Origin of the sequence: Arthrobacter sp. RT-1 (assembly GCF_003367205.1) — a bacterium.
Classification (GTDB): Bacteria; Actinomycetota; Actinomycetes; order Actinomycetales; family Micrococcaceae; genus Arthrobacter.
Genome location: NZ_QRGQ01000007.1, coordinates 115,343 through 314,820 on the forward strand (window position 1 = coordinate 115,343; position 199,478 = coordinate 314,820).

A 199,478-nucleotide genomic window follows, 5' to 3' on the forward strand; every position below is an offset into this window, starting at 1 on the left:
GTTCTGCGTGGCGACGCCCACGGGGCAGGTGTCCAGGTGGCAGACGCGCATCATGATGCAGCCTTCCACCACCAGCGGAGCGGTGGCGAAGCCGAACTCCTCGCCGCCCAGCAGCGCAGCGATCACAACGTCGCGGCCGGTCTTGAGCTGGCCGTCCACCTGCACCACCACGCGGTCGCGCAGGCCGTTGAGCATCAGCGTCTGCTGGGTCTCGGCCAGGCCGAGCTCCCACGGGACACCGGCGTGCTTGAGCGAGTTCAGCGGCGAGGCGCCCGTTCCGCCGTCATGGCCGGAGACCAGTACGACGTCGGCCTTCGCCTTGGTCACGCCGGACGCCACAGTGCCGATCCCCACTTCGGACACCAGCTTGACGTGGACACGGGCCGAGGGGTTTGCGCGCTTCGCATCGTAGATGAGCTGCGCGAGGTCCTCGATCGAGTAGATGTCGTGGTGCGGGGGCGGTGAAATGAGTCCGACGCCGGGGGTCGAGTGCCGCGTGCGGGCCACCCACGGGTAGACCTTCTGCGCCATCAGCTGGCCGCCCTCGCCGGGCTTTGCGCCCTGCGCCATCTTGATCTGGATGTCGTCGGCATTGGTCAGGTAGAGGCTGGTCACGCCGAAACGTCCGGACGCGATCTGCTTGACCGCAGAACGGCGCTTCGGGTCCAGGAGCCGGTCCACGTCCTCGCCGCCTTCGCCGGTGTTGGACTTGCCGCCCAGCTGGTTCATGGCGATGGCCAGCGTCTCGTGGGCTTCCTGCGAGATGGAGCCATAGCTCATGGCGCCGGTGGAGAACCGCTTGACGATGCTGGAGACGGGCTCCACTTCCTCGAGCGGAACAGCCGGGCGCTCATTCTTGAACTTGAGCAGGCCGCGCAGGGTCATCAGGTTGGTGGACTGGTCGTCCACGCCCTTGGTGTACGCCTTGAAGATGTCGTAGCGGCGTTCACGGGTTGCGTGCTGCAGCCGGAAGACAGTCTCCGGATTGAACAGGTGCGGTTCGCCGTCGCGGCGCCACTGGTACTCGCCGCCGCCCAGCAGCGGGCGGTGGGGCTGCTCGATGCCGCCCTCCGGGTACGCCATCTGGTGGCGGGCCGAGACCTCGGCCGCGATGACATCCAGGCCCACGCCGCCGAGCTGGGAGTGGGTTCCGGCGAAGAATTCGTCCACCAGTTCCTGGCCCAGGCCCAGGGCCTCGAACGTCTGGGCGCCGGTGTAGGAAGCGACCGTGGAGATGCCCATCTTGGACATGATCTTCAGGACGCCCTTGCCAAGGCCCTTGATGAGGTTGTAGACGCCGTCCTGCGGGGTGACGCCGGTGACGTCGCCGGCGGCGATCAGCTGCTCCACGGATTCCATGGCCAGGTACGGGTTGACGGCCGAGGCGCCGTAGCCGATGAGCACGGCAACGTGGTGCGTCTCGCGGACGTCGCCGGCCTCGACCACCAGGGCGGTCTTGGTGCGGTTGGCGCTGCGGAGCAGGTGGTGGTGCACGGCGGAGACCAGCAGCAGCGACGGGATGGGTGCCCACTGCGCGTTGGAGTCACGGTCCGACAGCACGATGTACTGGACACCGCGGTTGATGGCACCGGAAACCTGTTCGCAGATCTCGGTGAGCCGTGCGCGCAGGGCGTTCTCGCCGCCTTCGGGGCGGTACAGGCCGCGGACCTTCATGGCCACGCGGTTGCCGTCGGCGTCCTCGATGTTGGCGATCTTGGCAAGCTGGTCGTTGTTGATCACCGGGAAGGGCAGCTGGACCTGGGGCTGGCGGACCTGCTTGGTGTCCAGGAGGTTGCCGTTGGGGCCGATGGCGCACGTCAAAGACGTAACCAGCTCTTCGCGGATGGCATCCAGCGGCGGGTTGGTGACCTGCGCGAAGGACTGCACGAAGTAGTCGAACAGCAGGCGGGGGCGCTTGGACAGCACGGCCACCGGGGTATCGGATCCCATGGCGCCCAGCGGCTCGGCGCCGGTGCGGGCCATGGGGCCCAGCAGGATCTTCAGTTCCTCGGTGGTGTAGCCGAAGGTGCGCTGGCGGATGTTCACGGACGCAGCCGTGTGCACCACGTGCTCGCGCTCGGGAAGGTCGTTCAGGTCGATCAGGTTGTCCTTGACCCACTCCGCCCACGGGTTGGCGGCGGCAACTTCTGCCTTGACCTCTTCGTCGTCGATGATGCGGCCGGACTCGGTGTCCACCAGGAACATCTTGCCCGGGGACACACGGCCCTTCTTGACTACCTTGGAGGGTTCGACGTCGATGACGCCCACTTCGGAGGCGAAGACGATCAGGCCGTCCTCGGTGATCCAGAAGCGTCCGGGGCGCAGGCCGTTGCGGTCCAGGGTTGCGCCCACCAGGTTGCCGTCGGTGAAGGAAACGGCGGCGGGGCCGTCCCAGGGCTCCATCAGCAGGGAGTGGTACTCGTAGAAGGCACGGCGGGCCGGATCCATCGTTGCGTGGTTTTCCCACGCCTCGGGGATCATCATCATGATCGAGTGCGTGATGGGCCGCCCGGACAGCCAGAGGAGTTCGGCCACCTCGTCGAAGGACGCGGAGTCGGACGCACCGGGGGTGCAGATGGGGTACAGCTCTTCGGGCGAATCGCCGAGCAGCGGGTTGGCGAGCTGGGACTGGCGCGCGCGCATCCAGTTGCGGTTGCCCTTGACCGTGTTGATTTCGCCGTTGTGCGCGATGGTCCGGAACGGCTGCGCGAGCGGCCAGGACGGGAAGGTGTTGGTGGAGAACCGGGAGTGGACAATCGCCAGCTTGGTCTTGAACCGCTTGTCTGAGAGGTCCGGGTAGAACGGCTCCAGCTGGGCGGTGGTGAGCATGCCCTTGTACACGATGGTGCGCGAGGACAGCGACGGGAAGTACACGCCGAACTTGTTCTGGGCGCGCTTGCGGATACGCCAGGCGCGCGAGTCGAGTTCGTTGCGGTCCAGCTCCTCGCCCGTGGCGGACGCGAGGAAGGGCTGGGAGAAGTAGGGCATGCAGGCGCGGGCCATGGCGCCGACGAGGTCGGCGACGACGGGCACCTCGCGCCAGCCGAGGACCTTGAGTCCTTCATCGGCGGCGAGGCCCTCGATGCCTGCCTTCGCTGCGTCAGCTTCGCGCTGCTCGGCGGGCAGGAACGCGGTGCCGGCCACGTACTGGCCGGGCGCGGGCAGTTCGAACTCGGTGACGGCCCGGAAGAACTCGTCCGGGATCTGCATCAGGAGGCCGGCGCCGTCACCAGTGCCCTCGTCGGCGCCCACGGCTCCGCGGTGCTCGAGGTTGCGCAGGGCGGTGAGGGCGGCGTCGACGATGTCGTACCCGGGTTCGCCGCGGAGCGTTGCGATGATCGCAAGACCGCAGGCGTCCTTCTCCTGCTCGGGGTTGTAGAGCCCGGCGGCCTCCGGAAGGGCTGCGAAGCGCTTGAACGGCGACATGGCAGCCTCAGGCTGATCCGGTTCGGACCAGCTGGGAGTGTGAAGAGTTTGGGTCATGGGAGACGTCCTTCCTCCTGATCGTGCGTATGGAAGGGACACCATTGGCCCCACTCGTCGGGCACCGCTCACATGGGCACAACAAAGTGTTACTTACTGGAAATTGTAGGTCAGCCCGGCCTGCTGAACTAACGGTTACGCAGGCCCCTGCCCAGGGCTTCGTCCGGCAGCAGCTCTATGCTGACCAGATTGGGCCCCATGCCACGACGTTGTGGTTTCGGGAGCTCCGAGCGGTGGCTCTGCTGCCCTGCGTGGCCGGCGGCTACTTGCTGGTGCCGGCCTCGGGTGCGGTTCCTGTTGTGGCTGTGCTGCCGGAGTGTCCGGAAGCCGTTGCATCCGTGCCGGGCTTGGTGCCCGCCGGTGCCGCCGTGGCCTCTTCCGTGGGGGCGGAAGTGGGCCTGGAACCGCTTTGGTTATCAGGGAGATTATCACGCGCTTCACTATCTGAGACAACGGGGTCCGGATCACGGACCTCATCGCCGGTGTTTACGGCAGCATTTCCGGCGACCGTTTTCGCCGGTTCACGGCCGGGCAAGAACACGCTGTCCGGTTCCGGACGGCCCTTCCTGCCCAACAGGATAAAGGCAACCAGGGCCACGGAAAAGACCAGGATGCTTGTCCAGACGTTAAGCCTCGTGGTGATACCGAAGAGGGAGATCTGTTCGGCATCGTCAATGCGCATCGCTTCGATCCAGACCCGGCCCAGGGTGTAATACATGGCGTACAGCCAGAAGAGCCTGCTCCGGCGGAAATTGAATTTCCGGTCCAGGGCGAGCAGGATCAGGACGCCCGCCACGTTCCACAGGGACTCGTAGAGGAACGTGGGGTGGAACAGGGTGTCGGCAGGCACGCCTGCCGGGAAGTTGGCGTTGTCGGCGTCGATCTGCAGGCCCCACGGGAGCGTGGTGGGGCTGCCGAAGAGTTCCTGGTTGAAGTAGTTGCCCCAGCGGCCTACTGCCTGGGCAAGCAGGAGGCCCGGTGCGGCGGCGTCCAGGAAAGCGGTGAGCTTGACGCCGCTGCGGCGGCAGCCGATCCAGGCGCCCACGACGCCGAGCACCACGGCGCCCCAGATTCCGAGGCCGCCGCGCTGGATCTGCGGGATCAGCGAGAGGTCGCCGGTGCCGTCAAAGCCCGGCCCGAAGTAGGCGTCCGGCGACGAGAACACGTGATACAGCCGGCCGCCGATGATGCCGAACGGGATGGCCCAGACCACGATGTCCCAGACGCTTCCTTCAGGCGCGCCGCGCTTTGCCCAGCGGGCGGAGGTCAGCCAGAGGCCCACCACGATGCCGGCCAGGATGCACAGCGCGTAGGCGTGGATGCGCAGCGTTCCCCACGGCAGGGGAATGTCGAATCCGGACCAGTCCGGGCTCGGAATGCTGGCGGGCACCAGGGCGGGGACCATGGCGGCCGCCTGAAGGATGGTCTGCATCGGGTTAGGCTTCTTCCCGTGTCAGGCCGGAGCTCAGGTCCTTGGTGAGGGCAGCGACGGCGTCAACGCCGCCGTCACGGACTGCTGCCACCAGGGCCGTGCCCACGATGACACCTTCCGCGTACGCGGCGATCTCGCGCACCTGGTCTGCGGTGGAAACACCCAGTCCCACGCACACGCGCTCAGCACCGGCGGCATGAGCCGCAGCCACAACGTCCTTCGCGGCGGTGCTGACGGAGGAACGGGCTCCGGTGACGCCCATGATGGACACGGCGTATACGAAGCCGCGGCTCGCATCCACGGTGCGCTGCATGCGCTCGGCGGTGGACGACGGCGCCACCAGGAACACCCGGTCAAGGCCGTACTTGTCGGAGGCTGCCATCCATTCCGCGGCCTCGTCGGGGATGAGGTCGGGGGTGATCAGGCCTGCTCCCCCGGCTTCGGAGAGGCGGCGGGAGAACTCGTCCACGCCCATCCGGACCACCGGGTTCCAGTAGGTCATGACCAGGACGGCGGCGTCGGTCCTGCTGGTGATGCCGGCCACCACATCGAACACCTGGCTGACGCGGAAGCCGTTGGCCAGCGCCTCGGTGGTGGCGGCCTGGATGACCTGGCCGTCCATGACGGGGTCAGAGTAGGGAATGCCGATCTCGATCAGGTCGGCACCGTTTTCGGCCAGTGCGATGCCGGCGGCGATGGTCGCTTCCACGCTGGGGTAGCCCGCGGGCAGGTAACCGATGAGGGCGGCACGGCCTTCGGCGCGTGCCTTGTCGATGGCTGCCGCCGATTTGCTGGTCGTCTGTGCCTTGCCGGCCATCTGTGCGCTGCTCACAGCTGCTCCCCCTCTTTGCCGATTTCCGATTCCGCGGATTCCTTGTCCAGCAGGTCAAACCATTCGGCCGCCGTGGCCACGTCCTTGTCGCCGCGTCCCGAAAGGTTCACGATCACGATCTTGTCCGCTGCGGCAGCTGCGTCTTCGGCGGCAAGCCGCTGGCCCACCTTGATGGCACCGGCCAGGGCGTGCGAGGACTCGATGGCGGGGATGATGCCCTCGGTGCGGCACAGGAGCCGGAAGGCATCCATGGCTTCGCTGTCCGTGATGGGTTCGTAGCTGACCCGGCCGATGTCCGCGAGGTAGGAGTGTTCCGGTCCCACGCCGGGGTAGTCGAGCCCTGCCGAGATGGAGTGGGACTCGATGGTCTGGCCGTCATCGTCCTGCATGAGGTAGGAACGGGCGCCGTGCAGGACGCCCGGCTTGCCCAGCGTGATGGTGGCGGCGTGGCGTCCGGTGTCCACGCCGTCGCCGCCGGCTTCGAAGCCGTAGATCTTGACCGACGGATCATCAAGGAAGCCGTGGAAGATGCCGATGGCGTTGGACCCGCCGCCGATGCAGGCACAGACGGCGTCCGGCAGGCGTCCTTCCTGGTCCAGGATCTGGGCGCGGGCTTCCTCACCGATGACCTCATGGAAGTAGCGGACCATCGCGGGGAACGGGTGAGCGCCGGCGGCCGTACCCAGCAGGTAGTGGGTGTTGTCCACGTTGGCCACCCAGTCCCGGAGGGCGTCATTAATGGCGTCCTTGAGGGTCTGCGAGCCGCTCGTGACGGGAATGACGGTGGCGCCCAGAAGCTCCATGCGGGCGACGTTCAGCGCCTGGCGGCGGCAGTCCTCGGCACCCATATAGACCACGCATTCGAGGCCCATGAGGGCCGCGGCGGTGGCACTGGCAACGCCGTGCTGGCCGGCGCCGGTCTCGGCGATGACCCGGGTTTTGCCCATGCGCTTGGCGAGCAGCGCCTGGCCCAGCACGTTGTTGATCTTGTGCGAGCCGGTGTGGTTAAGGTCCTCGCGCTTGAGGAATACCCGGACTCCCCCGGCATGCTGGGAAAACCGCTTGGCTTCGGTCAGCAGCGAGGGACGGCCGGAGTAGTTCTTGTTCAGGTCCGCGATCTGGGCACGGAACTCGGGATCGTCCTTGGCCTTGTCGAACGTTTCCTCGAGTTCGTCCAGGGCGGCGATGAGGGATTCGGGCATCCAGCGTCCGCCGTAGTTTCCGAAGTACGGCCCGGGGGCGTGCCGGAGCGAGCCGCCCTGCAGGAATGCTTCCGCGGCGTTGTTGTCAGCGTTGCCTGAAGGTGCGTCGGCCATCAGTCCCGTCCTGTTCAAGTTGATCGGTCAAAAGTATGGCCCGGCCGAAGCCGGGAGTTATGCCGGGCACCATTGCTCTTCGCGCGGCACCCCTGCCGCGCGTCGTACAGGGCGGCCGGTCAGCCGCGTGCGGCGATGGCGGCGGCGCCGGCGGCAGTGAACTCCGCGATCCGCTCCCGGGGGGTGGAGTGGCTCACCAGGGCTTCGCCCACCAGCACGGCGTTGGCGCCGCTGGCGGCGTAGTGCGTGACGTCGTCGACGTCCCGTACGCCCGACTCGGCAACCACGAGGGCCCCGGCCGGGATCTGCCCCGCCAGTGCCGCGAACACGGAACGGTCGACGTCGAGCGTTTTCAGGTTCCGCACGTTGACGCCGATGATGCGCGCGTCCGCCGCGGCCGCCCGTTCAATTTCCTCTTCGGTGTGCGTCTCCACCAGGACGCTCATGCCAAGTTCGGAGCTGAGGGCACTGAATTCGGCAAGCTGGGCGTCGGAAAGGGCGGCGACGATCAGGAGGATCAGGTCCGCGCCGTGGGCGCGGGCTTCCCAGATCTGGTATTCGTCAAGCGTGAAGTCCTTGCGCAGCAGGGGGACGTCGACGGCGGCGCGTACCGCGTCGAGGTCCGCCAGGGACCCGTTGAAGCGGCGCTGCTCGGTGAGGACGCTGATGACGGAAGCCCCGCCGTCGGCGTACTGCCTGGCCAGCGAGGCGGGATCGCCGATGCTGGCGAGGTCGCCTTTGGAGGGACTGCGCCGCTTGATTTCCGCGATGACCTTGAGCTGGTCGCGGGACGCCGAGGGGCCGCCGAGGGCTGCCCAGGCGTCGCGGGCAGGTGCAGCGCCCTGCGCCAGGTCTTTCAGTTCAGCCAGGGAAACGAGCCGTTTCCTGGCCTCCATATCCTCCCGGACACCGGCATTGATGTCGTCGAGAACAGTTGCCATCAGTGGCCGGAGTTCTTCAGCTTGCTGCCTTCGACGCCGTAGCCTGCCTTGCGCATGATGTAGCCGAGGATCAGGCCGACCACCATCACGCCGCCGCCGGCGATGAAGATGGGGGTGTTGGCGATGACGAAGGCGATCGACATGATCAGCGCGCCGACCAGCATGACAATGACGCAGGTCCAGGCTGCCGGGCTGTTGCCGTGGCCCAGTTCCTGGCTGTGGTCGATGGCGCCGGGGGCTACCGTGCGGGTGCCGGACTTGGAAACGGACGCAGGTGCTTTGCTCATGGAAAATCTCCTCAGGATGAATACTGCTTACATTCTGCCATTTTTTGGCCCGCGACCGGTCATCGGCCGGCCGCGTCCGCTGCCCGGTGAAGGCCAGTGCGGGGGTCAGGTGGGATCGTCACCGCGTGACAGCCGGTCCCAGCTGTCGATTTCGTCAACGGGACCTGCTGTTGCTGTGCTGCCCGCCGCTGTGGGCGCGTCATATTTGGTCCTGGTTTTCCAGTACCGGCCTGCCGGGATGATGAGCAGGGCGGCAAGGGCGAGCAGGCAGCCGGCGACGACGGCCAGCGTGGGGAACGCGGTCACCGCCACCTGCGCCTGGGCGCCGGTGACGCCGGTGGCGGCGGCGATGGATCCCTGCGCCGCGGCGAGCGGGTCGGCCAGGACGGTGGCCGCCGCGGCGACGATGCCGGCCGAGGCAAGGACGATGATGGCGGTGATGATCCAGCGCGCGATCCTGCCGGCGATGGCGGCCGCGAGCCCGCCCGCGAGGGCCACCAGAGCAAGGGCGGTCACGGCGGTGGCAGCCTTGCTGCCCTGAACCTCGAGCGCCTCCTGCGCAGCCCCGGCCTGGCCCACCTGGTCGGGGTTCACGGTGACGGACATCCAGGTTTGCGTGGTGGCCCCGAAGACGGCCAGTGCCAGCACAGCGATCAGCAGCACCAGTGAAGACTTGCGGGCCCAGGCGGGTGCCGCCTTTGCCGCGGCAGCCGCCTGTCCTGCTGCCTGTCCCGCGTTGGGCATCAGGCGTCCGTCCCGCCGGGGAGGGATTCCGCCGAGATGTTCTGCAGGGAGCCGGCAGTGTGGACAGCCCGCAGCGGCGCGGCGGCCTTGTTCACGGTTTCGAGTGCTTCGGTGGGGTTGACGGAGTCTGCCACGATGCCGCCGCCGGCCTGGACGTACGCGCGTCCCTCCCTGATCAGGGCAGAGCGGATGGCAATGGCCATATCCATGTCGCCGGCGAAATCGAGGTAGCCCACCACGCCGCCGTAGATGCCGCGGCGGTGCGGTTCCAGCTCGTCCAGCAGCCGCAGCGCCCGTGGCTTGGGTGCGCCGGAGAGGGTGCCGGCCGGGAACGTGGCCTTCAGGACGTCATAGGCCTTCGCGTGCGGCGCGAGCTCCCCCACCACGGTGGACACCAGGTGCATGATGTGGCTGAAGCGCTCCACTTCCATGAACTGGGTGACGTCCACGGTTCCCGCGACGCAGACCTTGGACAGATCGTTGCGTGACAGGTCCACGAGCATGAGGTGCTCGGCACGTTCCTTCTGGTCGGCCAGGAGCTCCTCGGCGAGGGCTTTGTCCGCCTCGACGGTTTTGCCGCGCGGCCGGGAGCCGGCGATGGGGTGCGTGATGACCTCTTCACCGGTGACGGTGACCAGTGCCTCGGGTGAGGACCCCACGATGGAGTATTCCCGGCCGTCGGCGTCCTCGAGGCTGAAGATGTACATGTACGGACTTGGATTGGTGTTCCGCAAAACCCGGTAGACGTCCAGTGCCGAAGCGCTGCACTCCATTTCGAAGCGCCGCGAGATGACCACCTGGAACACCTCGCCGTCCACGATGGCTTCCTTGCCGCGGTCCAGGGCGGCCAGGTACTCGGCTTCGTCCCAGCGTTCCTGGACGCTGGAGGCGAAGTCCAGGGCAGCGGGTGCAAGGACCGAGACAGGCTGCGCCACCGGGGTGCTGACCTGGGCCAGGAGTGCCTTGACCCGGGCCACGGCGTCGTGCCAGGCCTCGTCCACGCGCTCGGAGCTGTTGTCGAAGTTGATGGCGTTGGCGATGAGCAGCACGGTGCCGTCCACATTGTCGTGGACCGCCATGTCGGTCACCAGGTTCAGCGCCATTTCCGGCAGCTGCAGGTCGTCCTCGGGCGGGCTCACCAGCCGCTCCCAGTGCCGGACCGTTTCCCAGCCAAGGAAACCCACCAGGCCGGAGGTGAAGGGCGGCAGGCCGTCGAACCGGTCGGTGCGCAGGGCGTCGATGGTGTCGCGGATGGCGTCCACCGGGCTGCCGTCCAGCGGCACTCCCACCGGCGGCTCCCCCAGCCAGTGTGCGTTTCCGTCCTTGGTGGTCAAGGTAGCCCGTGACTTCGCACCGATAAAGGAGTAGCGGGACCAGGCACCGCCCACTGCTGCGGACTCCATCAGGAATGTCCCGGGCTGGCCCTGCGCCAGCTTCCGGTACAGGCCGATGGGAGTTTCGGCGTCCGCGAGCACCTTAAGCCTGACGGGAATGACACGGCTGTGGCCGGCCAGTTCCCGGAATTCCTCCAGGCTCGGGCTGATGATTCCAAGGTCCTGCATGGCTATGCTTTCCGCCTGTTCTTGTGAGGGCCGGCCTGGCCGGACGCCTTGAATGTTCTTGCAGAAGGCCGGGCTGCTGCTGCGACGGCAGCGGATGCCCGCGCGGCTACTGCTCCGGTTTCAGCCCGCCTGGGCCGTGGTGACGTTCAGCTCCCGGCCGTCGAAGCAGGTCCGGGTGCCGGTGTGGCAGGCGGCACCCACCTGATCGACGCGCACCAGCAGAGCATCGCCGTCGCAGTCCATGGCAACGGACTTTACCCACTGGACGTGGCCGGAGGTGTCCCCCTTGCGCCAGTACTCCTGCCGGGAACGTGAGTAGAACGTCACGCGGCCGGTGGTCATGGTCCGGTGGAGGGCTTCGTCGTCCATCCAGCCGAGCATAAGGACCTCATTGGTGTCGAACTGCTGCACGACGGCGGCCACCAGGCCTGCGCTGTCGCGCTTCAGGGCGGCGGCCAGCGCGGAAGGCAACGGGCTTTCAGTAAGGGCCGCTGCAGGGGCGCCGGAGGGGGCTCCGGGCACGGCGGAACCGGGGGTTTGGACGGGGGCGGGCTGCTCAGACATCAGGTCAAGTCTAGTGCCTTCGGCGGACCCGGATCGGATGTGAACAAAGGCACGCCAGCAGCCGCAGGTACGCTGCCCAACTTCCGGCCTCTCGTGCTAGTTTCACAAGTGATGCATTACGTCGAACCGTCCCGAGAAGTCCTGGCCGAGACCCTGCTTGCGGCCGGTCCCGATGCGCCCACGCTGTGCAAGGGCTGGCGTACCAGGGATCTTGCCGCGCACCTGTACCTGCGAGAGCGCAAGGCTGCCGTGGGACTGGGCCTGATCATCAAACGCCTGGCCAAAGCATCGGACCAGGCGACCGCCAGGCTGGCCGCGAAGCTGACCACGGCGGAGGACTATGCCGGGCTGGTGAACACCTTCCGCGCCGGGCCGCCGGCCCTTTCCCCGATGAACATCAAGGCGCTGGACGAAAGCTCCAACCTCATCGAGTACTTTGTGCACACTGAGGACGTCCGCCGTGCCGTGGACCGCTGGGCGCCGCGCGCCCTGGACGAGGCCTACTCCGACGCCCTGTGGGACGAACTCGTGAAGCGCGCCGCCATCCTGTACCGCGGCGTCGACCTTGGCATCGTGCTCGTGCGCCCGTCGGGTCCCCGCCACGTCGCCAAGCGCGCACCGGTCTCGGTGGCCATTGTCGGCGAGCCGGGTGAACTGCTGATGCACGCCCACGGCCGCACCCGCCACGCCCTCGTCACGTTCGAAGGCCAGCCGGACGCCGTCGCACTCCTCCAGTCAGCCGAAGTAGGGCTCTAGGTTTCGACAGGCTCAACCACCGAATCGTTAGCGGACTTCGAAGCCTGCTGCCCTGATGGCGTCCTTGACCTGGTGCATCATGTCGTTCGGACCCCAGTGGAAAATCGATGCAGCCAGCACGGCGTCGGCACCTGCCGCCACCGCGGGCGGGAAGTGGGCCGGTTCCCCGGCGCCGCCCGAGGCGATGAGCGGAACCTTGACGGCAGCCCGGACCATGCGGATCATTTCCAGGTCGAAGCCGTCCTTGGTGCCGTCGGCGTCGATGGAGTTGAGCAGGATCTCCCCCACGCCACGGTCGGCGGCTTCCTTGGCCCACTCGATGGCGTCGATTCCGGTGCCGGTGCGCCCGCCGTGGGTGGTCACCTCGAAGCCCGACGGCGTGGGCTTGGATCCGGGGCGGGTGCGGCGGGCATCGACGGACAGGACGAGGACCTGGGAACCGAAGTGCCGGGTGATTTCGTCGATGACGTCCGGGCGGGCGACGGCGGCAGTGTTGATGGCCGCCTTGTCCGCACCGAAGCGCAGCAGCTTGTCCACCTCGGCGACGCCGCGGACGCCGCCGCCCACGCACAGCGGAATGAACACTTCCTCCGCGGTGCGGCGGACCACGTCGAAGGTGGTCTCGCGGTTGCCGGATGACGCCGTCACGTCAAGGAACGTCAATTCGTCGGCCCCGGCATTGTCGTAGCGGTGCGCCAGCTCAACGGGATCCCCCGCGTCGCGGAGGCCTTCGAAGTTAACGCCCTTGACGACGCGCCCGGCGTCCACGTCAAGGCAGGGAATGACGCGTACTGCTACTGCCATGGGAACTCCTGGAATGTTGCGGTTGGTACTGCTGCGCGTGTTACTGCTGCGCGGGCCGGCTCAGATGCGGCAGGCGTGGATGCTGCTGACCAGGATGGCGCGGGCGCCGAGGTCGTAGAGCTCGTCCATGATCCGGTTGGTTTCCTTCTTGGGCACCATGGACCGGACGGCAACCCAGTCGGAGTCCCGCAGCGGGGAGACGGTGGGCGATTCCAGGCCGGGGGTCAGGGCGGCGGCCTGTTCCACAAGCTCCTTGCGGATGTCGTAGTCCATCAGGACGTACTGCCGCGCCACCAGGACGCCCTGCAGGCGCCGGATGAGGACGTCGATTTCCCGGGCGGTGCCGTTGGCGGCGCCGCCTGCGCCGGTACGGCGGATCAGGACTGCCTCGGACTTGAGGATCGGATCGCCGAAGATTTCCATGCCGGCGGCCTTGAGCGTGTTGCCGGTCTCCACAACGTCGGCGATGGCGTCGGCCACGCCCAGCCGGACCGAGGATTCCACGGCGCCGTCCAGGCGGACCACCTTGGCGTTGATGCCGCGTTCGGCCAGGTAGGTGCGGAGGAGTCCGTCGTAGCTGGTGGCCAGGCGCTTGCCCTCAAGCTCCTCAACCTTCCCGAAATCCCCTACCGGGCCGGCGAAGCGGAACGTGGAGGCGGCGAATCCCAGCGGAAGCAGCTCCTCGGCTTCCACCTCTGCGTCCAGCAGCAGGTCGCGTCCGGTGATGCCGACGTCGAGCGTTCCCTGGCCGACGTACACGGCGATGTCGCGCGGGCGCAGGAAGAAGAACTCGATGTCATTGTCCGGGTCCACCATGACCAGTTCGCGGGTGTCGCGGCGCTGGCGGTATCCGGCTTCGGACAGCATGGCGGAGGCGGCTTCGGACAGGGATCCCTTGTTGGGGACGGCTACTCGCAGCATGGGAAATCTTTCTGGATTGGGAGGTCTAGGTGTTCAGGCAATGCAGGCCACAGCGGGCACGGCGGCTCGAGGCGCGCCGGACCGGTGGCTACAGATGCTTGTAGACGTCTTCCAGGGTCAGGCCTTTGGCGAGCATCAGAACCTGCAGGTGGTACAGCAGCTGGGAGATTTCCTCTGCCGCGGCTTCATCGGATTCATATTCGGCAGCCATCCAAACCTCGGCTGCTTCCTCAACGACTTTTTTGCCGATGCCGTGAACACCGGACTCCAATTCAGCGACGGTGCGGGAGCCTTCCGGGCGGGTGGCTGCCTTCTCGCTGAGCTCAGCGAACAGCGTCTCGAAATTCTTCACGCCCTCCAGCCTACTTGCTGCGGCCCGAAGGGCGCTTCCCGGGCCGTTGCATGACGGGCGCGATGTGAGCGAATACACACCGCGCCCCTCGCATGCTAGGAGTACTGCTTGAGGACGACGGCGGTGGCCAGCGCCGCCGTGACGGCCTCGTGTCCCTTGTCTTCCTTGGAGCCGGGGAGGCCGGCGCGGTCCAGGCCCTGCTGTTCGGTGTCGCAGGTGAGGACGCCGAAGCCCACGGGTACGCCGGTGGCCACACTGACGTCGGTGAGTCCCGACGTCGCGGCCTGGCAGACGTAGTCGAAGTGCGGCGTGCCGCCGCGGATGACGACGCCGAGGGCCACGACGGCGTCGAAGTGCGGCGCCAGCCGCGCGGCAGCGACCGGCAGTTCGAAGCTGCCGGGGACGCGCAGGACGGTGGGCTCGGCGATGCCGGCATCCTTCGCCGCGCGCAGGGCTCCGTCGAGGAGTCCGTCCATGATCTGGGTGTGCCAGCTGGCCGCCACGATCGCCAGCCGCAGCTGCGACGTTTCGGCGGGGTTGAGGGTGCTGAGGTCGATGTCGGGGGCGCCGTGTCCGCTCATAGGTTCGTTTGTTCCGTTCAGTCTTGTTCGTGGATAAAAGTATCGGGGGTGGTCACGGGCACAGCTGCCACGTGGTTGTCCAGGATCAGGCGGTGCTCCATCCGGTCCTTCTTGGTCTGCAGGTAGCGGATGTTCTGGTCCCGGGACGGCACTTCGGTGGGGACCATCTCCACTACCTTGACGCCGGCACGTGCCAGCCTGTTCTGCTTGTCCGGATTGTTGCTCAGCAGCCGGACCTCGTGGAGGCCCATCTCGGCAAGCACCTGGGCTGCGGCGTTGTACGAGCGCGCATCCACCGGGAGTCCCAACTGCTCATTGGCCTCCACCGTGTCGAAGCCGGCCTCCTGCAGCGCGTAGGCCTTGATCTTGTTGGCGAGGCCGATGCCGCGGCCTTCCTGGCCGCGCAGGTACAGCAGTGTGCCGCCGTGCTCGTGGATCACTTCAAGCGCATAGGCCAGCTGCTCGCCGCAGTCACACCGGTACGAGCCGAACACGTCACCCGTGAGGCATTCGGAGTGCAGGCGGACCAGGGGGGCCTTGCCGTCGCGGGGAGGGTTGGGGGAACTGACAGCCAGGTGTTCAACGCCGGTCACAAGGTCTGTCCATGCCTGCGCCACGAAATCGCCGAAAGCGGTGGGCAGCTGCACGATGGGGCCGCCGCTGACCGGATGGGGCACAACACCGCTGCCGGTGCGTCCCGTCCGGTGGCCATCCTGGTGCATGCCGTCGCTGGCTGCGGACGCCGTCATCTTGTCTCCTTCTTCCCGCCCGGAACCTCCCGGGCGCTGTCGTGGGGAACACCCGGCCCTGCTGCGAGGTAGGCCGCCAGGTCCTCAATGGAGACCAGGGGGCAGCCATGCTCTGCCGCAAAGGCGCGGAGCCCGTCCAAACGCATCATCTCGCCGTCGTCGTACACCACTTCTGCAATGACGCCCACCGGCTCAAGGCCGGCCAGGCGGCACAGGTCCACCGCGGCCTCCGTGTGGCCCGGGCGTTCCCGCACACCTCCGTCAACTGCACGAAGCGGGAATATATGCCCCGGCCGGGTGACTGACGCGGGCACGGCCTGCGGATCCGCCAGCACCCGGGCCGTGAGGGCCCGGTCCGTGGCCGAGATCCCGGTGCTGACACCCACGGCCGCATCGCAGGAGACAGTGTAGGCGGTTCCCTTGGCATCTTCATTGACTGCCACCATGGGCGGCAGTGCCAGGGCATCCGCGCGGTCGCCGGAGAGCGGGACGCAGATGACGCCGGAGCTGTACCGGATGGTCCATCCCATCAGTGCCGGGGTGGCGTGCTGGGCGGCGAAGATGATGTCGCCTTCGTTTTCCCGGTCCTCGTTGTCCACCACCAGCACGGGCCGGCCGGCGGCGATCGCCCGTACTGCTTCCTCGATGGAATCAAGTGCACGGCCAGGTTCCGCCTGGGCGTTGCCGGCCAGGGCACTGCCGGCACCGGAACCGGCCGCGGCGGCGCCGGCTACTTCGGGCTGGAGCCGGAGGGCCGCGTTCATCGTGCGCCTCCTTCGGCAGCGGCGGGGCGGGACGTATTGAACGCCAGCAGGCGTTCGGTGTACTTGGCCAGGACGTCCACCTCGAGGTTGACCCGGCTGCCCGTACGTTTGGCGCCCAGGCCGGTCTCCGCCAGGGTGGTGGGAATCAGACCCACTTCGAACCATGGCTCGGGTTCGGTGGCGGCACTGACGGCCGTGACGGTGAGGGATACGCCGTCGATGGCGATGGACCCTTTTTCGGCGATGTAGCGGGCCAGGTTGGCGGGCACACCGAAGCGGAGCCGTTCCCAGTTGCCCAGCGGCTCCCGCTCCAGCAGGACTCCCACCCCGTCCACATGGCCCTGCACCACATGGCCGTCCAGCCGTCCGCCGGCCGGGACGCAGCGTTCCAGGTTCACGGAGTCGCCCGCTGCGAGTTCGCCGATGGTGCTGCGGACCAGGGTCTCCCCCATGACGTCCACGCTGAACTCCTTGCCGTCAATTTCCGTGGCCGTCAGGCAGACACCGTTGACTGCGATCGAGCCACCCAGGGCAAGGCCCTGCGTGGTGCTTGGTGCCTGGAGCCGCACTGTGGCGCTGGTGTCGCCGTCACGGTCCACGGACAGGACGTGTCCCTGTTCGGCAATAATTCCGGTAAACATCAGTAGCCTCCCTGGGCTTGCTCCGCGCTGCCGCGGGACGGTTGTGGGTTGAGTGCTGGTTGTGGATCGAGGGCAACAGTCCGTTGCGGTCTCAGGTGAAGTCTCAGGTCGCGGCCCAGCGTACGCACCGCACCGCCGTCGGACGCGTCCCACTCCCACTGCTGGGCGTCCGGAAGGCTGGTGATGCCCAGGCCGTTCAGGGCCGGGGTTCCGGACCCCAGCAAGGTGGGGGCGAGGTACACGATGAGTTCATCGACCAGCCCGGCGGTGAGGAATGCGCTGAGGATGCGCGAGCCTCCCTCCACCATGATGTGGCGGGCGCCGGATGCGTAGAGCGTGGACAGGGCCTCCCGGGGTTCCCGGGTGGGAAGGTGCACGGCCAGGCCGTCGTCACCGCGGATGGCGGCCCCGGCCGGGATATCGCGGAGTCCCATGACGGCACGCACCGGCTGCTTTGCAGCGGGTGCTCCCTGGGGATCACGGGCTGTCAGCCTCGGATTGTCCACCAGCACAGTCTGCGTGCCCACCAGGATGGCGTCGATGCGGGTGCGGATGGCGTGATTGTCGATCAGGGATTCCGGGCTTGAGATCCACTGGCTGGTGCCGTCCTCGGCGGCGATGCGGCCGTCGAGGGTCTGCGCGATATGCAGCGTGACGAAGGGACGCCGGGCAGCCACCGCCTCGAACCAGCGGCGGTTCAGGTCCAAAGATTCGGCGGCGCCGAGTCCGCTGCGGACCCGGACCCCCGCGGAACGGAGCGTTGCGGCTCCGCCGGCGGCGGGGTCATGGGGATCATCCACGGCGTACACCACGTCGGTGATACCGGCGGCGATGATGGCCTCGGCGCAGGGGCCGGTACGGCCCACGTGGTTGCACGGCTCCAGCGTCACCACCATGGTGCATCCGGCCAGGTCCAGCCCTGCGGCGTTGGCCTGCTCGATCGCGTCAGCCTCCGCGTGGGCAGTTCCCGCGCCGCGGTGGAATCCGGTGACGAGGGTGCGGCCTTTGGGATCGACGACGACGGCGCCCACCAGCGGGTTCGCTCCGCGCGGCCCCTGCAGGGCTGCTTGGAGGGCAGCCTCCATGGCAGCGGTTTCAGTGGCGCTGAAGGCTGTGACGATTCCGGCGGCGGAACTCAGTCCCGGGTGTCCGGATGGCAGGGTTCCAGTGGCGTCCTGACGGAGGTTTTGGCTTTGCGCCGTAACCGGCGGGTTGCTGACCGTCATGCGGCTGCCACCACAGTGGGGGTGGCTGCCATCGAAGCAGCGGTGTTATCGGCATCAAAGAGCCATCGCTTGGGGTTCATTCCTGTGTCGTTCCTTCCCTCTCGAACCGCGATGGCTCCGGGGGTATACGACAGCAGAACGCTGCGGAGCCCGACGGCCCCGCAGATACAGCTGTACGTGCTTCTCTCATCCAGACTTTAACTGTCGGTACCGGAATTTCACCGGTTCAACCGTCTGCCGGGATTCTCCGAAGAAAACCACCGGCTCGCGGGTCGCGGACTGTCACCGCCGGTTCGGACTTACACCGACCCCGGAGCACGTATGTGTTTTGTTATTGTGCCACAACCAGAACCTACTCCCGGTTATTCCGACGCTGCGCGTAACGTCCGCGCGCCTTCCTGCCGCAGCCGGTCGATTGCAGCGGCAGGATCATCGGCGCCGTAGACAGCAGAGCCGGCGACAAAGACGTTGGCGCCCGCTTCCGCAGCGCGGGTGATTGTCTCTTCGGTGATTCCGCCGTCCACCTGGATGGCTACGCCGATTCCCGAGCCGTCGATCGCCGCCCTCGCGCGGCGGATCTTGGGCAGTGTCACGTCCAGGAAAGCCTGGCCGCCGAAGCCCGGTTCCACGGTCATGATCAACAGCATGTCCAGTTCCTGCAGCATGTCCAGGTAGGGCTCCACCGCAGTAGCGGGCCGCAGGGCCATCCCGGCCTTGGAGCCCCTGCTCCGCAGTTCACGGGCCAGCTTCACGGGGGCGATGGACGCCTCGGCGTGGAACGTCACCGAGGCCAGGCCGGCGTCGGCGAAACCGGGTGCCCAGCGGTCGGCGTCGGAAATCATCAGGTGCGCGTCAAGCGGGACGGGGCTAACGGCCTGGATTCGCTGCACCACGGGCAGCCCGATGGTCAGGTTGGGCACGAAGTGGTTGTCCATAACGTCCACGTGCACGGCGTCGGCATTGCTGATGCGCTGCAGTTCAGCCTCAAGGTTGACGAAGTCGGCGGAGAGGATGCTCGGGTTGATGCAGCATTGCGTCACGGGGTTGCCTTTCACTGTTTCTGCTTCTTCCTGATGAGGGCGAGGAACATGGCGTCGGTGCTGTGGACATGTGGCCAGAGCTGCGCGGTGGACTCGTGCCCGGCACCCAGGCTCCCCGTCAGGCTGACGGCGTCCAGGGCCGCACCGGCGTCGAGGAGTTCGAGGTCGTCGCGCTTGCGGAGGGCATCAGCCACCACGGCCTTGGTTTCGGCCGGATGCGGCGAGCAGGTGACATAGGCCACCACTCCCCCTGGCCGGACGGCGGCCAGCGCCGAAGCAAGGAGCTCCCGCTGCAGGGGACCAAGGTCCGTCAGGTCCTTTGGCGAACGGCGCCAGCGGGACTCCGGACGGCGGCGGAGGGCTCCCAGTCCGCTGCACGGTACGTCTACCAGTACGCGGTGGTATGACTCCGGCTGTTCTATGCCGACCTCGCGGCCGTCACCGGTACGGACCTGCCAGGTGTCGCGGGGAACGGCAGAGAGCGCCTGGCTGACGAGCTTGGCGCGGTGCGGCGCCGGTTCATTGGCCAGCAGGGTGGCCTGCCGTTCCCTGGCAAGGGCGCCGAGCAGCGCCGCCTTCCCGCCGGGGCCGGCGCACAGGTCCAGCCAGGCTTCAGCATTTCCGTCACGGGCGCCGCCAGGGCCGAGGTCCACCGCCGCCATGGCGCGGGCCACAAGCTGGGAGCCGACATCCTGGACGCGTGTGGTGCCTTCGCGGACGGAGGAAAGCCGGCCCAGGTCCCCGCCGCTGGACAGCGCCGACCCTTCCACCAGTTCCCCCGGGGTTGCGCCGTTTTCCAGCGCCTCGTCCAGGCTCCCCAGCCCCGGGAGTGCCACCAGGTTGACCACGGGTGCGGCGTTGTCTGCTTCCAGGAGTTCGTTGATCTCGGCCACCGGACGTCCGTGTGCCACCAGGGACTGGCGCATCGCGCGGACAATCCACTCCGGGTGGGCATGGCGGAGGGAAGCGATCCTGGTTTCATCGGTTTCGCCGTCCACCAGGAGGTCGAGCCATTCGTCGAGGCTGTGTGCTGTGACTTTGCGAAGCACGGCGTTGATCAGCGCTGACGGCCCTGCACCGATAACGGCGCGGGCCAGGCCCACGGTCTGGTCCAGGGCAGCATGGGCCGGGACCCGCATGGCGAGCAGCTGATGGGTTCCGATGCGCAGGGCATCCAGGATGGCCGGGTCAAGCTGGTCCAGCGGCCGGTCCACGCAGCGTGCCAGGATGGCGTCGTAGGTGCCCTGGCCACGGAGGGCCCCGTAACTGAGTTCAGTGGCGAAGCCGGCATCGCGCTTGTCCAGTCCGTGGTGGCGGATCCGGGTTGGCAGGACCAGGTTGGCGTAAGCGTCCTCGGCCGCTACGGCGCGCAGCACCTCGAACGCCACAAGGCGTGCGGGATCCGCCCGACGGGTGCGCTGGGACGGGGCGTTCCCGGTGAAGTTCCGCTGCGGGCCGCGATTGCGTTCGCGGCCCTGGGCGTTGCGCCGGCTGTCGTCCCGCGGGCCGCCCTTGCCGCGGCCGCCTTGACCGGCGCCACGTCCGCCCGCGTTTCCCTGCCCCCCTGAATTGCCGCCGGACCCGCTCATTCGAACACCACGCTTTCCAGTGAACCTAAACCGCGTGCCCAGTCGGCAGCGGACATCATCTTTTTGCCGGCGGGCTGGATCCGGGTCAGTTCCACAGCGTGGGAGCCGGTGCCCACCAGGACGCTTTTGCCTTCTACTGCCATCGAGCCGGGCGCCAGCCCGGAGACATCGGGGCGGAGCCGGAGTGGTTCCAGTTTGACGCGTTGCCCGTGAAGCATCGTCCAGGCACCCGGCTCAGGAGTGACCCCCCGTGCCTGCCGTCCCAGGGCCAGGGCGGGATGGCCCCAGTTGAGGCGGCCGTCCTCAAGCGTGAGTTTCGGCGCCAGTGATACGTCGCCGGACTGGGGCTGAGGCGAGGCCTTCCCTGCTTCGATTGCCGAGAGCGTCTGCGCCAGGAGGACCGCGCCGCTGTGGGAAAGCCGTTCGAGCAGCTCACCGGCGGTGTCATCCGGACCCACCGTCTCGGTAAGGGTGCCATAAACAGGACCCGTGTCCAGGCCTTCCTCCAGCCGGAACGTCACGGCGCCGGTCACGTCGTCGCCCGCCATCACTGAACGCTGCACGGGCGCCGCTCCGCGCCAGGCGGGCAGCAGCGAAAAGTGCAGGTTGACCCAGCCGTGGCGGGGTATGGCAAGGGCCGCGGGCGGGACCAGTCCGCCATAAGCCACGATGGCCGCAACATCGGGATTGACCGCTGCGATGCTGGCAGTGGCTTCGGCATCAACGCGGGCTGCACGGATGACCTCTATCCCGAGTTCGGCGGCACGGGCGGCAACGGGCGACGGCGTGAGCACGCGTTTGCGCCCAATGGGGGCGTCCGGGCGCGTCAGGACGGCAACAACGTCAAAGCCTGCCTCGATGAGGGCATTCAGGGACGGGACGGCGACGGTTGGCGTGCCTGCGAAGAGGACCCTCACCCGTTGATACCAGCCGCGCCGGCACCAAAGCTGGAGCCGCCGAAACTTGACCCTACTGTCTTGGCGCGTTTCGCCGTCGTGCGTTCCGTGACTGCCTCGTAGTTGGCGTTCCGGATGGAACGCAGGGCGGCCTTCCGGTCCTCCCCTTCCAGGCGGTCCGTGTAGAGGATGCCGTCCAGGTGGTCATTCTCGTGCTGGAAGCAGCGTGCCAGCATCCCCTCAGCCTCGACGGACACGGGGTTCCCGTTGACATCCACGCCGGTGACGCGGGTGGCGCGGAAGCGCTTTACAGGAAAGCCCAGGCCGGGGATGGAAAGGCAGCCTTCCACCTCATCGGGCTGGTAATCCTCGCTGTTGTCCAGCACAGGATTGATGATGTGTCCCTCGACGCCGTTGATGCGGTAGGTAAAGACGCGCTTGCTGACGCCCACCTGGGGCGCGGCGAGGCCTGCACCCTCCACGTCCTCCATGGTTTCGGTCATGTCCGCGACCAGTTTTGCAAGCTCAGGCCCGAAATCCGTCACGGGATCGGCGACTGTGCGCAGCACAGGATCGCCAATGATGCGGATATTCAGAATAGCCATGCGCTGTTTTTCCTTAAGGTTGCGGCAAAGGGGACCAATCCAGTTTAGGTGCTGTGACCGTTCCTATGCGGTGCGCACCTGTGCCAGCGGCGGCGGGGCAATGGGCAGCAGCGCAGTGCCTGCGCTGATGGTGTCCGCGGAGAGCTCCCACACCCGCCGCAGCGCGCAGAACTTCCACCAGTGGTGCTTCAGGACCTCAGGGTTGGCGCGCACCGGCCGCACTTCCGTTTCGCCGATGGCGACCGCCAGCAGCACGGGGTTTTCGCCGTACTTCCAGGGTTCCCAGGTTCCCGCCACCGGATCAACCAGGCTTTCCTCGGCCTTCATTCCGGCCACCAGCTGCATGACCACCTTGTCATCCAGCGGCTTGACCAGGCCGTCACGGGTGGTGCCCTTGGTCTTGTAATCGATCAGGCAGACGCGGCCGTTGATGCGCGCCACCAGGTCCAGGGTGCCGGCATAGCCGACAGAGTGGTTCCACACGGTAATTTCCGGAGCGATGGGCTCCACCCGGTACAGCTCCCACCATTCGTCGAACCGGACGGCAAAGGCTTCCTCGCCGTTGGCCGCCAGGGCCTCCCGGGTCTCCTTCATGGCATGCGGCCGGCCGAGCGCGCGGAGTGCCACCTGTTCGCAGTAGTTATGGACCCGGTCTCCCCTTTTGGCTGCCTCGTCCCGGTAAGTCTCGGCAGCCTTGGCGGCACGGTTAACGGCCTGCTTGATTTTGGCGGGGCTTCCCAGGCAGTCGGCCAACAGGGGATCCTTGGCCAGGCTGCTGGCACCCATGTATCCGAACCAGCCGTCCAGCCCGTGCGGCTGCTGGCCGATCACCGTAGTGATGGACGGTACCGAGAACTGCTCGGATGTGGACCGCGCGTACATCCGGCCGTACTCGGTGGCGTGGGCGAGAAGTGGATCAGTCATACAAAAGACTCTTTCACAGGGGGCCGACAAAAACTCCGGGCTCAGGTCCGGGCACAAAAAAGGTCCGTTTCCACTGCTAATGAGCGGAAACGGACCAATTTTTGGTGGGCGATACTGGGTTCGAACCAGTGACCTCTTCGGTGTGAACGAAGCGCGCTACCACTGCGCCAATCGCCCTGATGCATTTGAATGCTAGCCCACCATCCGGCCATTTCAAAAATCGGCATCCAGCGGCAGTCGCCCGCGAGTAAACGATCCCTGGAATGCCCTGTCGAAGCTGCCCCTATAAGTGCCACGTATAAGTGCCACGTAACGTCCCGCCGTCGGGAATTACACGCCTGTAACTCTCCGGGAACCGCGCCATTACAGGGAAGCGGGCGCATTGCCGGCCCCGGCGCAGCACCCGATTTGGAGAATCCCGGAACCTCCTATATTGTTTTTACTCGTTGGAACGCGAGGAAATGCCGGGAACGGCAGCGAATCACCTCTCCAAAATGCGGACGTAGCTCAGCTGGTAGAGCACCACCTTGCCAAGGTGGATGTCGCGAGTTCGAATCTCGTCGTCCGCTCGCAGGACACTGTCACGGCAGGATTCCCCGGAATCACGCTTACACGGTGGGTTGGCCGAGAGGCGAGGCAGCGGCCTGCAAAGCCGTATACACGGGTTCGAATCCCGTACCCACCTCGGTGAAAACCATGGTTTCCGGAGAAAATCCGGATGCAATGGGCGATTGGCGCAGCGGTAGCGCGCTTCCCTGACACGGAAGAGGTCACTGGTTCGATCCCAGTATCGCCCACTGGGCAAGGAAACTTGCCTTACGCAGTCCGGCTCCGGCCGGAAAATACTGCACACGCGGACGTAGCTCAGCTGGTAGAGCACCACCTTGCCAAGGTGGATGTCGCGAGTTCGAATCTCGTCGTCCGCTCTCTTACTTCTTGTACAATCCCATAAGCCGGGCTTCCGGTTCCGGGCGATTGGCGCAGCGGTAGCGCGCTTCCCTGACACGGAAGAGGTCACTGGTTCGATCCCAGTATCGCCCACACTTTTCAAGCAGCTCTCCGGAGCTGCTTTTTTCGTTTCCCCGGATGCCCCATCAGGTCCAGATGCCAAGACCGGGCAATAGGAACCACAACTGATGGGGCAAGGTGGGGCATCCGCTCCGGGCGAACACCGAAAGCTCCCAATTTCCTTGGCAGCCTTCCCTGGCAGGGCTAGGATCGAAGGCGCGAGGAGCGACCTGGCTCCGCGATTGAAGGGAGGTGCTCGTGGGACTAATTGACGATCTAAAGGGCAAGGCTCAGGGTCTCATCCATGGCAACGAGCAGGCCATCAAGAACGGCATCAGCAAGGCCGGCGATTTCGTCGACACCAAGACCGGAGGCAAGTACTCCGGCCACGTCGACAAGATCCAGAATGGCGCTTCCAAGCTCATTGACAAGAACGGAACCCCGGGCCAGGCACCTGCCGCCGAGCAGGTTCCCCCGGTTACTCCCGTCAACCCGGTTCCGCCGGCTGACAGGACTCCGTAAAGGATTTGGCCAGGGCCTTGCCCTAGCACGTCAAGGGGGCGCGGGTCCCGCCGGGAGGCGGCACCCGCGCCTTTGGCGTTTAAAACAGCAGGTGCCGCTTCCGATTGCCTGTTCGAGCGGGGGCGCCGGTAACCTGCGGGTATGGCGAAGTCCTCCCCACTGAAATCCCACCAGGCCGGCCAGCCCTCCGGATTCGATTCCCGGCCCGTTGTTGCAGGCATCGTCACCGCCCTGGTGGGCTTCACCTCATCCTTCGCCGTGGTGCTGGCCGGCCTCAAGGCGGTGGGCGCCGACCCGGCCCAGGCGGCGTCCGGCTTGCTGGCCCTGACCCTGGCTGTCGGCGTCGGCGTGCTCCTGCTGACCTGGCGCTCCAAAGTCCCCGTGACACTTGCCTGGTCCACGCCCGGCGCAGCGCTCCTTGCCGCATCCGGAACGGCCGACGGCGGGTGGCCGGCCGCCGTCGGGGCCTTTATCGCCACCGGCATCCTGATAGCCCTGACGGGCCTGGTTCCTTCACTTGGCCGGCTGATGTCCAGGATTCCCACCACCCTGGCGCAGGCCATGCTTGCCGGAGTCCTCCTGCAGCTCTGCCTGGCCCCGTTCAAAGCCCTGGGAAGCGTCCCGCTGTTTGTGGCCCCGGTGATCGTCTGCTGGCTGCTGATGATGAAATTCGCGCCGCGCTGGGCAATTCCGGCTGCCCTGCTGGTGGCGCTTGGCGTCATTGGCATATCGATTGCGGCCGGCGGGAGCGGGCTGGGCGCCGGAAGCTTCCTGCCGGCTCCAGTCTGGACCACGCCCACGTTCAGCCTGCAGGCCATGGCGGGAATTGCCCTTCCACTGTTCGTGGTGACCATGGCCTCGCAGAACGTCCCCGGCGTGGCTGTCCTCCGGTCCTTTGGCTTCGAAACCCCGTGGCGCCCTTCCATGCTGGTGACTGGCGCCGGCACCGTCCTCGGTGCACCATTCGGCGGGCACGCAATAAATCTTGCTGCCCTCAGCGCGGCCCTTGCCGCCAGCGAAGAGGCCGGCAGCGACCGGAGCAGGCGCTGGGTGGCAGGTTTCACCTCGGGGTTGGCCTACCTGGTACTGGCTGCCTTCTCCGCCGCCCTGGTAACGGTGGTTAACGCCGCACCCGCCGGGATGCTGGAGGCGGTGGCGGGACTGGCGCTGCTGGGAACCCTGGCCGCGGCGGTCTCGTCCGCACTGGCGGACGCAGAGGACCGGATCGCCCCGTCCGTCACTTTCCTGATGGCGGCTTCCGGGCTCGCCTTCGCGGGGATCGGCTCGGCCTTTTGGGCCCTTCTTGCCGGCCTGGCGGTGCGGTCACTGCTCGTTCAGCGCGGTGACCGGTCCCCGGCGGACGAGAAGCCCGTCAGGACGGTTCGTGGTTCTGGCCCTCGCGGGCCAGTGCGGTGAGGCGGGAGACGGCGCGGAAGTACTTCTTCATGTAGCCGCCCGTCATCATCTCCTCGGTGAAGAGCTTGTCGAACGGGACGCCGCTGGCAAGGATGGGAACGTCCTTGTCATAGAGGCGGTCGGCGAGGACCACGAACCGCAGCGCCACTGCCTGCTCGGTGATGGTTTCCACGTTGCGCCACACCACTCCGTCGATGCCGTCGATCAGCTGCCGGTAGCGGCTGGGGTGCACGCCCGCGAGGTGGTGGATCAGCGTGGCGAACTCGTCCTGGGCCACAGTCTTGCCGTCGAACTCCGCCTTCATGTGGGACGAGAGTTCGCTGTTCTTCAGCGGTGCCGGGGCGGCGGGCAGTCCGCGGTGGCGGAAGTCCTCGCCGTCGATCCGGATCACGTCGAACTGGTCGGCCAGGACCTGGATTTCGCGCTGGAAGTCCACGGCGGCGAACCGGCCGTCGCCCAGGGAGCCCGGGAGGGTGTTGGATGTGGCGGCAAGCTTGACGCCGGCGTCGGCCAGTTCGCGCATGAGCCGCGACATCAGGACGGTGTCGCCCGGATCGTCGAGTTCAAATTCGTCGATGCAGACAAGTTTGTAGCTGCTCAGCGCATCCACGGTTTTGCGGAAGGACAGGGCACCCACCAGGTTGGTGTATTCCACGAAAGTGCCGAAGGCCTTGGGGCCCGGCGCCGCATGCCAGAGGGACGCAAGCAGGTGGGTCTTGCCCACGCCGAAGCCGCCATCCAGGTAGATCCCGGCACGGGAGGTGTCCTTCTTGCCGAACAGCTTCTTGAACAGGCCGCCGCCGTCACCCGATCCCACGCCCTCGGCAAAGCCCTGAAGGGCGCGGACTGCTGCGGCCTGGCTGGGCTGTTTGGGATCCGGCCGGTAGCTGGCAAAGGAGACCTGGCCGAATCGCGGCGATGGAAAGAATCCCTTGAGGAGTTCATCCACCGAAACTGCCGGAGTGCGGGCGGCAAGCTGTTCGATCTGTACCAAGGTGGTCCGTTCTGCTGGTAGGAGGTCCCCAGAAAGGATACCGGCAACAGGCTGCAGCCCCGGGCTTCATCCGCCCCGGCAGCCGGATGCGTGATGAAGGCAACATTTCGTCCTGTTAACGGAATACGGACATCGCGTGGGGCGCTGGCTAGTGTGGGACCAGGTCCCAACACCGGCGCCCTTCCACATTCAGCTGTCCCGTGTTCTCAATGAAAGGCCAACGCTATGCCCTACCCCGTTGAACAGAACGAGAAATTCGCTGCCTACGCCCACCCCGAGCGGCTGGTCTCCACCGAATGGCTTGCCGCGGCCATCGAAAGCGGCGCGGTAGCCAACGGTGAACTGGTTGTTGTCGAATCCGATGAGGACGTCCTCCTTTACGAAACCGGGCACATTCCGGGTGCCGTGAAGATCGACTGGCACACCGACCTGAACGACGAGGTGACCCGGGACTACGTGGACGGCGCCGCCTTTGCCGAGCTCGCGGCGTCAAAAGGCATCTCCCGCGACAGCACCGTGGTCATCTACGGTGACAAGTCCAACTGGTGGGCCGCCTACGCCCTGTGGGTCTTCACCCTTTTCGGCCACCAGGACGTCCGCCTGCTGGACGGCGGCCGCGACAAGTGGATTGCCGAAGGCCGTGAGCTGACCAAGGAGAAGCCGGCCCCCGCACGCGGCAGCTACCCGGAGGTCGAGCGCAATGACGCTCCCATCCGCGCGTTCAAGGAGGATGTCCTGGCGCACCTGGGCAAGCCCCTCATCGACGTCCGCTCCCCCGAGGAATACACCGGCCAGCGCACCCACATGCCTGCCTACCCGGAGGAGGGCGCGCTGCGCGGCGGCCACATCCCCACCGCCGCTTCCATTCCGTGGGCACGCGCCGCCGCCGCTGACGGCACCTACCGCAGCCGTGAGGAACTTGAGGCCCTGTACCTTGGCGAAGCAGGCCTGGCTGAAGGGGACGACGTCGTGGCCTACTGCCGCATCGGCGAGCGTTCCAGCCACACCTGGTTCGCCCTTAAGTACCTCCTGGGCTTCGAGTCCGTCCGGAACTACGACGGTTCCTGGACCGAGTGGGGCAACGCCGTCCGCGTCCCCATCGTCAAGGGCGCCGAGCGCGGTTCCTTTCCCGTCCCGGCAGGAGTCTGACGGGAGTTCCTCCCGCGTAGAATTGGACTGATGACTACTCAAGCCCTGCCTTCCGCCCTGGCGGCGATCGTGGACGACTTCCAGGCCCTGACCGAACCCGAGAGGCTCCAGCTGCTGCTGGAATTCTCGGAGGGACTGCCCGAGCTTCCGGACCGGCTCAAGGACCACCCTGAGCTGCTGGAGCAGGTTGTGGAGTGCCAGTCCCCGCTGTTCCTCACCATCGAGACGGAGAAGAACGACGACGGCCCGGCAGCTGCCGCCGTGCGGCTGTTCTTCAAGGCCCCGGCCGAGGCTCCCACCACGCGTGGTTTCGCCGGCGTGCTGCATGAGGGCCTGGACGGGCTGACCGCCGGTGAGATCCTGTCAGTGCCGGACGACATGCCCGAACTGCTCGGCCTCACCCGGGCCATCACGCCGCTCCGGATGCGGGGCATGACGGCAATGCTCGGGCGGATCAAACGCAAGGTGGCCGCCACGTCCGGCGTCCGCGCCTAGAGCGTATGGCACGCAAAAGCACCGCACAGGGAACTCCGGCCACAGCGGCATTGACCGCAGCCGGAGTTCCCTTTGTGCTGCACCCCTATACCCATGATCCTTCCGCTGCCAGTTATGGCGCGGAGGCTGCGGAAGTCCTCGGCATCGACCCGGCCCGGGTCTTCAAGACCCTGATGGTGGAGGTCGAGGGCAAGCTGGCGGTCGGCATCGTGCCCGTCAGCGGAACGCTTGACCTCAAGGCCTTCGCCGCCGCGCTGGGTTCCAAGAAGGCTGCCATGGCGGATCCCGCTGCTGCCCAGCGGCGGACCGGCTACGTCCTCGGCGGTATCTCTCCGTTGGGCCAGCGGCTCCCCTCCCCTGCCGTGCTGGATTCCAGTGCGCTGGCGCTGGATACCGTGCTGGTTTCGGGAGGCAGACGCGGCCTGGACATCGAGCTCGCGCCCGCCGACCTGGTACGGCTGACCGACGCCGTGACAGCGTCCATCAGCTCGCTGGCACAGGGCCACGGGCACGAGTGAGCGAAGAGCAGGCCCTGTCCGGCGGCAACGCTGCGGATTTTGTTGTGCGGGTCGGCAATACCGTGCGGAAGCCCTGGGAAACCTCCACCCCGGATGTGCATCACTTTCTTTCCGTCCTGGCGGCTGCGGGGCTGGATGTTCCGCGGGCCGCGGGACAGGACAACGAGGGCCGCCAGGTAATCGAGTACGTCGAAGGAACCCTGGCCATCGACCGGGGGCAGCTGGAAACGGCCGATCTCCACAAGGTGGGCGGCATGATCCGGGCCATCCACGACAACAGCCCGTTGTGCACCCCGGAGGATGTCAGCCGATGGAAGGTGCTCATCCCCGCACCGGAAGCCGAGCTGATCTGCCACAACGACCTCGCCCCGTGGAACCTCGTGACGGGTGGCCGCTGGGTGTTCATTGACTGGGATGGCGCCGGCCCCAGTTCACGGCTCTGGGATCTTGCCTACGCTGCACAGTCCTTCGCCGGATTGTGGGAAGGTGCGGACCCCCATGAGGCAGGCGTCCGCCTTCGCGCATTCAGGGACGGCTACCGCGCGGATGAAGGGCAGCGGCGGGCGCTTCCGCAGACGCTCGTCCACCGCGTGCAGGCAATGTACGGCCTCTTGCAGGAAGCGAAGGATTCGGGGCGCCAGCCATGGGCGCGCATGTACGACGACGGCCACGGGGAACACTGGAAAGCTTCGGCGGAGTACGTCGCACGGCACATTGACGTGTGGCGGAGCGCGCTCCTCAGCTGACGGCGGCCCCTACTGGCCAGGGCGCGGGGATCCGGCCGCAGTCGCAGCACCGGGGTTCAGCCGCGGGGCCAGCTGTTGCCGCAGCCACGCCTTCACCAGCCTCTCCCACCGCTCCGGATCAACGTTCCACTCTTTCGTGTGCCGTGCACGGCTGAAGGTCTCAAACGTGACCATCTCCGGGTTACGTTCGGCCAGCAGGGCTGACGGTTTGTACGGCACGTACTCGTCGTCCACGCTGTGCAGGATCAGCGTGGGAGTCCGCAGCTCCACGGCGCGCGACACCCAGTCCATCGCTTTGAGGTCAACCGGGGCAGCGAGGCCGGTGAGCCGGCGGCCGAGCGGGTGCCCCAGCATCAGCTGCCCGTAGCGGCCCACCAGCGACGGGATGCGGTTCAGCTGTGCGTGGTGGGCCAGGACGTTCACCCAGTCGATCACCGGCGCATCGAGCACCATGGCGCGGATCAGGTGGCGGTAGCGGGACAGATCGGCGGCCTGGAGACAGATGGCGCCGCCCATCGACCAGCCGAACAGCACGATCTCCTCGGCTCCCTTGCCCAGCGCATACTCGATGGCAGCCTCGACATCCCGCCACTCGGTGGAACCCAGGCCATACCGGCCGTCGTCCGCCGACGGCGCCAGCCCGTCGTTCCGGTAGGACACCACCAGGCTGGTGAGTCCAAGCTCCAGGGCCGGCCCCACTGCGCGCAGCGCCTCCTGCCGGGTGGCGCCGCGCCCGTGCACCATCACCGCCCAGGTCCGGGCGGTACCTCCGGCGCGTACCAGCCAGGCCGGCGCTTCGCCGCGGTCCACCGGGATCATCACGTCCTCCGCAGGAATTCCGACGGCGGCCGGGTCCGGGTAGGTGGCACCGCTCCACCAGCCCCAGCGCGCCGTGGAGAGGTCACCGGAATACACGGCCTCCACCTCGCGCAGGACCGTCCTTTCAGCCGGCGAATAGGAGACGATGCGGCCGATGCGCGCATGCCCCTTGCCGCCGTCGAAAAAGAATCCGTACACCCCCTCCATCGTGGTGTCGTCAGTGGCTGCCAGGATCACCTGCTGCTGCCGGCCGTCCCGGATGACGGCCAGCACTTCCTGGTCGGCCGTCCTCTGCCGGGACGGCGTGATGACCCGGCGCGCAAAGTAGACGGCGAGCGCAGACGAACCCGTGGCGAGGAGCCCGGCCAGGGAAACCCCACCGATGGCCCCGCCGATGGCCCACTTGGTCCCCAGGGACATTCCGCCGTCCTCGGGGGTGCGGACAACAGGGGCAGGGCTGGTGCGCTGGAAAAGAGCCATGGCACTATTCTTACCGCCTCGAAACGGAAGCCCACATTCCGCACCGCGGTGGCGGCCGCGGGCGGAGCCGAAGATTGAGTGCGGCGCCCCATGCACAGGGCTAGGCTAAGGCCATGAGTGATCCCATCGTCATCCTGACCGAAGAACCCCTGGGGGCGGACGACCGCCTGAACATAGAACGGCTCGTGGACGGATCGGATTCCAGCCTGCTGGTGCTGGTGCCGGCAAACACCGAGCGGCACCTGCTGGTGGACTTCCTGGAGAACCTGTCCATGCTGGACATCGCCAAAGCCTTCCGCGAGCTCACGTCCCACACCCCGGACCCCACCACCGAGCGGGCGCAGGCATCGGAAACCCTTGCCGTGTCGCTGGCTGCGCTGGAAGGACTGGGCAGCGGCGTCACCGGTGAAGTTGTGGACGGCGGCGCGGTCAACGGGCTGGTATCCAGGGTCCGCGAAACGGGCGCCTCACAGGCAGTGGTGATTACCCGGCCGCACGCCGTGGCCGATACTTTCCATACCGACTGGGCCAACAAGGCCCAGGACCAGCTGGGCGTCCCCGTGCTGCACCTGTACGCGGGCTCGGGATTTATCGGCGACTCCTAAGCGTTGGCATTCATATGAGCATCTTCGGAAACAGCATTTTCGGTAACAAGGCCACCGACGCGGTGGCAGATCCAACGGCGGCACCGGGTGAGCCCGCCGCAGCGAAGGCCACCGTCCAGAAAAGCGACGCCGAGTGGCGGGAAGAACTCACGCCCGAGGAGTACCACGTCCTGCGCCAGGCCGGTACCGAGCGCCCCTACACGGGAGAGTACTGGGATACCCACACCCCGGGGGTCTACCAGTGCCGGGCGTGCGGGGCGGAACTGTTCACCAGCAACGAGAAATTCGATTCGCATTGCGGCTGGCCGTCGTTCTGGGCTCCCCTGGCTGAGGGCACCGTCCGGTACATCCATGACCGCACGCTGGGCATGGAGCGCGTGGAGGTCCGCTGCGCCACCTGTGATTCCCACCTGGGCCATGTCTTTGAAGGCGAGGGCTACGGCACCCCCACCGACCAGCGCTACTGCATCAACTCGGTGTCCCTGAAACTGGTTTCGAACGAAAAGCCGCAGGTCAGCGACGGTAACCCGGGAAACTGATTCCCCAGCGGCGGTCATGTCTCGCCCAGTTGATCCCGTCCTCTAGCCACAGCATTTCTTAGGCTAGGGTGCTTTTCAGATTAGTTCTGCTGGTTGCTTGCTACGCTCGGCACTAGTTAGCAAGCAACCAGAAAGGCAGCCGACGATGACTGAAACCCTGACCGCCGCCGTCACCGGGATTTCCGCAAACAACCAGGACTGGCTCCGGCTTAAGGCAGCAGCCACCGCCCTCCAGGCCCTCCAGGTCCAGGACGGGTCCATCCCGGACACTGCCGCGCACAGTGAAGCCTCCGCCCAGACCAAGGTGATCATTGACGCCGTCAGTGCACTCTCCCCTGCCTTCCCGCACGACTCTGCGTACCTGGAGGCCGTCTGCGCAGACTTTTCCGCCTGGGCAGCCGGTGGATTCGGTGTTCCCGACTTCCTCTCCTCGCTGCTCGCTTTCCAGCCGCAGGAGCAGCGCCGGGACGGACTGCAGCACCTGGTGGTTTTTCCCATGTACACCCAGAACGGCAGCAGCAGCCGCCTGGTGGAGGCTGTCCTGATCGAGGTCATCTGGCCCGAGTTCATTGCCGGCCTGGAAGGCGGCGACTACTCCAACAAGCTGTTCGTCCCCATCCGCTTCCTGGACTTCACCGCCGGCTACGACACCAACTCGGCGGTGCTCTTCCCCGAGACCGTCGCCGTGCGCGAAACCCCCACGTTCACGTGGGGTGCCATCTTCGCTGACCGCGAGGCGGCCCGCTTCCGCCGGGTGCTCAAGGCCGCCGCCGAAACCACCAGTCTGGAACTGCCGGAGGGCGCTGCCGAAATGCTGGCCGACCAGGACCTCACGGAAGCCGCCTTCGTGATGTGGGACCTCATCCACGACCGGACGCACATGCGCGGCGACCTGCCGTTTGATCCCTTTATGATCAAGCAGCGCATGCCGTTCTTCCTGTACTCCCTGGAGGAACTGCGCTGCGACCTCACCGCCTTCCGCGAGTCCGTCCGCATCGAGAAGGACGACGACGCCGACCCGGAGGCACGCCGGCACGCCAAGCTGGTGCAGTACGCCATCATCTTCGACCGTATCTTCCGTTTCGCCATCACCGGAAGCCGCGTCCGGAACTACGACGGCCTGGGCGGACAGCTACTCTTTGCCTGGCTCCACCAGCAGCATGTCCTGCACTGGACCGACACCCGGCTCACCATCGACTGGGACGAAGTGGCCGACGCCGTCATTGCGCTGGGGGCAAAGATCGATGACCTGTACTGGCGTTCCATCGACCGGCCCAAGACCGCGCACTGGCTCGCCGCGTACGAACTGGTTTCGGAAACCGTCACCCCCCACCCGGCGTCCGTTTGGGCGAAGGGTCCGGCTGCCCTTCCCCTGTCCGGCGCCCCGCGCGGCCTGACCGACCAGGTGCTGGATGATGAATTCCCGCTGTCCATGTTCTACGAGGCATTGGAGAAGAAAATGCGCCCGGTCATCGAATCCACCGCCGGAATCACGGGCAGTTCCGCCCTATGAGCGGGCCCCAGGGCGCGGAACCGCTGAAACTCACCGTCCTGGTCACGGGCGGCAGCGGAGCCTCCGGGGTGGCAGTAGCCCGCGCGCTGCGGGACGCCGGGCACCGGGTGGTCACCGCGGGGTCCGACCAGGCGCGGATTGAGGCTGCTGCACGCCAGGCGGGCGACGGCGTCACACCCCTCGTATGCGACCTCGCCAGGCTCGACGACGTCCGGCAGCTGCGCAACGAAGCCTCCGCCGTTGCCGGGCCCGTGGACGGCGTCATCCACCTGGTGGGTGGCTGGCGGGGAGCGAAGGGCATCCCGGACCAGTCGGACGAGGACTGGGACTTCCTTCACCAGGCCGCCGTCACCACGCTGCGCAACGTCTCCCGGGTCTTCTTCGACGACATCGCCGCCTCCCGCCACGGCAGGTTCGCCATGGTGTCTTCCACCGCCCTCGACAAACCAGGGGCGGCAGTGGCCAGCTACGTCGCCGCCAAGGCGGCCGCCGAAGCGTGGACCATGGCCATGGCGGACGGCTTCCGCAAGGCAGCAACTGCCGACGGCGGCGGGCAGGCTGCCGCCGTCGTGCTGGTGGTGAAGGCCCTGGTGGACGATGGACTGCGCCGCAGCCATCCCGAAAGGTCCTTCCCCGGCGCGACGGACGTCAAGGACCTGGCCACCGCCGTCGTGGGACTCTTCAGTTCCCCGGCAGACGACGTAAACGGCACCCGCCTCCGGCTGGCGCCGTAGGCGGACCAGCACCGTACGGCTCCTGACGTCACGGTGCCTGACTGTACGGTGCAGTGAAGATACATAGACTGAAAGCGTGAGCAAAGGCATGACAACAACAGCAGAAACAGGCACGGCCGTGCGGCTGCACGACCCCACCGTGCGGGGCTTCGCGTCGGACAACTACTCCGGCGTCCACCCCGAAGTCCTGGCCGCACTCGCGGCAGCCAACGACGGCCACCAGGTCTCCTACGGGGAGGACGACTACACCGCGCGGCTGCACGAGCTGATGATGGAGCATTTCGGGCCGGGCATCGAGTGCTTCCCCGTATTCAACGGGACCGGCGCCAACGTGCTGTCCCTTCAGTCGCTGCTCCCCCGCTGGGGTGCCGTGGTATGTGCCTCCACCGCCCACATCAACATGGATGAGAACGGCGCCCCGGAACGCATCGGCGGCATCAAGCTGCTGCACGTCCCCACGCCGGACGGCAAGCTCACGCCCGAGCTGATCGACCGGGAGGCCTGGGGCTGGGGCGACGAGCACCGCGCCCAGCCGCTGGCCGTGTCCATTACGCAGACCACCGAGCTTGGCACCTGCTATACACCCGAGGAGGTTCGGGTCATCGCCGACCACGCCCACGCCAGGGGCATGAAGCTGCACATGGACGGCGCACGGCTGGCCAACGCCGCAGCCCACCTCCAGGTACCGCTGCGTGCCTTCACGCGCGACGCCGGCGTGGACATCCTTTCCTTCGGCGGCACCAAGAACGGCCTGCTGTTCGGTGAAGTGGTGGTGGCACTCAATCCCGAGGCCGCGCACGGCCTGGTCTACCTGCGGAAAATGAACATGCAGCTGGCCTCGAAGATGCGGTTCATGTCGGCCCAGTTCATTGCCCTGCTCGAGGGCGACCTCTGGCTGCGGTCCGCGTCGCATGCCAACGCCATGGCGGCCCGGCTCCGCGCCGCCGTCGACACCATCGACGGCGTCCAGCCGACGCAGAAAACCGAATCCAACGGCGTCTTCGCCATCCTGCCCCCGGGCGTGGCAGACAAGCTGCGCACCTCCTTCCGCTTCTACGACTGGAATGAGGCAGCCGGCGAAGTGCGCTGGATGTGTTCCTTCGACACCACCGAGGAGGATATCGATGCCTTCGCCGCAGCGATCCGCCATGAACTCCGCGATCACCGGAACGGGCAGTCCGGCTAAGCCGCCGGCGGCGAGCCTTCCCGCCCTGCCCCTTCCCGTTGCGTAACCTGCGAAGGTGAACGCACTTGACCAGGTTCCCCCGGACTTTCTCCACGCGTTGGGAACCCTCAGGAAAGCCCAGTGCCGCAGGGAACTCCGCCTCGCGGAGATCCCCGCGCCGGCACGCCTGGCACCTTTCGCCGTCGCGCTGGGTGCGGAAGTCATGGCACCGGGCACCGGAACCGCCACTCCCCTGCACGGCCCCGCCGCCATGGCCCTCGCCTCCGCGGCGGGGACAGTGGACGACGACGAAACGGAGCTGGCTACCGGCCGTTTCATCCTGCTCCATGACCCCGACGGCTCGGCAGTCTGGGACGGCGAGTTCCGGATTGTCACGTACATCCGGGCCGAACTGGAACCGGACATGGGCAACGACGAGATGCTCGGAACAGTCGCCTGGACCTGGCTGGTGGAGGCGCTGGAGAACCACAAGGCGCAGTACCGGGCCGCCGGCGGAACTGCCACCCGGGTCCTCTCCGAGAGCTTCGGCACCCTTGCGGAACGGCCCGGCTCCATCGACATCGAGCTCCGCGCCTCGTGGACCCCGGCATCCCCGGACGTCACGGCACACCTCGAGGCCTGGTCCGACATGGTCTGCACTTTCGCCGGCCTGCCGCCGCTTCCGGACGGCGTGACGCCCCTGCCGCACCGGCGGCGGAACTAGGCATGGCCCTGCCGCCACCCGTCCGCGGCCTGCCGGCCGGTAAACTGGGGGCATCATGACCCCTAATATTCCGGAAAACACCACGGCCGGCGTTCCGGCTGCTGATACCGCACCCCACATCACGGTGGAAGGCTTCGACAGCCCCATCCCCGAAATCATCGAACTTGCCGCGCCCCGGGACGGCGTACCGCTGGTCATCGAAACGCAGGCCGGCCTGGAGCGCTGCGCCGCCGCCATCGCCGCCGGAACAGGCCCGGCAGGAGTCGACGCCGAACGCGCTTCCGGATTCCGGTACGGGCAGCGGGCTTTCCTGGTCCAGATCCGCCGCGAAGGGGCCGGGACCTGGCTCATCGACCCCGAACCCTTCGAGAACCTGGACATCATCAACGATGCCCTCCGCGGCGTCGAATGGATCCTGCATGCCGCCAGCCAGGACCTGCCCTGCCTCTCAGAGCTCGGCATGTGGCCGGACAAACTCTTCGACACCGAACTGGCCGCCCGCCTGGCCGGACTGCCCCGGGTTGGCCTGGCCGCGGTGATCGAACAGCTGCTGGGGTTCGGCCTCGCCAAGGAGCACTCGGCCGCCGACTGGTCCACCCGGCCCCTGCCCGAGCCGTGGCTGCGCTACGCGGCCCTCGACGTCGAGGTCCTTACCGAACTGCGCGAAGAACTCGTGGAACTTCTCGAGGCGGACGGAAAACTCGACTACGCCGAGCAGGAATTTGCTGCCATCCTCGCAGCGGGCGTGGCCCCGCCCCGGGTCGACCCCTGGCGGAAGACCTCCGGCCTGCACCAGATCAGGGACCGCCGGCAGCTTGCCGCCGTCCGGGAACTGTGGCTGGAGCGCGATTCGCTGGCGCAGAAAAGGGATGTGGCACCGGGCCGGCTGATCCCGGATTCCGCCCTGGTGGCAGCGGCCAAGGCCATGCCCGCCACGGTGCCGCAACTGCTGGGCACCAAGGGCTTCCATGGCCGGGCGGCGCAGCGGGAAGCCCCGCGCTGGCTGCGCTGCATCGCCACCGCGCGCGACCTGGAAGAACTTCCGCCGCTGCACCTGGCCACCAACGCCCCGCCGCCGCCGCGCGTCTGGGCAGACCGCGACCCCGAAGCGGCCGCACGGCTGGCCACTGCCCGGCCCCTGCTGCAGGAGAAAGCCGACCAGCTGAACCTGCCGCTGGAAAACCTGCTGACTCCGGATTACCTGCGGCGCGTGGCATGGCGTCCTCCAGCGGAAATCAGCGAAGCATCGGTGGCCGCTGAACTGCGCACCCTGGGGGCACGCGAGTGGCAGGTCGGACTGGCGGCACCCCTGATCACCCACGCTTTCCTCAATCCACAGCCCCTGCCGCCCAAGGAGCCCAAGCCGGCTGCCGCCGTACCGGCGGAACAGTAGCCCCTCCCGGTAGTTCGGCTCCGCGCCGGCCGCCCCCGCCGGAAGGCACGGGCTCTCCTCTTGCGGGCTAAGTTACTGACGAGTAACATCGGGTTCACTGCCGTCATGATGCTGCCGTAGTCCGGCATGCATTCAGGCGCCTACGTCTCGATGAGGAGTTAAACGTGAGCCACCACGGAAGCGGCGCATCCCAGCGCACTGTCCGCGACATCGTCTTTGTTGACGGCGTCCGCACACCATTCGGCCGGGCCGGCGAGAAAGGCATCTACGCCGGAACCCGCGCCGACGACCTGATCGTGAAATGCATCCGCGAACTGCTTCGCCGGAACCCGTCCCTGCCGCCGGAGCGCGTGGATGAAGTGGCCATCGCAGCCACCACCCAGACCGGTGACCAGGGCCTCACCCTTGGCAGGACTGCAGCCCTGCTGGCCGGCCTGCCGCGGACCGTCCCCGGGTTCGCCATTGACCGGATGTGCGCGGGCGCCATGACCGCCGTGACATCGACTGCCGGAGGCATCGGATTCGGCGCCTACGACGTTGTCATTGCCGGCGGGGTGGAGCACATGGGCAACCACCCGATGGGCTCCGGCGCCGATCCCAACCCCCGTTTCATGTCGGAGCGGCTGGTGGACCCGGCGGCACTGAACATGGGCAACACCGCCGAAAATCTGCACGACCGCTTTCCGGCCATCACCAAGCAACGTGCCGATACCTACGCCGTCGCGTCCCAGGCCAAACTTGCCGCCGCCTACGGAATGGGCCTGATCCAGCCGGACCTGGTTCCGGTGGCTGCCCGGAAGCCGGGTGAGGGGTGGACTGTCCACAGCGTTGACGAACCGCCGCGGCCCGGCACCACCATGGCGGACCTGGACGCCCTGCGGACACCTTTCCGGCCGCACGGCCGGGTCACCGCCGGAAACTCCGCCGGCCTGAATGACGGCGCCACCGCTGCGGTGTTGGCCTCCGCAGAGGCCGCCGCGGAGCTCGGCCTGCCGGTGAAGATGCGCCTGGTCAGCTATGCCTACGCCGGGGTGGAGCCCGAGGTGATGGGCATCGGCCCCGTTCCGGCCACCGAGAAGGCACTGGACAATGCCGGGCTCACCATTGGGGACATCGGCCTGTTCGAAATCAACGAAGCCTTCGCTGTGCAGGTCCTCAGCTTCCTGGACCATTTCGGAATTCCCGACGACGACCCCCGCGTCAACCGCTACGGCGGCGCGATCGCCGTCGGGCATCCCCTTGCTTCCTCAGGCGTCCGGTTGATGACCCAGCTCGCCCGCCAGTTCGAGGAGGATTCCTCCGTCCGCTTCGGCATCACGGCCATGTGTGTGGGCCTGGGCATGGGCGGCACCGTAATCTGGGAAAACCCCCACCATCCCGACTACAGCGGAAGCACAGCCGCAGCGTCGGCAACTGAAGGAGCCACGGCATGAGCGCCGCAGATTTCATCGGGTTCGCCGCCCTGTTCCCCGACGAAACCGTCACCCACGCGCTCGTCCGGGACATCGAACTGCCGGCCGCCGCCGGCAAGCCAAGCCCGGGAACCTTCGCCCTCATCACCCTCGACAACGGCCTGGACCACTCCAAGCCCACCACGCTGGGACCCAGGACCCTCGTGGAACTCGGCAAAGTACTCGAAGGCCTCCGGGAGCGGGCCGCCCGCGGCGAGATCGCCGGCGTCGGCGTGACGGGGAAGCCCTACTACCTGGTGGCGGGCGCAGACCTTTCAGCGGTGAAGGCACTTGAGAAGCGGGAACACGGGCTGTGGATGGCGCAGCTGGGGCACGACGTCTACCGCACGCTCGCCAACCTGGGGGTTCCCAGCTTCGCGTTCATCAACGGCGCGGCCCTGGGCGGCGGGCTGGAAATCGCCCTGCAGTCCACCTACCGCACCGTGTCCACGGGCGCGGGGGCCCTGGCACTGCCGGAAGCCTTCCTTGGCCTGGTACCCGGCTGGGGCGGGGTTTACATCCTGCCGCGCCTGATCGGCCCGGAAAACGCCGTGAAGGTGATGATCGAAAACCCGCTCAGCAACAACCGGACACTGACCGGACCCCAGGCCTTCGAACTCGGCATCGCCGATGCCGTCTTTGAGCCGGCGGACTTCCTTGAGCAGTCCCTGGCATGGGCCGCGGAAGTCATCTCCGGCGGTCTGGTGCCGGAACGTGCCAACGCCGTCGACCCCGCCGCGCCGGATACCGCAACCAGGTGGGCTGCCGCAGTGGCAGCAGGACGCCGGTTCGTGGAGGCAAAGACCTCACATGCCGCACCCGCCCCGGGAAAGGTCCTTGACGTCCTGGAGGCCAACCGCACCATGACCCAGGCGGAGTCTGCAGAGCTGGAATGCGAAACACTTGCAGAACTCATGCAGACCGACGAGTTCCGCGCCACGGTGTACGCCTTCCTTGACCTGGTCCAGAAACGCTCCAAGCGTCCCGCCGGCGCACCCGACCGCAACCTGGCCCGTCCGGTCACCAAGGTAGGCGTGGTGGGTGCCGGCCTGATGGCCAGCCAGCTGGCGCTGCTCTTCGCCCGCCAGCTCAAGGTCCCCGTGGTGATGACGGACATCGACCAGGGCCGCGTGGACAAGGGAGTGGGCTACGTCCACGCCGAAGTGGACAAGCTCCTGGGCAAACAGCGGATCAGCCAGGACGCCGCCAACCGCACCAAAGCGCTGGTGACGGGATCCGTGTCCAAGGACGTGTTCGCCGACGCCGACTTCGTCATCGAAGCCGTCTTCGAAGAACTGAACGTCAAGAAGCAGGTGTTCGCCGAGCTCGAAGCCATCGTCAGCCCTGACTGCATCCTGGCCACCAACACCTCCTCGCTGTCCGTGACCGCCATGGCCGAGGACCTCCAGCATCCGGAACGGCTGGTGGGGTTCCACTTCTTCAACCCCGTGGCCGTGATGCCGCTGCTGGAAATCGTCAGGGCCCCGCGGACCGATGACGCCGTCCTCGCCACCGCCTTTGAACTGGCCAAGGCGCTCAAGAAGACCGGGGTACTGGTCAAGGATGCACCCGCGTTTGTGGTCAACCGCATCCTGCTGCGCCTGATGGGCGAAGTCACCGCCGCCTTCGACGAGGGCACCCCGGCAGACGTGGCGGACAATGCCCTGCGGCCCATGGGCCTGCCGATGACCCCCTTCACGCTGCTGGCCATGGTGGGGCTGCCGGTGGCCCAGCACGTCCAGGAATCGCTTAACGCCGCTTTCGGTGACCGCTTCCCGGTGTCCGCCAACCTGCAAAAACTCATCGACAACGGAGTGAAGGCTCTCTGGGAAACCGCCCCGGACGGCACGCAGGAAATCCCGCAGTCCACGCTGTCGCTGATGTCCTTCGGCACCAGCCCCTCCACCGGCGAAGACGTCCTGCGCCGTACCCAGGACGCCCTGGCCCAGGAGATCGGACTGATGCTGGACGAAGGCGTGGTGGCAGGCCCCGAAGACATCGACCTCTGCATGATCCTCGGCGCGGGCTGGCCCATGTTCCTCGGCGGCATCACCCCGTACCTGGACCGGGTGGGGGCCTCGGAACGCGTCAACGGCAAGCCCTTCCTGCCGCCGGGCAGGGCGTCCCGCCCGGCCGCGGGATAACCGGACCGGTTCAGGCTTCCGCTAGCCGGCCGGCGCCGAGCGCAATGGTGCGGTGCGCCGCCGATCGTGCGTAACCCAGGTCATGGGTGACCAGCACGACGGCGGCTCCCTCCGCCGCCGCGGACCGGACCGCCGCATCCAGGACGGCAAGCCCATCGCCGTCGAGGGCGACGGTCGGCTCATCCAGCGCGAGGACGGCGGGTTTGCGGGCCAGAACTGTCGCCAGGGCCAGCAGCCGCTGGCGGGACGCGGGCAGCTCCGCGGGGTGTTCCTGGGCTGCCGCTGAGAGACCGACGGCCGCCAGTGCCGCCGCGGCCCTTTCCCCTGCCTCATCCTGCCCAAACAACCGGTCCAGGCCGAACCGGACCTCCCGCAGGGCGGTGCGTTCGAACAGCTGCTCGCGCGGGTGCTGGAACAGCAGGCCCACCGCGGCTGCCGTGGAACCGACCGGTCTTCCGGAAATGTCCTCCCCCTGCACCAGGACGGTTCCGGTGGTGGGCCTCAGCAGGCCGTTGAAGTGCCTCAGGAGCGTTGATTTTCCCGCCCCATTGGGCCCGGTGACGGCCACGATCTCGCCGGGATGGACCGCAAGGTCGACTCCCTGCAGCACCGTCGATTGGTTGTCAGTGGTACGGGAGCCCTGACGGCGTTGCCACGTGAAGCCCTGCCTGGCGGGACGGCCGTCCTTCCGGTACCCGAAGGAAACCCCGCGGAGCTCCAGGGCCGGGGCGGAATGTCCGGCATGGCGGGGAGCCGGCGCAGCGCCGCCGGTTGCCCGCTCGTCGTGGATGCGCCGGATAGCCGCCAACACCGTGGGTGGCCCTGCCTTCAGCGCGGCGGGTGTTCCGCTTGCCTTGACCGTGCCGTCCGCCAGGACCAACCAGTGATCGGCTTCCCGGAGCAGCCCGTCCACCATCTGGCTAAGGATGACGACGGCGGTGCCGGCCTTCACGAGGCCGCGCACCAGGTCACCCAGTTCGCGGGCGCCCGCAGCGTCAAGGGAGGCGAAGGGCTCATCCATGATGAGCACCGGCGGGCGGGTAATGATGGCGCAGCCGATGGACAGGCGTCGAAGCTGGCCGCCCGAGAGCCGGGCCGGATGGCGACCCAGCAGGTTGCGAAGTCCCAGCAGGCCCGCCGTCTGCTCAACGGCTGCCACCATGGCGGTACGGTCCATGGCGGAGCTTTCGAGGCCGAACGCGAGTTCCTCCGCCACGGTGGCCCGGACCGTGGACAGGACGGCACCAGCATCCTGGGGAACAAAGCCCACCTGCCGGCCCCACTGCGCGGGGTCAATCCGGGGGTCCCCGGCGTCGCCGTTGAACTGAAGCCGGGTGCCGGTGAGCTCCAGGAACCCGGTGAGGTTCCCGCCGGGTCCCGGGGGCAGCCAACCGGCAAGGAGCCTTCCCAAGGTTGTTTTGCCGCTTCCGGAGGTGCCCAGGACGGCCGTCAGGGTCCCGGGGACGACGGCGACGTCCACGCGCTGGAGGACCGGCCCGCCGCCGTCATGGAAGGTGAAGTCCCGGATGCCGGCCGCCATAACCGGCTCTGCGGAATACGGCACGCCTAGCCCCCGGCCCCGGCCGGCCATAACCGCCAGGCAACGGCAACCGCAGCCGCCCCGACCAGGAGCATGCGCAGGAGGCGCTGGATAACGGAGTCGGGGACCTCCCGGTAGCTGGTACGCGGCCCTGGACTGCTGAAACCGCGGGCTTCCAGGGCCGCGGCGCGGGTTCCGGCGTCCTCCACCAGGGAGAGGACCAGCGGGATGGCCTGCAGCCGGAACGCCGCCACTTTGTGCAGCAGACCGCGCCGGATGACCAGCCCACGGGACTCCTGGGCCTGCCGGATCCGTCCCGCCTGCGCAGTAATGGCGGGCAGCAGGGTCAGGGTGGAAGCCAGCACAAAGCCGAACCTGCCGTGGACGCCGCGCGACGACAACGCGGCCACCAGGTCCGGAACGTTGACGCTGAAGGAAAACACCAGCAGGGCCAGGACGGCGGCTGACAGTTGGGCCGCCCGTTCCCCGGCGAAGGCCAGGCCTTCGGCGGTTACCCGGGCCGGGCCGAACTGGGCCAGGACCGTCCGGCCCTCGGGAAAGGACAGCCCGTGCACGATCAGCAGGGACAGGCCCAGCGGCACCAGCACGGCCGCGGCCGCAGGCACCAGCCGCCGGGCGGTGCCACCGGCAGCGGACAGGCCCAGTGCACCCGCGCCCACGGCGAGGGAAACGGGCCAACTCGCTGCCGCCGTCGTGATAACCGCCGTGCTGCCGGCAAAGGCCAGGGAAGTCAGCGGGTGGAGGCGCATGGGCTGGTGGTTCCTGTTCAGGAGGTCTGTTCAGGAAGTCTGTGTGGAGCCCTGCGCTGCTGCCGGTTCGTTCGTGGTTCCGCCAAGGACACGGTGCCTGCGGACAAACGGGAACTGCAGCCGGGTCCGCCGCGGCAGCGCATAGACCAGGACGGCCACCACTGTGAAGACGATGGCCTTGTCCATGGGGTCGGAAATGAGCGCCTGCTTGGTGATGGCTGCCAGGAGGGTGTCGCCCATGGAGCGGAAGGCGCTGACGATCGCACCCGTGGCCACACCGGACGTGCCGCCGAAGACGAAGGCTGCTACCGGGGCGGACACCACACCGCCAATGATGCCCGTGGCAAACCCTGCTACGGGGGCGAGATAGAAACGGCGGAACAGGCCGCAGCGCGCGGCCAGGCCGGCGAGGCAGCCGATCAGTGCGGCGCCGGCGGCGAACGGCAGCACGGTGGGGTTGAAGAAGGACCAGACGATGCTGCTGAGGGCTCCCGTGGCGGCACCCGCTGCGGGTCCTGCCAGCACAGCGATCAGCACCGTGCCGATCGCGTCAAGGTAGAACGGGACCAGGGTGCTGCCCACGAACTGGCCCAGCACGATGTTCAGGACAAGGGCCACCGGGATCAGCACGAGGGTGGAGGCAGGAAGCGTGGGCAGGACCGCCACGATGAGCAGGATGGCCCCCACCAGGAAACCTGAAAGGGCAATCAGGGCCGAGGCGCTGCCGGGTCCGCCGGTGATGTCCGCGGGCTGGTTCAGGACCAGGTAGATGTAGGTCCCGGCAATGGCCAGGGCGCCAAGGATTTCCAGCAGCCGGCGCCTGCGGGCAGCAGCGGGCGCCGGGGACGGCAACGTCAGGGAGGGCGATGACATGGGGTTCCTTCTGAGTGCTGGCATGGGAGCCCGGAGATCCCGGGCGGAACGGAACGCCACCTATGTCACCTCGGTGGCAGCCGCCGGATTCTGCAGCGACATACTGCAACCGGCGGGCCGCGGACCATTCTACCGGGACGTTGTGCGGCATGGCTGCTGCCGGGCGGACGGTGCCCTAGACTCCCCCTTATGCCCCACTACGACCTTGCCATCATCGGCTCCGGCTCCGGCAATTCGCTGATCACCCCGTTCTGGGACGGCAAGCGCGTGGCGTTGATCGACGGCGGGGTGTTCGGCGGCACGTGCCTGAACGTGGGCTGCATCCCAACGAAGATGTTCGTGTACCCGTCGGCGCTGGCGGCAGTGCCCGCCGAGGCCGGCCGCCTGGGCGTTGACCTGACCCTGGACAAGGTGCACTGGAACGACATCCGGGACAGGATTTTTGGCCGGATAGATCCGATATCCGCAGCCGGCCGCCGGTACCGGGCGGACGAGCTGGACCACGTGGACCTGTATGAGGAGTACGCCCGCTTTACAGGACCCCGGGCGCTCCGCACCGCCTCCGGTGTGGACATCACGGCGGACCAGGTAGTGGTGGCGGCGGGCTCGCGGGCGGTTCTTCCGGACGTGCCGGGAGCCAACCTTCCCCAGGTCCACACGTCAGATACCGTCATGCGGATCGACGGGGCACCGGAGAAGGTGGTGGTGGTTGGCGGCGGGTACATCGCCGCGGAGTTCGCTGCCGTTTTCCACGGTTTCGGCGCGGACGTCACCCAGGTGAACCGGTCCGGGCGCCTGTTGCGCGGCAATGACGCCGAAATTTCGCGTCGCTTCGCCGCGGCCGCCGCAAGCCGCTGGAAGCTGGAGCTTGGCTGCCACCTGCAGTCCGTGGAGGACAACGGCGACGACCGGGCCACCGCAGTGTTCCTGGACGACGCCGGCCGCAGCCTGAGCGTGGTGGCGGACCTTGTCCTGATGGCCACCGGCCGGGTGCCCAACACGGACCGGCTGGACGTGGAAGCCGCAGGCTTCGACCTGGACGACGACGGCACGCTGGCCGTCGATGAAAACCTCCGGATTCTTTCGGGCGGGCAGCCACTGGCGGGCGTGTACGCGCTGGGCGACGTCGCGAATTCCTACCAGCTCAAGCATGTGGCCAACCGGGAAGCCCGGGTGGTGGCCCACAACCTGGAGCACCCGGGCCGGCTCCGGCCCATGGACTACACAGCGGTGCCGGCTGCTGTTTTCTCCAATCCGCAGGTGGCCTCGGTCGGCCTGACAGAGGATGAGGCCCGGGCGCAGGCTGCACCGGGGACGGAGATTGTCACCGCAATCCAGGAGTACGCGTCCACGGCGTACGGCTGGGCAATGGAGGACGAAGAAGGCGTGGTCAAGCTCATCGCGGAGCGCGGTACGGGCCGCCTCCTCGGAGCGCACATCCTGGGCCACGAAGCGTCGCTGCTCATCCAGCCGCTGGTCCAGGCGATGGCCACGTCAGTGCCGGTGCACCAGCTGGCGCGGGGTCCTTTCTGGATCCACCCTGCGCTGATGGAAGTGGTGGAGAACGCCCTGCTGGCGCTGGATGTGGACCTGCCGGAGGATGCCCCGCTGTAGGGTCCTCAACCCACCCGGGCCGCGAGGCTCCCCACCGCGGACACCAGTTCGCTGAAGGCCTGCGCCGGGTTGCTGCCGGACACCACCCTGGCGTTGGGCGGGACGCCCCACAGCCCGCGGAAATCGGCCACGGTGGTTCCGACCAGCAGCGGGGACACCGTTTCGACGTCCACCGTTGCCGGCCGGGCGCTGTATTCCAGGGTGCCGGCCGCCACCCCGGCGGCGAAGAAGTCGTGGACGTGGGCCAGGTAGCCCTGGTCGTACAGACGGTGGAACTCGAAATAGAAGCGCAGGGCATCGGACAGGTGCCTGACCAGCGCATTGTCCGAGGTACTGCGCTGCCCCTCGGGCTGGTCCGGGAGCACGAGCTCGGGGACCATGGCCCCCGCCGCTTCCGCCAGTTGCCGAACGTGCTCCGGGTGCATCTCCATCCGCTCCGTCGTGTCCAGCGAACAAACGATGGGCAGCTTGTCGAAGGGCCGGCCCCGGTAGGCGGCGTACACCTCCTTGGCCGCATGGGGGTCAACGTGGGTGTTCCATTCCGCGGTGGGAGTGGTGTTGCCCTGGTAATAGAAGCAGCCGCCCATGATCACGACGTTGGCCAGCAGGTCAGGCAGTGCCGGCTCCTTGCGGAGTGCCAGGGCGAAGTTGGTCAGCGGCGCCGTGATCAAGGCCGTGAGCTCCCCCGGCCGGGACCGGGCATGCTCGATCCAGAGGTCCACCGCGTCCCGCTCCGACACCTGACCTGACGGTTCCGGCAGGACGGCGTGGCCTATCCCCTGGGGCCCGTGCGTTTCAGGTGTTGTCAGCAGCGGTATGGACAGCGGACGGCGGGCGCCGATGGCCACTTCCACGCCGGGCCGGCCGCACAGTTCCAGCAGGGCCAGGGTGTTGCGGGCCACCTGGTCGGCATCGACGTTTCCCGGTGTTGCCGTGACCGACACGAACTCCGTGTCCGGGAGTGCGGCGAGGTAGGCCAGCGCCAGGGCGTCGTCGATGCCGGTGTCGACGTCGAGGAGGTAGGCGGTCACGGCGGCCTAGAAGAGCGCGATCTTGGGCGCCGCGGGGAAGATGCTGCCCAGCTCGGCGAGGTCCGCATCCGACGGCACCCAGTCTGCCGCTGCGGCGTTTTGCCGGACCTGCTCAGGCCTGGTGGCACCGGCAATAACGCTGGCCACGGACTTTTGGGCCGCCAGCCAGGAAAATGCGACCTCGATTTCGGTCAGGCCGCGCTGCTCGGCGAACCGGCTGAACGCGCCCAGCTGTTCCCAGTCGGCGTCGTGCACCATGTTCGTGCGGGTATGGCTGAGCCGGGACCCCTCCGGTGCGTGGCCGGGCGCGTACTTGCCCGTCAGCAGCCCGTTGGCCAGCGGGAAGTACGGGAGGACCCCCAGCCCGAATTCCTCTGCTGCGGGAGTCACCTCGAGTTCCGCGCGCCGGTCCAGGAGGTTGTAATGGTTTTGGGTGGAGATGAAGCGGGCTCCACCCAGCTGCCGCGCCACGTACTCAGCCTGGGCGATCTGCCACCCGGCCCGGTTGGAGTGGCCGATGTAGCGGACTTTTCCGCTGCTGACGAGCGCGTCGAGCGCGGCGAGGGTCTCCTCGATGGGCGTCAGCGGGTCCGGCGTATGGAACTGGTACAGGTCGATCCAGTCCGTGCCCAGCCGGCGCAGCGAGGCTTCCACCGCCTGGAGGATGTAGCGCCGTGATCCGCGGGCACCGAAGTCGAGGCCGCTGGCACCCTTCATGTCCATCCCGAATTTGGTCGCCAGGACCACGTCCGCGCGCCTATTGCCCAGGGCCTTTCCCAGCATGGTTTCGCTCAGCCCGGGTTCGCGGCCGTACGTGTCGGCGACGTCGAACAGGGTGATCCCGGCATCGAGGGCCGCGGAGACCACGGCGTTGGTGGCCTCCTGGGATTCGGTGGCGGTGTTGGCGCGGCCAAGGTTGTTGCAGCCCAGGCCCACCGTGGAGACGGTCAGGCCGGATTTTCCAACGCGGCGGTACGTGGTCACGGACGGCTCCTAGAGGCTGAAGCCGGTGGCGGGCTTGGCGGAGTGCTTGAGTTTGAAGTTGGCCGGCTCATTGAAGGGCGCGGCTCCGATGCTGAGCTTGGTGAAGTCCAGGTCCTCGCCGCGGGCGCAGATCTTGATGGCGTTGACGGCCTTGTTCACGTCCGGGCAAAGGCAGAAGATGTTCAGCTTGTAGTCGGTGAATTCGGAGCGCTCCACGGTACCGAGCCCCCGCCATGCGAGGTGGCTGATGAGGGCGTCCTTCGCCTTTTCCTCCAGGTAGCGGTCCCGGTCGGTGCCTTCCTTGGTCTTCAGGGCGAACTGGGCCACCACCCAGAACTGTTCCCCCTCCGGGATCTCCGCGTAGCCGTCCTCGGCGCACTGCACGGCGAAGGCGTCCAGGAGGCCCTCGGCGGCATCGGGGTCGGCGACGTCCGTCTCTTCCGTTGTGCTCTGGTGTCCCACGACGCCGAAGTTCATCACGAACTGGGCGTAGTCCTCGTCGAACCAGGCCTCCCTGAAGTGGAGGGTTCCCTCGTCGTCGCGCTTGTAGACCCTGACTATTCCGCTCATCCACGTCCCTTTGTGAACCATTCGACGTCGGTACCGTCGAAAGGTGCCTGCTGTGCCTTGACGGCCTGGTAAAGCTTTTCTGCGGAGGCCTGGAGGGACTCTGCCAGCGCTGTGGGGTAGTCCATCGCCACCCGGTGTTCAGCGAATTCGTCCTCGTCGTCAATAAAGACACCGCGGCTGGCCGTCCGGACCACGTCCAGGTCCATGTCGATGACGTGGAACTCAGTGACTTTCGGGCGGATGGAGTTCCACTCGTGCGCGACGGCCAGGTCGATGTAGATCCGCACCCCGCCGGGGTGGGCGTCATCGTAGAAGGTGGCAACCCAGTCGCCGTCGCGGGGTACCAGGAGCACGGCGTCGGACTTGGTGTAAAAGGCGGCACCGGGCCGGGAACAGAATTCGTTGGTGCCCTGGAAAATCCACCAGCCGTGCCGGTCCTCGCCCAGGTAGCGGCCCGGCACCACCCAGTGGGCTTTGCCGTTCCACTTGCGGTTGCGCGCCACCACCAGCTGTCCGGGCTCCAGGCCTTCCGGAACACGGGTCCCCGCGGGGTGGTCCTCCGCCGCCGGCTCCCGCAGGACCCCCGGATACTTCAGCTCAACTTCTCCCCTCACAGGATGGGAAGGCTGCCGGTGGTGGGGTGCTGCTGCCCGGGCAGGGGACGCGCGAACGGAACCTTTGTTCCCAGAACCTGCGCGACGACGTCGTGCGCTATCTGCTGGGCGGTCAGCCCGACGCGTTCCAGGACCTGCTTGCGGGTGCCGTGGTCCAGGAACTCAACCGGCAGGCCCACCTCGTTCAGGGCAGTATCCACGCCTGCCGCGCGCATTTCCTGCCGGATCCGCGAGCCCACGCCGCCGGCCCGCACGCCGTCCTCAATGCAGATCACCAGCCGGTGGTGCGAGGCCAGCGCAATGATGGAACGGCGGACCGGAAGCACCCAGCGCGGGTCCACGACGGTGGTGCTGATGCCCTGCGCGCCCAGCCGGTTGGCGACGTCCAGGGCAAGCTCTGACATGGCACCGACGCTGATGATCAGGACATCGTTTTCGGTGGACCCGGAAGGACGGCGGGCCAATACGTCCACGCCGTCACTGAGGCGTTCCAGCGCTTCAATTTCGGCGCCGACGGACCCCTTGGAGAAGCGGACCACGCTGGGGGCGTCGCTGATGGCAACGGCCTCCCGGAGCTCCTCACGGAGCCGGGTGGCGTCGCGGGGCGCGGCCAGGTGGAGTCCCGGAACGATCTGGACCATGGACATGTCCCACATGCCGTGGTGGCTGGCGCCGTCGGGTCCGGTGACCCCGGCACGGTCCAGGACGATGGTGACGCCTGCCTTGTGCAAGGCAACGTCCATGAGCAGCTGGTCGAAGGCGCGGTTGAGGAAGGTGGCGTAGACCGCCACCACCGGGTGCAGGCCCCCGAAGGCCATTCCCGCAGCAGCGGTGAGTGCATGCTGTTCGGCGATGCCGACGTCGATGACCCGCTCCGGGTGCCTGGCAGCGAACTTGTGCAGCCCCACGGGAATCAGCATGGCGCCGGTGATGCCTACGACGTCGTCACGCTCGTCGGCGATGGCCGCGATTTCGTTGGCGAACACGGAGGTCCAGGACTGGGCACCCGCGGTGCCGGTGGGCTCGCCCGTTTCCGGATCAATGATGCCCACGGCGTGGAACTGGTCGGCCTCGTGGGCACGCGCGGGGGCGTAACCGTGACCCTTCTCGGTCATGGCGTGCACAATGACGGGCCCGTTGTAGTGCTTGGCCGTGGCGAGGGCATGCTCCATGGCCTGGAGGTTGTGCCCGTCAACCGGTCCGATGTACTTCATGCCCAGGTCCTCGAACATGCCCTGGGGAGCCCACCAGTCCTTAATGCCCTTCTTCATGGCATGCAGGCTCTTGTAGGTGAACTGGCCCGCCGGGCCGCCGTTCTGGAGCTTCTTCTTCCACCAGTCCAGCGCCACCTCGTACGCGGGGGCCGCGCGGAACGAATCGATGGTGGGGCGCAGCGAGGCGAGGTAGTCCGCGAAACCGCCAACGGTGGGCGCGTAGGACCTGCCGTTGTCGTTGACCACGATGACGACGCGGCGCCGCCTGTCGGCGGCAATGTTGTTGATGGCTTCCCAGGCCATGCCGCCGGTCAGGGCGCCATCACCGACGACGGCGACGACGTGCCGGTCGCCCTGGCCGGTCAGCTGCCGGGCACGCGAGATGCCGTCGGCCCAGGACAGCGAGGAGGAAGCGTGCGAGCTTTCCACGATGTCGTGCTCTGACTCCGCCCGGGACGGATAACCGGAGAGGCCGCCTTCCTGGCGGAGGGTGCTGAAATCCTGGCGGCCGGTCAGCAGCTTGTGGACGTACGACTGGTGGCCCGTGTCGAAGACGATGCTGTCACGCGGCGATTCGAAGATGCGGTGCACGGCGAGCGTCAGTTCCACCACGCCAAGGTTAGGGCCGAGGTGTCCGCCCGTCTGGGAGACGTTCGTGATCAGGAAATCCCTGATCTCCGAAGCCAGCTGCTTGAGCTGTTCTTCGGTTAACTCGTTCAGGTCCTGCGGATTCCGGATGGTGTCCAAGATTCCCAATGACCCCTCCTTCGGGTGGTAGACGTGCCGTTTAACTCTAACGCCTTGGTACAAATGCAAAGCCGAAGCCCCGGCTGGTCGGTGACCGGCCGGGGCTTCGGGATGGTGGTGCCTGCTGGGCAGTTACCGCTAGTTCGCGGAGATCTGGCGCAGCACGTACTGCAGGATGCCGCCGTTGCGGTAGTAATCCGCTTCACCCGGGGTATCGATGCGCAGGACCGCGTCGAAGGACTTTGTGGATCCGTCTTCGGCGGTTGCGGTGACCTTGAGGGTCTTGGGCGTGGTGCCCTCGTTCAGGGCGGTGACGCCCTCAACGGAGAACGTCTCCGTGCCTGCCAGGCCGAGCGTCGCGGCGGACTCGCCGGCCGGGAACTGCAGCGGCAGGACGCCCATGCCGATGAGGTTGGAGCGGTGGATACGCTCGTAGCTCTCGGCGATGACGGCCTTGACGCCCAGCAGGGCCGTGCCCTTCGCGGCCCAGTCACGGGACGAGCCGGAACCGTATTCCTTGCCCGCCAGGACCACGAGCGGGGTGCCGGCTGCCTGGTAGTTCTGCGCGGCGTCGTACACGTACGCCTGCGGGCCACCCTCCTGGGTGAAGTCGCGGGTGAAGCCACCTTCGACGCCGTCCAGGATCTGGTTCTTGATGCGGATGTTTGCGAACGTTCCGCGGATCATGACCTCGTGGTTGCCACGGCGGGAGCCGTAGGAGTTGAAGTCCTTGCGCTCCACGCCGTTGGCCAGCAGGTACTGGCCGGCAGGGGTGTCGGACTTGAACGAACCGGCCGGGGAGATGTGGTCGGTGGTGACCGAATCGCCCAGCTTGAGGAGCACGCGGGCACCGGTGATGTCCTTGACCGGCTCCGGCTGCGCCTGCATGCCCTCGAAGTACGGGGGCTTCCGGACGTAGGTGGAGTTCGGGTCCCAGGCGAAGGTGTCACCGGCGGGGGTGTCGAGCGCCTTCCAGCGCGCGTCGCCGTCGAAGACGCCTTCGTAGCCCTTGGCGAACATCTCCTTGTCGATCGAGGAATCGATGACCTGCTGGACCTCAACCGGGTTCGGCCAGATGTCCTTCAGGAAGACGTCGTTGCCGGCCTCGTCCTTGCCCAGGGCATCGGTTTCGAAGTCGAAGTCCATGGAACCGGCCAGGGCGTACGCGATGACCAGCGGCGGGGAGGCCAGGTAGTTCATCTTGACGTCAGGGTTGATGCGGCCTTCGAAGTTGCGGTTGCCCGAGAGGACAGCAGCGACGGCGAGGTCGTTGGCCTGGATTGCCTCGGAGACTTCGGCTTCCAGCGGGCCGGAGTTGCCGATGCAGGTGGCGCAGCCGTAGCCCACGATGTAGAAGCCCAGCTTCTCCAGGTAAGGGGTCAGGCCGGACTTTTCGTAGTAGTCCGTGACGACCTTCGAGCCGGGGGCGACGGAGGTCTTGACCCACGGCTTGGCGGTGAGGCCCTTTTCGACGGCGTTGCGGGCCAGCACGGCGGCGGCGAGCATGACCGAAGGGTTGGACGTGTTGGTGCAGGATGTGATGGAGGCGATGGTCACCGCTCCGTGGTCCAGCTCAAACTCGCGTCCGTCGGCCATCTTGACCGGAACCGGGCTGGAGATGCGGCCGGCGCCGCCGTGCGCTGCCGAGTACTTCGGCGGTTCGCGGTCGGTGTCGGAGATGTGCGTGGCTCCGGCGGTGAAGGAGGGCGAGTCCGAGGCCGGGAAGGTCTCCTCGAGCGACTCGTCCAGGGTGCCGGCGTCGGCGTCGTGGGAGACGTAGTTCTTGAGGTCGTGGCGGAACTCGTCCTTGGCCTCGGTCAGCTCGATGCGGTCCTGCGGGCGCTTGGGGCCTGCGATGGACGGCACAACCGTGGACAGGTCCAGTTCCAGGTACTCCGAGAACTTGATGTCGCGGGACGGATCGTGCCAGAGTCCCTGTTCCTTGGCGTAGGACTCCACGAGTGCCACGTTCTGGTCCGAGCGGCCGGTGAGGCGCAGGTAGTCCAGCGTGACGTCGTCGATGGGGAACATGGCGGCGGTGGAACCGAATTCCGGGCTCATGTTGCCGATGGTGGCGCGGTTGGCGAGCGGCACTGCGGCCACGCCTTCGCCGTAGAACTCGACGAACTTGCCCACTACACCGTGCTTGCGGAGCATCTCGGTGATGGTCAGCACAACGTCGGTGGCGGTGGCGCCTGCGGGGATGCTGCCGCTCAGCTTGAAGCCGACCACGCGCGGGATGAGCATGGAGACGGGCTGGCCGAGCATGGCTGCCTCGGCTTCAATGCCGCCGACGCCCCAGCCGAGCACGCCCAGGCCGTTGACCATGGTGGTGTGCGAGTCGGTGCCGACGCAGGTGTCCGGGTAGGCGCGGAGGGTGCCGTCAACCTCGCGGGTCATGACGGTGCGTGCCAGGTATTCGATGTTGACCTGGTGCACGATGCCGGTTCCCGGGGGAACCACCTTGAAGTCATCGAATGCGGTCTGGCCCCAGCGCAGGAACTGGTAACGCTCACCATTGCGCTGGTATTCGATCTCCATGTTGCGCTCCAGCGCGCCGGAGTTGCCGAATGCATCGATCTGGACCGAGTGGTCAATGACCATCTCGGCAGGTGCCAGCGGGTTGACCCGCTTGGGGTCGCCGCCCAGTTCCTTGACGGCTTCACGCATCGTCGCCAGGTCCACCACGCAGGGGACGCCGGTGAAGTCCTGCATGATCACGCGTGCCGGCGTGAACTGGATTTCTGTATCGGGCTGGGCGTTGGGATCCCAGCCGGCCAAGGCGCGAACGTGATCGGCAGTGATGTTCGCGCCGTCCTCGGTCCTCAGCAGGTTTTCAAGCAATACCTTGAGGCTGAACGGAAGGTTTTCTGCACCTTCAACGGAGTTCAACCGGAAAATTTCGTATTCGGTTCCGGCTACATTAAGTTTGCCTTTTGAACCGAAGCTGTCCACAGTGCTCATCGCAGGACTCCTCTCGCAACAGTTTCATCTTTGTCGCGCGGTTGACCGCCTGCTAGTTAGGACGCCCTAATTAGTTCCGGGCCCGAAAATTGCACACGGCCGGCCGTGATTACGGAGCGCGACGTGGGACTACTACGCCCCATAGTAGTGGCATCATCCGCCGGGAGTCAGTAGGGCAACGGTCTCCATGTGGTGGGTATGGGGGTAGAGGTCGAAGGCCCTGAGCCCCGCCAGGTCCCAGCCGGACTGCCGGAAGTAACCTACATCACGGGCGAACGACGCCGGATCGCAGGACACGTAGGCAATGGCGCGCGGCTGCGACGCCACGAGCTGGCCCACCACCGCCTTGCCGGCGCCGGCCCTGGGCGGGTCCAGGATCAGGGCGTCGAAATTCCGCGGTTTTTGGCGGAGGATCCGCTCCACGCGGCCCTGGACGATCTCCACCTGCGGCGCTGCGTGCAGGTTCTTGCGCGCGTCCCAGCTGGTTCCGGGAGCACCTTCCACGGACAGCACGGAGCCCGTCTCCCCCACTGCGTCGGCCAGGACGGCCGTGAAAAGGCCGGCACCGGCATAGAGGTCTGCCACCACGGCGCCGGCATGCAGGAATCCGCCGCTGTGCAGGAATTCTGTGACAGCCCCCACAAGTGCCCCGGGCGCGTCGCGGTGGATCTGCCAGAACCCGGCACCGGTGACGCGGTAGTCGTGCCCCGCCGCCGATTCCTGCACCCACATGCGGCCCCGGACCTGCCGGACGTCTTCCGTGGCCGGGTCGAAGGAGGCAACCGAGACGTCCTCCGGCAGAGCGGCCGCGATGGCGTTGAGCCGCTTGGCTTTTGTCCCGGGGGCCGGGGCGAGCAGCACCAGCGGCCGGGAACCGTTGCCCGGGGCAGCCACCTCCACCCGTTCGATGCCCTGCAGGTCGATGTCCCACAGCCGCAGGTTGTTGATTGCGTCGGTGGCCAGCGGCATCTCCCGCACGGGAACGATGTGCCCGGACCGGTGGGCGTGCATGCCAAGTTTGCCGCCGGGGGTGACCGAAAAGCTGGCGCGCGTCCGCCACCCCAGCCCGCTGCCGCCGTCGGACGCTTCCCCCACGGACTCCACCGCGTTGGCGTCCAGCCCCGGCGGCAGGTGCTCGACGCCGGCCAGCCGGCTGAGCTGCTCGGCCAGCACCTCGGCCTTCAGGCTCCGCTGCCGCGCGAGGGCAATGTGCCCGAATTCGGCACCGCCCACGGGCGGATGGCCGTGCCCCCACGCGCGGCGGGCATCGGCCGGGCGCCAGAAGTGCTCCACGCGGTCCGGTGAGGCGTCCAGCACTTCGACGACGTCGGCGCGCCAGAACTTGGCCTTGTCCTCGGCGTCCGTCAGCCGTACCCGGACCTTTTCGCCGGGGATGCCGTGCCGGACAAAGATGACGCGTCCCTCGTGCCGGGCGACGGTGTGGCCGCCGTGGGCAATCGGCCCAAGGTCGAGGACCGCTTCTTCGCCGGCGTGCCCGCCGGCGTCCGGCGTCAGGGCTGGTGTGGTGGATGTTCTGGCAATCATTGGACGTCCTGGAGGTTCTTTGCTTCTTCGGATGATTTGAGCTGCCACGGGACACTGGCCACCATGACCCCTGGTTCGAAATGCAGCCGTGTCTTGATGCGGAGCGCGGTCTGGTTGTGCACCAGCTGCTCCCACCACTTGCCCACGACATATTCGGGGATGTACACCACGATGAGGTCGCGCGGTGAATCAAGCCTCATCTGCTTGATGTACTCCATGATGGGGTTGACCGTTTCCCGGTAGGGGCTTGCCAGCACTGTCAGCGGCACGGGGATTTCGAGCTTGTCCCAGTCGGCTACCGTCTGGGCTGTCTCCTCCGTGTCGATGTCCACGGTGATTGCGTCCAGCCGCGAAGGCCGGGACGCGCGGGCGTAGGCCAGGGCCCGCAGCACGGGCTTGCGGACGTGGGATACCAGCAGGACCGCGTGGACCCTGGTGGGCAAAGCGCGCGGCGATGAGTCCTCGTCCACTGCCAGCTCCTTGGCCACGTTGTCGTAGTGCGCCCGGATGCTCCACATAATCAGGAAAAGCACGAACATGGCGAGCAGCGCGATCCACGCGCCCTGCTCGAACTTGGTGATCAGGACGATCACCAGGACCAGCGCCGTCATGCCGAAACCGATGCTGTTGATGGTGCGGGACTTGAGCATGCGGCGCCGCACCGCTTTGTCCTTGGCCAGTTTCAGCTCCCGGCCCCAGTGCCGGATCATGCCCAGCTGGCTGGCGGTGAAGGAGATGAAGACGCCCACGATGTAGAGCTGGATGAGTTTGGTCACGTCCGCGTTGAACGCGATGATCAGCACCAGCGCACCGGCTGCGAGGGCAAGGACGCCATTGCTGAAGGCGAGCCGGTCGCCGCGGGTCCGCAGCTGCCGGGGAAGGTAGCCGTCCTGGGCCAGGATGGAACCCAGGACCGGGAAGCCGTTGAAGGCGGTGTTGGCCGCAAACACGAGGATGACCCCCGTGGCCGCCACCACGATGTAGAACGGAATGGACCCGGACCCGAAGATGGTCTGCGCGATCTGGCTGATGGCGGGGTTCTGGATGTAGCCCTCGGGCAGCGGACTGCCGTTCAGCAGGAACTCGGTGGCGGGGTCCAGGACGATGTGGACCTTGGTGGCGTTGGCCAGGTAGATGATGCCGGCCAGCATCGCGGCGCCGATCACGCCCAGGAGCAGCAGGGTAGTGGCGGCGTTTTTGCTCTTGGGCGGGCGGAAGTTGGGCACGCCGTTGCTGATCGCTTCGACCCCGGTGAGTGCGGCGGCACCCGAGGAGAAGGCCCGCAGCAGGAGGAAAGCGCCGGCCAGTCCCACCAGCCCCTCGTCAAAGCCGGGGGCGGGCACGATGGTAAAGGCGGCCGACGGGGCCTCCCCCAGTCGGCCGGTGGCCGCCTGGAAGATTCCCACCGCCGTCATGCCGAGGATCGAGGCCATGAAGATGTACGTCGGGACGGCGAAGACGCTCCCGGCTTCCTTGACGCCGCGCAGGTTCACGAGGGCAAGGACGACGACGCCGATGGTCGCGATGACTGCCTGCTGCCCGTGCAGCGACGGGATGGCAGTGGTGACGTAGGCTGCGGCTGAGGACATGGACACGGCCACGGTGAGGACGTAGTCCACCAGCAGCGCCGACGCCACGGTGAGGCCGGCGTACTTTCCCAGGTTCTCGCCGGCGATTTCGTAGTCGCCGCCGCCGGACGGGTAGGCGTGGACATTCTGCCGATAGGAGGCCACCACCGTCAGGAGCACCACCATCACGGCCAGCCCCACCCAGGGCGAGAACGCCACCGCGCTGACACCGGCCAGGGCCAGGGTGAGGAGGATTTCATCCGGCGCGTAGGCTACGGATGAGAGGGCGTCGGACGCGAAAACCGGCAGTGCGATCTTTTTGGGAAGCAGCGTATGGGCGAGGCGGTCGTTCCGGAATGGCCTGCCCACCAGCACGCGTTTGACGGCGTTCAATATTGTCAGCACTCCACAAAGCTAGTCGGATTCCCGGGTGATGTCATGACGGCATCGAGGCGGCAGGAACCTGCCGGGCTGCCGGTAGAGTTCTAGCTGCACAACCTGGACGGAATTACAGAGGAGATACGGTGGCGCATTTCGTGATCATGGGATGTGGCCGGGTGGGGGCGACGCTGGCGCACACGCTGGAGGATGCCGGGCATTCCGTAGCCATCATCGACCAGGACGACCGCGCCTTCCGCCGGCTCCGCCAGGGTTTCACCGGCCGCAAGGTCACCGGCGTCGGCTTTGACCGCGACACCCTCAAGCAGGCAGGCGTGGATGAGGCCTATGCCTTCGCCGCGGTGTCCAGCGGTGACAACTCCAACATCCTGGCCACCCGGGTGGCCCGCGAAACCTTCCACGTCCCCCACGTCGTCGCCCGGATCTACGATCCCGGCCGCGCCGAAATCTACCAGCGCCTTGGCATTCCCACCGTCGCGGCGGTGCGCTGGAGCGCAGACCAGGTGCTGCGCCGCATCCTTCCCGAGCAGCACCTCGCAGGTGACTTCCGTGAACCATCGGGACGCCTGGTCCTCGCCGAACTTGACCTCGACGCCGGCTGGATCGGCCACCGGATCACCAGCATCGAGAAGGCGGCCGATGTCCGCGTGGCCTACCTCACCCGCTTCGGTGAAGGACTGCTGCCTGACGCCGGAACCGCCTACCAGGACGGCGACACCGTGCACGCCATGCTGCAGGTTGACCGCAGCTCGCAGGTCGCCCAGATCCTGGCCAAAGCCCCCGCCAAGGAGATGCAGTGAAAGTCGTTATCGTCGGCGCAGGCAGCGTCGGATCGTCCATCGCCAGGGAACTGCTGGCGCACAAGCATGAGATCCTGCTGATCGACCTCAAGCCGGAAGTAATCGGGCGCAGCGGCCTTCGGGGCGCGCACTGGCTGGTGGGCGATGCCTGCGAGTTGAGTACGCTCCAGGGCGCGAAGGTGGAGGAAGCGGATGTGGTGGTGTCCGCCACCGGCGACGACAAGGTCAACCTGGTGGTGTCCTTGCTGGCGAAGACCGAGTTTGGCGTCGGCCGCACGGTGGGCCGCGTGAACAACCCCAAGAACGACTGGATGTTCAACGATTCCTGGGGCGTAGACGTCGCCGTGAACACCCCGCAGCTGATGACCGCGCTGGTGGAGGAAGCCGTGGAGATCGGCGACCTGGTCCGGCTCCTCACCCTCCAGACCGGCGTTTCCGCGCTGGTCGAATTTACCGTCCCCCATGATTCGCACGTGATTGGCCAGACCGTGGGAGAGATCCGCTGGCCGGAGGATTCCACCCTGGTGGCAATCCTGCGGGACCACGCCCCCATCACTCCCAGCCGTGATGACGTCATCGACGGGGGCGACGAGCTGTTTTTCGTCACCACCATCGCGGCGGAGGACGATCTGCGCGCCCTGCTTTCCGCCGATGCCGCGGAAACGGCCGGTGCCGCGCGTCCAGGTGCCGAAGAGCCGGCAGTTGCCGCGCCCGCCGAGCAGCAGGCGCCCGAGGACGACGGCTTCGACGGCTAAGGGGCGTCACGCTTTCGCTGCCGGCCCCTCGCTTGCAGGGTCGACGGCCGGCGCCGGCCGGGTGACCAGCCAGGCGATCCAGACGCCCAGGATGTACAGCGGCGCGCCCATCAAAAGCCGGGTGGTGGCAAGTGCGGCAAGGCCGTCCTGGCCCATCAGGTACAGCGGGACCTGGACGATGAGCCGCAGTGCCAGGACAGCCACGATGATCCACGTCCCCAGCTGATAGGCCCTGAGCCGGTCCGGTTCCTTGCGCCAGTCAAGGCCTTCGTTGCGGATGAAGCCAAAGAGCAGGCCGGCCACGGGCCACTTGATGAAGACCGAGACCGCCATCGCCAGGATGTAGCCCGCGTTGGTGAAGAAGCCGAGGAGGTAGAAGTCCTCGGCCTTCCCGGTGGTGTTGGCCAGCCAGGCGGAAATTCCGACGCCGACAACACCCGCAAGTGCCTGGGTGAGGGGCCGCCGCTGGATCAGCCGTACGACCGTAAACACCGCTGCCGCGGCCAGCGCGGCAATGAGGGACAGCGTAAGTTCCTGGGTGATGGTGAAGGTCACCAGGAAGACCAGGCCCGGCATGATGCTTTCGGCGATGCCCTGGACTCCACCGGCGCTGCGCAGGACATCGACCCGGCCGTCGTGGGTACGGTGCAGGCCGGCCTTGGCAGCGTAGTCGGCGGCGAGGCCGGCAACGGGCGAGGGCTCCTGGGGCGTCCGCGGATCCCTTTCCTGGCCGCTGCCCTCGGACTGGGACGGGTCGGGCTGGGGCGCGGTCATTCGTTCTCCTGATGGGACAGTATTTCGTAGCGGGGGTTGAACATGGTGGGCATGCCCTCACTGCGGGACAGCATGCCTTCAAGCCGGAGTTCGGTTCCCGCTTCAATCCCCGGCACGCGCCTGCGTCCGAGCCACACCACGCGGAGCCTGGCACGCCGGCCCTGCGCAACTCCAGCCCGTTCGGGTTCGGCGTCGGAAACGATGGCGCTGAAGGCGGCCGTCCGGTCGGCCGGGACGTAGGTGATGGATTCGATGCGTCCCTGGCAGAGCACGCGGCCCTTGGGCGGCAGCTGGCTGAGGGGGGTGATCCCGGCGTCGCCGCGTGATGTTCCCCCTGGCACGGGATCAGCCAATTGCTGTGGTTTCGGGCCCACGCTCTGGTTCCTGCAGGTTGGGGGCAGCCGGCGGCGGCGTGGTGGTTGCGTCCTTGGGCAGCCGCAGCTGGAGCAGGTCACGGGGCGGCATGGGGCTGTCGCCGCGGATCACCACCACCTGCCGGAACAGGGCTTCGAGCGGTTCTGCTGCCTCGCGTTCCAGAGCCGCTGCACCGCCGAGGACACCGCGGAGGAACCAGCGGGGACCGTCGACGCCGATGAAGCGGGCCACACGGTAGCCCTGGCTGCCGTCGGGGAGGCCTGCGGGAAGCTTGGCCACGAGTTCGGTTCCGAACGTGCCCTCGATTTCCTCGACCTGGCCGCCCTGGGCGCCCACGGATTGCCCGATCTGGCCGCGGATCTCGTCCCACAGCTCCTCCGTCTTCGGGGCGGCGAACGCCTGCAGCTGGAGGCTGGACCCGTTGAGGTCCAGGGTGACCGCGACAACGCGCTGGGTGGCTTCCTCCACCTCGAGGCGCAGCTGGAGGCCCTCGCTGGGGGTGATCAGGAGCGCGCCAAGGTCAACGTAGCCGTCGCGGCTGCTGATCTCGGATTCATCGAACGGCCCGCTGGTGCGGCGTCCGATGCCGTCCGCAACGGCCTCTGCGGCGTCCGCGGCCGTCAGCGGCTCGTCCGGTTCGGCTGCCTGTTCCTTCTTGGCTTTCCTGCCGAGCCCAAAGACCATGAGGGGTGTCTCCTTTAATTATGAAAGTTCCGGTCCGGCCCAAGGCGGCCCCGCCGTCGTTCTGTGCTGTCCCCGGCCGGCCAGCTGCCGGGGCAATGAATCAGGCTCAGGGCAGGTTGAAGCCGCCGGTTGACCCGAAGCCTCCCGTGCCGCGCACGGAGTCGCTCAATTCGTTGACGGGGATGAACTGCGCATGCTCGACGCGCTGGATGACCATCTGCGCAATTCTATCGCCGCGCCGGAGTTCTATGGCCTGGCTGGCATCGGTGTTCAGCAGCGTGACGGAAATTTCACCGCGGTAGCCTGCATCCACTGTTCCGGGGGCGTTCACGATGGTGAGGCCGTGCTTGGTGGCCAGGCCGGACCGGGGGTGGATCAGGGCCACGAAGCCGTGTGGAAGCGCAATGGCCACCCCGGTGGGGACAAGCCTGCGCTCCCCCGGCTGCAGGACAACGTCTTCCCTGGCACGGAGGTCGGCGCCGGCGTCGCCCGGGTGCGCGTAGGAGGGCGCTTCGAGGCCGGGGTCCAGCATCTTCAGCTGGACTTCGAGGGTGGGAGCCGGAGCGCCGGCGGCCAGGCCGGCGGGCGCGTCGCCGGAAACAGTGTCAAGTGTGGCGGGTTGGTCAGTCACAGTCACTCACTCTAACCCGCGCGCCCGTATCCGTCCTAGGGCGGGCCCTCCATCTCCAGGACGCGCTCCTGCGGACGCTGCCAGGACGTCCTGTGCGGCCGGGCGCCAAGATGAAATAGCCAGGCAAAGGTGGAAAGCTTGGCGCATGCCCGAATCAAGCTCCCCTGCGCCCGTTCCCCACCAGCCGTCCACGGGAGCGCCGGTGATCTACAAAGAGAAGCTCTGGCCCAATGCCTGGATGTGGATCATCGCGGCCGGCGTCTCCGGGGCCGGGATCCTGGTGTTCGCCCCCATCAGTGCGGCCGCCGGCTACACCGCCGCAGCGGTGCTTTTTGCCATCATTGCCGTCCTCCTGGTTCTGTCCACCCCCAGCATCGTGGTGACCGATGACGCCCTGACCGTGGGGCGGGCAACCATCGAGCGCAAGTTCGTGGGAGCGGTCCAGCAGTTCCGCGGCGAGGAAGCAACGGCGGAACGCGGGACGCGGCTCAACGGTCTGGCATACCTCTGCATCCGGGGCTGGATCGATCCGGTAGTGAAGGTGGACATCACCGACCCGGCGGACCGGACACCGTACTGGCTGGCCTCCACCAGGAATCCTGACCAACTCACGGCAGCCCTGACCCGCAGGTAGCGCCCGGCCCGGGCTTCGGGCCTGGCCCTTCGCAACCCTTGCAGCGGGACTCGCCGCCCCGTTACCTGCCCCTACCTCCCCCGGACGTACCCGGATCCTGCGGAAAATCGCGGCGCGCCCTGCCCCTTGAGCCAAAACAGGTGCAGCGGGTGGCAGAGTTTCGGTTGATAGTAATGCCAGGGTGGAGGATTTGTATGCAGGATCTACGGCTTGTAGGCGTGCACGACGACGGGACGCACCTCCTGTTGAGCAGTGCCGGCGGCGAGATGTTCCAGCTGCCGATCGACGAAGCGCTGAGGACGGCGAGCCGGACAACGGGAAAGCGGTCGGCCGAGCGGCCTGCCATTCCCATGTCCCCTCGGGATATCCAGGCACGGATCCGTGCCGGTGCCACGGCAGCCGATGTTGCTGAACTGTCCGGCCTGCCGCTCGCTAAGGTTGAACGCTACGAGGGCCCTGTCCTGGCGGAACGGGAGTACGTGGCGCAGCAGGCACGCAAAGTGGAGGTTGCCACGCCCTCCCCCGGCCACGACGCCTACCGTTCAGCCTTCGGTGACAACCCGGCAACCCTGGCCGAGATGGTGGCCCATCGGCTGTCCGCCCACGGCATCGACCCCTCAACAGTTGAGTGGGATTCCTGGCGCCGGCAGGACGGTACCTGGACAGTTTCGGCCAGTTTTGAGCCGAAAACCGACGGCACGGCGGGCATCGGCGAGGAGCCGCCGGCACTGTGGACTTTCAGCCCTGCGCGCAGGTCCCTGCACAATGCCAACCGCTGGGCGCAGCAGCTCAGTGAACTTGAACCTCTCGACGGCCCCGTCCCCGCCCGGCGCCTCGCGGCCGTGTCAGACCGCCCCTTCGACTTTGAGACCGATGCGGACACCGCACGCACTGGCCCCGCCAGCCACACCGCGCCTGTCCAGTCTCCCGGCAAGGAGTCGGACGGCCTGCTGGACATGCTCCGGTCACGCCGGGGACAGCGGCTGGGCGTGGACGAGGATTCCGACGACGCCCTCGCAATGCTGCTGACGCACGGCGTGCCGGCCGCCCATCCGCGGCCCTCGGAAGTCATTCCGGAAGCGGAAGAGCAGGACCCGGAGCCGCAGGAAAAGAACGACGACGCTCCCGCCGCCAAGGGCGATTCCTTCATCCGCCGGCGCGACACCCGACCCTCGATGCTGTCCAGGCTCAGCCTCATTCCGCCGCACCATGATCCCACCGAAGAGGCCTTGCGGCTGCACGACGGCGTCAGCACCGAGACGCGCGAAATCACCATCGTTGCGTCCCCCACGCGTCCGTCCGTGGCCACGCCTCCTGCTGAGGGAGATGGCGTGCCTGCACTCGGTACTGGCGCGGGAACGGGCACATCCCCGTCGTCCGGTGCCGGACTCGACGAACTGCTGGGTGGAAATGTCCGGCGCAGGGCATCACGCCACGACGAAGGCTCTCCTGCAACAGGCCAGTTGCCCGAGACGGATGCCCCGGAACGCCAGCCGTCCAGGCCCAAGCGTTCCAGTGTGCCGTCCTGGGATGAGATCGTCTTCGGCACCCGCGGCGACTAGCACGGTCCACCAGCCACCGAAGTTCCATCGCCCACCAGCGGCCCATCAGTTACGGTGGCACCCGCAAAGAGCTATGGGGCGCCTTGTCCGGTGCTGGATCCGCCCGCGCCGCGCCACAGGCAGGCGTCCACCTCGAAGGGCAGCAACTGGTCCTGTTCGGCCATGAGATTGGCGCCGTGCGCGGTGACGCGCCTCATGTAGTGACGGCGGCACAGCGTCTCGTAGCCCACTACCGGAGCGCTGCCGGCACCGGCGGAAGCGGTCGTTTCCAGTGCCATGTCCACGTCGCCCACCACCACCTGCGCGCCCTCGGTGACCATCACGCCGTCGACCGTCCTGGCGTTGTGCGTGGCACGGCGGCCGCACCAGCACAGCGCCTCCACCTGCAGCACCTGCACCCGGTCCGCCAATTCGATGAGCCGCTGCGATCCCGGAAACAGCCGGGTGCGGAAATCGGCGGTGATGCCAAAGGCGAAAACGTCCACGTCAATCTCGTCAACCACTTTGGCGAGCTGTTCCACCTGCTCGGGCGAGTAGAACTGGGCTTCGTCACAGATGAGGTAGTCCACGCGCTGTCCCTGGGTGCGCCGCCGCATGACTTCCTCCCAGAAGTCAGTACCGTCGCCCACCTCCACGGCGTCCTTTTCCAAGCCGAGCCGGCTGGAGATCCGGGATTCACCGGCGCGGTCGTTCCGGCTGAACCGTACCCCGCCCCGTCCCCGCGCGCGGTGGTTGTGGTCCATCTGCAGTGCCAGCGTCGATTTCCCGCAGTCCATGGTGCCGGAGAAAAACACGAGTTCAGCCACGGCGTGGGCCCTTGCCGCCGGCCTGGAAAAACAGCAGCGGAACCTCCCGCTCGGCTTTCGTCAGCGAGCCGTGCTGGCCCACCACCTCCATGGCGGTTGGACGGCTGCGCCGGGTGTCGTACAGGGCAAGGCTGTCCCGCGCCGCGATCATGATGTCACCGATCCTGCCTTCGACGGCGGGACGGACGTCGCCGAACAAACCGGCGGCCAGCGCTTCTTCCCGCGTGAAGGCCCAGACCCGTCCGCCGAACCGTGCGCGCCACGCGGCGAGCAGGCGGTCCCGGTCGCGGCCCTCCTCCAGGTACAGGTGCACCATCCTGGGCTCGCCGGCAGTGTGCCGGACGCCATCCACCAGGGCGGGGTCGGCGGAGAAGTCGATCCGGTGCTGCTCGGGCACGTCCAGCATGCCGTGGTCGGCCGTGAGAAGGATGCTGGTGCCGGCCGGAAGCGAGGCGTGAAGCCGCTTCATGGTGGCATCGAGCTCCTCAAGCTGGTGCTCCCATTGCTCCGACTGGCAGCCGTAGCGGTGTCCGGCCTTGTCCAGGTCGTTCAGGTAGAAATACATCAGTGACGGGCCGGAACCGGCCATGGCTTCGGCGGCGGCAGCCGTCCGGGCGTGGGCCGTGGTGGCAGGCAGGAACCGGCCGCCGCGGAGGGCGGCCCGGGTCATGGGCGAGTCGCCGAACTGGGGCAGGCTGATGGTGGTGACGTCCACCTGCCCGGCAGCGCGCTCCAGCACGGTGGGGAAAGGCTGCCACTGCTCCGGGTCCACACCCGGATCCCAGTTCCCCAGCAGGTTGACCACCTTGTCCTGCTCCGGGTCGAGCACGTCGTAGCCCACCATGCCGTGCTGCCCGGGAGGCAGGCCCGTCCCAAAGCTTGCCAGCGCGGCTGCGGTGGTGGAAGGGAACGCCGAGTCGAGCCAGACCGGAATGTCACCCTGCCCGGCCTGGATGACCGACCGCAGGAACGGTGTGTGCGCGGTTTTCTGCTTCAGCAGGTTCCGGCCAAGGCCATCGGCGAGGACCACGCACACCCGTGAGGCGGCGGGCAGTCCCAGCGTGTTGGCGAAACCGTCAATACCGAGGCTTGCCGCCGCGCTGGTGAGCACGTCGGCGACAGACCGCCGGCCGTAGGCCGGTGCCGGTGGGAGGCCGGAAGCCTGGCCGGCCGGGGCGGAGGGGACGCTGGGGGCGGGGTGGCGTTCTTCCGGCATCTCAGCGCTGCTGGTGGCCGCGGCTCAGGCGCGTACCGAATACACCGGCGCGGGGCCTTGGCGGCAGTGACTGCACGTGCGGAACCGGGCTGCTGGAACCCGTGTTCACCGCGCGCAGCGCGCGGGCAAACAGCTTGGCGTCCTGGACCGCCTGCAGGCCGTCCGCCTCCGCGCTGATGCGCAGGACGATGTCCTCCTGGGCGATGGTGCCCGTGTAGCCGTGGTCCGCCTCGCACTGCGGGTCACCGCAGCTGGCGGGACCCATATCCAGCCGCTGCCCGCCGGACCAGGCGATGGACAGTGTCAGTTCGCGGACCGGATCGGAGGGCTTGTAGTCCTGCGGCTGGGCATACATGTAGCTGAGCACAACCGAACGGATCTGGGAGACAGGCACGGATTCGGTGGAGATCTGCGCGACGATCTGTTCGCCGGCTTCGTCCAGCTGCTGGTCGTCAACGTGCGTGATAACCAGCATGTCCGCGGTGAGCACCAGCACCGTAATGTGGCGGCGGACTTCGGCGCGGTCAAAGTGGGTTTCCAGGTGCACCAGGTGGGCGACGCAGTCGCGGCCGTCCAGGGCGTCGTCCACGACATCTGCCACGAGGCGGGGGTAGAAACCTGCCTTCTGCAGCGCGCCATCCAGGCTCTGGCCCTGGGAACTGTGGCTGTGTGAGCTGTGGTGACGGACTGCCTGGTTGTCATTGCCGGGCGTTTCGGGCGCCGACGCGGGAGGCTGTGAGCTCATTACCCTATTTTCACAGATGGTCCGGTCACTTTGCTAACCGCCTCAGCCCAGCATGGCCCGCCGGGCGCTGTCCGTCCGCTGGGCGGCGTTACCGATCCGGACGTCCGCGGCCAGGATGGTGGCCCCTGCCGTTCCGCACAGCACCGGGTTGAATTCCACCAGGGCGATCTCCGGGTGGTTGTCCTTCATCCAGGCCAGCCTGCCGGCAAGGTCCTCGAGTGCCTGCACATCAACGGCCGGCAGTCCCTGGTAGGCGAACAGTTTCCGGGCAGCCCGCGGCGCGCGGATGAAATCGTGCACGTCCGCGGCGGACAACGGCGGCACCCGGTGGGACCAGTCATCCAGCAGGCTGGTGGCGTCCCCGGCCAGCCCGAACGAAATCACCGGACCCAGCAGCGGGTCCTCGATGGCCCGGAACGTGCAGGCCTGGCCCACGGGCGCCATGGACTGCACTTCCAGCGACGGGTCGCCGTAGGCGGCGAGCGCCCGGCGCATCTGCAGGACGTTTTGGCGCAGGGACTCCGGGTCCTGGATATCCAGGCGGACGCCGCCCAGGTCCAGCCGGTGCCGGAGGGCGGGATCGGTGGTCTTCAGCGCCACCGGCCAGCCCAGGGATTCGGCCGCCTCAACGGCCTGGTCCGGCGTGTCGAAGCCCACCGACGGGAGGACTGTGATGCCGTAGTGGCCCAGCAGGGACGCGGCCGCCGCCGGGTCAAGCTGTTTGAGCTGTTCCCCCCTGACGTCCCGGAGCAGGACCCCGAGCTCGGCCTGAGCGCGCCGCGGGTCGCAGCCGTCGGGCTCCACGAAATGTCCCTGGTCGCGGGACGCCCACTCCGAATACCTGACCACGGCCGCGAGTGCTGCCACTGCGGCGCCGGGGTTGGAGAAGCAGGGAACGGTCTGCTCCAGGGATCCCACCATGCCTTCCACGTAGACCGAGGAGTCCAGGATTCCGGTGAACGCCGCCACCACCGGCTTTCCGGCCACCGCGGAGCATTCGGCGAGGACCTCGGCGATGCTGTCCACGGTGAGGCCGCGGGCCGGGAGCAGTGCGGCGACGGCCGCGTGCACGGTGTCCGATTCCAGGGTCTTGAGGACTGCGCTGCGCAGGGCCGGCAGGGCGACCGAGCGGCCGGCGTCGAGGTCCACGCCCGTCACCAGCTCTGTGACACTGAGCCCGTGGTCGGCGGCGCTGTCGGCCACCACCTTGCCCAGCGCCTGGGAGTTGCTGAAGATCGCCAGGCCGGGCCCGGCCGGAAGCGGCTGGCCTGAAACAATCTGCGCCACGTCCACCAGCTGCTCAACGGTCTCCACCCGGATCACGCCGGACTGGCGCAGCATGGCGTCCAGCGCCCCTGCCGGAGCCTGGGTGGTGCGGACTGCATGGCCCGGGGGCAGGCGCAGGCCCATGGTGTCGGACTTGGCCACGATCACCGGCTTGGTGCGTGCCAGCCGGCGGGCCAGGCGGGAGAACTTGCGGGGGTTGCCGATCGATTCCAGGTACAGGCCCACGGCGGCGGTGTCGGCGTCGTCCTCCCAGTACTGCATCATGTCGTTGCCCGAGACGTCCGCGCGGTTTCCCGCCGAGAGGAACGTGGACAGGCCCAGCCGACGCCGGCTGGAAGCGGCGTACAGCGAGACGCCGATCGCTGCGGACTGGCTGAACAGGCCCAGGCCTCCGCGCAGGGGCAGGGTGGGTGCCATCGAGGCGTTGAGCGAGACGTCCGGGTGCGTGTTCACGATGCCCAGCGAGGCAGGGCCGATGACGCGCATGCCGTTCGCCCTGGCCTGCCGCACCAGGTCCCGCTGGCGCAGGAGGCCGCGTTCGCCGTCGTCCGCGAAGCCTGCCGAGGCCACCACCAAGCCCTTCACGCCCGCCGCCGCGCACTCCGCCACCACACGAGGAACTTCCTCGTAGGGAACGGCGATCACGGCCAGCTGCACCGGGTCCGGCACTTCGGACAGGCTGCCATAGGACATCATGCCGGCCAGTTCCAGCGCCTCGGGGTTGATCGCGTAGACCGGACCGGGGAACCCGCCTTCGATGATGTGTTCGAGGAGTTGGTAGCCGACCGTCCCCCACTTGCGGCTGGCCCCGATGACGGCAACGGACGACGGCGTCAGCAGGTCGCGGACGCTCCTCGCCTCCGCACGGTGCTCGCGGGATTCCATCACGGCCCGGGATTTCTCGGTGGGGTCGATGTTGAACTCGAGGCTGACGACGCCGTCGTCGAAGTGGCGCTTCACGTCATAGCCGGCGTCGGAAAACACCATCAGCATCTTGCGGTTCTCCGGCAGCACCTCGGCGCTGAACCGCCGGATCCCGTTTTCATGCGCTGCAGCGGCCAGGTGTTCGAGCAGGATGGAGCCCAGTCCCCGCCCCTGGTGGGCGTCGGCGATGTTGAACGCCACCTCCGCCTCGGCGGGGTCATCCAGCCGGTCGTAGCGGCCGATCCCGATGATCTCGTCCCGGCTGGTGATGACGAAGGCCACCCGGTCCTTGTAGTCCACCTCCGTGAAGCGCTTGAGCTCCTTGCTGGACAGCCTGGCCTTGAAGGCGAAGAACCGCATGTAGATTGAATCCTGCGACTGGCCCATGTGGAAGGCCTGGACCGCGTCGGCGTCCGAGGGATGAATGGGGCGCAAATGCGCGGTCCCGCCGTCACGCAAGACGACATCGGCTTCCCAATGTTCCGGATATTCGCCGTCCCCGGGCTGATCCACCATAGGCTTAGCCTAGCCAAAAACTTCCGCAGCACCCCCGAACGCTGCACAGTAACCCCCAGAAGGATTTACCCGCCCCATGGCACGCCGCCAAAGTTCAGCCCCTCCCGTGGACAACACCCCCTACACGGAGAACATCGTGGATATCGATGTCACCTCCGAAATGGAGGGCTCCTTCCTGGAGTACGCCTATTCCGTGATTTACTCACGGGCGCTTCCGGATGCCCGCGACGGGCTGAAGCCGGTGCAGCGCCGCATCCTGTACATGATGAGCGACATGGGCCTGCGCCCGGACCGCGGCCACGTCAAAAGCGCGCGCGTGGTGGGCGAAGTCATGGGCAAGCTGCACCCGCACGGCGACACCGCCATCTACGACGCCATGGTGCGCATGGCGCAGGACTTCTCGCTGCGCCTGCCGCTGATCGACGGCCACGGCAACTTCGGCTCGCTCGACGACGGCCCCGCGGCTCCGCGGTACACGGAGGCCAGGCTGGCCGCCGCGGCCCTCACGCTCACCGACCACCTCGACGAAGACGTGGTGGACTTCGTCCCCAACTACGACAACCAGCTGACCCAGCCGGATGTCCTGCCCGCCGCGTTCCCCAACCTCCTGGTCAACGGCGCCACCGGCATCGCCGTCGGCATGGCCACCAACATGGCCCCGCACAACCTGGTGGAGGTGATCTCGGCCGCCCGGCACCTGATCGCCAACCCCGATGCCACGCTGGATGACATCATGCGCTTCGTGCCGGGCCCGGACCTGCCCAGCGGCGGGCGGATCGTGGGCCTGGACGGGATCCGTGACGCGTACGCCACCGGCCGGGGCTCCTTCAAGACCCGGGCCAAGGTGGAGGTGGAGCAGCTGACCGCCCGCCGCACCGGCCTGGTGGTCACCGAGCTGCCGTACATGGTGGGCCCGGAGAAGGTGATCGAAAAGATCAAGGACGCCGTCAACGCCAAGAAACTGACCGGCATCAGCGACATCGTTGACCTGACGGACCGCAAGCACGGCCTGCGCCTGGTGATTGAGCTCAAGAACGGCTTCAACCCCAACGCCGTGCTCCAGCAGCTGTACCGCTACTCGCCGATGGAGGACTCCTTCGGCATCAACAACGTCACGCTGGTGGACGGCCAGCCCCAGACGCTGGGCCTGGTGCAGCTCCTGACCGTCTACGTGAACCACCGGATCGACGTGGTGCGCCGCCGCACTGTCTTCCGGCTGGGCAAGAAGAAGGACCGCCTGCACCTGGTGGAGGGCCTCCTCATTGCCATCGTGGACATCGACGAGGTCATCCAGATCATCCGGTCCTCGGACGAGGCCTCCGCTGCCCGCGCCCGCCTGATGTCCATCTACGACCTCACGGAGATCCAGGCCAACTACATCCTGGAGCTCCGGCTGCGGCAGCTCACCAAGTACTCCCGCATCGAGCTGGAGAAGGAGCAGGACGAGCTGCGCCGCGAGATCGCGGAACTGGAAGCCATCCTGGGTTCGGAGGAACGGCTCCGCACCCTGGTCTCGGACGAGCTCGGCGAGATCGCGGAGCAGCACGGCACCCCGCGCCGGACAGTGCTCCTGGAATCCGAAGCGGTCTCCCCCACCGTTGCTGCGGACATGGCCGCCGTGGCGGGTAAGAAGGGCAAAGCCGTGCCGCTGGCCCTGGAAATCGCGGATGACCCCTGCTGGGCGATCCTGACGGCGTCCGGCCAGGTGGCCCGCACCAGCAACCAGGAGCCGCTGGCCGAGGCCGGCCCCCGCAGCAAGCACGACGTGTTCACCTCCGTGGTGAAGACGTCGGCGCGCGGGGAGATCGCCGCGGTCACCTCCCAGGGCCGCATGCTCCGCCTCCAGGTCATGGACATGCCGGTCCTCCCGCCGATGTCGGGGCTGCCCAACCTCGCCGGCGGGGTCCCGGCCCGGGAATTCATCACCCTGCTGAAGGGCGAGACGCTGGTGGCGTTCGCGCCGCTGGATGAGGTGCTGGCCATCGGCACCGCCCAGGGCGTGGTGAAGCGCGTCCAGCCGGACTATCCCCTGAACCGCGAAGACTGGGAAGTCATCGCCCTGAAGGACAAGGATTACGTCGTGGGCGTTGCGCCGGCAGGAGCGGATGACGCGGAGCTGGTGTTCCTCACCAGCCAGGCGCAGCTGCTCAAGTTCGGGGCGGCCGCCGTACGGCCGCAGGGCCGCACCGCGGGCGGCATGGCCGGCATCAAACTCGCCGCAGACGACCGCGTGCTGTTCTTCGGTGCCGTCCAGCCCAAGGACGAGGCCGCCGTCGTGGTCACCATAGCCGGCACCACCAGCGCCCTTCCCGGCACCGCCCCCGGTACGGCAAAAGTGACCGCCTTCTCGGAGTACCCCGCCAAGGGACGCGCCACCGCAGGAGTCCGGGCGCACCGGTTCCTGCGCGGCGAGGACACGCTGCTGCTGGCCTGGGCGGGGCATGGCCCGGCCAAGGCATCCTCGGCCGCCGGCGTTGCACGGTCCCTGCCGCAGGAGCACGGCCGGCGTGACGGGTCTGGCGTCCCGCTGTCCCAGCCGGTGGAGGCGGTGGGTCCCGCGATGGCCTGGCCGGATCCCGCTTAGACTGCTTGCATGCCTATCGTTCCTGATGAGAAGGACTGGACCTGGGTCCTGACCCGTCCCTGCCCGGAATGCTCGTTCGACGCCTCCACCGTCACCCCGTCCACCGTCCCGGGGAGCATCGAGAACATGCTTCCCCGGTGGCGGGCCGTGCTCCGCCGGCCGGATGTGGCGGAACGCCCGGACGACCAGACCTGGTCAGCGCTGGAGTATGCCTGCCATGTGCGCGATGTCTTCAGCCTCTTCGACCAGCGGCTCAACCTGATGCTGGATTCAGACGACGCCCGGTTCGAGAACTGGGACCAGGACCAGACGGCCATCGACAAGGACTACGGCAGCGCCGACCCCGCGGTTGTCAGCGCCGAGCTCACGGCTGAGGGGAAGCAGGTGGCGGAGTCCTTCGCCGGCGTCCGCGAGGCGGAGTGGGAACGCACGGGGCTGCGCAGCAACGGCTCCAGGTTCACTGTCCTGACGCTCGCCCAGTACTTCCTGCACGACGTCGTCCACCACCTCCACGACGTGGACGGCTAAGCGTCCCGCACGGTTGTCCCCGCCCGGGAGGCCACCAGGCCTTTCCCGGCCGTCTCATCCTTCGGTTCCGCGCCGGCCAGGACCAGCCGGGCATCCTCCGGATCAATGTCCGCCGGGTTGTGCGTCACCAGCACCACGGTGCGGTGGCTCAGCCCGGTCCGCAGGTCGGCCAGCATGGCCCGGGCTGATTCTGCGTCCAGATGCGCTGTGGGCTCGTCCAGCAGGATGACCTCCGCCCCCGTCATCAGCGTGCGGGCAACGGCCAGGCGCTGGCGCTCCCCACCGCTCAGGAAGGCTCCGCCGGGGCCGATCCGCGTGTCCAGGCCGTCGGGCAGCCGCTCCATCAGGCCGGTGAGCCCCACGGCAGCGACGACGGCTTCCATGTCCGCGTCCCCGCGGGTTCCGTCACTGGAGCCGTTGCCGCTTCCGGCGGGGCTGCCCAGCAAAAGGTTGCCGCGGATGGTCGAGTCGAAAAGGTGCGCCTCCTGGGGGCACCAGGCTGCCTGCCCTGTGACCCGCGCCTGTCCGGCGGCGGCGGGCAGGAAACCGAGCAGGACCGAGAGCAGCGTCGATTTGCCGGAACCGGACGGCCCCGTGACGGCCAGCCAGCGCCCCGGCTCCGCCACGGCGTCCAGGCCGGTGAACACGGGTGCGCCGCCGGGCCAGGCCGCCGCCAGGTTTTCCAGTTCGACGCCGGGCCGGTTGCCGCTGCGCGCGGGTACCGGCTGCAGCCCGTCGGCATTGTCTCCGGCGGTGCCGGCCGCGTCCAGTGCGCCGGACTCCCCTACCCGCCGGAGGACTGTCCGCAGCGCCGGATACTGGCGCACCGCCGTCGTCATGGCTGCGTAGGGTTCCACGAGCGCGAGGAGCAGCAGGACCACCACTGCTGCGGTGGCCGGGGCAATCCGGCTGTCCAGCACTGCCGGGGCTGCCAGCCAGGCGGCGGCGAGCGCCGCGGCGCCGCAGCAGGCGGTGGTGATGGCGTGGCCCAGCCCGTCCGCCCAGGCAGAGCGCTGGGAGGCCCGGGTGGCACTTCGGTCCCTGGCCTGCAGCCTGCCAAGGACCAGGGGCGCCACACCGTTGGCATGGAGTTCGGCGCGCGCGTCAAGCGCTGCCGAGACCTGGCGCAGGACGCCCGAACGCAGCACCTGCTCCGCGGTAGCGGATTTCCGGTCGCCCCAGAGCGCAGCGGCCGGTGCCAGCACCAGGCTTGCGATGCCGGCGCCGACGGCGGCGGGCAGCGCGGGCGGCACCAGCTGCCACGTGGTGACCACGGCGAGCACCGACACGGCCACGGCGGTGACGGGCGGCAGGACCACGCGGGGCAGGAGGTCGCGGACGGTGTCGACGTCGTCAATCACCGTTCCCAGCACGTTGCCGCCCTGGAGCAGGCGGCGCAGCGCAAGGGCGCGGCGGCTCAGCGACTCCCAGAGCCGGCCGCGGAGCCGGGTAAGGGCGGCGAAGACGGCGTCATGGAGCAGGAGCCGTTCCCAATACCGGAGCACGGCGCGTCCGATGCCAAAGAAGCGTACGCCCACAATGGCGGTCAGCAGGTACAGGATGGGCGGCTGTTCGCTGGCGCGGATGATGAGCCAGCCGGACAGGCCGGACAGGCCGACGGCGAAGACCGCCGCCAGGGTGCCCACGAGGGCGGCGGCGGCGAACTTGCCCTGCACGGGTGCCAGGAGTGCTGCCAGGAGCCGGACCGGGCGGTCGGTCCGGGCTTGTGAAGCCCCGCCGGCGGCCGCGACCGTGTCTGGAACAGCAGCGGTGGTCCCGGGGACGGCGCCACCAGCTTGCGCTGCTGCGGCGGGAGCGGCAGGGACCGGCAGGGCCGCGGCGTGCACAGGCCGGTCCGTGCCGGGGTCGCGGCCGGCGCCCGTGTCAGCGGGCGAAACCGGCACCAGGTGGTCGGCGAGGTTCCGGGTGCGTTCGCTGTGCGCCACCAGGATCACCGTGACCTGTCCGCGCAGCCTGCGGATGGCGTCTTCCACCAGCATCGCCGAAACATCGTCCAGGTGCGCGGTGGGCTCATCAAGCAGGAGGACGTTTGCCCCGGCTTCGATCCTGGCGAGCCCCCGGGCGAGGGCCACCCGCCGCAGTTCGCCGGGGCTCAGCTCGGCCGGGTGTTTGCCGGCCAGGTGCCCTGCGGCGGCCTTCACAAGGCAGGACCGGGCAGCGGCCTCCGTGCGGGCACGGTCGCGGGAGTTGCGGGCATTCGCCGAGAGGTAGAGCACCACCTCGTCGAGGACCGTTTCCGCCACCATCACCGGGTGCTGCGGCACCCAGGCAACTGCGCCGCGGTCGAGGCCCTTGACGGAGCCGGTGATGGTGGTTCCGCCACCGTCCCCGATGGTGCCGGCCAGGACGCCCAGGACGGTGCTCTTTCCCGCTCCGCTGGGTCCGTCAAGGGCTGTGATCCTGCTTTGCGGCGCGTCGAAGCTGAGGGGGCCGACGGCGGCCCGGGACCTTCCGCTGTAGGTGACCGTGAGTCCGGTGACAGTGATGGGGGCGCCGGGCCGGCCTGCGGGGACGGCAAAGAGCGGCTGCGGTTCGGGCGCGCCGGTCACCGCCGTCACCTCGGCAAGGGCCACCCGGCCGTCGTCGCTGGCGTGGTGGGCGGTGCCGAGCTCGCGCAGGGGAAGGTAGCAGTCCGGGGCGAGGATGAGCGCCAGGAGCCCGGCTTCGAGCGGCATGTCGCCGTGCACCAGCCGCACGCCGATGAACACTGCCACCACGGCGACGGAAATAGTGGCGATCAGCTCCAGTGCCAGGGCGGACATGAACGCCGTGCGGAGGGTGCCCATGGTGCGGGAGCGGTATTCCTCGGAAATCTCTTCCAGTGCCTTGCGCTGGGCGGTGGCGCGGCCCAGCCCCACCAGCACCGGCAGGCCCTTCGCGAGTTCCAGCATGTGCGCGGACAGCCGGGCCAGCGAGGACTGTGCCTCGCGCACCTTGTCCTCGGTGTACCGGCCGATCAACACCATGAACAGCGGCACCAGCGGCACGGTCAGGACGATCACCACGGCGCTGACCCAGTCGGCGAAAAGGATCCGTGCGCCCAGCAGCAGCGGGATGGTGGCGCAGTTCACCAGGGCGGGCAAGAACTGGGTGTAGTAGCTGTCCAGGGCGTCCAGGCCCCGGGTGGCCAGCACCGCCAGGCCGCCGTCGGCCGGGCCGGTTCCCCTGGCGCCGTTCCGCAGTGCGCGTTCCAGGAGCCCCGAGCGCAGCTCCTCCTTGATGCCCAGGGCAGCCCGGCGGGCGACGACGGCCTGCCCCCAGACGGCGAGCGACCGGAGGACGACGCCGGCCAGTCCCGGCACGATCTGTCCGGCCAGGACGTCTGCGGTCAAGTCCGGCTCCCCGCCGGCCAGCCCCGCCAAAACGGAGGCCACGGCCTGGCCGATGAGGACCAGCGACAGCGCCTTGAGCGCCGCCATCAGGCCGAGCCAGTACAGGGCGGAACGGGTTGCCGGACCGGAGGGGAACGTTGGCCGCACGTCAGCCCTTTGTGGTGAACGCCTTGGCGGCGACTGCGGGCAGGAAGCTGTGGGCTTCCGGTATGGAAGCGGCGCTCACCCTGCGGCGGAACACCCAGTAGGTCCAGGCCTGGTAGGCGATCACCAGGGGCAGGCCGAACGCGGCGACGATGCTCATAAGGCCCAGAGTGTAGTCCGAGGAGGAAGCGTTTGAAATGGTGAGGTCAAAGGCCCCGTCCAGGGTGGACGGCAGCACCACGGGGTAGACCGCTCCGAAGATGGACACCGTGCCGAGCACCAGGAAGGCGCCCAGCGCCAGGAACGCTTTGCCTTCGGCGCCGGTGCGGGCCTGTGCCCAGGCAACCGCTGCCGCGGCAACGGCGAGCACCACCGCGGCCCACGTCCATGGCTTGCCCTCCATGAACTGGATGCTGAGCGCCCAGGCGGCGATGGGCAGCAGCAGGACCGGAAGCAGCCGGACGAACCATTGGCGGGCACGGTGCCGGATGTCGCCGTCGGTCTTCAGTGCCAGGAAGGCCAGGGCGTGGACCAGCGAGAAACCCACGACGGCGAGCCCGCCCAGCACTGCGTAGCCGCTGAACCATGCCATGGGCCCGCCCTCGCGGTCGCCGTTGGCATTCAGGGGCAGGCCGGTGGTGGTGAGGGCAAGGGCAGCGCCAATGCCAAAGGCTGCGAAGAACGATCCCAGGGCGATGGCCCAGTCCCAGCGGGCGCGCCAGCGGTCGGTGTCCACCTTGCCGCGGTACTCGAAGGCCACGGCACGGAAGATCAGGGCGACCAGGACCACCAGCAGGGGCAGGTAGAGCGCGGAGAACAACGAGGCGTACCAAAGCGGGAAGGCAGCGAACGTGGCGCCGCCGGCCGTGAGGAGCCACACTTCGTTGCCGTCCCAGACGGGACCGATGGTGTTCAGCAGCACGCGGCGTTCGGTGTTGTTGCGGGCAAAGGTCTTCATCAGCATTCCGACGCCCAGGTCGAAGCCCTCAAGGAAGAGGTACCCGGTCCACAGCACCGCAATGGCGATGAACCAGATGGTTGGCAGCAGTTCCATTCTTCGTTTCCTCTTGCTCTTCCGGTGCGCGGATCAGTAGGCGAAGGCGAGGACGTCGTCGGCGGGCGTTCCGCCGCCCTGTCCTCCCGGCCCGGGGGTGGCGTCCTCGTTTTCGTCCGCGGGGACGTGGGCGAGTTCGGGCATCGCCGAGACCACACCGCCGCGGATGTACTTCACCAGCAGCTTCACCTCCACCACCAGCAGGACGGCGTACACCGCGGTCAGGGTGACAAGCGATGCCAGCAGTTCCCCGGCCGAGACCCCCGGGGAGACGGCGGCTGCGGTGAACATGAACACCTGGTCGATGCCGTTGGGGTCCGGGTTGGGTGCCACCACGAACGGCTGGCGGCCCATCTCGGTGAAGATCCAGCCGGCGGCGTTGGCACCGAACGGGGCCATGATGCCCAGGACGGCCAGGCGCATGAGCCACGGCGACCGGGGAACGGTGCCGCTCCGGGTGAGCCACAGCGCCACGAGGGCGGCAAGGGCGGCAAGCCCGCCGAAACCGATCATCATGCGGAAGCCCCAGTAGGTGACCTCCATAACGGGCAGGTAGTCGATTTCCTGGCCGGCGCGTTCGCCGTAGATGGGGTTGTCCGGCAGGTTGGTCCCGTACTTTTCCTGGTACTCGGGCAGCAGGGTGTTGACGCCCTTGACCTCGGTGGTGAAGTCGCCCTTGGCCAGGTAGGAGAGGATGCCGGGGACTTCAATCAGGGCCACGATGTCATCGCAGTTCTGCGAACCCAGGTTGCCGATGCTGAGGACGGAGAAGCCGGTGCCGTCATGGCAGGCTGCTTCCGCCGCTGCCATCTTCATGGGCTGCTGCTCGAACATCAGCTTGCCCTGGAGGTCGCCGGTGAGGGCGGTGCCGGCGAAGGAGATCATGGCCACCACGGCACCGATCCGCAGGGACCGGATCCAGACGGTGTGGTCTGCCTTGTCACGGCCGGGAATGCTTGCGGACTCGCCCGGGACCACCTTGCCGTCGGCGCCCAGGGTGTCCACGCCGTCGCGGCGCCTGCGCCAGAGGTGGTACCAGGCGATGCCCAGCAGGAAGCCGCCTGCCACGGCCAGCGCACCGAACAGGGTGTGCGGCACGGCAACCAGCGCGGTGTTGTTCGTGAAGACCGCCCAGGCGTCCGTCATGACCGGCCTGCCGTCCACCATCTCCACGCCCACGGGGTGCTGCATCCAGCTGTTGGCCACGATGATGAAGTAGGCAGAGAAGACCGAGCCGATGACCGCCACCCACAGGCACGCGAGGTGGATGCCGGGCTTGAGCTGCTTCCAGCCGAAGATCCACAGGCCCAGGAAGGTGGACTCCACGAAGAACGCCAGGAGGGCTTCAAGGGCGAGCGGAGCGCCGAAGACATCACCGACGAAGCGGCTGTACTCGCTCCAGGCCATGCCGAACTGGAATTCCTGCACGATGCCGGTGGCCACGCCCATGATGAAGTTGATGAGGAACAGCTTTCCCCAAAACTTGGTCATACGGAGGTACTCGGGCTTGCCCGTGCGGTGCCAGGCTGTCTGGATGAGGGCCACCACCAGGCCAAGGCCGATGGTCAGCGGCACCATCATGAAGTGGTAAACGGTGGTGATACCGAATTGCCAGCGTGCGATTTCCAAGGCGTCCAAGGCAGTCCCTACTGTTAGCCAACGCAGTTTTCTACGTTTCGTAGAACTTCAACTTCTACAAAGTGTAGAACAACTGCCGTGACGGTGTAAACCGACCTTTCCTTTGCAGTACGCCGGCAGGGGGTGCGGCGCGCCCCATGTTCTACCCAACGTAGAAAGTACGGCGGATTCGGGGTAAATTTGATTCCGTAGTTGAAATCGCGTGAAGTCACCGACGCCGCCAGGCGCACGGTGCGGGGAAACAAAGGAAAAGTGCAATGGCTAGTCTTGGTGAACTGGAACGGGCAGTGATGGACCTGCTCTGGGCGGGCCAGGAAGCGGCCACCGCGAACACCTTGCGGGACCGGCTCGCGCAGACGTCAGCAGGACAGGGCGGAGCAGCCGGCCACGAAGGCAAGGAACTCGCCGTCACCACCGTCCTCACGGTGCTGTCCCGGCTGGAAAAGAAGGGGCTCGTGGAGCGCGAACGCGGCATGCGGCCGCACCGCTACCAGGCCGTGTCCAGCCGCGAGGAGCACACGGCTGAGCTCATGCATGAAGTCCTGGGGTCAGCGCCGGACCGTGAAGCCGTCCTGGCGCGCTTCATTGGATCGGTCTCCGAAGGTGAAGCCGAAACGCTGCGCAAACTGCTTGGCCACCTCTAGCAAACCATGTTCTGGGCCTCATACCTGCTGGCGGTCCTGGCGATAATACTGGCGTGGCCAGTGCCCATCCTCCTCTCGCGCGCCCAGTGGCCCGCGCGCTCGCCGTTTACCGCCATGCTCCTGTGGCAGGCCATCGCCCTCGCCGGCGGGCTGTCCATGATCGGCGCCATGCTGGTGTACGGCCTGGAACCCATCGGGGACAACCTGATCGCCGGCCTGCGCGCGCTGGCGGGCATGGTGCTGTTCAACGCCCCCACCACAGCCCTGGGCTTCTGGCATATCTTCGCATTGTCTGCAGCAGCGCTGCTCACCGCGCACCTTGTCTTCACCCTCCTGCTGACCTATTACAAGATTGAACGCCAGCGGCGGCGCCACCGCGAGCTGCTGGCCCTGCTGGCATCGCCGTCGGGGCAGGACGCCGCAACCCTGGTGATCAGCCACGACTCCCCCGTCGCCTACTGCCTGCCCGGCGGAGCCCGCTCGGTGACGGTTTTATCGGACGGCCTGATGGCGGCCCTTGAACCGGCGGAACTGCGCGCCGTCCTGATCCACGAGAACGCCCACCTCAGCCAGCGGCACCACCTGCTCCTGTGGGCCTTCGCGGCGTGGCGGCAGGCGCTGCCGTGGCTTCCCACCACCCGGCTGGCCCAGGAATCCGTCAACTCGCTGATCGAAATGCTGGCGGACGACGTCGCGCTCAAGACCGAGAGCAAAGCCACCCTCATCAAGGCGATCGCCATTGTGGCCAGCGGGTCAGCCCCGGCCGCCGGCAGCCCCGAGATGCAACCGGCCACTTCCGGTCTCGCCCTGTCCGGGCTTGAGGCCGGGATGGGCGGCTCCGACTCGGCCCGCACCACGGCTTCCCGCGTCAGCCGCCTGCTGTCGCCGCAGCCGCAACTCCCGGGCGCAGTCCGCAACCTGGTCCTGGCCGGCTGCATCCTTTTGCTGGCGCTGCCCACGGCCCTGCTGGTGGTTCCCGGCCTGCTGGGCTGAACCTCCCGCCGTCGTACGTCCTGCCCTTAGGCGTCGATGCGCTCCCGGTCGAGGCTGGCGGCGCCGGCGATAATGAAGTCCTTGCGCGGCGACACGTCCGAGCCCATCAGCAGGTCGAAAATCTCCTCCGCCTGCTTGGCGTTCTCGATGCCCACCTTGCGGAGCGTGCGGTGCCGCGGGTCCATGGTGGTCTCGGCCAGCTGTTCGGCGTCCATCTCCCCCAGCCCCTTATAGCGCTGGATGGGCTCCTTGTACCGCTTGCCCTCCTTGGCCAGCCGTGCCAGCAGCACGTGCAGCTCGGCCTCGGAGTAGGTGTAGATCATCTCGTTGGCCTTCTGGCCCGCGTTGATCACTTCCACGCGGTGCAGCGGAGGCACCGCGGCAAAAACCCGGCCTTCGTCGATCATCGGCCGCATGTACCGGAAGAAGAGGGTCAGCAGGAGTGTCCGGATGTGCGCGCCGTCCACGTCGGCGTCGGTCATCAGGATGACTTTGCCGTAGCGGGCGGCGCTGATGTCGAAGCTGCGGCCCGAGCCGGCGCCCACCACCTGGATGAGTGCAGCGCACTCCGCGTTGGACAGCATGTCCCCCACCGAGGCTTTCTGGACGTTCAAAATCTTGCCGCGGATGGGCAGGAGCGCCTGGAAGTCGGAGGACCTGGCGAGTTTGGCGGTTCCCAGCGCCGAGTCGCCTTCCACGATGAAGAGTTCGGAACGGTCGACGTCGTCCGTGCGGCAGTCAGCCAGCTTGGTGGGCATCGACGACGTTTCCAGCGCGTTCTTGCGCCGCTGCGTTTCCTTGTGCACGCGGGCCGAGATGCGTGACTTCATCTCGTTGACGATCTTCTCAAGCAGCAGCGCGGACTGTGCCTTGTCGTTCTTGTTGGAAGAGGTGAGCTTTGCCGAGATTTCGCGCTCCACCACCCTGGCCACGATGGCGCGCACAGCGGAGGTGCCCAGGATCTCCTTGGTCTGGCCCTCGAACTGCGGCTCCGCGAGACGGACGGTCAGGACCGCCGTCAGGCCGGCGAAGATGTCGTCCTTTTCGATTTTGTCGTTGCCGGCCTTGAGCTTGCGGGCGTTGGTCTCCACGGCTTTGCGGAAGGTCTTCACCAGGGCCTGCTCGAAACCCGACTGGTGGGTTCCGCCCTTGGGGGTGGAGATGATGTTGACGAAACTGCGTACCGTGCTCTCATAGCCGATGCCCCAGCGCAGTGCCACGTCCACCTCGCAGTCCCGTTCCACTTCGGCAAGCTGGCTGTGGCCGCGCTCGTCCAGCACGGGCACGGTCTCCTTGAACTTCCCTGAGCCGTGCAGCCGCCACACGTCGGTGACAGCGGGGTCGGCGGCCAGGAAGTCGACGAACTCCGAGATGCCGCCGTCGTGGTGGAACACCTCTTCGTGCGGGCCGGCCTCGCCGGGCGTGCCGGCGATCCTCCGCTCGTCCCGGACGGTGAGCTTGAGGCCGGGGACCAGGAAGGAGGTCTGCCGGGCGCGGGCTGCGAGTTCTTCATAGGAGAACTTCGCGTCCGGGGTGAAGATTTGGCGGTCGGCCCAATAGCGGATGCGGGTACCGGTGACGCCGCGCTTGGCCTTTCCCACGACGTCGAGGACGGAGTCGTCCACGAATGGGGTGAAGGGTGCAGCAGGATCGGTCCGGGAGCCCGTGTCCTGGAAGCGCCCGGGCTCGCCGCGGCGGAAGGACATCTTGTAGGTCTTCCCCCCGCGGTCCACCTCCACGTCAAGGCGGGCGGACAGGGCGTTGACCACGGAAGCGCCGACGCCGTGCAGGCCGCCGGAGGCGGTATAGGAGCCACCGCCGAACTTGCCGCCCGCGTGAAGCTTGGTGAAGACCACCTCAACGCCGGTGAGCCCGGTCTTCGGTTCTTTGTCGATCGGGATGCCGCGGCCGTCGTCGTGGATTTCCACGGAGTTGTCCGCGTGGAGGATGATCTTGATGTCGTGGCCGAACCCGGCCAGTGCTTCGTCCACTGAGTTGTCGATGATTTCCCAGAGGCAGTGCATGAGGCCTCGGGAATCGGTGGAACCGATGTACATGCCCGGGCGCTTGCGGACGGCTTCAAGGCCCTCCAGCACAGACAGGTGCCGGGCAGTGTAATCAGAACTTGGTGCCACTGGTGTTGAACTCCTTCAGGGACGGATGAAACAGGCGCCGAAAGCGCTCCCTCTAGGGTAGTCGGCCCCGGCGCGGACAGCCGCCTGCCACACCTGGCGGCCAGTGTGGACCCCGCCACTCGTGCTTTCCGGCGGCCCTCCGGGAAAAACTTGACCCAACCTTGCGGATACGCGCACAGCGAACTTGCCCCATCCTTGCGATGGTTTTGTTACGAATACTGGTTATATAGATGTACTGATCTACTAAGGAGGCCGACATGACAACAGCAGTGGCAGACCGCACACTCAATGCACTCGACCGGTGCGATCGTTGCGGAGCTCAGGCATATGTGCGGGTTGTACTCGAGTCCTCCGGCGGTGAGCTGCTGTTCTGCGGCCACCATGCGCGTGCAGTCGAGGCGACGCTCAAGCCGATGAGCTCCGACTGGCACGATGAGACGGGCAAGCTTCACGAAAAGGCTGCCGTCGAAATCGACTAGGTGCACCAGGACCAACACAAGGATGGGATTCCTCCACTCGGAGGGATCCCATCCTTCGTTTAACCCCTGCCTGTCCAGCCGGTGGCCCCTTAACGCAGCAACGCGGGGTGATTCGCGCCGTCATCCGTGGATGACAGGGCGCGAATGACCCCGCGTTGCTTGGACCCGATTTAGTCCAGGTAGTCCCGCAGCACTTGCGACCGTGAGGGGTGGCGGAGCTTGGACATGGTCTTCGATTCGATCTGGCGGATGCGCTCACGCGTGACGCCGTAGACCTTGCCGATTTCGTCTAAAGTCTTCGGCTGGCCGTCGGTCAGGCCGAAGCGCATGGCCACGACGCCGGCTTCGCGTTCGGACAGGGTGTCCAGGACCGAGTGCAGCTGCTCCTGGAGCAGCGTGAAGCTCACGGCGTCTGCCGGAACCACGGCCTCGGAGTCCTCAATCAGGTCGCCGAACTCGGAGTCGCCGTCCTCGCCCAGCGGCGTGTGGAGCGAGATGGGTTCGCGGCCGTACTTCTGGACCTCAACAACCTTCTCGGGGGTCATGTCCAGTTCCAGCGCCAGCTCTTCGGGCGTGGGTTCGCGGCCGAGGTCCTGGAGCATCTGGCGCTGGACACGGGCCAGCTTGTTGATGACTTCAACCATGTGCACCGGGATACGGATGGTGCGCGCCTGGTCGGCCATGGCACGGGTGATCGCCTGGCGGATCCACCAGGTGGCGTAGGTGGAGAACTTGAAGCCCTTGGTGTAGTCGAACTTCTCCACAGCGCGGATCAGGCCCAGGTTGCCTTCCTGGATGAGGTCCAGGAACAGCATGCCGCGGCCGGTGTAGCGCTTTGCCAGCGAGACGACCAGGCGGAGGTTGGCCTCCAGCAGGTGGTTCTTGGCGCGCTTGCCGTCATGGATGATGAATTCAAGCTCGCGCTTGTACTTCGGGTCCATGGAGCCGTCGTCAGCGGCGATCTTCTCTTCGGCGAACAGGCCGGCTTCGATCCGGAGCGCAAGGTCCACTTCCTGCTCGGCGTTGAGCAGTGCGACCTTTCCGATCTGCTTCAGGTAGTCCTTGACGGGGTCGGCCGTGGCGCCGGCGGACATGACCTGCTGCACCGGGGCGTCATCATCGTCGGCGTCGGAGTAGACGAAGCCCTTGCCGCTGCCGGCGACAGCCTTGGCGGGATCAGCCTCGGCGTCGTCAACCACGTCGGGTCCTTCGAGGATGATGTCGTCGAGGTCCTCCTCGACGTCTGCTTCGTCGGCGTCAACGTCACCGGAGGCCTTGTTGGCGGCCTCGGCAGCTGCCTTGGCACCAGGCTTGGGGCCGCGCTTCTTCGGCCCGGGCTTGCCGTCAGCCGCACCGTCACCGGCGGAAGCCTTGTTGGCTGCCCGCGTAGCTGCCCGCTTGGCGTTGGTCGCAGCCTGCTTCTCGTCTGCGGACAAGTCGTCCTGGGCGGCGGGGTCCTTCTTCGTGGAAGACGGGGTCACAGAAAACCTTTCTAGCGGTGGTCTGTGGAATCGCCATACGGGCAACACCACTATGACCCTGTCAAGTCCGTGGTGGAAACCAAGCGCCACCACGGCCGGCAGAGTCTCTTAGGACAACTGCCGGAGCGGCCGTATTGTTCCCCGAAGGGCTCAACCACAAGCACTCGATACACGGACCCAACCGGGTCTCGGCATCCATTGTCTCATGTTTTCGCCGAATCGGACCTCCCGCCCTTCAGGCATGGTTAAGGACACGCCCTGCCCGCAGCCGGGTGCAACAGAGGCCTACCTCCCACCGCCGGGGTCCGTCCCGGCGGAAGCATCATCCGGGCCGAATTTCTGCCAGGCAGCGTCCTTCCGTGCTGCCCAGCCGCAGATTGCTCCGCGCCCCACCAACTCCAGCAGCAGTTCGGCGAGCCGGTAACCCGGTTCGGTTTCCAGCGCTTCCGCCAAGTACGCGGCAGCGTAGGATCCCCGCCCACGGCACCACGCGATCCAGCCGCGGATTGTCAGTGACGCCGCCGCGGCCGGCCCGCCCAGCACAACGAGCTGTTCGAGGATCCGGTCCAGTGCCTCAAGGCGGGCCCAGTCCGGCACCGCGGGTACGACGCCCATCAGCACGTCGGCATATCCGGCGCTGGTGCAGCCGGAGGCACTCCGCTCCGCCGGAATGCCGCGGGTTGACCCGGGATCCGGGTCCGGCCACTGTACGGGAGGGGACACCGGGTCCGGCTGGGCTGCGTCATCGAGGATGCCGAACTGGTCTGCACCGGCCTCGGCAGCAGCTTTCCCCGCAACGGTCATGACCAGGATGGCGTCCCGCCACGCCGGAAACATCAGGGACGCACGCAAAAACCCGTCGCGCTCCGCCTCGGGGAGCCACGGCACCCCATCGCGCGGGGCCAGCAGGGCATCCCAGACGTCAAGGACGGCACGGAACTGTGCCCTGCTTCTGCGGCGGAGATCCAGCTCCGGGGCCCACGCTGCCTGCGCCTCCAGGACGGCGGCCTGGTGCAGGCTGGGAACAGGGCGGACGGCGGACGGTCGCCGCTCCGGCGCCGGGCCGATGCTGCTGCCCCGGTAGACCATCTCGGCATTCAGCGCGCTGTCCCGGATGTCCTGCACCGGCCGGCCCGGCAGCGGGCAGCACGAAACATCCATGCACCAGGCCTCCCGCCAGTAGTCATTCCCGACGTACCACGCTTCCCGGACGGGCATTCCGGCCCGTTCGAGAACGGAGTCCAGGCCAGCGAGCAAACTGTCGTACCGGGACGGTGACAACGCGCCGCCGTTGCTGGTGAAGACCGCCAGCAACGTGCCGTCGGCGTCTTTGTCCGCCTCAAGGTAGCGCCGGACGGCCCGCAGGTACTTGGCAGGTGAGGCCAGGACCTCCGGACCCGGCAGGTCCAGCCGCAGCGTGGCCCCAAGCCTCTTGCCGTGCAGAGTCATGGCAACAAGGCTGGCGTCCGGCCAGTAGCCCAGCGAGTGGGGAATGAACCCGAGGATGTCTTCCGGCCGTGAAATTTTGAGTTGCTCTGGAGCTGTCATGGCTCCAGCATTCGCCCTCCCGGCCGTACCGGTCCGCACAAATTTTGGCTATGTGAAGATCCGGCCGGGGTGGAGGACTAGTCGCTTTCGCGGTCCGTCGGCGACGTCTGCCGCCGCCGGGCGAGGTTTTCGCGGCGCTGCCGGGCAAGTGCGGCGCGGAGGGGCGGCACCACAACCCCCTGCGCGGCCATCTGGCGCCGTACCTTCCGCCGGCACACCACCAGGGCTGCGGCACCGGAACCGAGCAGCAGGAACTGGACGCTCAGGGCGATGCGGAACGGGTCCAGCCCGTAGAGGTTCCCGTTGGAGAATCCGCTGGCGTACAGCACGTCCAGCACCAGCCCGATGAGGAAGATCGCAATGAGGGCAGCGATGAATCCGCCCACGTTCACAATGCCGGTGGCCGTACCGATGCGGTGCGCCGGGTTGAAAGTCCGGGCGAAATCAAAGCCGATCATGGAACCCGGCCCGCCGATGGCAAGCGCTACCACCAGTCCCGCCAGCAGCCACAGCGGTGCCCGCCCGGGAGTCAGCAGGACGGCAGCCCAGGCCGCGGCCGTGACGCCGGCGATCAGCAGCACCATGGTGGAGCGACGCAGCGGATGCCGCGAGACAAAGCGCCCGATAAAGGGCCCCACGGCCATGCCGGCCGCCACATACAGCCCCATCAGCGCCGCTACCGTCCCGGCGTCCAGGCCCTGGCCGGAGATCAGGAAAGGATAGCCCCAGGTCATGGCAAAAACGGTGCCGCTGAACTGGATGGTGAAGTGGCTCCACATGCCCAGCCGCGTACCCGGCTGGCGCCAGGCCCGGGCCAGGGAGACTCCGGTGGCTTTCAGTCCCTGGTGGGACTGCGGACGCTCGGTGCCCGGCGGGACGTCCTTCAGGAGGAGCACCACCAGCACGGCGGCCACTGCCGACATCCCCGCCAGCATCAGGAACGCCGGAGTCCAGCCGGCGGCATGGAGGACGAACGCAAAGGGGATGACGCTCACCAGTTGGCCCAGCTGGCCGGTCATGCCTGTCAGCTGGGTGACCAGGGGCACCCGGGCAGGCGCGAACCACAATGGAATCAGGCGGATCACCGAGATGAACGTCATGGCGTCCCCCGCACCCACCAGGACCCGGCCCAGGATGCCGCCGGGAATGCTGTCCGCGAACGCGAGCTGAAGCTGGCCCAGCCCCATCAGGATGGCGCCGCCGGCGATCATGGCACGTGAGCCGAACCGGTCCACCAGGAGCCCCACGGGAATCTGGAGCCCGGCGTAGACCAGGAGCTGCAGGACCGTAAAGAACGAGATGGCCGACGCGCTGGCGTTGAACCGCTCCGTGGCCTCGAGACCCACCACGCCAAACGACGTGCGCTGCGACACGGCCACCAGGTACCCGAAGATTCCGATGGTCCAGATCAGCCAGGCGCGGGGTGCAGTCACGTCTTCATTATGCCCTCATGCCCGTCGGGGGCCCCTGCAGTTGCGCGCCGCCTCCGGCACAGGCTTACTGCGTGGGGTTCTCCCGCGCCAGGTAGGCCTCCACGGCGGCACCCAGGACATCGCCGTCAGGGAGCTCGTCATTCTCGTCGGCAAGGAGCGAACGCCTGACGATGCCGTCGGCCTTTTCGTCGTAGCGGGTCTCCAGCCGGGACACCACCTGCTGGACATCCTCGGAAGCGTCGATCTGCTCGGCGATCTGGCGGCTGACCTCACGCCCCGCTTCCCGGAGCCGGTCCGTGGGCAGCATGAGCGAGGTTGCAGCGCCCAGGTACTCCAGGCCGGCAACGGCGGCAGTTGGGTATTCCGCTTCCGCAAGGTAGTGCGGGACGTGGATGACGTAGCCGGCAACGTTCCGTCCGGCCTCCACCAGCCGGAGTTCCAGGATGTGGCCTACCGCGGCGGGGACCTCCACCGTTGGCTTCCAGACCGAGATTCCTTCGATCAGTTCCGGCCTGTTGCCGTGCACCGTGACGCCCACGGGCCGGGTGTGCGGCACCGGCATGGGAATGGAATGGATCCAGGTGACCAGGTTAACGTCGAGCTTCTCCACGATGCCCACCACGGCACGGGCGAACCGCTCCCACTGGAGGTCCGGCTCGAAGCCTGCCAGCAGCAGGAAGGGGTTGCCCAGGCCGTCAACCAGCCGGTACAGCGCCAGCCGGGGCTCCTGGTAATCCTGCAGATGGTCCTCGACAAAGGTGAGGTGCGGCCGCCGTGACCGGTAATCGATCAGCTGGTCGGCGTCGAACACGGCCACGGGCTGGGCGTCGAGGGTGTCCAGCAGCTCGGCATTGATCTGCTTCACCACCTGCCCGGCGTCGGCGAATCCGGTGAAGCCCATCACCAGATTCAGCCCGCGGAGATCGGGGCTGTGGAACAGCTCAATGTTGCTCGCATAGAGCGCATCAGGGTCCAGCAGGGAGCCGGAGATCCGTTCAAGCACGGCATGTTCCTTTCATAGGTGCGGGTGGACATCAATTACAACGCAGGCAGGCAGCCCGGCATTCCGCCGTCCGGTGTGGCGCACATCTCAGAAGATTCTGCCGCCGGGGCGCCAAAGGACTACGATCGGAACTGGCCTGCCGGACGGGCCTGCATATCTTCGGATGGCGTCCCGAACGGCTGCATCCGGGCATCAATGGCAGAGCGCCTAACATGCATCCCTGCCCGTACCATCTTTCGAGAATTGAGGACTCATCCCTGTGGTCAAGAATACTGAAATCAACCTTAGTACCCTCTCCCGCGACCTTAAGAAGAGCCCCAGCGACGCAGTGGTGATCGGCGTAGGGCAGGGAACCGACGGGCCGGTCCTGCTGGACAACCCGCTGACGGCCAAGTCCGCCGAAGCCCTCACCGACTCCCTTAAAGCACTGGGCGTGACCGGCGCAGCAGACCAGCTGGTGCGCCTGCCCGGCCTTCCCGAAACCGGCGCGGGCATCCTGGTCCTTGCCGGCGTGGGCAAGGTGGCCGCCGGCGCTCCGCTGGCTGCTGAGGCGCTCCGCCGGGCAGCAGGTTCCGCCGTCCGCCAGCTGGCCGGCCTCCCCACCGTCGCCCTGGCATTCCCGACGGCGTCCGTCGCCGATGTTGCCGCGGTCGCCGAAGGCGCCGCCCTGGGCGCTTATTCGTTCACCGAGTTCCGGTCGTCCAGGGATGGGCTGAAGGACCCGGTCCGCAACGCCGTGATCTTCACCGACGTGGCCGACCAGCAGCAGCTCGCCGCAGCCCTGAAGCGGGCCGGCCTGATTGGCAAGGCCGTCAACGCCACCCGGACACTGGTCAACCAGCCGCCCAGCCACCTCTACCCCGAAACGTTTGCCGAGGCGGCGAAGGAACTGGCGAAGGGCCTGTCCGTCAAGGTGACGGTCTGGGACGAGAAGCGGCTGGAGAAGGAGGGCTTCGGCGGCATCATGGGCGTGGGCAAGGGCTCCGCCCGGCAGCCCCGCCTGGTCAAGGTTGAGTACTCCCCCGCCAGGGCGACGTCCAAAATCGCCCTGGTCGGCAAGGGAATCACGTTCGATACCGGCGGAATCTCGATCAAGCCGGCCCTCGGCATGGGCGACATGAAGAGCGACATGGCGGGCGCCGCCGTCGTGCTTAACACTGTCCTTGCACTGGCCGGCCTCGGCCTGCCGGTCAAGGCGACCGCCTGGCTCTGCATCGCCGAAAACATGCCGTCGGGCGCCGCCTCGCGGCCCGCCGATGTCCTCACCATGTTTGGCGGCAAGACCGTTGAGGTCCTGAACACAGACGCCGAAGGCCGCCTGGTGATGGCCGACGGCATCGTCGCGGCAAGCCGCGAGTACCCGGACGCCATCATCGACGTCGCCACGCTCACCGGCGCGCAGCTGATCGCCCTGGGCAACCGGACCGCAGGCGTCATGGGATCCGACACCGTGACGGCCGCCCTCAAGGCCGCGGCCGACCGCGCAGGTGAACTCGTCTGGCCGATGCCGCTCCCCGAGGAACTGCGCCCCAGCCTGGACTCCCAGGTGGCGGACCTGGCCAACATCGGCGAACGCCACGGCGGCATGATGACCGCCGCCGTCTTCCTCCGGGAGTTCGTCGGCAAGGACAAGGACGGCGGCCAGATCCCCTGGGCGCACATCGACATCGCCGGGCCGTCCTTTAACAACGGAAGCCCCTACGGCTACACCCACAAGCAGGGAACCGGCTGCACCGTCCGCACCCTGGTGGCCTACGTGGAGGACATCCTGGCCGCTGCCGCCTGACGGGGGCCCGGCCGGCGTGCCACGCGGCTTTGTGGCACGGGGCTGATCCCTCCGCCACAAAGCCGCGTGACACTCGACACAAGCGCTCCACAAACACTGTGCCAAGGTGGAGCATGGATAAGTGGTTCGCTAAGGTGAACCACGGTAGTCACAAATGCAAGAGAGTTGCCCTGCTGACATAATCACGGCAGTGCAAGTTCCAAGACCAGATGATGCGCAGGATCGCGTCATCGTTCACGCGAGGGAGCGTTTAAGTGGCCGATCAGGCAACTGCGCAAGAATTCGACATCCTGGTACTCGGTGGCGGCAGCGGCGGATACGCCGCCGCACTGCGGGCCGTACAGCTTGGCCTCACCGTCGGCCTCGTGGAGAAGGCAAAGCTGGGCGGCACCTGCCTCCACAACGGCTGCATCCCCACCAAGGCCCTCCTGCACTCTGCGGAGCTGGCCGACCACGCCCGTGACTCCGCCAAGTACGGCGTGAACGTCACCCTGGACAGCATCGACATCAACGCCGTCAACGCGTACAAGGACGGCATCATCGCCGGCAAGTACAAGGGCCTGCAGGGACTCATCAAGTCCAAGGGCATCACCGTCATCGAGGGTGAAGGCAAGCTCCAGGGCACCGACACCGTCGTGGTAAACGGCACCGCCTACAAGGGCAAGAACATCATCCTGGCCACGGGTTCCTACTCCCGCACCCTTCCGGGCCTGGAAATCGGCGGCAAGGTCATCACCTCTGACCAGGCCCTGACCATGGACTACATCCCCAAGAGCGCCATCATCCTGGGCGGCGGCGTCATCGGCGTCGAGTTCGCATCGGTCTGGAAGTCCTTCGGCGTGGACGTCACCATCGTGGAGGGCCTGCCCTCACTGGTTCCCAACGAGGACACCACCATCGTCAAGAACTTCGAGCGCGCCTTCAAGAAGCGCGGCATCAAGTTCTCCACCGGCGTCTTCTTCCAGGGCGTTGAGCAGAACAACGACGGCGTCAAGGTCACCCTGGTGGACGGCAAGACGTTCGAGGCGGACCTCCTCCTGGTCGCCGTGGGCCGTGGCCCCGTCACCGCCAACCTGGGCTACGAGGAAGCCGGCATCACCATCGACCGCGGCTTCGTCATCACCAACGAGCGCCTGCACACCGGTGTTGGCAACATCTACGCAGTGGGCGACATCGTCCCCGGCGTCCAGCTTGCACACCGCGGCTACCAGCAGGGCATCTTCGTGGCCGAGGAAATCGCCGGCCTGAAGCCCGTGATCGTCGAGGACATCAACATCCCCAAGGTCACCTACTCCGAGCCCGAGATCGCCACCGTGGGCTACACCGAAAAGGCCGCCAAGGAGAAGTTCGGCGAAGACCAGGTGCAGACCCAGGAATACAACCTCGCCGGCAACGGCAAGAGCTCCATCCTGGGCACGTCCGGCCTGGTGAAGCTGGTCCGCCAGAAGGACGGCCCCGTCGTGGGCGTCCACATGATCGGTGCCCGCATGGGCGAGCAGGTGGGCGAAGCCCAGCTGATCGTGAACTGGGAAGCCTACCCGGAGGATGTGGCCCAGCTGCTGCACGCCCACCCCACCCAGAACGAGTCCCTGGGCGAAGCCCACCTGGCACTCGCAGGCAAGCCGCTTCACGGCTAGTTTTCCCCAGCACTATCGAGCCTGTGCACCCGGCACCAAAAACCGGGTGCACAGGCTCACAACAGGCAGCATTCAATCGCACTAAAGATCAATAAGGAGAACGGGGACGTTATGTCTGAATCCGTTAACTTGCCCGCCCTCGGTGAGAGCGTCACCGAAGGAACCGTCACCCGCTGGCTCAAGCAGGTAGGTGACCGGGTAGAGGTGGACGAGCCGCTGCTCGAAGTCTCCACCGACAAAGTAGACACTGAAATCCCCTCTCCTGTAGCTGGCGTGATTGAGGAAATCCTGGTCGCTGAAGACGAGACGGCCGAGGTGGGCGCACCCCTGGTCCGCATCGGCGACGGATCGGGCAACGGCTCTGCCGCCCCGGCCGCAGAAGCTCCCGCCGCCGCCCCTGCTGAAGAAGCCGCGGCACCGCAGGCCCCCGCAGCACCGGCTGAAGAGGCTCCCGCCCCCGCAGCGCCCGCCCAGGAGGCCCCTGCGGCCGGCGGCGGCGAAGGCCACGAGGTCACCCTCCCCGCCCTGGGCGAGAGCGTCACCGAAGGCACCGTCACCCGCTGGCTCAAGGCCGTGGGAGACACCGTTGAGGTTGACGAGCCCCTGCTGGAAGTTTCCACCGACAAGGTGGACACCGAAATCCCGTCGCCGGTAGCCGGTACGCTCCAGGAAATCCGCGTCAGCGAGGACGAGACCGCCGAGGTTGGCTCCGTCCTGGCCGTTATCGGATCCGGCGCCGCCGCTGCACCCGCCGAGGCACCCAAGGCCGCCCCCGCCCCGGAGGCACCTGCACAGGAAGCTCCCAAGGCCGAGGCGCCGAAGGCCGAAGCACCCGCAGCCGCACCGCAGGCAGCGCCCGCACCGGCAGCAGCACCGGCAGCAGCCGAGGCCGCACCGGCAAACGGTGGATCCGAGTCCGGCTACGTGACTCCCCTGGTCCGCAAGCTGGCCAACCAGCACGGCGTGGACATTGCGTCCCTCTCCGGCACCGGCGTCGGCGGCCGCATCCGCAAGCAGGACGTCATGGCCGCTGCCGAAGCCAAGGCTGCCCCCGCGGCGGCACCGGCTGCAGCACCTGCCGCGTCCGCTCCTGCAGCGTCCAACGCCGCTGTCTCCTCGCTGCGCGGCACCAGCCAGAAGGCCCCGCGCATCCGCCAGGTCATCGCCCGCCGCATGCGCGAATCGCTGGAGATCTCCACCCAGCTGACCCAGGTCCACGAAGTGGACATGACCAAGGTTGCCAAGCTCCGCGCCCGCGCCAAGAACTCGTTCCAGGCCCAGAACGGCGTGAAGCTCACCTTCCTGCCGTTCATCGCCAAGGCTGTTGCCGAGGCCCTCAAGCAGCACCCCAAGCTCAACGCTGCGTACGACGAGGACAAGCAGGAAATCACGTACCACAACGCCGAGCACCTGGCGATCGCCGTCGACACTGACAAGGGCCTGCTGGTTCCGGTCATCTCCGACGCCGGCAACCTGAACCTCGCCGGCCTGGCCGGCAAGATCGCTGACGTCGCCTCCCGTACCCGCGACGGCAAGATCGGGCCGGACGAGCTGTCGGGCGGCACGTTCAGCATCACCAATATCGGCTCGGTGGGCGCCCTGTTCGACACCCCGATCATCAACCAGCCGCAGGTGGGTATCCTCGGCACCGGCGCCATCGTCAAGCGCGCCGTTGTGGTTGCTGACGAAAACGGTGACGATTCGATCGCCATCCGATCCATGATGTACCTCTCGCTGACGTACGACCACCGCCTGGTGGACGGCGCGGACGCGGGCCGTTTCCTCCAGACCCTGAAGGCACGCCTTGAAGAAGGCGCCTTCGAAGCGGATCTGGGGCTGTAACAAGCAACGACGAACGGCGGCGGTGCGGGCAGCGGTGGGAAACCACCGCACGGCCCGTGCCGCCGTCGTTGTTTAAGCGTCCAGGCGCCACCGCGCCGCGAGGCAGGCGCTCCTACTACCGGCTGTAGAACAACTGGTTACACTGGTCCCATGAACATCGTCTATAACATTGTGGTTTTCCTGCATATCGTCGGCGCAGCCATGATCGTGGGCATCTGGATCGGCCAGATGAAGAAGCCCACCGTCCACCCCCGCCAGTTCGACGGCGCCATGCTGCAGCTTCTCACCGGCGTCGCCCTGATGGGACTCATCCCGGCCCTGGACATGGACGCGAACTACGCCAAGCTGGGCATCAAGTTCGTTATCGCCCTCGCCGTCGGTGTCCTGGCCTTCATCGGACGCCGGAAGTACAAGAAGGGCGAAGCGGTCAGCCCGGGCCTGGCGCACGCTGTGGGTGGACTCGCGCTGCTCAACATCGCCATCGCCACCATCTGGAACTGACCCTTTTACAGGCGCCGTTCCTGGTCCCGGAGTCATAATCCACCAGCAGCGGACACCGGGTGCACCCTCCCGGTGAAGTCCCTAGGATGGGAAGCGGCGGGGTCCAGGCGCCTGCCTGCCCCGGTATGAATCAACTTGAGGAGTGAACATGGCAGCAACACGTTCAGCAAACGCAGTATGGAACGGCAACCTGACGGAGGGCTCCGGAACCACCAGCCTGGCCACGTCAGGCCTTGGCACCTTCGATGTCACCTGGAAGGCCCGCACTGAAGCGGCCAACGGCAAAACCAGCCCGGAGGAGCTCATCGCGGCGGCCCACGCCGCCTGCTTCTCCATGGCTTTCAGCAATGAACTTGCGAAGGCCGGCCACACTCCGGAAGAAGTCCGCACGAAGGCCGATGTGACCTTCGTTCCCGGCACGGGCATCACGGGCAGCCACCTGACCATGTCAGCGCGGGTTCCCGGCATCTCCGAGGATGAATTCCAGAAGATCGCCGCCGAAGCAAAGGTGGGTTGCCCGGTTTCCGGTGCCCTTGCCAGCATCGACATCACCCTGGACGCCACCCTGGAGTCCTGATCTGACGCAGGCCAGACAAGAAAGGCCCTGCCTGTCCGGAATGTTCCGGCAGGCAGGGCCTTTCGTTTGAGTGTCTGAAGCCCCGGGCTCCTAGCTGTACTGAGTCAGGACGTTGGTTACAGGCGTGAATAGGTGAAGACCTCTTAGGTTGGTGGTTACCACACACAGCCAACGACTAAGAGGTCTTCATGATCCACCGTAATGCCCGTCTGACCCCGACCGGTAGACGGATCCTCGTCGAACGTGTCATGAGTGGCCGTCCGGTTGCCCATGTAGCCAAGGAAATGGGCGTCTCCCGGACCTGTGCCCACCGCTGGATCAGCCGGTTCCGGGTCCACGGCTTGGACGGCCTTCAGGACCGCAGCTCCAGACCGAAGTCATGCCCGCATGCCACGCCGGTGGAAGTCGTTGCCGATGTCCTGACCCAGCGGGTGGAGCACCGCGAGGGTCCGACGGAGCTGGCCTTGCGCTGTGGCACCAGTCCCCGGACGGTCTCCCGAATTCTGGCCCGCGCCGGGATGCCCAGGTTGTGGGACCTGGACCCCGTGAGCGGGGCACGGATCCGGGCTTCCCGCGCCACCGACCGTCGCTATGAACGCGACGCACCAGGGGACTTGATCCATGTTGATGTCAAGAAACTAGGCAGGATCCCTGACGGCGGAGGATGGCGGGCGGACCCTGCACAGAGCCCGGCCAACCACCGCTCCTCGGGCAGGAACCTGGGCTTTGACTACGTCCACGTCGCCGTCGATGACTACACGCGCTTCGCTTACGCCGAGGTCCTGCCGGACGAGAAAGGCCCGACCTGCGCAGGGTTTCTCACCCGGGCGGCAGCGGCCATGGCAGCGAACGGTGCACCGGTCAAACGCGTCATGACCGACAACGCCTTCGCCTACCGGCTCTCCCGGGATTTTCAGGACGCACTGGCCGCACTGGGCGCGAAACATATCCTGATCAAACCCCGCCATCCTTGGCAGAATGGCAAAGCAGAACGCTTCAATCGCACCCTCCAGGAAGGCTGGGCCTACCGGCGACCCTTCACATCGAATCAGGCGCGCACCGAGGCGCTGCAGCCATGGCTAGACTTTTACAACAACCACCGGCCACACGGCAGCCTCGGAGGCAAACCACCCATCAGCAGGTGCAACCAACCTACTGGCTGAGTACACCTAGCTCCCTTGCCGCCGGGCAGGCAGCGGGGCGGGACGGAGCCGGCGGTAGCCTTCCCGTGCCGGCGGCCGATCCGTGGGCAGTTCCTGGATCATTTCCTTCAGCGCGCCGATGCCGTACTCCAGTTGCGGGTCGCGGCCGGCCGCATATGCGTGCGGCGGGAAGACCACCTCAATATCCGGGTCCACTCCATGGTTCTCGACGCTCCAGCCCACGCCGTCGCCGAACCAGGTGGCATAACGGGGCTGGGTGACACCCGTGCCGTCGGCCAGGGCAAACCTGTTGTCGATTCCCACCACGCCGCCCCAGGTGCGGGTTCCGATGACCGGACCGATTCCCCGCAGCTTGGACACCTGGGTGATGATGTCGCCGTCGGACCCTGCAAATTCATCCGCCAGGACGATCACCGGACCGCGCGGTGCGTGGTGTGGGTAGGTGCGCGGCTTTTCGCCCCGGGGCATGCTCCAGCCGGTGACCTTGCGGCCGATCAGTTCAGCTACGAGCTGGGACGTGTGGCCGCCCCGGTTCCGCCGGACGTCCACGATGAGGCCGTCCAGCGCGGTTTCCGTGTCCAGGTCACGGTGCAGCTGCGCCCACCCGTTGGCCATCATGTCGGGAACGTGCAGGTAGCCAAAGGTGCCGTCCGATGCTTCCCGGACCGTCCGGCGGTTGGATGCCACCCATTCCTGGTACCGCAGGCGTTCTTCGTCCTTGACGGGAACGACGGCGACGCGCCGCTGGGTGCCGGCGGCACCGCCGTGCCCCGCACCGTTGAGGAGGGTCAGCTCCACTGCACGGCCGGCCGCACCCACCAGTTGCATGGCAGGCGTGACGGCCGCGGTCAGCGGAACGCCGTCGATGGCGAGCAGGATGTCGCCGGCCTTTGCGTCCACGCCCGGCCTGGCCAAGGGCGAGGTGGCCAATGGATCGGAGGATTCACCGGCGAGGATGCGGGTGATTTCCCAGCCCGCCGGCGTGTGCGCGAGGTCGACACCAAGCCGGCCCTGCCCCTGGCTGCCGTTTTCGGTGACCGGGGCCGACCGGACGTACGCGTGGGAGGTACCCAGTTCGCCGTGCAGCTCCCACAGCAGGTCCACCAGGTCGTCGTGCGAGCCCAGCCGGTCCACCAGCGGCCGGTAACGGCGGTGGACGCCTTCCCAGTCCTGGCCCGCCATGTCTTCCGCCCAGAAGAAGTCGCGCTGCAGCCGCCAGGCTTCATCGAAGGCCTGGCCCCACACGCTGAGCGGATCCATCATGACGCGGATGCGGCCGAGGTCCACCTTGACCAGTTTTCCGGACTCCTCATCGGCCTTGGCGTCGGAAGGAACAACCTGCACCTGCTTGTCGGAGACCAGCACCACCTTGGTCCGGTCCCCGGACATCCGGAAGCTGTCCAGCGATTCCACCAGCGTGGACTGCTTCTTCCGGTCCAGGTCGAACCGCACCAGGCTGGGGCGGGCATCCTTGTCTTCCTGGCTGGCTTTGCCGTCGCCGGTGACGCCTGAGAGCGCCCAGTCCAGCCACAGCAGCGCTCCGTCGGGGGCCGCGAGGGAGGTGTAGTTGCCCTGCGGCACGGGCACGCCGATTACCCGGTGGGCCAGCCCTTCCGCGTCCACCAGGACCTCCGGCACGCCGGAGGGCTCAGCTGACGTCCCCTTCGGCGTTTCGACAGGTACTGTCTCACCATCCGGGGCGACGGCCGGCCCGAATGGCGACGGCGTCCCGGCCGCGAGTGCCACCAGGTAGGGCTTGATGGGGCTGGGGAATGACAGGTCGAAGGAGTGGCCGTCGTAGACCGGGTCGAAACTCCGGTTGGACAGGAACGCAAGGTACTTGCCGTCAGGGGTGAAGACGGGCGATTTGTCGCCGAAGCGGCCGTCAGTGACGTCCACCGGGCCGGCGTCGGGATGCTCAGGATCTGCCAGCCGGAGCCGGCTGCGGGCACCAAAGGACGTGACGGGCTCTGACCAGGCCAGCCACCGCGAGTCCGCGGACCATGCCAGGTCCGCTATTGTCCCCTCCCCGATGCTGGCCATCAGCGACATAGCGCCGGTCCGGGTGTCCACCACGTACACCTCGCCAAAGGAGGTGCCCAGTGCTATCCAGCGGCCATCGGGGCTGGCCTCCAGCGAGCCGGCGCGGGACGGTAGGGGTATCGCGAAACGTGCAGCGTCGGTACCGGCGGCCGTTGCCTGCGCCTCTGCCCCTGCCCCGCCGCCCTCCGGGGCGACGTCTGCCTGCTGCGCGTCGGCCTGCAGTGCATCTGCCTGCCGGCTGTCGTCGGACTGCCCGCCGCCGGCCTCCCGGCCGCCGGGGGCAGGGGCGAAGGTGCTGCCTTCAGCAAGGACAGCAGCTCCTGCCGCGGGCACGGGCCGGGGCAACGGCGTGGCTTCCTCCGCACCGGGAGCCGCCTCCGCCGCGTCGACGCCGGTCTGGGGTTCGACGGCGGCCGGGGCGGGCGCGGATACGGACCCGGAAGTGTGGGGCACCGCCGCCACAATGGCCTTGATGTGCAGTGCCTCCACGCCGTCGTGGTCAGCGATGTAGGCAATCCGTCCATCACCGAGGGGCCTGGGCAGGCGGCCCCGGACGCCGGGCGTGGCTTCGATAATGCGTGACGGGCCATCCTTGTGCCGCAGCCAGTGGATGGTGCCGTGGGCCTCCACGGCGCTTGCCGCGCCGGTGGTGTCCGGCACCACGGCGCCCAGGTGCTTGGCCGTCTTAAGAAGGGCAGGGCGCCTGGACTGCGAAGCGGAGCCCAGGGTGATGTCCAGGCGCACGGCGTCCGAGCCAAGATCGGGCAGGACCCACAGCTCACCGGCCGACTCGAAGATCACGCGCTGTCCGTCGGTGGCTGCGTGCCGGACGTAGAAGTCCTCATGGTCGGTGTGCCGGCGCAGGTCTTTTCCGCTGGGAAGGACGGAATAGAGGTTGCCGTAGCCCTCGTGGTCGGACAGGAACGCGATGCGTCCGCCCACCCACATCGGATCGGCGAGGTTGCCGTTCAGTTCCGGCACAAGCCGCTCAAACTCGCCGTTTCCGTCCGTGTCTATCCACAGCTTTCCGGCCGTGCCGCCCCGGTAGCGCTTCCACCAGGCCGGTTCGCGGGACAGTACGCTGCCCACCACCACCGGACGTTCGTCGCCCACTTCCGGGCCGAAGGCCACGGACTCCACCGGACCGAAAGGCAGCTCCTCGGCCCAGCCACCTTCCAAGGGAAGGCTGTAGGCGTACGTGTGCCGGCTTTCGGCCTGGCGGAAAGCACTGGTGACCACCACGGATCCGCCGGCGGTGAACCCCTTCACCCTGGTGGTGCTGTGCCCAAAATAGGTCAGCTGCCGGTAGCCTCCGCCGTCGACGTCCGCGGACACTACCTCCGGCGCCGTTCCCTGCACCACCGTCCACACCAGCTTCTTCCCGTCCGGGGTGAAACGGGGGTTGCGGGCGGGCAGCTGAAGCGCGGAGACACGCCAGGCACGCCCACCGCCCAAGGGCGCGATCCACACGTCGTCCTCGGCCACGAAAGTGACCAGATCACCGTGTAGATGCGGGAAACGGAAGTAGCTGGAAGAAGTCATCGTTCGATCATAGTCAACCCTCCGCCGCCCCTGCGGGACGTGCCAAAGCCCGTCGCCGTGGTGAGATGGAGCATGCGCATCGTCATCGCAGGAGCCTCAGGGCTGCTCGGCACCTCCATGTCCGCAACCTTCCGTGACGCCGGCCATGACGTCGTCACCCTCGTCAGGCGGGAACCCGCCTCAGCCGCCGAAATCCGCTGGGACCCCGCCGCCGGCCAGCTCAACCCTTCAGCGCTGGCCGGGGCAGACGCGGTGGTGAACCTTGCCGGGGCCGGTATCGGAGACAGACCCTGGACGCGCAAGCGGGTGGACGAGCTGTTCAGTTCCCGGGTTGGGGCAACCCAGACGCTCACGCAGGCGATGCGGCAACTGGATGTTCCGCCGGCCACGTTCATCAGCCAGTCCGGTTCCAATTACTACGGCGATGCCGGAAACACGGTTCTTCGGGAGTCCGCGCCACCGGGAGAGGGCACCCTGGCACGGATCTGCGCTGAGTGGGAAGCCGCGGCGGCCACCGCCCCGGCAGGGGTCCGCGTGGTCATTCCACGGACCGGCGTGGTCTTTAGCCGGACCGGCGGTGCCTTGGGCCGCATGCTCCCATTGCTGCGCCTCGGCATTGGCGGGCCCTTCGGCAACGGCAGGCAGTTCTGGCCCTGGGTCACACTGCCGGACGTGTCCGCAGCCTTCCTCTTCCTGCTCGAGTCGCAGATCCGCGGGCCGGTCAACCTGTGCGCGCCGGAGGACGCCGACGTCAACGCCATCGTGGCGGCACTTGCCGCTGCCCTGCACCGGCCAGCCGTGCTGCGGGTCCCCTCCTTTGCGCTGCGGCTTGTGATGCGCAACCTCGCGGAAGAGCTGCTGCTATCCAGCATGCGTATGGAGCCTGCAGTCCTGCAGGACGCCGGTTTCCGGTGGCAGCATCCGGCGCTGGACCAGGCCGCGCAATGGGTGGCCGGCAAGGAGGGTGCGGGGGCCAGGGGCTAGCCGGCTCCCGTTCCCTCAGCAAGTCATCAGGATCCCGGCAGGATCTCGCTGATCCGCCATGCGCCGTCCACTGAGACCAGTACCAGCCGAAGGGGCTGGCCGGTGCTGGCGTCGCCTGCTGCAAGGACCGAGCCTTGGGCATCCTGCTCCTGATAGGCGGAGGTAGCGGACGTGGCACGAACCACGGCATGCGCATCCGTGGCCCCGTTTTCCGTCGCCACACCGGACAGCGAAGTGGCAAACCCGGCCAGGACAAGACCCGAGCTTCGAAGCCTGCCGGCCGTCCGGCTGTCTGCCGCCGCCGCGGGGGAACCGTCAGCGTTGACCTCGCCCAGCAGCTCCAGGTTGCCGCGGCTGAAGGCATGGTCCCGCAGTGCCGCCAGGCCAACCAGCGCCTGCGCGGGGTCGGCGGCCGCTGCCTGTTGCCTGGCAGCCCCGGCAGGATCGACGGCCTCGCCGGGGTGTTGGCTCTTCGCGGGTGACCCCGGATCCGCAGTGGCTCCGGGTGCAGCGTCACCGGGCGGAAAGACGGAACTGCCACCAGCTACCGACCAACCGCCCGCGATGGCCAGGACGGCGACGGCGGGCAGGGCCACCCTCAACATCCACCGGCGGATCGGCGGGGCATCACGCAAGCGGCCGGCGTGTTTTCCCCTGCCGGCCGCGGGCTGCCGGGTATCCGGAAATGGCAGCCTGTGGGACCTTATCCCTTTTCCCGTCCATGGAGATGTCCCCACCCGCCGGCGCACGCCCTCGAACTGCTCCTTGATCCGGTTCGGCGAGGACGACGGCGGGACGTGCCTGCGCGTCAGCAGTTCCGGAATCACCGTGGGATGGACCGCGGCCGCCAAATCCAGGGGCCGGGGTGAGGCACTGCGGTAGACGGCGGTGGCCAGGGCGGACGCCGTGGGGCGAAGCCGGCGGTCCTCATTCAGCCCGGACTCCAGGGCAGCAGCCAGTTCCCTGGGCACCCCCGGGACGAGGAGGGACAGCGGCGGACGGTCAGCGGTCCGCGCGGGTGCCTCCCCGGTCAGGCAGTACCAGCCCAGGGCCGCCGCGGAGTAGACGTCGCGTTCGGGCTGCAAGCCTGCACGGACGGCATCGACGGGCGCGGGGTCCATAAAACCGGGAGTTCCGGGGCTTCCTGCACGGCCGGGATCACCGAGCATCCGGGCAATGCCGACGTCGGACAGCAGGGGTTTGCCCTGGCCGGTGAACAGCACGTTGCCGGGCGAAACGTCTGAATGCGTGAACCCGTTGGCGTGCAGGTAGCCCAGGGCCTGGGCTATGGGCGTCACCACCGTGACCGTTTCCCCGACGCTGAGGCTGCCGCGGCTGCCCACCAATTGGGCAAGCGAACCGCCGGAGGCATAGTCCATCACCAGGGCTGCGCCGGCCCCCGGGGCCCCTTCCACCCGGACGGCGTCGTGGGCTTTGACGAGGTGCTGGTGATCGAGGACGGAGAGGATACGGATTTCGCGTTTTACGGCATCTTCCGTCAGGCCTTCCCCGGTCCGCACCCCGCGCGAAGGCGGGCGGAAGCACTTCAGGGCATAGTCGCGGCCCGTCAGCTTTTCCGTAGCCAACCACACCGAAGCGCTGCCACCCTGGCCCAGCAGCCGGCCCACTGCGTAGCCAGGAACACTTGGAGCCTGCACATCATCCATCCCCCATGTTTAGCCCAATCCACCGTTGCCTGCAGAAGTTATCCACAGTCACAGTCCCTTGCCCGGCACATCCGGGGGCGATGGTGAGGTTAGACACTAAACCGGGATCGCCGGGTTCCGGGGTCTAAGCTGGATGCCATGACTCTTGAGTTTTCACAGCTGGGTCTTGCCCCCGACTTCGTCGATTACCAGCAAGCCTGGGACATCCAGCGCGAACTCCATGACGAAGTAGTCGCCGGCGAAACGCCCAGCACCGTCCTGTTGCTGGAACATGCCGCCGTCTATACGGCAGGCAAGCTCACCGAAGACCACGAGCGGCCCTTCGACGGAACGCCCGTGGTGGCTGTGGACCGTGGCGGGAAGCTCACCTGGCATGGCCCGGGGCAGTTGATCGCCTACCCCATCCTCAAGTTGAAGAACCGCGCCGGAATCCGTGACTACGTGGAGCGGCTGGAAGCCATCATGATCGCCGTCATGGACGAGTACGGCATCAAGGCCGAACGGATCAAGGGGCGCGCCGGGGTGTGGGTCAAGGCAGACGCCAAGGGCCCGGACCGCAAGATCGCCGCCATCGGAATCCGCGTCCTTAACGGGGTCACCATGCATGGCATCGCCATCAACTGCAGCAATGACCTCGCACCGTATTCGCAGATCATCGCCTGCGGCATCACCGACGCCGGTGTAACCACCATGTCGCAGGAGGCCGGGAGGGACATCCGCCCGGCCCACATCGTTGACCGCATTGTGGAAGAATTCCGCAAGCACCAAGAAGCACTCGTTTTAAGCCCCGAAGGAGCTCTACTGTGACACTGGCACCTGAAGGCCGGAAGATGCTGCGGATCGAGCAGCGCAATGCGGCCACCCCGGTGGAGCGCAAGCCGGACTGGATCAAGGCCAAGGTCCAGATGGGCCCGGAGTTCGTCGGGCTGAAAAACCTGGTGAAAAAGGAAGGCCTGCACACCGTCTGCGAAGAGGCCGGCTGCCCCAACATCTTCGAATGCTGGGAAGACAAGGAAGCCACCTTCCTGATCGGCGGCTCCGAATGCACCCGCCGCTGCGACTTCTGCCAGATCGACACCGGCAAACCTTCCCCGGTGGACCGGTTCGAACCCACCAAGGTGGCCCGCTCCGTCCAGGCCATGCAGCTGCGCTACGCCACCGTCACCGGCGTGGCCCGCGATGACCTCGAAGACGAAGGCGTCTGGCTCTACGCCGAAACCGTCCGCAAAATCCACGAACTGAACCCCGGCACCGGCGTCGAACTGCTCATCCCGGACTTCTCCGGCAAACCAGAGCACATCGCCGCGATCTGCGACTCCAAGCCCGAAGTGTTCGCGCATAACGTCGAAACCGTGCCCCGGATCTTCAAGCGGATCCGCCCGGCGTTCCGCTACGACCGGTCCCTGGACGTCATCACCCAGGGCCGGAACCTGGGCATGGTCACCAAGTCCAACCTGATCCTGGGCATGGGCGAAACCCGCGAGGAAATCTCCGAAGCCCTCCGCGACCTGCACGCCGCCGGCTGCGACCTGATCACCATCACCCAGTACCTGCGCCCCTCCGAACGCCACCTGCCCGTGGACCGCTGGGTCAAGCCCCAGGAATTCGTGGACCTGCAGCAGGAAGCGGACGAGATCGGCTTCCTCGGCGTCATGTCCGGGCCGCTGGTCCGCTCCTCCTACCGTGCCGGCCGGCTCTGGGCTACCGCGATGCGCAAAAAAGGCCGCGACATCCCCGCCAACCTCGCCCACATCGCCGACGGCATCCAGGACTCCGGCACCACACGCCAGGAAGCCAGCTCACTCCTGGCAGCGCATTCCTGACCCAGGCTCCCGCCACTGCACATAGCGTCCCCAAGGGCCGGCACCGGAAGATTCCGGCGTCCGGCCTTTGGGCTTAAGTCACGTAGAATTGAGGCACTATGGCGAAATCCCCTGACTCCAGCAACTCCACTCCGGCGGGCTCCAGCGCGGTGAAGCGCGGCCTCTTCTCGCGCAAGCCGAAAGAAGCCAAGGTTAAGAAGCCCAGCCGGCTCAAGCAGATCGGCGAAGTCTTCAACATGACCCGCCGGCATGACCCCATGGTGCCGTGGCTGATGCTGCTGGTCTTCCTTGGCGTTGTGGCTGTGAGCTTCCTGGTGGGCTTCTGGCTGGAAAACTGGATTACCGGCCTGATCATCGGCATTCCGCTCGGCCTGCTGGGCGCCACGCTGATCCTCTCGCGCCGTGCTGAACGTGCCGCCTTCGCGCAAATCGAAAACCAGCCGGGTGCCTCCGGCGCCGCCCTCGGGACCCTTCGCCGCGGCTGGATCACCGAGGAACAGCCGGTGGCCGTTAACCCCCGCACGCAGGACGCCGTGTTCCGTGCCATCGGCCGTCCCGGCGTCGTGCTCGTCAGTGAAGGCCCCACACACCGCGTGAAGCCGCTGCTGGATGCGGAGCGCAAGCGCCTCGCCCGGATCCTGCCCAACGTTACGGTCCACGTCATCGAGAGCGGCCGCGGTGAAGGCCAGGTGCCGCTCAGCCAGGTTGCCAAGAAGATGGGCAAGCTGAAGAAAGAACTGACCAAGCTTGAGGTCAACGCCGTCTCAAAGCGGATCGCATCGCTGGGGAACAAGCTTCCCATCCCCAAGGGCATCGATCCCTACAAGGCCCGTCCCAACCGCGGACGCTAGACCTGACAGCGCCCCGGTACCGGCCTCCCGCCGGACGCCGGGGCGTTTTTCTTGCCCCCAGACCTCCGTCACGTTAAACACCTCCCAGGACAGGACTTCCCCATGCCCCTCAAGAACGTAGTAATCCGCGCTTTCCGGATCCTCGCGGTCGCCGAAGCGTTCAGCTGGGCTGCCCTGCTCATCGGCATGTACTTCAAGTGGATTGCCGGCAACACTGAAATCGGTGTCCAGGTGGCCGGCCCCATCCACGGTGCGCTGTTCGTGGGCTACGGCATCGCGGCGCTGGCTCTGTGGCGCCTGCAGCGCTGGCCATTCCTGGTGGCCCTGTTCGCCGGGGTATCAGCCGTCTTCCCCTTCGCCACCATCCTGTTCGAACGCTGGGCGGGCAAGCGCGGACACCTCAACCCCGGCCCGGCCTCCGAGACCGACGCCGTCTCCGCCAGGGAGTCGAGCCGCGTCTAGCAGGCTTTCCGGCGTCGCTGCGGAACGCGCTACCGGCGGATGAGCAGCGTGTTCATCGCCTTGTCATGGAGTCCGCGCTGGTCAGGATCGAAAATCACGGCGGGGACCACGAGGCAGAGCAGCACCGCCCTCACCACCGCAGCCAGCGGCCCGGGAACCCCGCCGCCTGGCCTCACCACCGAAATGCCCATGGCCCGGTGGCCGATGCTGTAGCCGAGGGTCCCCACCAAGAGGGTCTGTTCGACGGCGAACACGGCCAGGGTTGCCCAGGAATTTCCACCGAACGCAAAGTTGCTGATCAGCAGCGCGATGCCCCAGTCGATCATGATCGCCGCAATCCGCCGTCCCGCCCGCGCGATGGAGCCGGGACCGGATTCCGGCAGGCCCAGCCGCTCACCGGGATACTTCGAGATACCGGACGTATCCGGTCCGCTGAGCCAGGAGCCAATGTCTTTGCGATCTACCACCGTCCAAGTTTACCGGCCTCACCTTCACCGCCACGCCCGGATGGTGGATGGAGTTAGACCACAGTGTGGACTGCGGATAGCGTTGCGTTATCAGGGCATTCTGTAACCTGCCCGAAACAATGTGGACACGGACGGGAAATGCCGCGTCCATAGGCTGTTAGCAGTTTCAAGCAATACCTAAAGCAGGGAAAACTTTGAGTTCTCCCTGCTTTCGGATTGCGCTGGATCAGATGGCTTGCACGCCAGATATTTACATATGCGTTAGGAGCATAGATGTTCAAGACTGCGGACGAAGTCCTCAAGTTCATCAAGGACGAAGATATTAAATTCGTCGATATCCGCTTCACCGATCTTCCGGGCGTCCAGCAGCACTTTAACGTTCCCGCCAAGAGTGTTGACGCCGACTTCTTCATCAACGGCCAGCTCTTCGACGGCTCCTCCATCCGCGGCTTCCAGGGCATCGCCGAATCCGACATGCAGCTGATCCCGGACGTCACCACCGCGTTCCTGGACACCTTCCGCATGGAGAAGACCCTCGCGCTGAACTTCTCCATCGTCAACCCCCGCACCGGTGACCCGTACCACCGCGACCCGCGCGGCGTGGCTGAGAAGGCCGAGGCGTACCTGGCCTCCACCGGCATCGCCGACACCGCGTTCTTCGCTCCCGAGGCCGAGTTCTTCGTGTTCGACAATGTCCAGTACCAGTCCTCCCCGCAGGGCAGCTTCTACAAGATCGACTCCGAGGAAGCCCACTGGAACACCGGCCGCGAGGAAGAGGGCGGAAACCTCGGCTACAAGACCCCCGTCAAGGGCGGTTACTTCCCGGTCTCCCCCACGGACAAGCAGGCTGACCTGCGCGACGCCATGTGCGTGGCGCTGGATGAAGCCGGCCTTGAGGTCGAGCGCAGCCACCACGAAGTCGGCTCCGCCGGCCAGGCTGAGATCAACTACAAGTTCACCACCCTGACCCACGCTGCCGATGACCTGCAGAAGTTCAAGTACGTCATCAAGAACACCGCAGACGCCTGGGGCAAGTCCGTAACCTTCATGCCGAAGCCCGTCTTCGGTGACAACGGCTCGGGCATGCACTGCCACCAGTCGCTGTGGAACGGCGGCCAGCCGCTGTTCTACGACGAGAAGGGCTACGCCGGCCTGTCCGACACCGCCCGCTGGTACATCGGCGGCCTGCTGAAGCACGCTTCGGCCGTACTGGCGTTCACGAACCCCACCGTGAACTCCTACCGCCGCCTGGTCAAGGGCTTCGAGGCCCCGGTCAACATGGTGTACTCGCAGGGCAACCGCTCCGCCGGTATCCGTATCCCGATCACGGGCACCAACCCGAAGGCCAAGCGCATCGAGTTCCGCGCTCCGGACCCCTCCTCCAACCCGTACCTGGCATTCGCTGCCCAGCTGATGGCCGGCATCGACGGCATCCGCAACCGCATCGAACCGCCGGCTCCGATCGACAAGGACCTCTACGAGCTCCCCGCCGAGGAAGCCAAGGACATCCCCAAGGCTCCGGGCACGCTTGAGGAAGCCCTTGAGGCCCTCCGCGAGGACAACGAGTTCCTGCAGGCCGGTGGCGTGTTCACCCAGGACCTCATCGACACCTGGATCGAGTACAAGTACGAGAACGAGATCCGCCCGCTGTCCCTGCGCCCGAACCCCTACGAGTTCGAGCTCTACTACGGCGTCTAGTCAGATCATGCGGCTGGAGCGGGCATAGTCCGCACACCGTCCGCAAGAATCTGCAGACAGAAAAGGCCGGCCCCAGGTTAACCCCTGGGACCGGCCTTTTTGCTGCCCGGACGTGGCAAGGCCAGCTGCTCACTCCGCGAACTGCGCTGCTCCCCCAACACACGTGAGACCCGGCTAACTGCCATAACGAAACGTAGCTTCGGCGGACGCATCCACATCTGCATGAATGCAGGCCAACCCTGCGAAAATGCATGTTGATGAATCTTCTACTTGCCAGTAGCTTTGTCGAGGCGACTTCCCATTTCCCCCATTTGGGCGGACGCCAAAGAGAGGCTCCGCGGCTACCCCCAATGCCGCGGGGCCTTTCGCATACCTACTGCTCCCCCGGTCGCCCCTGCTTAACAGAGGCTCGCAGGGCATGACGCTGTGCCCGTAGCTACACAATCACGGCTACGGGCACAGCGTTCCTGAAGATCCAAGAGGTAGCTGACCTGTTCAGCATCAGTCGCTCAACCGCGTTCCGAATGATGCAACAACAGGGATGGCCAAGGCACCAGTTCGGCGGAGAGACAAGGTTCAGTGACGAAGCTGCCCGGGCGGACACGCTGCCGGCACCGGGTGCACAGAAGGTGGAGGCCCGGCTCCAGACGTGCTGAGACCGGGAGCCGGACCTCCTGACGAATGCCCCCCGAGACGAAGACTGTTCGAGCCTTCCCCCCAACAAGGTTGAAGAACACCGCCACCCACATACTCGACGAAACACCTGCAGAGTGCAATGCCGCGCCGCTGCCGTTACCTCATCGTGGTATCCGCAAAGCCCCGGAACATAATCCTTTGCGGCCCTGCCGCGCCTCCGTTGTATTGGCCCTGGTCCACGAATCCGGCGCGGCGGTAGGCGGCCAGGCCCGCCGGGTTCGCTTCGTTGACGGACAGCACGACGCCGGTTTCCCCCGTCCGGTGCCGGGCCGTCAGCTTTTCGGCAGTGGCCACGGCAGCGGCGGCGGCTTTCTGCCCAAGGCCCCTGCCCTGGTGCCGCCGGTCGATCAGGAAGCCCCTCAGCAGCCAGGCGCTGTGGTCGTCCGGCCAGCCGGCCAGGCGCGCTGCACCGCTCTGCAGGGTGAGCACACCGACGGCACGGCCATCGGATTCAATCACATAGGGCCGCCGCGAATCCTCCGCCAGTCCTGCCAGGGCCATACGCAGGGGGTCGCCCACGAACCTTTCCTGGCCTTGACTGAGCTGCAGTTCCGCTGCCGCACCGAGCTGGATGGCGCAGGCGTCAGCGTCCAGGTCCCGCAGCGAAATAAGCCAGACGCTGCTCAACGTAACACCCCCTCCGACGACACGGAACAGCCCCGGCCCTTCCGGCACCGTCACTGCCCGTAGAAAACCCGTTCGAAGACCGCACGGGCGCGCCGACTGACACGCAGGTAGTCCTCTTCCAGAGCGGCGGCATTGCCTGGTTCGTAGCCGCACCACCTGGCCACCGCTTCCAGGTCGCGGCGGGACGACGGCAGGAGGTCCGAGGCCTTGCCGTTCCAGATGACGTTCGCGGACCTGATCCTGCTGGCCAGCCGCCATGCCTGGGCCAGGAGGTCAGCATCGTCCTGCGTGAGCAGGCCCGCACGGGCAGCGGCTTCCAGGGCCGGCACGGTGGAGGTGGTCCGCAGTTCCGGCTGTTTGCCGGCGTGCTGGAGCTGGAGCAGCTGGACCAGCCACTCGACGTCGCTCAGGCCGCCGCGGCCCAGCTTAAGGTGCCGTGCGGGATCGGCACCCCGGGGCAGCCGTTCGGATTCCACCCGGGCCTTGATCCGGCGAATTTCGCGGACGTCCTGTTCCGACACCGATTCCGGGTACCGGATGGGGTCGATGAGCTGCAGGAAATCGCGGGCCAGTCCGTCGTCCCCTGCCATGGGGCGTGCACGCAGCAGCGCCTGGGCCTCCCAAATGAGCGACCAGCGGCGGTAGTACTCGGCGAAGGAGTCCAGGGACCGAACCATGGCCCCGCTCTTTCCCTCCGGGCGCAGGTCCGCGTCCATTTGCAGGACCCGTTCGGCCATGATGGCCGGTTTCAGCGGCTGGGTCAGCAGGCTGGAGATCTTGGCGACAATCCGGGACGCCTGTTCCTGCGCCTCTTCCTCGGAGTAGCCGGGCAGCGCCCGGTGCACGTACATCACATCGGCGTCGGAGCCGTAGCCGATCTCGCGGCCGCCCTGCCGTCCCATCGCTACCACCAACACGGCGGTCTTCAGCGGCCCGTTGGCGGAGACAATGCCTTCCGCCACCCGGAGGGCACCCAGGACTGCTGCCCTGTCGGTGTCGGCAAGGGCGGCACCCACCTGGTCCTGGTCCAGCAGCCCGGCAGAGTCCGCGACCGCAATCCGCAGGGTTTCACGCCGACGGATCAGCCGGATGAGGCGCATGGCACTTTCCGGATCGGCGTGCCTGGACATTTTGGAGGTGATCTCCTGCCACTGCGCCTCAAACGACACCGGCACCAGGTCCTTGTCCTGGCCCAGCCAGGCTACCGATTCGGGCGACACCTCCAGCAGGTCCGCTATGAGCCGTGAATTCGAGAGCATGTGGCACAACCGCTCCGCGGCCGCGTTGGAGTCCCGGAGCATCCCCAGGTACCAGTGGGTGGTGCCCAGCGCCTCGCTGACCCGGCGGAAGGCGAGCAGCCCGGCGTCGGGGTCCACTCCTTCGGCCAGCCAGTCCAGGAGGATGGGCAGCAGTTGCCGCTGCAGCGCGGCACGCCGGCTGACTCCCGCCGTCAGTGCTTCGATGTGCCGCATGGCGCCCTGGGGGTCGCGGTAGCCGAGGGCCGCGAGCCGGCCCTGCGCGGCTTCCGGCGACAGCCTGGCGTCCTCGCTGCTGAGCTTGGCGGCCGTGTTCAGCAGCGGCCGGTAGAAGATCCGCTCATGCAGTTCGCGGACGGACCGCTTGGTCTTCTGCCAGGCCGCCATCAGCGCGTCAGGGTGGGGCCGCTCGTTCGAGAAGGGGCCCAAAACCGCTTTGGCCAACGAGCGCAGTGCGGGTTCCGCGACGGGCATGAGGTGCGTCCTGCGCAGCTGGAACAGCTGGATCCGGTGCTCCAACAGCCGCAGGTAGCGGTAGGCGTTGTCGAATGCGGCGGCGTCCGAGCGGCCGATGTAGCCGCCCGCGGACAGGGCAGCGATCGCGGAGGTGGTGTCCCGCCGCCGCAATGTCTCATCCGCCCTGCCATGGACCAGCTGCAGCAGCTGGACCGTGAACTCAACATCCCGCAGCCCGCCGCGCCCCAACTTGATCTGCCGCTGCTCCTCCGCCGGCGGGATGTGTTCGGTCACCCGGCGCCGCATCGCCTGTACGGACTCCACAAAGCCGTCCCGGCTTGCCGAACTCCAGATCAGCGGCGCCACTGCATCCTCGTAGCGCCGCCCAAGGTCGGCGTCCCCGGCGATGGTGCGGGCTTTGAGCAGGGCCTGGAATTCCCAGCTTTCGGCCCACCGCGCGTAGTACGTCTCATGCGAGGCAAGGGTCCTCACCAGGGGCCCGGACTTGCCCTCCGGCCGCAAGTTCGCGTCCACCTCCCACAGGCCAGGTTCGCGTGCCACGGAGGAAATGGCGCGGGAAATCCCACTCGCCAGGGCCGTGCCAATGGTGTTGGCCTGCGCATCGTCAAGGCTTCCGCCGTCCACGACGTAGATGACGTCGACGTCGGAAATGTAGTTCAGCTCGCGCGCCCCGCATTTGCCCATGCCAATGACGGCCAGCCCGACGTCGGCCACTTCGGCGACGCTGTACTGGTCCGCCGCTTCGGCCCGCGAGACGGCGAGGGCGGCCTCGATAGCTGCGCCGGCGAGGTCTGCGAGTTCGCCGCCCACAGCGGGCAGGAAGTCGAGCGGATCGGCGGCACACAGGTCTTTGACCGCGAGGTCCACCACTCCCCTGCGGTAGGCCGTGCGCAGCGCGGCATAGGCCTCCGCCCCGGTAGCTGCTGCCACGGGACGGGCGGCGCGCGGATCGGCGCCTACTGCCTGCAGAAGGGTTGCGCGCAGCGCAGCAGGATCCGCGGGCAGGGGCTCCGGGCTGGCGCGGACCTTGAAGGCGTCAAGGTGCTCGGGGTGCCGGATGAGGAACTCGCCCAGCGCTTCGGACGCACCCAGCACCCTGTACAGCGGTTCGCTCGTTTCCGGGTCCGCGGCCGCCAGCGTCCGCAGGTCCGGATGTTTTTCGATCAGCCGGACCAGGGACTGCAGGGCGGTGTCCGGGCTGGCCGCCATCTGCAGTCCGGTGAACAGCGTGTCCTGGTCCAGCCCCTCCAGTTCCCGGGCAGCGAGGAACCGCTCGCCCTTCTCCAGGTCGCTGAAACCGGCCGCAATAAGGCGGCGTGCCAGGCTCACGCCCGCCGCCTAGAGAATGCCGAGGTTGCGCTGCAGCTCGTAGGGCGTCACCTGCAGCCGGTAGTCCTGCCACTCTGCGCGCTTGTTGCGCAGGAAGTGCTCGAAGACCTGCTCGCCCAGGATCTGCGGCATCAGCTCCGAATCCTCCATGGAACGGATTGCATCGTGCAGGCTGGCCGGAAGCGGGTCGTGGCCCATGGCGCGGCGCTCAGCCGAGCTCAGCGACCAGACGTCGTCCTCGGCAGCAGCGGGCAGGTCGTAGCCTTCCTCGATACCCTTGAGCCCGGCGCCCAGCAGCACCGCGTAGGCGAGGTACGGGTTGGCGGCCGAGTCGATGCCACGGTACTCGATCCGGGCGGACTGGCCCTTCCCCGGCTTGTACAGCGGAACACGGACCAGCGCGGAGCGGTTGTTGTGGCCCCAGCTCAGGTAGCTCGGCGCCTCGCCGCCGCCCCAGAGCCGCTTGTAGGAGTTCACGAACTGGTTGGTGACGGCCGTGAATTCGGGCGCGTGCTTGAGGATGCCGGCAATGAACTGGCGGGCGGTCTTGGACAGCTGGAACTCTGCGCCGGCCTCGTAGAAGGCGTTGGTGTCGCCCTCGAACAGGGAGAAGTGGGTGTGCATGCCGGAACCCGGGTGCGCGGTGAATGGCTTGGGCATAAAGGTGGCGTAGGTGCCCTGCTGCAGTGCCACTTCCTTGATGACGGTACGGAACGTCATGATGTTGTCCGCCGTCTGCAGGGCGTCGGCGTAGCGCAGGTCGATCTCGTTCTGGCCGGGTCCGCCCTCATGGTGGCTGAACTCCACGGAAATGCCCACGGACTCCAGCATGGTCACAGCGGTGCGGCGGAAGTCCTGGGCAACGCCGCCCGGGACGTGGTCGAAGTAGCCGCCCTCGTCCACCGGTACCGGTGCGCCATCGGGACCAAGGTCCTGCGACTTGAGCAGGTAGAACTCGATTTCCGGGTGGGTGTAGCACGTGAAGCCCATGTCGGCGGCCTTGGCGAGCGTCCGCTTGAGGACGTTCCGCGGGTCCGCGGCGGAGGGCTCGCCGTCGGGCGTCAGGATGTCGCAGAACATGCGCGACGTCTGCTCCGTCTCGCCGCGCCACGGCAGGATCTGGAAGGTGGACGGATCCGGCTGCGCCAGCATGTCCGACTCGAAGACACGGGCCAGGCCCTCGATGGCAGATCCGTCGAAACCGAGCCCTTCCTCGAAGGCGCCTTCAACCTCGGCGGGCGCCAGGGCCACAGACTTGAGCGAACCCACGACGTCGGTGAACCACAGGCGCACGAAACGTACGTCGCGCTCTTCGATTGTGCGCAGGACAAACTCTTGCTGGCGGTCCATGATGGCCTCTTCTCCGGTCAACGTGCATGCTCCGGGGTCCGCAGGATGGGGGATGCCGGCAGCAGTTCACAAACACTGTACTAAGCATTCGACGCCGATGCTGGAGCCTGGGCCGCGCGTAACACAGCGTTAACACCCCAGACGCGCTTTGAGGGCCGCGCGTCCGGTGATCCCGGCCTCCCGCAGCGGCCGCCGGAGGCCTCTGTATGACGCTTATCACCCGTACGTCAGGCTTTCGGCGGTAGCTAGGACGGCGGGTACCGCATTACGCTCATGCCATGGCCTCAAGCAGCAGTTCTGACTCAAGCGTGTCCGCCGACGTCCCCGCCCCCTACGGCAGCGGGCCCGGGCAGGCCGCACCCGCTTCAGGACCGAAGCCGGGCAAGGTGCGCATCCACCACCTGCAGCAGGCCAAGAAGGACGGCACGAAGTTCGCGATGCTGACGGCCTACGAGCAGTACACGGCCGAGATTTTCGACGCCGCCGGCATCGAGGTGCTCCTGGTGGGAGATTCCGCCTCCAACAATGTGTTCGGCAACGAGACCAGCCTGCCGGTCACCGTGGACGAGCTGCTCCCCCTGTGCCGCGCCGTCGCCCGGTCCGCCAAACGGGCCCTGGTGGTGGCCGACCTGCCCTTCGGCAGCTACGAGGTCTCCGCGGAGCAGGCGGTCTCCGCCGGTGTCCGCTTCCTCAAGGAAGGCCTGGCCCACGCCGTCAAGATCGAAGGCGGCGCGTACTACGCACCCACAGTCCGCGCCATGGTGCAGGCCGGTATCCCGGTCATGGCCCACATCGGCTTCACCCCGCAAAGCGAGCACGCCCTGGGCGGTTATCGGGTGCAGGGGCGCGGCGATGACGCCCAGCGCCTGATTGACGATGCCGTTGCACTGGCAGACGCCGGCGCGTTTTGTGTGTTGATGGAAATGGTGCCCGCGGACACGGCAGCCGCGGTGGACGCGGCCGTCGGCGTTCCCACGGTGGGCATCGGCGCCGGCAAGGAAACCACCGGCCAGGTGCTTGTCTGGCAGGACATGGCCGGCCTCCGCGGCGGCCGGATGGCCAAGTTCGTCAAACAGTACGCAGACCTTCGCAGCACCCTCCTGGACGCTGCCACAGCCTACGGCGACGACGTCCGGTCGGGGCAGTTCCCCGGGCCCGAGCACTCTTTCTAGCCCGCACGCCCGGCCGCCACCGGTCGGCCTGCTACCCCGGCCCGCACCCGAGGCGGGGCGGGACGCGTACCTCAGTCGTCGTCGTCGTTCTTCTCCCAGGCCTCATTGCGGGCCCGGACCTTCTCGAGGGCGTGTTCGGCTTCTTCCCTGGTTTTGTAGGGGCCGATCAGCTGGCTCCAGTCCGAGAGCCGGTCCTCTTCCACCTCGTGGGTTTTGATGTTGTACCAGTACTCAGTCATCGTTGCTCCCGTTCCGGCAGGCAGGGAAGCCGCAGCGTGACGCGCGTAACTTAAAGCCCTACGCAGGTCCTCCGCGGCTTCCGGTTGTTAGGCGTTCTGTGGTGCCTTATATGATCAATCTATGCCTTCCCTTGCCTCGACTGCACCCATCGGCACCCTCACCCCCGGTACTATCGGCCCGCAGCGTCCCGTCCCGGCCTCCATCCCACGCCCGGAGTACGTCGGCAAGCCCGCCCCCGCCAAGTTCACGGGGTCCGAGGTCAAGTCCGCCGAGACCATCGAGAAGATCAGGATCGCGGGAAAGATCGCGGCCCAGGCCATCGTGGAGGTGGGCAAGCACATCCAGCCGGGCGTCACCACGGACCAGCTGGACAAGGTGGGCCACGAATTCCTGCTTGACCACAAGGCGTACCCGTCCACCCTCGGCTACCGGGGCTTCCCGAAATCACTGTGCTCCTCCCTGAACGAGGTCATCTGCCACGGCATCCCGGACAGCACGGTGGTGCAGGACGGCGACATCATCAACATCGACATCACTGCCTTCATCAACGGCGTCCACGGCGACACCAACTACACCTTCCTGGTGGGCGACGTGGACGAGGAATCCCGCCTGCTGGTGGAACGGACGCAGGAGTCGCTGAACCGCGCCATCAAGGCTGTGGCCCCCGGCCGGGAGATCAACGTCATCGGCCGCGCCATCCAGTCCTACGCCAAGCGGTTCGGCTACGGCGTGGTCCGCGACTTCACCGGACACGGCGTGGGCGAAGCCTTCCACACGGGCCTGATCATCCCCCACTACGACGCCGCCCCGGCCTACAACACGGTCATCGAGGCGGGCATGGTGTTCACCATCGAGCCGATGCTCACCCTGGGCACCGTGGAGTGGGACATGTGGGCGGACGACTGGACCGTGGTCACCAAGGACCGCCGGCGCACCGCGCAGTTCGAGCACACGCTGCTCGTGACCGAATCCGGCGCCGAGATCCTCACCCTGCCCTAGCCTGATGCACTAACCAGCTTTTCCGGTTCTTGACCGGACACCCATCCGGGCCGGCCACCGGCCGCCCTTCCCTGCCCGCCCCTGCCACGAACGGAAACCAATTGGCCAAGAAGGACGAGAAGTCGCACAAGAACGCCCCGCTGATCGGCATCGACATCGGAGGCACGGGAATCAAGGGCGGCATCGTCGACCTCAAAAAGGGCAAGCTCCTGGGCGAACGCTTCCGGGTGCCCACCCCGCAGCCGGCCACGCCCGAGTCCGTGGCGGAGGCCGTGGCACTGGTGGTGGCCGAACTCTCGGCCCGCCCCGAAGCGCCCGAAGCGGGTTCACCCGTCGGCGTCACCTTCCCCGGCATCATCCAGCACGGCGTGGTGCACTCCGCAGCCAACGTGGACAAGGCCTGGCTGGACACCAACATTGACGCCCTTCTCACCGAGCGCCTCGGGCGGCCGGTCGAGGTCATCAACGACGCCGACGCCGCGGGCCTGGCGGAGGCGCGCTACGGCGCCGGCGCCGGCGTTGCCGGCACAGTCCTGGTGATCACCCTGGGAACCGGCATCGGCTCTGCCTTTATCTTTGACGGCAAACTCGTGCCCAACGCCGAACTGGGCCACCTGGAAATCGACGGCCACGATGCGGAAACCAAAGCCTCAGCAGTGGCCCGTGAGCGCGACGGCCTGACCTGGGACGAATACAGCGTGCTGCTGCAGCGCTACTTCTCCCACGTGGAGTTCCTGTTTTCCCCCGAGCTGTTCATCGTGGGCGGCGGAATCTCCAAGCGGGCCGACGAATACCTGCCCAACCTGAAGCTGCGCACCCCGATCGTGCCGGCCGTCCTGCGCAACGAGGCAGGCATCGTGGGCGCCGCCATCGAGATTGCCCTGAAGCACAAGCTCGCAAAGTAATCCAGGAGCCGTCAGTTAAGACAGGACGCCCCCTTCCGGTACCGGAAGGGGGCGTCCTGTCTTTTGGTGCCGGTGGCGGCTGCGGCTTCCCCTCCACCGCCGCCACCGGAGATTAGAGGCGGCTTTTCTCTGAACCCTTGGCGCTCTTGGCCGCTGTCCCCTTGGCGTCTTCCTCCGCCTCGTGGCGCAACAGGGAGATGGCCGTTTCAAAGTCTTCAAGGGACTCAAAGGCCTGGTAAACACTCGCGAAGCGCAGGTATGCCACCTTGTCCAGTTTCTGCAGCGGCCCGAGGATAACGAGCCCTACCTCGTGGGCGTCGATTTCCGCTGCGCCTGAGGCGCGGATCTGCTCTTCGACTTCCTGCGCCAGCAGCGCAAGGTCATCCTCGCTGACGGGGCGGCCCTGGCAGGCCTTCCGCACACCGTTGATCACTTTGCTGCGGCTGAAAGGCTCGCCGACGCCCGAACGCTTGATGACGGACAGGCTGGTGGTTTCAACGGTGGTGAACCGGCGGCCGCACTCGGGGCACTGCCGGCGCCGGCGGATGGCTGAACCGTCGTCCGCCATGCGGCTGTCAACGACGCGTGAATCAGGATTGCGGCAGAACGGACAGTACATGGCGTCCCTCTCTCGCACGGTCCCGGTGCCGGGACTTCCCAATTGGCGGCGCAGTGGTGCCGCGCCGTAGCGTCTTCCAGTTTACGGGCACATCTAGCGTAATAACAAGCCTGTAATTACTACATGTAGTGCTTAGGAGCCGGGGAAACGGGCGGTCACGGCATCGCCGTGCGCGGGCAGATCCTCCGCACGGGACAGGTTCACGATGTGGCTGCTGACTTCCTCCAGCGCGGCCCTGCTGTAGTTGACCACCTGGATGGCCCGCAGGAAGGTGTTGACGTTGAGACCGGAGGAGAAGGCCGCCGTACCGCTGGTGGGGAGCACGTGGTTTGACCCGGCGCAGTAGTCACCCAGGCTGACGGGGCTGTAGTCCCCGACGAAGATGGCACCGGCGTTCCGGATCCGCGCCGCGACGGCAGCAGCGTCCCTGGTCATGATTTCCAGGTGTTCCGCCGCGTAGGCGTCACAGGCGGCGATGCCCTGGTCCAGGTCCTCCACAAGCACCACGCCGGACTGCGGCCCGGACAGGGCTTCCTTGACCCGGGCGGAGTGCTTGGTGGACGCCGCCTGGCGGTCCAGCTCCGCGCGGACAGCGGCTGCAAGGTCTTCGGAATCCGTTATAAGCACCGACGCCGCCTGGGGGTCGTGTTCGGCCTGGCTGATCAGGTCCGCCGCCACCAGCGCGGGCTGGGCGGAGGAATCGGCAAGGATGGCGATTTCGGTGGTGCCGGCCTCGGAGTCGATGCCCACCACGCCTTTGACCAGGCGTTTGGCGGTGGCCACGAAGATGTTGCCGGGGCCTGTGACGACGTCCACGGGCTCCAGCACGGGCCCGGCCTGGGTTCCGGCCACGCCGTAGGCAAAGGCGGCGATGGCCTGGGCGCCGCCGATCGCGTACACCTCCGTGATTCCCAGGAGTGCTGCCGCGGCCAGGATGGTGGGGTGCGGCAGACCGCCGAATTCCTTTTGCGGAGGCGATGCCAGGGCGATGGACTCCACCCCGGCTGCCAGTGCCGGAACCACATTCATGATCACCGAGGACGGGTACACGGCCAGGCCGCCCGGCACGTAGAGGCCCACGCGCGCCACCGGGACCCAGTTCTGGCTGACCACCGCGCCGTCGCCAAGTTCCACGTCGAGGTTCCGGGGGCGCTGCCCGTCGGCAAACTTCCGCGCGCGGCTGATTGACTCCTCCAGCGCCCGCCGGACCGCCGGGTCCAGCTGGTCCAGTGCAGCGGCGAGGGCTTCCTGTGGAACGAGCGGGTGGTCCTGGGTGACGCCGTCGAACCGCAGTGCCAGTTCGGCGAGGGCCTCAAAGCCCCGCTTGCGGACGTCCGAGATGATGTCGAGGACCTTTTCTTCGGCGTTGGCTACCGTCTGGCCCTGTGCCCGCGGCACGGCGGCACGCAGGCCCGCGAGCGTGAGGCTTTGCCCCCGCACGTCGACGGTGCGAAAGTTCACGGCGGCGGTGGCGGGCGTGGCAGGAAACTCCGGAGTAATGGTCACCGGACTATTTTACGTGGCTGAACCGTGCCTCTTCCGAACCGGCACCCCCGTCCGGCTTCTTCCGCAGCAGGTTCAGCAGTTCCAGCACGAAGACCGCCACCGCCGTGGCAGCCGGCCACAGCAGCAGTACCGGCAGGGCGCGCAGCGAGAATTCGATGCTGGCGTTGGCGGTCGCGTCCACCGCCGGTCCCCACAGCCGGGCGGACAGCATGCCCGCCTGCCAGGCGAGGAGGTTGCCCACCAGCGCGCCGGCGAGGCCCATGAGCAGTGCAGCCTGCGGATCCGCGCGTTTTTTGTCGGTGAGGAACACCGCCAGCAGGCAGCCGGCGAAGAGCATGAGCCCGGCAAGGGTCAGGTCACGCGGCAGCCAGACTACGGGGTTGCCCCCGCTGCCCAGGTCCGGATCCCTGGTGACCAGGTTCAGGCCGCCCGGGGCAAGGAGCCACCAGAGGATACCCGCAGGCACCCCTGCCACCGCCGGAACCGCCAGCATTGCCCACGGCAGCCGCGACGGGGTACGGCGGAAGAGTTTCATCATGCAACAAACCTTAACAAATGTTCCTGCCCGGCCATCCGGTGACGCGGTGTGTCAGGAGTTACCCGGCGCGGCCCGGGGACCATACGCTTGAAGGAAGCACCAAGCCATCCAGCTGTCAGGAGTTCCGGTGACCGACAATAGCGCGCCCTTCGAGCGGACGTTCAGGGAGATGTTCCGCCGGCATGCCGCCGGGGTTGCCATCATCACGGTGAACTATGAGGACAAGCCCTTCGGGTTCACGGCAACCTCCGTGGCCTCACTCTCCGCCAAACCTCCACGCTTCACCTTCAACATGGCCCGCAGCTCCAGGTCCTGGCCTGCGGTGGCCAACACCACCTACCTGGGCGTCCACATGCTCGGGCTCGAAAACCAGGAACTGGCCGAGCGTTTCGCCGGCACCAGCAACCGCTTCGAGGGCGACCACTGGGAGGTGGGCCCGCACGGCGTGCCTGTCCTGAAGGATGTGGCAGGGTGGCTCATCGGCGAGGTGCAGATGCGGCTGTCCTTTGAGAACAACGCCGTGGTGGTGGTGCAGGTGGTTGACGGGCAGGTGGGCGGGGACGCTTCTCCCCTGCTGTACCACGGCGGGGGCTACAGCCAGCCTGTCCCCCTCGACTACGAAATCTGACCCCCGGCAAACAGCCGACGACGGCGGGACTGGCTCCCGCCGTCGTCGGCCGTTAAGTGCCCCTCCCCTGCGCCCGTTCAGGCGTCCAGGCAGGCCGGGCCAAGCAGGACCTTCAGGTCGCCGAACAAGGATGGGCTGGGATTCACGCGAAGGTGGACCGGCAGTCCCATGATCTCCGTGCGCGTATCACCCTGCAGGTGCAGGCGGACTTCCGAGTTCCCGCGGTGGGTCCGGAGCACGTCACCAAGTTCGGTCACCACAGCCTCGGTGGCCTTGTGCGTGGGCATGGTGATCACCAGCGGGCCGCCCAGGCCTTCGCTGAGGTCCGGAACGGACAGTTCCATGCAGTTGAGGGTGATCGCACCGTCGTCGCGCTTCTGCAGGCGCCCCTTGACCACCACAATCAGGTCCTCGGCGAGGACCGAGGCAATGGGTCCGTAGACCTGGCCAAAGAACATGACTTCCATCGACGCTCCGAGGTCCTCCACCTCGGCCCGGGCGTAGGCGTTGCCGCTGGCCTTGGCGATGCGCCGGCTCAGGGACGTGATCATTCCGGCGATGGTGATGATGGCGCCGTCCTGCGGCCCGTCCTCGCCCAGCACGGACGTGATGCTCATTTCGGCGTGCTGGCTCAGGACCCCTTCGAGGCCCTGCAGCGGGTGGTCGGAAACATACAGGCCGAGCATGTCCCGTTCGAAGGAGAGCTTGTCCTTCTTCTCCCACTCCGGCAGGTCGGGGATCTCGATGCTCAGCGACGATTCGGATTCGGCTTCCTCGAAGCCGGCGAAAAGGTCGAACTGGCCAATCGCCTCATTCCGCTTCAGCGTGATGACGGAGTCGATGGCTTCTTCGTGGACCATGGCAAGGGCACGCCGGTGGTGTCCCAGCGAGTCGAAGGCACCCGATTTGATGAGCGATTCGATGGTCCGTTTGTTGCAGACCACGGCCGGGACCTTCATGAGGTAGTCCTTGAAGGACGTGAAGGCGCCCTCGCTTTCGCGCGCTGCCACCATCGCTTCAACAGCGTTGACGCCCACGTTGCGGATGGCTCCCATGCCGAAGCGGATGTCGTTGCCAACAGGCGTGAAGTTCAACGCTGACTCATTGACGTCCGGCGGGAGCACGGTGATGCCCATGCGCCGGCATTCGTTCAGGTAGATGGCCGACTTGTCCTTGTCGTCGCCCACCGACGTCAGAAGCGCGGCCATGTACTCCGGCGCGTAGTGCGCCTTGAGGTACGCGGTCCAGTAGGAAATCACGCCGTACGCGGCGGAGTGGGCCTTGTTGAAGGCGTAGTCGGAGAACGGGAGCAGGATGTCCCAGAGGGTCTTGACGGCTTCCATCGAGTAGCCGTTGTCCTGCATGCCCTGGGAGAAGCCCGCGAACTGCTTGTCCAGCTCCGACTTCTTCTTCTTGCCCATGGCCCGGCGTAGGATGTCTGCCTGGCCCAGCGAGTAGCCGGCCAGCTTCTGGGCCACGGCCATCACCTGTTCCTGGTACACGATCAGGCCGTACGTTCCGCCGAGGATTTCGGCGAGTGGTTCCTTCAGCTCCGGGTGGATGGGGATGACTTCCTGGATCCCGTTCTTGCGAAGGGCGTAGTCGGTATGGGCGTTGGCGCCCATGGGCCCCGGCCGGTACAGCGCCAGGACGGCGGAGATGTCTTCAAAGTTGTCGGGCTTCATCAGCTTGAGCAGCGACCGCATGGGGCCGCCGTCGAGCTGGAAAACACCGAGTGTGTCGCCGCGTGCCAGCAGCTCATAGGATGCCGCATCGTCGAGCTCGAGGTTTTCGAGGTCGAGGTCGATGCCGCGGTTCATCTTGATGTTCTCAAGGGCATCCGAAATGATCGTCAGGTTCCGGAGGCCCAGGAAGTCCATCTTGATCAGGCCAAGGCCCTCGGACGTCGGGTAGTCGAACTGGGTGATGACCTGGCCGTCCTGGAAACGGCGCATGATGGGGATGACGTCGATGATGGGGTCCGAGGACATGATCACACCGGCGGCGTGCACGCCCCACTGGCGCTTCAGCCCCTCGATGCCGAGGGCGGTCTCGAATACCTTGGCAGCTTCCGGATCCGTGCTGATCAGCTGCCGGAAGTCGCCGGCCTCGCTGTAGCGCTTGGCGTCCGGGTTCTGGATGTCCGCCAGCGGAATGTCCTTGGCCATGACCGCGGGGGGCAACGCCTTGGTGAGCTGCTCGCCCATGCTGAAGGGGTACCCGAGCACGCGGGAGGAGTCCTTGAGCGCCTGCTTGGTCTTGATGGTGCCGTAGGTGACGATCATCGCCACTCGCTCGTCACCGTACTTTTTGGTGACGTAGTCGATGACCTCGGAGCGGCGACGGTCATCGAAGTCGACGTCGAAGTCGGGCATGGAGACGCGGTCGGGGTTGAGGAAGCGTTCGAAGATCAGGCCGTGCCGCAGCGGATCGAGGTCGGTGATGCGCATGGCGTACGCCACCATGGAGCCTGCACCGGAACCACGGCCCGGACCCACCCGGATGCCGTTGTTCTTGGCCCAGTTGATGAAGTCGGCCACCACCAGGAAGTAGCCCGGGAAGCCCATCGAGGTGATGACACCCAGCTCATAGTCGGCCTGCTTGCGGACCTCGTCCGGGATCCCCGCGGGGTAACGGTACTGGAGCCCCTTGTCGACCTCTTTAACGAGCCAGGACGTTTCGTCCTCACCCGGCGGGCAGGGGAAGCGCGGCATGTAGTTGGCGTCCGTGTTGAAGGACACCTCGCAGCGCTCGGCGATGAGCAGTGTGTTGTCACAGGCGTCCGGGTGGTCGCGGAACAGTTCCCGCATTTCCCGCGGAGACTTCAGGTAGTAGCCGCTGCCGGAGAACGCAAAGCGCGAGCCGCCGTTGTCATAGGTGGGTTCCAGCAGCGTGGAACCGGACTGGATGGCCAGCAGGGCCTCATGGGCCTTGGCGTCATGTTCGTGGGTGTAGTGCAGGTCGTTGGTGGCCACCAGCGGAAGGTTCAGGTCCTTGGCAAGACGCAGCAGGTCGCCCGTGACCCGGCGCTCGATGTCCAGGCCGTGGTCCATCAGTTCACAGAAGTAGTTCTCGGCACCGAAAATGTCGCGGAACTCGGCCGCCGCTTCGAGGGCTTCCCGGTACTGGCCCAGCCGAAGGCGGGTCTGGACCTCCCCCGACGGGCATCCGGTGGTGGCGATAAGGCCCTCGGAATAGGTGTTGAGCAGCTCCCGGTCCAGCCGCGGCCACTTGCCGAAGACCGAGTCCAGGGACGCGATGGAGGACGCCCGGAACAGGTTCCGCATGCCCACGTTGTTGTAGCTCAGGAGCGTCATGTGGGTGTACGAGCCACCGCCGGAGACGTCGTCCTTGCGCTGGGATTCATCGCCCCAGCGCACGCGTTCCTTGTCCGTGCGGGCGGTGCCGGGTGTCACATAGGCTTCGACGCCGATGATCGGCTTGATGCCCTTGTCCGTGGCTTTGCGCCAGAAGTCGAAGGCGCCGAACAGGTAGCCATGGTCCGTGGTGGCGAGGGCGGGCATGCCCAGGCGCTCGGTTTCATCGAACAGCTCCCCCAGGCGGGCTGCTCCATCCAGCATGGAGTATTCGGTGTGGGTGTGCAGGTGGACAAACGAATCATTGCTGGAAGTCACCGCACTATTCTATGCGCTGGCCACGGGCGGACTGCGTCAGGCCCGGCCCGATCCGAGCACTTCCAGCGCGAACGCCAGATCCTGCGGGTAGTGGCTGGTGACCCGCACGCGCTCCCCCGTGACCGGGTGGTCGAACCCGAGTTCGCGGGCGTGCAGCCACTGCCGGGTCAGTCCCAGGGTGGCGGCCAGGCGGGGATCCGCGCCGTAGGTCAGGTCGCCGGCGCAGGGGTGGCGGAGGGCGGAGAAATGGACCCTGATCTGGTGGGTCCGGCCGGTTTCGAGGTGCACTTCCACAAGGCTGGCCTTGCCGAATGCCTCGAGGACTTCGTAATGGGTGACCGACGGCCGGCCGTCCTCGATGACGGCGAAGCGCCAGTCGTGGCCGGGGTGGCGGCCGATGGGTGCGTCGATGGTTCCGGTCAGCGGATCGGGCAGCCCCTGGACCACTGCATGGTAGACCTTGTCCACGGTCCGTTCCTTGAACGCCCGCTTCAGGGCGGTGTAGGCCCGCTCGGATTTCGCCACCACCATCACACCCGACGTGCCGACGTCGAGCCGGTGGACGATCCCCGCCCGCTCGGGCGAGCCGGACGTGGAGATGCGGTACCCGGCGCCGGCCAGGCCGCCCACCACCGTGGGTCCCACCCAGCCCGGGGAGGGGTGCGCGGCAACGCCCACGGGTTTGTCGACGACGACGAAATCATCGTCGTCCAGCAGGATCTTCAGGCCTTCCACAACTTCCTCCACGACTTCCAGCGGGTCCCGCCGCTCCGGCATGCTGACCTGCAGGACGTCACCGGCCACCAGTTTGGCTGATTTGCCCAGGGCTTTGCCCCTGCTCACGACGTTGCCCTCGGCTATGAGGGTGGCCGCGAGGGAACGCGAAATTCCCAGTATGCCGGCCAGCCCGGCATCTGCGCGGGCGCCGGCGTACTCGTCGGCGACGACATACTTTTCAGGCATCGCCGGACTTTTCCCTGGCTTCTGCTGTCTGCCTGCTGCCATCCAGGGCGATGCCGCGCAGCGTGAGGATGCAGATGATGGCCACAGCGGATACGACGGCTGAATCGGCGATGTTGAAAATGGCAAAGTTGGGGAGCTGGATGAAGTCCACAACGTGGCCCATTCCGAACGACGGCTGACGGAACAGCCTGTCGGTGAGGTTGCCCAGCGCTCCGCCAAGCAGCAGGCCCAGCGACAGGGACCACCACATGGAGCCCAGCTTGCGGACCTGGAAGAGGATGGCCACGGCCACCGCTGCCATGATGATGGAGAACACCCAGGTGACATTCTCGCCGATGGAGAACGCCGCACCCGAGTTACGGATGAAGTACCAGTGCAGCAAAGGCGGAAATACCGGGATCCGTTCGCCTTCCACCATGGTGGACGTGACCCAGTATTTGGTCAGCTGGTCCAGCCCGTAGGCAAAAACCGCAAAACCGGCAAAGAGGGACAGCAGCACGGCCCTGCGGGGGCGCGGTGAAGGCGGGACAGGGCGTGCAGCGCCTGCGGCAAGTTCGTCAGTCATGGTGCTTTCATTCGTTATACCGGTGTCAATGCCAAAAGCCGGTGGCCGAGGAATCCTCAGCCACCGGCTTTCAGAATACGTGCTTGACGGACTAGTTGGCTTCGCTCACTTCAGGCGTAGCAACCGAACCGCGGGCATCGAGGTCGCGCAGCTGGCCCTCGATGTAGGCCTTCAGGCGTGAGCGGTAATCGCGCTCGAAACCGCGAAGCTGCTCCACCTTGCGCTCCAGGACGGACCGCTGCTGCTCGAGTGCACCGAGGATCTTGCGGGACTTCTCCTGGGCGTCGTTGACCAGGCTGCTGGCTTCAATCTGCGCCTCGGCGATGATCTTGTCCTTCTGCGCCTGGCCGTCGGCAACGTGGCGGTCGTGCATCTGCTGTGCCATGGCCAGCAGGCCCGCGGCTGACTCTGCAGAAGCAGTGGGGACGGCGGCCTGGCTGGGAGCAGCGGGGGCTGCGGCAACCGGAGCGGACGGCTGGACGTCCTTCTTCTTCGCTTCGGCAGCCTTGGCTTCAGCCTCTGCCTTCTCGCGGGCCTCGTCCTTGTCGGACTTGACCGGCGCGGGGACCTTCTCCACCACGGGGGCGGCAGCGGCGCTGGCGGGAACGCTGGATCCTGCTTCGGCAAGCTTCTTCCGAAGCTCGTCGTTCTCCTGGTTCAGGCGGCGGAGTTCAACGACGATTTCGTCCAGGAAGTCATCAACTTCGTCCTGGTCGTAGCCCTCGCGGAACTTGGTCGGCTGAAAGCGCTTGTTGACAACGTCTTCTGGCGTCAAAGCCATCTGGTCACCTCACTGGTCTGGTTAGTCAGTAGGCCTTCCGGCCGTCAAAACTACGGTACCTAAATTTGGTCTGCTTACTCTAATTCAACACTGCGGTGTCAAACGCGAGTTTCTTCGCTTCACAGTAACTGTTCCCGGAGGTCCAGGCTGCGCTGCTAGGTCTTATTTGGTGAATCAGGCGAGTCCCCGGGTGATTCCCATCGCGATGCTGACGGCGATGAAGAGAATCAGGAATCCAAGATCGAGGGAGATGCCGCCCAGCCGAAGCGGCGGAATCAGGCGGCGCAGCACTTTCAGGGGCGGATCCGTGATGGAGTACACGGCATGCGCTGCCACCAGTGCGGCGCCCCGCGGACGCCATTCCCTGGCGAACATCTGGACCCAGTCGAACACCAGGCGAATGATGAGTGCTACGAAAAAGAACAGGAGCGCGAGATAGACAAGTCCGAAAACAATTCCCATGACTTAACTCATATCTCCATGTCCATTGTGGATACCGCGGTGTCCTGCCGATGTTTCTTGTCTATTTCAGCACAGATGCCAGACAGGTGTCCCTGCCTGGCATCCAAATCCTGCCTGATGGTCAGCTTTGGTTGAAGAAGCTGGCCTGGGTGTCACTGGCCTTCTTGTCATCGCCGATGACCTCAACGTACGACGGCGACAGCAGGAATACCTTGTTGGTCACCCGCTCAATGCTGCCCCGCAGCCCGAAAACCAGCCCGGCGGAAAAGTCCACCAGGCGTTTCGCATCGGCCTCGCCCATGTCCGTGACATTCATGATGACCGGAATGCCGTCCCGGAAGCTCTCGCCGATAAGCTTGGCGTCGTTGTAGGACCGCGGATGGATTGTGGTGATCTGGCGGAGTCCGGTGGTCTCTTCGCGGCTTGAGGCCGCACGCTTGATGGGGGTCACTGGGGCGCGGTATTCCTCTTCGGGGGTGTAGGACGCTTCGCGGCTGACCTCGCGGACGGGTGCGGGTGCACGGCGCTCCTCGCGGTCAGCTTCCATCGTTTCGTCCTCATCCTTGGGTGTGGTCTGTTGCTCGGACTCGTAATGCTCATCGCCGTCGGCGAGCCCAAGATAGATCATTGTCTTGCGCAGAGCGCCGGCCATGGTCGACTCCTAATCGTGTCCCGTAAGCGGGCCGCCCAATGACTTGACAGCACTGGAGTCCCCCGCCCATCACTTCCAACAGGACCGACGCTACCCCACGGCGGGACGTGATCCGAGAATATCGGAACCGATTCGCAGGTGTGTCGCCCCGAACATGATGGCCGCTTCAAGGTCCTGGCTCATGCCGGCGGAAATGGCGGTGGCGGCCGGGTGGGCGGCAACCAGGCGTGCCGATACTCCGGCGAGCTTTTCGAAGGCCGGCTCCGGCGGTGCACCCAAAGGGGCAACGGCCATCACACCCGCCAGCCGGAGGCCCTCGGCGGATGCTATCCGGTCCGCCAGCAGCGGCACGTCGGCGGGACCGGCCCCGCCGCGGTGCGTGCCGGCGTCGTCCTCCAGGCTGACCTGGATGAAGCAGTCCAGGGGCGCCAGCCCCGCGTCCTTCCGCTCAGCGGCCGCGGCCTTTGCCAATGCGTCCACCAGCTGCGGCCGGTCCACGGAATGGACGGCTGCGGCATAGCGGGCCACCGACTTGGCCTTCTTGGTCTGCAGCTGGCCCACGAAGTGCCACGTCAACCCGCAGTCAGCCAGTTCGGCAGCCTTATTGGCAGCTTCCTGGTCCCTGTTCTCGCCGACGTCCGTCACTCCAAGTGCCGCAAGCCGCCGGATGTCTTCGGCAGGATGGAACTTGGTGACCACGATCAGCGTGGGCAGCCGGTCGGCGCGGCCGGCTGATTCTGCCGCGGAAGCTATCCGCCAGTGGACGGCGGCGAGCCTGTCAGCGAGTTCCGCGGCGCGCGGGTCTCCCCCGGCTGATCGGCCGTCAGTCATGGCACCACACCAGCCCGGCAAAGCGCCCGGTGTCCCGGTTACGCCGGTAGGAGTAGAGGGATTCCGTCTCCAGGGTGCAGACCCCGCTGTATGCCACCTCCACACCGGCGTCCTCCAACTGGCTCCGCGCACCGGCGGGGAGATCGAGACCGGGCGTGCCCCACGAGGTGGTGCTCCGGGTGGCGGGCACCCGCAGGGCCACCTCGTCCTGCAGGGCGGCGGGCACCTCGTAGCAGTTTCCGCAGATGGAGGGTCCCATGGCGGCCTTGATGCCGGAGGCGCCGAGGGACATCATCCTGTCCACGGCTGCAGGAATCACGCCGTTGGCGATGCCGGGGCGTCCTGCATGCACGGCAGCAAGGACGGGACCGTCCGCGGACTCCCCGGCGAGCAGCACGGGAATGCAGTCCGCCACCATGACGGCCAGCGGAAGCCGGCGGGACACCATTGCGTCCGCTTCAGGAGCCCCGCTGTCCTGGTCAATCACCGCCACGGTGACGCCGTGGACCTGGTTCATGAACCGCAGGCCGTGGGGCGCCATGCCCAGGCGCTGCTCCAGCTCCTCACGGCGGCGCTTCACCTGGCCGGGATCGTCCCCCACGTGAAGGGCCAGGTTTCCGGCGCCGGTGTCAGTGAATGCGGCCGACACCCCGGGAAGGATGTCGGCGCGCCAGTGGAACAAGCCGGTGCCTACTTCAGGAAGTCGGGGACATCCAGGTCATCCGAGTGGTTGCCGGTCAGGTCCGGCTCGACGACGGACGGCAGGTCCACGTCGAATCCGGAGTCAGCGGGAATGGCGGAGGGGCGCTGCTGGCCCCAGTTGCTGAGCCCTGCCGCGCCCACGCCGGCGTGGACCGGCTGGACGTTCGACTGGTGGTTCCCTGCAGAAGGCGCCTGCGCCGGAGCGGGGGCGGCTGTAGGAGCGGCGGGCCGCTGCGGGGCCGACAGCGGCTGGGACTGGTCCATGGAGGGCGAGGTGGCCTTGACGTCGTCGAACCCGGCGGCAATGACGGTGACGCGGGCTTCGTCGCCGAGGGCGTCGTCGATGACGGCGCCGAAGATGATGTTCGCCTCGGGGTGGGCCACTTCCTGCACGAGCCGGGCTGCCTCATTGATCTCGAAGAGGCCGAGGTCGGACCCGCCCTGGATGGACAGCAGCACGCCGTGCGCGCCGTCAATGGAGGCCTCCAGCAGAGGGGATGCGATGGCCAGCTCGGCGGCCTTGACGGCACGGTCCTCGCCACGGGCGGAGCCGATGCCCATGAGGGCGGAGCCTGCGCCCTGCATGACCGACTTCACGTCGGCGAAGTCGAGGTTAATGAGGCCGGGCGTGGTGATGAGGTCCGTGATGCCCTGGACACCGGAGAGCAGCACCTGGTCGGCGGAGCGGAAGGCGTCCAGGACCGAGACGTTGCGGTCGCTGATGGACAGCAGGCGGTCGTTGGGGATCACGATCAGGGTATCGACTTCGTCACGGAGGGCGTCGATGCCGGCCTCTGCGGAGCCGGCGCGGCGGCGGCCTTCGAACGTGAACGGGCGGGTCACCACGCCGATGGTGAGGGCACCGAGGGAGCGTGCAATACGGGCGACGACGGGGGCCCCGCCGGTCCCGGTACCGCCGCCTTCGCCGGCGGTCACGAACACCATGTCAGCGCCGCGAAGCACTTCTTCGATCTCGTCCGCGTGGTCTTCGGCCGCCTGCTTGCCCACCTCGGGGTTGGCACCGGCTCCCAGGCCGCGGGTCAGCTCGCGCCCGACATCGAGCTTGACGTCGGCATCGCTCATCAGAAGCGCCTGGGCATCCGTGTTGATGGCGATGAATTCAACGCCCCGGAGGCCCACCTCGATCATGCGGTTGACTGCGTTCACGCCACCGCCGCCGATGCCGACGACTTTGATGACGGCCAAGTAATTCTGCGGAGCTGCCACGTTACGTGTCCCTTGTTCGTGTCTTATTGCGAAAACTGATGGTGAGCTTGAAGCCTGCAACCTTAACCTTCGGGTTGAAGGTTATAGTTATGTCAAGTAACTCTTGTCTGTGACGGTATTTCCTCTGCTTCCCACATGCAATAACCGGGTCCGCGTGTCGGATTAATACCGGTAAAGATTGGGGTTCAGCGCGTCACAGGATGCCGCGGCACGCTCACGTCGTACACCCTGACGGGATTCTTCGGATCGGCCGGAACCTTCAGGAGTGCCTCCAGAACTTTAGCCTTAAGTTCCCTCTCCGAGGCATTGCCCCAAATGATGGTCTGGCCGTCCACGAGCTTCAGCTCCACGGCATCCACGGACTGCGCGGACGCGTTGGACAGCTTGGCCAGCACGTCGGCGGGCAGGGCGCCCAGGACCGCGGCAGTGGCGCGGAACAGGTCCTGGCCGATGGCTCCGGCACCGCCGTCGATCACGGGCAGCGACACTGACGCCGGATCGTCCGTAGCGGCCAGCTGCACCCCGTCCACATCCACCAGCTGGTACTGCTCCCCCTGCTTGACCAGCGCCACCGGGACGCGCTCCCGCACGGCAACAGCGAGGCCCGACGGCGGCCGGGCCTCAGCGGAGACCGCCTTGACCTGGACCAGCGGCTGGAGGAGCCGGCCCACTTCCTCGTCCGTGATTTGGGGCAGCGGCTTGCCGCGCAGGGGTTCCAGCGCGGCCTGCACCTGGGCAGGAGTCAGGAGCCGCGTGCCGGAAACGGAAATGGTGTCCACGGCGAGCACGGGTGAATAGACCGCCCCGGCCAACAGGCCGGCCACGACGGCGGCCACGGCGGCGAGAACCATCAGCAGGTTCCTCTTGCGGCGCTTGCCCTTGGGCTCCGGGAAGGTCAGAACGTTCGCGGCGGACTCGGCTGACGGCTCCGCCTGTTTGTCCTTGCTGCGCCCGGCGAACCGGGGTTTCCGCGGGGCTGCAGTCTTTGTGGACCTTGCAGTCTTCGGCGGCCTGGCCTGTTGTGCCTGCGCTGCATCGGGAACGCTGCGTGAAGCGGAAATAACGTCGTCGCTGCCCGTGGAGGTGCGGCCGGACGGCGGCGCCGTTCCGTTGCCCGCACCGGTTGCCGAACTCCCGCTGCGGCCGGCCGGCCGGTAGGTGGGACGGCGGGTGCTAGCCATGCAGGGCCTCAACGATCAGCGGCCCGTAGGCCGTGACATCCCCCGCGCCGGCGGTCAGCACGATGTCGCCGTCGGACGCGGCAGCCGCCAGGGCTGCCACGGCCTCTGCCGCCGGTATCAACCGTCCGCCTTCACCCAGGTGGTCGGCAATGAGCTGGCTGGTAACCCCCGGAATCGGATCCTCGCGTGCCGGGTAGATGTCCAGCACCAGGGCCGTATCGGCGAGGTTCAGCGCCTCCGCGAAATCCCGTGCGAATTCGCGTGTCCGGGAAAACAGGTGTGGCTGGAAGAGCACGTGCACCTTGTGGCCTCCTGCCACCGACCGGGCGGCAGTAAGGGCTGCCCGCACTTCGGTGGGGTGGTGGGCATAGTCATCGAAAACCCGCACTCCCCTGGCCTCGCCCTTCAGCTCGAAGCGCCGCGAAGCGCCCGAAAAATGGGCCAGGGCAGCGGCGGCGTCCGCGGGTTCGACGCCCAGTTCAAGGGCCACCGCAAATGCGGCTGCGGCGTTCAGGGCGTTGTGCCGGCCCGGGACCTGCAGGGAAAGCCCAAAGCGGCCCGCCGGTCCGGACACCGCCACCTGGCCCGGGCCGCCGTCGTGCAGGACCAGCCCTGCCTCCTCACTGGTTCCGTAGAGGACCACGCGTGTGTTGCCGCGCGCCCGCGTCCGCTCCGCCAGTGTCAGGGCCCCGGCGTCGTCAGCGCAGGCAATCAGCACCCCGTCAGCGGGAAGCAGCGCCGTGAACCGGTCGAAGGACTCATACACTGCCTCGGCCGTGCCGTAGTGGTCCAGGTGGTCCGGCTCCACATTGGTGACCACGGCTATCTGCGGCCGGTAGTTGAGGAATGATCCGTCCGATTCATCCGCTTCTGCCACGAAGACGCCGGAACTCCCGTGCGCGGCATTGACGCCCAGTGATGGAACGTTGGCTCCAATGGCAAATGAGGGGTCCAGGCCCGCCCCCTGCAGCAGGACGGTTACCATCGAGGTTGTGGTGGATTTTCCATGGGTTCCCGCCACGGTCACCACCAGGTCCTCCCCCATGGTGGCTGCCAACGCCTCGGACCGGTGCAGGACCGGCAGCCCTGCCTGCTTCGCGGCGGCCAGCTCCGGGTTGTCCGACCGGATGGCCGAGCCGGCCACCACTGTCCGGGCATCACCCAGGTTGGCGGCGTCGTAGCCCACCGCGATGCGGGCGCCTGCTGCCGCCAGGTCCGCCATCACCGGCAGGTCCTTGGCGTCGGAACCGCTCACAGGGACGCCCCGGGCCACCATGATCCTTGCCACGGCGGACATCCCGACACCCCCGACGCCGATGAAGTGGACCTTGCCCAGGGATTCCAGGGCGGCGGAGTTACGGGGGGTCATGCGGATACCGCTTCCAGGACAAGACCAGCCATGCGCTGGTCAGCGTTTCGAATGCCAAGCCGGTAGGAGTTGGCTTCCATGGTCGCCAGCCGGGCCTTGTCGGTGACCAGCGGAATGAGTTCCGCTGCCACCCATCCCGGGGTGAAATCCCTGTCGGCTACGAGCAACGCGCCGCCTCCTGCCACGAGTCCGGCAGCGTTCAGGGCCTGTTCCCCGTTGCCGATGGGCAGCGGCACCAGGACGGCGGGGACTCCGACGGCGGCAACCTCACAGACCGTCGCGGCACCGGCACGGGCCAGCAGCACATCGGCAGCCGCGTAGGCCAGCTCCATGCCGTCAACGAATTCAACCTGCCGGTAACCTTCGGCATCGAGGGGCTGGCCGGCGTCGTCCAGAACGGTTTTGCCGCGCCCGGTGATGTGCAGCGTCTGGATACCGGCGGCGGCCAGTTGCCCCACGGCAGCGGCCACCGTCCGGTTGATGCTCTGCGCGCCCAGGGAGCCACCCGTGACGATCAGTGTGGGCTTTTCGGGGTCCAGTCCCAGCGCCTGGCGGGCGGAAGTCCGGGCTGTTGCCCGGTCAAGTCCCGAAATTGCGGTACGCATGGGCATGCCCACGTGCACCGCATTCCGGAGCGGGGTGCCTTCGAAGGCAACTGCCACGCGCTTGGTCAGCCCGGCCCCCACCCTGTTCGCCAATCCGGGCCGGGCGTTGGCTTCGTGGATCACGATGGGGATGCGCCGTTTGCGGGCGGCCAGGTACATCGGCGTACAGACATAGCCGCCAACGCCTACCAGCACGTCAGCTCCTGCCTCATCCAGGATGGCGCCGGACTGCCGGATGGCTCCCGCCAGCCGTGCGGGCAGCCGGACCAGGTCAGCGGATGGCTTCCGGGGGAACGGCACGCGGTCGATCGTGGCCAGTTCAACACCGGCAGCCGGGACCAGCCGGGTTTCCATTCCGTTGGGTGTTCCGACGGCGAGGAGCGCCGCGTCCGGGGATGCTGTGCGCAGGGCTGCGGCGATGGCGAGGAGCGGGCTGATGTGGCCGGCTGTTCCGCCACCCGCCAGGACGATGGAGGGGTTGTTCGGGGTCATGTCGGGTCAGGCACGCTTTCTTGCAGTCTTTTTCTTCGGGGCCGTTCCGCGGCCCTTGGCCTTGAACTTCAGCATCTTCTTCGGCCGGATGGCCGGGGCCATCTGTTCCCGGGCGAGCGACAGCACAACGCCGATGGCGCAGAGCGACATCAGCAGCGCGGAGCCGCCGTAGGAAATGAAGGGCAGCGGCACGCCGATGACGGGCATCAGGCCCGTCACCACGGACATGTTGACCGTGGCCTGGCCGAGCAGCCACACCATGATGGTTCCGGCCAGGACCCGGTGGAACATGTCCTCCTGCGCCACCACCACGCGGTAGATCGCAGCGCCGAGGATGGCAAAGAGGATGAGGACGACGACGGTCCCCACCAGGCCGAGCTCCTCGCCGATGATGGCGAAGATGAAGTCGTTGTGCGCTTCCGGGATCCAGCTGTACTTCTGCCGGCTCTGGCCCAGCCCGACACCAAACCAGCCGCCCGATGCCAGCCCATAGAGGCCGTTGGTTGCCTGGTAGTTGGCGTCGATGCCGTCGGCGCAGGATTCCCCGGTCCACCATGAGGTGATGCGGCACATCCGGTTGGAACTGGTGACCGCCATGACAGCTGTCCCGGCCACTGCCACGAGCCCGGCAATGCCGAAAAGGTAGAGGGGCGCCCCGGCAAAGAAGAGCGCGGCAGCGGTAATCATCATGATGATCATGGCCGTTCCCAGGTCATTTCCGACCAGGACCAGCACAACGATGATGATCGCCATGGGCACGGCAGGGACCGCCACGTGCTGCCAGCGGCTGAGCAGCCTGCCCTTCCTGGCCAGCACCGTGGCCATCCAGAGCGCGAGGGCCAGCTTTGACGCCTCCGACGGCTGGAAGGTGATGCCGCCGATGTCGATCCAGTTCTTGTTGCCGTTGACCTCCGCGCCCACAAGCTGCACCAGGCCCAGGAGGACCACGGCGGCAATGATGGCGAGCCACGCGAGCCGCTTCAGCCACACCACGTTGATGCGCGACAGCGCGAACATGGTGAAGATGCCGATGCCGGCAAACATCCCCTGCTTCAGTGCGTCCCCGTAAGGCGATTTGCCGGCCGCGATGGATTCCACGCTGGATGCGGAGAGCACCATCATGATGCCAATGGCTGTCAGGGCAAGGGTGGATCCGAGGATCAGGTAGTACGTGGAGCCGTTCCTGGAGGTTCCGTTGCCCTCGAGGGCGGACCAGAACCGGCGGTACATGGTCCGCAGCCTTGCGGGAAGCGTCGCCGGCGGCCGGACGGACGTGGCCGTGGACCCGGGGCCTTGTTTGCGGGCCTGCTGTTTTTCTGGCTGGGGCCGGGTGGGCGTACTGACCATTGTTACTCCTCGCCGGTCTGGGCCTGCCCTTCCACCAGCTCGCGGACAGCTTCGATGAAAGTGTCGCCACGGTGAGCATAGGAAGAGAACTGATCCATGGACGCAGCTGCCGGAGCCATCAGCACAGTGTCGCCGGGTTCGGCCACCTGGGCTGCTGACGCTACGGCCAGGGACATCACCCGTTCTCCGGATATGGAAGAACCGGCATCGACGGCGCCAGGACCTGCAGCAGTCTGCACCCCTTCAGTGTCACCCGGCAGCGCCGTGATGACCGGGACATCCGGCGCGTGTCGCTGGAGGGCACCGGCGAGCACCCCCGGGTCAGTGCCGATCAGCACGACGGCCTTGAGCCGGTGGGCGTGCTCCCGCACCAGGTCGTCGTAGGTGACGCCCTTGGACAGTCCCCCGGCAATCCAGACCACATTGGTGAAGGCGGCCAGGGAGGCGGCCGCTGCATGCGGGTTGGTTGCCTTTGAGTCGTTGACCCAGAGCACGCTGTTGTGGCGCGCCACGGGCTGGATGCGGTGGTCGCCGGGAATGTAGTCCCGGATGCCCTGCCGGACCGCGGAGGCCTCCACGCCGTAGGCCCGGACCAGTCCGGCAGCAGCGAGGGCGTTCGCCACCATATGGCGTGGAGCAAAGGCGCCGAGGTCGTTCATGGCGGCGAGTTCGGCCGCGCTGTCCCTGCGCTCTTCGATGAACGCGCGGTCAACGAGGAGCCCCTCCACCACACCGAGCATGCTGATGGCGGGAGTCACCGTGGTGAACCCGACCGCACGGCATCCTTCCACGACGTCGGCGTTTTCCACCATGCGCTCGGTTTCAAACTGCTCCGCATTGTAAATGCAGGCCTTTTGGGTGCGTTCGTAGACCTTGGCCTTGTCCGCGAGATACGACTCATAGGAGCCGTGCCAGTCAACGTGGTCCTCCGCGACGTTCAGGCAGACACTCGCCACCGGTGACAGGGATTCCGCCCAGTGCAGCTGGAAGCTGGAGAGCTCCACCGCGAAGACGTCGTACTCCACGGGATCCCGGATCGCATCCAGAATCGGCGTGCCCACGTTTCCAACCGCGATGGCTTTCAGGCCGGCAGCGCGGAGCATGGATTCGGTGAGGCCCACGGTAGTGGTTTTTCCGTTAGTGCCGGTGATGGCCAGCCAATCGGCGGTTTTCCGGCCTTCCCTGGTGCGCACCCGCCACGCCAGTTCCACATCGCCCCACACCGGGATGTGGGCACGGGCGGCGGCGGCGAGGAGTGCCTGATCGGGGCGCCAGCCGGGGGACGTGACGATCAGATCCGGCAGTTCGCCGTCGATCCGGGGTATCCGGGCCACGGCCTCCTCCCCCAGCAGGACGTCTGCGGCGCCCACGATCTTCAGCGTGTCCGCGTGCGCCCTCGCGGTGTCGCTGGCGGCGGCGTCGACGACCACCACGCGCGCACCCAGTTCGATCAGAGTGTCTGCCGCGGCGAAGCCGGACACGCCGATGCCGGTGACTGCCACACGCAGCCCTGCCCAGTCGGAGTCCCAGGAGACAAGGTTCTTGAGGCGGGGGGAAACGGTCACAGCAGCACAACCCATTCAGCGTAGAAAATGCCCAGGCCCACGGCCACGAAAAGTCCGCCCAGGATCCAGAACCGGACCACCACGGTGACTTCAGCCCAGCCCTTCAGTTCAAAGTGGTGCTGCAGCGGCGCCATCTTGAAGACGCGTTTGCCGCCGGTGACCTTGAAGTAGCCCACCTGGATGATGACGGACAGGGTGATCAGGACAAAGAGGCCGCCGATGATTCCAAGCAGCAGTTCGGTCCTGGACAGGATGGCGAAACCGGCGATGGCACCACCGATGGCGAGGGATCCGGTGTCTCCCATGAAGATCTTGGCCGGTGAAGTGTTCCACCAGAGGAAACCCACCAGTGCGGCGCTCATGATGGCGGCCAGCAGGGCAAGGTCCAGGGGATCCCGGACGGAGTAGCAGCCGCTGCCGGCTTCCCGTGGTGACCCGCAGGCCTGGTTGCTCTGCCAGATTCCCATGAGGGTGTATGCGCCGAAAACCATCACCGAGGCGCCGGCGGCGAGGCCGTCGAGGCCGTCCGTCAGGTTCACGCCGTTGGTGGCTGCAGTCACGATGAGGTTGGACCAGATGACGAACAGGATGGCGCCAAGGACGGTTCCGCCGAAGGCCAGGTCCAGCCACGGCAGGTCGCGGACCAGGGATATTTTGTAGGAGGCAGGCGTGACGCCGTCCTCGTTGGGGAAGTTCAGGGCCAGCACGGCAAAGATGATGCCCACGGCCGCCTGCAGGATGAGCTTCGCCTTGGCGTCGAGCCCCAGGCTGCGCTGCCGTGAAATCTTGATGAAGTCGTCCAGGAAGCCAACAAGCCCCATGCCCACCATCAGGAACAGCAGGATGAGCGCGGACGCGGAAGGCCCGGGCGAATCCGGGTTCATCATCAGCATGATGAGGTGCGTCAGGCCGTAGCTCAGGAGCACGGCCCCCACCACCACGGTCCCGCCCATGGTTGGCGTGCCGCGTTTGGTGTGGTGGGAGGTGGGACCATCGTCCCGGATGAACTGGCCGTAGCCGCGGCGGACCAGGAGCCGGATGAAAAGCGGGGTGCCCACCAGGGCGCACAGGAGTGCCAGCCCGGCGCCGATCAAAAGTGCAATCACAGCAGAGTGCTCCTTTCATCGGCGGGTTGCGGGGTTTGTGGGGGTAATGCTATCCGATCACCCAAATGCCGAAGTCCCACGCTGTTGGAGGACTTGAACAGCACCAGGTCTCCGGGCTGGAGTTCGGCATTGAGAAGTTCGTAAGCCTCATCGGCGGTTTCCGTGAAGATGCATTCGTCTCCCCAGGACCCTTCCTGGACGGCCGAGACGTAGAGGGCTCGGGCCTCCCGGCCTACCACCACCAGCCGGGAAATGTTGAGGCGGACCACCTGCGTGCCCACCGCCGTGTGTTCGCGGATGGAATCTTCGCCGAGTTCCAGCATGGCGCCCAGTACGGCCCAAGTGCGCCGGCCGCGCCCCAGGTCCGCCAGGGTCCGAAGTGCGGCCCTCATGGATTCCGGGTTGGCGTTGTACGCGTCGTTGATGATGGTGACACCGTCGGCGCGCTCGGTCCGCTCCATCCGCCAGCGGCTGGCAGCTGCCTGGCGGCCCAGGGCGGCGGCGATGTCGGCGCCGGGAACCCCGGCAGCGAAGGCGGCTGCTGCCGCCGCGAGCAGGTTGCCGGTGTGGTGGGCGCCTATGAGGCGGCTGCGGACGTGGTGGGGCCCATCCCCGCCAGGCAGCAGGAGGTCGAATTCAGGGTTTCCTTCGCCGTTGGTGTCGGCGTTGAGCGCCTGCACCGCCGCGTCGCCGCGTCCCTCCGCAGAGAATCCGAGGACCGCTGCTGTGGTGCTGCCGCGCATGGCAGCCACCCTGTCGTCGTCGAGGTTAATGATGGCTGTTCCTGTGGCGGCCAGGCCTTCCACAAGTTCACCCTTGGCCCGGGCGATGTTTTCCACTCCCCCGAATTCGCCTGCATGGGCTGTGCCGACGGCGAGGACCACCCCAATGTCCGGTTTGACCATGTCGGCCAGGTACTTGATGTGTCCCACACCGGTGGCACCCATCTCGATCACCAGGTAACGCGTCTCCGCGTCCGCCAGGAAGACCGTGAGGGGCACCCCGACTTCGCCGTTGTACGAACCCTGCGGGGCCACGGTCTTGCCCTGGGTGGAAAATATTCCTGCCAGCAGGTCCTTGGTGGTGGTCTTGCCGGCTGAACCGGTGATGCCTACCACGGTGAGTTCCCCGCCGGCTTCTGCCCGGGCGTCACGGATCCGGCGCACTGCCTCGGCAGCCAGCGCACCCATGGCCAGGACGGCATCAGGTACCAGGACGGACGGGTACGGCGTTCCGTCAGGTGCTGCCACCGGCCGCTCCACCAGGGCCAGGACAGCCCCGGCCGCGAAGGCAGCAGCAATGAAGTCGTGGCCGTCCGCGTGCTCGCCCGGTTTTGCGACGTAGAGCGAGCCCGGTGTGGCTTCGCGTGAATCCGTTACCACCGAAAGGGGCGTGATTCCGGGATCGGCGTCCAGGCGCCCGCTGGTGATTTCGGCGATTTCCGCCGCAGTAAGTGCAATCATCTCGGTCTAGGACTCTATCCGGTCGGCTTGGAGAACGTTGAATCCCCTGGCTGTCAAGGCGCTGCGCAGTTCCACCCTGTCATCGAGGGCAAGGTTGACCCCCTTCACTTCCTGCCAGACCTCGTGCCCCCGGCCTGCCACGAGGATGGTGTCCTTGGGCTGCGCCAGTTCCACGGCGCGGCGGATCGCTTCATCCCGGGGGAACACCTCCAGCACGTCGCACGGAAGGGCATCCTTGTCCCGGGCTTCCTGCGCACCGGCCAGGACGTCGGCACGGATGGCGGCCGCATCCTCATCGTGGGGATCGTCGTCGGTGATGATGACGGTGTCGGCAAGGCGGGCTGCGATGGCGCCCATGGCCGGCCGTTTGCCCTGGTCGCGCTGGCCCGTGGCACCAAAAACCACGATCAGCCGGGAGCCGACTTCGGGGGAACGGACAGCCTCCAGCGCCCGGGCGAGGGCGTCGGTGTTGTGGGCGAAGTCCACCACCGCCGCGGGCTGCTCTGATACCAGTTGCATGCGTCCCGGCACGGCAACCGTGAAGGGGTCGGCGGCGTCGAGTGCCGCCTGCAGGGTTGCAGCATCCACGCCGGAAACGAGCACCATGATGACTGCCAGGGCAGCATTGGCCACGTTGAAGCTGCCGGGGAGGCCGGTATGGACGTTGAGTACAGTGCCGCCAGGCCCCGTGAGCGTAAACTCCGTACCCAGCCCGCGCGGCGCCGTTGCCGTCACTGTCCAGTCAGCGGACGTTCCCGGAGCAGTGCCGAGGGTGGTGACCGGCACGCTGCCGCTGTCGGCAAGCTTGCGGCCCCACTCGTCGTCGACCGTTACCACTGCCTTGCGCGCGCGGCCTGGCGTGAAAAGCTCGGCCTTCGTGGCGAAGTATTCGTCCATGGTGTGGTGCAGGTCAAGGTGGTCCTGGGTGAGGTTGGTGAAGCCGGCGACGTCGAACATCACCCCGTCCACGCGCTGGAACGAGATGGCGTGGGAGGACACCTCCATGGCCGCCGCAGCCAGTCCCCTCTCCTTCATCAGCGCGAGCAGTCCGTGGACGTCAGGAGACTCCGGGGTGGTGAGCACGCTCGGAATGGGCTCGCCGCCGGCGAGGATTTCTATCGTGCCAATCAGTCCGGCCGGCTTGCCCAAGGCCCTCAGCAGGGAGTTGATGAAGTAAGTGGTGGTGGTTTTGCCGTTGGTGCCGGTGACCCCAAACATTTGGAGTGCACCGGCACCGCTGCCGTAGACCATGGCAGACAGCGGACCCACCACGTTCCGCGGAGATTCCACAACGAGCACCGGCACGGAGGTGTCGGCCGACAATGCCAGCAGGCGGGCGCCGGCGTCGTCCGTCAAAACCGCAACTGCGCCGGCCCCGATCGCCTGCGCAGCAAAATCGGCGCCGTGCCGGACGGCGCCGGGAAGGGCGACATACAGATCCCCGGGCTCCACCGCGCGGGAATTCAAGGAGACCCCGGTGACCAACGCGTCCGCAGCCGCCCCGGGGACAGCGACGCCGATTGCGTCGCCAATGCTGTCCAGGCGGACCGCTTTGACGGCAGAGGGCCTGAACCGGACCTTGCTGGCAGGAGCCGCGGGCGCGGTACTGCTCTCGGACGCGTTGAATTCTGACAAGGGATCTCCGATGGTGCTAGTGAATCGTGCCCGGCATGGATAAGCGGTAACAGCAGTAGCTGTTACGCCGTTGGTGCCGGGGTGTTACTTGGCGAACTGGGGCAGCCTGGCCGGTTCGCCGGTGGACGGCTGGACGTTGTAGGTCCGCAGTGCCTGGCTCATGACCGACCGGAAGACCGGCCCCTGGGTAATCCCGTAGATGCTGCCCTTGGGCCGCTGGAGTACCACCTCCACAATAAACCGCGGATCATCCATCGGTGCCATGCCCACGATGGAGGCGGTGTACCCGCAGAAGCCTGCGCCGTCGTCGCACGGGGACTCCGAGGTGCCCGTCTTGGCGCCCACCCGGTACCCGTCAATGGCCGCGTCCTTGATCTGGCCTTCGGTGACGGCGCTTTCCAGGACGTCCTGGACCTGTTGGGCTGTGCTGTCCGAAACAACCTGCCGGGACGGTGCGGCCGGAACCTTCTCCTCGGTCCCGTCAGCGGAAATATAGGAATCGATCAGGCGCGGCTGGAGCATCACGCCGTTGTTGGCGATGGACTGGAACGCCCGCACGGTCTGGAGGGTGGACTGCGAGACGCCCTGGCCGAACAGGACCGTGTATTCCTGCCGCCCGTCCCACTGCTCCCAGGGCGTGAGAATGCCGGACGCGGTGGCCGGCAGTCCGATGTCAGGGGCCTCGCCGATGCCGAATTTCTTCAGCCACTCGTAGCGCTGTTCCTTGCTCAGCCGCTGCCCGGCCATCACCGTGCCCGTGTTCATCGAATATCCCAGGATGCCGGCGAGGGTCCGCTCCTCCGTCCCGTGCGCGAACGAGTCACTGAAGGTCTGGCCGTCCACCGTGTAGGAAGGCCCGAGCGTGAAGGTATCGAGGGGACCTGCTTTGCCCTCTTCGATCAGGGCGGCCACTGTCATCATCTTCTGAACGGAGCCGGGCTCGTAGGCGGCGGTAACGGCACGGACGCCGCGGTCCTTGGCTGCCACCCGGCCGGGATCGTTGGGGTCCGGTGAGTTGGTGTCTGCCATGGCCACGAGGTCGCCGGTCTTGGCATCCATGACAATGATCACGCCCCACTCGGCCCCCAGCTTGTCCGACTGGCTTTGGATGGCCTGCTGCGCAAAGTATTGAAGGTCGGAGTTGATGGTGAGTTTGACGTCCTTGCCGTCTTCCGGCGGGGTCAGCTCGTCCACACCCACGGGAATCCTCAGGCCGTCGGCGCCGATCTCGAACAGCCGTTCGCCGTCCTTGCCCTTCAGGAGTTCGTCCTGCGTTTGTTCGATGCCTGCCTGGCCGGTGGCGCCGTCCTTCAGGAAGCCGATGATACCCCCGGCTACGGACCCGTTCGGGTAGACACGTTTGCTGACGCCCTCCGTGACGATGCCGGGAATCTGAAGCTTCGAAATCCGGTCCTCAACATCGGGCTTTACGTCCTTGGCCACGATGTAATAGCGCGAGTCACCCGTGACGGCGTCAACGATGGCGTCCTTATCCATGCCCAGAACCGCTGCCAGCTCCGTGAGCCCCTGGTCGCGGGAAACGTCCACCAGTTTCTCTTTGGCCTCGTCCAGGCGCTTGAACGTTTCCGTCTTGGTGTTGAGCCTCTGGTCCACCACCACGTTGTAGCGGATCACACTGTTGGCCAGGACTGTACCGCTGGAGTCAAGGATGCTGCCGCGTTCGGCGGGCAGGACTGTCTGGGTCATACGCTTGTCCAGCGCAGCTGCCGCCATTCCTCCGACGTCCAGGCCCTGGACAAGGAACAGTTTGCCGCCCACCACCAGCAGGAGCGTGAGCATAATGCCCAGCCCCAGGCGCAACCGCTTCGTGGCGTTGGGTACCCTGCTGTTTACTGCCTTGCCGGTCCTTTGCGCCACCGTGGAATTCCTTGCTGTTCGACCCTGTTGCCTGCCAGACCTGCCTCTTACTGCCCCGGCACCTTCTGCTGGGGCACGGGAACGGTGCCGCCGTGAAGTTCAGCCGCCGGCACGTCTGCTGGAGGAGCGGCGGGTGCTGCGGCTGCCGGGGTACCGCCGGCAGGAGTGTCAGCGGCGGGAGCTCCAGCCGCCGGCACGTCTGCTGGAGGAGCGGCGGGTGCGTCCTGCGCAGGCTTGCGGTTTTCGAGCGGTTCGCCCTTACTTGCAGGCGGGACCACGATCAGCTGCCCGGCCACCGCCGGGGCAGGGATGACCGCGCCCTCGGAGCCGCCCTTAACCGCCGGCGTCGCCTTGCCAGTGACGGAAAGGGTGGACAGGTCGATCTGGCCTTTAACCGTCGATGCCACCATTCCCAGGTCCTTGGCCTTCGCGGCCAGGTTCTGCGGCGCCTCGAAGTTCTGGACCTGCTGGGTAAGGTCCTGGTTCTGCTTGGTCAAGGTGCTCTGCCGGGCGCGCAGTTCCACCAGCTGGTACTGCGCGGTGGAGACCGAGATGTTCAAGACGAGCACAGCGATCAGGGCCAGCGCCAGCATGGCGAAGCAGAGGACAACGAAGGGCGCGCGCCGCTTCTGCGGAACGCTGCGTACCACCGAGAGCGGTGTGCGGCTTTTCCGGCCTTCACCTGGTGCACCGGCAGGGAGAGTCCTGCCGGCCGCCGAACTGCCTGCAGCGAGGGGAAAGGTCTTGACGGCAGCGGTGCTCATGCAGCTCTCCTGGCTCTGATTCGTTCTGCCGCACGCAGCCTGGCTGACGCTGCGCGCGGGTTTTCGGCGATTTCGACGGCGGTGGGCACCTCGGTGCCTTTGGTCAGCGTTTTGAGTTCCGCCTTATGTTCCTCCAGCTCCACCGGGAAGCCGAGCGGGGCTGAGGACTTCGAACGGGCCTGCAGAACGCTCTTGACGATTTTGTCTTCCAGCGAGTGGTAGGACATCACCACGATGCGGCCGCCGAGTGCCATGGAGTCCACGGCTGCAGGTACTGCCCGTTCCAGCACGTCGAGTTCTTCGTTGACCTCGATCCGCAACGCCTGGAAGGTCCTCTTGGCCGGATGCCCGCCGGACTTGGCTGCTCCGGCCGGTACCACGGATCGGATCTGTTCCACCAGCTCGCCGGTGGTGGTGAAGGGCTTGACGGCCCTGGTGGCGACGATCCTGTTCGCGATGCGTCCGGCGAACTTTTCCTCGCCCCACTTGCGGATGATCCTGACCAGTTCCTCTTCGCTGTAGTTGTTCACCACGTCAGCGGCGGTCTGGCCGCGGCTGGTGTCCATGCGCATGTCAAGGGGCGCATCGAAGGAGTAGGCGAAGCCGCGTCCGCGTTCATCCAGCTGGAGCGAGGAGACACCAAGGTCCATCAGGATTCCGTGGACCTCCGGCACGCCGAGATCGGCGAGGACATCCTCGATTTCGTCGTAGACGGCGTGGACCAGGTCGGTACGGGCACGAAAGGGCGCCAGACGTTCTCCGGCCAGCGCCAGGGCTTCCTCATCCCGGTCTATGCCGATGAGATGGAGGTCGGGGAATCGCTGGAGCATTGCTTCAGAGTGTCCGCCCATTCCCAGGGTTGCATCGATTGCCACCGGAGTTTCGCCGCGGAGCCTTGCCGCCTCGAATCCGGGGGCCAACAAATTAATGCACCGGTCCCTAAGAACCGGCACATGGCGTTCGGACGTGGGCTTTGGTTGTTCGTTCACGCCTCGTCCTTTCTCGCCGTCGTGGTGTACCTTGCATGCTTCTGGGACCAGATCCCCATCCGCGCCTATCGTCCCGCCCGCCTGGCTCCGGGGAAGTGAGCCAGGTTGGCCAGCCGATGGGCCGGCTGGAGATCTCGTCCAAGAAGCTTCCTGTTGGCCGTTCCGGCATTCAGAGAATGCCCGGAATGGGGTCATCAGTTTCCGAGAAGGCTGTTTCCTTCTCAGCAAGGTATTCCGTCCAAGCCTGGGCATCCCAGATCTCGGCCCGGGATCCTGCACCGATCACGGCCAGCTCCCTGCCGAGGCCTGCGTACTCCCGGAGCGCCGGTGGAATGGTCACGCGCCCCTGCTTGTCAGGTACCTCATCAGAGGCTCCAGAGAGAAATACGCGGATGTAGTCACGTGCCTGCTTGGAGGATATTGGTGCCTCCCGCATTTGCTCATGGACCCGTGCAAATTCCTTCTCGCTGAAGACGTAGATGCAACGTTCCTGGCCCCTCGTGAGTACCAGCCCGCTGGCAAGCTCCTCGCGGAACTTCGCGGGGAGAATGATCCGTCCCTTTTCATCCAGACGTGGCGAGTGAGTGCCCAGGAACACTGGTCCACCGCCTGTCCGCCGTCAGGAACTGCACATCCCCTAATGTTGCAACCACCCTCTTATGTCCTCCACATTACTCCACTTTCCCCCACAGTCAACGCAAAAGGCTCCTTTCCAGCGGATGACTGTGGGTGGAAATGCCTGAAAAGCCGCGGAATTGCGCTTGTGGTGGGAAGTGGAGGAGTTTGCCATGATTGGGCTCCCCGAAATCCGAATATCGCTACGCAACCAAAATGCGGCATGTTCCCGGAAGGGGTATTGCGGCAGGGCGGGGAGGAAAGTGGAGATTAAATGCGAAAAGACCCGCCGCAGCGGGTCTTTTCGTCGCGCTCCCCCATCAGGGGTGCAAAGTGGAGGGGCGGTAATGCCGCCGGGCCGTTACGGCTCGCCCCGGCGCCTCTCGTCCCAGCGCTCCTCCAGGCTGCTCATGAATGAGCTTCGCTGCTTGCCGGGCTTGCCGTTGCCGCCCTTGGCGCCAGGTTTTGACGCCGCCGAACTGCGCATCGTTGCAAAGTAGACTCCGCCACCCATCACGATGAACCCGAGTACCCCAACGAAGATGTTTTGCAGCGTCACACCAACCAATAACAGGAAGACACCCGCCAAGGCGCAGAGGACACCGATCACCACATGCCGCGTGGACCATGAACGTCCGGGATCGGACCCCATGGAATTCGCGAACTTCGGGTCGTCCTCGTGAAGCTGCTTCTCCAGCTGCTCAAGCAGCTTCTGTTCGTGCTCCGACAGCGGCATCACGACCTCCTTTTATAGGCCAACGTCCGGGCTGATTCCCAGCCACAACTTCTGCACCGTTAACGACCGTTATGCCTAAGAGGTTCCCGCCTCGCCAGCATTGGCAAAAGCTGAAACCTGGCATGCAGTCGCCGGAGCGGGAGCATGTCCAAGAGGGTCCGGCAGTAAGTCCAGTCACTCGAAACTATGTACCTCTAAGGATAGTTTGTTCAGGGCCGTTCTGAAAGACGGCAATCACGTTCGAAGAAGCCTCCAGGCCTTATGTTTTAGGGCTTACCCGGCGCCGCTTCCGGGTTCCATGAGCCGTGCCGGCAGGACGGACTTATTACCGAATTTGCGCGTGACTTCATCAAGCGCCTGCTCTGCCGCACGCCAGTTGTCGTCGCGCCTGTCGATGCTTAATTGGAGTGAGGTCCGGGCAGCGTCCTCGAGTTGCTCTGCCCTGACCCCTACCAGGCGCACCGGCATGGCACGGGCGCCCACCGAATCCAGCAACTGGAGGACCACCGCATAGATGAGCTGGGCGCTGTCCACCGGAGTCTGGACAGTCCGGCTTCGCGTGATGGTGGAAAAATCGGCAAAGCGCAGCTTCAGGGCAATGGTCCGCGCCACCATTCCCGAACTGCGCAGCCGTGTGGCCGTCCGGTGCGAGAGACGAAGCAATTCCCGGTGCAACAGGGCGTCGTCCGCCGTATCCACGGCGAAGGTCTCTTCAGCCCCGATGCTCTTCTCCAGCCGCACGGGGGTCACCGGACGCGGGTCAATGCCCCAGGAGAGCTGGTGAACGTGCTCTCCGGTAGCGCCAAGCATTTTCCGGAGGGCTGAGACCGGTGTTGCCGCTACGTCCGCCACCGTCCTGATGCCCATCTTCGCCAGGGCCTCTGCCGTTTTCGCACCGACGCCCCAGAGCGCCCCCACCGGCAGGCTGTGAAGGTAAGGCACGGTCTGGTCGGGCCCGATCATGAGCAGGCCGTCGGGCTTGCAGCGGGTGGACGCGATCTTCGCCACGAACTTCGTCTCAGCGATGCCCACAGATGCCGTGATGCCCAGTTCCGAAGCAACCCGCCGGCGGATCAGTTCACCGATTCCCCTGGGCGGACCCAGCCTCCGGATGGCGCCGCTGACGTCCAGGAACGCTTCGTCCACGCTCAGCGGTTCGACGAGTTCGGTGATCGATTCGAAAATGGCCATCAGCTGGCCGGACACCTCGTAATACAGTGAATGGCGCGGTTCGATAATGACGGCCTGGGGGCACATCCGGGTGGCAACCGCCATGGGCATAGCGGATTTGACGCCAAAAGCCCTGGCTTCGTAGGACGCGGACAACACTACGGAACGCTCTGCCGGGAACCCGACAATCACCGGTTTGCCGTGGAGTTCAGGACGCGTCCGCAGCTCCACTGAAACGAAAAAGGCATCCATGTCCACATGCATGATGCACTTGCGCCGGCGGCCCGGAAGGCGCGCTGCGGCTGGCTGGTTCGTACCGTCGGGCCCCACGGCTGCAATCCTATCCGTTGGTACTGACTAAACTGGAGGCTGAATCCGGCATCAACACCAGGAGGAAAGTCCCTGTGACGGTCTTTGGAAACCTTAAGCCTGCAGGCTTGGCCACTCTCGCTGCCGGTGCAGCCCTGGCCCTGGCTGCCTGCAGCCCCACCCCGTCACAGGCGCCCCAATCCAGCTCTTCGGCTTCCACCCCGGCAACGTCGCAGGCCACCATAACCGCGTCGGCCAGCCCCTCCGCCTCACCCAATACGTCCGCCACTGTCGGTGCCGTGGTGGAAGGCTTCCCCCAGCAGCTGCTGCCCCTCATGCCGGGAGCCACCGTAGTTTCGAGCAGCTTCGACAAAGCATCGGCGCCGGCAACGGCCGCCCTGGTGGCCACCGTGACGGCGCCCACCGCAGCCGTTGTCGATTTCTACACCGCGTCGCTTGAAGCCCAGGGGTTCAAGGCGGTTCCCGGTGAGGCGGTGGGAGCGGTGGCGTCGAAGGACTTCGTGCGGGGCGACAACGAGACAGTCAACCTCTCCGTTGTGGAAGCCGCGGGCGTGGCCACGTTCACCATCGGAGCCAACGTGGCAGCTGAGTCTGCAAAGTGACCGCCGCCGAGCAACTGAGGCACGAACAGGCAGACTTTGTGGCGGCAGTGGCCGGCGAACTGACCGGCTTCCTGACCTCACGGCAGTCCGTGATGTCTGCCATCTCCCCCGACATCGACCCCATCATGGGCTCCATCTCAAACCTTGTAACCGGAGGCAAGCGCCTCCGGGCGCTCATGTGCTACTGGGGCTGGCGCGGGGCCGGCGGCGAGCCCACGGCCACGGAGGTGGTGACTGCCGGTGCCGCCCTCGAGCTGTTCCAGGCGGCAGCCCTGATCCATGACGACATCATTGACCGCTCCGACACCAGGCGCGGAGGACCGAGCGTCCATCGCCGTTTCAGCCAGCTGCACGGTGCACAGGGCTGGGCGCTGGACAGCGAGCGGTTCGGCCAGGCGGCAGCAATCCTCGCCGGCGACCTCTGCCTGTCCTTCAGCGAAGAGGCGTTCACGGACATTGGGGAACGTGCAGCATCCGGCAGCAGGGCGCGGCTGATCTTCAACCTCATGCGGGCCGAGGTCATGGCAGGTCAATACCTGGACATCCTTGAGGAAGTCGCGGGCCCGGTCCGTGACCGGGCGGGCGCCGTCAGCCGCGCCCAGTCGATCATCCGGTTCAAAAGCGCCAAGTACTCCACCGAGCACCCGCTGGCCTTGGGCGGAGCACTGGCGGGCGCTTCGAACGAGCTCCTGCGCGGCTACTCAGCGTTCGCGCTCCCGTTGGGCGAGGCTTTCCAGCTTCGCGACGACGTGCTGGGCGTTTTCGGCGACCCGCTCACCACGGGCAAGCCTGCAGGGGACGATTTACGCGAAGGCAAGAGGACGGTATTGGTCGCCCTTGCACTGGACCAGGCCTCAGCCCCTGAATCCGCATTTATTGATTCCCGGCTGGGAAGCCCGGACCTTTCGGACGAAGACATCCTTGAGATCCGGCGGATCATTGAGGAATCCGGCGCCCTGCAGGCCACGGAGGTCCTTATTAACGGGTTCGGTTCGGCGGCCTACGAAGCCCTCGAGGCCCTTCCGCTCGATGAATTGCCAAAAACCGCCCTCCGGAGGCTGGCTGAGGCCACCGTCAGCCGAGCCTCCTAGAAGCGGCTACCAGGCCAGGGTCTGCGCCCGGCGCCGGATCTCGGTTTTGCGGCCCTCGCGCAGCGCGTCGATGGGGCGGCCGCGTAAGGATTCGTCTGCCGTAAACAGCCAGACGATAAGGTCCTCATCCGAATACCCTGCGTCCGACAGCACCACGATGGTGCCCTTAAGGCTGTCCACTACCTGGCCATCCTGAATGAATTCCGCGGGAACGGACCTGATGTTCCGCTCCCCTACCCGCAATGCCGCCAGGGCCCGTTCATCCAAAAGGCTATGAACCTTGGTGATGGAAACATCCAGGAGGCGGGCGACGTCGGGCAGGGGCAACCACTCGCCCACGAGGTTTTCTACGTTATTACTCACGGATCAAGGTTGCCATGGGGTGCGCCCCGCCGCCTAGTCGATGCAATCCCTGTGCGCAGTTGACCTGCAAACACTCCGTAAATCTTTCTTTGCCGGGAATCCCGGAATTCTTGTGCTAATCCCGAATTCGTGAGAGATTCACATTGTTCACGCTCGTAACAGTAATAACTTGAGTAACAGTAGTATCAGGAATATCAGCGGCATCCCCGTCCGCGCCCGCAGTTGAGAAGAGGATTCTTTCCATGACGATGTCCCGCTCGCCCAAGCAGCCCCCCAGGCCGAGTCTGCCGGTGCTTGCCGCCACAACCGCCGCGCTGCCGGCGGTCGTGTTGTCATCCTTGGCCCTCGCCCAGCCTGCTGCCGCAGAACAGCCGGCCCGGTCCATTCCTGCAACCCTGGCTGCGGCCATGAAGGCACAGGCTGCACAAGCGGCTCCGGCTGTCATCCCTGCATCGTCGGTATCCACCACCATTCCTGCTGCCTTCAAGCCTGCCCAGCCTTCCGCTCCCGCGGAGTACACCATCGCCCGCGGCGACACCATCAGCGGCATTGCCGGGAAGTTTGGCCTGAAGACCTCTGAAGTCCTCAAGCTGAACAACCTCCAGCCGAACACCCTCATTTATCCCGGGCAGAAGATCAAACTTTCCGGTGCCCCTGCCGCGGCGCCCGCGGCCGCACCAGCACCGGCGGCAGCACCTGCGCCTGCCGAGGGTGCAACCTACACCGTGAAGGCCGGCGACACCCTTGGAGCCATCGCGGCGCGGCACAACGTGAGCCTTGCCGATGTGTTCAGCTGGAACAACCTCTCCATGCGCTCCATCATTTATCCCGGGCAGAAGATCAAGGTGGGCGGAGGACAGGCCGCACCGGCTGCGGCGCCGGCCCCCGCACCAGCCCCTGCACTGGCCAACACCTCTGCCACCCCCGCACCGGCTACCGGTTCCTACACTGTCAAGGCCGGCGACACACTCTCCGCCATTGCCTCGCGCCACGGGGTCAAGCTCTCCGAGCTGCTCTCCGCCAACCGGATGAGCATGACCACGGTCATCTTCCCGGGCAACAAGCTGGTTATTCCCGGTGGCTCGGGCCAGCCGGCAGCCCCGCAGCCGGCCGCGTCCGTCACTCCCCTTGTGCCGAGTTCATTCCTCGGGTTCAGCTACCCTGCGGCCGTAGTCAGTTCCGCGAACGAGAACAAGGCCCTCCTGAACGCTGCGCCGGTTCCCTCCCGTGCAGAAATGCGGAATATCGTGGCGGACACGGCACGCCGGATGGGAGTGGATCCCTCGCTTGCCCTCGCCTTTGCCCACCAGGAGTCCGGTTTCGACCAGCGCGCGGTCTCGCCGGCGAACGCCATCGGCACCATGCAGGTCATCCCGAGCTCGGGACAGTGGGCCTCGGATCTTGTGGGCCGCAAGCTGAACCTGCTGGATCCGTATGACAACGCAACCGCGGGCGTGGCCATCATCCGCCAGCTCCTGGCCACCAGCAAGGACGAGGAAACTGCGATCGCCGGCTACTACCAGGGCCAATACTCGGTGAGCAAGTACGGCATGTACGACGACACCAAGGCCTACGTTGCGGCCATCAAGGCACACCAGAAGAACTTCGGCTAGTCGCTGCGCCCTGGCTGACCGGGGCTGTGGGAACAGTTCAGAACGGGTCCGAGCCGGCTACAGGTTCGGACCCGTTTCGTTGCGGGACTAGGATCGAAGGGTGCAGGAACACGTGTCTGACCCTTTTGTAGGAACGCTGGTGGACAACCGGTATGCCGTCCGCTCCCGGCTGGCACGCGGTGGCATGTCCACTGTCTACCTGGCGGTGGACCAGCGGCTGGAACGGGACGTCGCGCTGAAAGTGCTTCACCCGCACCTCTCGACCGATGAAAGTTTTATCGCCAGGCTGGGGCGCGAAGCGAAAGCCGCTGCACGGCTGTCCCATCCGCACGTCGTGGGCGTCCTGGACCAGGGCAATGACGGCACCACGGCTTACCTGGTCATGGAATACATCAAGGGCCACACCCTCCGTGATGTCATCAACAGCAAAGGTGCCCTGCCGCCGCGTCTGGCACTTGCCCTCATTGACCCCGTTGTCGAGGGCCTTGCCGCGGCCCACGCCGCCGGCTTCATCCACCGGGACGTCAAGCCCGAAAATGTCCTGATTTCGGATGACGGCAGGATCAAGATCGGCGACTTTGGACTGGCGAGGGCGGTCACGACGTCCACGAGCTCCGGAACCCTCATGGGAACGGTCGCCTACGTCTCTCCGGAGCTGGTCCTGGGAAAACCGGCGGACGCCCGGAGCGACGTCTACTCCGTGGGCATCATGCTGTTCGAGATGCTCACCGGACAACAGCCGTTCGACGGTGAGGTCCCCATCCAGGTCGCCTACCAGCATGTGAACGGAACAGTGGGCCCGCCCTCGGCCCTGGTGCCGGGTTTGGCAGGCGAAGTGGACGAGCTGGTGCAATGGTGCACTGCCAACGATCCGGAGAACCGGCCGGTGGACGGAAATGCACTGCTGCACGAGCTGCGCCACATCCGGACCCACCTGACAGACGCCGAGCTGGATCTGCAGCCGCCGGCGGCCCCGGACCCTGCCGGCTCCCCTCACCGGACCGAGTTCATCGCGCGGACCAGCAATCCAACAAGCATCCTGCCCTCGGGCCGGCCGGCCCCGCCGCCCTACGTTCCGCTGCAGGGGCAGGAATCATCGGACCGAAACCCCGGCCATGCAGCCCATGGGAGCCACATCCTTACGCCACCCGGCGAAGATGCCGAAGAGGCCTGGGCTCCCCCGACGCCGTTGCCCAGCAAGCGGGCACAGCGTAAAGCGGAGAAGGAAGAGGAGAAGGCCCGCGCCCGCGCTGCGGCCACCCCGGCCAGGACGCTGCGCGAAGGCAATCCCCGCCGGCGTGGGGTGCTCTGGGTGGTTGTCCTGGTCCTGGCCGCCTTGCTGGCCACGGGAGCAGGATGGTTCTTTGGCATGGGACCGGGGGCCGCTGCCACTATTCCCGAGGTGGCAAACAAGACCGTCGCCCAGGCCCAGCAGGTGCTCAGCGATGCCGGCTTCAGGTCCACCACCAGCGACGTTTTCGACGAGAACGTCCCCACCGGCCTGGTGGTGGGCAGCGAGCCGGGGGCAGGGACGGAGATCCGTAAATTCCAGCCGGTATCCCTGTTCGTCTCGAAGGGACCCCAGCTCTTCCCCCTGCCGCAACTGACCGGCGGGACGCTGGACGAAGCCAAGAACGCACTTAATGCTGCCGGCATGGCACTGGGCACGGTCACGGAAGAGTTCAACGAGGAGGCGCCGGCCGGCGTCGTCCTCTCCCAGGACCCGGCGTCCGGCACGCCCGTCCGGCGCGGGACTCCGGTGGGCATGGCGGTCTCCAAGGGACCTGAGCCCATTCCCGTCCCCTCGGTGGTGGGCCAGGACGAGAAGGATGCCGAAGACGCCATCGAGGCGGCCGGCCTGCGCGCCGAGGTGGCACGCGAAGAGGTGTTCGACAGGAACATTCCCGAGGGCGCGGTTGTCAGCCAGTCACCGGCCAGCGGCACGCTGACCCGTGGCGGCACGGTCACCCTGACCATCTCGAAGGGCCCGAGGATGGTGGAAGTGCCCAGCTACATCGGCCGGCAGGCCACCGAGGCCCGTCGGGCACTGGAGGCCCTGGGCTTCCAGGTGCGGGTCAACGAGGTGCTGGGCGGGTTCTTTGGAACCGTCCGCGACCAGGATCCAGTGGATACCGAGGTTCCCGAAGGTTCCGTGATCACCCTGACGGTGGTGTAGGCGCAAAACCCGCCCACACCACCGTCAGGATCAGTGCTTGGCGAGGGCGCCGGCCACCAGGAAGGCCATTTCCAGGGACTGCATGTGGTTCAGCCGCGGATCGCAGACTGATTCGTAGCGGTCAAGGAAGGCGTCCTGGTCGATTGGATCGGCGCCTCCAAGGCATTCGGCGACGTCGTCACCGGTCATTTCGACGTGCAGGCCGCCGGGGACCGTTCCCAGGGCGTGGTGCACCTCGAAGAAGCCGCGCACCTCGTCGATGACGTCGTCGAAGTTCCGTGTCTTGTAGCCGTTGGGGGACGTGACGGTGTTGCCGTGCATGGGGTCCGTAACCCAGAGCACCTGGGCGCCGGAAGCGGTGACTTTCTCGACGACGGCGGGCAGCTTCTCACGAATGTTGCCGGCACCCATGCGGGTGATGAAGGTCAGGCGGCCGGGTTCGCGCTCCGGGTCCAGCCGGTCGATCAGGCGCAGGGCATCATCACCGGTGGTGGACGGGCCCAGCTTGACCCCGATGGGGTTCCTGACGCGGGACAGGAAGTCCACGTGGGCGTGGTCAAGTTCCCTGGTCCGCTCCCCGATCCACAGGAAGTGGGCGGAGGTGTCGTACGGGAAGCCGGTGCGGGAGTCGATCCGCGTCAGCGCCCGCTCGTAATCCAGCAGCAGGGCTTCATGGCTGGCGAAGAATTCAACGCGCTTGAGGGCCTCGAAGTCTGCGCCGCAGGAAGCCATGAACTTGATGGCGCGGTCGATGTCCCGGGCCAGCGACTCGTAGCGGGCGTGGGCGGGGTTCTCGGTGAAGCCCTTGTTCCACTGGTGCACAGAGCGCAGGTCGGCGAACCCGCCCTGGGTAAAGGCCCGGATCAGGTTCAGGGTGGAAGCGGAGGTGTGGTACGCGCGGAGCATGCGCGCGGCGTCGTGGCCGCGGGACTCCGGCGTGAAGTCGTACCCGTTGACGATGTCGCCGCGGTAGGCGGGAAGGGTGACGCCGTCCCGGGTTTCGTCATTGGACGACCGCGGCTTGGCGAACTGCCCGGCCATCCGGCCCATCTTGATGACGGGCATGGCGGCACCGTACGTGAGCACCACCGCCATCTGGAGGATGGTCTTCACCCGGGCGCTGATCTTGTCCGCCGTGGCGGCCTCGAAGGTTTCGGCGCAGTCGCCGCCCTGCAGGAGGAATGCCTTGCCCTGGGCTGCTGCCGCGAGCCGCTCACGCAGCACGTCCACCTCGCCGGCGAACACCAGCGGGGGAAGCGCGGAAAGTTCCTTCACCGAGGCGTCGAAGACTTCCCTGTCCTGCCAGCTGGGCTGCTGGGAGATGGGAAGGTCCCGCCAGTCGTCAAGTCCTGGATAGTTGGCCGCGCCGCTCTGGGCGGTGCTGGACAGCGAAAAGGCGGGTTTTGCAGATAGCTCAGTCACCCTCTAAGACTAACGGCAGCGCAGGTTTGCTGGACACCACACCGTCACGGTGACTGAAGCGGGCGTCACAACAGCCGCGCGGCGAAGGCTGCTCCGGTTATCCGGCAGCGGCAGCGCCGCCGTCGTCCTTCCTGGCGCGTTCACCGGTGGCGCCGGAATCCGCGGCCCCCTCCGCTGGCTCCGGCGAAGCCAGGGGTTCGGCGGCTGCCGCCGGTTCCACCGGTTTGCCGGCCAGCCGAAGCTTCACGACGGCCGCGTACTCGTCCACGTATTCCTGCCCGGAGAGCCGCATGAGTTCGAACATGATCTGGTCCGTGACTTTCCGTTGGACGTCACGGTCCTCGGCCTGGTCCCGGTAGCTGCTGAAGTCCAGCGGTTCACCAAAGATCATGCCGATCCGGCGGATGTTGGGCAGCCGTTTCCCGATGGGCTGGACCTTGTCGGTGCCGATCATGGCCACCGGGATGACCGGGACTCCGGCCTGCAGCGCCAGCCGGGCCACGCCAACCTTGCCCCGGTACAGCCTGGAATCCGGGCTGCGCGTGCCTTCAGGGTAGATGCCCAGCAGCCCGCCGTGGTTCAGGACGTCCATGCCGGCGCTGAGGGAGGCGGCGGACGCGGCACCACCGGAGCGGTCCATGGGCAGCTGGTTGGTCAGGCGGAAGAACATGGCCGTCAGCCTGCCCTTGATCCCGGTGCCCGTGAAGTACTCGGACTTGGCCAGGAAGACCACGGGACGGCGGACCATCAGCGGCATAAAGATCGAGTCGGAAAACGACAGGTGGTTGGAAGCGATGATCGCTGCCCCCTGCGCCGGGATGTTGTCCAGCCCCTTGACCCAGGGACGGAAAAGAAGCTTCAGTACCGGCCCCAGGAAGATCCTTTTCATGACCCAATAGAACACGTGGTGAACCTCTCCGGAAGGCGGCCCTCAGGCTCCGCGCCGGGCCTGGTCAGCAGTCCAATGCAACCCTACTCTAGTGAGATTTGTCCGGAACAGTGACACGATGGAGTCATGACTGAAAGCAGCATCCCGCCCCGTCCTGCCGCTTTCAGCTATCCGGGCCATGGGGCGAACGCACGGATTGGCGTCGCCATCTGCCACGGCTTCACGGGCAGTCCACTCAGCGTGATGCCCTGGGCGGAGCACCTTGCGGGGCAGGGTTACGCCGTGACCGTCCCGCTGTTGCCCGGGCACGGAACCGACTGGCGCCAGCTCGCCCGCACGCGCTGGACCGAGTGGTACCGCAGCTACGAAACCGCCTTCCTGGAACTCCAGTCGCAGACCGACACGTGTTTCGTGGCGGGGCTGTCCATGGGCGGGGCGGTGGCCCTGCTGACCGCGTCCCGGCACAGCGTGGCAGGGGTCTCAGTGGTCAACCCCGGCCTGAGTTTCTATGACCGCCGGGTCCGGGTTATCGGGGTCCTCAAATACTTTCAACGGACCACCATCCCCCTCCAGGAAGAACAGACGACGGCGCCGGCCACCGAGGATGGTGACTACACCCGCACTCCGCTCTCGGCAGTGCATGAGCTCAAGAAGCTCTTCGGGGCGGCCATCCGTGGCCTGCCGGGCGTCACGGCACCGGTGCAGGTGTTCAAATCGCTGACTGACGCCGTGGTTCCGCCAACCTCCCTTGAGATGCTTCGACAACGGCTTCCTGCGGGGCTTGAAGAAGTGGTTGGCCTTGATAGCAGCGGCCATGTGGCTACGCTGGACGTTGACGCGCCGGAGATCTTTGCCAGGTCCAGCGCATTCATCCGCGCCCATTCCCGCCAGACCAGCACTTCGGAGACGCCATGACCTCCAGCCCGGACCACAGTCCCTTCAGCAGCATGTCCAGCGGTGAAGGGCCGCGGACGGGCGTGGTCCTTTCGCACGGTTTCACCGGAAGCCCCCATGGACTCCGTGCATGGGCCCATGCCTTTGCCGCGGCCGGTTTCGCGGTCCGGATGCCGCTGCTGCCCGGCCACGGGACCAGCTGGCAGGACCTCTCCCGCACACGGTGGCAGCAGTGGCACGGCGCCCTGGACGACGCGTACCTCGAACTCGAGGCTGAATGCGACCACGTCTTCGCCGCCGGGTTGAGCATGGGCGGTGCGCTGGCGTTGCGGATTGCGGCCACCAGGCCGGTCAGCGGCGTGGTGCTGGTAAACCCCGGGCTGGTCATCGACGATCCCCGCGCCCCGCTGGCCGGGATCCTGAAGCTGGTCATGAAGACCACCCCTGCCATCGCAAACGACATCCTCAAAGCGGGAATGGACGAAGGCGCGTACCTGCGCACGCCGGTGGCCGCCGCCCACGAGCTGAATAAGATGTTCAAGGACACTGTGCGGCTTCTCCCCCGGGTTACCGCTCCCGTCCAGGTGTACCGGTCCACGGTGGACCACGTTGTCTCCGATACGAGCATCGCTGCGCTGCGGCGCGGGTTGACGCATGCGCCCCTGGAACTGGTGAGGCTCAACAACAGCTACCACGTGGCCACGATGGACAACGACGCCGACCAGATTTTCCAGGGCTCGGTGGACTTCATCCGCCGCGTGCTTCCTGCCGCCGAACCCTCCGGGACAACAACGCCGGCAGCGGCAGGCCAGGAGGCCCGGCATGACCAGGCATGACTCCGGATCCCCCGATTCCCAGGACCAGGGCGCGAACCAGGACGATGCCGTCTGGCTGGACCTGGTGGCGCGCCTGGAAGCAGACTCCCCCTCCCCTGGCCCGCGCCATTCAGCACCTGATTCACGCCCCGGAACAACGGACGCCGGCGCGCCGGCCGGACCGGGCAGCCCCGCCGACCCTCCGGGAAGGGCTTCGTTCCGGGACTTCGATCCCCTGGGCCTGGCCCGGGCAGCGCCGGCCGAACTGTCCGCAGCGGAACGTGAGGCGTCCCGCGCCGGGACAGGCGAGGACGGCGCCGATGCACCCGAAGCTCCGGCGGGTCCGCGGGATTACGGGGTGGACGACGACGAGGGCGCCTTCGTCCCCGAGGAACCTCCCAGCCTGTCAGGCACGGATCCGCTGACCATGCTCGCCTGGCTGGCTGCCGTGGGCGGGCCGGTGGCACTGCTGCTCTCGGCTATGTTTTGGCGTTCCGCGCCGCTGCTGGCCGTCGTGGGAATCGTGGCTGCGTTTGTGCTGGGAACGGTGTACCTGATCATGAAGCTTCCCCAGGAAAAAGACGAGGACGACGACGGCGCCAGGGTTTAGCGTCGCCAAACGGACCGGGCATGCTCCTCTGCCCGGCGCCGCCGGCAAGCGGACCGTTGCGTCAGCTACGGACCCTGCTGCTGACCCGTGACAGGTCGGCGGCACCAATCAGTCCGGCGTTCGGTCCGAGGGCGGCAAGCTGGATTCCCGCGGCCGGGCGGAAGCCGCGTCCGGTCAGGTTCCGGGCGAACGCCTTTTGCGCCGGTTCCACCAGCAGGTCTCCGGCCGAGCACAATCCGCCGCCAATAACGAACAGCCCAGGGTCGAGCGCTGCGGCCAGGTTGGCGAGTCCGAGGCCAAGCCATTCCCCCACTTCCTCAATAAGCTCCCGCGAGGCGGCGTCACCAGCCAACGCCAGTTCGGTCACGATGGCACCGGTGATGGTCTCGGCGCGCCCGCCCACTGCTCCCAGCAGGTCCTGGGCCATCGGGGAGTTGCTGCGGGCCAGGATCCTCGCTTCGCGGCCCAGTGCGTTGCCCGATGCGTACTGCTCCCAGCACCCGCGGTTGCCGCACTCGCAGCGGTGCCCGCCGGGCATGATGACCTGGTGTCCGAACTCGCCGGCTACCCCAAACCGCCCGCGCTCCACCCTGCCGTCCATGACCATCGCGCCGCCGATTCCCGTGCCCAGCGTGATGCAGACCAGCCGGTCTTCGCCCTGCCCTGCCCCGAAACGCCACTCTGCCCAGGCGGCTGCGTCGGCGTCGTTGGCCAGCAGCACGGGGCGCCGCAGGAGGTGTTGCAGGTTTGCCCTCAGGGGCTCATTGCGCCAGGCCAGGTGCGGGCTGAAAAGCACCGTGCCGCCGTCGAGGTCCATCCAGCCGGCGGCGCCAATGCCCACCGAGCGGATCCGGTGCCCGCTGCCCAGCTCCTCCACCAGGTCCACGATGACGCGCTCCACTGCCCGCGGGTCGGTGCCCGGCGTGGAGCGGCGCGCCTCGCTCAGGATCGTGCCGGCGGCATCCACCACTCCCGCCGCCACCTTGGTACCGCCGATATCGATCCCGATCGCAAGGCCCTTCCGGCCAAGGCGCATCTGTTCACGAAAGCCGTCACCCTGCCTCCTTCCGGCCCGGTAGGAGGCAGACCGCCGCCTCCACGCTGCGGGCCTGCTGAGGGGACCGGCCTGCTCGCCGGAGGATTGTGCGTACATAGTTCCCAATTCTAGGTTTTCCGCCGCCCCTGCGCCGGGACCCCCGCCGCGGTTGCGGCCGGAGGGCGATTGACGGCAAAGTTACCCGCCAGTAACTTTAGATACTGCACGGTCCCGCGGCGGCGTACTAGTCTTTAGGCATACCCCCTGAGCGGGACTTCGGATATCAAAGGAGCTATAGTGCGCGAATTCAGTGTTCCGCCTCTTGTTGTCGTTCCACCGGAAACCAATATCACCGACCTGGTGCTGCGGCAGGCGGACAAGGCCAGCAACCCGGCCCTGTTCTCGCGGCTGGACGCAAACGGCGCCTGGCAGGACATCTCCGCCACCGAATTCCTTGCCGATGTCAAAGCCCTGGCAAAAGGCCTCATCGCCAGCGGCGTCGGTGCCGGCGACCGCGTGGGCATCATGTCCCGCACGCGCTACGAATGGGCGTTGGTGGACTTCGCCATCTGGTTCGCCGGCGGCGTCTCCGTCCCCATCTACGAAACCTCTTCGCCCTCTCAGGTGGCCTGGAATCTTGGCGACTCAGGCGCCGTTGCCGCCTTCGGCGAGGCAGCCCACCACGAAAATGTCATCCGGCAGGCCGTGACGGCCGAAGGCCTCACCGCACTCCAGCATGTCTGGCAGTTGGAGGGCGGCGGACTTGACGCCCTGCGGGAAGCCGGGAGCGGCGTCAGCGATGACGATCTGGAAACCCGCCGCACCTCGGCGAAGCTGGCAGATATCGCCACCATCATCTACACGTCCGGAACCACGGGCCGGCCCAAGGGCTGCGAACTGACCCACGGCAACTTCGTGGAGCTTTCGGACAATGCACTCGCGATCATCGGCGAAATCGTCCATGAGAACGCCAAGACCATCATGTTCCTGCCCCTGGCACACGTCTTCGCCCGGTTCATCTCCGTCCTGGCCATGGCAGCCGGAACCACCGTGGCGCACACGCCTGATATCAAGAACCTGCTCTCCGACCTGCAGAGCTACGAGCCCACCTTCATCCTTGCCGTGCCGCGGGTGTTCGAGAAGGTGTACAACTCGGCACTGACCAAGGCCGAGGACGGCGGCAAGGGCGCCATCTTCCACAAGGCGGCCGATACCGCCATCGCCTTCTCCAAGGCGCGGCAGGCCGGCCATGTGGGGCTGGGACTGAAGCTGCGCCATGCCCTGTTCGACAAGCTGGTCTACGGCAAACTGCGGGCCGCTATGGGCGGCCACGTTGCCCACGCGGTCTCCGGCGGCGGTCCCCTTGGTGAACGGCTGGGCCACTTTTTCCAGGGCATCGGGCTCCAGGTGCTGGAAGGCTACGGCCTGACCGAAACCACGGCTCCCATCTCGGTCAACACGCCGTCCCGGATCAAGATTGGTTCGGTTGGCAAGCCTTTGCCCGGCAATGCCGTCAGGATTGCCGAAGACGGCGAGATCCTGGCCAAGGGCGCGTGCGTCATGCGCGGCTACTACAAGCGTGAGGACCTGACGGCGGAGACATTCTCCGACGGCTGGTTCCGCACCGGGGATATTGGCCGGCTGGATGACGACGGCTTCCTGTGGATCACCGGCCGCAAGAAGGAGATCATCGTCACCGCCGGCGGCAAGAACGTGATCCCGGCGCTGCTGGAGGACCAGATCCGTGCCGATGCGCTGGTGTCGCAGGTCCTGGTGGTTGGCGACAACCGGCCGTTCATCGGCGCACTGGTCACGCTGGACCAGGAGGCCCTGCCGGGCTGGCTCCAGCGGCACAACCTGCCGGCCGACACCTCCCTGGCCGACGCTGCGGCAAACCCGGTGGTCAAGGCAGCAGTGCAGGACCTGATCACCGCCGCCAACAACTCCGTCTCCCAGGCCGAGGCCATCAAGTCGTTCCGGATCGTGGCGGCCGACTTCACCGAAGCATCCGGGCACCTGACCCCCTCCATGAAGGTGAAGCGCGCACAGGTGATGAAGGACTTCGAGACCGTCATCGAGGAGATGTACGGGGCACCCCGCTCCTGATCCGCAAACGATGAAAGGGTCCTCCTGGCGGAGGACCCTTTCATTGTTTTGACTGGTTCATCGTCTTGACTGGCTTTTGGCTATTGCTCCACGACCAGCAGCAGGTCTCCGCCCTGCACCTGCTCCACCGCGGAGATGGCGAGGCGGGAAACCCTGCCGCCCACCGGCGTCGTGATGGATGCCTCCATCTTCATCGCCTCGATGGTGGCCACCGTGTCGCCGGCGTTGACGGTGTCACCGGTCTTGACCGTGACGGTGACGGCGCCGGCGAACGGTGCAGCCACGTGGCCCGGCTGCGCCGGATCTGCCTTCTCTGCGGCCTTGACGTTGCTCACCACGGAACGGTCGCGCACCACTACGGGCCGGGACTGGCCGTTGAGGGTACACATCACGGTCCGCATGCCCTTTTCGTCCGGCTCGGAGACCGCCTCCAGGGAAGCGATCAGCCGCACGCCACGCTCCAGCGTGATCTCGTGCTCCTGGCCCCGCTGGAGCCCGTACAGGTAGTCACGGGTATCCAGAACCGAGATGTTGCCGTAGGTTTCGACACTCTTGAGGTAGTCCTTGGTGGGGCCCTCGAACAGCAGCCGGTTCAGCGTGTGCTGGCGGGTCTTGGAGTCGGACTTCAGCGCAGCGCTGTCTTCGGCACTGAGCTCGACGTCGCGGACCTTCACGCTCCTGCCCTGCAGGGCCTTGGTGCGGAAGGGTTCCGGCCAGCCTCCGGGAGGGTCGCCCAGCTCGCCGGACAGGAACCCGATCACGGAATCGGGGATGTCGTAGTTCTGCGGGTTCTCGTTGAAGTCCGCCGGGTCCGCATTCAGGCCCACCAGGTGCAGGGCAAGGTCGCCCACCACCTTGGAGGACGGTGTCACCTTCACCAGGCGCCCAAGGATCCGGTCAGCGGCCGTGTACATGTCCTCGATGGCCTCGAAGCGCTCCCCCAGCCCCAGCGCCATGGCCTGCTGGCGCAGGTTGGACAGCTGGCCGCCCGGGATCTCGTGCTGGTAGACCCGGCCGGTGGGGCCCGGAAGGCCCGACTCGAACGGCGCGTAGACGCGGCGGACAGCCTCCCAGTACGGTTCCAGCGAGCTGACCGCAGCCAGGCTGAGGCCGGTGTCCCGTGGCGTGTGTTCCAGCGCTGCGACCAACGCCGACGCCGAGACCTGGCTGGTGGTTCCGGCCAGGGAAGCGGAGGCAACATCCACGGCGTCCACACCGGCGTCCACGGCAGCCAGCAAGGTGGCCAGCTGGCCGCCCGCGGTGTCGTGGGTGTGCAGGTGGACCGGCAGGTCGAAGCGGTCCCGAAGTGCGGCAACGAGCTTGGCTGCGGCAGCGGGCCGCAGCAGGCCTGCCATGTCCTTGATGGCAAGGATGTGCGCGCCGGCGTCGACGATCTTCTGCGCGAGCTCGAGGTAGTAGTCCAGCGTGTAGAGCGTCTCGTTGGGGTCCAGCATGTCGCCTGTGTAGCAGAGCGCCACTTCGGCGACGGCGGTGCCCGTTGCCCGGACAGCCCGGATGGCCGGCGCCATCTGGCTGACATCGTTGAGCGCGTCGAAGATGCGGAAGATATCGATGCCGGTTGCGGCGGCCTCATTGACGAAGGCCTCGGTGACCTCTTCCGGGTACGGCGTGTAGCCCACGGTGTTGCGGCCGCGGAGCAGCATCTGCAGGCACACGTTCGGAAGTGCGGTGCGCAGCGCCGCCAAGCGGTCCCACGGGTCTTCGCCCAGGAAGCGCAGCGCGACGTCGTAGGTGGCGCCGCCCCATGCCTCGACGGACAAGAGTTCCGGCAGGAGCGCGGTGACAGCAGGGCCTGCGGCCACAAGGTCGCGGGTACGGACACGGGTGGCCAGGAGCGACTGGTGCGCGTCCCGGAAAGTGGTGTCGGTAACCGCGACGGCGTTCTGCTCACGAAGAGCCCTGGCGAAGCCTTCCGGCCCCAGCTCCAGGAGCCGCTGCCGGGAACCGGGCGCGGCCTGCTTCCCCTTGACGGACGGAAGCTTGTCGGCCGGGTTGGAGTGGACCGTCAGTTCGCCGTTGGGCTTGTTGACGGTGACCTCGGCCAGCCAGGTGAGGAGCTTGGTACCGCGGTCCGCGGAAACCCTCGCCTTCAGCAGCTGCGGGCGTTCGTCGATGAAGTTGGTGGCGACGTCGCCTGCGATGAAATCGGCATCGTCCAGCACCGCCTGCAGGAAGGAGATGTTGGTGGACACACCGCGGATACGGAACTCTGCAAGGGCGCGGCGTGCCCGTGCCACGGCGGCCGGGTAGTCCCGGCCGCGGCAGGTCAGCTTGACCAACATGGAGTCGAAGTGGGGGCTGATCTCGGCACCCGAGTAAACCGTGCCGCCGTCGAGCCGTACGCCAGCACCGCCGGCGGACCGGTAGCCGGTGATCTTTCCAACGTCGGGGCGGAAGCCGTTCGCGGGGTCCTCGGTGGTGATGCGGCTCTGCAGCGCGGCGCCGCGCAGCTTGACCGTGTCCTGGGAGAGCCCAAGGTCCGCCAGCGTTTCACCGGCGGCGATCCTCATCTGTGCCTGCACCAGGTCAACGTCCGTAACCTCTTCGGTGACGGTGTGCTCCACCTGGATGCGCGGGTTCATTTCAATGAACACGTGCTGGCCTGCCCGCTCACCCACGGTATCCACGAGGAACTCGACGGTGCCCGCGTTAACGTAGTTCAGCGCCTGGGCGAACTTAACGGCGTCCCGGTAGAGGGCCTGCCGGATGTTCTCGTCCAGGTTCGGGGCGGGGGCGATCTCGATGACCTTCTGGTGCCGCCGCTGGATGGAGCAGTCCCGCTCGAACAGGTGCATGACGTTGCCCTCGGCATCGGCCAGGATCTGCACCTCGATGTGGCGGGGGCGCAGGACAGCCTGCTCCAGGAACATGGTGGGATCGCCAAACGCAGCATCCGCTTCACGCATGGCGGACTTCAGTGCCTCGGGGAGCGCTTCGCGGGTATCAACCCGGCGCATGCCGCGGCCACCGCCGCCGGCCACTGCCTTGGCGAAAATGGGGAAACCGATCTCGTCCGCCGCTGCCAGCAGCTCGTCGAGGTCCTTCGACGGCGCACTGGACTTCAGGACGGGAACACCCGCGTCACGGGCAGCCTTAAGGGCCGCCACCTTGTTGCCGGCAAGCTCCAGCACCTCAGCAGGAGGGCCGACGAAGGTAATGCCGGCTTCCTTGGCCGCACGTGCCAGATCGGGGTTTTCCGAAAGGAAACCGTAGCCGGGGTAGATGGCGTCCGCGCCGGACTCCTTGGCCACGCGGATCACCTCGGCAACGTCCAGGTATGCCCGGACGGGATGCCCTTCCTCGCCAATCAGGTAGGCCTCGTCCGCCTTCTGGCGGTGGATAGAGTTCCTGTCCTCATTTGGAAAAACGGCAACGGTCTTGGCGCCCAGCTCGTAGCCGGCGCGGAAGGCCCTGATCGCGATTTCGCCGCGGTTGGCCACCAGAACTTTGGAAAACATACTTCTCCTGCATCATTGCGGGTGGATCGGTGAGTGGTCACAGTGTCTAGGACCTCCAAGGACAAACACAAATCTTTGTGGCCACCATCACAGATTTCCCCGTCATGTCCCGATCGCTTTCCCCAGGCCCGGCGGAAAGCGCCCCGGCAGCACAGCCGATGCCATGCCGACTCCCCGTAAAGCAGGATTCGCCGACGCATCCACATATGATGAGTAGGGCGGCAGGACCGTCCGGCTTCGGCTCTGCCGGAGCAAACATTACTCCCAACACGGCATCCGGCGTTAGGTTTTGGTCTCTCAAGTGCAAGTAGTCAGCATCAGCAGCCTTAAGGGTGGAGTCGGCAAGACTTCCGTCACCACAGGATTGGCGTCTGCGGCGCTGGCCGCGGGCGTCCGCACACTGGTGGTGGACCTCGACCCCCATGCGGACGCAACCACCGCCCTGGGCGTCCAGCCGGGCGACCAGCTGGACATCGGCAGGATGCTGAAAAGCCCCCGCCGCGCCAAGCTGGCCGACAACGTGGTAGGCAGCAGCTGGACAGTGCGGGCCCACACCAACGGTTCCGGACCCGCCGTCCTGGACGTCGCCGTCGGCTCCGCCTACACGGGAATCTACGACCGCCCCGACCTCGGCCGCCGTGACCTGCGGCGCCTCTCCACCGTCCTGGCGGGTGCGGACAACTACGACCTCGTCCTGATCGACTGCCCGCCGTCACTCAACGGGCTGACCCGCATGGCGTGGTCCGCCAGCGACAAAGTGGCGCTCGTGGCCGAGCCGGGACTCTTCTCCGTGGCCGGAACGGAACGCACCATGCGCGCCATACAGCTGTTCCGCCAGGAGTTCGCCCCCAACCTCTCCCCTGCCGGCATCGTGGCCAACCGGGTCCGGACGGGTTCCTCCGAGCACACGTACCGGCTCGCCGAGATGGAGTCCATGTTTGGCGAACTCCTCCTGAGCCCCCGCATCCCGGAGCAGGCGAACTGGCAGCAGATCCAGGGGGCTGCCCATCCGGTGCACCATTGGCCGGGCGACTCCGCCAAGTCTGCGGCGGCACTCTTTGACGAGCTGCTGGCCAACATGATGGCTGTGGGCAGCGGGTTGCGCAGCCGCACGCGGTAGGAAGTCCAGACTTAACGGCAGAAGCCGCCCTCCGGAGGGAGAGCGGCTTCTGCCGTATATACGGTCAGCTGATCTTGCGTGCTGCCCGCCGCTTGCTCAATTCGTCGTCCGGAAAGGACTGCTCCGCGGCGTGTTCGCTGGGCAGTGAGGCGAGGCTGCCTTCAACTTCGCGCCACACCCGGCCCACGGCGATGCCGAAGACTCCTTGTCCGCCCTGGACGAGGTCGATGACCTCATCGGCCGAGGTGCACTCGTAGACACTCGCGCCGTCGCTCATCAGGGTGATCTGCGCGAGGTCCTCCACACCGCGTTCGCGCAGGTGCTCAACGGCCGTGCGGATCTGCTGAAGGGAAACGCCAGTGTCCAGGAGGCGCTTGACCACCTTGAGGACAAGGATGTCGCGGAAGCCGTACAGCCGCTGCGATCCGGAACCGGCGGCGCCGCGCACAGCGGGTTCCACGAGTCCGGTACGTGCCCAGTAGTCCAGCTGCCGGTAGGTGATGCCTGCCGCCTTGCAGGCAGTGGGTCCGCGGTAGCCGGCGTCCTCATCCAGTACCGGGAGGTCCTCGGTAAACAGGAGGCCCTGGGCACCACTCGCGGGCACAGCAACACCAGCCGTGGGCTGTTTAAGCCCGCCTGCTTCGCCTTTGGGACTCACCTGGATCCTCCTTGTCGTACGCTCCCGGGGAACACCTGCAGCAGCCTTGGCATGAAGACCATGCATGTAATTTTCGCGGGGCGCACTTTCCAGTGTGACTTGCGCGGCTGCCGTAAGCAATGGGAACTTGATACTTCGACGTTAGGCCCGGCAGGTCCCAAGGTCAAAGACCCCGGGGCCTTTGGCAGGGCGTGTCGAAACTTTCACCCTCAACTTTAACCTTAACGTGACCTCAGCCATCGAAGTCCTCGGGCTCCACGTCGTCCAGGAACTCGCGGAAGCGGCGCAGCTCGCGTTCTTCGTCCACCGTGGGGCCCGGCTCGGTGTCCTCACCCTCGTCGTGCTCGGTGATCCGCACCCCGGCCTCTTCCATCACTGAATCGGCGCACCAGATCCGGCACTTCGCGCGGAGGGCTATCGCCAGCGCATCGGAAGCCCTGGAGCTCACGGTGGTGCCGTTTTCAAACTGCAGCTGCCCATAAAAGATGTTGTCTTCGACAGCCACGATGTTGACGCTGACCACGGAGTGGCCCAGGGATTCCACCACATCCACCAGGAGGTCATGGGTCATGGGGCGGGGCGGGACAACGCCCTGCTGCGCCAGCGCAATGGCGCTGGCTTCCGGAGTGCCGATCCAAATGGGGACATGGCGTTCCCCGTGCATCTCCCGCAGCAGGACCAGCGGCTGGTTGGAAGGCAGTTCGATCCGAACGCCTACAATCTCGACTTCAATCATCAGATGTCCATGCGTGAGATGTGGTCCTGCACCAGAGCCCGGTGCAGGGTGAGGCAGAGGTCGCTGATTTCACGGGCGGCCTCGGCGGCCCGTGCCTGGGAGGCAGAGTCCTTGCGGGAAGCAAGCGGCGCCACCGCGCGTTCCACCAGGCCGAATTCCCGTTCCGCCGCGGCCTGGAAAGGCCGCAGGTGGCGGGGTTCCAGCCCATGGCCCTCAAGCTGTACACAGGCGCGCGCCACCTGGAGGGCATGTTCGTCGAACTGGCCGTTGCTGTGGCTGATCAGTCCGAAGTCCAGGAGCGCCTGCAGCAGGGGCACACTGGCGCCGGACTCCGTGCGCAGCTGCTCCTCCGTGAGCCTGCGCCCGCGGTTCTGCAGCTCGGCCGCCAGTTCGTCGGAGACGATGCGCGGGGACACCACGACGCCGGGCGGAAGGTTTTCCGGCCGCTCTCCCCTGTCGATGGCGTCAAGGTAGTCCTTGATGACTTTCAGGGGGAGGTACTGGTCCCGCTGCAGGGCCAGCACGAAGCGCAGCCGTTCCACGTCGCCGTCGGAATACTGCCGGTAACCCGCAGGCGTACGCCGCGGGTTAATCAGCCCCTTTTCTTCGAGGAAGCGGATCTTGGACGCAGTCATGCCCGGGAAGTCGCCGCTGAGCTGCGCGAGGACTTCGCCGATGTTGAGAACCTGCGGTCCCCGGCGTTCCGGTTGTGCCATTGCCACAGGCAGCGGTCCCCGGTTCAGCCGCGGCCTGCAGCACTGGCAGGGCTCAGGTAGAAGGTGAGGCGGAACTTGCCGATCTGGACTTCGCTGCCGTTCTTGAGCTCAACACTGTCAACGCGGTCGTGGTTGACGTAGGTGCCGTTCAGGCTGTTCTTGTCCACCACTTCAAAGCTCCGGGCAGTCCGGCGGAACTCCACATGCCGGCGGGATACCGTGACGTCATCGAGGAAGATATCGGCGTCCGGGTGGCGGCCGGCCGTGGTGACGTCGGAGTCGAGCAGGAAGCGGGCGCCGGCGTTCGGCCCGCTGTGCGCAACGAGAAGGGCAGATCCGGCCGGCAGTGCCTCAACGGAGCTGCGCTCATCGGAGGAAAGCTTGGGGGCGATGGTGGGTTCATCGGTGACCGGAGTGAGATGGATGGAGGTGGTCTCCGACGCCTTAGCCGCACCCGAGCCGTATTCCCCATCGGCAGGGTTCTGTCTGTGGCCAGCCATGGATTCCTCCTCTTCCCGCTGCAGCCCCTGGGCCTGCAGCCAACGTTTACCCTCCGGCCCGCTCAGCAGGTCCGGCGCCGGCTCCCCATCCGGCCGCTGACGTGCGAAGACGTCCTGCCTGCGACGCGGGGCCGGACCGGATGTACCGGTTAGCTTTAGCCTACCTGTTGTTCGTACTCGGATGCACTGAGCAACGAGTCAACGGCGTCAGCTTCGGCGAGTTTGACCTCAATCAACCAGCCGTCGCCGTACGGATCAGTGTTGATCAGGGCCGAATCAGTGTCCAGGGACTCGTTGCGGGCCACTACTTCGCCGGAAACCGGGGCGTAGATATCGCTGACGCTCTTGGTGGACTCGACTTCACCCACCACTTCGTTTGCCGTAATCTTGGTGCCGATTTCCGGCATCTGGGCGTAAACAACATCTCCAAGCGCGTCCTGGGCGAAGTCGGTAATGCCCACGCGGACCACGCCGTCGGCATTGGGGGCAGTTACCCACTCATGTTCAGCAGTGTAGGACAGGTCTTCGGGAATGTTGCTCATCGGGGGCCTTTCATCGGGTCAAACACCTGGGTCACTGGGGCCCGGGAACAGGCCGCCGCTGAAAGTATAGGCACATCTGCCGGGGCGTTCAGCGGGGATTCTGACAAGATGGGTCGCATGAGCGCGCGCATTGATGCCGGATGCCCGGGGCCAGGCAGGTAAGCCATGCCGGAACTTCCCGAAGTGGCCGGTCTGGCCGGGTTTTTGAACGAACAACTGCAGGGCTGTGTCGTGGCCAAACTGCAGATTGCATCCTTCGCCGTGCTCAAGACGGCTGATCCGCCCTTCACGGCGATGGAGGGCCGCACCGTGACCGGCGTGCAGCGGTTTGGAAAGTTCATCAGCATTGACACCGGTGGCATCTCGTTTGTGTTCCATCTGGCCAAGGCAGGGTGGATCCGCTTCACGGACTCCCCCGCGGCCGGACAGTTGAAGATGGGCAACGGCCACATCGCGGCCCGGCTCGTTTTCGCGGGGGCGGAAGGTGACCGGGGTTTTGACCTTACGGAAGCCGGGACGAAAAAGAGCCTGGCCATTTATGTGGTGCGGGACCCGCAGGAAGTTCCGGGCATCGCCACGCTGGGGCCGGACCCCTTCGCTGAAGCGTTCGACGTCGGCATGCTGGCGGAGATCCTCGGCGGCAGTTCGCAGCAGATCAAGGGGCTCCTGCGGAGCCAGAGCGTGATCGCCGGAATCGGCAACGCCTACAGCGACGAGATCCTGCATGCGGCCCGGATTTCGCCCTTCGCCCCGGCCAAGTCCCTGGACCGGGAGACGGTGCAGGTCCTGTACGACGCCATCCATGACATCCTCGGCACTGCGCTGGCCGAAGCCAGCGGCAAGCCGCCCAAGGACCTCAAGGACGTGAAGCGAAGCCACATGCGCGTCCATGCCAGGACCGGCCAGCCTTGTCCGGTATGCGGGGACACGGTCCGGGAGGTCTCCTTTGCCGACACGGCGCTGCAGTACTGCCCCACGTGCCAGACCAAGGGCAAGATCCTCGCGGACCGCCGGACCTCGAAGTTCCTGAAATAGAAACAACACCCCCCTTTTTTTGCCGGAGCCTCCCCTATTACAGTCAGAGGTCTTCACACCCGGGGTACGCCTCACTATCGTGGAAAACACGACGCCCCAGCACATCAAACGGGCGGACGGAGCTGATTACGTGAGGGTCCAGAAACCGGCGCTCATTCCTCACACAGAGTGCCTATCTGGGCCTTTTGCATGTGTTCAGTCATCACCACAGCGCCCCGCAGCGATGCACCGGGGGAAGTATCAGGTGCACTCTGACGCCGGCGCTGGCACCCTCAAGCATGGTGCTGCTCTTGGAGCGCCGATCGGGCTTGGGACAAAACCGTAGACAGGCGAGTCAACAACGGAGTGGACCGCGCCTAACCAAAGCCATGCCCACTCTGCCGGCTCACCCGTTCCTGCGGTATCGATCATGCGATCACCTAAGGAAATGCAATGAACAAAGTATCCCGCCTTCTCGGCTCAACTGTCCTCGCCACAGGCCTGGCCTTTGGTGGAGCGGCTGTGGCAGCAGGTCCCGCTCTAGCCAACGGCGACAATGACCGTCATGGGTCTTATCAGGACAGGGACCGGAGGGATAACGACCGCGACCGCGACCGCGACCGTGACCGTGACCGGAAGTGTCACAACCACGATGCCCGCCATCATCACAATCATTACTCACATCAGCGTGATGGCCGGTATGACAGGGACTGCGACCACCGCCACCAGCGCGTGTACTACAAGGATCATCGCGGAGACTGGAAGTACGTTGTGATCGTAGTATTCGTCAACCGCTGATTGCCAAGCGTTGGGGGTGTATCGCGCGACTCGCCCAACAACGGCTGAAATGCCAAAAGCCGCTTTCCGGTAATACCGGAAAGCGGCTTTTTGGTCGGGCTGACAGGATTTGAACCTGCGACCCCTTGACCCCCAGTCAAGTGCGCTACCAAGCTGCGCTACAGCCCGTTAGTTCCGCCGTTCTCCGCTGTGCTTCATCCAAGGATTCCCCCGAGGATTTCCACCAGCAGTCCGGCCGAACCACCTAGAAGAGCTTACACGATCCAAGAGGGTGCCTGTGACACTTTCCGGGATTCTGGGCCCTGGTGTGTCGCAATTAACGCTTCTTGCCCCGCTTTTCCCGCACACGCATGCTGACTTCGATGGGTGTGCCCTCGAAGCCAAAGGTTTCCCGCAGCCGGCGGGTGATGAACCGGCGGTAGCCTGGGTCCAGGAAACCGGTGGTGAACAGCACGAACTTGGGCGGACGGCTCGAGGCCTGGGTGCCGAAGAGGATGCGGGGCTGCTTTCCGCCGCGGACCGGGTGCGGGTGCGCGGCCACCAACTCGCCCAGGAAGGCGTTCAGGCGGCCGGTGGCAATGCGCTTGTCCCAGTTCTCCAGGGCCAGGTCCAGCGCCGGCACCAGGCGGTCCTTGTGCCAGCCGGTCTTTGCCGAAATGTTGACGCGCGGCGCCCACTCCACGTGCGCCAGGTCCTGCTCAATTTCGCGCTCGAGGTAGCGGCGGCGTTCGTCGTCGAGCAGGTCCCACTTGTTGAACGCCAGGACCATGGCACGGCCGGACTCGATGGCCAGTTGGAGGATCCGGACGTCCTGCTCGCTGAGGACCTCATCAACGGCGAGAAGCACGACGGCGACCTCCGCCTTTTCGAGCGCGGCCTGCGTCCGCAGCGAGGCGTAGTAGTCAGCGCCCTGCGCCATATGCTGGCGGCGGCGGATGCCGGCGGTGTCCACGAAGCGCCAGGTGCGGCCACCCAGTTCGATGAATTCGTCCACGGGGTCGCGGGTGGTTCCGGCAGTGTTGTCCACCACCACGCGCTCAGTCCCGGCCAGCTTGTTCAGCAGCGAGGACTTGCCCACGTTCGGGCGGCCGATGAGTGCGATGCGGCGCGGACCGCCGGAGCGTTCCAGCCCCTCAATGGTCGAGAATTCGGGCAGCACGTCCATGACGTGGTCCAGCAGGTCCGCCACCCCGCGGCCATGGAGCGCCGAGACCGGGTACGGCTCGCCGAAGCCCAGGCCCCACAGAGCCGCGGAGTCCGCCTCCTGCGCGAAGTCGTCCACCTTGTTGGCCACCATGATGACCGGCTTCTTGCTGCGGCGCAGCATCTTCATCACGCCTTCATCGGTAGCCGTGGCACCGACGGCCGAGTCGACGACGAAGAGGACGGCGTCAGCGAGTTCAACGGCCATCTCGGCCTGCTCGGCGACCCGGGCGTGGATACCGCGGGCATCGTGCTCCCAGCCGCCGGTATCCACCAGGGTGAAGTTGCGGCCGTTCCAGCTCGCCGAGTACATGACGCGGTCGCGGGTCACGCCGGGAGTGTCCTCCACCACGGCTTCGCGGCGGCCCAGGATGCGGTTGACCAGGGTGGACTTGCCCACGTTGGGGCGCCCGATGATGGCCAGCACAGGATCGAGCTTGACGGGGCCGTCGAAGTCCTCGTCGCCGTATTCCCCGCTGAGCAGCGCGGCGTCGTCCTCGTCGAGGTCGTAGTCCTCCAGGCCTGCCCGGAGGGAGGCCGCGCGGAGCTCAGCCTCGTCGTCGTCAATGGCCGCCAGCCGTTCGGCAACCTGGTCGGTGCCCGTGGGCGTGTATTCGTCTTCGCCGGCGCCGGAATGGCCGGGGGTTTGAGTCGTATCGCTCATTGCACTGTCCTTAGTGGTCATCTGCCGGCGTCCCGGCTACTGCTGTTAAGTCTTTGGAGGTTTCAGCGAAAGGCAGGGGCTGCCCGCTGAGTTGGATGGCATCCCGGACGTGCCCGGCCAGCGCTGCGCGGATCTCCTGCGCCGCCCTGTCCATTGAAGCACGGCCGCTTTCCCCGGCCCGGCGGCCCAATGTAAGGGCGGTTCCGAAGCTGACATGGAACCGCCTGCCGGGCCGCGGCACAAAGTCAAGGTGCTCGTCCCCGGCCCGGGTCCCCAGGATGGCCACGGGTACTACCGGCGCTCCGGAATTCAGGGCAAGCCAGGCTACCCCGCCGTTGATATCGGAGGCTTCACCGCTCCCCCGGGTTCCTTCAGGGAGGATTCCGACGCAACGGCCGGCGGCGAGGAGGTCCTTGCTGCGCTGCAGCGCAGCCCGGTCACCCTGCCGGTCCACGGGCAGCTGCCCGGAAGCGGTCAGCACCCTGCCCAGGAATCCCTTGAACATCTCCTGCTTGACCAGGATGTGCATGGGCCGCGGCGAGGCGCCGAACATTATGGGCCCGTCCAGGAAGCTGATGTGGTTGCCGGCGAAGATCACCGGTCCCCCGGTGGGGACGTTGGCCTTTCCGGTCACCGATGTCCGGTAGACGAGATGGTCCAGGGCCCAGCCCACAGGCCGGCTCCAGGCCATGGTCCAGCCGGAAGGCACGCCGGGCCTGCCGTCAGTCACGGTTGAGGACCTTGGTGACAATGACGAGGGCAGCGTCCACGGTCTGCTCGAAGTCAAGGTCCGAGGAGTCGAGCGTTACGACGCCGTCGGCAGCCTGCGTGAAGTTCACAACCGTGGAGTCCTTGGCGTCGCGGTGCGTCACCTGGGCAGCCAGCTGCTCCGCATCCTGCGTGCCGCCAAGCTGGATGCCGCGCCGGCGCAGCCGGGCTTCTTCGCTGGCGGTCAGCAGCATCCGCACTTCGGCTCCGGGCGCGACGACCGTGGTAATGTCCCTGCCTTCCACCACCATGCGGCGGTGGTGCTTTTCGATCAGCGCCCGTTGCCGGCGGATGAGCTCAGTCCGTGCGCCCAGGGTGGTGGCGACGGCGCTGACCGCCGAGGAGATGGCAGGCTCGCGGATGGCGTCGGTAACGTCAACACCGTCCACGCGGACAAATTCCTCCCGCGGGCTGGTGCTGAGGTCCAGCACCAGGTCCCGGGAAGCCTGCTCAACGGCGGCGGCATCGTCCAGGTCGATGCCGTTCGTGACGCAATACCAGGTCAGGGCCCGGTACATTGCCCCGGTGTCCAGGTAGGCGATCCGGAGCCGCCGGGCCACTTCCTTGCTGACGCTGGACTTGCCGGAACCCGAAGGTCCGTCGATGGCAACAACCAGCGGCCTGCCGACGCGCAGGGCGGGCATGGTGTCGAGGAGTTCTTGTGTCATTACTGAAGTACCCGCCATCCGCGGTCGTTTAATGCTTCGATCAGGTGGTCGTGCTTGTTCGGCAACACTGACAATTCCACCATGCCCACGTTCTGTCCGGATGAATGGTCGAGCCGCAGGTCTTCAACGTTCACCCCGACTTCACCAATTTCGGTCAGCAGCCGTGCAATCTGGCCGGGCCTGTCGTCCACCAGCACAGTGAGCCAGGAATACGCCTGCGGCGGACCGCCGTGCTTGCCCGGAATACGGGCCTGGCCCGCGTTGCCCTCGCTGATGAGCTGGGCAAGGTCCAGCCTGGCGCCCGGAGCGGTGGGCTGTTCCAGGGTTCCGATGAGGCGGTTCAGGTCCTCGCGCACGCCGTAGAGGATCTCCACCACCTTGGAGGCGTTCCCGCCGAGGATCTGCACCCATAAGGTGGGGTCGCTGGCCGCGATCCGTGTGACATCCCGCAGCCCGTTGCCCGCGAGGGACAACGCATGCAAGGGTGTTCCCTGAAGCCTGCTGGCCAGCAGCGAAGACATCACCTGGGGCAGGTGGGAGACCAGCGCGACGGCTTCGTCGTGTTCGTCGGCCGTGAACTGGGACACCACTGCGCCCAGGTCGTTGCCCAGCGACCGGGCCGTCTGAAGGGCGGCAGCCGAGGTTTCCTCAGACGGGCAGACCACCCATGGCATGGAGGTGAACAGCTCACCGCGGGCGGCAACCGGGCCGGACTTTTCCCGCCCTGCCATCGGATGCGTTCCAACGTAGCGCGAGAGGTCCACGCCACTGCCGCGGAGCCGGGCCAGGATATCTGCCTTGACGCTGGCAATATCCACCACCACCGAGTCCGGATAGTCAGCCAGTGCCTCCCGGACGACGTCGGCTGTGACGTCCGGCGGCGCGGCGACGACCACCAGCTGCGGCCGGCTGCTGCCCAGTTCCCGCAGCGGCCGTCCTGCGCCGATGTCAACAGCTACCGCCTGGTTTGTGGGCGAAGGGTCGGAGAGGAACACCGGCACACCGCGCCCCCGCAGGCCCAGCCCGATGCTGGTCCCGAGGAGCCCGGTACCGATGACCACCACCGGACCATCCAGGTGGCCGCGGCCCTGGCTTTTGAAGGCGGACATGTCTTAGAGCCCTACGGATGCCAGCAGGTGGCCGACTTCCTGCTTGCCGAGGTTGCGGATGCTGCCCTGGCGCTGGTCACCCAGGCCAATCGGCCCCACCTTGACGCGGACCAGGCGCAGGACCGGGAAGCCGACGGCGTCGAACAGGCGGCGGACGATGCGGTTCTTGCCGGAGTGCAGCACTACCTCGATCAGGACGTGGCCCGGAGTGGAGTCGACAAGCCGGAAGGAGTCAACAGACGCAAAACCGTCCTCCAGCTCCACACCCTCCTTGAGCTGCGCCCCGATTCCCTGCGGGAACGGCCCACGGACCTGGACCAGGTAGGTCTTGGGGACTTCGTAGGAAGGGTGCGTCAGGCGGTTGGCCAGTTCGCCGTCGTTCGTCAGCAGCAAAAGCCCTTCGGTGGCGACGTCCAGGCGGCCCACGTGGAAGAGCCGTTCGCCCTTGTTCTTGTTGTTCTTCAGGAAGTCGCTGATGCAGGGACGCCCCTCGGGATCCTCCATGGTGGAAACAACGCCCTTCGGCTTGTTGAACACCATGTAGACGAGGTTCTCGTCCAGCTGGATCCGCAGCCCGTCAACGTGGATGACAGCCGTCTTGGGGTCCACGCGGACACCGAGCTCAGTGACCACCTGTCCGTCCACTTCCACGCGGCCTTCGGCAATCATCTCTTCGCAGACGCGGCGGGACGCAACTCCGGCCGAGGCCATCACCTTTTGCAGGCGCACGCCGTCGGCGTCATGGAGTTCCGACTGGGGCACGTCGCCACGGGGTCCCTTCTTCCGGGACGGCCTGCGGACGGGGCCAAGGTTCTGGCCGAAGCGTTCGCTGCCGAAGGCACGGGAAGCGGCCGCTCCGGGAGCGCCGGTGCGGGGCTTCGGCTTGAGGGCGCCCGGAGTACCCGGGGCTTTCTTGGCTCCCGGCTTTCGGGCTGCCGGCTTCCGGGATGAGGGCTTGGCCGCCCTGGCATCCGCACCGCGGCCCTGCTGGGGCCCATCCGACGCCAAATCCGGATCGATAAAGCGCTCCTCGCGCGGCTTGGGTGCGCGTTGCGGCCCGCCGCTGCCGAACCCACCGGCCCGCTTGGGGGCACCGCTGCGGAACCCGCCCGCTGAATTGCCACCCTGGGAAGTGTTGCGTTGGGAATTGTTGCGTCCCGAACTGTTACGTGGTGAACCCTGGCGTCCCGCCTGTGTCATGACCCGTCCTTCAATGTTTTGGCTGTCAAAGGTTGTCACAGACAACCCTAGCCAGCCGTGCAGAATTACTCTGCCCTGATAAATATTTGCGTGCACGCCGGAAGTTCCGGCTTACATCCTGTCGGCGTCGTAGAACTCTGCGATGCCTTCCAGCCCCGGCAGATGCGGGGACAGGTGAGGCAAGTCCGCCACTGAGCTGATTCCCATCCGTTCCAGGAAGTATGACGTGGTCCGGTAAAGGATGGCGCCTGACTCGGGATCGGTTCCCGCGTCCTCAATCAGCCCGCGTTGGGCAAGTGTCCGTACGACAGAGTCAACGTTGACCCCGCGAATCGCAGACACCCGTGCCCGGGAAACCGGCTGCCGGTACGCAATGACCGCGAGCGTTTCCAATGCTGCCTGGGTGAGCCTGGCCGTCTGCCCCTCAAGCACATACTTACCCACAATGTCGGCAAAGTCTGCACGGGAGTAGATGCGCCAGCCACCGGCGATGTTCCGCAATTCAAAACCCCGGGGGGTGGAGCCGAAACCAGCAACGCTGGCCGATTCCACATCCGGGGCTTTAACAGTATAGCCGCTATACTCGCGCTCCAGTTCTGCGAGCAGTGCCCTGACCGCATCAACGGTCAGGTCAAGCCCCGCAGCCAGCTCCTCCTCCGTGGCCGGCTGGTCCAGGACCATCAGCACCGCCTCAAGGGCAGCCTTCGCCCCGCCCGGCAGGCTGTGGACATCCGTTGCGCCGTCCGGCAATTGCCCGTTCACAGGTGCTCCTCGTATTCCTCACTCAGGTTGTCCGCCGACCAGTCCCCGGTTCCCGCAGTCCAATGCACGGCCAGGTCCGCCAGCGGCGAGAGCTGGTCGAAGGAGACCGCCTTGTCCCGGAACAGTTCCAGGAGCGCCAGGAACCGGGCCACCACCACCAGGGTGGAATCGGCGTCGGAAATCAGCGCCCGGAAAGTCAGCGGGGATTCCTGCTGCAGGCGCAGTCCCATAATTTCCGCCTGTTCCTTGACGCTCACGTTGCTGCCGTGCAGGTGGGTCAGCCCCACCGCGGTGGGCTGCGGAGCCTTCGGCCTCAGCGCCGCCTCTGCCAGGGCGGCAAACTGTTCCGGGGTGTGCTTCCAGACGAGTTCGGGCAGCATCGCGGCGAAGTGTTCCTCCAGCGCCACCTGGCGGGGAAAGCGGCGGCCTTCCTGGTGGAGGGTTTCGCCCAGGAGGCCGGCCACGTGCTTGAAGGCTTTGTACTGGAGAAGCCGCGCGAACAGGAGGTCCCGGGCCTCGAGCAGTGCGATATCCTCGTCGTCCTCCACTTCGCCGGCCGGAAGCAGGCGGGCAGCCTTGAGGTCCAACAGCGTCGCGGCGATGACCAGGAACTCGCTGGCCTCGTCCAGTGCCCATTCCTCACCGAGCTTTTGCAGCTTGCGGATGTACTTGATGAACTCGTCCGTGACGGTGGCGATCGCCACCTCAGTGATGTCCAGCTGGTGCTTGGCGATCAGTCCCAGCAGGAGGTCGAACGGACCGGTGAAGTTGGCCAGCCGCACCTCGAAGCCGGGCTTGGTTTCGGCCACGGCGTGGCTAGGGTGCGCCGCCGCGCGAGATCAGCTCTTTGGCCAGCCGGCGGTATGCGTCGGCGCCCACGTGGTTTCCGGCGTAGCTGGTGATGGGCTCAGCAGCCACGGTGGCGTCGGCAAACTTGATGGACCGTTTGATGACGGTTTCGAAGACCTTGTCCCCGAAAGCCTCCACCAGGCGGGTGATGACTTCGCGGCTGTGGAGCGTCCGCGCGTCATACATGGTGGCGAGGACACCGTCCACCTGCAGCCGCGGGTTGAGGCGGTCCTGCACCTTGTCGATGGTTTCCACGAGCAACGCCACCGCGCGCAGGGCGAAGAATTCGCAAATCAGCGGAATGATCACGCCGTGCGCCGCGGTGAGGGCGTTGACGGTCAGGAGGCCCAGGGACGGCTGGCAGTCGATGAGGACAACGTCGTAGTCGTCTTCGACCTTCTTCAGCGCCCGGTCCAGCACCTGCTCGCGGGCTACTTCATTGACCAGCTGCACTTCCGCGGCGGAGAGGTCGATGTTGGCCGGCAGGAGGTCCACGTTCTCCACGCCGGTCTGGTGGATGGCATCGCGGATGTCCACCTTGCGGTCCATCAGCACGTTGTAGACGGTGAGGTCGAGCTCGTGGGGGTTGACGCCCAGGCCGGCCGAGAGGGCACCCTGCGGATCGAAGTCCACCAGCAGCACGCGGCGGCCGTATTCGGCCAGTGCAGCGGCAAGGTTGATGGTGGAGGTGGTTTTTCCGACGCCGCCCTTTTGGTTCACCATGGCAATGACGCGGGCCGGACCGTGGGAGGACAGCGGCGCGGGTTCCGGGAACTCGCGGTATGGGCGCCCCGTGGGACCCATCACCGCGTTTTCCAGGTCGAATTCCGTGCCCTCCAGAGTTGCTGAACCCTGTTCGCTGCTCACGTATCTATCCACACTTTCGATGACGGTGATTTCCTGCCGCTGGATGGCCAGCGCCGTTCGTTCTTGATCCCAAGGTTACAGCGACCGACACGGTATTCAACGGAACTTGACTTTTCGCGGATGTTGAGCCTTGACCTTCTAGTTGAGGTCGAAGGTTTCCTGTCCGGGTACAGAAAACCGCCCCCGCGGCGTTGGCTGCGGGGGCGGTTTCCAGAAGGCGGGCCAAGAGGTCAGGCGTTGACCGGAACGGTGCGGGCTTCGGCTTGCTCGGGAGCGGCTTCACCGTGGTGGTGGGCCAGCATGGTTGCTTCGTCGAAGGGCTCCTCGCCGGAGAGGACGCTGTTGACCTGGTCGCCGTCGATCTCCTTGACCCAGGTGCCGATCAGGATGGTGGCGACGGCGTTGCCGGTGAAGTTGGTCAGGGCACGTGCTTCGGACATGAACCGGTCGATGCCGACAATCATGCCCACGCCGCCCAGCAGTTCGGGCTTGTGGGCCTGCAGGCCTGCCGCAAGGGTGGCCAGGCCGGCGCCGGTGACGCCTGCAGCGCCCTTGGAAGCGATGATCATGAAGATCAGCAGGGAGATCTGTGCGCCGAGGTCCAGCGGTGTACCCATGGCGTTGGCCACGAAGAGGGACGCCATGGTCAGGTAGATGGCGGTGCCGTCAAGGTTGAAGGAGTAGCCGGTGGGTACGGTCACGCCGACGACGGGCTTGGAGACGCCGAGGTGTTCCATCTTGGCGATCAGGCGGGGCAGGGCGGCTTCGGAGGATGAGGTGGAGAAAATGAGGAGGTATTCCCGGCCCAGGTACTTCATGAGCTTGAAGATGTTGACGCCGGTGACCACCTTAAGCAGGCCGCCGAGGATGATCACGATGAACAGTGCGCAGGTGATGTAGAAGGCGGCCATCAGCGTGAACATGCTGACGATGGCCTGGAAGCCGGTAGCTCCCACGACGGCGGCGATGGCACCGAAGGCACCCACCGGGGCAAGCCACATGATCATGATCAGGATGCGGAAGACGAGGACCTGGCCATGGCCGATGGCCTTGAGGATGGGGGCGCCCTGCGGGCCCATCTTCTGGAGGGCAAACCCTACGAGGATGGCAGCAAACAACGTGGGGAGGACCGGAATGTCGCCCGGGATGATTCCGAGCAGGAAGGCGACGGTGCTGTCTACTTCCGCCTTCTTGTTGGGATCGTAAGGGGCAAGCTTCAGGCCTTCACCGGGGTGGATCAGGTTGCCGACAACCAGGCCAATGCCGAGCGCGAACGTGGACATGAGGACGAAGTAACCCAGGGCCAGGCCGCCCACCTTGCCCACGGTTGCCGCCTTGGCGATGGAGCCGATGCCCAGGACGATGGTGCAGAAAATGACCGGGGCGATCATCATCTTGATGAGCTTGATGAACCCGTCGCCGAGCGGCTTGAGGGACTTGCCAACCTCAGGGAACATCAGCCCCACCAGGGCGCCCAGGATGACGGCGGCGATGACGGCGATGTACAGGTAATGCGATTTGTCGATGCCCTTGCGCCGCGTCTTCACGGTGTCGAGCGACTCTCCTCGTTGAGAAGCCATGATGTTGTCTCCTTATGGATAATCTGGTAGACGCTGCGGGCACATTCTCTGGGCTCAACACGTCCTGCGGTGTGATAACCATCATTGGGCACGCCGTGACCCAGCTCACCGTTGCGTTCATATTGGTCGTGGCGCAGATAACAGTCATGGAAGATGCGCGGGAAGGTACAGATGATCCACCGCTGGAGTATCGCCCGACGGCTCTTCGTGGCGAACCTGCTGATCGTGGTGGTGTTTATCGCGATCGTCGGATCCGCCACCTATGTCGACGCCCGTGACCGCACCTACGACGAGGCCGGTTTGCGGATGGCAGGAATTGCGGACGCAATTGCTGCCAGCCCCTTCGTGCTGCAGGCGGCGGATTCCGACGATCCTTCGTCCCTCCTGCAGCCCTATGCCATGGACGTCATGGCACGTGCCGACGTCGACTTCATCACCATCATGGCTCCGGACCGGACGCGGTGGACCCATCCCCGGAGTGAGGAGCTCGGCCGCCCCTATATCGGTTCCATTGACGCCGCACTGCGCGGCGATGAATTCACCGAGGTCACCGCGGGCACCCTCGGCCCGTCCGTGCGGACCATCGTTCCGGTCAAGGACGCCGGCGGTGCAGTCAGGGCGCTGGTGGCAGTGGGCGTCACGGTGGGGACGGTGGACGTCGCCTTCGCCGCACGCCTGCCTGCCCTGCTGGCCATCGGGCTTGCCCTGCTGGTGGGCGGGTCCCTGGCGTCCTGGCTGCTGGGCAGGTACCTTCGCCGGGTCACCCGGGGCTGGGGGCCGGAGCAGCTGTCGCAGCTCTTCGCCTACTACGAGTCCGTGCTGCATTCAGTCCGCGAAGGGCTGATCCTTATCGACACCAAAGGCAAAGTGGTGATGTACAACGACCAGGCCGCCGAGCTGCTGGGCCTGGATGAGACGGGCAGCAAGGACCCCACCCGTCCGCCGTCGCTCGCAGAACTGCCCCTCGACGAGGAGCTCCGCTACCTGTTTGAATCCGGCCGCGGCGCAAAGGACGAAATAGTCCTCTCCGGATCCCGGGTCCTGGTGGTGAACCAGGGGCCGGCGAAGGGGCCGGAGACAGCAGGCAGCCGGGGCAGGACCCCGGTGTACGGCACAGTGGCCACCCTTCGGGACCGCACCGAAATCGAGGCCCTGGGCAACGAGCTGGAAACGATGCGGACCCTTTCCGACGCCCTGCGGGCGCAGACCCACGAACACGCAAACCGGCTCCACACCATGGTTTCGCTTCTGGAGCTGGGCCGCACCCGGGAGGCCCTGGATTTTGCCACCAAGGACCTGGAGCTCAGCCAGCAGCTGACGGACAACATGGTCAGCTCGGTGGACGAGCCGGTATTGGGTGCGCTGGTCATGGGGAAGGTGGCGGAGGCCCATGAACGGGGAGTCCAGCTGGATGTCGCCACCCTGGGATCGGGCACTGTGGAGGGCATCGCCGTGCAGGACCTGGTGACCATCCTCGGAAACCTGCTGGACAACGCCATCGACGCCGCCGCGGAGGGAACGCCTCCCCGGCGGGTGGAGCTGACGGTGGAATCCGACGAGGAAGGCCTCGACATCGCCGTCCACGATTCCGGCGCACCGATTGATCCAGGCTCGGTGGAGAACATCCTCCGGCACGGATACAGTACAAAGCCCGCCGGGCCGGGCGGGCGGGGCATCGGGCTTGCCCTGGTCCGCCAGGCTGTACAGCGGCTGGGAGGTACATTGACCATCAACGGACGGCGCGGCGCCAAGTTCGAAGTGTTCCTGCCCGCAGCATTGCCCCCAGAGGCACCATTGTCCCCAGAGAAGGAGCATGGAGCGTGAGTGACATAAGGGTCCTCGTCGTTGAGGACGAGGCCATCGCGTCCGCCGCGCACGCAGCCTACGTGGGGCGTGTTCCGGGTTTCGAGCTCGCCGGGACCGCCCCGGACGGCCAGTCCGCGCTTCGGCTGCTGAACGAGTTTTCGGCAGCAGGCAAACCCGTGGAGCTGGTCCTGCTGGACATGAACCTGCCCGATCTCCACGGGCTGGACATTGCCCGGCGGATGCGCTCGGCCGGCATTCTTGCCGACATCATCGCCATCACCGCCGTCAGGGAGCTGGCCATTGTACGCAGTGCCGTGGCTATCGGAGTGGTGCAGTACCTCATCAAGCCGTTCACGTTCGCCACCTTTGCGGACAAGCTGGAAAGCTACCGGCAGTTCCGCCAGCAACTTGCGGACCCGGGCACAGCGTCCGGAAAGTCCGCCACATCCCAGAGCGAAGTGGACCAGGCGTTCGCCAGCCTGCGGGCCCCCTCCGAACTTCCCCTGCCCAAGGGGCTCTCGGGCTCCACGCTGGGCTCGGTCCAGGACTTCGTGAGGCAGCAGCACAACGCCGTGTCCGCCACCGAGGTGATGGATGCGCTGGGGATGTCCCGGGTGACCGCACGCCGGTACCTCGAGTATCTTGCCGACGCCGGCACCGTGTCGCGGACTGCGCGATACGGGACGCCGGGCAGGCCGGAAAACGAATACCGCTGGAGCGGGCGGTAGCCGACAAACTGTATACATCGACCGCCGGACTTGTGCCCTTTTCGCTTCCAGGGCTTCCTTTTCTTCATTGCTTGTATACAGTGAGGTGGAAAGCCGAGGGATTGGAGCTGCAGTGCGGGCAAGCGAACGCGCCTACAGGGCACTGCGCGACGACATCGTGGAGTGGCGGCTTCCGCCCGGCACACTGCTGGCCGAAGTGGAACAGTCAGGGCGCCTCGGGGTTTCACGCACGCCGCTCCGGGAAGCGCTGGGCCGCCTCACGGCAGAAGGCCTGACGACGGCGGGCGGGCGCGGCGTGATGGTCACCGCCATCTCCCTGGCTGACATCGATGAACTCTTCGAACTCCGGGAGACACTGGAAGGGAGGGCGGCGGCGCTTGCCGCAGAGCGCGGCGAACCTGCCACATTCCGGCGGCTGCAGGCCGCCCTGTTGGTGGCCCCGGCGCTCGTCACCGGCGACACACCCGCCGTCGATGACTACTACGGCCTGGTCAGTGACCTGGATGCGGCCATAGACTCGGCGATCTCCAACTCCTACCTCGTGCAGGCCATGCGGAGTTTGAGGGTGCATCTGGTCCGCATTCGACGCATGGCAGCTGACAACGCAGCCCGGCTGACGGCCGCGGCAGCCGAACACGCGGCCATCGCCGAGGCCATTGCTGACCGCAACCCCCGGCTCGCGCAGGCCGCCACCACACTGCATCTGCATCGCAGCCTTTCCCACATCAAAGCCACCTCCACTTCCCTGCACAACACGTCCACATCCCCCTAAAGGAGCACCATGGTTCAGGAACACCACGTCCGCGTGTACAAGAGCGAGGAAAACCTTCCCCGTGAGGACCAGCTGGCCCACAAGATCGCCGTGGTCGCCGCCGACCCCGTGGAGGTCACCGCCGAGGTGACCGACATGGTGATCAACCGGATCATCGATAACGCCTCGGTGGCCATCGCATCCCTGAACCGTGCACCGATCGTGGCCGCACGGGCCCAGGCGCTGTCCCACGCACCCAGCACGGGCGGCAAGGGCGCCAAGATATTCGGCATCGGCGAACGGGTCTCTCCGGAGTGGGCCGCATGGGCCAACGGCGTGGCCGTTCGGGAACTGGACTACCACGACACCTTCCTCGCCGCCGACTACTCGCACCCGGGCGACAACGTCCCGCCGATCCTGGCCGTCGCGCAGCACGTGGGTTCCAGCGGCCTCGACCTGCTGCGTGGGATCGCCACCGGGTATGAGATCCAGGTGAACCTGGTCAAGGCGATCTGCCTGCACAAGCACAAGATCGACCACGTCGCCCACCTGGGCCCCTCCGCTGCGGCAGGCATCGGCACACTGCTGGGCCTCGACGTCGAGACCATCTTCCAGTCCGTGGGCCAGGCGCTGCACACCACCACCGCCACCCGGCAGTCCCGCAAGGGCGAGATCTCCACCTGGAAGGCCCACGCCCCCGCGTTCGCCGGGAAGATGGCCGTCGAAGCCGCGGACCGTGCCATGCGCGGCCAGACCTCCCCCGTGCCGATCTATGAAGGCGAAGACGGCGTGATCGCCTGGCTGCTGGACGGCCCCGACGCCGCCTACCATGTCCCGCTCCCCACTCCCGGTGAGGCCAAGCGTGCCATCCTGGACACCTACACCAAGGAACACTCCGCCGAGTACCAGGCCCAGGCCTGGATCGACCTGGCACGGAAGCTTCACCGCGAACACCCCGAAGCCACGGACCCTGCCAACGTGAAGTCGGTGCTGATCAAAACCAGCCACCACACCCATTACGTCATTGGCTCCGGCGCCAACGATCCCCAGAAGTACTCCCCCACCGCCTCACGGGAGACGCTGGACCACTCCATCCCCTACATCTTCACTGTCGCGCTGCAGGACGGGGCCTGGCACCACGTTGACTCCTACTCCCCCGAACGCGCCGCCCGCCCAGACACGGTGGACCTGTGGCAAAAGGTGTCCACCGAGGAAGACCCGGAATGGACCCGCCGCTACCACTCCCTGGACATCAACGAAAAAGCCTTTGGCGGCTCCGTGGAAATCACCCTCACCGACGGCACCGTCATCACTGATGAGATCGCCGTGGCTGACGCCCATCCGCTCGGCGCCCGGCCGTTCGGCCGGGAGCAGTACATCACCAAGTTCCGCACCCTCGCCGCAGGGCTCGTGGAGGAAACCGAAATTAATCGGTTCCTCGCCGCCGTCGAACGCCTCCCCGAACTCGCCGCCGGGGAACTGGACCAGCTGAACATCACCGCAGCCCCCGGGATCATCGACCTGGGCGCCGCACCGAAGGGGCTGTTCTAATGCTGTACTCCACCACCACGCCGGAACAGAAGCGCGTACGGTTCCGCGAGCTACTCGCCTCCGGGACCATCGCCCAGTTTCCAGGGGCGTTCAACCCGCTCTCGGCCCGCCTGATCCAGGAGAAAGGGTTCGCGGGGGTCTACATCTCCGGCGCCGTCCTGGCCAACGACCTTGGCCTCCCGGACATCGGCCTGACCACCCTGACCGAAGTGGCTACCCGGGCCGGGCAGATCGCCCGGATGACCGACCTGCCCGCCATCGTGGACGCCGACACCGGCTTCGGCGAACCCATGAACGTGGCCCGCACCGTCCAGGAAATCGAAAACGCCGGCCTCGCCGGCCTGCACATCGAGGACCAGTTCAACCCAAAACGCTGCGGCCATCTCGACGGCAAGAACGTGGTGGACCTGGACACCGCCACCAAACGCATCCGCGCCGCAGCCGACGCCCGCCGCGACCCGAACTTCCTCATCATGGCCCGCACCGACATCCGCGCCACCGACGGGCTCGCCGCTGCGCAGGACCGCGCCAAAGCCCTGGTGGACGCCGGCGCGGACGCCATCTTCCCCGAAGCCATGGCCACCCTGGACGAATTCCAGGCCATCCGCGACGCCGTCGACGTCCCGATCCTGGCCAACATGACCGAATTCGGCAAGAGCGACCTGTTCACCACCGAGCAGCTCCAGCGGGTCGGGGTGAACATGGTCATCTACCCCGTCACGCTGCTCCGTAGTGCCATGGGCGCCGCCGAGCGTACGCTGGACTCGATCAGGTCAGAGGGAACGCAGGAAGCACAGGTTGCCAGCATGCTGACGCGTGCACGGCTGTACGAGCTGGTGGACTACGAGGGCTATAACCGGTTCGACACAGGGGTCTTCAATTTCCAGGTCCCCGGAACGCACTAACGACCCGCCGGCTCCGGCCGGCTTCAACAGGCGACAGGAACAAAGGAGTTTCAGCATGGCTGAACAGGACATCAAAAAGGGTCTCGCCGGCGTCGTGGTGGACTACACCTCCGTCTCCAAGGTCAACCCCGACACCAACTCACTGCTGTACCGCGGCTACCCGGTCCAGGAGCTGGCCGCCCGCTGCAGCTTCGAAGAGGTGGCCTACCTGCTCTGGAACGGGGAACTGCCCACCCCGGACCAGCTGGCGGAATTCACGGCCAGGGAACGCGCGGGCCGTGCCCTGGACCCCGTGGTGAAACAGGTCATCGACGCGCTTCCAACCACCGCCCACCCCATGGACGTGTGCCGGACCGCGGCGTCCGTGCTGGGCGCCCGGCACCCGCTGGCCGAAAACTCCTCCCGGGAGGCGAACATGGCCAAGGCGATCGACCTTTTCTCGGCGATGCCCGCCGTCGTCTCCTACGACCAGCGTCGCCGCCACGGCCAGGACGCCGTCGAACCACGCGACGACCTGGGCTACTCCGCCAACTTCCTCTGGATGGCCTTCGGCGAAGAGCAGGTTCCGGAGGTTGTGGAGGCCTTCGACGTGTCGATGATCCTCTACGCCGAACACTCCTTCAACGCTTCCACCTTCACCGCCCGGGTTGTCACCTCCACCCTCTCGGACCTACACTCGGCCGTAACCGCAGCCATCGGCGCCCTGAAAGGCCCCCTGCACGGCGGAGCCAATGAGGCAGTGATGCACACCTTCGACGAAATCGGCATCCGCCCCCAGGAATCGCTGGAGGAGGCAGCCGCCCGCGCCAGGGCGTGGATGGAAGATGCACTGGCGCAGAAGAAGAAGGTCATGGGCTTTGGCCACCGCGTCTACAAGCACGGCGACTCCCGCGTGCCCACCATGAAGGCGGCGCTCGACAAGATGATCGCGCACTACGGCCGGCCCGAACTCCTGGGCCTGTACAACGGCCTGGAGCAGGCGATGGACGAGGCAAAAGCCATCAAACCCAACCTCGACTACCCTGCCGGACCCACCTACCACCTCATGGGCTTCGACACGGCAACCTTCACGCCGCTGTTCGTTGCCAGCCGCATCACGGGCTGGACGGCGCACATCATGGAGCAGCTGGACTCCAACTCGCTGATCCGGCCGCTGAGCGAATACGTCGGCCCGGAGGAACGGCACCTGCCGTAGGGCCTCTCGGGAGTACGACGGCGGGACGGCCACGGAGGTGACCGTCCCGCCGTCGGGCGTTTACTGCCTAAGGCAGGATGCTCACCGAGGAAGCGACCGTTTCGTTGTCGTCGTTCAGGGTGACCACCACGTTGACCTTGCCGCCTTCCAGGACCACCGGCAGCCAGTGGTCGGCGTCCTGCCACATGCGTTCAACGGGCAGGGTGTCGGTCCGGAACCACTCCGGCAGGACTTCGTCGCTGTCCGTCGGTTCACCCTGCCACGTCCTGGCAGTGAAGAGACTGGTGCTCATATTCCATTCCGGCTTCGCGGGGAAAACAAAGTTCACCGCCCCGGCATCCGTAAGGTCCTCAACCCGCACGCAAACACCGGTTTCCTCCATGACTTCACGGACGGCCGCTTCGCCGTCGCTCTCCCCCGGTTCCACATGCCCGCCGATCCCCACGATCTTTCCCGTGCCGAAGCCTGTCCGTTTGAGGCCCAGGAGCACCTCCGGGCCGGACTCCCCGTCGCGGAGCAGGAAACAGAGAGTCACCCTTGCTGCAGTCATGCGCCCAAGCCTATGGGGTGGGAGAGTTGTCCGCGAAGAAGCCGCAGGGGCGTTGACTATGCCAAGCTCTACGTGTGACTCCAGAAACCGGACCCGGGATACGGCCGGCCCGCATTTCGACCCTTGATGCCCGCCTGCCGGAGTGGCTGGTGCGCAACCCTTTGTACTGGGGCTGGGCCTGGGCCGGTTTTTGGACACTGCTGATTGTCATCGACGAATTCGTGGACCTGGCAGGCTGGACCTGGTACCTGCTGGTGGCCGCGGCTGCCCTGCCCACGCTTGTCAGCACCCTGGCCGTTTTGCATGTGACTCCCCGCCGTCACGTGCGGCCTGCGCGGGAGTCGGTTTTAGGCCTGTTCTTCGTCCGTTTCCTGGCGCTCGTTGCGGCCTTCATTGTGTGGGCCATATCGGTGGTGCTGAGTGCCTCCATCTCCACCACCATCCAAGCCCTGGCTGGCGATTCCGAGCGTGAGGTGACCGCTTTGGGTTTCACCTTGATGGCAGCCCTGTTCCCGATTGTGGTGGCTGTCCTGTGGCTGGCGTTCGTTGCCCGGTGCGCCTGGTTCCTGCGGAGGCTTCGCGGCTGGCGGCAGGTCCCTACGTTCTCGCGGGTGCCGAAATCATTCCTGCGTGGCCGCACCCGGCTGCACCGGGTGGTGATCGGCCTGGCGCATCCGGGACTGATGCTGCTCGCGGGGATGGGCACGTCGGTACTGGCATTCCTCCTGGGCCCGGTGGAACTGACTATCGAGGCGCTGCCCTAGCTGTCCCGGTGCACTGCATCCAGGCAGTTGTGCCCAGGCAATGTCAGCCGAGTGCGCGCGGATGTGCAGCGGCGTAGATCTCGCGCAGCGTATCGGCTGTGACCAGGGTGTACACCTGCGTGGTGGTCACCGAGGCGTGTCCCAACAGCTCCTGGACCACCCGGACGTCCGCGCCGCCTTCAAGCAGGTGCGTGGCGAAGGAATGCCGCAGGGTGTGGGGTGAGACGTCCTTGGTGATGTTGGCCTTTTCGGCGGCGGTCTTCAGGATGGTCCACGCACTCTGCCGGCTGATCCTGCCGCCGCGGGCGTTGAGGAAGAGTGCGGGTGTGCCCTTCCCCTTGGCCGCCAGCAGGGGCCGGCCCCGCACCAGATAGGCGTCCAGGGCCCTGGCGCCATAGGACCCCAGCGGCACGAGCCGCTCCTTGGACCCCTTGCCGAAGAGACGGACAATGGCGGGCCCCGCTTCAGGTTCGGCCAAAGAAATGTCATCAACGTCCAGGCCAACGGCCTCACTGATGCGCGCTCCGGTGGAGTAGAGGAATTCCAGCAGGGCGCGGTCCCGCAGCCCGGTTGCCGTATCCGTTCCAGCGGCCTCAAGGATCCTGGTTACCTCGTCAACGGTGATGGCTTTGGGAAGCCTCTTGCCGGCCATGGGCGGATGGACCTCGCTGGCGGGGTCCGAGGGCGTAAAGCCTTCCAGGGCCCAGAACTTATGCAGCCCGCGGACGGCCACCACTGTCCTCGCCGCGGACCTTACGCCGAGGGAAGAGCCGCCGTCGGACCCGTCCGACAGGGCGCGGACATATCCGGTTACGTGGTGGCGTGTGATGTCCTCGGGCCGCCGGCATCCCGCTGCATCGAGGTAGCGGGAGTACCGGGCAAGGTCGCGGCGGTAGGCGGCAAGTGTGTTGGCGGCCAGCCCCCGCTCCACACCCATGTGCTGCAGGTAGTCGGTGATGCCACGGTCGATGGCGGTAGGGGCGGCTGCGGGCACGTCCCCTGCCGCATCTACCGGGGGTACCGCTTCAGCCGAGGGAGCTGGAACCATCAGCGCTGGCTGGGGTGCGCCGGCCAGGGTGCATCGGCAGGACGGAGGTTCGCGTAGTTGTCCGCCCGCGCGGCCGCCGCTGCAAGGATTCCGACGACGGCGGACGGGTTGTGGAGGCGCCCCTCCAGCACGGACGCCACGGCGTCATCGAGGCTGATCCAGTGGAACTCGATCTCCGCTTCCTCATCCGTCCGCTCGTGGCGTTCATGATGGGGCACTTCGGTCAGGTCGCGGGCCAGGTAGATCCTGATCGCTTCACTGGAGGACCCGGGCGAGTTGAAGAAATCGGCAAGCACGTTCCAGGTGCCGGCGGCGAGGTCTGCCTCTTCGGCAAGTTCCCGGGCCGCACCGACCACAAAATCCTCGCCCTCGATGTCCAGCAGGCCGGCCGGGATCTCCCAGAGTTCCATGCCCACCGGGTGCCGGTACTGCTTCAGCAGGAGGATCTCGCCGTCGCCGTTCATGGGCAAGACTGCCACGGCACCGGGGTGGTCGATGTAGTCGCGGGTCAGGGCCTCGCCCGTCTCCTGCAGCTGGAAACTGTCGCTGACGACATCCCAGATCCGGCCTTCATAGACCTTCTCCGTAGACAAAAGACGGCGCGGGCTCGGTGCGTCCGAAACCTTGACTACATGGGAGGCTTCAGGTGTACCGGGCATCGCGCCGTCCTTTTTCTGTTGTGGGAACTACTTAGCGGCTACCGTACCGGACTGCGCGGCCTCGGAAGCAGCGGCCGGTACCGTGTCGGCACCGCTCTGGTGGTTGAGGGCAGCCTTCACCAGGCCGGCAAACAGCGGGTGCGGGCGGGTGGGCCGCGAGCTCAGCTCGGGGTGCGCCTGCGTGGCCACATAGTAGGGGTGGACATCCGCGGGCAGTTCGACGAACTCCACGAGCTTGCCGTCCGGGGAGGTCCCTGAGAAGACCAGGCCTTGGGCGGCAATCTGGTCACGGTACTTGTTGTTGACCTCGTAGCGGTGGCGGTGGCGTTCGCTGACGGTGGTCTTGCCGTAGGTTCCGGCAATCACGGAGCCTGCGTCTAGCTTGGCTTCGTAGAGGCCCAGGCGCATCGTGCCGCCAAGGTCGCCGCGGCCTTCAACGAATTCCAGCTGCTCTTCCATGGTGGCGATCACGGGGTACTTGGAATCCGGCTCGAACTCGCTGGAGGAGGCGCCTTCCATGCCGACCACGTTGCGGGCGTACTCGATCACCATGCACTGCAGGCCGAGGCAGAGACCCAGGACGGGCAGCTTGGTTTCGCGGGCGAACTTCAGCGCGCCCAGTTTGCCCTCGAGGCCGCGGATGCCGAAGCCGCCGGGAACACAGATGGCGTTGACGCCCTCAAGTGCCTTGATGGCACCCTCACGCGTTTCGCATTCGTCGGACGGGACCCAGCGGATCTTGACCTTGGTGTCGTTGGCGAAGCCGCCGGCGCGCAGGGCCTCGGTCACGGAAAGGTAGGCGTCCGGAAGGTCGATGTACTTGCCCACGAGGGCGATTTCCACGTGGTGCTTGGGGTTGTGGACGGCTTCGAGCAGCTTGTCCCAGCTGGTCCAGTCCACGTCCTTGAACGGCAGGTCCAGGGCGCGCACGATGTAGGAGTCCAGGCCCTGGCTGTGCAGGGTTTTGGGGATGTCGTAGATGCTGGGGGCGTCGGCTGCGTTCACCACGGCGTCGATGTCGACGTCGCACATGCGGCCGATCTTCTCGCGCATGGCGTCCGGCACTTCGCGGTCCGAGCGGATGACGATGGCCTCGGGCTGGATGCCGATGGAGCGCAGTGCAGCAACGGAATGCTGGGTGGGCTTGGTCTTCAGCTCCTGGGACGGTCCGATGTACGGGACCAGGGACACGTGGAGGAAGAACACGTTGGTCCGGCCGATGTCCTGGCGTACCTGGCGGGCGGACTCGAGGAACGGCTGGGACTCGATGTCACCCACCGTGCCGCCGATTTCGGTGATGATGACGTCCGGGGCGTTCTTGCCTTCGGCAGGCAGGCGCATGCGGCGCTTGATTTCATCGGTGATGTGCGGGATGACCTGGACGGTGTCCCCGAGGTACTCACCTCGGCGTTCTTTGGCGATGACCGTGGAGTAGACCTGGCCGGTGGTCACGTTCGCGGAACCCTCGAGGTTTTCGTCGAGGAAGCGCTCGTAGTGCCCGATGTCCAGGTCGGTTTCCGCGCCGTCGTCGGTGACGAAGACTTCGCCGTGCTGGAAGGGGTTCATCGTGCCCGGATCCACGTTCAGGTAGGGATCGAGCTTCTGCATAGTTACAGACAGGCCGCGTGCCCGCAGCAGATGACCGAGGCTCGAAGCCGTCAGTCCCTTACCGAGCGAGGACGCCACACCACCGGTTACGAAGATGTGTTTGGTCGTCTTGGACGAGCCCGGGAACCGGGAATTTACACGGGAATTTGATCGCTGCACCACGGAATTCGAGCCTATCATCAATTGAGCCTTCCACGGGTCTGGAAACTGTTCCCCAAATGCTCCAGTGTGCAGGCCCCGAGGCCCGATGATCAAGGGTCCGGGGCTTGCCGATGGATACCTACGGCTGCGCCGGACGGACAGTTCCGGTGCTGTCAGGCCCGCTGCGGCAGCAGTTTCGCGTCATCCAGCAGCTCCTGGGCGTGGGCCTGCGCGGACTCCGAATCCTCCTGGCCGGCCAGCATGCGGGCCAGTTCGCGGACCCGCTCGGGGCCGTCAAGGAGGCGCACATCACTGGAGGTGAACCCGGTGGCGGTGCCGCCGTCGGCTCCCCTGACGGATGTTTTGGTGACGGTGATGTGCTGGTCCGCGAACGCAGCCACCTGGGGCAGGTGCGTGACCACCAACACCTGCACGTGGCGGGCCAGCATGGCCAGCCGGCGGCCGATCTCGACGGCGGCGCGGCCGCCCACACCGGCGTCCACCTCGTCAAAGACGAACGTGGGGACGGGATCCACCGCGGCGAGCACCACCTCGATGGCGAGCATCACGCGGGACAGCTCTCCGCCGGACGCGCCCTTCCCCAGCGGCCGGGCCGGGGCGCCGGAGTGCGGCTGCAGCAGGAAGCCGATCTCGTCCGCACCGTGCGGCCCCAGCTGGCCCGAGGGCTCAAGGGTGATCACCAGGGTGGCGTCGGCCATGGCCAGGGCCTTCAGTTCGGCGCTGACGCGGGCCGAGAGATCCTTGGCGGCTTTCGTCCTGATCTTGCTGATGGCTGTGGCCTGCTTCTTCAGGTCCGCCTCTGCCCGCACCACCTCGGCGTCCAGCGCCTCGATCCGGGAGGAATCGTCCTGCAGCTCGTCGTAGCGCACGCGGGCGTTTTCCGCCCATTCCAGGACTTCGTCGATGGTGGGGGCGTACTTCCGGACGAGTTTGGCCAGGGCCGCCCGCCGGTCCTCGATCTCCGCGAGGCGCTCCGGCCCCTCGGAATCCAGGCCGGCCTGGTAGCTGGCGAGCTCGGTGGCGATGTCATTGAGCAGGAAGCCCACCTCGGCGAGCCGGGCAGCCGCGGAACCGAGTTCGGCGTCGTGCTCAGCCACATGTTCCAGGGTCCGCTTGGCGGCGTCCACCAGGGTGGTGGCGTCGCCTGCTTCGCCGAAGTCCTCGGCGATGAGGGCCTGGTGGGCGGTGCTGGCGGCGATGCGCAGTTCCTCCACGTTGGCCAGCTTGACGGCCTCGGCCTTCAGCAGCTCGTCCTCCCCCGGCTGGGGGTCCACCTCGTCAATTTCGGCCAGGGCTGTCTGCAGGGATTCGGCTTCCCGCAGCCTGTCGCGGGCGGCGCTGCGCAGCGTGTCCAGCTCGGACTGGCTGGCTTTCCAGTGGTTGTACAGGTCCTGGTAGGCCGCCAGGGGCCCGGCCAGGGAGTCGCCGGCGAACTTGTCCAGGGCGCCCCGTTGCGCAGCCGCACCCTTGAGGCGGATCTGGTCAGACTGGCCGTGCACCACCACCAGGGTTTCGCCGATCTCGGCCAGGACGCCCACCGGGGCGGCCCTGCCGCCCAGGAACGCACGGCTGCGGCCGTCCGAACCAAGGCGCCGTGCCAGGATCAGCTCAGCGCCGCCGTCGAACTCTTCCGCTTCGGCGCCCGCATCCAGCGCACGCGCAATGGCCGGGTGCCCGGCGTCGAGCTTAAGGACCGCCTCCGCCGTCGCGCTCTTCGCACCGCTGCGGACGGCGCCGGCGTCTGAGCGGGCACCCAGCAGCAGGCCGACGGCGGTAACCACCATGGTTTTACCCGCGCCGGTCTCACCGGTCACCACGCTGAGCCCCGGGCCCAGCGGCAGGGTTGCGTCGGTGATGACGCCCAGATCGCGGATTCTCAGTTCTTCAAGCATGGTTTCACTTTGCAGTCGACGGATCGGTATCGGCTTCGGGCTGGCCCGCCTGCGGCACCTGGAGCGGAGGCTGGGGCCGCGGCGTCCTGACGATGGGGATGGGACCGGTATGGATCGCCTCGGCCTTCGGCACCGGCCCCCGCCAGCCATGGATGGGCAGTTCAAACTTACGGACCAGCCGGGCGGAGAAGGGCGTCTGGTGCGTCCGGGCCAGCCTGACGGGTGTGGCGGACTTCGTGACCTCCACGCGCGCGCCGGGCGGCAGGTCCACGGACCGGCGGCCATCACACCACAGGACGCCCTGCGCGTCGGTGCGGCTCAGCACCTCCACGGCAAGCCGTGAGCGCGGCGACACCACCAGGGGCTTGGCAAAGAGCGCGTGGGCACTGATGGGGACGATGACCAGTGCCTCCACCTCCGGCCAGACCACGGGGCCGCCGGCGGAAAAGGCGTACGCGGTGGAACCTGTGGGTGTGGCCAGCACGATCCCGTCGCACCCGAAGGATGTCAGCGGGCGCTCGTCCACTTCGGTGACCACCTCGAGCATGCGCTCCCGGTTGGCCTTTTCGATCGCAGCCTCGTTGAGCGCCCAGGTGTGCCAGATCTTCTGGCCACGGATCCAGACCTGGACGTCGATGGTCATCCGTTCTTCCACGGTGTAGTCGCGGCTCGCGATCCACTCAACCGTCTGGGCCAGGTCCGCCCGTTCACTTTCGGCCAGGAAGCCCACATGGCCCAGGTTCACGCCCAGCAGGGGCACGTCCACTTCCCGGACCAGTTCGGCGGCACGCAGGATGGTGCCGTCACCGCCGAGGACCATCACCAGTTCGACGTCCGGGAGCTGGACGTGGTCGTGGAGCACTTCCACGGGCTGGGCCAGGTGGCCGAAGAACCGTTCCATATCGTCCAGCTCGGACTCCTGCATCACCGGGACGATCCCCGAGGCGTGCAGCAGGGCGCAGGCTTCCCAGGCGGCTTTCAGTGATTCCTCGCGGCCGGTGTGGGCGAGGACCAGTACACGCCTGCTCATCAGGTTCCGCTCTCTAGTGGTTCGGCCAGATACGTCCGAGCAAGGCAGCGGCAGCTGCCTCTCGCTCTTCGATCTTAGGCAAGTCTTGGCTGATCCTGCGTTTTATCCACAGGAAGTATTCGACGTTTCCGTCCTGACCCGGGAGCGGGCTTTGTGCCAGGCCGCACAGGTCGAGGCCGGCATCTAGCGCTGACCTGGCCACTTTTTCCACCGCCATGCGGCGTTCCCGCTCCGAGGTCACCACTCCGGTGCGTCCCAGGCGGTCCTTGCCGATCTCGAACTGCGGTTTGACCATCAGCACCAGGTCGCCCCCGGGTTCGGTGCACAGCGCCAGCGGCTGGACCACCAGGGTGAGCGAAATGAAGGAGAGGTCGGCCACGGTCAGTGCGGCGGTGCCGCCGATGTCCGCCGGCGTCATGTAGCGGACGTTGAGTCCCTCGTGGACAGCCACGCGGGGATCGCTGCGGAGCCGGGGCACCAGCTGGCCGTGCCCGACGTCGACCGCCACCACGTGTGCCGCGCCCCGCCTGAGCAGGACATCGGTGAAGCCGCCGGTGGAAGCTCCGGCGTCCAGGCACCGTTTTCCTTCCACCTGGACGTTCGGGAAGGCGTCCAGGGCGCCGGCGAGCTTGTGGCCGGCGCGGCTGGCGTACGTGTCCTGCTCGTCATGTTCGACGGCGAGGTCCCGGTCATCGTCAACCTGCAGGGACGCTTTTTCCAGGATCCTGCCGTCGGAGCTCACTTTGCCCTCGGCGATCAGGGCGGCGGCATGCGTGCGCGACCTGGCCAGGCCGCGGGCAACGAGGGCCTGGTCGAGGCGTACGGGCATCAGGCCCCGCCGTCCGCGGGCTCGGCGTTCAGGGCGGCGAGGAGCTCGTCATGAAGCCCGTTGTAGGCCGCTTCATGCTCTGCCACCGGAATTTGCGGCAGGGCATCAAGCCGCGACAGAGCCTGGGCAACGACGGGATCCGTGACTCCGGCATCTGCGGCACTTGGCCAGTCCGGGGAAGGCTGGGCTGCTGTTTCGTCGGGTCGGTTCAGCTCAGTCATTCGTCCAGTCTAATGATCCATCCAGGCCAGCTGCGGCGCCTGTGGTGCGGAGGCGTCCGGCGTTGCTGCCCACCAGGCGGCGCAGGCGGCGCGCCACGCGTCCAGGTCGTCCGGACTGCCAATGATGCCCACCGCGCCGTTCGCTACCCGGGCCGAGGCCTTCCCGCACGAGTAGGTGCCGTCGTCGTGCGTCACCTCCGGGTAGGGCCGGTGCAGGTCCGGCAGCGTTTCGATGAGGTAGTCCGGACGCTCCGCGGCGCGGGCGGCCAGGATGCTCTGCCGGGTGTCGACGCCGGTCAGGACGGCTACGGTGGCGAAGCCCGCGTTGTTGCCGCCCAGGATATCCGTGTCCAGCCGGTCACCAACCACCAGGGGGCGTTCGGCGCCGAGCCGTTTGGCCGCCGAGTGGAAGAGCGGTGCTTCCGGCTTGCCTGCCACGAGGGGCTTTTGGCCGGTTGCCGCGGTCACGGCAGCCACGAGGGTGCCGTTTCCGGGCGCGATCCCCCGTGCCTGCGGGATGGACATATCCGTGTTGGTGGCGACCCACAGGGCGCCGGCAGACACCACGTAGGCTGCCTCGGCCAGGTCCTTCCAGCCGATGTCGGGGTTGAAGCCCTGGACCACAGCCACCGGTTCCTCGTCCTGGCTGTAGACCGGCACGAGGCCCACGAGTTCGATCTCGTGGGCCAGTGCCGGGCTGCCGGTAACGAGGATGCGGGACCCCGGCGCGAGCCTCGAAGCCAGCAGTTCTGCCGCGGCCTGGGAAGAACTGACCACCTGGTCGTCCTCAGCAGGCGCCCCAAGTTCGCGGAGGTGCGCTGCCACCTGTGCCGGGGAGCGGGATGCGTTGTTGGTGACGTAGCCCAACCCCACACCGAGACCGGACAGTCGCTGCAGGGACTCAACCGCTCCGGGAATAGCGTGCGGACCGGCGTACACCACCCCGTCCAGGTCGGCCAGGAGCGCGTCGAAACGGGAGATCAGGGAAACTTCAGTCATTGGTTCTTAGTCTTCCCGGCGGTCCTGGAGGCTGCCGGCTTCCCCTTCGGTCTCCTGGCCCCAGGTTTCGGTGCCTTCAGTTTCCATGTCCTCAGTTTGCGTGTCCTCGGAATCTAGTTCGTCGTGCTCCACCGAGTCCTCGTCCGATTCAGCATCGTCGGAGACGAAGTAGTCCGCTTCCTGGTCGTCGATGCTGCGGTCCTGCGCCTCTTCGGCGGATGCTTCAGTGGTGACGTCGGCAGCTGCCGACGTGGCGGCGTCGGACGTTCCGGCGGCCGCCGTTGTTCCCGTGGAGGCGCCGGCGGCTGCGTTAGCCGTGTCAGATGCCGTGGAAGCGCGGTCAAGGAGGCGGCGGCGCTCGGCTTCTTCCCGGGCTTCTTCCTCTTCGTCCCAGCCGAGGTCGATAATGTCAGGCTCTTCGTCGACACCCTGGCCCAGGGCATTCTCAGCAACTACGGCCTGGTTCTGCCACTTCTCGGCTTCGGCTTCCCGTCCCACGGCGGCAAGGGCATCAGCGTAGGCCCGGAAAAGGCGGGGGCTGTAGGAGAATGCCCGGTTGATGTCCAGCTGGGGTATCTCGAGTTCGGCCACAGCGGCGTCCGGCTGCCCGAGGTCCGTCCTTGCCCCTGCTGCAACAATGGCCAGCTCCACCTTGCCGGGGGCGTCCAGGTCCTGTGCTTCCTCAGACCGTGCCACATCGAGTGCGCGGTCCGGACGGCCCAGGCCACGCTCGCAGTCGGCCATCACCGGCAGGTGGACGTTGGAACCGCTGATCCGGCGGTAGGTGCGGAATTCGCGCAGCGCCTCGCCATAGTGGCCGGCGGCGTACGCGGTGAGCCCTACGGCTTCGCGTACGGCGGCGAGCCTGCCGCCGCGCCGGCTGGCGGCCAGTGCGTGCTGGAAGGCAAGTTCCGGTTCGTCGTCGATGAGGCGGCCGGCCATGACCAGGTGACGGGCAACCCACTCCGCGCTCTTCGGCTCAAGGGTCTTGATCTGGTGCTGCGTGGCGCGGTCAAGCTCCTTGCCCGTGACGTCCTCATCGATTTCGGGCGAGCGTTCCCGGTCCGGGCGGTTGGCACTGCGCAGGTCACGTGCGTTGGGGACGCGTGCCGGCCTGTCCTCCTGGCGGTCACGCCCGAAGCTGCGGGGACCGGAGTCGCCCTGGCGCGCATCACCACGGCCGGGGCCGCGATCGAAGCTGCGGGGTGCGCGGTCCTGCCGGTCACCGAACGGCTTGCGGTTGTCGCGGTCACCGAAGCTGCGGCGTTCACCGTCTTCCCGGCGCGGGCGGTCTCCATAGGGCTTGTTCTCCCGGTCGCCGTACGGCTTCCGGTCACGGTCACCAAAGGGCTTGCGCTCTCCACCGCCGAAACCACGGCGGTCGCCATCGCCCTCGCGGCGCGGCCGGTCACCAAAGGAACGGTTGTCCCGGTCACCGTAAGGCTTGCGTTCTCCACCGCCGCCGAAACCGCGACGCTCCCCGTCACCTTCACGGCGCGGCCGGTCCCCGAAGGAACGGTTGTCACGATCACCGTAAGGCTTGCGTTCTCCACCGCCACCGCCGCCGAAACCCCGGCGGTCGCCGTCACCTTCACGGCGCGGCCGTTCCCCGAAGGAACGGTTGTCACGATCACCGTAAGGCTTGCGTTCTCCGCCACCGAAGCCGCGGCGGTCGCCTTCACCCTCAGGGCGGGGACGGTCACCAAACGGCTTGCGGTCGCGGTCACCGAAGGGCTTCCGCTCCCCGCTGCCGGATGCCCGCTTCGGGAAGTCGTTGTTGTCGCGGTTGCTGCGGGACCGGAACCCGCGGGGGTCCCCACCGGAGTTGTTGTTTCCCCGGAACGGACCGCGGTCGTTTCCGCGGTTACCGCCGTTGTGCTCGGCCATGATGGATTCCTCCTGTTGTGAGCCGACCACTGGCGCAACTGCAGCCGCTCGTATCCGTGTTTCGTTTCCTACGCAACCCGAAATCAAGCGCTTCGAAGTCCGTACATCTTCATCAATTCTAGAGGAGGCACCTAATCCGCAGGGACAGAGCGAGGGCTGGGGGCAACATCGTGGGGATGTTCACACCAGCCTCCCCCGGCCTTCAACGCTTCATCACGTGCTGCGGGTTCCCGAGCGACGCCCTATCACCTCTTGCGGGATTTCCGGCGACGCTCTCTCAGCCATTTCGACGGCGGGGCGGGCGCTTTGGTGCCTTTGGGGGCGCCGGCGGTGGTTGCTCTATCAGTTGTGGTTGCCATCCGGGCTGGTTGGGCGCGTTATCTGATAGAGCATCCCTGGTTTTTCTGCAGGAGCTGATAGGGCGTCCGGGGTTTTCCTGCAGGACGTGAGAGAGCGTCGGTGGTTTTGGTGCAGGATCTGATGGGGCGTCGGGGGTTTGGGGGCGGGAGGTGATGGGGCGTGCCTGGGTTTGTGCGTTAAATGCGGGAGGCCCCGACCATTGCTGGTTGGGGCCTCGACCTTAGTGGTTGTCCGGCGGTGACCTACTCTCCCACACCCTCCCGGGTGCAGTACCATCGGCGCTGTGGGTCTTAGCTTCCGGGTTCGGAATGGGACCGGGCGTTTCCCCCACGCTATGACCGCCGTAACCCTTGCTCCACACCCCCTGTGGGGGTGGGAAAACTGGTGGTTACAACAATTTGTGCTCGTGTTCGAGCAGTGTGGTGTTGTTATTCAGTTGGTGTTCCCTGCAACAAATGGGTTTGTTGTTTGGGAACCACATAGTGGACGCAAGCAGTCTTGTTATCTTTTTACCCGACCCCTTTGGTGCAAACGCTTTTGAAGTTCGTTTGCGGGGTGGGTGTGTGGTGTAAGTTGTTGGCCTATTAGTACCGGTCAGCTTCACGAGTCGTTAGTCCTCGCTTCCACATCCGGCCTATCAACCCAGTGGTCT

Annotated in this window: 173 protein-coding genes, 7 tRNA genes, 1 rRNA gene and 1 riboswitch (1 of these 182 cut by a window edge); of the genes, 65 read left to right on the top strand and 116 right to left on the bottom strand. The window is 66.6% G+C overall.

The window, feature by feature from the left end:
- The 9 genes from gltB to hisI form a co-directional block, all read right to left on the bottom strand.
- Positions 1-3,483: the 5' portion of a glutamate synthase large subunit gene (gltB, locus tag DXK94_RS08090; RefSeq protein ID WP_115524579.1), read on the bottom strand. It extends 1,131 nt beyond the left edge of the window; the window shows 3,483 of its 4,614 coding nt (coding positions 1-3,483); its start codon is at positions 3,481-3,483; its stop codon lies beyond the left edge, outside the window.
- Between the two features lie 262 nt (positions 3,484-3,745).
- The gene (lgt, locus tag DXK94_RS08095; protein WP_115524580.1) at positions 3,746-4,915 is read right to left on the bottom strand and encodes a prolipoprotein diacylglyceryl transferase; all 1,170 of its coding nucleotides are present in this window, start codon (positions 4,913-4,915) and stop codon (positions 3,746-3,748) included.
- Positions 4,916-4,919: 4 nt separating this feature from the next.
- The gene (gene trpA, locus DXK94_RS08100) at positions 4,920-5,732 is read right to left on the bottom strand and encodes a tryptophan synthase subunit alpha (RefSeq protein ID WP_115524701.1); all 813 of its coding nucleotides are present in this window, start codon (positions 5,730-5,732) and stop codon (positions 4,920-4,922) included.
- Between the two features lie 11 nt (positions 5,733-5,743).
- The gene (gene trpB, locus DXK94_RS08105) at positions 5,744-7,063 is read right to left on the bottom strand and encodes a tryptophan synthase subunit beta (RefSeq protein ID WP_115524581.1); all 1,320 of its coding nucleotides are present in this window, start codon (positions 7,061-7,063) and stop codon (positions 5,744-5,746) included.
- A gap of 119 nt (positions 7,064-7,182) precedes the next feature.
- Positions 7,183-8,004: an indole-3-glycerol phosphate synthase TrpC gene (gene trpC / locus DXK94_RS08110; RefSeq protein ID WP_115524582.1), complete on the bottom strand. Its 822-nt coding sequence runs from the start codon at positions 8,002-8,004 to the stop codon at positions 7,183-7,185.
- Positions 8,004-8,291, bottom strand: a complete 288-nt coding sequence (locus DXK94_RS08115) for an HGxxPAAW family protein (protein ID WP_079597067.1) — start codon at positions 8,289-8,291, stop codon at positions 8,004-8,006. Before DXK94_RS08115 ends, trpC begins: the two co-directional genes overlap by 1 nt.
- 105 nt (positions 8,292-8,396) lie before the next feature.
- A complete protein-coding gene (locus DXK94_RS08120) occupies positions 8,397-9,035 on the bottom strand; it encodes a Trp biosynthesis-associated membrane protein (RefSeq protein WP_115524583.1) in 639 nt (212 codons plus the stop codon).
- Positions 9,035-10,597, bottom strand: a complete 1,563-nt coding sequence (locus DXK94_RS08125; RefSeq protein WP_115524584.1) for an anthranilate synthase component I — start codon at positions 10,595-10,597, stop codon at positions 9,035-9,037. The genes DXK94_RS08120 and DXK94_RS08125 overlap by 1 nt, the downstream gene beginning before the upstream one ends.
- Positions 10,598-10,717: 120 nt before the next feature.
- Positions 10,718-11,161 carry a phosphoribosyl-AMP cyclohydrolase gene (gene hisI, locus DXK94_RS08130; RefSeq protein ID WP_115524585.1) on the bottom strand — a complete coding sequence of 148 codons (444 nt, stop codon included), beginning with the start codon at positions 11,159-11,161 and terminating at the stop codon, positions 10,718-10,720.
- A gap of 111 nt (positions 11,162-11,272) precedes the next feature.
- Between hisI and DXK94_RS08135 the strand changes: the two genes are divergently transcribed.
- A complete protein-coding gene (locus DXK94_RS08135; protein ID WP_079597230.1) occupies positions 11,273-11,917 on the top strand; it encodes a TIGR03085 family metal-binding protein in 645 nt (214 codons plus the stop codon).
- Between the two features lie 27 nt (positions 11,918-11,944).
- Here the strand turns inward: DXK94_RS08135 and hisF are convergent, their stop codons facing one another.
- The 14 genes from hisF to DXK94_RS08205 all read right to left on the bottom strand — a co-directional run bounded on the left by hisF (position 11,945) and on the right by DXK94_RS08205 (position 23,186).
- Positions 11,945-12,721 (bottom strand): imidazole glycerol phosphate synthase subunit HisF, encoded by a 777-nt coding sequence (gene hisF / locus DXK94_RS08140; protein WP_079597071.1) that lies wholly within the window; start codon positions 12,719-12,721, stop codon positions 11,945-11,947.
- Between the two features lie 60 nt (positions 12,722-12,781).
- On the bottom strand, positions 12,782-13,642 hold the full coding sequence (gene hisG / locus DXK94_RS08145; protein ID WP_115524586.1) for an ATP phosphoribosyltransferase: 861 nt from the start codon (positions 13,640-13,642) through the stop codon (positions 12,782-12,784).
- 88 nt (positions 13,643-13,730) lie between these two features.
- On the bottom strand, positions 13,731-13,994 hold the full coding sequence (locus tag DXK94_RS08150; protein WP_009358176.1) for a phosphoribosyl-ATP diphosphatase: 264 nt from the start codon (positions 13,992-13,994) through the stop codon (positions 13,731-13,733).
- Between the two features lie 95 nt (positions 13,995-14,089).
- Positions 14,090-14,575 carry a 6,7-dimethyl-8-ribityllumazine synthase gene (gene ribH / locus DXK94_RS08155; RefSeq protein WP_079597073.1) on the bottom strand — a complete coding sequence of 162 codons (486 nt, stop codon included), beginning with the start codon at positions 14,573-14,575 and terminating at the stop codon, positions 14,090-14,092.
- Positions 14,576-14,592: 17 nt separating this feature from the next.
- On the bottom strand, positions 14,593-15,324 hold the full coding sequence (ribA, locus tag DXK94_RS08160) for a GTP cyclohydrolase II (RefSeq protein ID WP_079597074.1): 732 nt from the start codon (positions 15,322-15,324) through the stop codon (positions 14,593-14,595).
- A complete protein-coding gene (ribB, locus tag DXK94_RS08165) occupies positions 15,321-16,088 on the bottom strand; it encodes a 3,4-dihydroxy-2-butanone-4-phosphate synthase (protein ID WP_115524587.1) in 768 nt (255 codons plus the stop codon). Before ribB ends, ribA begins: the two co-directional genes overlap by 4 nt.
- On the bottom strand, positions 16,085-16,729 hold the full coding sequence (locus tag DXK94_RS08170) for a riboflavin synthase (protein WP_115524588.1): 645 nt from the start codon (positions 16,727-16,729) through the stop codon (positions 16,085-16,087). Before DXK94_RS08170 ends, ribB begins: the two co-directional genes overlap by 4 nt.
- Positions 16,729-17,814: a bifunctional diaminohydroxyphosphoribosylaminopyrimidine deaminase/5-amino-6-(5-phosphoribosylamino)uracil reductase RibD gene (gene ribD, locus DXK94_RS08175; RefSeq protein WP_254865549.1), complete on the bottom strand. Its 1,086-nt coding sequence runs from the start codon at positions 17,812-17,814 to the stop codon at positions 16,729-16,731. The genes DXK94_RS08170 and ribD overlap by 1 nt, the downstream gene beginning before the upstream one ends.
- A 314-nt stretch (positions 17,815-18,128) precedes the next feature.
- Positions 18,129-18,278: riboswitch (FMN riboswitch) on the bottom strand.
- Positions 18,279-18,317: 39 nt separating this feature from the next.
- The gene (gene rpe, locus DXK94_RS08180) at positions 18,318-18,995 is read right to left on the bottom strand and encodes a ribulose-phosphate 3-epimerase (RefSeq protein ID WP_079597231.1); all 678 of its coding nucleotides are present in this window, start codon (positions 18,993-18,995) and stop codon (positions 18,318-18,320) included.
- An 11-nt stretch (positions 18,996-19,006) separates the two neighbouring features.
- On the bottom strand, positions 19,007-20,584 hold the full coding sequence (locus tag DXK94_RS08185) for an RsmB/NOP family class I SAM-dependent RNA methyltransferase (RefSeq protein ID WP_115524589.1): 1,578 nt from the start codon (positions 20,582-20,584) through the stop codon (positions 19,007-19,009).
- Positions 20,581-21,501 carry a methionyl-tRNA formyltransferase gene (gene fmt / locus DXK94_RS08190; protein WP_079597079.1) on the bottom strand — a complete coding sequence of 307 codons (921 nt, stop codon included), beginning with the start codon at positions 21,499-21,501 and terminating at the stop codon, positions 20,581-20,583. Before fmt ends, DXK94_RS08185 begins: the two co-directional genes overlap by 4 nt.
- Positions 21,498-22,085: a peptide deformylase gene (gene def, locus DXK94_RS08195; RefSeq protein ID WP_115524590.1), complete on the bottom strand. Its 588-nt coding sequence runs from the start codon at positions 22,083-22,085 to the stop codon at positions 21,498-21,500. The genes fmt and def overlap by 4 nt, the downstream gene beginning before the upstream one ends.
- Before the next feature lie 63 nt (positions 22,086-22,148).
- Positions 22,149-23,009, bottom strand: a complete 861-nt coding sequence (locus DXK94_RS08200) for a cytochrome (protein WP_079597081.1) — start codon at positions 23,007-23,009, stop codon at positions 22,149-22,151.
- A 102-nt stretch (positions 23,010-23,111) separates the two neighbouring features.
- Positions 23,112-23,186: transfer RNA gene (locus DXK94_RS08205), tRNA-Val, on the bottom strand.
- Positions 23,187-23,505: 319 nt separating this feature from the next.
- Here DXK94_RS08205 and DXK94_RS08210 point away from each other — a divergent pair.
- From DXK94_RS08210 to DXK94_RS08240, 7 genes are all read left to right on the top strand, one after another.
- A tRNA-Gly gene (locus tag DXK94_RS08210) sits at positions 23,506-23,578 on the top strand.
- 45 nt (positions 23,579-23,623) lie between these two features.
- A tRNA-Cys gene (locus DXK94_RS08215) sits at positions 23,624-23,694 on the top strand.
- A gap of 40 nt (positions 23,695-23,734) precedes the next feature.
- A tRNA-Val gene (locus tag DXK94_RS08220) sits at positions 23,735-23,806 on the top strand.
- Between the two features lie 56 nt (positions 23,807-23,862).
- Positions 23,863-23,935, top strand: a tRNA-Gly gene (locus DXK94_RS08225).
- Between the two features lie 43 nt (positions 23,936-23,978).
- Positions 23,979-24,050 (top strand) — tRNA-Val (locus DXK94_RS08230).
- Positions 24,051-24,275: 225 nt separating this feature from the next.
- Positions 24,276-24,539 (top strand): antitoxin, encoded by a 264-nt coding sequence (locus DXK94_RS08235; protein ID WP_079597232.1) that lies wholly within the window; start codon positions 24,276-24,278, stop codon positions 24,537-24,539.
- A gap of 141 nt (positions 24,540-24,680) precedes the next feature.
- On the top strand, positions 24,681-25,955 hold the full coding sequence (locus DXK94_RS08240) for a benzoate/H(+) symporter BenE family transporter (protein ID WP_115524591.1): 1,275 nt from the start codon (positions 24,681-24,683) through the stop codon (positions 25,953-25,955).
- On the opposite strand, the gene zapE is transcribed toward DXK94_RS08240, so the two are convergent.
- Positions 25,912-26,949: a cell division protein ZapE gene (gene zapE / locus DXK94_RS08245; protein WP_079597083.1), complete on the bottom strand. Its 1,038-nt coding sequence runs from the start codon at positions 26,947-26,949 to the stop codon at positions 25,912-25,914. The two genes, DXK94_RS08240 and zapE, sit on opposite strands and share 44 nt — an antisense overlap.
- A gap of 225 nt (positions 26,950-27,174) precedes the next feature.
- On the opposite strand from zapE, the gene DXK94_RS08250 reads away from it, so the two are divergent.
- The 4 genes from DXK94_RS08250 to DXK94_RS08265 are packed head-to-tail and all read left to right on the top strand — an operon-like array spanning position 27,175 to position 29,857.
- Positions 27,175-28,098 carry a sulfurtransferase gene (locus tag DXK94_RS08250; RefSeq protein WP_079597084.1) on the top strand — a complete coding sequence of 308 codons (924 nt, stop codon included), beginning with the start codon at positions 27,175-27,177 and terminating at the stop codon, positions 28,096-28,098.
- Between the two features lie 30 nt (positions 28,099-28,128).
- Positions 28,129-28,593, top strand: a complete 465-nt coding sequence (locus tag DXK94_RS08255; RefSeq protein ID WP_079597085.1) for a SufE family protein — start codon at positions 28,129-28,131, stop codon at positions 28,591-28,593.
- A gap of 5 nt (positions 28,594-28,598) precedes the next feature.
- Positions 28,599-29,111: a Cys-tRNA(Pro) deacylase gene (gene ybaK, locus DXK94_RS08260; RefSeq protein WP_115524592.1), complete on the top strand. Its 513-nt coding sequence runs from the start codon at positions 28,599-28,601 to the stop codon at positions 29,109-29,111.
- A complete protein-coding gene (locus tag DXK94_RS08265) occupies positions 29,108-29,857 on the top strand; it encodes a phosphotransferase (RefSeq protein ID WP_115524593.1) in 750 nt (249 codons plus the stop codon). The genes ybaK and DXK94_RS08265 overlap by 4 nt, the downstream gene beginning before the upstream one ends.
- A 9-nt stretch (positions 29,858-29,866) precedes the next feature.
- Here the strand turns inward: DXK94_RS08265 and DXK94_RS08270 are convergent, their stop codons facing one another.
- A complete protein-coding gene (locus DXK94_RS08270) occupies positions 29,867-31,156 on the bottom strand; it encodes a S9 family peptidase (RefSeq protein ID WP_079597088.1) in 1,290 nt (429 codons plus the stop codon).
- Between the two features lie 113 nt (positions 31,157-31,269).
- On the opposite strand from DXK94_RS08270, the gene DXK94_RS08275 reads away from it, so the two are divergent.
- The 9 genes from DXK94_RS08275 (at position 31,270) to DXK94_RS08315 (ending at position 41,424) form a co-directional block, all read left to right on the top strand.
- Positions 31,270-31,761, top strand: a complete 492-nt coding sequence (locus DXK94_RS08275; protein ID WP_115524594.1) for a hypothetical protein — start codon at positions 31,270-31,272, stop codon at positions 31,759-31,761.
- 14 nt (positions 31,762-31,775) lie between these two features.
- On the top strand, positions 31,776-32,300 hold the full coding sequence (gene msrB / locus DXK94_RS08280; protein ID WP_181884777.1) for a peptide-methionine (R)-S-oxide reductase MsrB: 525 nt from the start codon (positions 31,776-31,778) through the stop codon (positions 32,298-32,300).
- Between the two features lie 145 nt (positions 32,301-32,445).
- The gene (locus DXK94_RS08285; RefSeq protein ID WP_115524595.1) at positions 32,446-33,813 is read left to right on the top strand and encodes a DUF6421 family protein; all 1,368 of its coding nucleotides are present in this window, start codon (positions 32,446-32,448) and stop codon (positions 33,811-33,813) included.
- Entirely contained in the window at positions 33,810-34,547 is a 738-nt protein-coding gene (locus tag DXK94_RS08290) for an SDR family oxidoreductase (protein ID WP_115524596.1), read from the top strand. Before DXK94_RS08285 ends, DXK94_RS08290 begins: the two co-directional genes overlap by 4 nt.
- Positions 34,548-34,635: 88 nt before the next feature.
- Positions 34,636-35,733, top strand: coding sequence for a low specificity L-threonine aldolase (locus tag DXK94_RS08295; RefSeq protein WP_115524597.1), 1,098 nt, complete (start codon positions 34,636-34,638; stop codon positions 35,731-35,733).
- A 55-nt stretch (positions 35,734-35,788) separates the two neighbouring features.
- Positions 35,789-36,436, top strand: coding sequence for a DUF3000 domain-containing protein (locus DXK94_RS08300; protein ID WP_115524598.1), 648 nt, complete (start codon positions 35,789-35,791; stop codon positions 36,434-36,436).
- Between the two features lie 55 nt (positions 36,437-36,491).
- Positions 36,492-37,829 carry an HRDC domain-containing protein gene (locus DXK94_RS08305; RefSeq protein ID WP_079597093.1) on the top strand — a complete coding sequence of 446 codons (1,338 nt, stop codon included), beginning with the start codon at positions 36,492-36,494 and terminating at the stop codon, positions 37,827-37,829.
- Between the two features lie 164 nt (positions 37,830-37,993).
- Positions 37,994-39,262 (top strand): acetyl-CoA C-acyltransferase, encoded by a 1,269-nt coding sequence (locus DXK94_RS08310; protein WP_115524599.1) that lies wholly within the window; start codon positions 37,994-37,996, stop codon positions 39,260-39,262.
- On the top strand, positions 39,259-41,424 hold the full coding sequence (locus tag DXK94_RS08315; protein ID WP_115524600.1) for a 3-hydroxyacyl-CoA dehydrogenase NAD-binding domain-containing protein: 2,166 nt from the start codon (positions 39,259-39,261) through the stop codon (positions 41,422-41,424). The genes DXK94_RS08310 and DXK94_RS08315 overlap by 4 nt, the downstream gene beginning before the upstream one ends.
- 10 nt (positions 41,425-41,434) lie before the next feature.
- Here the strand turns inward: DXK94_RS08315 and DXK94_RS08320 are convergent, their stop codons facing one another.
- Genes DXK94_RS08320 through DXK94_RS08330 form a run of 3 tightly spaced genes read right to left on the bottom strand, consistent with a single transcriptional unit; the run spans position 41,435 to position 44,607 of the window.
- Positions 41,435-42,988, bottom strand: a complete 1,554-nt coding sequence (locus tag DXK94_RS08320; protein WP_309544314.1) for an ATP-binding cassette domain-containing protein — start codon at positions 42,986-42,988, stop codon at positions 41,435-41,437.
- 2 nt (positions 42,989-42,990) lie between these two features.
- Complete coding sequence (locus tag DXK94_RS08325) at positions 42,991-43,734, bottom strand: energy-coupling factor transporter transmembrane component T (protein ID WP_115524602.1); 744 nt, start codon at positions 43,732-43,734, stop codon at positions 42,991-42,993.
- Between the two features lie 30 nt (positions 43,735-43,764).
- Complete coding sequence (locus tag DXK94_RS08330; protein ID WP_115524603.1) at positions 43,765-44,607, bottom strand: ECF transporter S component; 843 nt, start codon at positions 44,605-44,607, stop codon at positions 43,765-43,767.
- A 189-nt stretch (positions 44,608-44,796) separates the two neighbouring features.
- Between DXK94_RS08330 and DXK94_RS08335 the strand changes: the two genes are divergently transcribed.
- On the top strand, positions 44,797-46,221 hold the full coding sequence (locus DXK94_RS08335) for a mycothione reductase (protein ID WP_115524604.1): 1,425 nt from the start codon (positions 44,797-44,799) through the stop codon (positions 46,219-46,221).
- 5 nt (positions 46,222-46,226) lie between these two features.
- Here the strand turns inward: DXK94_RS08335 and DXK94_RS08340 are convergent, their stop codons facing one another.
- The 8 genes from DXK94_RS08340 to DXK94_RS08375 form a co-directional block, all read right to left on the bottom strand.
- A complete protein-coding gene (locus DXK94_RS08340) occupies positions 46,227-47,252 on the bottom strand; it encodes a nucleoside hydrolase (protein WP_115524605.1) in 1,026 nt (341 codons plus the stop codon).
- Between the two features lie 6 nt (positions 47,253-47,258).
- A complete protein-coding gene (locus tag DXK94_RS08345; protein ID WP_115524606.1) occupies positions 47,259-48,236 on the bottom strand; it encodes an aldo/keto reductase in 978 nt (325 codons plus the stop codon).
- Between the two features lie 9 nt (positions 48,237-48,245).
- Positions 48,246-48,806 (bottom strand): hypothetical protein, encoded by a 561-nt coding sequence (locus DXK94_RS08350; protein ID WP_115524607.1) that lies wholly within the window; start codon positions 48,804-48,806, stop codon positions 48,246-48,248.
- Positions 48,803-49,420, bottom strand: coding sequence for a DUF402 domain-containing protein (locus tag DXK94_RS08355; RefSeq protein ID WP_395928630.1), 618 nt, complete (start codon positions 49,418-49,420; stop codon positions 48,803-48,805). The genes DXK94_RS08350 and DXK94_RS08355 overlap by 4 nt, the downstream gene beginning before the upstream one ends.
- Complete coding sequence (gene dxs / locus DXK94_RS08360; RefSeq protein WP_115524608.1) at positions 49,417-51,390, bottom strand: 1-deoxy-D-xylulose-5-phosphate synthase; 1,974 nt, start codon at positions 51,388-51,390, stop codon at positions 49,417-49,419. Before dxs ends, DXK94_RS08355 begins: the two co-directional genes overlap by 4 nt.
- Positions 51,391-51,519: 129 nt before the next feature.
- A complete protein-coding gene (locus DXK94_RS08365; RefSeq protein ID WP_115524609.1) occupies positions 51,520-54,345 on the bottom strand; it encodes an aconitate hydratase in 2,826 nt (941 codons plus the stop codon).
- A 153-nt stretch (positions 54,346-54,498) separates the two neighbouring features.
- Positions 54,499-55,890 carry a class I SAM-dependent RNA methyltransferase gene (locus DXK94_RS08370; RefSeq protein ID WP_115524610.1) on the bottom strand — a complete coding sequence of 464 codons (1,392 nt, stop codon included), beginning with the start codon at positions 55,888-55,890 and terminating at the stop codon, positions 54,499-54,501.
- Positions 55,887-57,863, bottom strand: a complete 1,977-nt coding sequence (locus DXK94_RS08375; protein ID WP_115524611.1) for an APC family permease — start codon at positions 57,861-57,863, stop codon at positions 55,887-55,889. Before DXK94_RS08375 ends, DXK94_RS08370 begins: the two co-directional genes overlap by 4 nt.
- Positions 57,864-57,982: 119 nt before the next feature.
- Here DXK94_RS08375 and DXK94_RS08380 point away from each other — a divergent pair, with 119 nt between their 5' ends.
- Positions 57,983-58,657 carry a TrkA family potassium uptake protein gene (locus DXK94_RS08380; RefSeq protein ID WP_079597108.1) on the top strand — a complete coding sequence of 225 codons (675 nt, stop codon included), beginning with the start codon at positions 57,983-57,985 and terminating at the stop codon, positions 58,655-58,657.
- Complete coding sequence (locus tag DXK94_RS08385) at positions 58,654-59,412, top strand: TrkA family potassium uptake protein (RefSeq protein WP_115524612.1); 759 nt, start codon at positions 58,654-58,656, stop codon at positions 59,410-59,412. Before DXK94_RS08380 ends, DXK94_RS08385 begins: the two co-directional genes overlap by 4 nt.
- Before the next feature lie 6 nt (positions 59,413-59,418).
- Here DXK94_RS08385 and DXK94_RS08390 read toward each other — a convergent pair whose 3' ends face one another.
- The 4 genes from DXK94_RS08390 to dut form a co-directional block, all read right to left on the bottom strand.
- A complete protein-coding gene (locus DXK94_RS08390) occupies positions 59,419-60,186 on the bottom strand; it encodes a DUF3159 domain-containing protein (RefSeq protein ID WP_115524613.1) in 768 nt (255 codons plus the stop codon).
- Positions 60,183-60,539 carry an OB-fold nucleic acid binding domain-containing protein gene (locus DXK94_RS08395; RefSeq protein WP_079597111.1) on the bottom strand — a complete coding sequence of 119 codons (357 nt, stop codon included), beginning with the start codon at positions 60,537-60,539 and terminating at the stop codon, positions 60,183-60,185. The genes DXK94_RS08390 and DXK94_RS08395 overlap by 4 nt, the downstream gene beginning before the upstream one ends.
- Positions 60,532-61,245, bottom strand: a complete 714-nt coding sequence (locus DXK94_RS08400) for a DUF3710 domain-containing protein (RefSeq protein ID WP_079597112.1) — start codon at positions 61,243-61,245, stop codon at positions 60,532-60,534. Before DXK94_RS08400 ends, DXK94_RS08395 begins: the two co-directional genes overlap by 8 nt.
- 106 nt (positions 61,246-61,351) lie before the next feature.
- Positions 61,352-61,876 (bottom strand): dUTP diphosphatase, encoded by a 525-nt coding sequence (gene dut / locus DXK94_RS08405; protein ID WP_079597113.1) that lies wholly within the window; start codon positions 61,874-61,876, stop codon positions 61,352-61,354.
- 145 nt (positions 61,877-62,021) lie between these two features.
- Here dut and DXK94_RS08410 point away from each other — a divergent pair, with 145 nt between their 5' ends.
- Both DXK94_RS08410 and sepH read left to right on the top strand, forming a co-directional pair.
- The gene (locus DXK94_RS08410; protein WP_115524614.1) at positions 62,022-62,510 is read left to right on the top strand and encodes a DUF3093 domain-containing protein; all 489 of its coding nucleotides are present in this window, start codon (positions 62,022-62,024) and stop codon (positions 62,508-62,510) included.
- A gap of 194 nt (positions 62,511-62,704) precedes the next feature.
- Positions 62,705-64,072 carry a septation protein SepH gene (sepH, locus tag DXK94_RS08415; protein WP_115524615.1) on the top strand — a complete coding sequence of 456 codons (1,368 nt, stop codon included), beginning with the start codon at positions 62,705-62,707 and terminating at the stop codon, positions 64,070-64,072.
- Positions 64,073-64,143: 71 nt separating this feature from the next.
- On the opposite strand, the gene DXK94_RS08420 is transcribed toward sepH, so the two are convergent.
- The 4 genes from DXK94_RS08420 to DXK94_RS08435 are packed head-to-tail and all read right to left on the bottom strand — an operon-like array spanning position 64,144 to position 69,566.
- Positions 64,144-64,878, bottom strand: a complete 735-nt coding sequence (locus tag DXK94_RS08420) for a thymidine kinase (protein WP_115524616.1) — start codon at positions 64,876-64,878, stop codon at positions 64,144-64,146.
- Positions 64,871-66,094 (bottom strand): alkaline phosphatase family protein, encoded by a 1,224-nt coding sequence (locus DXK94_RS08425; protein WP_115524617.1) that lies wholly within the window; start codon positions 66,092-66,094, stop codon positions 64,871-64,873. The genes DXK94_RS08420 and DXK94_RS08425 overlap by 8 nt, the downstream gene beginning before the upstream one ends.
- Position 66,095: 1 nt before the next feature.
- Positions 66,096-66,839, bottom strand: coding sequence for a DUF5998 family protein (locus tag DXK94_RS08430; protein WP_079597118.1), 744 nt, complete (start codon positions 66,837-66,839; stop codon positions 66,096-66,098).
- 42 nt (positions 66,840-66,881) lie between these two features.
- A complete protein-coding gene (locus tag DXK94_RS08435; RefSeq protein WP_115524618.1) occupies positions 66,882-69,566 on the bottom strand; it encodes a GNAT family N-acetyltransferase in 2,685 nt (894 codons plus the stop codon).
- 76 nt (positions 69,567-69,642) lie between these two features.
- Here DXK94_RS08435 and DXK94_RS08440 point away from each other — a divergent pair, with 76 nt between their 5' ends.
- Positions 69,643-72,150 carry a DNA topoisomerase (ATP-hydrolyzing) subunit A gene (locus DXK94_RS08440; RefSeq protein WP_115524619.1) on the top strand — a complete coding sequence of 836 codons (2,508 nt, stop codon included), beginning with the start codon at positions 69,643-69,645 and terminating at the stop codon, positions 72,148-72,150.
- 9 nt (positions 72,151-72,159) lie between these two features.
- The gene (locus DXK94_RS08445) at positions 72,160-72,678 is read left to right on the top strand and encodes a DinB family protein (protein ID WP_115524620.1); all 519 of its coding nucleotides are present in this window, start codon (positions 72,160-72,162) and stop codon (positions 72,676-72,678) included.
- Here the strand turns inward: DXK94_RS08445 and cydD are convergent.
- From cydD to DXK94_RS08460, 3 genes are read right to left on the bottom strand one after another with little or no spacing between them, the layout of a single operon-like run.
- A complete protein-coding gene (gene cydD, locus DXK94_RS08450; protein ID WP_115524621.1) occupies positions 72,675-76,178 on the bottom strand; it encodes a thiol reductant ABC exporter subunit CydD in 3,504 nt (1,167 codons plus the stop codon). The two genes, DXK94_RS08445 and cydD, sit on opposite strands and share 4 nt — an antisense overlap.
- Position 76,179: 1 nt before the next feature.
- Positions 76,180-77,229 carry a cytochrome d ubiquinol oxidase subunit II gene (cydB, locus tag DXK94_RS08455; RefSeq protein WP_115524622.1) on the bottom strand — a complete coding sequence of 350 codons (1,050 nt, stop codon included), beginning with the start codon at positions 77,227-77,229 and terminating at the stop codon, positions 76,180-76,182.
- A 33-nt stretch (positions 77,230-77,262) separates the two neighbouring features.
- Complete coding sequence (locus DXK94_RS08460; protein WP_115524623.1) at positions 77,263-78,867, bottom strand: cytochrome ubiquinol oxidase subunit I; 1,605 nt, start codon at positions 78,865-78,867, stop codon at positions 77,263-77,265.
- A gap of 257 nt (positions 78,868-79,124) precedes the next feature.
- On the opposite strand from DXK94_RS08460, the gene DXK94_RS08465 reads away from it, so the two are divergent.
- Positions 79,125-79,511 carry a BlaI/MecI/CopY family transcriptional regulator gene (locus DXK94_RS08465; RefSeq protein ID WP_079597125.1) on the top strand — a complete coding sequence of 129 codons (387 nt, stop codon included), beginning with the start codon at positions 79,125-79,127 and terminating at the stop codon, positions 79,509-79,511.
- 6 nt (positions 79,512-79,517) lie between these two features.
- Positions 79,518-80,504: a M56 family metallopeptidase gene (locus tag DXK94_RS08470; protein WP_115524624.1), complete on the top strand. Its 987-nt coding sequence runs from the start codon at positions 79,518-79,520 to the stop codon at positions 80,502-80,504.
- Positions 80,505-80,530: 26 nt separating this feature from the next.
- Here DXK94_RS08470 and DXK94_RS08475 read toward each other — a convergent pair whose 3' ends face one another.
- A complete protein-coding gene (locus DXK94_RS08475; protein ID WP_115524625.1) occupies positions 80,531-82,639 on the bottom strand; it encodes a type IIA DNA topoisomerase subunit B in 2,109 nt (702 codons plus the stop codon).
- 257 nt (positions 82,640-82,896) lie between these two features.
- On the opposite strand from DXK94_RS08475, the gene DXK94_RS08480 reads away from it, so the two are divergent.
- Positions 82,897-83,118 (top strand): hypothetical protein, encoded by a 222-nt coding sequence (locus DXK94_RS08480; protein WP_079597128.1) that lies wholly within the window; start codon positions 82,897-82,899, stop codon positions 83,116-83,118.
- 170 nt (positions 83,119-83,288) lie between these two features.
- On the opposite strand, the gene DXK94_RS08485 is transcribed toward DXK94_RS08480, so the two are convergent.
- The 4 genes from DXK94_RS08485 to DXK94_RS08500 form a co-directional block, all read right to left on the bottom strand.
- Positions 83,289-84,599, bottom strand: a complete 1,311-nt coding sequence (locus DXK94_RS08485) for an RNA polymerase sigma factor (protein WP_115524626.1) — start codon at positions 84,597-84,599, stop codon at positions 83,289-83,291.
- 285 nt (positions 84,600-84,884) lie between these two features.
- Positions 84,885-86,147 carry a DUF4192 domain-containing protein gene (locus DXK94_RS08490; RefSeq protein ID WP_115524627.1) on the bottom strand — a complete coding sequence of 421 codons (1,263 nt, stop codon included), beginning with the start codon at positions 86,145-86,147 and terminating at the stop codon, positions 84,885-84,887.
- A gap of 77 nt (positions 86,148-86,224) precedes the next feature.
- Positions 86,225-87,580, bottom strand: coding sequence for a nitrate/nitrite transporter (locus DXK94_RS08495; protein WP_115524628.1), 1,356 nt, complete (start codon positions 87,578-87,580; stop codon positions 86,225-86,227).
- A 64-nt stretch (positions 87,581-87,644) separates the two neighbouring features.
- The gene (locus DXK94_RS08500) at positions 87,645-88,583 is read right to left on the bottom strand and encodes a proteasome assembly chaperone family protein (protein ID WP_079597132.1); all 939 of its coding nucleotides are present in this window, start codon (positions 88,581-88,583) and stop codon (positions 87,645-87,647) included.
- A gap of 259 nt (positions 88,584-88,842) precedes the next feature.
- Here DXK94_RS08500 and DXK94_RS08505 point away from each other — a divergent pair, with 259 nt between their 5' ends.
- From DXK94_RS08505 to DXK94_RS08530, 6 genes are all read left to right on the top strand, one after another.
- Positions 88,843-90,369, top strand: coding sequence for a leucyl aminopeptidase (locus DXK94_RS08505; protein ID WP_115524629.1), 1,527 nt, complete (start codon positions 88,843-88,845; stop codon positions 90,367-90,369).
- Positions 90,370-90,623: 254 nt separating this feature from the next.
- Positions 90,624-92,006 (top strand): dihydrolipoyl dehydrogenase, encoded by a 1,383-nt coding sequence (gene lpdA, locus DXK94_RS08510; protein ID WP_115524630.1) that lies wholly within the window; start codon positions 90,624-90,626, stop codon positions 92,004-92,006.
- A gap of 111 nt (positions 92,007-92,117) precedes the next feature.
- The gene (sucB, locus tag DXK94_RS08515) at positions 92,118-93,848 is read left to right on the top strand and encodes a 2-oxoglutarate dehydrogenase, E2 component, dihydrolipoamide succinyltransferase (RefSeq protein ID WP_115524631.1); all 1,731 of its coding nucleotides are present in this window, start codon (positions 92,118-92,120) and stop codon (positions 93,846-93,848) included.
- 150 nt (positions 93,849-93,998) lie between these two features.
- Complete coding sequence (locus DXK94_RS08520) at positions 93,999-94,349, top strand: envelope stress response protein PspG (RefSeq protein WP_079597136.1); 351 nt, start codon at positions 93,999-94,001, stop codon at positions 94,347-94,349.
- A 148-nt stretch (positions 94,350-94,497) separates the two neighbouring features.
- On the top strand, positions 94,498-94,926 hold the full coding sequence (locus DXK94_RS08525; protein WP_079597137.1) for an OsmC family protein: 429 nt from the start codon (positions 94,498-94,500) through the stop codon (positions 94,924-94,926).
- A gap of 188 nt (positions 94,927-95,114) precedes the next feature.
- A complete protein-coding gene (locus tag DXK94_RS08530; RefSeq protein WP_115524632.1) occupies positions 95,115-96,089 on the top strand; it encodes an IS481 family transposase in 975 nt (324 codons plus the stop codon).
- A 6-nt stretch (positions 96,090-96,095) separates the two neighbouring features.
- Here DXK94_RS08530 and DXK94_RS08535 read toward each other — a convergent pair whose 3' ends face one another.
- Positions 96,096-99,674, bottom strand: coding sequence for a S41 family peptidase (locus DXK94_RS08535; RefSeq protein ID WP_115524633.1), 3,579 nt, complete (start codon positions 99,672-99,674; stop codon positions 96,096-96,098).
- A gap of 72 nt (positions 99,675-99,746) precedes the next feature.
- Between DXK94_RS08535 and DXK94_RS08540 the strand changes: the two genes are divergently transcribed.
- Positions 99,747-100,658, top strand: a complete 912-nt coding sequence (locus tag DXK94_RS08540) for a TIGR01777 family oxidoreductase (protein ID WP_115524634.1) — start codon at positions 99,747-99,749, stop codon at positions 100,656-100,658.
- A 26-nt stretch (positions 100,659-100,684) separates the two neighbouring features.
- Here DXK94_RS08540 and DXK94_RS08545 read toward each other — a convergent pair whose 3' ends face one another.
- On the bottom strand, positions 100,685-102,325 hold the full coding sequence (locus DXK94_RS08545; RefSeq protein ID WP_115524635.1) for a serine/threonine-protein kinase: 1,641 nt from the start codon (positions 102,323-102,325) through the stop codon (positions 100,685-100,687).
- 138 nt (positions 102,326-102,463) lie between these two features.
- On the opposite strand from DXK94_RS08545, the gene lipB reads away from it, so the two are divergent.
- The 4 genes from lipB to DXK94_RS08565 all read left to right on the top strand — a co-directional run bounded on the left by lipB (position 102,464) and on the right by DXK94_RS08565 (position 105,461).
- Positions 102,464-103,132, top strand: coding sequence for a lipoyl(octanoyl) transferase LipB (gene lipB, locus DXK94_RS08550; RefSeq protein ID WP_115524636.1), 669 nt, complete (start codon positions 102,464-102,466; stop codon positions 103,130-103,132).
- Positions 103,129-104,148 (top strand): lipoyl synthase, encoded by a 1,020-nt coding sequence (gene lipA, locus DXK94_RS08555; protein ID WP_115524637.1) that lies wholly within the window; start codon positions 103,129-103,131, stop codon positions 104,146-104,148. The genes lipB and lipA overlap by 4 nt, the downstream gene beginning before the upstream one ends.
- A gap of 98 nt (positions 104,149-104,246) precedes the next feature.
- Entirely contained in the window at positions 104,247-104,999 is a 753-nt protein-coding gene (locus DXK94_RS08560; protein ID WP_079597143.1) for a DUF4191 domain-containing protein, read from the top strand.
- A gap of 102 nt (positions 105,000-105,101) precedes the next feature.
- Positions 105,102-105,461: a DUF3817 domain-containing protein gene (locus DXK94_RS08565; RefSeq protein WP_115524638.1), complete on the top strand. Its 360-nt coding sequence runs from the start codon at positions 105,102-105,104 to the stop codon at positions 105,459-105,461.
- Positions 105,462-105,490: 29 nt separating this feature from the next.
- Here the strand turns inward: DXK94_RS08565 and DXK94_RS08570 are convergent, their stop codons facing one another.
- On the bottom strand, positions 105,491-105,928 hold the full coding sequence (locus DXK94_RS08570; protein ID WP_115524639.1) for an RDD family protein: 438 nt from the start codon (positions 105,926-105,928) through the stop codon (positions 105,491-105,493).
- Positions 105,929-106,201: 273 nt separating this feature from the next.
- On the opposite strand from DXK94_RS08570, the gene glnA (DXK94_RS08575) reads away from it, so the two are divergent.
- Positions 106,202-107,626: a type I glutamate--ammonia ligase gene (gene glnA, locus DXK94_RS08575; RefSeq protein ID WP_079597146.1), complete on the top strand. Its 1,425-nt coding sequence runs from the start codon at positions 106,202-106,204 to the stop codon at positions 107,624-107,626.
- A 792-nt stretch (positions 107,627-108,418) separates the two neighbouring features.
- On the opposite strand, the gene DXK94_RS08585 is transcribed toward glnA (DXK94_RS08575), so the two are convergent.
- The 3 genes from DXK94_RS08585 to glnA (DXK94_RS08595) are packed head-to-tail and all read right to left on the bottom strand — an operon-like array spanning position 108,419 to position 113,361.
- Complete coding sequence (locus tag DXK94_RS08585; RefSeq protein WP_181884778.1) at positions 108,419-108,949, bottom strand: GNAT family N-acetyltransferase; 531 nt, start codon at positions 108,947-108,949, stop codon at positions 108,419-108,421.
- Positions 108,950-108,999: 50 nt separating this feature from the next.
- Positions 109,000-112,011, bottom strand: coding sequence for a bifunctional [glutamine synthetase] adenylyltransferase/[glutamine synthetase]-adenylyl-L-tyrosine phosphorylase (locus DXK94_RS08590; protein WP_115524642.1), 3,012 nt, complete (start codon positions 112,009-112,011; stop codon positions 109,000-109,002).
- Positions 112,012-112,020: 9 nt separating this feature from the next.
- Complete coding sequence (gene glnA / locus DXK94_RS08595) at positions 112,021-113,361, bottom strand: type I glutamate--ammonia ligase (protein WP_079597235.1); 1,341 nt, start codon at positions 113,359-113,361, stop codon at positions 112,021-112,023.
- A 278-nt stretch (positions 113,362-113,639) separates the two neighbouring features.
- Between glnA (DXK94_RS08595) and panB the strand changes: the two genes are divergently transcribed.
- The gene (gene panB, locus DXK94_RS08600; RefSeq protein ID WP_115524643.1) at positions 113,640-114,533 is read left to right on the top strand and encodes a 3-methyl-2-oxobutanoate hydroxymethyltransferase; all 894 of its coding nucleotides are present in this window, start codon (positions 113,640-113,642) and stop codon (positions 114,531-114,533) included.
- Between the two features lie 71 nt (positions 114,534-114,604).
- Here panB and DXK94_RS08605 read toward each other — a convergent pair whose 3' ends face one another.
- Entirely contained in the window at positions 114,605-114,772 is a 168-nt protein-coding gene (locus DXK94_RS08605) for an SPOR domain-containing protein (RefSeq protein ID WP_115524644.1), read from the bottom strand.
- A 121-nt stretch (positions 114,773-114,893) separates the two neighbouring features.
- Here DXK94_RS08605 and map point away from each other — a divergent pair, with 121 nt between their 5' ends.
- Positions 114,894-115,772: a type I methionyl aminopeptidase gene (gene map / locus DXK94_RS08610; protein WP_079597150.1), complete on the top strand. Its 879-nt coding sequence runs from the start codon at positions 114,894-114,896 to the stop codon at positions 115,770-115,772.
- Between the two features lie 101 nt (positions 115,773-115,873).
- On the top strand, positions 115,874-116,677 hold the full coding sequence (ppgK, locus tag DXK94_RS08615; RefSeq protein ID WP_115524645.1) for a polyphosphate--glucose phosphotransferase: 804 nt from the start codon (positions 115,874-115,876) through the stop codon (positions 116,675-116,677).
- 112 nt (positions 116,678-116,789) lie between these two features.
- Here ppgK and nrdR read toward each other — a convergent pair whose 3' ends face one another.
- The 3 genes from nrdR to DXK94_RS08630 form a co-directional block, all read right to left on the bottom strand.
- Complete coding sequence (gene nrdR / locus DXK94_RS08620; RefSeq protein WP_115524646.1) at positions 116,790-117,296, bottom strand: transcriptional regulator NrdR; 507 nt, start codon at positions 117,294-117,296, stop codon at positions 116,790-116,792.
- 132 nt (positions 117,297-117,428) lie between these two features.
- Positions 117,429-118,802, bottom strand: a complete 1,374-nt coding sequence (gene hisD / locus DXK94_RS08625) for a histidinol dehydrogenase (protein ID WP_115524647.1) — start codon at positions 118,800-118,802, stop codon at positions 117,429-117,431.
- Between the two features lie 4 nt (positions 118,803-118,806).
- Positions 118,807-119,340, bottom strand: coding sequence for a hypothetical protein (locus tag DXK94_RS08630; RefSeq protein WP_079597154.1), 534 nt, complete (start codon positions 119,338-119,340; stop codon positions 118,807-118,809).
- A 127-nt stretch (positions 119,341-119,467) separates the two neighbouring features.
- On the opposite strand from DXK94_RS08630, the gene DXK94_RS08635 reads away from it, so the two are divergent.
- Positions 119,468-119,968, top strand: a complete 501-nt coding sequence (locus DXK94_RS08635) for a flavin reductase family protein (RefSeq protein WP_079597155.1) — start codon at positions 119,468-119,470, stop codon at positions 119,966-119,968.
- Between the two features lie 77 nt (positions 119,969-120,045).
- On the opposite strand, the gene dnaE is transcribed toward DXK94_RS08635, so the two are convergent.
- From dnaE to dinB, 23 genes are all read right to left on the bottom strand, one after another.
- Positions 120,046-123,603 carry a DNA polymerase III subunit alpha gene (gene dnaE / locus DXK94_RS08640; RefSeq protein WP_079597156.1) on the bottom strand — a complete coding sequence of 1,186 codons (3,558 nt, stop codon included), beginning with the start codon at positions 123,601-123,603 and terminating at the stop codon, positions 120,046-120,048.
- A 36-nt stretch (positions 123,604-123,639) separates the two neighbouring features.
- Positions 123,640-124,566, bottom strand: a complete 927-nt coding sequence (locus DXK94_RS08645; protein ID WP_079597157.1) for an RluA family pseudouridine synthase — start codon at positions 124,564-124,566, stop codon at positions 123,640-123,642.
- Positions 124,559-125,131: a signal peptidase II gene (gene lspA / locus DXK94_RS08650; protein WP_115524648.1), complete on the bottom strand. Its 573-nt coding sequence runs from the start codon at positions 125,129-125,131 to the stop codon at positions 124,559-124,561. The genes DXK94_RS08645 and lspA overlap by 8 nt, the downstream gene beginning before the upstream one ends.
- Positions 125,132-125,222: 91 nt before the next feature.
- Positions 125,223-125,912 carry a DivIVA domain-containing protein gene (locus DXK94_RS08655; RefSeq protein ID WP_079597159.1) on the bottom strand — a complete coding sequence of 230 codons (690 nt, stop codon included), beginning with the start codon at positions 125,910-125,912 and terminating at the stop codon, positions 125,223-125,225.
- A 174-nt stretch (positions 125,913-126,086) separates the two neighbouring features.
- The gene (locus DXK94_RS08660; RefSeq protein WP_079597160.1) at positions 126,087-126,374 is read right to left on the bottom strand and encodes a YggT family protein; all 288 of its coding nucleotides are present in this window, start codon (positions 126,372-126,374) and stop codon (positions 126,087-126,089) included.
- 121 nt (positions 126,375-126,495) lie between these two features.
- Positions 126,496-127,026, bottom strand: a complete 531-nt coding sequence (locus DXK94_RS08665; protein ID WP_079597161.1) for a cell division protein SepF — start codon at positions 127,024-127,026, stop codon at positions 126,496-126,498.
- A gap of 90 nt (positions 127,027-127,116) precedes the next feature.
- Positions 127,117-127,857: a YggS family pyridoxal phosphate-dependent enzyme gene (locus tag DXK94_RS08670; protein ID WP_115524649.1), complete on the bottom strand. Its 741-nt coding sequence runs from the start codon at positions 127,855-127,857 to the stop codon at positions 127,117-127,119.
- Positions 127,850-128,539 (bottom strand): polyphenol oxidase family protein, encoded by a 690-nt coding sequence (locus DXK94_RS08675; RefSeq protein ID WP_115524650.1) that lies wholly within the window; start codon positions 128,537-128,539, stop codon positions 127,850-127,852. The genes DXK94_RS08670 and DXK94_RS08675 overlap by 8 nt, the downstream gene beginning before the upstream one ends.
- A gap of 8 nt (positions 128,540-128,547) precedes the next feature.
- Positions 128,548-129,786 carry a cell division protein FtsZ gene (gene ftsZ / locus DXK94_RS08680; RefSeq protein ID WP_115524651.1) on the bottom strand — a complete coding sequence of 413 codons (1,239 nt, stop codon included), beginning with the start codon at positions 129,784-129,786 and terminating at the stop codon, positions 128,548-128,550.
- A gap of 185 nt (positions 129,787-129,971) precedes the next feature.
- Positions 129,972-130,967 (bottom strand): cell division protein FtsQ/DivIB, encoded by a 996-nt coding sequence (locus DXK94_RS08685; RefSeq protein ID WP_115524652.1) that lies wholly within the window; start codon positions 130,965-130,967, stop codon positions 129,972-129,974.
- Positions 130,960-132,336, bottom strand: a complete 1,377-nt coding sequence (gene murC, locus DXK94_RS08690; RefSeq protein WP_115524653.1) for a UDP-N-acetylmuramate--L-alanine ligase — start codon at positions 132,334-132,336, stop codon at positions 130,960-130,962. Before murC ends, DXK94_RS08685 begins: the two co-directional genes overlap by 8 nt.
- Complete coding sequence (gene murG, locus DXK94_RS08695; RefSeq protein WP_115524654.1) at positions 132,333-133,433, bottom strand: undecaprenyldiphospho-muramoylpentapeptide beta-N-acetylglucosaminyltransferase; 1,101 nt, start codon at positions 133,431-133,433, stop codon at positions 132,333-132,335. The genes murC and murG overlap by 4 nt, the downstream gene beginning before the upstream one ends.
- Before the next feature lie 6 nt (positions 133,434-133,439).
- On the bottom strand, positions 133,440-134,780 hold the full coding sequence (ftsW, locus tag DXK94_RS08700; protein WP_079597168.1) for a putative lipid II flippase FtsW: 1,341 nt from the start codon (positions 134,778-134,780) through the stop codon (positions 133,440-133,442).
- 2 nt (positions 134,781-134,782) lie between these two features.
- Positions 134,783-136,360: a UDP-N-acetylmuramoyl-L-alanine--D-glutamate ligase gene (murD, locus tag DXK94_RS08705; protein WP_181884779.1), complete on the bottom strand. Its 1,578-nt coding sequence runs from the start codon at positions 136,358-136,360 to the stop codon at positions 134,783-134,785.
- Positions 136,342-137,451, bottom strand: a complete 1,110-nt coding sequence (mraY, locus tag DXK94_RS08710; protein WP_079597170.1) for a phospho-N-acetylmuramoyl-pentapeptide-transferase — start codon at positions 137,449-137,451, stop codon at positions 136,342-136,344. Before mraY ends, murD begins: the two co-directional genes overlap by 19 nt.
- Complete coding sequence (murF, locus tag DXK94_RS08715; protein ID WP_115524656.1) at positions 137,448-138,914, bottom strand: UDP-N-acetylmuramoyl-tripeptide--D-alanyl-D-alanine ligase; 1,467 nt, start codon at positions 138,912-138,914, stop codon at positions 137,448-137,450. The genes mraY and murF overlap by 4 nt, the downstream gene beginning before the upstream one ends.
- Before the next feature lie 6 nt (positions 138,915-138,920).
- A complete protein-coding gene (locus DXK94_RS08720) occupies positions 138,921-140,549 on the bottom strand; it encodes a UDP-N-acetylmuramoyl-L-alanyl-D-glutamate--2,6-diaminopimelate ligase (protein WP_115524657.1) in 1,629 nt (542 codons plus the stop codon).
- A gap of 84 nt (positions 140,550-140,633) precedes the next feature.
- Positions 140,634-142,427, bottom strand: coding sequence for a penicillin-binding protein 2 (locus DXK94_RS08725; RefSeq protein WP_115524658.1), 1,794 nt, complete (start codon positions 142,425-142,427; stop codon positions 140,634-140,636).
- Between the two features lie 47 nt (positions 142,428-142,474).
- Positions 142,475-143,191: a hypothetical protein gene (locus tag DXK94_RS08730; RefSeq protein WP_115524659.1), complete on the bottom strand. Its 717-nt coding sequence runs from the start codon at positions 143,189-143,191 to the stop codon at positions 142,475-142,477.
- On the bottom strand, positions 143,188-144,180 hold the full coding sequence (gene rsmH / locus DXK94_RS08735) for a 16S rRNA (cytosine(1402)-N(4))-methyltransferase RsmH (RefSeq protein WP_115524660.1): 993 nt from the start codon (positions 144,178-144,180) through the stop codon (positions 143,188-143,190). The genes DXK94_RS08730 and rsmH overlap by 4 nt, the downstream gene beginning before the upstream one ends.
- Before the next feature lie 169 nt (positions 144,181-144,349).
- Positions 144,350-144,778: a division/cell wall cluster transcriptional repressor MraZ gene (mraZ, locus tag DXK94_RS08740; RefSeq protein WP_102977276.1), complete on the bottom strand. Its 429-nt coding sequence runs from the start codon at positions 144,776-144,778 to the stop codon at positions 144,350-144,352.
- Positions 144,779-145,156: 378 nt separating this feature from the next.
- A complete protein-coding gene (locus tag DXK94_RS08745; protein ID WP_079597177.1) occupies positions 145,157-145,531 on the bottom strand; it encodes a DUF3040 domain-containing protein in 375 nt (124 codons plus the stop codon).
- A 273-nt stretch (positions 145,532-145,804) separates the two neighbouring features.
- Entirely contained in the window at positions 145,805-146,965 is a 1,161-nt protein-coding gene (gene dinB, locus DXK94_RS08750) for a DNA polymerase IV (protein WP_104443636.1), read from the bottom strand.
- A gap of 140 nt (positions 146,966-147,105) precedes the next feature.
- On the opposite strand from dinB, the gene DXK94_RS08755 reads away from it, so the two are divergent.
- A complete protein-coding gene (locus DXK94_RS08755) occupies positions 147,106-147,633 on the top strand; it encodes a hypothetical protein (protein WP_115524661.1) in 528 nt (175 codons plus the stop codon).
- Entirely contained in the window at positions 147,630-148,724 is a 1,095-nt protein-coding gene (locus DXK94_RS08760) for a polyprenyl synthetase family protein (RefSeq protein ID WP_115524662.1), read from the top strand. The genes DXK94_RS08755 and DXK94_RS08760 overlap by 4 nt, the downstream gene beginning before the upstream one ends.
- A gap of 6 nt (positions 148,725-148,730) precedes the next feature.
- Here DXK94_RS08760 and DXK94_RS08765 read toward each other — a convergent pair whose 3' ends face one another.
- On the bottom strand, positions 148,731-149,063 hold the full coding sequence (locus DXK94_RS08765; RefSeq protein WP_079597181.1) for an Rv2175c family DNA-binding protein: 333 nt from the start codon (positions 149,061-149,063) through the stop codon (positions 148,731-148,733).
- A gap of 266 nt (positions 149,064-149,329) precedes the next feature.
- On the opposite strand from DXK94_RS08765, the gene DXK94_RS08770 reads away from it, so the two are divergent.
- Positions 149,330-150,700 (top strand): lytic transglycosylase domain-containing protein, encoded by a 1,371-nt coding sequence (locus tag DXK94_RS08770; protein WP_115524663.1) that lies wholly within the window; start codon positions 149,330-149,332, stop codon positions 150,698-150,700.
- A gap of 100 nt (positions 150,701-150,800) precedes the next feature.
- Positions 150,801-152,876 (top strand): Stk1 family PASTA domain-containing Ser/Thr kinase, encoded by a 2,076-nt coding sequence (pknB, locus tag DXK94_RS08775; RefSeq protein WP_115524664.1) that lies wholly within the window; start codon positions 150,801-150,803, stop codon positions 152,874-152,876.
- A 30-nt stretch (positions 152,877-152,906) separates the two neighbouring features.
- Here the strand turns inward: pknB and DXK94_RS08780 are convergent, their stop codons facing one another.
- Positions 152,907-154,298: a class II 3-deoxy-7-phosphoheptulonate synthase gene (locus DXK94_RS08780; protein WP_115524665.1), complete on the bottom strand. Its 1,392-nt coding sequence runs from the start codon at positions 154,296-154,298 to the stop codon at positions 152,907-152,909.
- Positions 154,299-154,395: 97 nt separating this feature from the next.
- Positions 154,396-155,202: a 1-acyl-sn-glycerol-3-phosphate acyltransferase gene (locus tag DXK94_RS08785; protein WP_115524666.1), complete on the bottom strand. Its 807-nt coding sequence runs from the start codon at positions 155,200-155,202 to the stop codon at positions 154,396-154,398.
- 111 nt (positions 155,203-155,313) lie between these two features.
- Here DXK94_RS08785 and DXK94_RS08790 point away from each other — a divergent pair, with 111 nt between their 5' ends.
- The 3 genes from DXK94_RS08790 to DXK94_RS08800 are packed head-to-tail and all read left to right on the top strand — an operon-like array spanning position 155,314 to position 157,506.
- Positions 155,314-156,102: a carboxylesterase gene (locus DXK94_RS08790; RefSeq protein WP_079597186.1), complete on the top strand. Its 789-nt coding sequence runs from the start codon at positions 155,314-155,316 to the stop codon at positions 156,100-156,102.
- A complete protein-coding gene (locus DXK94_RS08795) occupies positions 156,099-156,917 on the top strand; it encodes a carboxylesterase (RefSeq protein WP_115524667.1) in 819 nt (272 codons plus the stop codon). The genes DXK94_RS08790 and DXK94_RS08795 overlap by 4 nt, the downstream gene beginning before the upstream one ends.
- Positions 156,904-157,506, top strand: coding sequence for a hypothetical protein (locus DXK94_RS08800; RefSeq protein WP_115524668.1), 603 nt, complete (start codon positions 156,904-156,906; stop codon positions 157,504-157,506). The genes DXK94_RS08795 and DXK94_RS08800 overlap by 14 nt, the downstream gene beginning before the upstream one ends.
- 61 nt (positions 157,507-157,567) lie before the next feature.
- Here DXK94_RS08800 and DXK94_RS08805 read toward each other — a convergent pair whose 3' ends face one another.
- Positions 157,568-158,542: an ROK family glucokinase gene (locus DXK94_RS08805; protein ID WP_258868490.1), complete on the bottom strand. Its 975-nt coding sequence runs from the start codon at positions 158,540-158,542 to the stop codon at positions 157,568-157,570.
- Between the two features lie 297 nt (positions 158,543-158,839).
- On the opposite strand from DXK94_RS08805, the gene DXK94_RS08810 reads away from it, so the two are divergent.
- Positions 158,840-160,648 carry a long-chain fatty acid--CoA ligase gene (locus DXK94_RS08810; RefSeq protein WP_115524670.1) on the top strand — a complete coding sequence of 603 codons (1,809 nt, stop codon included), beginning with the start codon at positions 158,840-158,842 and terminating at the stop codon, positions 160,646-160,648.
- Between the two features lie 80 nt (positions 160,649-160,728).
- On the opposite strand, the gene DXK94_RS08815 is transcribed toward DXK94_RS08810, so the two are convergent.
- On the bottom strand, positions 160,729-164,127 hold the full coding sequence (locus DXK94_RS08815; RefSeq protein WP_115524671.1) for a pyruvate carboxylase: 3,399 nt from the start codon (positions 164,125-164,127) through the stop codon (positions 160,729-160,731).
- A 301-nt stretch (positions 164,128-164,428) separates the two neighbouring features.
- On the opposite strand from DXK94_RS08815, the gene DXK94_RS08820 reads away from it, so the two are divergent.
- The gene (locus DXK94_RS08820; protein ID WP_115524672.1) at positions 164,429-165,247 is read left to right on the top strand and encodes a ParA family protein; all 819 of its coding nucleotides are present in this window, start codon (positions 164,429-164,431) and stop codon (positions 165,245-165,247) included.
- Positions 165,248-165,311: 64 nt separating this feature from the next.
- Here DXK94_RS08820 and DXK94_RS08825 read toward each other — a convergent pair whose 3' ends face one another.
- From DXK94_RS08825 to gcvH, 5 genes are all read right to left on the bottom strand, one after another.
- The gene (locus DXK94_RS08825) at positions 165,312-165,905 is read right to left on the bottom strand and encodes a MerR family transcriptional regulator (RefSeq protein ID WP_009358601.1); all 594 of its coding nucleotides are present in this window, start codon (positions 165,903-165,905) and stop codon (positions 165,312-165,314) included.
- 232 nt (positions 165,906-166,137) lie between these two features.
- Entirely contained in the window at positions 166,138-166,641 is a 504-nt protein-coding gene (locus DXK94_RS08830) for a bifunctional nuclease family protein (protein ID WP_079597193.1), read from the bottom strand.
- Positions 166,641-167,357 (bottom strand): MerR family transcriptional regulator, encoded by a 717-nt coding sequence (locus DXK94_RS08835; RefSeq protein ID WP_079597194.1) that lies wholly within the window; start codon positions 167,355-167,357, stop codon positions 166,641-166,643. The genes DXK94_RS08830 and DXK94_RS08835 overlap by 1 nt, the downstream gene beginning before the upstream one ends.
- 23 nt (positions 167,358-167,380) lie before the next feature.
- Positions 167,381-167,857 carry an FHA domain-containing protein gene (locus tag DXK94_RS08840; protein ID WP_079597195.1) on the bottom strand — a complete coding sequence of 159 codons (477 nt, stop codon included), beginning with the start codon at positions 167,855-167,857 and terminating at the stop codon, positions 167,381-167,383.
- Positions 167,858-168,012: 155 nt separating this feature from the next.
- Positions 168,013-168,399, bottom strand: a complete 387-nt coding sequence (gcvH, locus tag DXK94_RS08845) for a glycine cleavage system protein GcvH (protein WP_079597196.1) — start codon at positions 168,397-168,399, stop codon at positions 168,013-168,015.
- Between the two features lie 165 nt (positions 168,400-168,564).
- Here gcvH and DXK94_RS08850 point away from each other — a divergent pair, with 165 nt between their 5' ends.
- Positions 168,565-169,434: an Fpg/Nei family DNA glycosylase gene (locus DXK94_RS08850; RefSeq protein WP_115524673.1), complete on the top strand. Its 870-nt coding sequence runs from the start codon at positions 168,565-168,567 to the stop codon at positions 169,432-169,434.
- Between the two features lie 432 nt (positions 169,435-169,866).
- A complete protein-coding gene (locus tag DXK94_RS21230) occupies positions 169,867-170,211 on the top strand; it encodes a hypothetical protein (RefSeq protein ID WP_147294369.1) in 345 nt (114 codons plus the stop codon).
- Positions 170,212-170,302: 91 nt separating this feature from the next.
- Here the strand turns inward: DXK94_RS21230 and DXK94_RS08855 are convergent.
- The 10 genes from DXK94_RS08855 to DXK94_RS08900 form a co-directional block, all read right to left on the bottom strand.
- Positions 170,303-170,379, bottom strand: a tRNA-Pro gene (locus DXK94_RS08855).
- Positions 170,380-170,527: 148 nt separating this feature from the next.
- Positions 170,528-172,078, bottom strand: a complete 1,551-nt coding sequence (der, locus tag DXK94_RS08860) for a ribosome biogenesis GTPase Der (protein ID WP_079597199.1) — start codon at positions 172,076-172,078, stop codon at positions 170,528-170,530.
- Positions 172,079-172,088: 10 nt separating this feature from the next.
- A complete protein-coding gene (locus tag DXK94_RS08865; RefSeq protein ID WP_181884782.1) occupies positions 172,089-172,769 on the bottom strand; it encodes a 1-acyl-sn-glycerol-3-phosphate acyltransferase in 681 nt (226 codons plus the stop codon).
- Positions 172,770-172,800: 31 nt separating this feature from the next.
- Positions 172,801-173,514 (bottom strand): (d)CMP kinase, encoded by a 714-nt coding sequence (cmk, locus tag DXK94_RS08870; protein ID WP_115524675.1) that lies wholly within the window; start codon positions 173,512-173,514, stop codon positions 172,801-172,803.
- Positions 173,514-174,623: a prephenate dehydrogenase gene (locus DXK94_RS08875; RefSeq protein ID WP_115524676.1), complete on the bottom strand. Its 1,110-nt coding sequence runs from the start codon at positions 174,621-174,623 to the stop codon at positions 173,514-173,516. The genes cmk and DXK94_RS08875 overlap by 1 nt, the downstream gene beginning before the upstream one ends.
- Before the next feature lie 3 nt (positions 174,624-174,626).
- Positions 174,627-175,823, bottom strand: coding sequence for a pseudouridine synthase (locus DXK94_RS08880; protein WP_079597203.1), 1,197 nt, complete (start codon positions 175,821-175,823; stop codon positions 174,627-174,629).
- Positions 175,824-175,934: 111 nt separating this feature from the next.
- On the bottom strand, positions 175,935-176,585 hold the full coding sequence (locus DXK94_RS08885) for an SMC-Scp complex subunit ScpB (RefSeq protein WP_115524677.1): 651 nt from the start codon (positions 176,583-176,585) through the stop codon (positions 175,935-175,937).
- Complete coding sequence (locus DXK94_RS08890; protein ID WP_115524678.1) at positions 176,582-177,394, bottom strand: ScpA family protein; 813 nt, start codon at positions 177,392-177,394, stop codon at positions 176,582-176,584. Before DXK94_RS08890 ends, DXK94_RS08885 begins: the two co-directional genes overlap by 4 nt.
- Before the next feature lie 7 nt (positions 177,395-177,401).
- Positions 177,402-178,301 (bottom strand): ParA family protein, encoded by a 900-nt coding sequence (locus DXK94_RS08895; protein WP_079597205.1) that lies wholly within the window; start codon positions 178,299-178,301, stop codon positions 177,402-177,404.
- A 230-nt stretch (positions 178,302-178,531) separates the two neighbouring features.
- Positions 178,532-179,881 (bottom strand): cation:dicarboxylate symporter family transporter, encoded by a 1,350-nt coding sequence (locus DXK94_RS08900; protein ID WP_115524679.1) that lies wholly within the window; start codon positions 179,879-179,881, stop codon positions 178,532-178,534.
- Positions 179,882-180,052: 171 nt separating this feature from the next.
- On the opposite strand from DXK94_RS08900, the gene DXK94_RS08905 reads away from it, so the two are divergent.
- The 6 genes from DXK94_RS08905 to DXK94_RS08930 all read left to right on the top strand — a co-directional run bounded on the left by DXK94_RS08905 (position 180,053) and on the right by DXK94_RS08930 (position 186,817).
- A complete protein-coding gene (locus DXK94_RS08905; RefSeq protein ID WP_115524680.1) occupies positions 180,053-181,705 on the top strand; it encodes an ATP-binding protein in 1,653 nt (550 codons plus the stop codon).
- A complete protein-coding gene (locus DXK94_RS08910; RefSeq protein ID WP_115524681.1) occupies positions 181,702-182,415 on the top strand; it encodes a response regulator in 714 nt (237 codons plus the stop codon). Before DXK94_RS08905 ends, DXK94_RS08910 begins: the two co-directional genes overlap by 4 nt.
- Before the next feature lie 112 nt (positions 182,416-182,527).
- Positions 182,528-183,187 carry a GntR family transcriptional regulator gene (locus DXK94_RS08915; protein ID WP_115524682.1) on the top strand — a complete coding sequence of 220 codons (660 nt, stop codon included), beginning with the start codon at positions 182,528-182,530 and terminating at the stop codon, positions 183,185-183,187.
- Positions 183,188-183,196: 9 nt separating this feature from the next.
- Complete coding sequence (locus tag DXK94_RS08920; RefSeq protein ID WP_115524683.1) at positions 183,197-184,717, top strand: MmgE/PrpD family protein; 1,521 nt, start codon at positions 183,197-183,199, stop codon at positions 184,715-184,717.
- Positions 184,717-185,622, top strand: coding sequence for a methylisocitrate lyase (gene prpB / locus DXK94_RS08925; protein ID WP_115524684.1), 906 nt, complete (start codon positions 184,717-184,719; stop codon positions 185,620-185,622). The genes DXK94_RS08920 and prpB overlap by 1 nt, the downstream gene beginning before the upstream one ends.
- A 55-nt stretch (positions 185,623-185,677) precedes the next feature.
- Complete coding sequence (locus tag DXK94_RS08930) at positions 185,678-186,817, top strand: bifunctional 2-methylcitrate synthase/citrate synthase (protein WP_115524685.1); 1,140 nt, start codon at positions 185,678-185,680, stop codon at positions 186,815-186,817.
- 67 nt (positions 186,818-186,884) lie between these two features.
- Here the strand turns inward: DXK94_RS08930 and DXK94_RS08935 are convergent, their stop codons facing one another.
- Complete coding sequence (locus DXK94_RS08935; RefSeq protein ID WP_115524686.1) at positions 186,885-187,367, bottom strand: 8-oxo-dGTP diphosphatase; 483 nt, start codon at positions 187,365-187,367, stop codon at positions 186,885-186,887.
- A 74-nt stretch (positions 187,368-187,441) separates the two neighbouring features.
- Here DXK94_RS08935 and DXK94_RS08940 point away from each other — a divergent pair, with 74 nt between their 5' ends.
- Positions 187,442-188,131, top strand: a complete 690-nt coding sequence (locus DXK94_RS08940) for a hypothetical protein (protein WP_181884780.1) — start codon at positions 187,442-187,444, stop codon at positions 188,129-188,131.
- A gap of 43 nt (positions 188,132-188,174) precedes the next feature.
- On the opposite strand, the gene xerD is transcribed toward DXK94_RS08940, so the two are convergent.
- The 10 genes from xerD to rrf form a co-directional block, all read right to left on the bottom strand.
- On the bottom strand, positions 188,175-189,179 hold the full coding sequence (gene xerD, locus DXK94_RS08945) for a site-specific tyrosine recombinase XerD (protein ID WP_115524687.1): 1,005 nt from the start codon (positions 189,177-189,179) through the stop codon (positions 188,175-188,177).
- Positions 189,179-189,838, bottom strand: a complete 660-nt coding sequence (locus tag DXK94_RS08950) for an NUDIX hydrolase (RefSeq protein WP_115524688.1) — start codon at positions 189,836-189,838, stop codon at positions 189,179-189,181. Before DXK94_RS08950 ends, xerD begins: the two co-directional genes overlap by 1 nt.
- Before the next feature lie 27 nt (positions 189,839-189,865).
- Positions 189,866-191,626, bottom strand: coding sequence for a CTP synthase (locus DXK94_RS08955; protein WP_115524689.1), 1,761 nt, complete (start codon positions 191,624-191,626; stop codon positions 189,866-189,868).
- Positions 191,627-191,760: 134 nt separating this feature from the next.
- Positions 191,761-193,500 carry a DNA repair protein RecN gene (recN, locus tag DXK94_RS08960; protein ID WP_115524690.1) on the bottom strand — a complete coding sequence of 580 codons (1,740 nt, stop codon included), beginning with the start codon at positions 193,498-193,500 and terminating at the stop codon, positions 191,761-191,763.
- A gap of 4 nt (positions 193,501-193,504) precedes the next feature.
- Positions 193,505-194,530 carry an NAD kinase gene (locus tag DXK94_RS08965; RefSeq protein WP_079597219.1) on the bottom strand — a complete coding sequence of 342 codons (1,026 nt, stop codon included), beginning with the start codon at positions 194,528-194,530 and terminating at the stop codon, positions 193,505-193,507.
- Positions 194,531-194,543: 13 nt separating this feature from the next.
- Positions 194,544-195,359 carry a TlyA family RNA methyltransferase gene (locus DXK94_RS08970; protein ID WP_115524691.1) on the bottom strand — a complete coding sequence of 272 codons (816 nt, stop codon included), beginning with the start codon at positions 195,357-195,359 and terminating at the stop codon, positions 194,544-194,546.
- Positions 195,359-195,580, bottom strand: a complete 222-nt coding sequence (locus tag DXK94_RS08975) for a hypothetical protein (protein WP_079597221.1) — start codon at positions 195,578-195,580, stop codon at positions 195,359-195,361. Before DXK94_RS08975 ends, DXK94_RS08970 begins: the two co-directional genes overlap by 1 nt.
- A gap of 9 nt (positions 195,581-195,589) precedes the next feature.
- Entirely contained in the window at positions 195,590-196,579 is a 990-nt protein-coding gene (locus DXK94_RS08980; RefSeq protein ID WP_079597222.1) for an HAD-IIA family hydrolase, read from the bottom strand.
- A 6-nt stretch (positions 196,580-196,585) separates the two neighbouring features.
- The gene (locus DXK94_RS08985) at positions 196,586-198,466 is read right to left on the bottom strand and encodes a hypothetical protein (RefSeq protein ID WP_115524692.1); all 1,881 of its coding nucleotides are present in this window, start codon (positions 198,464-198,466) and stop codon (positions 196,586-196,588) included.
- Between the two features lie 589 nt (positions 198,467-199,055).
- Positions 199,056-199,172: ribosomal RNA gene (rrf, locus tag DXK94_RS08990) — 5S ribosomal RNA — on the bottom strand.
- Positions 199,173-199,478: the final 306 nt, after the last annotated feature.

What these genes read in the sequence shown, in the direction of transcription:
- der (WP_079597199.1), bottom strand. Translation starts at nt 172,078, where the DNA reads ATGAGCGATACGACTCAAACCCCCGGCCATTCCGGCGCCGGCGAAGAC.
- DXK94_RS21230 (WP_147294369.1), top strand. Translation starts at nt 169,867, where the DNA reads ATGAACAAAGTATCCCGCCTTCTCGGCTCAACTGTCCTCGCCACAGGC.
- DXK94_RS08365 (WP_115524609.1), bottom strand. Translation starts at nt 54,345, where the DNA reads ATGAGCACTGTGGACAGCTTCGGTTCAAAAGGCAAACTTAATGTAGCC.
- DXK94_RS08250 (WP_079597084.1), top strand. Translation starts at nt 27,175, where the DNA reads ATGCCCTACCCCGTTGAACAGAACGAGAAATTCGCTGCCTACGCCCAC.
- murC (WP_115524653.1), bottom strand. Translation starts at nt 132,336, where the DNA reads ATGACCCCCCGTAACTCCGCCGCCCTGGAATCCCTGGGCAAGGTCCAC.
- DXK94_RS08490 (WP_115524627.1), bottom strand. Translation starts at nt 86,147, where the DNA reads ATGACAGCTCCAGAGCAACTCAAAATTTCACGGCCGGAAGACATCCTC.
- DXK94_RS08970 (WP_115524691.1), bottom strand. Translation starts at nt 195,359, where the DNA reads ATGCCCGTACGCCTCGACCAGGCCCTCGTTGCCCGCGGCCTGGCCAGG.
- DXK94_RS08800 (WP_115524668.1), top strand. Translation starts at nt 156,904, where the DNA reads ATGACCAGGCATGACTCCGGATCCCCCGATTCCCAGGACCAGGGCGCG.
- DXK94_RS08255 (WP_079597085.1), top strand. Translation starts at nt 28,129, where the DNA reads ATGACTACTCAAGCCCTGCCTTCCGCCCTGGCGGCGATCGTGGACGAC.
- DXK94_RS08655 (WP_079597159.1), bottom strand. Translation starts at nt 125,912, where the DNA reads ATGGCTTTGACGCCAGAAGACGTTGTCAACAAGCGCTTTCAGCCGACC.
- sucB (WP_115524631.1), top strand. Translation starts at nt 92,118, where the DNA reads ATGTCTGAATCCGTTAACTTGCCCGCCCTCGGTGAGAGCGTCACCGAA.
- DXK94_RS08815 (WP_115524671.1), bottom strand. Translation starts at nt 164,127, where the DNA reads ATGTTTTCCAAAGTTCTGGTGGCCAACCGCGGCGAAATCGCGATCAGG.
- recN (WP_115524690.1), bottom strand. Translation starts at nt 193,500, where the DNA reads ATGCTTGAAGAACTGAGAATCCGCGATCTGGGCGTCATCACCGACGCA.
- trpC (WP_115524582.1), bottom strand. Translation starts at nt 8,004, where the DNA reads ATGGCAACTGTTCTCGACGACATCAATGCCGGTGTCCGGGAGGATATG.
- DXK94_RS08445 (WP_115524620.1), top strand. Translation starts at nt 72,160, where the DNA reads ATGCCTATCGTTCCTGATGAGAAGGACTGGACCTGGGTCCTGACCCGT.
- ribB (WP_115524587.1), bottom strand. Translation starts at nt 16,088, where the DNA reads ATGAACGCGGCCCTCCGGCTCCAGCCCGAAGTAGCCGGCGCCGCCGCG.
- nrdR (WP_115524646.1), bottom strand. Translation starts at nt 117,296, where the DNA reads ATGTACTGTCCGTTCTGCCGCAATCCTGATTCACGCGTCGTTGACAGC.
- DXK94_RS08135 (WP_079597230.1), top strand. Translation starts at nt 11,273, where the DNA reads ATGCATTACGTCGAACCGTCCCGAGAAGTCCTGGCCGAGACCCTGCTT.
- lipB (WP_115524636.1), top strand. Translation starts at nt 102,464, where the DNA reads ATGACTCTTGAGTTTTCACAGCTGGGTCTTGCCCCCGACTTCGTCGAT.
- DXK94_RS08605 (WP_115524644.1), bottom strand. Translation starts at nt 114,772, where the DNA reads ATGACTGAGTACTGGTACAACATCAAAACCCACGAGGTGGAAGAGGAC.
- DXK94_RS08965 (WP_079597219.1), bottom strand. Translation starts at nt 194,530, where the DNA reads ATGAGCAGGCGTGTACTGGTCCTCGCCCACACCGGCCGCGAGGAATCA.
- DXK94_RS08850 (WP_115524673.1), top strand. Translation starts at nt 168,565, where the DNA reads ATGCCGGAACTTCCCGAAGTGGCCGGTCTGGCCGGGTTTTTGAACGAA.
- DXK94_RS08290 (WP_115524596.1), top strand. Translation starts at nt 33,810, where the DNA reads ATGAGCGGGCCCCAGGGCGCGGAACCGCTGAAACTCACCGTCCTGGTC.
- DXK94_RS08470 (WP_115524624.1), top strand. Translation starts at nt 79,518, where the DNA reads ATGTTCTGGGCCTCATACCTGCTGGCGGTCCTGGCGATAATACTGGCG.
- DXK94_RS08170 (WP_115524588.1), bottom strand. Translation starts at nt 16,729, where the DNA reads ATGTTTACCGGAATTATTGCCGAACAGGGACACGTCCTGTCCGTGGAC.
- DXK94_RS08830 (WP_079597193.1), bottom strand. Translation starts at nt 166,641, where the DNA reads ATGATTGAAGTCGAGATTGTAGGCGTTCGGATCGAACTGCCTTCCAAC.
- hisI (WP_115524585.1), bottom strand. Translation starts at nt 11,161, where the DNA reads ATGTCTGAGCAGCCCGCCCCCGTCCAAACCCCCGGTTCCGCCGTGCCC.
- ribH (WP_079597073.1), bottom strand. Translation starts at nt 14,575, where the DNA reads ATGAGCGGACACGGCGCCCCCGACATCGACCTCAGCACCCTCAACCCC.
- sepH (WP_115524615.1), top strand. Translation starts at nt 62,705, where the DNA reads ATGCAGGATCTACGGCTTGTAGGCGTGCACGACGACGGGACGCACCTC.
- panB (WP_115524643.1), top strand. Translation starts at nt 113,640, where the DNA reads ATGGCCTCAAGCAGCAGTTCTGACTCAAGCGTGTCCGCCGACGTCCCC.
- DXK94_RS08410 (WP_115524614.1), top strand. Translation starts at nt 62,022, where the DNA reads ATGCCCGAATCAAGCTCCCCTGCGCCCGTTCCCCACCAGCCGTCCACG.
- trpB (WP_115524581.1), bottom strand. Translation starts at nt 7,063, where the DNA reads ATGGCCGACGCACCTTCAGGCAACGCTGACAACAACGCCGCGGAAGCA.
- DXK94_RS08270 (WP_079597088.1), bottom strand. Translation starts at nt 31,156, where the DNA reads ATGGCTCTTTTCCAGCGCACCAGCCCTGCCCCTGTTGTCCGCACCCCC.
- DXK94_RS08835 (WP_079597194.1), bottom strand. Translation starts at nt 167,357, where the DNA reads ATGGCACAACCGGAACGCCGGGGACCGCAGGTTCTCAACATCGGCGAA.
- DXK94_RS08400 (WP_079597112.1), bottom strand. Translation starts at nt 61,245, where the DNA reads ATGGTCTTTGGGCTCGGCAGGAAAGCCAAGAAGGAACAGGCAGCCGAA.
- DXK94_RS08560 (WP_079597143.1), top strand. Translation starts at nt 104,247, where the DNA reads ATGGCGAAATCCCCTGACTCCAGCAACTCCACTCCGGCGGGCTCCAGC.
- DXK94_RS08875 (WP_115524676.1), bottom strand. Translation starts at nt 174,623, where the DNA reads ATGTCCGCCTTCAAAAGCCAGGGCCGCGGCCACCTGGATGGTCCGGTG.
- DXK94_RS08125 (WP_115524584.1), bottom strand. Translation starts at nt 10,597, where the DNA reads ATGCAGGACCTTGGAATCATCAGCCCGAGCCTGGAGGAATTCCGGGAA.
- murG (WP_115524654.1), bottom strand. Translation starts at nt 133,433, where the DNA reads ATGACCCCGAACAACCCCTCCATCGTCCTGGCGGGTGGCGGAACAGCC.
- DXK94_RS08900 (WP_115524679.1), bottom strand. Translation starts at nt 179,881, where the DNA reads ATGGCTTCTCAACGAGGAGAGTCGCTCGACACCGTGAAGACGCGGCGC.
- DXK94_RS08795 (WP_115524667.1), top strand. Translation starts at nt 156,099, where the DNA reads ATGACCTCCAGCCCGGACCACAGTCCCTTCAGCAGCATGTCCAGCGGT.
- prpB (WP_115524684.1), top strand. Translation starts at nt 184,717, where the DNA reads ATGCTGTACTCCACCACCACGCCGGAACAGAAGCGCGTACGGTTCCGC.
- DXK94_RS08185 (WP_115524589.1), bottom strand. Translation starts at nt 20,584, where the DNA reads ATGAGCGGGTCCGGCGGCAATTCAGGGGGGCAGGGAAACGCGGGCGGA.
- DXK94_RS08920 (WP_115524683.1), top strand. Translation starts at nt 183,197, where the DNA reads ATGGTTCAGGAACACCACGTCCGCGTGTACAAGAGCGAGGAAAACCTT.
- DXK94_RS08465 (WP_079597125.1), top strand. Translation starts at nt 79,125, where the DNA reads ATGGCTAGTCTTGGTGAACTGGAACGGGCAGTGATGGACCTGCTCTGG.
- DXK94_RS08685 (WP_115524652.1), bottom strand. Translation starts at nt 130,967, where the DNA reads ATGGCTAGCACCCGCCGTCCCACCTACCGGCCGGCCGGCCGCAGCGGG.
- murF (WP_115524656.1), bottom strand. Translation starts at nt 138,914, where the DNA reads ATGATTGCACTTACTGCGGCGGAAATCGCCGAAATCACCAGCGGGCGC.
- ribD (WP_254865549.1), bottom strand. Translation starts at nt 17,814, where the DNA reads ATGGAGGCTGCCCTCCAAGCAGCCCTGCAGGGGCCGCGCGGAGCGAAC.
- lgt (WP_115524580.1), bottom strand. Translation starts at nt 4,915, where the DNA reads ATGCAGACCATCCTTCAGGCGGCCGCCATGGTCCCCGCCCTGGTGCCC.
- DXK94_RS08325 (WP_115524602.1), bottom strand. Translation starts at nt 43,734, where the DNA reads ATGCGCCTCCACCCGCTGACTTCCCTGGCCTTTGCCGGCAGCACGGCG.
- DXK94_RS08390 (WP_115524613.1), bottom strand. Translation starts at nt 60,186, where the DNA reads ATGACCGCGCCCCAGCCCGACCCGTCCCAGTCCGAGGGCAGCGGCCAG.
- ybaK (WP_115524592.1), top strand. Translation starts at nt 28,599, where the DNA reads ATGGCACGCAAAAGCACCGCACAGGGAACTCCGGCCACAGCGGCATTG.
- DXK94_RS08935 (WP_115524686.1), bottom strand. Translation starts at nt 187,367, where the DNA reads ATGACTGCAGCAAGGGTGACTCTCTGTTTCCTGCTCCGCGACGGGGAG.
- dinB (WP_104443636.1), bottom strand. Translation starts at nt 146,965, where the DNA reads ATGCATGTGGACATGGATGCCTTTTTCGTTTCAGTGGAGCTGCGGACG.
- DXK94_RS08120 (WP_115524583.1), bottom strand. Translation starts at nt 9,035, where the DNA reads ATGCCCAACGCGGGACAGGCAGCAGGACAGGCGGCTGCCGCGGCAAAG.
- xerD (WP_115524687.1), bottom strand. Translation starts at nt 189,179, where the DNA reads ATGGTTCCAGCTCCCTCGGCTGAAGCGGTACCCCCGGTAGATGCGGCA.
- DXK94_RS08950 (WP_115524688.1), bottom strand. Translation starts at nt 189,838, where the DNA reads ATGCCCGGTACACCTGAAGCCTCCCATGTAGTCAAGGTTTCGGACGCA.
- murD (WP_181884779.1), bottom strand. Translation starts at nt 136,360, where the DNA reads ATGGGTTGTGCTGCTGTGACCGTTTCCCCCCGCCTCAAGAACCTTGTC.
- DXK94_RS08545 (WP_115524635.1), bottom strand. Translation starts at nt 102,325, where the DNA reads ATGGATGATGTGCAGGCTCCAAGTGTTCCTGGCTACGCAGTGGGCCGG.
- DXK94_RS08435 (WP_115524618.1), bottom strand. Translation starts at nt 69,566, where the DNA reads ATGGTGGATCAGCCCGGGGACGGCGAATATCCGGAACATTGGGAAGCC.
- DXK94_RS08285 (WP_115524595.1), top strand. Translation starts at nt 32,446, where the DNA reads ATGACTGAAACCCTGACCGCCGCCGTCACCGGGATTTCCGCAAACAAC.
- DXK94_RS08530 (WP_115524632.1), top strand. Translation starts at nt 95,115, where the DNA reads ATGATCCACCGTAATGCCCGTCTGACCCCGACCGGTAGACGGATCCTC.
- DXK94_RS08745 (WP_079597177.1), bottom strand. Translation starts at nt 145,531, where the DNA reads ATGCCGCTGTCGGAGCACGAACAGAAGCTGCTTGAGCAGCTGGAGAAG.
- DXK94_RS08660 (WP_079597160.1), bottom strand. Translation starts at nt 126,374, where the DNA reads ATGGGAATTGTTTTCGGACTTGTCTATCTCGCGCTCCTGTTCTTTTTC.
- hisG (WP_115524586.1), bottom strand. Translation starts at nt 13,642, where the DNA reads ATGCTGCGAGTAGCCGTCCCCAACAAGGGATCCCTGTCCGAAGCCGCC.
- DXK94_RS08840 (WP_079597195.1), bottom strand. Translation starts at nt 167,857, where the DNA reads ATGGCTGGCCACAGACAGAACCCTGCCGATGGGGAATACGGCTCGGGT.
- DXK94_RS08535 (WP_115524633.1), bottom strand. Translation starts at nt 99,674, where the DNA reads ATGACTTCTTCCAGCTACTTCCGTTTCCCGCATCTACACGGTGATCTG.
- DXK94_RS08295 (WP_115524597.1), top strand. Translation starts at nt 34,636, where the DNA reads ATGACAACAACAGCAGAAACAGGCACGGCCGTGCGGCTGCACGACCCC.
- DXK94_RS08425 (WP_115524617.1), bottom strand. Translation starts at nt 66,094, where the DNA reads ATGCCGGAAGAACGCCACCCCGCCCCCAGCGTCCCCTCCGCCCCGGCC.
- DXK94_RS08645 (WP_079597157.1), bottom strand. Translation starts at nt 124,566, where the DNA reads ATGCCTGAAAAGTATGTCGTCGCCGACGAGTACGCCGGCGCCCGCGCA.
- DXK94_RS08880 (WP_079597203.1), bottom strand. Translation starts at nt 175,823, where the DNA reads ATGACACAGGCGGGACGCCAGGGTTCACCACGTAACAGTTCGGGACGC.
- DXK94_RS08805 (WP_258868490.1), bottom strand. Translation starts at nt 158,542, where the DNA reads ATGCGCCTTGGCCGGAAGGGCCTTGCGATCGGGATCGATATCGGCGGT.
- DXK94_RS08305 (WP_079597093.1), top strand. Translation starts at nt 36,492, where the DNA reads ATGACCCCTAATATTCCGGAAAACACCACGGCCGGCGTTCCGGCTGCT.
- DXK94_RS08240 (WP_115524591.1), top strand. Translation starts at nt 24,681, where the DNA reads ATGGCGAAGTCCTCCCCACTGAAATCCCACCAGGCCGGCCAGCCCTCC.
- DXK94_RS08200 (WP_079597081.1), bottom strand. Translation starts at nt 23,009, where the DNA reads ATGACTGATCCACTTCTCGCCCACGCCACCGAGTACGGCCGGATGTAC.
- DXK94_RS08335 (WP_115524604.1), top strand. Translation starts at nt 44,797, where the DNA reads ATGCCCCACTACGACCTTGCCATCATCGGCTCCGGCTCCGGCAATTCG.
- DXK94_RS08520 (WP_079597136.1), top strand. Translation starts at nt 93,999, where the DNA reads ATGAACATCGTCTATAACATTGTGGTTTTCCTGCATATCGTCGGCGCA.
- lspA (WP_115524648.1), bottom strand. Translation starts at nt 125,131, where the DNA reads ATGACTGACGAACTTGCCGCAGGCGCTGCACGCCCTGTCCCGCCTTCA.
- DXK94_RS08440 (WP_115524619.1), top strand. Translation starts at nt 69,643, where the DNA reads ATGGCACGCCGCCAAAGTTCAGCCCCTCCCGTGGACAACACCCCCTAC.
- DXK94_RS08315 (WP_115524600.1), top strand. Translation starts at nt 39,259, where the DNA reads ATGAGCGCCGCAGATTTCATCGGGTTCGCCGCCCTGTTCCCCGACGAA.
- gcvH (WP_079597196.1), bottom strand. Translation starts at nt 168,399, where the DNA reads ATGAGCAACATTCCCGAAGACCTGTCCTACACTGCTGAACATGAGTGG.
- DXK94_RS08980 (WP_079597222.1), bottom strand. Translation starts at nt 196,579, where the DNA reads ATGACTGAAGTTTCCCTGATCTCCCGTTTCGACGCGCTCCTGGCCGAC.
- hisF (WP_079597071.1), bottom strand. Translation starts at nt 12,721, where the DNA reads ATGGCAGTAGCAGTACGCGTCATTCCCTGCCTTGACGTGGACGCCGGG.
- DXK94_RS08525 (WP_079597137.1), top strand. Translation starts at nt 94,498, where the DNA reads ATGGCAGCAACACGTTCAGCAAACGCAGTATGGAACGGCAACCTGACG.
- map (WP_079597150.1), top strand. Translation starts at nt 114,894, where the DNA reads ATGCCTTCCCTTGCCTCGACTGCACCCATCGGCACCCTCACCCCCGGT.
- cmk (WP_115524675.1), bottom strand. Translation starts at nt 173,514, where the DNA reads ATGACACAAGAACTCCTCGACACCATGCCCGCCCTGCGCGTCGGCAGG.
- DXK94_RS08565 (WP_115524638.1), top strand. Translation starts at nt 105,102, where the DNA reads ATGCCCCTCAAGAACGTAGTAATCCGCGCTTTCCGGATCCTCGCGGTC.
- DXK94_RS08540 (WP_115524634.1), top strand. Translation starts at nt 99,747, where the DNA reads ATGCGCATCGTCATCGCAGGAGCCTCAGGGCTGCTCGGCACCTCCATG.
- DXK94_RS08930 (WP_115524685.1), top strand. Translation starts at nt 185,678, where the DNA reads ATGGCTGAACAGGACATCAAAAAGGGTCTCGCCGGCGTCGTGGTGGAC.
- DXK94_RS08865 (WP_181884782.1), bottom strand. Translation starts at nt 172,769, where the DNA reads ATGGCCTGGAGCCGGCCTGTGGGCTGGGCCCTGGACCATCTCGTCTAC.
- DXK94_RS08730 (WP_115524659.1), bottom strand. Translation starts at nt 143,191, where the DNA reads ATGAGCACCGCTGCCGTCAAGACCTTTCCCCTCGCTGCAGGCAGTTCG.
- ribA (WP_079597074.1), bottom strand. Translation starts at nt 15,324, where the DNA reads ATGACGGCGTCCGCAGCCAGCGACGGCATGCACCAGGATGGCCACCGG.
- DXK94_RS08370 (WP_115524610.1), bottom strand. Translation starts at nt 55,890, where the DNA reads ATGATTGCCAGAACATCCACCACACCAGCCCTGACGCCGGACGCCGGC.
- DXK94_RS08330 (WP_115524603.1), bottom strand. Translation starts at nt 44,607, where the DNA reads ATGTCATCGCCCTCCCTGACGTTGCCGTCCCCGGCGCCCGCTGCTGCC.
- DXK94_RS08480 (WP_079597128.1), top strand. Translation starts at nt 82,897, where the DNA reads ATGACAACAGCAGTGGCAGACCGCACACTCAATGCACTCGACCGGTGC.
- DXK94_RS08275 (WP_115524594.1), top strand. Translation starts at nt 31,270, where the DNA reads ATGAGTGATCCCATCGTCATCCTGACCGAAGAACCCCTGGGGGCGGAC.
- DXK94_RS08790 (WP_079597186.1), top strand. Translation starts at nt 155,314, where the DNA reads ATGACTGAAAGCAGCATCCCGCCCCGTCCTGCCGCTTTCAGCTATCCG.
- DXK94_RS08770 (WP_115524663.1), top strand. Translation starts at nt 149,330, where the DNA reads ATGACGATGTCCCGCTCGCCCAAGCAGCCCCCCAGGCCGAGTCTGCCG.
- DXK94_RS08955 (WP_115524689.1), bottom strand. Translation starts at nt 191,626, where the DNA reads ATGATAGGCTCGAATTCCGTGGTGCAGCGATCAAATTCCCGTGTAAAT.
- def (WP_115524590.1), bottom strand. Translation starts at nt 22,085, where the DNA reads ATGGCTATTCTGAATATCCGCATCATTGGCGATCCTGTGCTGCGCACA.
- DXK94_RS08905 (WP_115524680.1), top strand. Translation starts at nt 180,053, where the DNA reads ATGATCCACCGCTGGAGTATCGCCCGACGGCTCTTCGTGGCGAACCTG.
- DXK94_RS08975 (WP_079597221.1), bottom strand. Translation starts at nt 195,580, where the DNA reads ATGACTGAGCTGAACCGACCCGACGAAACAGCAGCCCAGCCTTCCCCG.
- glnA (WP_079597146.1), top strand. Translation starts at nt 106,202, where the DNA reads ATGTTCAAGACTGCGGACGAAGTCCTCAAGTTCATCAAGGACGAAGAT.
- DXK94_RS08630 (WP_079597154.1), bottom strand. Translation starts at nt 119,340, where the DNA reads ATGATGAAACTCTTCCGCCGTACCCCGTCGCGGCTGCCGTGGGCAATG.
- DXK94_RS08115 (WP_079597067.1), bottom strand. Translation starts at nt 8,291, where the DNA reads ATGAGCAAAGCACCTGCGTCCGTTTCCAAGTCCGGCACCCGCACGGTA.
- DXK94_RS08665 (WP_079597161.1), bottom strand. Translation starts at nt 127,026, where the DNA reads ATGGCCGGCGCTCTGCGCAAGACAATGATCTATCTTGGGCTCGCCGAC.
- DXK94_RS08670 (WP_115524649.1), bottom strand. Translation starts at nt 127,857, where the DNA reads ATGACTGACGGCCGATCAGCCGGGGGAGACCCGCGCGCCGCGGAACTC.
- DXK94_RS08985 (WP_115524692.1), bottom strand. Translation starts at nt 198,466, where the DNA reads ATGGCCGAGCACAACGGCGGTAACCGCGGAAACGACCGCGGTCCGTTC.
- msrB (WP_181884777.1), top strand. Translation starts at nt 31,776, where the DNA reads ATGAGCATCTTCGGAAACAGCATTTTCGGTAACAAGGCCACCGACGCG.
- trpA (WP_115524701.1), bottom strand. Translation starts at nt 5,732, where the DNA reads ATGGCCGGCAAGGCACAGACGACCAGCAAATCGGCGGCAGCCATCGAC.
- ftsW (WP_079597168.1), bottom strand. Translation starts at nt 134,780, where the DNA reads ATGGTCAGTACGCCCACCCGGCCCCAGCCAGAAAAACAGCAGGCCCGC.
- glnA (WP_079597235.1), bottom strand. Translation starts at nt 113,361, where the DNA reads ATGGACCGCCAGCAAGAGTTTGTCCTGCGCACAATCGAAGAGCGCGAC.
- cydB (WP_115524622.1), bottom strand. Translation starts at nt 77,229, where the DNA reads ATGGAACTGCTGCCAACCATCTGGTTCATCGCCATTGCGGTGCTGTGG.
- DXK94_RS08350 (WP_115524607.1), bottom strand. Translation starts at nt 48,806, where the DNA reads ATGAGCGGAATAGTCAGGGTCTACAAGCGCGACGACGAGGGAACCCTC.
- DXK94_RS08430 (WP_079597118.1), bottom strand. Translation starts at nt 66,839, where the DNA reads ATGAGCTCACAGCCTCCCGCGTCGGCGCCCGAAACGCCCGGCAATGAC.